The following is a 230,686-nucleotide window of genomic DNA, read 5'->3' on the forward strand; positions in this document are numbered from 1 at the left end:
GAAGTATCTGTCACACCTGTACGTGTATCTACACGGATGTGTGTGCTCGTTCCATCTGCTGCTACCGCGTCGAATTCAAACGATCCAACTGGTGTAGCACTGATGATATTCTCGATTGTTACATCCTTCAATTGAACCAGTTGACCTTGGTTCGCATCTGTAATTGCTGTAACTTCGATTGGAGCAGGTACGGAAGCCGTACCTGTTTTCTCAATCGCGATGATATCGGTAAGCTCGAACTCGCTGTTATAGATGGTTGTTGCTGCGGTTACTTTCACCTTGTCACCAGCATGGAAGCCGCTAGTGTGCTGGAACACGTAGATTCCGGCAGTTTCATCTTGAAGATAGAAGGCTTGTCCACCGAACGCACCTGGCTCTGTCGTTACAACACCTTCGATCGTTACGGTAGTGCCAACAGCTTTGGTGCGTGCTTCAGCAACTGTGATAGCCGCTGGAATTGGTCCTTCTTCTTCCGGCAACTGTTCTGCTGGCACATTACCTACGGTCACGGCATTTGTGATCAGGTTGCTGCCGTTTAGACGCAGACGCAAGCTCGCAGCGCCAGTTGTACCCGGTTTGATGCGGACGTTCAGATCTTTGATCCCGCGACCTTGGCTGTCCGAGGTTACACTGAATGTGGAGCTATAGCCGTACGAAGTTGGCCAAGTACCACTTTCATTCTGGATCATGGCGACCTGTGTTCCGCCAGTCAGATAGATACCGGCACTATAACCGGATACGGTTGTGTTCGGAGCCATGTTCTCCACAACTACACGAATCTGGAAGTCTTCTGCATTTGGAAGAGTATCCTGTTTCACGAAGCTGTATGCAGCGTTCGCACTGGATGCAGGGCCACCGTAAGAACCAGCCTTGAACGTGGAACGATCGTACCACTTGTATCCGGCAGCAGGTGCGGACCAAGGTTCAGCCTGAGGTTCTGTGGAAGCAGCCGGCTCTTCGAATGGCAACAGCGCTGTAGCTGTATCCAGTTCAAGTCCGTTCACTTGAGTTAGATCCGTGTAGTTCTCTTGTGTAGCAAGCCAGTTCACAGTGTTTACGAGCAGTACCGCATCATCGGCTTCTTTGAAACCGTCATAAGTAGTTTTGCGTGTACCTGTCTCTTCACGCAAGTATTTCGGCGATGCATCCTCTACTGGAGAGGAGTCACCGATGAAGGCAGCCTTACCTGCGCCCAGCTTGGATACGGCTACGTAAGGACCTTCTTCAATCCCGCCGCCGTTGTATACGCCTTGGTCCACCGCGTTATTCCATTTGGCGTTGGTTTTTGGCAGGTACACAATGCCTTTTGCCTTTTCCGGATCAGTGATTGCGAGTGTTGAACCGGCGTGCATCGCTACAGCCGATACGCCTTCTGTGATGCCGAAGGCTTGATCTGCCGGTACGACGATGTTGGCGTTGATATCGCCAAGTGCGTTATAGCGGAATCGTACGCCGAAGTTATCGGACAACCAGTCCGTGCTGGTTACATTTTGCATGGCTTCCGAGTTACGCTCATCTGTGCTCATACCTTTGGTCGGATCTTCAAAAGCTCCCCGACGATAGCCGTTGATGACTTCAGAGCCATCCCAACGGTTTTTGTTACGGTCTGCATTATAGTGATCTCCAACGAAGAAGATGCTGCCGCCCGTTTCAACATATTGTTTCAGTGCTGCTTGTTCGGATGTTTTGAAAGGAATTTGAGGCTCTGCAATAACGAATACGTTGTACTCTTTCAGATCATCATAGGTAAATGGTGTTGTCTTGCGAAGTTCTTTGACATAATAGCCATCATTCGCGAGTGCATTCCCGAAGTCGGAGAAACCTCCATCGATGACCCAGTCTGCAGCTCCAGCCGTCTGGCCATGAGAGTTGTCGAACAAGACTTTCTTGCCTGCGTTTTGGTTCACAACCTTCGCCTGGATGAACGGTGCCGGGTCTGTCGGCCCTTCCGCATGAACCGATGCATCTCCGTTCCATAATCCGACCTGAAGCGGCAAAGCCATGGACAATGCCAAGAGTGATTTTAAAAATACTCCTCGCATACCTGTTAATTTACCCAACCAAATCCCTCCCAAATATTAGTTGATTCATGAGTTCGTCCATATTCTACCACATGAAAATCTCACATAGTCATAACAATTTGTAAAAATTAACTCGATATTTGTAAAATTGGGTCTTTTGACATATCTATAGGTATTTCGATCCTGTCTTAACACTTCCATCCGCTGTCACTAATGATTTTCGTAAAGAAAAAGCCATCTCTATGAGATGACTTTGGCTCGAATTCGATTCACGGCATGGAAGACAGAGGATTTAATCATACCTTCACTGCGATTCACCAGCTCTGCGGTTTCTTTAATGGAGTATCCATGAATGAGGCGAAGTTCTAATATTTTACGATGCTCGGTGTTGTTAATATGGGAGACCAGATCGTCGACGCCTTCGTTAATTTCCAGATGGGGTGTATCGAAGTGATGGGTAGGTACCTCCAGACGACTGTCGCGTTTGAGTGTACGGGTTCGCCTGCGGAAGCTGTCCATGGCAAGATTGCGGGCAATCCGTTTGAGATAATAGAGAAGCCGATCTTCCGGGATATCCACGGTAACGTTCATCAGTCGAATGAAACACTCCTGAGCCAGATCCTCTGCATCTTGTGGTTGTTTGACGATATGGGATAGATACCTTGTGATTTCTGATTTATAGTTGATATAAGCATCATTAATTTGTGTGTTGTTCATATGATGTGAATCCCCCTTGGATACAGATCAGGCTTGGGTCCGGTCTGGTATGAGTCTCTTATGATCCAAGTATATCGGGAGGTTGTTTCCAAACGGTTCAGAGTTGTATCGGAGTTGTAACATTTCGTGCTTCCCTCTATTCAAGCATACGGCTTGGGATACAAAATATAGGCAGATGAAATTCATAGAGCAGGGAGATTACGAGGGTATCATGAGACAAAAAGAGATTTTAATTATTGAGGACGAGGAGTCCATTCGCGATATTTTGTCCTATTCGTTACGTAAAGAAGGATTCGAGATCAAGGAAGCTGCTTCCGGAAAAGAGGGTCTGGATCTGCTTCGGGATTCGAAGCCGGATCTGATTCTGCTGGATCTGATGCTGCCAGACATGAGCGGTTTTGATGTGTGCAGGCAACTATCCGTGAATTCCAAGATCCCCGTCATCATGATCACCGCCAAGTCGGACATGCTGGACAAGGTACTTGGCATGGAACTCGGGGCGGATGACTATATTACGAAGCCTTTTGATATCCGTGAGGTGGTTGCGCGCATTCGGGCGATCTTTCGCCGGATTGATCTCATCAGCGAGACACTGGAGAATCAGTCCTATGAGGTGGTAAGGCTCGGAAAGCATATTGAGATCCGCAAGGATGAACGGGAAGTGTGGAAGGACGGGGAACGCGCCGGACTCACGAATAAGGAATATGATCTGTTGTTATTTCTCGTGACCCATCATCGTAAGGTGCATACACGTTCTGAGCTGCTGGACAAGGTATGGGGATTTGATTTTGCAGGGGATACCCGAACCGTGGACATTCATGTGCAACGGATTCGCAAGAAGCTGGACAGTGGTGTGCAAGGCATCTCGATGATTGAAACGGTATTCGGTGTGGGGTACAAGCTGAATATTCAGGTACAGACATGAAGTGGACGATCCAGTTCAAAATGGTGGTGCTATTCTCGGTCATCGTCTTTATCGGATTCTCCGTTCTGCTGATTCTGTCCAATAAGGTGGCACAGGAGAATATGTACCGGGAAGTGCATGAGGATATGGTGCAATCGAAAAGAAACCTGGACATTGCGCTGAATCAGTACTTCCTGATTCATAACAAACGCATGAGCAGAGACTCGCTCGAAGCCGGAAACCGCGAGCTCGCGGAGCAGATTGGTTCAGCCGTTGGCGGGAAGATTACGGTATACCGTCCCGATGCTTCGCCCTACGGATCTGCTGGCAGCGAGGTTAACGTTGCTAAGCGCGCTGACCATCCTGATGTGGAGGAAGCCATACAATCCCGGATCGCTTACACCACAGTTGTGGATAAAGGTCGGGTCACCTCCAGTCTGTCCTTCCCGCTTCAGATGGATCAACAATTGATTGGAATTGTACAGTTGCAAAAGGACTATACGGACTTGTACAGAAGCAATCTCCGGTTCCAGAATACGATTAAGCTATTTGCAGCGGTTATTTTCGTATTTGTATTTATCGCGTCCATCTTTATTTCCCGGAAAATTACACAGCCCATCCGTGTACTCACGAAACGTTCTGCGGAAGTGGCCCAGGGAAGTCTGAATGCAGACATTCAGATTACCACCAAGGATGAGATCGGTGAATTGGCTTCAAGCTTCACCGTCATGATTGATCGGGTACGGGAGCAGATTGATGTGATTGAGCGAGAGCGGGACGAAGTGAAGCAAGTGCAGGCGCGAAGCAAAGTCTTCTTTGACAATGTGACACATGAATTAAAGACACCCTTAACAACGATTCTGGGGTACGCCCAGATTTTGCGGGATAACGGGTTTACCGATCAGGACTTTTTTGACAAAGGCATGAATTATATTATAAAGGAAAGCCAGCGTCTCAACACGATGGTTGCGGATATTCTGGAGGTTTCAGTCTCGTCTGCGGTCATTCAGGCGTACCGATTCGAACGTATCGATGTATCCGATATTATTCGTGAAGCTTGCGAGGATATGTCGATTAAGGCGAGCAAGTACAATATAGGCATTCACTATGAGCTGGAGGAGCATCAGTATTTACAGGGAGATCGTGACAAGCTGAAGGAGGTCTTCCTGAACGTTCTGGATAACTCGGTCAAGTACAGTGATGTGAACTCCATCATCGAAGTGCAATCCTTCCGGTTAGGTGATTCCATCGCTATTGTGATTCGTGATCAGGGAGAAGGAATAGGAGCTGAAGCGCTCCAGCATGTATTCGAACCCTTTTACCAGGATAAAGGAATCAACAGGGCCGAGAAGGGCAGTGCCGGGCTGGGTCTGTCTATTGTGAAGAACATCGTTGAGCGTCATGGAGGAACAGTGGAGATGAAGAGCATCACGCGGGAAGGGACACAAGTAAATATCAGTCTTCCGGGGGAAATGAACGCATGAGACATCCTGGATTTTGGCGTAAAAACCGCGACAGATTAATGCTGTCAGGGCTGTTGATTGCATTTGTCAGCGGAATTTTCGGGATTGGCAGCCTGTTCAGTATCGGAAATCTCAAGCCTAGAACGGTGATCTTGCCCAGTGAGCAATTCAATAACCGTCTGGCACCACCACCGAGCAGTACAATTCAGATCGAGTCGGCTACCAAGATTCCAAATGACTTCGCGATTTTTGATTTTGAAGTGGTAGACCGGAACACGATTATATTGAATCAACTGGAATCTTCCTATTCAAGCCTGCAGCTGTCTCTCCTGCATCTGGATGATAATGAAGTGAAGAGTATTGCGAGTAATACGGAATATGGTGTAGCGATCAGCCCGGATCACAAGAAGATGATTTACTCCCAGTACCGGTCGGGTCAGGCGCAGAAGACGACATATGAGTATGTGATTGAGAGCGGGGAACGCCGCAAGCTTCCAAACGACAACTCGTATTACAGAGTGTTTACAGGTGACGAATCCTACATCGGTCAGGATGATCTTTCATTTAAACAGGTTGATCTGAGCAAGGGGACGAATCAAGTTATCTACACGTATGATGAGCTGATGGGCATGTTCACAGGACCAAGACAAGGGAAAGGTTCGAATGATACGTTTATCGTGATGGATGTGTTGCAGGTCAGTGAAGATCAGAAGCAGTTTTATATGCTGGTGATGCTGAAAGACAACTATGCCATCTATCGTGTATCGCTTGAGGACGAGCATGAAGTGAAGGCGTATGTTGCAATGGAAGACATTCAACAATTCAAATTGCTGAAGAATGGTGACATGCTCATCCAGGGAACGCTGAATAAGGTACAGGGGCTGTATCGGTATCGTGCAGCACAGGAGCAGTATGATCTGGTATTACAAGGTTCCATCTGGAACTTTGATCTGAATGAAGATGAATCGCGAATCGCTTACTTTTATCCGATGGATATTCAGAATCAGAAGAATGAGTTGCATATTGCCTACCTGAATGACAGCGAGCTTTCGTCGGATACGGTGATTTACCGCAATATTGATAACTTCATCAATCTGAAATGGAATGACGATGATCTATTTGCAGTGGGCAGCACGATGGATAAAAGTGAGATGTACCGCTTTAGCTTCAGAGCCTGGTAAGCTGCGGAAAGGTATACGAATATAAGACCTTGGTCTGGATAGAGCTGGCGATCGCTACTCTGCGGACAAGGTCTTTTTGTTATGACATTTTACAAGTTGGATACAACTCCGGCCAGCCCGGATACATCTCCATCCTATAATGAAAAGGTAATGTGCGACGCGAATCTGTTTGAACAACCTCTATACATATTTAGCAAGTAGAAAGGAAGACATGCAGCAATGCTTCAAGTTGAACAATTATCCCACTCGTTCCGTAATAGCCAGGGAACTGTGCCGGTGCTTCAAGATATCAATCTGACGATTGGAGAAGGCAAGATGGTGGCCCTGCTGGGCAGTTCGGGTTCGGGTAAGTCCACATTGCTGAATCTGATGGCAGGGCTGATGAAACCGGATCAGGGCAAGATTCTAATTGCAGGACAAGATATTGTACGTTTCAGTGAAAATCGCCTGGCAGAGTTTCGGCGCAATCATATCGGGTTTATTTTCCAATCCTATGAGCTGCTATCTAACCTTACGATCCGGGAAAATGTAGAGTTACCCTTGGTGTTTATGGGCATCAGCCCTTCGAAACGCAAAGCAAAAGCATTGAAGCTGCTGGAACAGGTTGGACTGGGTGAAAAAGCAAACTTGTTCCCGTCCCAGTTGTCGGGCGGTCAACAACAACGTGTCAGTATTGCGCGCTCGCTCATTACCGAACCTTCGGTGATCTTTGCGGATGAACCTACCGGGAATCTGGATACCGAGACGGAGGAAGAGATTATTGCGATTTTGCAGCAGCTTAACCGGGATATGAACACGACCTTTGTCATTGTGACACATGAAGCAGAGGTCGCGGAGCAGATGCAGGTTGTACTTACACTGCAACATGGACTACTGGTCGAAGAGGCCGTAAGGGAAGTTTGAGGCAAAAGGAGAGGAATTGTGAGAATACGGGATGTAGCACGTATGGCCTGGGGACAGATCATTCGCAGAAAAATGGTCACATTGCTGTGCATGATGGGGCTGTCCATCGGTTCTGCCGCCATGATCATTGCACTTAGTGTGGGGCAGTCCGTACAGACCTATAGCGAGAAAACATTGAACGATAATTACAAGATGGATGAAATTACGATTACACCTAATGAAGGCATTCGTACCGGCAACGGCAAGGGAAGCGGTCAGACATCGACGTTTGAACGGGGGGCGCTGACGTTGGAGAAAATTCAGATTATCCAAAGACTTCCCCATGTTGTTGCCGTGGCTCCCATGTTAAAGTTGGATTCGCTCGAAATGGTGCTTCCGGATGGCCGTAGCACTTACGTTGAGGTTATTGGTACCCAGCTGGAGACATTGGGCGGGTTTGGATATAAGTATGCTGAGGGACGTGGGGTAGAGGATGGTCGTATGGCGGTGACCAGTTATGGGGCTGCATTCGGACTCGTGGACCCCAAAGTAACTCAGAAGTTATTCGAGCAGTTGAATGCTGATCCATATAACAATGAGCTTTTGCAGCAGTTTACGGAAATGTCAGCGAAGCAGGATCAGCTGGTTCAGCAGCGTATTCAGTTTCGATATGAAGATTATGCGAATGCGAGCAAAACCAAAATGAGTGGTTCTATACGCGTGTCTGGAGAGTTGACGAAGCCTTCCAACATGGATGAGATGAGTGCTCAAAACGATAAAAAAGTATATCTGCCGCTCGATACAGCTCGTGCATTGCAGGATGAGCTCGGATTACAGCAGGCCGACAGCAGTGCGGCCAAGCATCTTAACTCGGCTCTGGTCAAGGTTGAGGACAAACGTTATGTATCCCAGGTGGAAGAACAGATTAAAAAGCTGACGTTAAACACACAGAGTAATCTGTTTCAGGAGGAAGCGATGGCAGGCCAATTGGCGATGTACCAAAAAGCAGCATTGGGGATCGGTGGTTTTATCATGCTGCTGGCCTCGTTGTCCATTATTGTGGCAATGATCATGTCTACGCATCAGCGGCGTAAACAGATTGGTGTCATGAAGGTGCTAGGTGCGAATCTGTGGCAGATCCGCCAGATGTTCATTACCGAAGCAGCAATGCTTGGATTGATGGGCGGTGTGGCTGGTGTCGGGATTGCTTTTGCTGCCCTCGGCGGGGTGAACAGTCTGCTGGCGAGTCAGATGGCAGATCAGGTCAATGGCCCGATGACTGTGGTTATTCAGCAGTCTGCTTTGCCACTGGGCATCGTGTTTGCTGTTCTGGTCGGTATTGTATCGGGGATATATCCGGCAATCAGCGCATCCCGAACCAATGCATTAACTGTGATCAAATCGATGTGATTTTATGAGCGAAAGGGAAATTGGGGACATGAAGAAATGGATTAATATTATCATCACCGTTGTACTTTTGGCAGGTGTGGGGTACTGGTTGTATGAAAAGTACAAGCCAAAACCGGAGGCTCCTATAGAGATCCCGCCCCCGATTACCTTTGATGTCACACAGGAAACGATGACGCAAACGATTCAGGTGAAGGGTAAATCCGTATACACCGATCAGACCGACATCTTCGCTCCGTATGCTTCCAACATCAAGCAGTGGCACGTGAAAAGCGGTGAGCAGGTGAGCAAAGGCGATGTCCTGTTTACTCTCGATACGTCCGCACTACAAACGGAAGTAGAGCAGTTACAGAGCGATCTGGAGAAAGCTCAGCTGGAAAATAAGATGAATCAGGTTAGCCTGGATCAGGCGAATATGAGCGAGTCCCTTGGCGTGACGGAAGAGGAGCGCAAGAAGGCATTTGCAGACCGGGAGGGCAAACGTCTAACAAATGAGCTGAATCAAAAAGCGCTGGTCCTCAAGGAAAAGGAGATACAGAAAAAGCAGGCCGTGATGAGCAAGTCTGTTGTGTATGCTTCCGCTTCAGGTATATTTCAGATGAATGAAGAGGACAGCAAGACACGTGCGGTGACGGAAGGACAGCTTATGGGGTCCATTACAAACATCAGCAAACTGAAATTCATGACGATTGTTGGTGAGGAAGAAATGTTCAGGCTGAAGGTGGGAATGCCAGTTAAGGTGCGAATGACGGCGCAGAAAGACCTGGAATTCACCGGGAAGGTGAGTAAGGTGTCCAAATTTGCCCGGAAGAGTACCGATACGGATCTCAAGCAGGCTTCCCAGTTTGATGTGGTCATTGATCTGAAGCCGGACGCCAGAATGTATGGAGGCGTGAGTCTGGAAGGCGATATCGAGACGACACGGAAGGACAAAGTGACCGTTGTTTCCAGCCTGGCAATTATGCGGGATCAGACCGAACCTTATGTCCTGTTAGACAAAGGGAACGGACAGACAGAGCCACTGACCATCCAGGCTGGAATGGAGTCGGGTGACAAGACGGAAGTGGTTAGCGGGTTAAAACCGGGAGATGTCGTCGTTCTGCCCTAGACGAACGATCGATTCGATCTTGATCAACAGGAGGTTCATTGTGGCAGATTGCCAGAATGAGCCTTTTGTGTGCTTTGGGGCAAGGGATGTCCAGATTCCTGCCTGAATTATGGAAAAAAATATAATTAATTTTATATAATTCAATTTACAGTAAAATTTACATGTCGTATAATCAGTACATAAGAAGGAGGTGAACACCGAACATCATGATAGTAGATGGTAGGCGAAGGGCCTTTTTTTAAACAATTAAAGAAAGCGCTTACCGAAATATGAAGTCAGATAGCCCTTAATCCTTTTTCACACTTCTTCATGTCTAACACACGTTCAACCACACCCACCACATCATACTCTTATGGTTCGACCCCACACACGATTTGTTCACTCAAAGTTCCAGCTACACAACCATTACATTTGGAGGTGATACAACCAACTCATCCGAACGTTCTCTTCGTGCTAAGCATCTTAATGACACAGAGGATCAGACATGAGTACAACCCAATCTAACTAAAGGAAAGGTGGAACTATGAAGACTAAATTGAAAACCAAATCGAGAGGTAAGAAGATCCTGCGCAAAGGTGTAAAACAAATGTTGGCAGCAACGCTGCTCGCGGCGGGGATTTTCCCTGGATTGTCTCCTGGCTTGACTCAGGCGGCTGAAGCACATGTGGATAATCCATTTGTAGGGGCAACCGCTTATCTGAACCAGGATTACTCCGCTCTCGTGGATACGTCCATTGCGCTGACCAACGATACATCGCTGAAGGCCAAGATGGAGACGGTCAAATCGTATCCAACAGCCGTATGGATTGACCGTATTGCTGCGATCTATGGCGGCCCGGACAACGCTGGTCGCAAAAGCGTAGAGCAACATCTCGATGCCGTTCTCGCGCAAAAGAAACCGGGTACACCCATAACCGCTTCATTCGTTATCTATAACCTGCCTGGTAGGGATTGTCATGCACTCGCATCCAACGGAGAACTTCCACTAACACAGGCTGCACTACAGACGTACAAAACAGATTACATTGATGTGATCGCAGATATCTTCGCAGATCCGAAATACCAGGATATTCGCATTGTGGCGATTATTGAGCCGGACAGTCTGCCTAACCTGGTAACCAACCTGAGTACTCCAGCTTGTGCACAAGCCAGCTCAACAGGCATCTATGAAGATGGGGTCAAGTATGCATTGGACAAGCTGCATGCCATTCCTAATGTGTACAACTATCTGGATATCGGTCACTCCGGCTGGCTCGGATGGGACAACAACCGTACTGGTGCGATTGCCCTGTATACTGACGTAGTAAATGATACAGCGGCAGGTCTGCAGAGTGCAGATGGTTTTATCACCAACACTGCTAATACGACACCTACCCATGAACCGAATCTGCCTAATCCGGATCTGAATATTGGTGGACAACCAATCCGATCCTCCGATTTCTATGAATGGAATCCATACTTTGACGAGACGGATTTCACTGCAGCACTCTATTCCGGATTTGTACAAGCAGGATGGCCGAGCAGCACGGGCTTCCTGATCGATACCAGCCGTAATGGATGGGGCGGGGTGAACCGCCCAACATCAGCGACAGGAAGTAATATTAATTCCTATGTGAATTCTGGACGGGTCGATAAACGGGATCATCGTGGCAACTGGTGTAACAACAGTGGAGCAGGTATTGGAGAAGCACCTAAGGCTGCTCCGGGCCCCGCACATCTGGACGCTTATGTATGGGTGAAACCTCCGGGTGAATCCGATGGCTCCAGCTCCGAGATTCCGAACAACGAAGGTAAAGGTTTCGACCGGATGTGTGATCCAACCTTCACAACTCGGGATGGCGTATTAACAGGTGCACTCGCGAATGCTCCGGTATCCGGTCACTGGTTCCACGATCAATTCGTGACACTGGTGAAAAACTCATTCCCTGTCCTGCCTGCAAGTAACGGTGGAGGGAATCCTCCGGGCGGAACAACAGCTCCGGCAGCACCAGCGCTATTGACGGCTTCTGCCGGTAACGCTCAGGTCTCCTTGACGTGGACTGCTTCCACAGGAGCAACGAGTTATAGCGTGAAGCGGGCACTCAGTGCATCCGGTCCATTCACAACGATTGCTGCCAATGTAAGTGGAACGTCTTACAGCAATACAGGCCTGATCAATGGCACAACTTATTATTATGTGGTGACAGCAACGAATGCAGTAGGTGAAAGTGTTAACTCTGCAACAGCAACAGCTACACCGGTTGCAGGTGTAACGGCGCCAGCTGCACCGACTGCTCTCACAGCAACAGCAGGCAATGCTCAGGTGAGCCTGACATGGACTGCTTCAGCAGGTGCGACAAGCTATAATGTGAAACGTGCGCTGACTGCATCCGGCCCGTTCACAACAATCGCGGCGAATGTGAGTGGTACGTCCTACACGAACACTTCCCTGACGAACGGCACAACGTATCATTATGTGGTAAGTGCAGTGAATACAGCAGGACAAAGTGCCAATTCCGCTGTAGCTTCCGCAACACCTCAAAGTGTCGTTGTACCGACCAGTGATCTTGTCCTGCAATACCGTGCTGGAGATACCAATGCGCAAGATAGCCAGATCAAACCGTATTTCAACATCAAAAATCTGGGCAGTACTGCTGTGAATCTGAGTGATCTGAAGATCCGGTATTACTTCTCCAAAGAAGGCTCAGCTGCGATGGATTCGGCCATCGATTACGCTCAAGTCGGCGGAGCCAATATCCAGCGGACCTTCACAGACTCCTATGTGGAGCTGAGCTTCACATCGGGTGCTGGCAGCATTCAGGCTGGTGGACAGACTGGAGACATCCAGCTTCGCATGTACAAAACAGACTGGTCCAACTTTGATGAGAGTAATGACTACTCCTTCGATCCAACCAAAACGTCCTATCAGGATTGGAACAAGGTAACGCTCTACCAAGGTGGAAACCTGGTATGGGGCATTGAGCCTTAAACTTTACGCGTAATTGTTTTAACCGCAATCCTCAGTATGTTAGAGGATTGCGGTTTTTTGCTATTCATTCAAGAGTCATTCTAGATTGAAGTTCTAACATCAAAATTTTAGAATCGCTTGGAGATCCGTAATTAGGATGTGAGAACGGATGTATCAGGCTGGGCTCTCCTCTGGTCATGAAAATGATCAGGGGGCAGCGCTCTTTCTCTTCTAACGAACAGAGGGCACGCTATTTAGTTGAATTGATACAGTTGAAATTTCTAACGAATCGTAAACACGCTATTCAGTTAAATTGGGTGGATTTTCCCCGTTTAGACCCGATTTGGTCCAAATAAGGTTGCTGAGATTCGTTAGGATTCGTTGATGGAGTTTAACGCCGTAATAAGGTGTGTGAGATTCGTTAGAAAAACTTGGTGGTGAGCTTAAATCATCCTTCCGACTAAAGCGTCATCGGGTTGATTTTCCAAATGACTCCTAAAAACACTGATTATTGATCGTTTTGGTCGGATATTTGCCTAGGGTCTGGCAGGCAGGATGTCTATAATAGAACCCGATGGGCGGGATCACTTCGCTCGGATTGGAAAGAGAATGGAAGGGGGACCGCACTCGGGTAGTCGGGCAAGCTGATTTCTCTTTTTTATAATTGTAAGCGCAATCATTAACGGCGAGTCTCGTCCGTTGAAGAAGGTCTGTGCGAATTTATCGAATGTCCAATCATCATCGTTGTGTATATGCGTCACCTATTCTGTCTCAAGGAGCGTGAAGGTGGATGAACTCAGAAACAACAGCGCCGGTACATAAAGGATCGGCTTCAGGTCTGCAATCAGGACGCAGGAAGGCACGTATGCCACTTGCAGCCAAGGTGCTCTCTTCGGCACTGAGCGTAGCTTTGCTTGTTGGGGGAACTGCAGGGATTACCGGAGCAGAAGCTTCGAACGGCAGTGGCACGACGGAGGCCAGCCTGCAATCACATAAGGGAGGCAGTCAGGTGAAAGAGATTCAACTGGAATATCTGGATCGGGGTCTGGTGGCTGCTTCGACATCTGAAGGTGTGTTTCTCAGCTGGAGATTGCTTGGTGACGAGGCCACAGGATATAGCGACAAAGGGCTGACAGGTACGGACTTTAACGTCTATCGTGATGGCAAAAAGATCGCTACCGTCACGGACAGCACCAACTATGTAGATGCCGCGGGCAAATCTTCTTCCCGTTATGAAGTGGCAGCGGTGAACAAGAAGGGCAAGGAGAGCAAACGCAGTGCATCGGTCAAACCTTGGGCGAACGGCTATGTGGATATTCCACTGCAAAAACCTGCCGATGGCGTGACGCCCGCGGGAGAAGCTTATACGTATTCTGCCAATGACATGAGCGTGGGTGATGTGGACGGGGATGGCCAGTATGAGTTTTTCGTCAAATGGGACCCTTCCAACGCCAAGGACGTATCGCAAAAAGGATACACGGGTAAAACCTATATCGACGCTTACACCCTGGACGGTCAGTTGTTGTACCGGATCGATCTTGGGGTCAATATCCGTGCAGGTGCTCATTATACACAGATGCTCGTTTACGATTTTGACGGGGATGGTAAGGCTGAGATGATGTTTAAGACCGCTCCGGGCACGAAGATTATCAAATATAACAAAAAAGGAAAAGTAACATCCGAGAAGTACATCACGCTTCCGAAGCAGGATCGCAAGGCAGGGTACTCGAACGAAGATGATTATCGCTTGAGTGCGGATGGTTACTACGATCACGTGGTGGATATGTTCAAAAACTGGCATAAACACGACGAGGTTGTGAAGGGGAACTGGCCTGCGACATTGGAAGAGGCTTTTGGAATCGAGAAAAAATATAATTACCCATTATCTCAGCAGGATGCCGAGAGCTTGGCCGACTACTTCATTGATGTATATGCGGTAGAACGCAGTAATCGAAATGAGCTGCGCAAGTTCGAAGGTTTTATCGTGGATGGACCGGAGTATGTTACGGTATTTGAAGGCAAATCGGGCAAAGAGCTGGAGACCATTCCATATGAACCCGAGCGTCATGATGATGGCCTGATGTGGGGCGATTATGCCATGGCACGGATTGAACCAGGGAATCGGGTGGACCGTTTTCTGGCAGGCGTGGCGTATTTGGATGGAAAGAAACCATCTGCAATCTTTGCACGCGGATATTATACACGTTCGACGATGGTTGCCTACAATTGGGATGGCAAGAAGCTGAAAAAGGAATGGAAAGTGGACAGCGGCTGGACACCGATGAAGAACCCATTCAATGACGGACCGCACGGCGTGGATGGTACAGATCCGCAGTATGGCTCCATTACCACTCAGGGTGCGCACTATTTCAGTGTGGCGGATGTGGATGGAGACGGCAAACACGAGATTATCTATGGCTCCGCTACGATTGATCATGACGGCAGCGTGCTATACAGCTCAACAGACCTGATGCCTGCCGAGAGTGCTGCACCGGGAACCATTGCTCGACTGGGTCATGGCGACGCACTTCATGTGGCAGATATCGATCCGGATCGTCCGGGACTTGAGATTTTCATGGTTCACGAGGGTGGTCCGTGGGCGCCATACGGCTATTCCCTGCGAGATGCGAAGACCGGAGAAGTGATCTATGGCGGGTACACGGGGAAAGATACCGGACGCGGCATGGTGGGTGATGTGGATCCGACTCGCCGTGGGCTGGAGACATGGGCTGTAGGATTATGGACAGCTACGGGTGAAAAAATCAGTGATCAGGCACCGGGTACGAATATGAATATCCGCTGGGCTGGCGATATGACGACACAGATTGTAGATGGTGCGATTGATGTTACGCCCACGATCAAAGACTGGAATCGTGGCACGTTGCTGACGGCAACAGGCACCCTGACCAACAATCACACCAAAGGTACACCTTCTCTCGTAGCTGATATCTTCGGGGATTGGCGAGAAGAGATGTTGGTGAGAACCACGGACAGTTCCGCGATCCGCATCTATCTGAGTACCGAGAAAACGGACCGCAAATTGTACACGCTGATGCATGATGCGATGTATCGTGTGGGCATTGCCGGACAGAACAGTGGATACAACCAGCCTTCCTATCCGTCCTTCTACATGGCATCGGATATGGACTGGTCAAAAGTAACACTGCCTAAGTTCTACACGCCAGGTAAGGGCGGAAAGTAAGCAGGCCGGAGTAATAATAGCTAGCAATAGCGACATAACATGTGTTCATGATCAGGATGTAACGTAACGCAGCGTCGTTAGTTTTAAGCGTTGGCATTGAAGCTTTGAAGCTCTGGAATCCCCATGTGTCTCGGCACATGGGGGTTTCAGAGCTTTTTTACATAAGGATCTGCGGGCAAAACTTGGCGTGTTTCAATCCATTCGTGTTACGTCATTCTTTTACCTACAGTTTATATTCAACCTATAGAATTGCTACAATGGAGAAAAGTGAGGATCGATCGTTGTCGGAATGGAGGTATGGATATGAGCATCGCGAAGCGCTGGACAGGAAGCCTATATCAGGAGGCATTGCGAACAGAGGATTGCGGGCCGCGTTTTTACGCGTACTACTATAAGCAATGGGACAACTATCGTATGTCCTATCACCATCATGATTCGACGGAGATCATGTATATTATTTCGGGAATGTGCCGGGTGGATGTGCAGATGTCGGATGGGAGTTCGGAGCAGACCGTTTTGAAAAAAGGGCAGTTCATTATGCTCGACGCAGGTGTCCCGCACCGTTTGCTGGTGGAAGATAGCGTGCCTTGCCGGATGCTCAATGTGGAGTTTGGATTCTCAAACTCACCTCCTGGACAGTTATCGATCCGCCAGCTCGCGCAGGAAGAGAAAGAAGTCCATAATCTACTCACTAATGCTTCGCCATATCTGGTTCTGCCTGACCCGGAAGAGGTGTATCACATTATGAAAAGTCTGGTGCTGGAACTCGATCAGCGCGGTCTGCTGGAGCAAGGAAGATCGAACATGCCGATGAAGGTCATTCCGCCAGAGGAGAGGTTGCAGCACCGCGAAGCCCGGAATCTAAAGTCCCCTGAACAGGGCATGCTGGTGCGTACATTGTTCATCCAGTTGCTGGTTCGTGTTGCGCGTTTGCGAGGAGAAATGAACCGAAGTGCATCAGATCAGGCGGAGTTGTATGTAAAACGAACCATTGAATTCATGCATCACAATATGGATCGCAACATTCAGATGAAGGATATCGCGGCAGCCGTCAATCTGCATCCGGGCTATTTACATCGCATTTTTCGTCAGCACACGCAGCGGACACCGACCGAATACCTGACGATGCTTCGCATGGAGAAGGCCAAGATGCTTCTTCAGCAGACGAATATTCCGATTTCGGAAATCTCTGACTATGTTGGAGTAGGCAGTCGTCAGTATTTTCATATGTTGTTCAAGAAGACGACGGGCATGACTCCGGTTGAATATCGTTCCTCCATGGAACGACATGTCAGTCAGTACCCGCCGGATGAGTGATTCGATTGCAGTTATTTCGAATACAACTGGATTATTAGAGCTAGTGCGTAAAAGTTAGGATTTTTGACAACAAGACCTTGAACAGGTCATGATTTTGATAACGCTTCCCCTTTTACCGTTGGTACAATGATTTCATGAATAGAGTCATTAACCGAAGCAAAAGATTCGGATTAGGGGAGGACATAGGCATGTCGTTTAAAGTGGCGTTTATCGGGGCAGGAAGTATCGGATTTACACGGGGTTTGCTAAGGGATTTGCTCACGGTACCGGAGTTTAACAACATTGAAATTGCGTTCTGCGATATTAGCCAGCACAATCTGGACATGGTGACTGAGCTGTGTCAGCGGGATATCCGTGAGAATGGATTGAATATTCAGATTCAGCCAACAACGGATCGGAAAGAAGCGTTGAAAGATGCGAAGTACGTACTGTGTACGATTCGTGTTGGGGGACTGGAAGCATTTGCAACCGATGTGGATATTCCACTGAAATATGGGGTAGATCAATGTGTTGGCGATACGCTGTGTGCAGGCGGCATTATGTACGGGCAACGGGGAATCGCCGAGATGCTGGACATCTGCAAAGATATTCGTGAACAGAGCGCACCGGACGTGCTGCTCTTGAACTATTCCAATCCGATGGCGATGCTCACATGGGCTTGCAACAAGTACGGCGGTGTGCGGACGATCGGATTGTGTCATGGCGTACAGCATGGTCATCATCAGATTGCGGAAGCTTTTGGCTTGAAAAAGAGTGAAGTGGATATTATCTGTGCCGGCATCAACCATCAGACATGGTATATTCAGGCTTCTCATGAGGGCAAAGACCTTACAGGTGATCTGCTCGAAGCCTTCGAGAAACATCCGGAGTACAGCCGCACCGAGAAAGTGCGGATTGATATGCTGCGCCGCTTTGGGTACTACAGTACGGAATCGAATGGTCACCTGAGTGAATATGTGCCGTGGTACCGCAAACGTCCGGAGGAGATCAACGACTGGATCGACCTCGGCAACTGGATCAACGGAGAGACGGGTGGCTATTTGCGTGTGTGTACCGAGGGGCGCAACTGGTTCGAGACTGATTTTCCAAACTGGATGAAGGATGAACCGATGCAATTCATTCCGGAAAAACGGGGCGAGGAGCACGGTTCGTATATTATCGAGGGACTGGAGACCGGACGCGTCTATCGCGGACATTTCAATACAGTCAATAATGGAGTCATCTCGAACCTGCCAGACGATGCAATCATAGAAGCACCGGGATATGTGGATCGCAACGGCATCTCCATGCCACATGTAGGCGATCTGCCACTTGGACCGGCTGCGGTATGTAATGTGAGCATTTCCGTGCAACGTCTTGCCGTTGAAGCAGCGGTGAACGGGGACGACAAGTTACTTCGTCAGGCGTTCATGATGGACCCGCTCGTGGGTGCTGTATGTAATCCAAAAGAGATCTGGCAGATGGTCGACGAGATGCTGGTTGCTCAGGCCCAGTGGCTGCCGCAGTACGGAGATGCGATTGCTGCCGCAGAAGCAAGACTTGCTGCGGGCAATCTTATTCCAACGAAGGAATATGAAGGTGCTGCACGTCTCAAGGTGAAAACCGTTGAAGAGATGCAGCAGGATCGCGATGCTGCCAACAAAAACGCGGGAGAATCCGATAAAGGGAAAGATCGCGAGAAAGTGCAGCAATAGTGTTGAGAGTTACTGTTGATTAGATATAGAGATCATAGAAACATCAGAAAATAGGAAAAGGCCAGATTCTCCAGACGGAGAGTTGGCCTTTTTCTACATGGAGCGCATCAATTCGTTTCCTTGATCTGTACACTAGTTAGCGAACCTTCCTAATATCTTCCAGACGGAGATAAAGGGTTAAAGGTTGCTTTGCTCGTTAAGGATGTACTACACGATGCATATTACCTTTACAGACATAGTAATATGTTTTATAGTATACGCAGGATTGAAGAAAGTCGGTGAAACTCGCAGATGGATGTGCAAGTGATTAACAGTGATCTGATTCGGGGCAATATTGACCCCATCATTCTGAGTGTACTAATACCCGCGGATAACTATGGCTACAGCATTATTAAGGAAATCTATCGCAAGAGCGGAGAGCAATTTGAACTGAAGGAACCTACGCTTTATTCCAGTTTGAAGAGGCTAGAGAAGAGTGGATATGTGGAATCCTACTGGGGGGAAGAAACACAGGGAGGACGACGCAAATATTACCGAATAACAGTGCAAGGTCTTGAAGCATATAGAGAGCAGGTTCTAGCTTGGCAGGCAGCCAAGACACTGATTGATTGCATGATTGTATCCGAGGAAAAAGGAGAAGAAAACCTATGAGATTGGAAGTTCGCATCACTCGCCATATCAATCGTTTGTTCGCTCATGCACAAGATACATTGGACAATCGGGAATTAAAAGAAGAGATTCACAGCAATCTGTCTGCGCGAATTGACGATTATACCTCGCAGGGGATGAGCGAAGAGAAGGCGTTCCAGACAGCCATTCAGCATATCGCTGGTATGGATCAGGTGATGAGTGACCATCGAAAGGTGCAACGGGTTCCTTACTGGACATCGTTGTTACAGTCTACCTTGATTTATAGCCTCATAGCTTGGATCATTACCATTCCAATGAGAGTGCTGATGCAGGGCTCCGCCATAAACAACCTGCTTATGATCGTGAGTCTTATTGTTGGTGGGACGTATGTAGTGTATATGTTGATCAACAGGGGGGACGATCCAGCATCTTCGGTGAAAACCACGGTTATTCGAACCCCTGTCTTAATCCAGTGGAATCGCAGAATTTGGTGGTTGTGGGTGGCATTTATACTCGTGTTGTGGGGAACGCAGGCGGCGTTGCAATTCGGAAGCAACATCTGGTTTAATCGCCCCATTCACGTGGATGGACCTTATCAGTTTGCTATGATGGCCATTACCTTTGCCATACCGTTACTGAGTATTATTATTCCTTTGGTGGTGCACCGGGCGTATCGAATCGTTAGCAAGTATGAAGTGAGTGTGCAATATGAGGATTAGGAACAGATGGATTATAACACTTGTTGTGTTGGGGATTATTGGCTTAGTGATTGTTGAGGGCTTCGTTAATCCGACGATCGAGGCGAAGCAGGATCAGTATGAAGCAGAGCAGCAGAATCCGCTGACTCATGATTTTGCCGTTTTGGCGAAGTATCGCAGTCCATACATGGGTGATAATTCAAACCTTAGTCATCTGAATCAGGCTTTGCCTCTGCGTGAAAAATTGAATGGTTACCGATTATATCCAGAAACGTTTACGGCTCAAGTGAATTACAGCATGGATACTCGTGAGATGAACGCAGAGGAACTTGAACGGATACTCGTATATAACGCGGTTACGAACTTTGTTATGATCGATAATCTGCAGACGGTCGTCTACCAGTTTGAGAATACCAGCCAGACCTTGAGACGTGAATCTGCCCAACAATGGACAGGTACAGAATTAAAGGAGCTTCAGAACCCGGAGCTATGGAATTCGACTGTACGCGAGAAGCTGGTGGAACCGGCACAAGTGAAAGAGGCTTTTTCACAGATTGTTGACAATTAAGATGCATGAAATAGAAGGAAATAGGCAAGAGACTCGACTCTTCTCCCTTGCTATGTTATTATAAGTCTCTGATAACGTGGTAACGAACTAAAGCGTTAGGGTTTTGGTTATAGACATGGAGGGGTTCGAGAGATGAGAAAAAAAGCGATTCTACTGTTATTCATTAGTATATGTGTATTAATTGTGGCTGGTTGTTCCAGTTCCGCAAGCAAAGACGATAACACAATTGTTGTAGGAATTGATGACAAGTTTGCTCCAATGGGTTTCCGGGACGAGCAGAATGAAATTGTTGGTTTTGATATTGATTACGCAAGAGCTGCAGCGGAGAAAATGGGTAAAGAAATCACATTTCAGCCAATCGACTGGTCTTCCAAAGAATCAGAGCTGAACAGTGGCCGTATCGATATGATCTGGAACGGGTACACCATTACGGATGAGCGCAAAGAGAAAGTGCTCTTCACGAAGCCGTATCTGGAAAACAGTCAGGTCGCTATTACCTTGGCAGACTCGCCAATCACAAAGCTGGATGAACTTGATGGTAAAAATGTGGGATTGCAGGCGCTGTCCTCCGCGGCAGATGCACTGGCAGCAAGCCCCCTGAAGGATAAAGTGAAAGCTTCTGAATTTAAGGATAACGTGCTTGCACTGACGGATCTGAAGACAAAACGTCTGGATGCGGTCATCATTGATGAAGTGGTAGCGAGATACTACATGTCCAAAGAAGAGGGAACATTCAAACTGATGGATGAATCTCTTGCACCGGAGCAATATGGTATTGGTATCAAAAAAGGCAATGAAGAGCTTCTGAATCAGCTGCAAAAAGCGCTGGATGAGTTGAATGCAGACGGAACAGCGGCTAAGATCTCGACTCAATGGTTGGGTGAAGATAAGGTTCTGAAATAGGCAGGTTACACACCTGATATATAGTTAGAAACAAAACGGACCCCGTATTCCATGCTGGAGCGATTTATGCTTCGGAGGAATGCGGGGTTAACAGATTAGAGGAGACAAAACAATGAGTTGGGATTATCTATTGACCATTTTAAAACCGATGCTAGAGGGTGCGCAGACCACCATTTTCATGTTCTTGCTAGCGATCGTGTTATCTGTACCGCTTGGATTTGCGGTCACGCTTGCGATGAGAAGCCAGATTAAACCACTGGCATGGATTGCCCATACGTATGTATACGTGATGCGAGGAACACCGCTACTGCTCCAAATTCTATTCTTCTGCTTCGGTTTACCGTTGCTTCCGGTGATTGGAGAGTATCTGGTGTTTGATCGTTTTGTTGCGGCAGGGATTGCGTTCATCTTGAACTATGCGGCGTACTTCGCTGAAATCTTCAGGGGCGGACTGCTTTCCATTGATAAAGGTCAACATGAGGCAGCGAAGGTACTGGGGTTAACAAAGTGGCAAACGATGACCAAAGTCATTATTCCTCAGATGATTCGTGTAGTATTGCCCGCAACGGCCAATGAGTCCATTACGCTCATCAAGGATACGGCACTGCTCTATGCCGTGGCTGTGCCTGAGCTGTTGTATTACGCCCAAGCGGCGGTAAATCGCGACATAAAGCTGTTACCTTTCTTTGTGGCGGCGGTTATGTATCTGCTCATGACACTCGTACTCACCGTGCTGTTCAAGGCACTGGAGAAGCGGTTTTCATTTGAATAAATTAAATCTGATCGATTAAAGGACTGTCTGCATATGACACATATAATAGAAGTAAATCAGTTGAGAAAATCATTCGGTACACTTGATGTGCTGAAGCAGGTATCCTTCAACGTGGAACCAGGCGAAGTAATTGCCGTCATCGGGCCTTCGGGTTCGGGTAAAAGTACGATGCTGCGCAGCCTGATTCATCTGGAGGATATTTCGGGCGGAACGATTCGCATTCAAGATCAGACGTTGGTCGATAATGGCCGTTACGCGGGTGCCGCAGATATTCGCAAGATGACGGATCGCATGGGTATGGTATTCCAGCATTTCAACTTGTTCCCGCATCTGACTGTACAAGCTAATCTGGAACTCGCACCGAAGACTTTGAAAAAAGAAAGCTCAAGCGTCATTCGGTACCGCAGTCTGGAATTACTCGGCAAAGTAGGGCTGTCGGACAAGGCCGATGCCTATCCGGCCAATCTGTCCGGTGGACAGAAACAGCGTGTAGCCATCGCTCGTGCACTGATGATGCAGCCAGACATTCTCCTGTTCGATGAGCCGACATCAGCGCTCGATCCGGAGCTGACTGGGGAAGTGTTACGCGTAATTAAGCAACTGGCACAGGAAAAAATGACGATGATGATCGTCACGCATGAAATGGGCTTCGCCCGTGACGTTGCGGATCGTGTATTTTTCATGGATAACGGAGAGATCGCAGAGTCGGGTCCACCAGAACAGATCTTTGGCAATCCGAAGCTTGCTCGTACCCGGACATTTTTGCAGCGGGTGGAAGTGGAAGGATAGAAGAAACTTCAAATCTAAGAAATGTGGAAAGAGCGCAATCCTATGAGTAATAAGGGAGTGCGTTCTTTTTTTAATAATAGCTTATGCCCACAGGTATGTATTCCAGATCATCAATACCAGGGTCAACACGATATAAGTTACTACATTCCAACGTGTTCGCATTCGATAAGTGGTGTAACTCATGATTCCAAACAAAACAATACTAAAACATAATACAGCTACATTATTTCGATAAAGAGCAATAAGTAGAAGCATCACAATCATAAGGATATTCATTACTTTATCGATTTTCATCTGAGCTAATCCCCCAATGTAATCCAGAAAAGTACTACCATAATAATATCTGTATGTAAGAGGTATTGTTTATTTGTATCATCACAGTGAAAAACGGGTTCTAAACTTGATATTCTTGAAGTACAATGTGTAAGCTTACGCTTCAATTATGTGTCCAGGATGATGGAATTAAAATAAATCTAATAAAAACTCATAATTTACAAAATGTGGAGTTATCTTTTCCTATTAATCGATTATAATGAACATACTTAATAAATAGGGAGGATTTACCTTGGGACATCGCGAGAATGATGTGAATCGTTATTATAACGACACACTTCCACCACCACCTTATGTAGCACCAGCCAAGACCAATAGCAAGTCGATTGTATCACTAGTTTTGGGGATTCTGTCCCTTACCATTCCTTACTTGGGATTCTTAATCGGAATCGTCGCTATCATATTTGCATCTTTAGCTTTCAAAGAAATCAGAATTCGTATGGAGCAAGGAAAAGGATTAGCCATTGCTGGTCTGGTATGTGGAATCATAGGCACAGCAATTTATACAGTCCTTATAGTGCTCTTTCTATTTGTTACCATGATTTTTGTTGGCGCTGATTCTTACTCTACATACTAGGAATATAAAGTTAGCAGACGTAGATTGTATCTCAAACTAAAAAAGCAAAGGCATACCTTAGCCAACACCTCTGTTGTCCAGAAGAGGGTAGAGCATAGGTGAACGCCTTTGCTTTTTATTTTACATTTCTACAGGTGAATTGCGACTTCACTGCTGAAACTTTCGTTCTCCGTGGTGCGGTGCATCAGGAAATATGTTAAGGTTCCTCCGAGACCAATCACAGCGAAGATACACAGAATGCCGATCTGATCCCAAGCCACACCGAACTGTCCACTTGAGATGACTGCTTTATAACCCGTTACCGAATAGGTCATAGGCAGCCATGGGTTGAATACTTTCAGCCAATTTGGAATCAGTTCGAGCGGGAAGGTACCCGCGCTGGTCGTAAGCTGGAAGATCAGCATCAGAATCGCGAGGAAACGACCCGGATTCTCCAGCCAAGTTACCAGTGCCTGAATGATGTACATGAAGCTTAGGCTGGTAACAAAGCTGAACAAGAGGAACAATGGAACGCTCTGAACATTCAGACCCAAGCCATACAAGACCAGCCATGAAGCAAGCAGGGACTGTACAGCACTCATGAGCGTGAAAGCCAGCGTTTTACTCACAAAACGATTCCAGCCACTTGCCTCGCTAACCGTACTGCCGCGTGTTGGCACAACCAATGTCGCAATCAATGCCCCGACAAACAGCCCGAGGGACAGGAAATATGGCGAGAATCCTGTACCGTAGTTAGGTACCTCATTATATTTATGCTCATCGACTTGAACAGGCTCTGCATACATGGTTACCAGTTCATCGGTCTTTTTCACACTACCCGTCTGTTCAGCCGCTTCATTCAGCTTGGTGGCAAGTTCGCCAGAGCCGTCTGTTAGCTTAAAAGTACCTTCTTTTAACTGAACAGCACCGTCATCCAGCTTATGTGAGCCAGCTACAAGGGTTGAGATGCCTTCTGTAAGCTGGCTTACACCAGCAACCAGCTTGCCTGCACCAGCATTCAATTGACCTGAACCATCCGCAAGTTTGGCTCCTCCAGTGGCTGCTTCGGATAATTTGGAATTGAATTGTTGTAAACTAGTTACAAGCTTTTCTTGTCCAGCGGATAACTGTGTAGCTCCTTGCACCAGTTGTTGTTCACCCACTACCAACTGGCTGCTGCCTTGATGCAGTTGTTGCTGTACAGCATATAGGTTTTGGCTGCCTGCGACTAATTGCTGTCCGCCTTGATACAGTTGTTCGCTGCCAGTGGCTACAGCCTGACTTGCTGCCAGGAGTTGCTGCACGGCAGGACTTGCGGCAAGTTCCGGGCTGGCTTCAGCTAATTGGGCGAGCCCTTGTGCAACCGCTTTGGCACCCTCGCTAACTTTGGCGCTACCCTCAACAGAACTTTGCAGCCCAGCAGTCAGTTTCGCACTGCCTTCCTCGGAAGCCGCAAGTCCTGCATCCAGCTTAGCTGCGCCTTCCTGAGCAGACTGAAGCCCAGCCTGTAGCTGTTTGCTACCTGTCTCAGCCTGGGCTGCTCCATCACTTAGCTTCGTGCCTGCTGCCGCCAATTGGGACAGCCCATTCGACAGGGTATTGGCTCCTGTATGAAGATCGCCTATGCCCTGAGCGAGTGTAGACGTACCTTCTTTTAACGGAACTACTCCCGTTTCGAGTTTGTCTGTGCCAGTAGCCAGCTTGGACAGGTTCTCTTTTAAGGTGGCAGTACCCTCATCCAGCTTGATGGCACCATTATGAATCTGGCCTGCGCCATCCCCGGCATCCGCCAGACCGCCAGAGATTTTTTCGACCTGATCCAATAACGTTTCGGTGTACGATTCTGTGACTTTGGCAGCGACTTTGGAGCGAATTTGTTTGACCGCCGTGCCGCCAATCTGACCCGCGAGGAAGTTGTATCCTTCATTGGGTTCATAGATCAGGTCTGCCGGCTCAGGGTGCTCATCCATAAGGGTTGTTGCTTTGGAGGAAAAGTCCTCCGGAATAACAATCGTCATATAATACGTGTTGTCTTCCATGCCTTGATCTGCTTGTTCACGAGTGACGAATTGCCAGTCGAAATCATCACTTTTTTTCAATTCATCGACCAGATTCTGACCGACCTCCAGTGATTTGTCGTTGTAGACTGCACCCTGATCCGTGTTGACCACGGCCACAGGTAACTCATTCATTTTGCCATAGGGGTCCCAGAATGCATTCAGGAACAGGCCACTATACAGCACCGGAATGAACAGTACAACGAGAATCGGAATAAATACTTTTGGTTTCTTGAAGGCGGACTTCAGATCCTGCTCAAATACGTGGAATGATTTCATTATGTTCGCTCCCTATCCTTACGCTAATCCGTTCGTTCTATCTCTATTAGGTTGTGAAGCTAGTGGCACGCTGTACTCTAAGTGGGGGATAAGCCATTCTTGAGAAAGAGGCCCACAAAATCCTTGATCTGATCCTTGTGCAGAGTAGGATGCGCTTTGTTCCAATCCGAGGTTAAGGTGACATACAGCTTCAGCAGGACAAAAGAAACCAGCTTGGGATCATCCCTGCGAATCTGCTCTAACTCCATGGCACGGCTGACCTGACGCTCCAGATATTCGAGAATGGCTGTCTCGACCTTCTGCAAACCTTCCTTGGCTTGCGGCGTACCGAACTCGTTGACCTCCTGAAAGAGCTTGATTAACAGTTCATGTTCCTCCCGGTACTCCAGCAAAGAATCCATACTCATATGCACGTTATCCAGAAAGGAGTTCTCTTCCTTCACCGTCTGCTCTGTAATCTGTCTCATATCCGCAATAATTGAGCGCAGAATCTCGCTGAACAGTTCTTCTTTATTTTCGAAAAAAGTATAGATCGTTCCCTTGCCCACATTGGCAAGTCTCGCAACCTGCTCCATCGTTGTGGCCTTGTAGCCAAACAGGGCAAAGGATTTCTCGGCAGAGTCCATCACCTGTTGCCTTCGATCTATCGTTTTCATGGCATATGCACCTCCTTGTGGGTTGAAAGGATAATGGTAAGGTAAACCTCGGGTTGACCGACTTACTATTATGGTCAGTTGGTCGTTGATAACTGTAGCACTTGAACAGGGGAAGTGGATGTGATCATTGTCATGGTATGGATGGGGGATGGAAAGCGGATCAAGGGGCAGGGGATATTTCTCAAAATATATTTTTGAAAATAAAAGGCATGTGTGATAACCATATTATTGGTCATCACACATGCCTTTGTGGATATAGCAGATATGTTAGATGTCTTGTTATCTTTAATATTCACTGGTCAAATAGGATGGATTAATCGTGTATTCCTCCACCTGTATTAGTAGCCCATACAGGATACCATCCTTTAACTATATTCTTTGTATTATACAAAACTAGATTTCCATCATTTTGCATGATTAGCAGGTCACCCACAAGATTTTCAGGTACATTTCCCGGGCCATACCACGCATTGGCCCACGCCTGATTGTCGGATGTCCAGTAGGGAGTATTGCTATAGTCCGTCAATTTCAGTCTTCCGTTATATTGATCTATAACAAGCATAACAACTCTGCGTTCCTTGAGATTGGTGCTCCAAATCAAAGTGTTTTTTTTTACATTTCTCAACTCAACGTCACCTTGCACATTGAAATTGAATAAATATCTAGAATTGTCCGATAATAACCTTGTTGTAAAGGTCATGTTCTCAGAAACCGTAAGTCTTTCTTGGAACGCAAATGTTGTTGAGGAAAAAGGGAGAAGCAGTAGGAACATAGCTAAACTGAGCAAAAGTGTCTTTTTCATGATATCCTCTTTTCTGGTTTTATTTGCTAAATGTAGAGTAACTATATCATAGTAAAGTTTTAAAATATATTATTATTTCCATAAATAAAAATAAATTGAATTTATAGAAAATGAAACTTTCAAAGAGAAGGACAGACGATGACAGCAACCAGATAATCGGGTGAGTATGAACTCCATCAATCCAGCCTGGTATTCGGAAAAGTTAAAATAACACTCACGTCAGAACAGGTTCAACATTTATCAATTAATGAGGTTGTTCTTGTTCTAAATGCTGAATTCCGATCCGAACAATCCGGCTATAATGACGAGAAAAAGATGATTATAAGTGGAGAAGACATACTGTTTATACAAGTAGATGTTGATCAAAAGGAATAAAACAAAACAACTGATAACAACAAAAAACCAAGGCATCGAGTTGTAATCGCTCATGAGCCTTGGTTTTTTGTTGGCATTACATGTATTGCGCTAACGATGTTTCAACGTTATCTTAGACTTCCTTTACCTTGAAGAACGAGATTAACTCCTGCAACTGCTCGGATACTTCCGCCAGTTCGTCGGAGGCGCTGACGATTGAAGCCATGGAGGCTTCTTGTTCAGCAACGGATTGCTCGATGCGTTTCGTGCTGTTCGCCGCCTTGCTGACATTTGCGGATAATTCATCCGCGGTAGCGGACATTTCCTGAGTGCTTGCAGAGATCTCTTCGGTAGAGCTGGAGATATCCTGAATCTGGTTTGCAACTTTATTCGTCGCATTCAGAATGTTTTCGAAGAATACGCCAGTCTCTTGCGTAACTTCCAAACCTTTCGATACTTCCTTAGAACCTAGCTGCATGGCTTCGGCTGACTGCATGATATCCCGTTGAATTTCTTCTATTAACTGTCGGATTTGCTTCGCTGATTCTTGGGATTGCTCTGCCAGATTACGTACCTCGCCTGCAACCACGGCAAAACCTCTTCCTTCTTCACCTGCACGAGCTGCCTCAATGGAAGCGTTGAGTGCCAGCAAATTGGTCTGTCCGGCAATCTCCGTGATGAGGTTGACAATGTTGCTAATCTGGTTCGAGTTATTTTCCAAAGACTGGATCGAGTTTGACGTATTTTGCACTGCACCTGAGATCAGACGCATCTGCTCAATAACTTGCTGCATTACCACATTACCTGTACTGGAGCGTTGCTCCATACTGAGCGCTTCGTCAGCCACATCGGCTGAACTACTCGCAATCGTCTGCACTACCGTTGACATCTCAGTCATGGCGCGTGCGTTCTCCACGGTGGCTTTGTCCTGAGATACCAAGCCAGTGGATATTTCACGAATGTTATTGCTGATGGATTGAATATTATCGTTGTTTTTCGCTGATATCTCCAATAGCTGTTTGGACGAATTCGAGAGGTGATTGGATGTGCTTTGCACCTTGAACATCGTCGTGTTAAATCGCTCGATCATGGCATTGAACTTCTCGTTGATGATACCCAGATCATCCCGGCCTGTTTGAATGGTTACATTCAGATTACCTGTGCTGACTTCTTCGATACCTTTCATCAGATTGCGTATTGGCAGCAACGTTCTTTTTAACAAAATAAATTGCAACACCATGAACAGGATCAGGAAACCGACAAGGAACATCAATCCGTACGTAAGCAATTCATTAAGTCCTTTTGGAACGGCACTTGCATCGACATCGAAGAATAGAGCAGCGTACATGGAGCCATCTGCGTTATTAATCGGATAGATTAGTGTAGTCCAAGTTCCGTACTCATCCGTGTAAAAATCACTGAAGGCAGGTTCTCCGTCCTCTTTCATCTGTTCCAGCACCACAACGTTATTCTCGGGCAGCGGGTACATGGCACCTGCGGGCAGATTACCTTCCTCGAATGGTTGCAACAGGTTCGTTGGAATCGCGATGATGGACGTGCCATTTCCTTGCTCAAGTTCTGAACCGAAAATGTACGCCTGTGCGATGTTTGGATAGAACTCATGAATGGAATCGAGATAAGCTTTCATTTCCTGCTGTACAGGACCGGTGTAGCTTTTTTCACTGGCGGCTTGAGCGACTTTGGCCGTGTCCAGATCATCGTACCATTTCTGGGTGATGACGGTGGCCTGGTCGTGCAACTGTTCAACTAGAATGTTCTTTTGCAGCTGGTAAGCCGCGGTAATCAGGATAATACCAATTAAGGTGATGCTACCGAACGAGATCACCAGATTTTTAACAAAGAAAGGCATGGTACTCCAGCGAAGCTTATTAAACAAGGTTGTTCACTCCTTCTACGATTGTGACAAAGGACTTATCCTGGGCGTTGTACACGCTATGTAATTGTGGATCAAATGCTGTAGAATCGTTTCCTATTATATTGTGGCTAATCAAATTCTCTTTTGCTTCTGAAAAGCTTTTTTATCATGTCTTTTAATATTCACGTATATGAACTCCAGGTAAGTTCACTCCTTAGTTATATCGTTATTTCGACAAATTAATGTTAGATATTTCAAGTAAAATAGGTCTTATGAACCGGTTCTAAGGTTTTGTTTGCGCTTTTTTTCATTATTTTTCTTGTATATCCATGAAAATTTCATAGTGATACATATCATTTATTTGTCGTTTTTCACGTTTAAGATTCACTAAAGGTTCGTCCTCTACCATGGTTACATAAGCCTCAGTTGCTTAACAGAAACCCAAGAAGGAGGATTCATCATTTGAATATTTTATTACGAAAAGTTGCAGTAACGGCATTGTCCGTGACGATGGTAACGACATCTTTTGGCCTGATTGCAAGTCCGAATGCGGCATTTGCCGCAGAGAGCACAGCGACAACCACGAGTGCAGGCGTGACGCAAGCTTATGAATCGTTGTTCCAGACGGATAACGTCATTGATGTGAATGTAACGATTGATGATGCAGACTGGAAGAGCATGCTCGAAAGCCCGCTGGATAAGGATTATAAGAGTGTTAGTGTGGAAGTGGACGGCAACAAGCTGGACAACGTCGGTTTCTCAACCAAGGGGAACCTTACCTTGAAAGCTGTAGCTTCGATGGAGGATTCGGACCGTTACAGCTTCAGACTGAAGTTTGATAAATACGACAAAACGCAAACGCTGCTTGGACTGGACAAAATGGTACTGAACAACAACTACGCCGATCCATCGTATATGCGTGAGGTACTTCATTACGAAGCACTTCGTAGCATCGGCATGGATGCACCGATGACGAACTATGTTAATTTGTACGTTAATGGCGAGCTTGTTGGTTTCTATACCGGTGTTGAAGCGGTGGATGACAGCTATCTGGAGCGCAACTACGGTGAGGATTACGAAGAAGGCGTCCTCTATGATACGGATGAGAAGAGTTATCTTCAATATGAAGAGGGCAGCGACTACAGTACAATTACCAAAGACTTGGGTACGGATAAGGACAAAGCCAAACTCAAAACCTTCATCCAAACGCTGAACGAGATGCCAGAAGGTGAAAAAGGCGATATCGAGAGTGTGCTGGACGTGGATTCGGCGCTTCAATATATTGCAGGCAACATGGTTTTCGGTAACTATGACAGCTATAACGGCGACAAAGGGCACAACTACATGCTCTACAGTGATGCCGATGGCAAATTCACAGTTGTTCCTTGGGACTTCAACATGTCGTTCAACGGGTACTCGGGTGGAGGCGGACGTGGCACAACCGGATCAACCACGACCAACACCAATGCAACGAACGTATCTGTGGACGAGCCTGTACTGGGCATTAGCATGGAAAATGTACCGATGATTAACAATCTGCTTGCTGTGCCAGAATATAAGGAAAAATATTTGAGCTACGTCAATGAACTGACGGACTATATGGAAGGCATTCAGGATCGTATCACTGGCCTTGCCGATGAAATTCGTCCTTATGTGGAAGCAGATCCAACGAAATTTTATACGACAGAACAGTTCGAATCCAACATCGCTTATTCTGCAAACGCAGACGCAGCAGGTGGTATGGGCGGTACACCACCAGAAGGATTCGAAGGTATGACCCCACCCGAAGGCATGGAAGGCATGACGCCGCCTGAAGGTTTCGAAGGAATGACACCTCCGGATGGAACAACACCTCCGACTCAGCCGGGTGCCGCAACTGGAAACGGTACAACAGATGCAACAACGGGTACAGACAATACGCAGACACGCCCTGGCGGTAACTTTGGCGGCGGTGGAGGCGGAGGCATGGGCTCCATGGCTGCCGGATCACTGACGACATTTGCACTGAACCGTCTAGCGAATCTGCAAGAGCAACTCGGACGTGAAGTGACACCTTTGCCTGAGACTTCGGAAGAGACAGGTTCAAATACTTCATCCGGAGCAACGGACAAAACCATTACCGTAACACTCGATGGTAAATCGATTACATTCCCGGATCAGGACCCGATACAGCAAAGTGGGCGAGTAATGGTACCTGTGAATGCAATCCTCGAAGCACTGGGGGCAGAAGTGACTTGGGACAAAACGGCGAAGACGGTAACGGCTGTTCTGAATGACCAGACCCTTGTGCTCAAGATCGGAAGCAGCACCGCAACCGTAAATGGGGAGACACTCGAAATTGATGCACCAGCGATTATTGAAAACAGTCGCACACTCGTGCCTGTACGCTTCATCTCAGAAGGACTGGGATTGACTGTGGATTGGGATCAAACCGCTGCACAAGTAAGCCTTACATCCAAATAGTGAATCATGATTGTAAAGATTATTGTTTTAGTCTTTGATCTTAAAAATGAGTCACATTTTCTTCCGTAAAACAGGAGAAGATGTGACTCTTTATTGATTGCATTAATATTCCAGTACATATTGTTATCTGAACTTTGAGCGTTTTTTTGCATTTTTCCACTCTACTAAGTTCCATTCCTCAGGGTATTCTTACACATTTACGGAGAATACGTAAAAGATTAGATTTCAGCAGGCTATTTTTGTGATAAAAGTCACTGAAACATTATAAATATTGTGAACACTCCTACCGATAAGACTATAGTGATATTCGAAACAGAATCGAAATTGGCTTGAATATCCCCACAATTACATAGGGAAAAGGGTGGCTCACACACATGCGAAGCATGAGCATCGGTACCAAAATTAGTTTGATCGTTATCAGTATATTTATCGTCTTCTCCTCAGCCGTGGCGGTAAGTGTAATCATGGAGATGAGACAGGGGATTACGACATTTGCTACAGAGAAAGCGAAGCGTGATTTGGAGATGGCGAATCATATCATTACATATAAGCATCCAGGAGATTGGGCCATTAAGGACGGACAATTATTCAAAGGAGATACCGCGCTGGAAGGCAACTTTGAACTTGTAGATGAGATTGGAGAAGCATCCGGGGACACGGTGACGATCTTCCGAGGTGACGAACGTGTTGCTACGAATGTTATGGTGGACGGGGAGCGCGCTGTCGGCACGAAGGTATCGGCAGAGGTCGCCCAGACCGTTTTGCAGCAAGGGGAAAAATACTTCGGTGAAGCCGTGGTTGTGGGTCAGAAATATCAGACGGCCTATGAACCAATCAAGAACGCGTCCGGAGAGATTATCGGGATTTTCTATGTAGGGGCTTCTCAATCGTTAATTGATGTGATTATCTCCTCGTTCCTCAAGACGTTCCTGATCGTATTCCTGCTTGCGATGTTGGTCGCTATTACCCTGATCCTGTTGTACGTTCGCAGGGTAAGAGTAAGAATCGAACGGGTATCCGTGGCGATTAAACGTGCGGGGACGGGCGATTTTACACAGCCGGTTGTGGATGACGTCCAAGACGAGATTGGCATGCTGGGCACAGGATACAATGAGATGAGAAGCAATCTGCAGGTTATCATTCAGGGTGGACTTCAGGCTGCGGAGAAAGCAGAGCATTCGACTGGGCTGCTACTGAAGATTGCGGATCAAACGTCCAAAGAATCGGCGCAGATTGCATCTTCCGTTGAACAAGTGGCACAGGGAGCCGAGAGTCAGACAATTAGTACGGAAGAAAATCTGCAGGCGATGGAAGAAGTGGCGATAGGCGTACAACGTATGGCAGACAAGGCCTCCAGTATCTCGGAATCTGCATTGTATTCACGGAGGCAGGCAGAAACCGGAGGAGAAGCGGTGCAACTGACCGTTCAGCAGATGTCTACGATCGAAACCTCCGTTACCACAACGGATGAAGTCATTCGTATGCTGGAAGGGAAGTCGGCCCAGATTAGCCAGATGGTTACCACCATTCATGAGATCGCGAATCAAACGAATCTGCTTGCCCTCAATGCATCCATTGAAGCGGCAAGAGCCGGGGAGCATGGCAGAGGATTTGCTGTAGTATCTACTGAGGTGCGTAAGCTGGCTGAACAAGCTGGAGACTCTTCCGATCGTATTGAAGAACTGGTTCAAGCCATGGAACAAGATATGAAGCAATCGCTATCGGCCATGTCGAGAGTGAAGGACGAAGTGCAGGAAGGACTACGCTTGACCCGTGAAACGGAACAAAACTTCAGTCTGATCCGGGATACGAACCTGCGTATTGCTACAGAGATTGAGGACATGGCTGCGACGAGTGAAGAGATGTCCGCAGGCGTGGAGCAGATTGTGGCTTCTGTCCATGAGATCGCTCGCCATGCGCAGACGGCTAGTACCAATTCACAACAGGCAGCGGGTTCTGTCCATGAACAGCTCAAGTCGGTAGAACAGATCAAGGCATCTGCGGCTATTTTATCTGATGTGTCCACAGAGCTGCAGACCTCACTTAGTCCGTTTAAAATTTAATATCTGTTACAATAGGGAAAAGGAGGGACTTCATATGGCCCCTGATAAAACAAAACTTTTCCCGAACGAGAATATCCGTACGGTATGTTACATTCAAAACCTGCCGCCGCGTTCCAACGTGGACATCGGTGATTATACGTATTATAGCGATAACACCAATCCGCCAGAGCAGTTCTATGACCGGATACAGCATCATTATGACTTTATTGGTGATCGCCTGGTGATCGGCAATTTCTGTGCAATTGCGGAAGGTGTGACATTCATTATGAATGGCGCGAATCATCGGATGGAGGGCATGACGACGTATCCGTTCAACATTTTTGGTGGCGGATGGGAGCGCGTGACACCTACACTGGAGCAGCTTCCATATAAGGGGGATACGGTACTGGGGAACGATGTCTGGCTCGGACAACATGTGACGATCATGCCTGGTGTCACGATCGGAGACGGTGCGATTGTTGCCTCGAATTCAACCGTTGTGAAGGACATTGAACCTTATACGATTGTTGGTGGTAATCCAGCCAAGACTATCAAAAAGCGTTTTAATGAAGAAACGATTGCACTGCTGCTGGAATTGAAGTGGTGGAATCAGGATGACGAGTGGCTGGATACTCATCTGGAACGTCTTGTCTCTACATATGATCCCCAGACATTGCGCGAACTTCTGAACAGTAAGTAGGATAGGTGTGAAAAAGAAGATAAGAAAATGGCTGGTTCCTGACGGAGCCACTTTTCAAGCAAATCAGGCCCTGGACCGTTTTGAGCGGATCAGGGCCTTCTGTTGTCCAAGATGAAATGTTAGTTTAGCGGGTGGGTGGTCGTAGGGTACAATCAGACTTTGTTGATGGGGGCTTCAAATGAGTGTGATTTTCTGCATGATCCGTGTTCGTCTGTTTGCCTGAATAAAAGTTAATGATATCATCAACGGTAGTAAACACGACATTTAAATCCATATTATCATTGTGTGTTTGAATAAAAACCTCTTTTCAATGGGTTGTTGCGTTGTTTAATTTAAAGCTTCTTTCATGCTTAAGCCTGCTGTGAATACAGGAACTTTACCTGCAGGTAGTTGAATTTCTTTGCCTGTTTTCCGGCTTCTTCCCGTTCTTGCCTCACGCTTTTGCACTTCAAATTTCCCGAATCCAACCAGTTGAACTTCTTTACCTTCTTTGAGAGCTTCGAGAATCGAGTCCAGTACAACGGTTACAGCTTTTTCAGCATTCTTCTTGGAGAAACCGCCAGCCTTAGCAACTTCTGTGATCAATTGTTCTTTATCCATGGGGAATACCTCGCTTTCATTCTTGGGATGTGAAATCTTTTCTTTAACTGCGCAACATATGTGTAAATAAAAAGCTGCCTTATTAATAAGGCAGCTTTCATATAATTAAAGTTTAGTAACGTTCTCAGCTTGTGGTCCACGGTTACCTTGAGTTACTTCAAATTGAACGCGTTGACCTTCGTCCAAAGATTTGTAACCTTCACCTTGAATTGCACTGAAATGAACGAATACGTCTGTTCCTTCTTCAGTTTCGATAAAGCCGAATCCTTTATCCGCGTTGAACCATTTAACTGTACCTGTTTGCATGTGATTCCTCCAAAAAATAAGTTTTTAGCCGATCATTATGACGAGTATAAATTAAAATTGACACTCACCTGGTGCATTTAAACCACAGACTTGATGTCCGCTAATGTATCGATTAATATGATAATACCATGTCCGCTAATATAAGTCAAGATTTGGAGGTATTTTCTAATGAATCAGTCATCAGGGATTTCGGTGCAGCGGGAACCGACGATAGAGGAATTCGTACATATGCTTGCCAATGAGGGAGATTTGCATCCCAAAACCGTGAAGGAATACGCAAGTGATCTGAAACACTTTATCGAATGGTACAAGGAAAGCACCATGCTCGGCGAAGAATTCGCACTGCGAATTGAAGATGTGGATACACCCACCTTAGTCAATTATCGTGAAGATGCACACAAAGTTATGCTATTGAAGCCGGCCACCATTAACCGGAGATTAATTACGCTGAAGCGTTTTTTCAAATGGGCTGTCTTGGAATCCAGGCTCAGTCATGATCCTTCCAAAGCATTGAAATTCATTCCGGAAGACAAAGTCAGCCCACGCCGAATGACAGTCGAAGAAGAACAAGCGTTCATTACGGCAGTGGAGTATGGGAACTCCCTTCGTGATCAGACCATACTGACCCTTATGTTTCATACAGGATTGCGTACGATGGAGGTATGCAACCTCACGCCTCAGGATATAGAGCTTGGTAGACGAAGTGGTCACCTGACAGTAAGAGCCGACAAGCGCAACGGGCAGCGAAAGATTCCTTTGAATATGCAGTGTGTCGTCATATTGAATCAGTATTTAGCCGGTCTGGCTACCGATAGTTCTTACCTTTTTCCTTCAGAGAAGACAAATGATCGTTTAACAGAGAGAGCACTGCGCCATTTGATCAAAAAAGTGATGATTGCAGCAGGGCTGGAAGGACTGAGTTCACACGACCTGCGTCATCGTTTTGGCTACGCCATGGCAGAGCATACACCGCTGCACCGTTTGGCGGAAATGATGGGACACACCAATCCCGATACGACAATGATTTATGTTAAAGCATTAAGTACAGATCATCGTTGAAACTAGAATGAAGGATTGAAATTATAGTTAGAATCAAAACTCCTCTTATTTAGAAGTACTTCGAAATTTTCCGTGTTTGTATTACTTTAACCTACCCTTAGCATTCATATACTATCCTTAACCTGTTATATAGGAGACTGCCCGTCAGGGTTGCCTCACCTCTAATGAAGAAAGCGATTACATATTCCGTGTAATATTGTATATTATGATGGCAACCTCGAGACGTATCATCAGGATACGCTTTGTATTTTTGCATAATCCCGTGAGCAATAGAAACCAAATGTTACACAATGCTACATATTATTAATTGCTGGGGCATAAGGCCCGTCATAAAAGGGAGGAATCCGATCGTGTACCGGGTACTGCTGGTGGATGATGAAGAAGATGTGCGCGAAGGATTGGTTGTAGAGGTCGATTGGGAAGCGCTCGATCTGCGGATAGTTGGTTTGGCGGAGAATGGGCGGGAAGCATTGGAGATGGCGGAACGGGTAGAGCCGGATATTGTGGTGACCGATATCAGCATGCCGTTCATGAATGGTCTGGAACTCGCGCAAAGATTGAGGAAACGCAATCCACTTGTGAAGGTGGTCATTTTGACTGGATATGATGAATTTGATTATGCCCGGCAAGCGATCTCCCTTAGTGTGGATGAATATCTGCTGAAGCCGTTCTCGGCAGGGCATCTCACCGAATTGCTTACAAGACTGCGCGCCCAGATGGCGGCTGAAGTTGCTGAGCGTGAAGATGTACAGCAACTGCGTGAGCACTATCACACCAGCTTGCCTTTACTACAGGCAGATCTGATGGCGACCTTGCTCCATCGGCAGAAATCCTCGACATATATTCATAGTAAAGCCAAACAATGCGGATTGGATCTGACAGGAGAACGCTATGGGGTGTCTGTATTGACACTGCACATGGATGGAGATGTACAGAAAGAGAAGCCGGAGGGAGTATTCAATGAGCCTCCACAGCGACATAACCAAGCATCATCTGAGGAAGCGGGTCAGTCTGAGATATTCGTTTCCGGAGGCTCATTACGTCAATCTGAAGACGCTGAACTGAAACGGTTTGCTGCACTTAACATTGCGGCAGAAGTATGGGCTGAGCATGGGGCTGGTCATGCGTTTATGCATCAGGAGACGGTTGTCCTGCTCTATGTGGATCGCTGGGGTGGTACAGATGGAGCTAAGCGGCAACAGAAGGCATTGGAAAATGTGATGCGCAGCATCAACCACTACTTGCGTATCCCGGCGACGGTGGGATCTGGCCAGATTGTGGATACACTTGCCGATGTGAATCAAGCCTATGAAGATGCCCTGCTGGCACTGGATTATCGGCTTGTGCCCGGGACGGATTCAATTATATATATTGCAGATGTGGAGCGGCAGACGGCGGGCAAGTTACGTTTTGACGAGTTGAAGCAGCAGACGTTGACACGTTGCCTGAAGGCGGGGATGCAGGCGGAGCTGGAGGAGACACTTGCGATCATTTTCCGGGAAATTACAGTGGAACACGGGCGAAGTGATATTCAGCTCTATCTAATAGAAGTGTTAACGACGGTGTGGAAGGCAGCGCAGGCATCGGGAGAAGCAATGGAAGACATCTTCGGTGCAGGGTTCCAGTTGTATGCGGATTTGTTCCGACTGCCGGGACTTACTGAGGCGCAGATAAAGGTGCGAGAGGTCTGTCTGCTCGTACAACAGCGCATTGCCAGCGGACGCCAGCATGTATACAAAGATATTGTCGAGCAGGCATTAGTTTTCACGAAAGAGCATTATGCTGACCCGGACCTGTCCATTCAGAAGGTATGCGGACATTTGCATATCAGCTCCGGTTATTTTTGTGGCATTTTCAAAAAAGAAGTACAACTTACCTTCCTGCAATACCTGATGCAGATCCGAATGGAGGCAGCGCGTGAACTGCTTCGCTCGACAGAGCTGAAGTCGTTTCAGATTGCGGAGCAGGTTGGCTTTGCCGAACCGAATTACTTCAGCTTTTGCTTCAAAAAACATATTGGCGTCTCGCCCAAAGAATATCGTAAACAGGCTTCCCAGGCAGCAAGTGAAGGTTCAATCCGATGAAGTTTTTGTCCAGATGGGTGAAGTTCTTGGGACTTCAATTGCGCTCTCGTCTGCGTTCCTCCAGGGTCAGCAGTATCCGGTTTATTATTACGTGGTCCTTCTCCGTCTTCATCGTCTTGGTGCTGACCATCATGGCGATGCTCCTGCACGACAAATTCACGCAGGCTGCCGAGCGAAGTGCAGAACTGACGACGAGACAGATTGTGGATCAGGTCAGTTATAACCTGGAGGATTACGTCCGCAGTATGTCGCATCTGTACCGTGCCATTGAGGAACACATGCTGCGTGACGGGACATGGGAAGGGGAACAGGTGGACAAACAGCTCGACACACTGCTCAGCAGTCGTGAGGATATCATCTCGATAACTCTGCTTGATTCCAAGGGGCAATTGCTGAAGAACAGACCTACAGCCGAATTAAAAACCAGTGCCCATGTGACACAGCAAGGGTGGTTTCAGTCTGCGCTCCGCGTACCAGATCACCTGAGTTTCTCCTTACCTCATATTCAGAACATGTACACAGGCCCATACAAATGGGTCGTTTCTATGAGCAAAGGCATAACGATACGGCAAAATGGTCAGGATCGGCAGGTTATCCTGCTGGTGGATATCAACTTTAAACAGATGGATGAACTGAGCCGCCGGGTCAGTCTGGGGCAACGGGGATACGTCTATATCATCGATGAGAGTGCGGGCAATATTGTGTACCATCCACAGCAGCAATTGATGTATATGGGGCTCAAAAGCGAGAATATCGAACAGGCTTTGGTGGCTTCCGGCAGTTATGAAGATGAGGCAGATGGGCAGAAAAGGCTGAATACCGTAAAGTCGGTCGCCAATATCGGGTGGAAAATCGTTGGTGTCGCCTATTTGGATGAGATTATGACCACGCGCCAGGAAGTGAACGGATATCTCATCCGTGTACTTGTCATTGTACTGGTACTGGTCATTCTCGTATCCCTGTTTCTCTCTTCCAGTCTGACTCGCCCGATCCGGCGAATGGAACGTAAGATGAAGGCCGTGGAGCGCGGGGACTTCAACGTGGAGTTGCCTATTGAAGGGCCGCTGGAGGTGGAACGTCTATCTCGTCGCTTTAATCTGATGGTCAATAAAATCCGAACCCTGATGGATGAGATCATCCATGAACAGGAACAGAAGCGACGTCTGGAGCTGGAGGCTTTACAGGCTCAGATTAATCCGCACTTTCTATATAACACGCTGAATTCTGTGGTGCGCATGGTAGGCATGAGCCGCAATGAGGAAGTGATTACGATGATCACATCTCTCTCTCGCCTGTTTCGCATCAGTCTCAGTCAAGGTAAAACGATTATCACGATCAGGGAAGAGCTGGAGCATGCGCAGCATTATTTGACGATTCAACAGATGAGGTTCAAGCGCAAATTCAACTTTACGATTAAAGCCGATGATGCGCTTCTGGATTGCCTGACATTGAAGCTGGTGCTGCAACCCCTGATTGAGAACGCCATTGTTCACGGCATCGAGTACCATATGGACGAGGGATGTATTGAGATCGATGTCTATCGTGAGGACAACAAGTTGGTGTTTCGCATTACAGATAATGGGGTCGGTATGACGGAAGAACAGATGTCAGGGTTATTAAGTGGCAGTCCGGTTGTGAAAAGCGGTGCAGGATCAGGCGTAGCGGTACGCAACGTACATGATCGAATTCGTCTTTATTACGGGGAGGCGTACGGCCTTGAATTTGCAAGTGAGCTGGAGGAAGGCACCACGGTCTGGATGCGGATCCCCATTCAATCGCAGCAGAAGGAGGACGAGCCTGATGACGGACAACCAAGTTAATAGGAATGATATCCATAGCGTTGAAGGATTGAACATCCGTGCATTTTTGAAAAAGGTTGGTGCGAGCTTCCCTGGAATTTGGAAACGTCGATGGTTAACTCTGACAGCCGCAAACTGCTGTCTTCTACTATGCGCTGCCTGTGGCCTATCGAGTCCCGATGCTACACTAGTACCACCACGTATCGCGCTGATTACGCCAGCTGGAACAGGGGAACTTGCGGAAGCGATCCGGCTTGGTGCCGAAGCGGCTGCCAAAGAGAATGGGGCGGAACTGATGACCGTGGAGGCATACCCTTCCGATGGTAATATGTACACGCCTGCCATTCCGGACTCCGTGGGTAGTCAGTTACAGGTTAAGCAGGCCAATGCGGGCCGTGGAACGTTGTCTCGCAGTGTGCGGGAGCAGGCTCAGGTGGAAGCCGCGGCATTGGCTCTGAAGCAGGGCGCTTCAGCTCTATTAGTCGATCCCCTAAGTGAGAAGGCGCTTAGCGACATTGTTCAGGAGGCGCAGGCAATGAATTCAGATGGAGCCATCGTTCCAGTCATTGTGCTTAACGATGAATTTCCCGTGAAAGGTATCACCAGCGTCATCTCCATGGATAATGTGGAGGCTGGACGGCAGGCAGGGCAGGCTATGGCGGAGCTTCTGGAAGGAAAAGGACATGTAGCCTTATTGGGCCCGGACCCTCTTAATTCTGGTCTGATTCAGAGAGAGCAGGGGGTTATGGAAGCCTTGGTTCAGTATCCTAATATTCAAGTGGAACCCAAATCGATATGTAATACCCGGGATGGATGTTGGCAGACTGCGAAGCAATTGCTGGATCAGCAGAAGTTGGATGGCTTCATTACTCTTCAGGAACCGGCTTCTCTGGGAGCAGCCGATGAACTGAATCGACGCAAATCGGCGGACAAGGTAAGGATTGTTGGATTCGGCAGTGAACAACAGCAACTGGAGCAATTGCAAGAAGGGGTCTTTGATCATCTTATCGTCCAGAATGGATATAGTGCAGGTTATCTGGGATTGAATCAAGCCGTTGCACGGCTGAACAATCAACAGGTACAGGCGAGAGTCCTACTTGAGACGAAGCTGGTTAGCACCGACAATATGTTCTGGATGGATAACCAGAAGCTGCTGTTTCCTTTTGTACAATGAACGAGTGCCGGAACGAATTGCTGAATGATGAAATTAATCCATTTTTTTAACTTGAGGAAGATTTCGATAAAACAGGTGAAGATATTGTATTCGAATTCAATGTAAACCCTTTCATAATAAAGACATCGGTAAAGCCGAATGAACTTGGGGGAGGTCATTAGGATATGAAGAAAACGTGGATGACACTGTTAATTACGGCATGTATGGTTGTGGCGGCGGGTTGTAGTAGCGGTGGAGACAGTGCAGGTGGAAGCACGGGAACGGATACAGGAGGCCAGACAGCAGCTGGGACGGAAACGCCCAAGATTGGTGTGGCTATCTACAAATTCGATGATACGTTCATGACGGGTGTACGTAATGCAATGACCGCAGCAGCGGAAGGCATTGCGACCCTCGATATTGTGGATAGCCAGAATGCACAGCCTACACAGAACGAGAAAGTCGATCTGTTTGTATCCAAGAAATATAATGCAATGGCTGTGAATCCGGTAGACCGCACGGCGGCAGGCGTCATCATTGACAAGTCCAAGGCAGCGAACATTCCGGTGGTGTTCCTCAACCGTGAGCCGGTGGCGGAAGATATGAACAAGTGGGATAAAGTGTACTACGTAGGAGCAAAAGCGGAGGAGTCGGGTACGATCTCTGGACAGCTGATTGTAGATTACTGGAAAGCACATCCGGAAGCGGACAAAAACGGGGATGGCAAACTGCAATACGTCATGTTGAAAGGGGAACCGGGTCACCAGGATGCAGAACTTCGGACCAAATATTCGGTTCAGGCGATCCAGGATGCCGGTATCGAAGTGGAAGCACTGGCGGAAGACACGGCAATGTGGGACCGCGTGAAGGGGCAGGAGAAAATGCAGGCGTTCCTGGCCTCCCATGGCGACAAGATTGAAGCGGTGCTCGCGAACAATGATGACATGGCGCTTGGAGCCATTGAGGCATTGAAAGCAGCTGGATACTTCAAGGATGGCAAATCCATGCCAGTGGTAGGTGTGGATGCAACAGCTCCGGCTATTCAGGCTCTACAGGATGGTACGATGCTCGGTACGGTGCTCAATGATGCCAAGAATCAGGGTGCAGCTACGGTAGCGCTAGCTTCCGTTCTTGCCAAAGGTGAGACACCAACGAAGGAAAATACCAAATACGATATTACAGATGGTAAATACGTCTGGATTGCCTACAAAAAGATTACAAAAGACAACATTGCCGACGCCCAATAACAGCACGAGACAGGGACGTCCGTCATACGGGGAGCGTCCCTTTTTTGCCGGTCATATGGAAGGGAGGAACCAAGATGGAGTCACCATACCTGCTGGAGATGAATGGAGTTTCCAAAGCATTTCCGGGTGTGCAGGCACTAAGTCAGGTCACATTGAAAGTGAAACCGGGGACGGTTCACGCCTTGATGGGAGAGAATGGAGCGGGGAAATCCACACTTATGAAATGTCTATTCGGCATGTATCACCCGGATGAAGGAACGATACGCATCGAAGGAAAGGATGTGGATATTCCGAATTCTAAAGCGGCACTTCAGCAAGGAATATCCATGATTCATCAGGAGCTGAACCCGGTCCCGCATCGTCCGGTGATGGAGAATATTTGGCTGGGTCGTTTTCCGATGAGGGGAATACTGGTGGACGAGAAAAGGATGTATACCGATACACTGGCTCTATTCAAGGACTTGAACCTGGATATTGATCCGAAGGCTCAGGCGGGAACACTATCTGTCTCCAAGATTCAATCCATGGAAATCGCCAAGGCGGTCTCATTTCAATCCAAAGTCATCGTCATGGATGAGCCAACTTCTTCCCTGACAGGCAAGGAAGTGGATCAGCTCTTTGCCATTATTAATGAACTGCGCAGTCGCGGCGTATCCATTATCTATATTTCACACAAGATGGAGGAGATCCTGACGATCTCGGATGAAGTGACGATCATGCGTGATGGCTTCGTTGTCGGGACATGGGATGCTGCTGATTTAACGACCGATCTGATCATTACGCGTATGGTTGGCCGTGATCTGGACGAACGTTTCCCGGAACGGACGAACGTACCCGGTGAAGTGATATTGAAAGCCGAGGGTCTGACATCGAACCAGTCCAAATCATTTCGTGATGTATCCTTCGAGCTGCGAAAAGGTGAAGTGCTCGGCATTGGCGGCCTGGTTGGAGCACAGCGGACAGAACTGATGGAGTCCTTGTTCGGACTGCGCGGACTCGCTTCAGGTACCATCTCCATTCATGGGCGTAAGGTGAAGATTAACTCCCCCGCAGCAGCAAAGCGTCATAACATCGCGTTGCTCACGGAAGAACGAAGGGTCACGGGGATTTTTCCGGTGTTGTCGGTATATGAGAATACGATTATCGCCAGTCTGGGGCGCTACCGAAATCGCGTGGGCTTGCTGGATGAGAAAAAGGGCCGCGAAGAGGCACGGGAACAGACGCAGAAGTTCAGAACCAAAACGCCTTCAGTTAACACGCTGATTCGAAACCTGTCTGGCGGTAATCAGCAGAAAGTTCTGCTGGCTCGCTGGTTGCTGACCGACCCGGAGATCCTTCTGTTGGACGAACCGACACGTGGAATCGATGTAGGGGCCAAATTCGAGATTTACACCATTATTACGGAACTGGCTCGTCAGGGCAAAAGCATTATTATGATTAGCTCAGAGATGCCTGAGCTTCTGGGCATGTCGGATCGCATTATGGTGATGAGCGAAGGGCGTCTCACCGGAATCGTGGACGGAGCCGAGGCAACCGAGCAGGATATTATGAGGCTGGCCGCGCAACAGCGGATGGCTTAGTCAGGAGGAAAACAGATGAACACACAGATGATCAATCAAGTGAAACAATATGTCACACAGCGCGCGATCTTTATCGTATTGATTCTGCTCATCATTGGGATTGCTATTGCCGATCCGAATTTTCTTGCCTTCTCCACACTGCGGGACATCTTACAGCAGTCCTCCACACGGGCCATTATTGCGCTCGGTGCAGCCTTTATCCTCGTCACGGGTGGAGTCGATCTGTCCGCTGGACGGGTGGTTGGACTGACGGCTGTTGTATCGGCATCGATGCTGCAAATTGACGAGTATGCAAACCGCTTCTTCCCTGATCTGCCCCAATTGTGGGTGGGACTGCCGATCCTTGTCGGGATTACCGCAGGTCTGTTCGTGGGATTAGTGAATGGACTCATTGTCGCCAAATTACATGTGCCGCCTTTTATCGCAACGTTGGGTACGATGGTAGCCGTGTATGGACTGAATTCCATTTATTTTGATACGGAACCCAACCAGTCGCAACCAATCGGAGGATTGAGACCCGATTTTACCGTCATTGGCTCCGGCTATATTGATCTGGGCGGGGGTTATTCCATCCCGTATATTGTCCTCATTGCGATTGCGGTGGCGTTAATCTGCTGGGTGATCTTTAACAAAACACGACTAGGCAAAAACATGTATGCCATCGGTGGCAACATTCAGGCAGCACATGTATCCGGAATTCATGTGGCACGTAACCTGGTTGCCCTGTATGCCATTGCGGGTGCATTGTATGGTCTGGGTGGTGTACTTGAAGCGGCTCGGACAGGTGGGGCTACGAACAATTACGGTAACATGTATGAGCTGGATGCAATCGCCGCATGTGTGGTAGGCGGCGTATCAACGGCGGGTGGTATTGGAACAGTGCCTGGAGTTATGGCAGGGGTATTGATCTTCGGGGTCATTAACTATGGTCTGACGTTTATCGGTGTGAGTCCATACTGGCAGCTGATTATCAAAGGATTGATTATTGTTGCTGCGGTGGCTTTTGATATCCGTAAGTATATGGCGAAAAAATAAAAAGGATATGAGATGAATGTGAAAAGGTTACACCGTTGTACTCCGAGTGCAGTACCATCTTCCGATCGCCCTTATCCCCTGATTTTCTTGATTCCCTATATTATAGGGGGAAATCCGATGATAAATGCGAGGGGTATGCTTCCGAAGTAGCTTTCTTTCAGAAAGCTTTTAGCTGCGCTTCTTCAGATTGGTTCTGCACTCTACGTTATGGTGTAAAAATTCCATTCATCTTATATGGATAAAGCAGCAAAGAAGCCAGCCCTCGGGATATAGAGAGCTGGCTTTAATTGTTTAACCATTGACCATCCAATCGATAACGGGGATAACTGGTCCAATAATACATAAGAGCAACATAAATCCGGCGACATTATAAGATACACTTGTGCCAAAATGTGCACGATATTTTTTGGCGATCAAGAAGGTCGGGATCCAGAAGATCGCTGCGATTACAAAGGGGATATGAAGTCCTTGATCTCCGTTACTATAGATAGGCATGTTTATTAAGTTCAACAGGTAATGACTGATCATAAAATTTGCTTTGCCCCATGGAAAATTAAAGGCGAGACCCATCAACAGTACGAGCAGAGAGAGCGTTCCGAGGCCCAGTGGTTTTCGTTGTGTTGTCATGTAGTTTCCTCCATAACCAAGATTTTATCCTAAATTCATCCATTAATGTATTGTAACACAATGATAATCGATGCGTAGAATAATTGTTTCACTTTTGCCTATTACAATTCATGCATATGTCCTATTGCCTTCATAATTTATACATTCATGCGAATTTGACGAGCCTCCACTAATCGACAACATCAGCTAATCATACTCGATATAATACATGTACATAAGTTGTTAGGTGTGATTTTTTATGTCAAAGGGGGCGAGGCTATTTGCTAAGTTACACGATGAAAATGGTGATATTCCCACTAGGCTGTCTGCTTGTCATTCTGTCCTCTTATGTTCTAAGGCTTACCCCTCATCCGGCATTCATGTTGTTAGCGGGGACCTTATTTGTAGCGAGTATTTATGGGGAGAGAAGATATCCTGTGCTGCGGAAGTTTCATTGGGTTTTTCTCGGATTATTCCATTATTTCAGTCAACTGAACTGGTGCAACATGCTGTATTATATGCTCATCATTTCGGTGATTCAGGATAAACAACGCGTAGCACAGACTTTACCAATCTCACTGCTGCTCATGCTGCAATATACGGTGATTCGGCTTTCGTATGTGCCTGTAGATACATATGCTTTGCTGGTTTCGTTATTTGATCTGTTAACCTCGGTTGTAATCATTTTTTTGTATCACACGATGATTAACAGTGAGGCTGAGAAGCGTCGGCTTCGGGAAAAAAACCGGTTTCTGACCCTTCATGATCCGCTTACCGGCTTGTTAAATTATGAAGGCTATATGGAAGTGCTGCATAAGACGGTGGAAGAGCGTCGCTCTTTTCTGCTTGTCCTTTTGAATGTCAATAATTTTAGCGGATTTAAAAAAGATTCAGAAGATTCCTGGTGCTCCGTGATTACGGGTACAGGCGAAATGATTACTAATCAGTTCACCGATGCGTATGGCATATCCCGATATGCTGGAGATCGTTTTGCAGTCGTTTTGCCGGAGGTACAGGACGTGGAAGAACGAATGGCGTCATTACTTTCCGTTCAGCTTCAAGGCCTGCAGGTTAGCTATAGCATCTCTCTATACCCGGAAATGTCGGATACCTTGCAGCACTTTATGACGGTTGCCGAGGACAGGTTACTTCAACAACAGCGCAGCAAATGGCTGAAGAATGAAGAAGAAGTATTCCGTTCCGAAAGGCTAAGAGCGGTAGGGGAACTGGCCGCTGGTATGGCTCACGAAATTCGTAACCCGCTCACCGCGATACGGGGATTCCTGCAGCTGTCACGTGGACAAGCGTACAATATCGCTCCGTGGTATGAAGTGATTATGGGAGAGGTGACGAGGGTAACCGATCTGACGGCTGAATTTTTACAATTTTCCAAACCACATGCCAATCACATGAAACCCGAACAGTTGGGGCATTGTCTTGAACGTGTCATGTCTTTGACCGAGTCAGATGCGGCATCCCGAGGGCATCGAATTACGCTTGAAATGACGAGTGAGCCAATCGTGGTCAACATGGACCGGGATAAAATCGTGCAGGTATTGATCAATCTGATTCGTAACGCTTTTGAAGCGATGGAAGACCCCGGCGAGGTTCATATGGATTTGTTGCAGGACGGGGAAGCAGTACTCGTCTCCATTACTGATACGGGCAGTGGCATTCCGGAAAATTCGCTCTCCACGATCTTTAATCCATTCTATACGACCAAAGAAGAAGGTACGGGACTCGGACTTGCACTCTGCCAGAAAATCGTTCAGGACCACAATGGTAAAATTACCGTCCATAGTGAGATGGGGGTGGGTTCCACTTTCACGCTTCATCTGCCAATGGAGACGTAATTGGTATAACAGGATCAGAAACAGCAACAACCAAATTATTAAACAAAAAACGCCGTATGGGTCCTGGTCCTGGAGAACCCCATACGGCGTTTAGTATTTCGATTAACCTAATGTGTAGAATCCACATCGTATCAGATCAAACTATATTTGGTTGAAATAATCATTTACATGTAACGGAGAGGACAGAAAAAACATGAAAAAGCGGAGCGTTCGCCTTTATCCCCGGATTTTCCCCTTGTGAAATGGGAATCAAAAAATCTGGGGATAACAGCGATTGGAAGGTTATTCTGTCATCGTAGTGTCTGTGTAAATAATCTTTAGTTCGACTTATTTTAGTTGTCCCTGATGTAACTGATAATAGAACCCTTGTTGCTGCATCAACTCATCATGATTTCCCCGTTCAGCAATCTGTCCATCATCAATGACGAGAATCTGATCGGCTTCGCGAATCGTGCTCAACCTGTGGGCGATGACGAAGCTGGTACGGTCTTTCATTAATGTGCGCATCGCTTCCTGGATCTGCATCTCCGTACGCGTATCAATGCTGCTCGTTGCTTCATCCAGAATAAGAATGGCTGGATCAGCCAGAATTGCCCGGGCAATGGTTAACAGCTGTCGTTGTCCCTGACTCAGATTGCTTCCTCCAGAAATGATAGGGGTATCGTAGCCCTGGGACAGTTTGCGGATGAACGAATGTGCATTCGCCAGCTCAGCCGCTTGCCTGATCTGTTCATCCGTTGCGTCCGGCTTGCCGTAGGCGAGATTGTCGCGAATGGTACCTGAGAACAGGTAGGCATCCTGAAGCACAATGCCGAGTTGCCGACGCAATTGATCCTTCTCTAGCTCCGAGATGTCATATCCATCAATGGTAATCCGTCCGCCTGTAATCTCGTAGAAACGGGGTAACAGGTTGATAATGGTCGTTTTACCTGCACCGGTGGGTCCAACGAGTGCAATCATCTCACCCGGTTTTGCGGTAAAGCTGACCTTCTTCAGAATGTCTCGCTCCGCACTGTACCCGAAGGAGACGTCTTCAAATACAACTTTACCTTGAATCTGATCCAGTTGTTTCTTCTGTTCCTCCACGTATTCGCCAGGTGTATCCATGATGTGGAACACGCGCTCAGCACCTGCAATTGCAGCCTGAATCAGATTGTACTGATTGGCCAGATCGTTAAGCGGCCGCTCAATCTGACGGGAGTAAGCGAGAAAGCTGACGATGAGTCCGATGGACGTCAGATCATGATAGGCCATCCATCCACCTACAGAAGCCAAAATGGCAAATCCAATGTTGTTCATCACGTTCATCGTAGGTCCAACCAGACCCGAAACAGTCTGGGCCTGTGTGCTGGATGTGCGAAGTTTCTCGTTCAGGTTTTCAAAATGTTGGTGTGCCTGATCCTGACGGTTATAGGCCGCTACGACTTTTTGTCCAGCAATGGTTTCCTGAGCATACCCGTTAAGCTCACCAAGTAATTTCTGCTGGGCGGTGAAGTGTTTACGTGTTCTCGAAGCGATCAGGCGAGTGGCAATGGTAATCAACGGTACCGTTATCAGACTGAGCAGGGTAAGCCGGACATCGAGTGCAAACATGATCGACAAGGAGCCAACGAGCAGAATGGCACTGGACATCAATTGGGTTACGCTTTGATTCAGCGTTGTGGACACGTTATCGATATCATTGGTGGCGCGGCTCATCAGATCCCCGCTTTGATTTTTATCAAAAAAGCTAACAGGCAGCTCTTGTAGTCGGGAGAACAACGCATGCCGCAGATCCTTGACGGTCAACTGTGACACACCAATCATGACATAGGATTGAGCCCACATCAGGAGTGAGCCAAGGACATAAACACTCAGCAAGAGGAGGCATTCTTTCAGCAAACCAGCTGTTACTTTGGGAACGATGTGTTCGTTAACGGCACGGCCGAGAAGATAAGGTCCTGCCAGATTGAGCAGTGTGCCGAGAGCGGTTAGCACTAATGCAGCAATGACTCCTTTGCGATGACGTCCCATATACGACCATACCCGAATTAGGGCGTGGCGAGCATTTTTGGCTCTGACTTTGGGAACGGGTCCTCTGCCCCCTAATCCGGGTCTTCCGATAGGAGGCACGACGGTTTGTTGAATGGAGGAAGATGCAGGTTTAGCCAAATTGAACATCCTCCTTCCGTTGCTGCGAATAATAGATCGCCTGGTAGTGTGATGAATGAGCCATAAGGTCATCATGTGTGCCACTGGCAACAATCTGTCCTTCATCAATAACGTATATACAGTCTGCATCCTTCACGGAGGAGATCCGCTGTGCAATCAAAAAGGTCGTGCTATCTTTCATCAAAGATTGCAAAGCCTTCTGAATGCTCGCTTCCGTACGCAAATCCACAGCACTGGTGCTATCATCCAGAATCAGCACTTCCGGTCGCATGAGCACGGCGCGTGCAATGGATATCCGTTGTTTCTGTCCACCGGACAGATTGACCCCGCGTTGACCCAGCTCCGTGTCATACCCATCTTTCAGTTTCATAATAAAATCATCCGCAGCCGCAGCTTGTGCCGCAGCACGCAATTCAGCATCCGTTGCACCGGGCCGGCCGAAACAAATGTTATCCCTGATGCTGCCGCTGAACAGGATGGATTCCTGTAGCACAATGGACACACGGCTGCGAAGATCCTGAAGATCCCAGTGACGAACATTCACTCCATTCACGAGCACTTCCCCCTGCGAAGCATCATACAGACGGGGAATCAGCTGCACCAGCGAGGTTTTGCCTGAACCTGTTGAACCAATCAGGGCTACTTTCTCACCCGGGCGAGCCTTCAGGTTAATTCCGGTGAGTGCATGGTCTCCGTCATAACGGAAAGATACGTCTCTGAACTCCACTTGACCGCCTGTGAGCGATGGAAGGGAAGACGGTTGGTGTGAATTCTGATTACGGTTAGCCTGGTGAGACTGTGCATTCCCGGAGTTATCGGTTCCCGATTGAATATCCGGCTCTGTATGTAACACCTCGTTGATCCGCTCAGCAGATACCTTGGCGCGGGAGAAGCTCATCATCATCATGCCGATGGATGTGAGGGACGAGAGTACAACCGTGACATAGTTGATAAAAGCAATCAGATCTCCGGCAGCAATATCGCCTCCCACTACCTGGAAACCTCCGAACCATAGCACCGCTACAATGGTAGCGTTCAGCATCAGGCTGAGCACAGGTGCATTCAGTGTGACAATCCGCCAGGCTTTGACGGCAGTCGTAGTGTAATCTTCGTTGGATTGCTTGAACCGTTTTTTCTCCAGACGCGCACGTGCAAATGCCTTGACGACACGGATGCCAGCGAGATTCTCCTGAAGAACGGCGTTGACCTGATCAAGCTTGCTCTGCACACTGGCGAACAGCGGATAGGAAGCTTTTATCAGGATAAATAAAATAATAAACAGTACCGGTACAGTCGCAATAAGAATGAGTGCCAGCTTCACACTGATCGTAAACGCCATGATGATACTACCGATGATCAGCATCGGCGAACGGATAAACATCCGCAGCAGCATCTGTACAAAGGTCTGCATCTGGGTAATGTCACTCGTCAGACGAGTAATCAGGGATCCTTCCTGAAACGTATCCAGATTACGGTAGGAGAAGGTTTGAATATGGTCAAACAGTTCCTGGCGCAGATCCGTGCCGTACCCCACGGCAGCCTTGCTTGAATAGAGTGTACAGCCTGCGCCGCCGACCCAGCCAATTAATGCAACAAGTAGCATGATCAGACCTGTAGATACGATATGGGACAGGTTACCTGCAAGCACACCATCATCCACGATGCTGGACATCAGCTTGGGCTGGAGCAGGTCCATGGCAACCTCAAGTACCATGAGCAGCGGGGCGAGGATCGCCGCCGACTTATACGGGGTCAAGAATCGTTTTAACGTCCACAATAGGGAATCACCTCAATCTTCATAGCATAAGTGAATCAATTCCATCAAACCTTTAGCTGCTTCAATCCAGTTGTTGTTAGCGCTGTCGCGAGTGTGCATCACCTCAAGATTCACGCAGGTTTTGGAGCATACGCTGTGCGAGTGCAGACATCAGCCGGGATTCTTCCGGTGTAAAATCTTTCTCGGCCTGTCGTTCCAACTCCTGAACCACTTCTCTCAGTTCTCGTAGTGCAGAGCGCCCCTGATCCGTCAGGAACACCCGCAAACTGCGCAGATCCTTCGGGTCCGCTTCACGTCTCACATAACCGGACGTTTCCATGCGCTTGAGCATGACGGTTACGGTTGCGGGACTGCGCCGAAGTTGTTCGGCCAGATTTTTCTGGGATTGGCCATCCTCCCGTTCAAGCTGGAACAACAAAGGAGGCTGTCCCGGGTACAACTCGGGGTGGTTCACAAGTTTCTCATGAACCTTGTAGCGTTTCAGCTTCACGAGTTCGGATAGCTGTCCCATTAACCGATCATTTTGGGCTGGGTTCATATCATCCGCTCCGTTCATATCCTTTTAGAGGTTGTTCAAAAAGTCCGCTTTTGATTACGAATGATTCCTAGCGGCATCATCAGCATCGAATATAAAATTCAGCCGAAATGTCCGTTGCTCACGTAGGTTGCCTACGCTCCGCTACTCCATTTCTACCTTCATTCCATCTTCTCGGTACTGAAAACCAGACTTTTTGAACACGCAGATTTAGTTAGTCGACTAACTAAATCATAAGTTTGATTTGACATATCGTCAAGGGGATGGGAACTCATTTATTTTGAACTGGAAATATTGACCTGATATAAAATGATGTGATTAATTGATATTATCTAAATGTTAATAACATATTGTTAATAACAGAATGGGGTTTGTATACGATGACTAACGAAGGTTCATCTGGAGGAAAAGCCCCCGATTACCGGGAGCATCAGGATCACGTACATATCAGTGAACAACAGTTTCTGGAAACGTATAATGCTGGTGATTACGAACGTCCTTCCGTCACCGTGGACATGCTGGTATTTACGATTCGCAGTGAGGCTCAGGAGAACTATCGCAAGCTTGCGGAACCCGAACTCCAGTTACTGCTGATCCGGCGGGGCGGCCATCCATATCTGGGACAGTGGGCGTTACCGGGCGGATTTGTCTCCATGCAGGAATCATTGGAAGATGCTGCTCGGCGGGAATTGCTGACGGAGACGGGGCTGGATGATATTTATCTGGAACAACTGTACACATGGGGAGATGTGGAACGTGATCCACGTACGCGTGTCATTAGCTGTTCCTATATGGCTCTGGTCGATAGCAGCGAGCTACAGCTTCAGGCCGGTGATGATGCGAGCGAGGCCAGCTGGTTTCGGGTGGAGCAGCGACTTCTGGAAGAGAAGCGCCATATCCATGAGCGTGGACGTGTGACAGAACGCAGGCTGCAGTTGATTTTGACCAATGGAACCGAAGAGTTATCGGCCATTGTTGAGACAAAAGAAACGGTAGAAGGACGAGTGCGGAACTATAGTTTGACGTTGGGTGAAGTTCAGTGGATTGCCTTTGATCATGCCAAAATCATTCATTATGCGCTTGAGCGTCTGCGATCCAAGATCGAGTACACGGATATTGCATTCAATCTGATGCCAGAGACGTTCACGCTGACTGCACTTCAGAAAGTACATGAGATCATTAGTGGCAAAAAACTGCTGGCTGCCGCTTTCCGGCGCAAAATTGCCGATTGGGTCATTGAAACGGGAGAGTATGCGAGCAGTGCCGGTCATCGACCATCCCGCTTGTACAGACTGAACCCGGAGAGACTGACACCGTAGACACGGTAATTATCATTGAACACGGACGAAGTGATTTAAGCCAAGGGCGGGATCGCTACAACCATGAGGAACAAGTAAAGAGGGGATATGGATGGAAAAGTTTACGTTTTTCTGGCGAACTGCATCTCCGTTCTCACAGTGGCACCCGGCGGATTTTACCGTGAACGGGGTTCACTACACGAGTGCGGAGCAATACATGATGCACCAGAAAGCGCTGCTGTTCGGCGATCAGACCATCGCAGATAAAGTTCTGAAGGCAAGCTCTGCTTCGGTACAAAAAAAGCTGGGCAGACAGGTCGCAGGCTTCGACCAGAAGGTATGGGAAGCGGAATGCCAGCGCATTGTCTATGAGGGCAACTTGGCCAAATTCACACAAAACGAAGAACTGCTAACTGTGCTGCGCGCCACTCGTGGAACGACCCTTGTGGAAGCAAGCCCAGATGATCGCATCTGGGGTGTGGGACTGGCGGAGGAAGATCCGCGTATTCGTAACCGAAGAACGTGGCGGGGAACCAACTGGCTGGGTGAGATTCTGACCCGTCTAAGAGAAGATATAGGAAGTGATTCAGATGAGTAATTTTAATAAATCAGCAGGCTCCACTAGCTCCAATCCACGTTCCATGCGGGCCAGTATCGCACAGCAAACGCTGGTTATTCTGGAAGAAGGACAGTACGTAAATGGATATAATTGCAAAATTGAGATCGGCACCGATGTGCAGAAAGCCATCCGAAATTCGGTGTTATACCGTCCTTCAGAGCTTTCCGGACTCAGAGAAAAGCTACGTACAGAAGCCCGCGCAGAAACTCATTCGGTAGCTTCATTAACTGAAGCAGAATCTGAGGCTGTGTCGGTTCGTATTGAGGTTACTGGCGAGACTACACTTGGAGCGGCTTCACGTTTGACGGTAGCTGAAGGAAGAGAAGATGTGGTCTGTCTAAACTTTGCATCGGCGAAAAATCCTGGCGGTGGTTTCCTTGGCGGAAGTCAGGCACAGGAAGAGAGTCTGGCCCGAGCCACGGGACTATACCCGTGCATCGCCCAAATGGATGAAATGTACGATTACAATCGCAAGCGGCGATCTGGTCTTTATTCTGATCATATGATCTATTCACCTCGTGTTCCCGTAATCCGTGATGATGAAGACCGCCTGCTGGACCAATATTATGTATCATCATTCATTACTGCGCCAGCCGTTAATGCGGGTGTGGTGAAAGAGCGTGGAGAAGCTGACGATCTACAGATTGAGTCCGTGATGAAGGAACGTATCCGTTATATTCTGGACGTGGCTGCTACGAATGGTCATCGTACGATTGTTCTGGGTACATACGGCTGCGGAGTATTTCGTAATGAACCGGCAGAGGTGGCGAAGTATTTTCATGATGTGTTCGTGGGAGAGGGATTTAAGGACTCCTTTGAACAAATTGTATTTGCTGTATATGATCGATCCGCAGGTCAGCGAACATTAAAGGCATTTCAGGATCGCTTGACTGGGGTATAAACAGAGTAAAAAAAGATAATAGAAAACAAAAACCTCTGCTTTGAGCGGAAGAGAGTATGATAACGAACTCTAATCCGGTCTCTAAAGAGAGGTTTTTTGGTATTGTCCCACGTTAAGTGTGGTGTGTACGGAAACTTACTTCTTGGAGAACATTTCTTTGGCTTCATCCATGGCCATTTTATTACCGATAGATGAATAATCCAGCCAAGGCTGTGCACCAATCGGGTAGACGTGGCCGGCTTTGACTGCTTTCAGGCCTTGCCAGATCGGATTGTTTTGCAGCTCCTTGAACATGCTTTGAGCTTCATCATCCGAATTCACAACCACAAAGATCGCATCTGCATCATAGTCCGGCAGGATTTCACGGGAGACCACTTGATACGGTTTGGTCGAGTCGATGTCTGTAATGCCTTTGGCAGGAGTCAGACCGAGATCTTCATATAAAATGGGACCCATGGGACGGCGTGTACTGAACACACGTAACTCTTTGGCAGTTACACGGATCGCCATCACAGTACCATCACCAATCGTGTCATGAATCAGAGATTTCACTTCTTCCGTTTCGGTCGCGTAGTCCTGAATGTATTGCTCGGCTTCTTTCTCGCGATTCACGAGTTTGCCAATGTCTTTCAGATGGTCACGCCATGTACCGTCATCCAGATTAAAGACATGTACCGGAGCAATCTTCTCAAATTTGGCAATATCATCACCGGAGAATTCTTCGTCCAGATAGATCACATCCGGTTTCAGGGCAAGCAAAGCTTCCATATCCGGGTCTTTCACCGGACCAAGCGGCGTTGTATTTTGAAGACGATCAGCAACATGGGACAGGAAGGCCTTGGCTTCGCCACCGATAACGGAACCAACCGGAGTAATGCCGAGAGACAGCAGATCATTGGTCAGATGGATTGACATGGAGGCAATGCGTTGCTCGCCCGAACTTGCGCTGTTGTCTTGTTTTTCAATTGAAGTATCTGTGGACGAACCGCCAGAAGCAGATGATGAATTATTGGCCGTTCCACAGGCTGCGAGTACAAGCACCAGACAGATACTCATGACAAGCATAAGATTTTTCTTTAACATGGGTAGTCACATTCTCCTTGAACATCTCTTGGATGTCTTTATTGTTTTTTGAAAAAAAGATCACTTGCTTCGTACTAACAGGTACAAAAAGTAAGGTGCACCAATCGCAGCAACCACCACACCTGCGGGAATGGCGTTAGGCTGAAAGATCGTTCGCCCGATGGTATCGGCGGTCACCAGAATAACCATCCCGATGAGCCCGGCAGCAGGGATCAGATGCCGATGCATCGGACCAACAAGCCTGCGCGCCAGATGTGGCGCTGCCAGACCGATAAAGCCGATCCCACCAGCCATCGATACACTAACGGCAGACAAAGCCACGGCACAGAGCAGCAAAATAACACGCTGGGATCGGACAGGCGTCCCGATACTGGTTGCAGCAGCATCGCCAAGATTGAAGGCATCGAGCGTTTTGGATCGACTCCAAATATACGAGATACATAGCACCACCCAAGGAAGCAACGCTTGCACATGAATCCAATCCCGGCCCCAGACGCTTCCTGCCAGCCAGCGAGCGGCAAAGGAATACGTGTCTTCATCCAGACGCAGGGACAGATAGAGTGTCAACGCATGGAACCCGGCCGCGACCGCGATTCCAACCAGAATCAGCTTAATGGGCGATACGCCGTTGTGCCGATCATAAGATAGCAGCATGATGATCAGGGCGGCGGCCACACTGCCTGCAAAAGCAAATAGCGGAATCAGCAAGGCCACAGAGCTATCCAGCGTAAAGGAGAGACTAACAAACACCATTAGTCCAAACGCTGCCCCGGCATGCAATCCCAGAATGCCCGGGTCCGCCAGTGGATTGCGAGTGATCCCTTGCAGCGCCGCTCCAGCAATACCAAGTCCCGCTCCGGCCAGTACAGTCACCAGAATGCGAGGCAGTCGGTAATCGAACAATACGATCTGATCATCCGGACTACCATTGCCAAGCAAAGTCTGCAACACAGCTACTGGGGACAGACGAATGGTTCCCGTGTTCAGGCTGATCACAATAACGGCAATGGCGACGCAGAGCAGCGTGACGCTGACAATTATCGAACGTTTACCTCGTGAAGGTGCATTGGAATTCATCGCTACAAGGCCCTCCTTTCTTTACGGGCCAGATAGAGGAAGAACGGTACACCGACAAAGGCGACCATAATGCCCACCGCGAGCTCCTCGGGTGGGTTCACGATACGTGAGCCCAGATCGGCGAGCACTAGCAGTACCGCTCCCAGCAGGGAGGACATTGGTATAATGAGCCGATAATCCACACCAACCAGTTTGCGGGAGATATGAGGGATGACGAGTCCTACAAATCCGATCGAGCCTACTGCCGACACGGACACGCCAGCCAATACTACAACCGCAGCCAGGGCGAGAAACCTCGTCCAACGCAGGTTGATCCCGAGATTAATCGCCACTTCTTCACCGAGTGATATAAGGGATACACGCCGTGCGAGTGGCATGATCAGCACCAGCGTCACGAGCAGCACGGGAAGAATTAACTTCAGATGCCGCCATTCAATCCCGCCAAACCCACCCGCATACCAGAAGGCCAGATCCTGACTCAAGTCAAAATAAATGGCTACGCCTGTGCTGAGTGAGCTTAACATGGCGGCAACAACGGCCCCGGCAACAGTCAGTCTGATGGAACTCAGCCCACCAGGCGCTGCCATTCCGAGCAGGAAGATAAGCAGTGTGCCCAGAACAGCCCCCACGAATGATAGAAACATGATCCAGCCGTATGGCAGTCCGGGCCAAAAGGCAAAGCTCAGTGCCACGACAAAAGTAGCTCCTGCATTGATGCCCAGAATGCCGGTGTCTGCCAGCGGATTACGCGTAATGCCCTGCATTAAAGCTCCTGCAACCGCAAAGGCAGCGCCGATCATAACGGCAGCAAGGACGCGAGGCAGCCGCAGCTCATGAATAATCTGGTGTGGCGTCAGAGCCGGATTGTACTGGAAAATGGCAGTCCATACCGTTTCCAGTGTGAGTCCTTTGGCACCTAACGAGATTGCGACAAACATACTTAGCAGCAGTACGGCTATGGCAGACAAAAACATCAGCCCAACCGTCACTGCAGATTTTCGTGAATTGGACGGACGATGTGGCAGTCCCGGATGTTGAATACGGGTCACTCCTTTGTTACCAACAACGCATTTCATTGTTATTGATTATCATTATCAATTAGTGATCATTATAAAATCTTAATTCAGGCCCGTACATGGCATAAATTAAGATTTCGGGAATGGACATTTTTTAGATTACAAAAGTGAAGGTTTGTTCGTCAACATAGAGAGCGCTTCATCCAGCTGGATGTTAATGGAATATGGAGCATATACGACCCATGAGTTCCAATCGATAAAATGAACCCGTCCGTTTTTTACCGCAGGATGGCTGTTCCACAGTGGATTCGAAGCCATCTCTTTCAACAGTGTTACCTTTTCATGCATGGAGTTAATCGCCAGTACCAGCACATCTGCCTCCAATCCATCCCATTCTCCTGGTGTGAAAGGCAGCCAGTTGAATCCAACGCCGGGTGATTTGCCAGCCAGTTCGGTCTGAATCCGCTGAGGAGCGGCCAACTGCAGGCTACGGTAAAAGACATGTCCGAAGTTACGGTGACTGTACATCCGTGGTCCTTTAGGGGTCAACGTGCCAACGGCAACCGTAATGTCCCCGACGAATTCCTTGATTTTTTTGCGTGCTCGCTCTGCCTTGCGTTCATGTCGATCCAGCCAATCTTTCGCTGCCTGGGTGCGATCCACAATGGATGCAATCTTCTGCAGATGACCGAATACGTCTGTCTGGTTCCAGGGAATGGTGATAATAGGAGCGACATCGCCAATATGCTCCATGGCTTTCACAGCTGCGTTCTCCTTGGTCAGAACCAATTCGGGATTCACATCAAGGAAGGCCTGACGACCTTGTTCCCAAGGTTCATAGGCGTGGAAGGGCAGCGTGAGTGATTTGGGCATATGAGGCAGGTGGCCCTGGATCTGAGCTGCACATGGCGTGATACCAAGTGTCATCAGGTGGTCCGTGTAAGGATAGGAGAGCGACACGATGTTCCGGTGCACCTGCTTTGCATAGGAAGTTGGCGCATAACCGGCATGGTTTCGAAAACGTCGGCTGAAATAGAATTCGTCACGGTATCCCACTTCGCGAGCCACATCACGGATACGCAGGTCGGAAGTGAGCAGCAATTCTTTGGCCCGGTTCATGCGCAGATGGGTGATGTATTCAATCGGATTCTTCTGCATGCGGCTCTTGAACAGCTGTGAGTAATAAGACGGGTGCATGCCTGCCAATTCTGCCAGCGTCTCCAGCTTGATCTCGTGCATGTAGTTTTCCCGCATATATTGCAGGGTTGACCGGAGCCAGTGCTCGGGTTCATCTTGTCCTGCCACGATGTCTGTTGGGTCTTCTTGAGGCCAGAGCATGTGTAGCAGGTCCGTGAGGAGGAGTTGTGTTTTCAAGCTGGAGTGCGAACCATCGGTGGTCAGTTGTGTAAGCTGTGCGACAATCCGTTGTATGCCATAAAAGGGCCCTTGAATCCAGCCAGTGACAGGTGAACCGAGTTCTCGTTCGTAGATTCGTCTAGATTCTGTTTTCTCCGTAGCCCGAAACAGATCGAAGTGAATGATGTACAATTCAAACTCCTGGTCTTCATCACCAATCAGTTCAATCGCAGTGCCTGGTATGCACAAACAAGCTGATTTGCGAACCACGTGGGATTCGGTCCCGTTCATGATCAGTTGGCCTGTGAATTTGTGCATATATATGAAGGTATGATGCGCTAGATCGTTTGCCTGCCAGCGCCATTTCCCACGTGTTGTAACATGATCTGTCTGACGAAGTTCGATCAAGATATCATTTAGGAATGCATCCAGTTCCGTCCGAGTAGTAGATTCCGTTTCTGAATTGGGACTTGTCTGCTGATGCAATATGTGTGGATTCATGCCGCTGTGGGCGGTACCAGGGATGGTAGTCATGGTGCTATGCGACCTCCTCTCTTATGAAAAGTTTAGGTAATAATTGAATCTGGAACGTACAGTATGGTCAAATATTTATAATTAGCAGAGGGTATATAATCCCTTTATCAGATGTTATCGATGGTTTAAGCAGATTGTCTCTAGTTACAAGCATGCTAAGGGACAAGACCTCTTGGCCCAAGTCTGCTGATAATCTTAGCAAATCTGTTGAAGAATTGAAATGTGTACAGATACGTTCGAGTCGCTAATAAACTGGTGAAGCCTGATGAGAGAACATATTCGAAAACGTTTTCTGACGTAAGCGTTTCTTTTTGGTAAAATAAAGGGGATAACATGTTGGCCTGATCTGAATCATGAACCTTTTCAACTCAATTTGCAGTAGGGAGGCTTTAATATGACAGAAGTAGTGGGACGGGATAAAGTACGTTGGGGCATTATGGGCACGGGGTGGATTGCATCCCAGTTTGCAAAGGATTTGGAACATGCCGGGAACGCTGAGAAAGCAGCGGTAGGTTCACGGACAGCGGGAAGCGCGGAGAAGTTTGCAGCTGAATATGGTTTTGCACGCGCTTACGGCTCGTATGATGAAATGTTGCAAGACCCTGAGGTAGATATTATCTATGTGGCAACACCTCATCCTTTACATAAGGAGAATGTAATGGCTTGTCTGCAGGCAGGCAAGGCGGTTCTCTGTGAAAAGCCGTTCACCATGAATGCGCGTCAGTTGGAGCAGCTGGTGGAGACTGCACGGGAGCGCAAGCTTTTCCTGATGGAGGGCATGTGGACACGTTTCTTGCCACCCATTGAACAAGCCAGAGCATGGATTGCAGAAGGACGGATTGGTGAAGTTCGTTTGGTCCAGGCAGACTTTGGATTTCGTGTCGGCTGGGAGCCGGAAGGAAGGCTGCTTAATCCGGATCTGGGTGGGGGCGCATTGCTGGATGCAGGAGTGTACCCGATTTCTTTTGCTTCGATGATCTTTGGCGAACAGCCCCAGCATGTATGGAGTACGGCTAATATCGGTGAGACGGGTGTGGACGAGCAGTTTTCCGTATTATTGTCCTATTCCGAGGGGCGTTCTGCATCACTGAGTGCTGCCATTCGTCTGAACCTCAGTAATGAAGCGGTTATCTACGGTACGGAAGGCAAGATTCGTCTACCGTTATTCCTGGCGGGAAAAGAAGCTTATCTGCATGTGAATGGTCAGGACGAGCCCGAGAAGTTCACGGATGATCGAACATGCATTGGTTATGCTTTTGAGGCAGAAGAAGCGGGACGCTGTATTCTGGAAGGTCGCACGGAGAGCAATACCATTAAACTGGACGAATCTCTGGAAATCATGAAGCTGATGGATACGATTCGGGGCCAGTGGGGATTGCGTTACAAATCGGAGTAAACAGACAGGAGTTGGCGTGTGATGGTGAAGACTCTGATATCCGGGTTTGAACCTTTTGGCGGGGATGCGGTGAATCCAACGGGAGCGTTAATGGAAGCTCTTGCGAACGAAGTGATGGAGGGTGCTGAGCTAAAAACAGTTCTGTTGCCCGTGCACTTCAATGAATGTGCAGACCTGCTGATCGCAGAGATGGAAGCCTATCGGTCAGATGTGGTCATCGCCTGTGGGTTGGCCAAGGGCAGAACGTCCATTACACCGGAGCGGATCGCCGTGAATGTCAAAGATATTCCTCCTGGCTCCTACGCGGATAACCAGGGGCAACGTCCGGTGGACGAGCCGATTGTAGACGGCAGCCCGGACGGTTTGTTCTCCACCTTGCCCATACGTGCCATGGTGAATGACATGTCGGCAGCAGGCATTCCGGCTTCGGTATCCAATACAGCAGGCACGTATATATGCAACAACACGATGTACCGGGTGCTGGATCACATTCGAATAGGACAGCTCCCGATCCGTGCCGGATTTGTACACTTTCCAGCCTCAACAGAGATGGCGGTGTTGCAGCCTTCCGTTCCTTCGCTGCCTATTCCCATGATGCTGGATGCGCTGCGAATTATGATCCGCACGGTTGTAGCTGAATCGTAGGCGATGGTTGGATGCGTAGACTACAGTTGTGAAAGGGAGAGCAGTGGGTTGGATGACGGAGAACAGTAGGGTTCAAGATGACGTGGAGAGCGTGGAGTTGCATGGGTTTCTTTCTGCTTCAATCTTGGGTTGAGTAGGGTGATAGATATGAGTATAAATATGAAGTTGAATATAAAATAAAAAAAAAGAGCTGTCCCATCGTCATAAGTCTGACGTTAGGGGACAGCTCTTTCTATGTCGTGTATCATGTTTAGCCCGAAATCGTTAGTGAGGCCACTCGTTTGCAGCAAGTATCTTGATGCTACCAAAGCCCTTATAAAAACAAGACCCTAGGAAACCACCATCACCCTGGCTAGCTAAGTTCGTTAGATTTAGAGCGTACAGATATAGTTGAAAAAACAATAAATATTAGATTCGCAACAGATCAAGGTCGAACTCGGGAACGAGTCCTTCTTTCATGGCACGGCCAAGCAATGCAGTGATTGCACCGTAACCATCATCGCCCAGATTGGCGCTGAACTCGTTAACGTAAAGGCCGATATGCTGTGCAGCTACGTCAGGGTCCATTTCTTGGGCGTGTTCCATAACGTATGCTCTTGACTCATCCGGGTGCGCCCATGCATATTCAACGGAGGCGCGTGCCCATCCAGCGAGGGCGTGAGCATCCATGTTGCGACGTGCAATGATTGCTCCAAGAGGAATTGGAAGACCCGTATCGCTTTCCCACCAGTTACCGAGATCCGTCATCAGTTTGAGGTCATAGTTCTGGTACGTGAAGCGTGCTTCATGGATGACAAGTCCGGCATCGATTTTGCCGTCACGAACAGCAGGCATAATCTGGTCAAATGGCATGACGACAATTTCACCTACGCCGCCAGGAACATTTTGAGCTGCCCACAGACGGAACAACAGATATGCTGTCGAGCGCTCGCTTGGTACAGCAACTCGTCGTCCAGACAGATAGCCAGGATCGGTCGTGCCATTTGCGGTCAGAACCAGCGGACCGCATCCTCTGCCGAGTGCGCCTCCAGCAGGAAGCAGAGCATAGTCAGATAGCACGTATGGCAGTGCTGCATAAGATATTTTCATCACTTCAGGTGTATCGGGTCCATCGGGATTTGCCGCCAAACCATTGGTAATATCAATATCAGCATAACGGACATCCAGCTCAGGTGCGCCCGGGATCAACCCATGCACCCACGCGTGAAAGATAAATGTATCATTTGGACAAGGGGAAAATGCAATTTTCATGATGTAATAACCTCCCGTAAAATGGAACTTGCAGCCTGAAGCGCATCGAGGGCATCCTTGATGCGCCAAGCGTCGCGGTCGCGTGGACCGACCGCGTTGGATATGGCCCGCAGTTCGAGTGCTGGCACGCCGAACTGCTGGGCAGCTGTTGCCACGCCGAAGCCTTCCATGCCTTCGGCGGCGGCATCCGGCACGCGGCGCAATAGCTCCGCGGCCGTCTCCGCTGTTCCGGTCGCCGTGGACACGGTGACCGCAGTGCCTCCGCTGACAGCGAGCCCGGCCCGCTGCAGGTCATGGCGCAAGCGAGCGGCAAGCTCAGCGTCCGCCGCCACAATGGACGAGCCGAATCCGAGCTCGTCCACACTAAGGAAGCCGTCTGGCGTCTGCGAGCCCAGATCGGCAGCAACCATGGCGTCGGCTACCACGAGGGAGCCGACGTCTGCCCGGCCGGGGAACCCGCCGCCGATGCCGGCACTGATCACCAGCATGTAGGCTGGTGAACTTCCGGCTCCGGCAAGGGGCCCCGGCCTTGAAGATGTGGCAGATGTTTGTGCCACATCGGGTGTGCCTGGCGCGGTGGAAACCTGCGCCAACGCACTTGTGCTTGCAGCCGCTACGGCATATGCCAATGTAGCGGCTGTTCCCGCTGCGGCCGAGGCTGGGCCAACGCCAGCAGCGATGACGTCAAATCGTTCCGCGGCCGTGTCTCCCAAACCGCGAAGGACCGCATCTTTCTCCGCATCAACCGCGGTTACAATTAACACACGCTGTGATGAATTTGTTTGGACCAGACTTATATCTGAAGTGGTCGTTTCCCCGGTTAATTTCCCTTGTTGCCCACTGGTTTCTTGTGATGTGTTCAGTTTATTGTTCTGTTTTTCATCCTGTTTATGTTCATTCATCTCGGATTCTCCTTGTGAGGTATTAGAAGAGACATGTATAGCTCAATTTATATAAGTTGAATTCGGGCATATATTTGTCCACTACAAAAGGACATTTATCTTAATTTTGTCTTTCAAAGAGTGGACACTTTTTCTAAAAAGATACTATATCCATCCGGAAAAATGAAACACTACATATAGATGATTTCAGAAATAAAATTAAAAAATGATCTATATGTAGAATATAAATTCCTAAGTGCTTTCTCATGTCCGTGTCCACCCTTTGAAAGACAAATATGCAATATGTATGCTCAGTGAGGACAGTAAGAGCTTGCACTCCGAACAAACAGATTTAACAATTAATAAGGCTGAAGACTGTCCCGACCCAATCAACGCTAATCATATATCGGCCATCGGATTTTCACCAACAAGCCAAACGAATAACTGACCGACTCTACACCCGATCCCTACATAGTAGCTCATTTGTGCATACAGTGATTGTCGAACACTTCATCTCCATCATAACGGAAGGGGAAAGACCTGAACAACCTTTACATGTAATTCTGACAAAAGTGGTAAAGCAAAGGTTTCGGGTAGCCGCATCACTTCAAGTAGCCACATCATAAGCGGGAATTAACCTACCCCCAAAAGTGATATATGTCAAATGTACCATATGTTCTATCTTTCTTAACGTACTCCGAATAAAACAAGAAGTCAAAGTCAACGGTTGACAATCCGATTTAACTGTATTAATAATAGTAGTACAGTTGATACACCTAAGATATAGTCATATAAACCGATAGGTTATTTCACACATTTACAGAAAGGAGGTGCGGGATGTTCGAATTAGATGTACGCAGCCGTAAGGCGATCTATGAGCAACTGGTGGACAAAGTCAAAGAAATGATCGTATACGGTATTCTAAAGCCCGACGAGCAGCTTCCTTCCGTTCGTGCCTTATCCACGCAGCTGACTGTGAATCCGAATACGATTCAGAAAGCGTACCGCGAGCTTGAACGTGAAGGTTACATTTATTCTTTGCAGGGAAAAGGAAGCTTCGTATCATCGTCAGTGGAACATCCGAATGAAGCCATGAGAGATGAGATCAGAGAGTCTCTGGTGAAATTGATTGCAGAAGCTTCGTATTCCGGTTTGACCAAGGCGGATATGACGCTTTTGTTTGAGGAAGCGATGGCCCGTATAGAGAAGGAGGAGCCTCATGATTGAGCTGAATCAAGTCGTCAAAGCGTTTGAACAGGAAAAGGCAGTGGACGGCGTAACGATGCACATACATAAGGGATCGATCTATGGTTTGCTCGGTTCCAATGGGGCAGGCAAGACTTCGCTGCTCAAAATGATGGCTGGCATATACCGTCAGGACAGCGGGACTGTTCGTATCGAGGATACTGAAATTTGTGAAAATATGGATCTCAAGGGCCGCACGATTTTTATGGCCGATTCGCCCTACTTTTTCCCGCAATCTTCAATTACGCAAATGGCTGCATTTTATCGTTCTGTCTATCCACGCTGGAATGAAGAGCGGTTCAAGCAACTGGCCACCGTATTCAAACTGGATGTAAAACGCAAGCTGCATCGTATGTCCAAAGGCATGCGCCGTCAGGCAGCCGTATGGCTGGGACTTAGTTGTATGCCTGAAGTGCTGCTGATGGATGAGCCGATTGACGGCCTCGACCCGGTCATGCGCCAGCAGATCAAAAACCTGCTGTTCCAGGAAGCAGCTGAGCGTCAAGTAACCATTGTCATCTCGTCTCACAATTTACGTGAAATCGAAGATCTGTGCGACCATGTGGCGATTATGCACAAAGGCCGAATTATTGTAGAGAAGGATCTTGATGATCTGAAGGCCGATACGCATAAAATCCAGGTCGCTTTCCGCCACCCGGACCATGCCAAAGCGATGGATACGCAGATTGATATTTTACATGAAGAGAAACGGGGAAGCGTATCCCTATACATTGTCAAAGGCAACCGAGAACAGGTAACGGATCAATTCCGTATACATGATCCGTATCTGCTGGATGTACTGCCTTTGACGCTCGAAGAAATCTTTATTTACGAAATGGAGGACGCAGGGTATGATATTCAACCGATTGTTCTGTAACCGGGGCATCCTGATCCAAAATTTCAGACAGCATGGATGGATAGGCATCCTCTACCTGATCACATTGTTGTTCTCGTTACCGTTATATATCGCTACCGAATATAGGGACGCGCCACAGCAGATTACAAGTCTGTTTCAAGCTAATGGTGAAGTGCAGATTCTGTTCGCCATTACATTGCCCGTAGCGGCTGGCATCTTTCTGTTTCGGTATATTCAGTCCGGTGCACCGTCTGATCTGTTCCATAGTTTGCCGTTACGTCGTAAACATCTATTAACGGTTAACTTGTTGACCGGATATGCCATGATTTTGCTTCCGATCTGGATTACAACTGCAATTACCGGCTGGGTATGGGCAGTACTGGATCAACCTGCTTTTCTGTTCGATGGCAGTACGATCTGGATGTGGGGCTTCAGCATGAGCATATACTCGCTATTTATGTTCATGCTTACTGTGGCGGTTGGCATGTGCATCGGGCAATCTGTGTTGCAGGGGCTTACGGTATACGCGCTCCTCTTGTTACCTGTTGTTGTATGGTTCATTATGTCACTTCATCTCCAGCATTATTTGCTTGGATATCCGTACGATGAATTGGGACGTAATGCGGAAGAAATGTCACTTGTTCTTCGCATGGCTTCAATCAGTTATGCTCCTATCACTACTGGAGAACTTATAATCTATTCGATATTCGCAATCCTGTTTATTCCTCTGACTTATGTGCTCTATGCGAGAAGACAGGTTGAATCTGCTACGCAAGCAGTTACGTTTACTCTTGTGAAACCTATATTCCGATTTGGTTTAATGTTTACGTTAGTTCTGATTGGCGGAGCTTACTTCACGATTATTGCTCCAAGAGGATCAGCTGGATGGGGAATATTCGGATATATTCTTGGTGGAATTGTAGGTTATATCGTTGCCGAGATGATTATTCGCAAAACATGGCTGATCTGGAGCAGCAGACTGTTGCCCAAGCTGATTTTGTATGGTATTGTCGCTGGCTTGGTATTGTACGTACCTATTGCCGGCTGGAATGGATACGCTGCGCGAGTGCCTGAACTGAACAAGGTGAACAGCATCAAGCTTGGTGGGGAGAGTTATACCTACAGTAACGGTGTCACTCAGAAAAAGGACGATGCTCACCTCTATTCTAATGATCCGGAATACATGGGGGCAGTTATCGCTCTTCATCAAAAAATTGTGGATTCCGATCTTCCTATATTGAATGACCCAATCAATCCAGGTATGCGTAATGATGAGTATGTATTTATTAACTACAAGCTGGATAACGGCAAGGTGATGAAACGTAAATACTATATTCCAGAAGCCGAATTCCATCAGGAATTAATGGCTCTGAAACAGTCCCAGGATTACAAAAGAGTCGCATTTGAAACGTATAAGCTGGAAGAGGATGCATTAAGTTTTGGCATTCGCTCTGCCATTAGTTCATACCGAAAGGTGTATATTAGCAATCCGGAGCAAGTCCGTGAATTCAAGGAACTCCTGAAACAGGACATTTTGGATCAGACCTATGAAGAACAGCGCTCTTCGTGGCAGTCGTTTGCTTACGCGGAGATGAATCAGGACTCGTCTTCAAAAGATCCATTTCAACCAAAAGAGATGTGGAATTTTGAGATCAAACCTGGCTATGATCGGGTATTGGCTTGGCTGAAGGAGAACAAATTATACGATCAGTTGCTTGTCCAGGCAGATGAGATTGTCTCTGCTCAGTTTGCGAAGCAGGAGATTAACAGTCCAGGTTCGCTTCAGTGGGCTACTCCGCAGCCAGAATATATCGATGGGAGTCTAAGCATCAAGAAGCAGGTCGCAACCCAAAACAAAGAAATCATTAGCGATTTGCTCAAACGTCAACGGTCTGGTTATCTAACAGAGAAAGATACCGTCTATCAGATCAAGTTGAATGTAACTCGTGGCGAGAACATCTACATGATGCTAAAAGAAGAGGACCTGACCGAGGAAATGAAAGCTATTTTGGTCAATCAATAAGCTGAGTTGTAACAGCTGTTAACTATAAGCGGGAAGGGTTCTCCCGTTGATTGACGGGTTGATATTAGACCAGTCAAACTAGCACGACTTGACCAGACACAATGAATGGAATATATTAGAAAAAGGAAAGGTTCGAGCGACTCGTTCAATCGAATCTCATATGGAACGGCTTATGAGGGAAGCACCCGTAAGAGCAGGCAAATGCCTGACCTGCGGGTGCTTTTTTTTTGTCGTTCGCTTATTTTGTTAGCGATTCTGCTAAATATTTTAGAAGAAAGGGTGTAGGGAAGAATGCATACAGAAGCGTGGAAGGAAACGATAAATGAACAGGAGGTAATGGCATGTTGTTCCCTATTAGAAGGATCAAGGGAAACTGACTTCTTAGATCATCCTGGCTTGGTGGAAGGAAAGAAGGATCGACAGCATATCGAAGATTTAGCTTTAGAAGGTACAGCTCCAATGGAGACAAGTTTAAGTTTTTCTCATGTTTTGACAGGATATAGCGGTAGTCACGTAGCACGTCAAAGTAAAGTCCAACGATCTTATTTGCGATCATTCGCTCATCTTTTATTTGGACCACGCCTACTTATAGGGCTTGTGATTTTGTTCAGCGCAGGCACGATTTATTTTGCTTCAACAGCGGAGGCAGCGGGCATAGATCTTGGTGTAACAGCGCAAAAAGCATGGGATACCGTTCTGAACAAAGCCGATGCACAGACCAAACTAACCCTACAACAAACGTATGAGAAAGTAGGGAACTGGAAGGCTCAAGAGCAGACTTGGGAACAAAAGACAAAGACACTTCATGCCGCCAATACCGTGGAATTGGAACGATTGCGTGTAGAAATAAGACAAACTGACGACGCGAAGATCGCAGCTTTAGCTGAAAAGGTAAAGCAAACCCAAGCCCGTTATGAACCGCTCTTCACGCTGTATAGTTCAGTCAATAGACAGCTGGATGCAGCCAAAGCCATTAAAAATAAGGAATGGAGTGCAGCGATCCGTACGCAGGCCGACACATTAAGACCCGTTGTACAGCTTGCCAGAGAAGACATTCGGATCAAGAAAAAGGAGCTTGCCGAAGCACGTAAACGGAAGACCACGGAAGTAAAACGTTTGCGCGCTATTCTGGCGGGGGCCGATCCGGTGAAGAAACAGATTCAAACCGCGAAAAAACAGGCGAGCCTGGCGAAAGAACGCTATTCAAATGCCCTGCAACAGTTCAAACAGAGTACAAAGCAAGGTCAAACGTCACGTGTACTCAGCTCATTGAACGCATTGGCTTCTGCAGCGGAGAAGTGGGCAGGCTCGAAACAAAATATCCACACACTGGAGCAAAAAGTATCCTCTACATACGTGAAAGTCAGACAGGAAATCGCTAAGAGACCCAAATAAGAGGAAACCCGGATCACTCCGCAACGTACACCACTTTAGATGTAAAGACGCTTCAATGATGAGGGAACGAGGTGAAGCTGTTGCAGTCCAAGTTGGAAACGAAATGGGCGGAGAGAACAGGTTTTAAACGTAAAAAGTACTGGATTCCCATTCTAGTACTAGTCTTGATTACAGGTTTTGTTGGGATCGGTGCTCAACTAACACCGAAAATCACGATATTTTTACTGAAATCAGGCTTTGAACTTACCAGTGCAGACAAGAACAGTAACGAAGCTGTTATCTCCGAAGGGATAACTCGTGTTGCAGATGTGCCCTATGCAGAGGAAGGTCGTAATGACAGTACACTGGATATCTATTATCCTTCCGTAACATCGGAACCTTTGCCTGTCGTGCTGTGGGTTCATGGTGGTGGATGGGTCTTGGGGGACAAAGCGGACATCACAGATTATGCCGTACAATTAGCCAAACAGGGTTATGTTGTCGTCAGTATGAATTATGCGCTCGCACCGGATACCAAATATCCCATTCCCGTCGTCCAAACGAATCAGGCTTTGACTTACGTGAAGAACCATGCCAGTGAGTTTCAGGGTGACCCGAAAAACATATTTCTCGCAGGCAATTCGGCAGGTGCCCAGATTGCAAGTCAGACCGCGGCCGTGGTGACCAATCCATCCCTCGCCAAACTGATGAATATAAAGCCAACCACCCAGCCGGAAGAGTTACGCGGGGTGCTTCTATTCTGTGGACCTTACAATCTGAGCACGGTAGCGGAAACGGGATTCCCGCTCATACGGACATTTCTCTGGTCATATACCGGAGTCAAAACATTTGAAGAGTACCCACGACTGGATGAAATGTCGACCGTTCTACAGGCCACACCAGATTACCCGCCTGCATTTATTACCTCAGGCAATGATGACCCATTGACCAGTCAATCGATTGAACTGGCACAAGTCTTGAAGCGACTTGATGTTGATGCGGAAACCTTATTTTTCTCGAACTCATCCGAGAAGCTGGGACATGATTATCAATTTGATCTGGAGACTGAAGCTGGACAACAGGCGATGCATTCAGCAGTAGACTTTTTGCAACAGTATAGTCGATGAGCAGACAAGTCTGTGGTACACTCGAAGCAAATGAGGGCGCAGGAGGAGAAGCATGGCAGACAAAGAAGATTTGACCCGGTTCGGGGTGGCGTTTCCGACACCTTTGATTGAACAGTTTGATCAGTATATTGAGGAACAGGGGTACAAAAACCGATCTGAGGCTTTCCGTGATCTTGTTCGTAAAACATTATTGCAACCCTCTGCACTGCAATCCGAGCAGGATGTGGCAGGCACCATTGTAATGGTCTACGATCATCATATCAGTGATCTTCCGATTCGCTTGATGGAGCTGCAGCACGAGGCGCATCATGACATCATTTCCAATATGCACGTGCATCTGAACCATGACCAATGCCTGGAGGTAATTGCCGTACGGGGTAACCTGGGACGATTGCGTCATCTGCATCAACAGATCCAGGTGCAAAAAGGGGTATTGTATGCGGAGCTCTCCGTGACTTATGTAGATGAACTCAACAAACTGGCTCATGCTCAGAGCAGAGGTCAGGATCACAATCCGAATCAAAGCCTGAATGGTCACAGTCATCATCATCGCTCTGCGGATTAAGACGAATTGCGAGTGTAATTTCCATGAAAATATAGCAAATCTAAAAAACAGACCATTGGTTAGATGCCAACCGTCTGTTTTTTTGTCGTTTGTTATAATACCTGACTTTATAGAGCGGTCTACATGCTCGATTATATAAATTTATAATTATGAGTTCGGTAATATGAAAATATTTGGATTTTGAAGTTAACTTTATTGACATATGTTTTGTGTTTTGTGCTACAATTTCCGTAAAAAGTAACACGAAATGAATCAGAGTAGCACAAAAATAGAGGGGGAACGACCAGAATGGGCAGATTTTCATGGAGATGGGGAAAACGAAATATTAGAACAGGATTAGGGATCCTGCTTGTATGTTCTATTGGGTTATCCGGTTGTGCACAGGAGACAGCGCCAGCAGCGTCATCAGTAGAAAATGGACAACCGGGAATTCCCCCAGCCAAAGACGAATTGGTGCTGGCTGTGGGCACCGAGCCGGAAGGTGGGTTTGATCCGACAACTGGATGGGGGCAGTATGGTTCACCACTTTTTCAGAGTACCTTGCTGAAGCGAGATGCCAAGTTGCAACTGGTTAACGATCTGGCAACGGCATATTCTGTTAGCGAAGATGGTCTGACCTGGACAGTTACGCTTCGGGACGATGTGAAGTTTTCGGATGGGGAGCTTCTAACGGCTGAGGATGTGAAATTTACATTTGAAACAGCTGCCAAGAGTGGGTCCGTGATTGATTTGACCAATATGGCTGAGGTGCAGGCACCCGACAATCGAACGGTCGTATTCACACTGAAGTCGCCGCAGTCCACATTCATCAGTCTGCTGACGACACTTGGCATTGTACCTGAACATGCCTATGGTGCTGACTACGCAGAGCATCCGGTCGGATCAGGACCGTACAAGCTGGTTCAGTGGGACAAAGGACAACAGGCTATCGTTGAGGCTAATGAAGAATATTACGGAAACAAGTCTGCGTTCCACAAACTCACCTTCCTCTATCTGGATGAAGATGCGGCCTATGCCGCTGCACAGGCAGGTACAGTGGATATTGCTGCTATTCCGGCAGCGTTTAGCAAGCAACAGGTGAATGGCATGACATTGGAGTCTGTGAAAACGGTAGATAACCGTGGCATTATGTTCCCCATGCAACCTGCTGGTACCAAGTCGGGCGATGGTTTTCCCGCAGGAAATGATGTGACATCGGATCTGGAAATTCGCCAAGCGGTGAATGTCGTGATTGATCGTGAGGCTTTGGTTGAGGGCGTACTGGAAGGGTACGGTCGTCCGGCTTATTCCGTTAGTGATGATCTGCCTTGGAGCAATGCGGAAGCTGTATTTACGGATGCCAATCTCGAAGAAGCGAAGCGAATTCTGGCCGCTGGTGGCTGGGCGGATGCGGACGGTGACGGTATCGTCGAGAAAAACGGCGTCAAGGCCGAATTCAATCTGCTTTATTTTGCAGGGGATTTAACAAGACAATCTCTGGCACTGGCTGCTGCGGATATGGTTGCCCCGGCGGGAATTAAAATCAATGTGGAAGGCAAAAGCCGTGAAGAGACGAAAAAGATGGCTTACTCCAACGCTGTATTGTTTGGTTGGGGCAGTCATGATCCTCTGGAAACCTATAATCTCTATAGCAGCACTCATAAAGGAGAAGGGTATTACAATGTGGGATTGTACAGTAATCCTGTCGTGGATTCTTGGATGGACAAAGCCCTTCAGGCAACCAGTGAGGAAGAGGCATTGCCGTTCTGGCAGAAAGCCGAATGGGATGGAACAACAGGTTTCAGTTATCAGGGTGATGCGCCATGGGCATGGCTCGTAAATATAGATCATCTGTACCTGGTTACGAATGGACTAAACATTGGCGAGCAGCAGATCCATCCCCATGGTCACGGCTGGCCGGTGACAACCAATCTGGAGGAATGGTCCTGGGATAACAGTACAAAGTAGGAAACGTAGCGGTAGCTTTAGCCTGAATTGGGGAGAGATTGGATGACAGGCAGGAATGGATGGGCCAGATTTGTTGGTTTTAAAATGTTGCGACTTGTATCCTTATTGGTCGGAGTCAGTGTGTTGTCTTTTATATTAATGCAATTCTCTCCAGTTGATCCGATCGAAGCCTATATTGGTGGAGACATGATTAGAGTAAGTGCCGAACAGCGCAGTCTTATCGAAGAACGATGGGGATTGAATGAATCCCCTGCAGAACGATTGCTCACTTGGGGACAAGCGCTGATTCAGGGAGATCTGGGAACATCGATGATTTATAGACAACCCGTAGCAGATATTATTCAGGAACGGTTCATGAATTCTGTCACGCTTATGGCTGTAGCCTGGCTATTATCCGGCATCTTCGGGTTCGCTCTTGGGGTAGTTGCCGCCATGAGACGGGATTCGAAGCTGGATCGCCTGATCTGCTGGTATTGTTATACGTTGGCTTCCACGCCAGTATTCTGGATTGCGCTGTTGTTGCTGATGGTATTTGGTGTGTGGCTTGGATGGCTTCCGGTTGGGCTTGGAGTACCGGCAGGGATGTCAGCTGATCAGGTCACATGGGGAGATCGGGTTATTCATATGATTTTGCCAGCGTTGACTCTCAGCCTGACTGGGGTAGCCTCCATTGCGTTGCATACCCGGCAGAAGCTTACGGATGTGCTGGAGTCAGATTATATTCTGTTCGCTAGAGCGCGGGGTGAGCGTGGATTTCAGCTGTTCCGTCGACATGGGTTCAGACATGTTGTTCTGCCAGCCATCACGTTGCAGTTTGCTTCGTTCAGTGAACTGTTCGGCGGGGCTGTGCTTGCAGAACAGGTATTTTCATACCCCGGGCTGGGTCAGGCAACGGTCCAGGCGGGGTTACGCGGTGATGTTCCACTGCTGCTAGGACTTGTGATGTGCAGTGCAATTTTTGTTTTTACAGGTAATATGGTGGCCGACATTCTGTATCGCTTGATTGATCCACGGATGAAGGAGGAGCTGATGTCATGAAACAGACGGTAGAACGCTCTTCCGAGCAGACGGGAGAATCAGTGGAAGTACAGAAAGTGAACACTGCAACTCAAGAGGCAAGGGACAACATTAATCAGGGATTACTACAAGCTGAGACTGGAAAAGAAACAGGACCAACGCGTCAAACGAGAAGAAGGTATGTGGGTGCCAGCAACCAACATGTCCGCAATCCTCGCAAAAAGGCCTTGATCTGGGGGAGTTTCGCCGTGATCTGGATTGTCATCGTGTGGTTGACGGGCAGACTGCTTCCGGCTGGTTCTACGCTGACTTCATTAATGGATCGGAATTTGGCTCCAACCTGGGCGCATCCATTCGGCACGGATTGGCTCGGAAGAGATATGTTCATGCGTACGTTAAAAGGATTGGCGACCAGCATTCAAGTTGGATTACTTGCTGCATGTGGCGGTGGACTGATCGCACTGCTGTTAGGTCTGGGGGCTGCTTCTAGCAAGGCTGCTGACCGAGTGATCTCGTGGATTATCGACTTGTTCCTCAGTGTGCCTCACCTGGTATCGCTGGTCATGCTGGCATTTGTATTCGGTGGAGGTTTGGCAGGAGTGGCGGCAGCGATTGCGCTGACTCACTGGCCGAATCTGGCCCGGATTGTAAGAGCGGAGATGATTCAACTGAAATCCGCAGAATATATTCGAATTTCACACAAGTTAGGCCAATCACGGTTACAGATTGCGGTGCAGCATATGCTACCACACCTTGTTCCACAACTGTTCGTGGGCGTACTGCTAATCTTTCCCCATGCCATTCTGCATGAAGCAGCCATTACGTTTCTGGGGCTGGGGTTGTCCCCGCAGCAACCGGCAATCGGAATTATTTTGTCCGAATCGATGAGATATTTATCTGCTGGCATGTGGTGGCTCGCCTTTTTCCCGGGATTGGCATTGTTGCTGGTTGTTCGTGCGTTTGATGTATTGGGCAACAGTCTGAAGACGTTGACGGGTACAGGTAGTTCGAGGGAGGTGAGGTAAATATGGCTCTTCTTGATATTGAGGGAGTGTCGGTGTCATTTCGGCGTGCTCGCGGCTGGTTTGGGCACGAACAGACTTATGTTATTCAGAATCTGGATCTTTCCGTAAACGAGGGCGAGATCGTGGCTGTTGTAGGCGCAAGCGGATCGGGTAAAAGTGTGCTGGCGCAAGCCATCATGGGCATTCTGCCTGCCAATGCCAGGTTGGAAGGGCGTATTAGCTATAGTGGCGAGCCTTTGACCTCAGAGCGGCAGCTTCATCTGCGTGGTGATGAACTGATGTTGATTCCACAATCCGTCAGTTATCTGGACCCGTTGATGAAGGTGGGGAGGCAAGTTCAGCCGGTAACCCGAAATTCGGGACGAAAGCGCGGGTTCATAACTCGATCCCATATGAAAAAGACGGAGCAGGAGCTGACCGAGCGGTATCATCTACCTCGGGGAACAGTTGGGAAATACCCGTTTGAGTTGTCCGGAGGTATGGCAAGGCGAGTACTGATGGCGACAGCGACCTCCGGTCAGCCGAAACTGATCATTGCAGATGAGCCGACACCAGGTATCCATCCCGAAGTTCTGGCTGAGACGATGAAGCAATTTCGCGAGCTTGCAAATCAAGGCGTAGGTATCCTGTGGATTACGCATGATGTTACGACGGCCCTGACGGCCGCTGATCGTATCGCTGTATTTTATGCGGGTGCCAATGTAGAGACGGCGCAGGTGCATGATTTTACGGGAAATGGAGAACGATTGCGCCATCCGTATACGAAAGCACTCTGGAATGCGTTGCCACAGAACGGATTTCAGCCACTTCCGGGCTCTCAGCCATTGGCGGGTCAAGAAATTACCACAGGCTGCTCATTTGCTCCCCGATGTAGCGCAGCAACCGCAGCATGTACCCGCGAACGTCCTCAGCTTCGTAAAATACGGGGCGGAGAAGTGAGGTGTTTCCATGTCACTTGAAGCACGGGACGTGAGTTACCGTTACGATCCGAAATCGTGGGTGTTCCAGCAGATGAATATACAGGTGCAACAGGGAGAAGTGGTTGGCTTGTGGGGACCGAGTGGCTGTGGCAAAACAAGTCTTGGGCGCATCCTTGCAGGATATGCCGAACCTGTGGCAGGACAAGTACTTCTGGATGGGAAACCACTTCCTCGTACAGGAGTGTGTCCGGTTCAGCTGGTGTTCCAGCACCCGGAGAAAGCCGTGAATCCACGCTGGCGAATGCGTCGTGTACTTCAAGAGGCGGCTGTGCAGGATGAGCGGTTGCTCAAAGCATTGGGTATTCAGCAGACCTGGCTGGACCGCAGACCGGGTGAATTATCCGGTGGAGAACTGCAACGTTTCTGTGTGGCACGAGCACTCGGTACAGCGACACGTTATGTGATCGCAGATGAGATGACGACGATGCTGGATGCCATCACTCAGGCACAGATCTGGCATACCGTGATGGGGGTGGCTCGGGAGCGTGACCTTGGATTGCTGGTCATAAGCCATGATCGGGATTTATTGGATAGGCTGTGCGACAGAATTATTCCAATGCCCACGTCACTGTAGTTTCTTTAGTCTATAAAGTCATTCAACATAAAAAGGGTGTCCTTGCAAGCCATTGACCATGAAGATGAATCATGGATATGACTACGGGACACCCTTTTCATTTATGAGCACCGCACATGAATGTGAAGAATAACTTAATTGTCCGACAGTTTGCTTAACGACACAGACAATCTGCGCATGGCCTCTTCCACCGTAGAACGTGGACAGGCTACATTAATGCGCATGAATCCTGTACCCTCCATTCCAAAGATGCTTCCGTCATTGAAAGCAAGCCTCGCTTCATGAAGCAGCATGTTGCATAGTTGTGCATGTGGGATATTCAGCTCCCGGAAATCCATCCATAACAGATAGGTTGCTTCGGGCAGAACCATTTTGATCTTTGGCATATGTTCCGCGACATATTGCTGTACATACTCCATATTCCCGCGGATATATGCAAGGCATTCATCCAGCCATTCCTCGGCACCGTTGTAAGCCGCTTCGGTTGCAACAGCTCCCAACGTACTGATACTGGCAAGTCCCAACGTTTTTACACCCTGAGCGAACGATTCCCGCAACTTGGCGTTAGGGATGATGATGTTGGATGTGCAGAGGCCAGGAATGTTGAACGTTTTGCTTGGAGCCGTGCAGATGATACTTAGATCAGAGACGGCGTCCGAGGTCAGGGTCAGCGGTGTATGAGCTCCGCGCTGATGAACAAGATCAGCATGAATTTCATCCGAGACGATTAGTACGTTGTATTGCAGGCACAGCGACGTGAGCCCTTCAAGCTCCTCTCGAGTCCATACCCGTCCAACCGGATTGTGAGGGCTGCACAGAATTAGCATTTTGACCCGACCCGTCTGCAAGCTGGATTCCAGTTGTTCCAGATCCATCGTGTAATGACCATTATTCTCTATTAAAGGATTGGTGATCAGTTCACGGCCTTGACCACGTACCACTTCATAGAAGGGGGCGTACACCGGGGTTTGGATAACCACGGCATCTCCCGGCCCCGTGAATCGTTGCACAGCAATGCTGAGTGCAGGCACAATACCTGGAGTGAATACGATCCAGTCATCGTTAATTTTCCAGTTGTGACGCCGTTCCATCCACCCTGCAACAGCTGCATGATACGCCTCAGTCCGTACTGTATAACCAAAAATCCCGTGCTCCATCCGTGTTTTCAGGGCCTGAATAACGGATGGTGGAGCAGCGAAATCCATATCGGCCACCCACATCGGAAGCGCATCAGCAGCGCCGAAGATATCCTCAAGCGCATCCCATTTCTCTGATCCTGTAGAAATCCGGTTAATAGACTGGTCAAATGTACTGTTATTGTTCATTGCATAAATCCCCCTTGAATTCCGTTCCTTCGACCACAATCGACAAACAATTATCTAATACATTGGTTATTTTCGCAACTGTTATGCGTGTATGAGAGCTTCATATGTATGGTCGGAAATTCAGGACTTTATTCATATAAGAACATCTTAACGAGCCAGAGAACAGCAGGTACACAACAAAGACTATTTTTGTACGCCCCAGGTCCTGTTTTAGCCATTAATCGTTTACATCCTCATACCAGATGCTATTATATTGCTAACATTTGATGGAACAACGGGCTGTTATCCGAATAAGCTCGTACCCATACATGATGAGCATAACTACATGAGCCTTTGGTATAAATGGAGCGATCGACATGAATCGTATGATGCAAAAAGGCTGACATTTGAATTCAGGAGGCGTATTGGGATGAAAAACAAGAAGTGGTTAATTGCTGCGGGTGTGTTTGGCATGGTGTTGACGGGATCGGCAGGCGTATATGCAGGTACACAACTGGAGGCGATTAAGGCTTATCTGAACCATGGGCTCGCCATCGAAGTAAACGGACAGAAATTTACACCGACAGGTGACCAGGGCAAAAAGCTTGCGCCAATTACGTATCAAGGCAGTACATATCTTCCCGTTCGTTCCATTGCAGATGCGTTGAAGACCGAAGTGAAGTATGATGCCCAAAACAATAAAGTAAGCATTGGCTCTTCAAGCTCCTCTGGTGGATCAACATCCACAGGCAACAGCGGATCGACATCACCATCTACAGGTACAAACACACAGGCTGAAGGCGTGAAGTCCAAGTATCTGCCAGCTGATTTCCCATTACCGAAGGATGCCAAGGCAACGAGCTTGATTGAGAGTAATGTGGGCGGCAACGATAAAAAAGTAGTGCTCACTTATACAACCAAAGAAACATTGCTAACCGTTGGAACCTCCTACAAAGACTACTACCAGACCAAAAACTTGAGCCAAAACAGTCAGGATATACAGGCAGATGGCTTCAGCATTGTGGGTCGTGAAGATGGTAAATATGCCGTAACGATCACGGGTTCGGTGTCTGCAACCAACAAGGATCTGAATGAAATCACCGTGGTGTGGGGAGAAGAATAATCTTTCCTTCTATAAAAGGCGAACAGCGAAAGCCGCCCGTTGAAATCGTAACAGATTTCATCGGACGGCTTTTTTGGTTAAATCCCTATCTGGTTCTATACACTGAATTAATAGTCTAAATATTAGTCCTTACAGGTACTCGTTAAACCATCCGGCAATATGCTCCAGACGGCGTACCCTCAAGTGAGGATGACCTCCCCGAGACAACTCATGGTTGGCACCTGGGAAACGAACAAGCCTTGTGGTCTGCTTGCGTCGTTTCAACGCAATGTATAACTGCTCGGCCTGTTCAATCGGACACCGCAGATCCTGTTCTCCATGTAAAATGAGCAGCGGAGTGCTTACATTGCCGACATAAGCGAGCGGAGAATGTCTCCACAGCTTTTCCGTGTCCTCCCATGCGTTACCGCCAATCTGGTCTTCCGTGAAGAAATATCCAATGTCACTTACGCCGTAGAAGGATAACCAGTTGGAGATGGATCGCTGGGTAACCGCGGCCTTGAAGCGATCGGTGTGTCCAACAATCCAGTTGGTCATGAAGCCACCATAACTACCCCCGGTTACGCCCAATCTGGATTCATCGATAAACTCATATTGGGACAGGGCATAATCCACGCTCTCCATGAGATCGCGATAATCGCCACCACCGTAATCTCCGCGACAGGCATCTACAAACTGCTGCCCGTATCCGAGGCCACCGCGTGGATTGATGTACACAACAGCGTAGCCTTGCCCGGCGAGAATCTGGAACTCGTGCATAAATGTAAAACCATACATCATGTGCGGGCCGCCATGAATCTCCAGAATGGTCGGTATTTTGACCCCGTCGACCATGCCATGAGGTTTCATGATCCACCCTTGCAGCCGCAGGCCATCTGAGGAATTAAACCAGAAGGTTTCCGGTGTACTAAGGTGGATCTCATCCTCAAGTTGTGGATTGCTCCGGGTGAGCTGAATAGGTTCTACTTCGGAATTTTCCGGTTGCTCATATACATAGAGATCACCAGGACTTCGTGTATCGGCAACAGCGGCAACGATCTGCCCGTTTTCCAACTCGGCAAATTGATAAATCTCCCGTTCGTCAGGCAATATATAGTCGGCACTGCTGCCGTCTCGTGCGAATTTGGCGATGCGTACACTACCATGGATCGTCGCTAGACAGAGGATGGATGAACCATCCCGACTGAATACAGGCCCCGTGGTTGTCAGATGTGAACGCATATCGCCAACAATGCTGTGATTTATCTGCACGTCCCAATCGGTGCTTAGACATACGAGTTCACCACTTGATATCTGAAGGGTGTACAGCTTCACAAGTGTGGCATTTCCATAGGAACGGTCACTGGCGAGCAGTGCCAAGGATTTTCCATCCGGTGCGAAAGTCAGTCGGCTGAACGTATATCCTTCCGGAGTTATTTGCTGCACATCTGATCCGTCTGCCTTGGCAAGGTGAATATGATTGGTCAGGGTGTAATCGTTATGCTCCTCGCCTTCTTCGGGCATCTGTGCGATCCATGCGATGGATGTTCCGTCCGGTGACCAGGCATAGTCTCCAACGTCATAATGACCTGTAGTTACCGGGGTTGCTTCCGCGTCCGAGTCGATCGATGGAATGGTGAACAGATGGGCACGTCTTCCGTTCCATAATCCGCCGGCATCTGACTTCATGCGAATCCGGTCTACAACATGTTCTTGCGGCAGTTTATGTTCATCGACTTTAGGATTTGTAGGTTCTATGTCTTCTTGACCGCTCATATCTACGGATGATTTCACAAGTAAGGTATGACCATCTGGTGACCAGAGCAAGGAACTGACGCCATGTTTCAGGTGACTGATTTGCCGTGCTTCTCCGCCATCTATTGCGATGATCCATACTTGGCATTTACCATCAACCTCTCGTATAAAAGCAAGCTGAGACCCATCTGGCGACCAGGCAGGGGAATGATCCTTCTCTCCATAAGTAAAGGGCCTGTCCTTTTGACTCCCCAGATGCAGCAGTCTTAGGTGAGAACAATAACCGTCACGTGCTTCATTCGTTTTCCGGCTTACATATACCAGTTGTCCGCCTTGAGGAGACGGAGTCGGATCGTTAACCCATGTAATCTGATAAAGATCTTCCGATGTTATGCCGCGCTGACTCATCATTGTTTGTCCTCCCACCATGAATTAGAATTGGTTAATTTCCTAACCTTTCCATTTATATTAACGGAAAGCTAGGGACAGGACAATAAGGTTGTTCTGTTCTGTCATCGGAGTGACCCGTGCAAACATTCCTTTGTTCAATTCATATAGGTGTGTTAAAAGGATTTGCTCGAAGGATGACGAATCCTAATGTTGAATAAGCGCAGAAATGATGAAAAATGGTCTTAATCTAAATGTTTAACATGGGTGAATTTGGTTTAATGGACAATGCAATTCCTGTTCTATATTCAGGTATTCGATTCATAGCACTTCGTTTATATATAACACTTATGATTCAGTCGCAATGGAGGAGGAACGTCACGTTGAGCACATCCTATGAGCAGCATGTGGAATATCCAAACCGGAAACGAATGGCGTGGCTTACGGCAGGGGCGGCACTTTTTGTGGCAGCCGGATTTTTTTTGATTTTTGATGGTTCCTCAGTTACGAATGATTCCATCCTTTCGGGTGTGATTGGTTTTCTTTCCATTTTGTTTTTCGGGCTATGTTTCTGCTACAGTCTGGTAAAGATGATTAAGAAGGAACCTTCTTTTGTGATCGATGAGGATGGATTCGTGGATGCATCTTCTTATACCGCAGGAGGAGCCGTGGCCTGGAGAGACGTTGAAAATATTTTTATGTATGAATTAATGGGACAGAAAATGATCGGGGTCAAACTACGGGACGAGAAAGCCTTCTTGGATCGCCAGAATGGGATGAAACGCAAGTTGATGACGGTCAACAGCAATATGGTCGATGCGACCATCAGCGTTGCCCAAAGTAGCCTCACATTGCCACTGGATCAATTGTATATCATGATGATGAGCCATTGGAGACATATAAATGATAGCATGATTCATGATTCGTATAGTCGTCGTTAGAGAGATCACGATGTCCATAGAGTCTTCAGAATGGAGGAATATAGATGATGCATGGTAATCCAACTCGCACGATTCTACTTCCAGATGGAACTGCCCTGCCTGCGATAGGACAAGGCACATGGAACATGGGAGAGAAGCAATCTAGCCGGGAAGAAGAAGTACGGGCACTGCGTTCCGGTATTGAACAGGGACTGACCGTAATTGATACAGCGGAGATGTATGCAGAAGGCGGGGCAGAAGTTGTTACGGGAAAGGCTATATCGGGCTATCGTGACGAAGTCTTTCTCGTATCCAAAGTATATCCCCATCACGCGGATCGCAAGCAGATGATTACAGCCTGTGAGCGAAGTCTCAAGCGCTTAGGAACAGATCGCCTGGATCTGTATCTGCTCCATTGGCGTGGAGGAGTGCCGCTTGAAGAGACGGTTCAGGCTTTGGAACAATTGAAGCAATCCGGTAAAATTCTGCGTTGGGGTGTATCGAACCTGGATACAAGGGATATGCAGGAGTTATGGAGCCTGCCTGAGGGTGCTCAATGTATGGTGAATCAGGTGTTGTACCATGCAGCCTCGCGTGGTATCGAACATGATCTGCTTCCCTGGATGCGGGAACGACGTGTTCCGGTCATGGCGTATTGTCCACTGGCCCAAGGTGGCAGACTTCGAAGTGAATTGTTGGAGCATCCAGTCATTCGAGAGATTGCACAGGGTCGAGGAGTCACGACTTCGCAGATTGCATTATCCTGGGTGATCAGAGACGGAGACGTACTGGCGATTCCCAAGGCGGTACAACTGAATCATGTGGCAGACAATGCAGCAGCAGTGAACATCGTTTTGACACCAGAGGAACTGACACGATTGAATGAGGCATTCCCTGCGCCTACAGGCAAGGTACCTTTAGATATCGTGTGAAATACGACTAATAAGTTATGCAGAGCAGATCTACACGATCTGCTCTTTTTTGTATGTACGCAGATAGCTGAAGTTTCTTCATCAACGTAGCGATATATATTTTAACAAATGGGCTTTACAACGCTATATCACTAGTGTACTATGTAACTAACACACCAGTACAGAGAGGAGCGAGAGCTTTGTGACTATGGAATTTGATAACAACTTACCGATCTATCTGCAGATCATGCAGTACATCAAGAGACAGATTGTGACCGGAACACTTCAGGCAGGTGACAAAATTCCTTCGGTTCGTGAACTCGCGGCTGAATTACAGATCAATCCAAATACAGTACAACGGACATTTCAGGAGCTTGAGCGGGAAGAAGTGGTCGAAACCAAACGGGGCTTGGGCAGATACGTAACCAGTGAGGAGCGGAAGATTATGACGATCAAAAAAGAGATGGCCGGTGAATTGCTGGAACGCTTTCTGACCGGAATGCAGGAACTGGGGATTGAAGAACAGGATATCTTATCGATCGTAGCCGATGCCGTTGCGGAAGGAAAGGGAGGAACAACGCATGAGTAACATCCTTGAACTGAACCAGATTAACAAGACATATGGCAATAAGAAAGCGCTCAGTAATATTACATTGGATATTGCACCAGGGCGAATCGTAGGTCTGCTGGGTAGCAACGGCAGTGGCAAGAGTACGCTCATGAAGCTGGTTGCAGGTTTGTTGCATCCTACCAGTGGAACGATTCAACTCACAGGCAAGCCTGTCGGTCTGGAGACGAAGTCGCTGGTTTCATTCATGCCGGATCGCCCATTGACCGAGAAGTGGATGAGAGTACGGGATGCGATTGCGTACCACCGCGATTTCTATGCGGATTTTGATGAAGAGAAGGCACGGGAGATGCTGGACTTCATGAATCTTGTCGAGAGTGACCGGGTACGGCATCTGTCGAAAGGGATGAATGAACGACTACAACTAACACTGGCGCTCTCTCGTAAGGCTCGTCTGTATTTGCTGGATGAACCTATTGGCGGAGTAGACCCGGTTGCGCGAGGCAAGATTCTGGATGCCATCGTCAAATTCTATGATGAAGACAGCAGTCTCATCATCTCCACGCATCTGGTGAATGATATCGAACGTATTTTTGATGAAGTCGTGTTTATTCGTGAGGGCGAACTGGTGATGCGTGAAGAAGTAGAAACGCTCCGTCTGAAATATGGAAAAAGTGTGGATGAGATGTTCAAGGAGGTCTATGCGGAATGATGACATTATTGAAGTATGACTTTAGAAGGAACTGGAATACACTGCTGGCTGGGCTAGTTATTTTGATTATCGCTCAAGTGGGGCTTTCCCTTTTCGTGTCTGAGGTCACAGGGATTGTGCTTGGCATTATGGGTTATGTTGGAGTTGGTGTGGCTATTTATGTGAAAATGATCAAAACATACACGTCCAATATCCGCTCTTATAATCGCCGCCTTTTGCCCGTAACGGGCCTGTCACATGTGTTGTCTCCTTTGATCTTTGGACTACTTTGCGGGTTGGGGTTAGTCATTATATTTACGACTCATGCTTACATCTATATTTCAATGAAGCTCAGAACGAACATGGCTAGCAATATTGATCTTTCGGGTCTGCACGTTTCGGATTATATTAGTGTGTTGCTGTTTGGCGCATGGGTTATGGTATTCATGACCGTCATTATCTTCCTTTCGATCTCGATTGCAGGCAGCTTCCGTTGGAGAACTGGGCCATGGATTGGAATCGTTGCATTCTTTGTCCTCGTTAATCTGCTTGGCTGGTTGGAAAATATGATTACGACTGGACGCTTCAGTCCAAATGAGATGTTCCGGTATACGGAAGAAAGTACAGGTATTGCAATCACAGCCAATGGTGTATTATGGTCGGACGGCATGTGGGGAAGCATTGTATTTGAAGTCATTGTGGCGATCATCTTGGTGTGGGCTACCATTTATCTGAACAACAAAAAAGTTGAAGTCTGATGACAGGATAACTTGAACAATGATGCGAGCAACCAAGGTTGCTCGTTTTTTTACATCCAGTAATAATCCACTTTTTGAATCCAATTCCATTAATTATACGTAAATAAAGATATAGTGTGCACTGGGTGTGAGATGAGGTTAAGAGAACGAAAGGGTACGTGAGGGAAAGGAGAAATCGTTATGGAATTATATTTCAGGGATAACTTTTTCAACGCAGGTTACACGGAGATTATGAATCCGAACCAGGAACAGGCCGGGCATCTGGATTTGAAAAGTGTCTTTGGCTCTTCGCTCGATGTATCGGATAACTCAGGATTGGTCTGCAGCGGCAAATTTCGCATGTTAACGAATCGTTGGGACATCACTTCAGCAGATGGGAGACATCTGGGTGTATTGAGGGCGAGGTTCAGTTTCTTTAGCAAAAAGTATGAATATGACGCAGGATCACGCGGAACGTATGATGTGTCTGCTCCAGCATTTTCGCAGGAATATGATATAAGTGGCAGTGGTGGCCGAGTCGTGGCAAGTTTCCGTCGTACCAGTGGCTGGTTCAGTTCAGGCGCATTTGTATTAGACAACCAGTCGGAACAACTGGACACGTATGAATTAATTGCAGTGGTCATGGGCGTGCATGCGATTAATAAAAGACGGAACGCGGCAGCTAGCAGTGGTGGAGCAACGTAGTGCAGGAGCGCATGCATACAAAAAAAGGTTTGGATGAGATCATCCAGACCTTTTTTTGTATATGGGTTTGCTTTTGAGCAATGGGTTACAGTTAACCCAATCTTACATCATCAATGACCATCGGCTTTCGCAAAAGGTTCCTCCTCGCGCTGGTGGTGCTGAGCTTCATTGGAGCGTTCGGAATACATATCAGGATCTTTTTCTGCATAACGGGCCAATGCTTTGGCAGCTGTCTCAGACATCCGCTCCCTCAGCACCGTGTGGTCAGCGATTCGAACCCGTTTGCCCAGAAAACGCATCTTGGATAAGACATAATCCATCTCATTCTGCGGAATGGTCAGCTCGATCCGATATGTCTGCTTGGCTTCCATGTACTCGACCTGTTTCTCGAAGCAGGAGAAGGCATAGAGGATTCGGGACAGCTCCTGATTGAACTCGGGCAGTACTTCGATGGTGATGGTCGTCTTACGTTTCTCCGTTATCGCAGCAATTCGGGCAGTGTAGCCCGAAGCGGTATCAGGATCAACCGGTTGGGCTTCCACGGTAACGATGCTGTGCAATTTGGTGGACATGAGCTTGTCGAAGCGAGGAGCATACCAGAGCACGTACCATTCTTTTTTGACCATGGAATACTCCAGTTTGTACGGGAAGCCAAATTCATCATGGCTCGTTCGTCCATTGCGGACGCGACCCGTCATTCGAAATCCTTGGTGATGCAAAATGATTAGCCGTAATTGTCTAAGCAGTGGGTGGGATACGCTATTTTCTTCGCTTTTGGCTTTTTCAGTCAGGTAATCCTGAAGGTTCAGGTCCTGCTCACCATTCAGCATGTTGTGCATTTTATCCAACGTTACAGGGCTAAGCGCTTCTCTCGCAGCTGGGTGATTCAGCATCATACGAAGCCAGCCCCGTTCCTGTGAGGTCCAGGTGAACAGTCCGGTTTCATTCAGTCGGGTCATCATCTGGTAATTGAACATCTTCTCGAACAGGTTCATAATATTCAGCAATCTCCTTCCATTCCTTGATCATCTCCTGGCGTAGTCTCTGAGGTGCGATGATTTCACAGCTTGAGCCAAAACTCCGTAACCACGGTTTGATCTCGGTGGTACCGTTGACCTGGATTTCGTAGAGAAAGGTATGGTCCGTTTCGGGTATGATCTTGCCCCATTGACCTTGCAGACGAACCCGATCCAGAATGAAGTTGCGCTGACCACGCTCCGGGTGGAAAAAGCGTGCTTGAACCGTCACGGTATTTCCCGTATCCACGAGCCAACTGTAACGACTGATGTCGGTCCATTGCTGCTTCAACTCGAGCATGTATTCTTCTTCTACTGAATCCTGTTCCTCAAGTTGGGTTATGCCTTCCATGCGGAATTTCACAAAGCCGCGGCGGCCCTGATATCCAATTACATACCAACGACCATACTGATGGTCATAAATCACTTCAAGGGGCACGATCCGGTTGGATCGACCATCTGCTTCCCGTTCAAAACGTGGATTCGTATTCTGTGAACTGTAGCTGGATGGTTTTTTCGGCGAATAGTACAGGAACTGCACACGTTTGCGCTGACGAATCGCACTAAGCAGCGTGTAGAGATGAGCTTCGTCCAGGATACGAGAATAATAGTGATACTTATAGATATAGGGTTCGGTAGCTTCTTCTTGCGGATAACTTGCCGTAATGGCTTTCTTCAGACTATCCCGCAATAAATATCCCTGAACGGAAGGAACCTGAGTGTTTGCCATCATATCCACAAAATCATATAACTCCAGCTGTTCCTCCACCGTTAATTCGGTAAGGACATCCTGTTGCAAGGCATATCGATATGGTCTGCCACCGGGCTCTTTCCGGATGACCCCAACCTCTTCCAGATACTTCAGATCGGAACGGATGGTTTTCTCGTCAGGTAACGCGAGTTCTTCCGGCAGATCAGCGCAGCAGGCGTCCAGCAGTTCCATCGCGGTCAGTGCTTTAAGTTGTAAGGTATGCAAAAGGACAGAGAGACGCTGAACTTCAGTCTCTTTCATCGACTTGGCGCGGAAGAGGAAGAGCAGCATGGGCTCAGCGGATTCTCCGTACTGGAAGCGGACGAGATCGGCCATTTCCCTGTTTGCTTCGGCACCTGAACGCTGGTCAGTGACAGTCTGCATTATTTCTTTTAGTCTGCGATTGGTTTTATCAAAGGTATGTACGGATATGCCAAGCCGCTCAGCATACTGTTTACGGTTATACGCACCGCTTGTTAGGGATAACATGCGTAAGAACTGAATTTCTTTGTCGAAGCTCTCTCTTGCCATGAACATTCACTCCTTGTTATCCCTTCATTGTAGCAGGATGAGTGGCAGGTTTCATTTTAAAGTTATGAAGATTGACTCCATTTCAGAAATTGAGTCGTCGTCATACTTCTGCCATGTTCGTGTGCAGATGTGTGAGGCATAATGAGGTTGTGAAGCGTGGCGGCAACAAGCGCTGTGGATCAAGGTTCCGAGGCGCCAGGGAGGGTTACTTCGACTGTTAATCGACCAGGTCGTTGGTTCGAATCCAATCGCCGCCGTACATGGCGGTGTAGCTCAGCGGTAGAGCGGGTATTATACCTTCCCACCTTTTTCCTCGGGACATTTTATTATGAAAGAACAGCAAATAGACTCACACCGGGAGGTCATGAGTGATGAGCAGAGCGAAACAATTATTTAATCAACCTCAGCCAACGACACGTAATCATGGGGGGTACCGAGCCTATGAGCGATTGGTGGAGGAACAATATATACAGATGTTGATGACCAATACATTGAACAATACGTTTTATGCAGATACCCAACAACTGATGGACGATGCGATGGTCAGTCATCAGGAGATGGCTGAGGTTGATGCAGGGTTTATGGCGCGGGCGCTGGTCTATGCTCGTAATGAAGGTTTGATGCGGTTACAGCCTCTATATGGGCTGGCACTGCTGTCCAAAGTGGACGCGGATCAGTTTGCAAAGGTGTTCTCTCAAGTCGTACAGACACCGGCTGATTTGGCTGATTTTTTGACCATTCTGAGAGGATTGGGACGGGGGCAGGGCGGCCGAGCGGTGAAGCGTCAGGTGAGTATCTTTTTGAACGGAATCAGCGAATACTGGGCCATCAAATACAACGGACGTGGGCGTGGATATAGTCTGGGCGATATGATCGCTACAGCACACCCTAAGCCAATAGATATGAAGCAGCAAGCCTTGTTTCGTTATTTGCGCGGGCAGGAGGCGGATCTTGCGGAACTGCCGCAGTTGCAGGCGCTGGAAAAGCTGAAAGCTACCCGCAACCCGGCAAGCCGGATGCATCTGATCGAGAAAGGCAAGCTCCCATATTCAGTGGTCACATCGATCATACAACCGACACGTACGGTGTGGGAGGCGTTAATGTTTCAGATGCCGACTTTTGCGTTGTTGCGCCATCTGAATGCAATGGATCGGGCGGGTGTTTTTGAAAAATCGAAAAATATGGATTATGTAACGGGCCGTCTAACGGATGCGGAGGCCTTGCGCAAATCGCGCATATTGCCTTTCCGATTCGCCAGTGCGTATGAAATGATTGCGAGGGAAGAACTGCGGGCTGCTTTGAGGCAAGCGGTGGAGCTATCCATTGGCAATCTGCCAACGCTTCCGGGAAGAACGGCTATTTTCCTGGATCGGTCGGGTTCCATGCAAGGGGATTATTTACGAATTGGTTCGGTGCTGGCACTGGCGCTTTATAAACAAACACGAGGTAACGCCCTGTTCTGGTTATTCGACCATATGGTTGAGGATGCTCGTCCGAAGATGAATGAAAGCATTCTTTCCCAAGCTCACCGGATTCGCGCACAAGGTGGAACAGACACGGGTCGACCAGTGCGGGAACTTCGGGATATCGGAGAAAAAGTGGATCAGATCATTATGATCACCGATGAACAGCAGAATGAAGGCAGCCCGTTATATGCTGAGCTTGAGCGATATCGTCGGATGATGAATCCGGAGCTGAAGGCATTTATTGTGGATATAGCACCTTATCGGCAGGCCATGGTACCGCCACGGGATGGCAAAACGTTTTACATCTACGGTTGGAGTGAAACGGTATTGACGTATATTGCTGAGACTGTGGCAGGCTATGATACACTCGCGGACCGGGTGAGAGCGATGGATATTTAATTTGGGGTATTTGGAGGCAACTGACATGACCTATGTTCATGAAGAAATGAAAGATACGATTAGACAACAGCTGAAGCAAATTGAACAGGAGGAGCAGGTACGGATTATCTATGCCTGTGAATCCGGCAGTCGGGCGTGGGGGTTTCCTTCACAGGATAGTGATTATGATGTGCGTTTCTTATATGTAAGACCGCTGGAGTGGTACTTGTCGATTGAGGATAAAAGGGATGTTATCGAACGCCCAATCAGTGATCAGCTCGACATCAATGGTTGGGATCTGCGCAAGGCGTTGAAGCTGTTTCGCAAATCCAATCCACCATTGCTGGAGTGGTTGCAGTCCCCCATTCAGTATGATGAACAATATAGCGTGGCACAGCATATCCGTGCATTGTCGCCTTTGACCTTCTCGCCCAAGTCCTGCATGTATCATTATCTGAATATGGCAAAGGGCAATTTTCGGGATTATTTACAAGGTGAGCGGGTCAAGATTAAAAAGTATTTCTATGTTCTTCGTCCCTTACTCGCTTGTGGTTGGATCGAACGTTATGATGCAATGCCACCGATGGCATTCGAAGAGCTGGTGCAAGAACTTGTACCTGCGACTTCACCGCTATATACGGAGATTCATGAATTGCTGCGCCGGAAAAAGGCGGGCGAGGAACTGGATCTCGAGCCGCAGTTGCCAGCAATCCAGGCTTTTTTGGCGGAGAAGATCGAATATTTTGACAGACTTGCCGGACAGATGGAGAATGAGCAGATTATTGAATTTGAAGAATTGGACCGGATTTTCCGTTTTGCATTGCAAGAGGTATGGAACTGAATCAAAGGAGGAGAACCGATGCATCTGATCTTAAAAGCAAGCGGCGCTGACGCGGGGGTTGTATCCCATTTGTTAGCGAAGAATCCGCTGAATATATATGACCGGGTAGACAAAGGCGTACGTGTAAGAATGGTGTACACCACGGCTACAGAGAACGAAACAGAAGTGCTGATTCATGCCGAGCCTGATCCTGTGGATCTGGTCAGAGGCACACCGGACGGGTATGACATTACGCAATATATCAATGATCGTGAGTTCGTGACCAGCAGCCTGTTCTGCTCCTACATACGTGCGGCGCTCGGGACGGCCCTGAATGGTAAGCCGAAGGAAGACTATGTGCAATGGGTAGGTCATGCTTTCGAGTTGGAACTGACCTTTGGCCCGGTGGCGTCCGATCTGCCGGATCGGGTTGTAGAGGAATTATTCTCGCCATTAGGCTACGCCGTTTCGGTGGAACGTGGAGAGCTATCGTATTCATTTGATCTGAAAAATAGAAGCACGGTTCGCCATATCATCCTGCGTGGACATAACACGGTACAACATGCACTGCGCCAGCTTTTTCTGCTGATTCCAGTACTGGATAACTACAAACATTATTTCATCAGTGAAGATGAGATCGATAAAATCAAACGATATGGTGAAGGGTGGCTGGATGCTCACCCACTGAAAGAACTCATTGTGAAGCGTACGCTGCGTTTTGCCGAATTGATACGGCAGTATGAGCGTCAAGAGGGTGCTTTGTCTGCGTATCTTGGACAGGAGAGCCGAATAGCTCAAGTCTTGGATACGGTTATTCAGGAGAATAACGTGGGACATCAGGAAGAAGGAGAACAAGAGCATCCTGGGGTCGAGTCCGATAGCGGGCAATCTGAACCTCCTGTGCGGTTAAACGAGTTGCGTTATCGTGCGATTACGGATGTGGTTGCAGCGTTACCAGTCAAACGGCGCATTGTGGATATGGGAGCGGGTGAAGGCAAGCTGTCCGCTCGCTTATCCTACATTCCCGATGTGGAGTCAATTCTGGCCGTTGAACCTTCAGGCCAGTCACGGCTTCGGGCCATGGAGCGCTTCGCGAAGCTCGAGGGTCGTTCTGGAGTGGTGGCTATGCCGGAACCGATCATCGGTTCACTTTTTTATTTTGACGAGCAGATGCAAAACCAGGACGTTATGATTCTATGCGAAGTCATTGAGCATATCGAGGAATATCGTCTGAACGGAATTATGGATACAATCATGAACGATTATCAGCCAGAAGTGCTGCTGGTCACTACACCGAACAAGGAATATAACGATGTGTATGCAATGGAGCAGGAAAGTTTCCGTCACCATGATCATCGCTTTGAGTGGACTCGTGCCGAGCTGGCTTCCCGGTGTGAGGAATGGACGCAGCACGGAAACTATGGCTATGAAATTAAGGGTATCGGTGAGCATGTAGAGGGCTATGGACAGCCTACCCAACTGGTCATTTTTGAGCGGAGAAAGGAGAGTCTATCATGAGGAAAGAAACGGAATCTAACGAAGTAGCGGGTGCAGGTAGAAGCCGGCAGAATCGGGAAAGTGGTTCGGAGGGAAGACAGCGGGAGATTCGTCTGCCCCAAGCAGGTATCGTCGTTCTCGTCGGCCCGTCCAACAGTGGTAAAAGTACGTTGCTAGATCGTCTCGTCGCAGAGAGCGTCATTCGCCGCACGGAAGCCGTCTCATCCGATCAATTCCGCATGCTGGTTGGAGATGATGAGTATGTGGATTGGAAACACCGTCCCCGCAGCGAAGCGGATGTGATCTATGCGGAGTATCAGCAAGTATCGGCCAAAGCATTTGAAGCGATGGAGGCGATGCTGGCCACCCGCTGCCGTCTGAACAAGCTGACCTGGGTCGATGCGACACATCTGTATCCCGAGGATCGCGAGCGTCTGATTCAGGTGGCAAGGAAGGCTCATGTGCCCGTGATTGCTGTGGTGCTGGATATCCCGGAAAAAGAACTGCTGGAACGTGATGCCCAGCGGGAGTATCCGCGTGGACGTCAACGGGTGAAGCAGCAGGTGCAGCAGTTCAAGCGTACATTACGCTCGATCCGTGAGGATGGCTTTGATGCCAGTTATGTGCTGAAGCAGCCGGATGAGATTACGTTTGTCCGCACATCCAATCCGCTGGTGACCGACATGGGTACAGGTATTGATATCATCGGAGATATTCACGGTTGTTATGATGAAATGATGGAATTAATCGTGCGCCTCGGATATGTGGACGAGGACGGAAGTGGCCTGTATCGTCACCCTGAAGGACGTAAATTGGTCTCCGTTGGTGACGTAACGAGCCGTGGTCCAGAGTCGTTACAATGTCTGTTGTTCTGGCAACGTCATTGTGCCGCCGAGCTCGCCTACATGATTGACAGTAATCACGGCTGGAAGATCGCACGTTATCTGGATGGTCGTGACGTTACGCTGAGTCATGGTGACGAACGGGTGGAGACGGAACTGCTACAGCTTGAGCAGGAGCAAGGTCAGGAGACAGCAAAGCGAGTACGTGCAGAGCTTAAGACCTTTCTGCTTGATGCACCATCTCATCTGGTCTTTTCCCGGAACGGGGTAAGACAGGTGGTTGTTGCACACGCAGGGATTCGAGATCATTTTATCGGAAAACAGTCCAAACGCATTCAGGATTACTGCCGGTATGGCGATGTGGAAGGGACGGATGAGCAAGGTCGGCCTGTACGCAAGGATTGGTATGTTGATCACAATTCGGGTGAATGCATCGTCTGGGGGCATGATCCCCGTCCATATCCTACGATTGTGAATGATACGGTCAACATTGATCAAGGTGTCGTTTTTGGTGGTATGCTTACTGCTTGGCGAATGCCAGAACGTGAGGCCGTCAGTGTTCCGGCCAAGCAGGATTATGCGGCAGATCCGGATAGTCCTTTAAAGCGCTGGGAACAGCGGCGTTTTGCGCCGCCCAACATACGTAAATTCAAGGAGGGTTTCACGGTTCAGACAGCATCCAAACTTGATGTGTCTGTGCATGGTGAGGTGGCGAAGACGGCGATTGATACGTTTTCCCATTATACTGTTCCGCTGGAAGAACTGACCTACATCCCGCCTACGATGAGTCCACCGCCGAGTGTATGTTCTGTAGAGGGATACCTGGAGCATCCACAGGATGCATTCCAGTATTATCGCTCGCAGGGCGTTACCCGTATGGTTGCCGAGAAGAAACACATGGGCAGCCGGGCCATTTTGCTTCTTTTCCGCGATGAGCAAGCTGCGGTGCAGCGAGTGGGCCGACCGATGCTGGGGAACATTGTGACCCGGACGGGCCGATCCTTTTTTGACCCTTCGACAGAGCAGGATGTGCTCTCAAGGTTACATGCGGATTTGACCGCAGATGGTTACTTCGATCGTCATCAGACAGAGTTCGTACTGCTCGATGCCGAGATTGTACCTTGGAATCTGAAGGCGCGTGAGCTGATTGCTTCACAATATGCACACGTGGCCGAAGCCTCGCTCATGGATCGCTCTACGATGCTGGACAAACTGCGCGAAGCTGAAGCGGCAGGTCGGAATGTAGATGAGTGGTTGCAGGAGACAGCAGGAAAACTTGCCAATGCCGAGACGTTCCGCGATGTATTCCAGAAATACTGCTGGGATGTGGAGGATATCGGGGACATTCGGATTGCACCGTTCCACACACTGGCACATAGCACGGGAGCATTTTGGGAGCAAACACATGAATGGCATATGGAGCAGAACCGTGAGTTCGCTCGCATGTCGACCCTGATGATGGAGACGGAATATCGTGTGATTGCAAGTGAGGCAGATGAAGCGGATGTCATTCATTGGTGGGATGCGATTACGGCGGAAGGACATGAGGGGATTGTAATCAAACCGGAAACGTTCCGCGCCTGGAATAGCAACAAAATCATCCAACCTGCGATTAAAGTACGAGGACGTGCATATTTGCACATCATCTATGGGATGGATTACCTGGCACCCGAGAATCTGTCCCGACTTCGTAAACGCAAAACATCCAAAAAAGAACGCCACGCCTTAATGGAGAGTGCGTTGGGGATGGAGGGGATTGAGCGCTTTATACGTAGAGAGCCAGTGGAACGAATTCATGAATGCGTACTGGCAACGCTATCGCTGGAGTCGGAGAGAGTGGACCCGCGTTTGTAGATTGTTATGTGCAAAAAAAATGATGATGAAGCTGGTTCGGAGTTAATCCGAACCGGCTTATTTGGCGTATAAACTTCGTTAAAGCAAGTTCCTTATCAGGCCTGTTTGCTTTGTACTGCAACGTTTGACATGATCTGGATTAGTTTGTATGTGCAACCGCGCGAATCTCAATCAGTTGATGAGGGAAGGCGAGTCCTGAGGTCCCGACCATCGTGACCGCCGGACGATGAGTACCCATATACTCTTTGTACACGGCGACACATGCCTCAAGATGCTCCTGCGGGTGGACCAGAAAAATCTCCAGTTCAGCAATGTTCGACTTGGTCACATCGAATCCTGCGAGCACACGATCCAAGTTATCCAGTGTCTGGCGAACCTGTGCTTCAATATCATCCACACCAATAAATGTCCCCTGCATATCATGCGAAAATTGTCCTGCAATGTAGATCATACCGTTAACGCTGTATCCCTGTGCGACGCTAAATGCTTCTTCCCACGGTACACCGTGGCTATAGATTTGAGCTGCAGTCATATGTTTCTCTCCTTTGGAATTCAAAATAAGGTTAGGGTAAGTATAAACGGAGAAAAACGACTTGGGCAGTACGCACTTTCATGACAGTGACTATCCGGAAGGATAGCGTCAATACGTTGTTTGTGAGCCTAACGACTCATTGAAGAGAATCTTTACATTAGGATATTTAATTTAGGTATAACTAACTTAAGTCCTATATCCTTCCACTAGAATCTGGGTAATAATTATAGTAGGCAAGTGATTAATGGAATCTCATCACGTAACGATAGGAGGTAACCTGTATGGCATCCATGATTCTGCTGGTGAAACAGACGGAGGACGATGAGAAGGTTATTTATCGATTCGGACCGAATGAGCGAAAGATGGGGCTCATTGAGATGAATAAGATCAAGGAAAGTGTGAAGGAGCTGGAACCTGTCCAGGTGGATGGGGTAAGCCCGAGTTTTTTCTTTAACCGAGCCGCGCAGCGACTGGTACGATGTTTATTCAGGGAAGGCGGCAAGTTCCCGGAACGAACGACGTTTGAATCATAGTTTTAACACTCAAAAAAACAAGCCCACAACCCTGCTCATGGGTCATGGACTTGTTTTTTTTATTTCAGAACGTTTTGGCATAAGAGATTAGTGCCGTAATTGTAATGATGTTCAAGAGCGTTGAGATTAGTACTGTCTGGGCTGCAAAATCCGGTTCGTTATCATATTCTTCCGCGAGGATGGATGCGTTGACACCGGTCGGCATACCCGAAGCGATAATGAGTGCCTGTGCAGCGATGCCTTCCAATCCAAGCAGTAGCACAATTGAAATACCGATGGCGGGGCCAATAAGGAGACGCAAAAATGTGCTAATATACACATCAAGACGGTATAGCCGGATCGGATATTTTACAATCTGTGCCCCGAGTGTCAACAGCGCCACGGCAACCATACTTTGCTGCGCATAGGTCAGCGGCATGGACAGGAACGTAGGCAAGGGAACCTTCCACATGTGAAACAGAATCCCCAGCAAGAGCGCATACGGAACGGGCATTTTAAGAAATCCAATAATCACCGCACGATAATTACCTTTGAGCTTCGCGCCCTGAATGGACAACACGCCATAGGTGAACGTTAGCAATGCCTGTAAAGACATGACCAGCGCTTGGATGGAAGAGGCCAGTGGATCGCCGCGGAATACCAGTGCATTGATGGGCAGTCCATAGTTGCCTGCGTTATCCAGCATGATGCTGTTGTTGAAGGCAGCCTTCATGCCTTTATTCATCTTAAGTGAGCGCGCAAATACAGAACCTACAATATAGAGAATTAATACATATATTGCGTAAAATAATGTCACAGTCCCAAGCAGTTCGCCGGACATATCCGAGTGATACATGCTCATAAAGACGGCTGCGGGGGTAATACAATAGAAATTGATTTTGGCGAGCGTGTACAAGTCCAGCTTGAACACCTTTTGCATCCAGGACCCGACGGCGATCAGGAGAAAGACGGGCAGGACGACTTCAAGCATGATGTCTGCAATCATCAGTTTCAGCTTCCTTTTTCATGAAAATTTCAATCCGATTTCGAAAATGCTTTGCTTATTATATCATTTTATACACAGTTGAAAGTGTGAATTGGCTAAAAAAGATAAGGGGGCTTCCATTATGATTCCAGATCATCTGGATGTTGGTTTATCGATATTGTTTATCGGATTTAATCCGAGCATTACGTCTGGAGAGACAGGTCATCATTATGCTTACAAAGGAAACCGGTTCTGGCGCATCCTTGAACGGTCGGGATTAACCCCGCGCTTATATGATGCACAGGAGGATGGAGAGTTGCTGAAGTTGGGGTATGGATTCACGAATATTGTGGCCCGGCCCACCAGAGGTGTAGAAGATATTACGAAGGAAGAGTACGCCGAAGGACGACAGATTTTACGGCAAAAGCTGGAGAAGTACCGACCGGACATTGCCTGTTTTGTTGGAAAAGGTGTGTACACCCAGTACAGCAAGCGCGCCAAAGTGCAATGGGGATTTCAGGACGACCCGGTCGTCAAGGAAATTCAGGAGTTCGTCGCTCCATCGTCCAGTGGACTCGTGCGCATGTCGATGGATGAGATTGTGGCGATCTATGCACAGCTTGCTGATTTTGTCACGGAGAAGAACGGGGAAAATGATAGGTAAGAAAGACAGGAGAGATAAGAGGTAGCAGGAAGAGGCGATGACGGATATGTTGGTATGCAGAGTTCACCCAGTCGGCTTTGTCGATAGGGCGAATTCTTTTTTTTGGATAAAGTGAGAGGTTTCGGGAACGGCTTCCGTCTATATAGTACAGAACCATGCATGGAAGCTGTAGAGAAGGGGGATTACATGACTCAACAGATACCGGAGGAGGAGCTTATTCAGCGCATTGTTGCAGGGGATAAGCAGTTGTTCTCCGTGCTTGTGGATCGATATAAAAATAAAGTCTACGGCATCATGCGCGGAATGGGCGCGAGTCATCCGGATGCACAGGATCTCGCTCAGGATACGTTTATTCGTATCTATCGTTATCTCCCGTCGAGGCGGGAGGGAAGTCGTTTCTCGTCGTGGGTGTACACCATTGCGGTGAATCGAATGCGGGATTTTATGCGGGAAAAGAAACCCGTCATGTCTCCGGTTGATCAAGTGATCGAACCTGTCAGTAATGAACCACCGGAAAAACGTGTGCTGCATAAGGAGATGCAGCGTGAAATATATCGACAGCTCGAACAGTTACCTGAATCGTATCGCCTGGTGTTGTTACTGAAGTACACAAACGAGTTGAGCTATGAAGAGATTGCGGATATTACAGGCATGAGTTCAACCAAAGTGCGCAACGCCCTTTATCGCGGGAAAAAGACGCTGAGGAAGCAAATGGAACGCAAAGGAGGTTTAGCTACGTATGAAGCCTATTTCAAGGGATGAGGATCGGTTGTGGGAAGAGCATTTGTATCGAGAGGAGCCGGATGCGGATTTCACGATTAAGGTCATGCAGAAGCTGGATGGCGTGTCCATGGAAAGTGGGGAAGCTGAGCATCCATTCGTGAAAAAATCCATGAGAGCGCATTGGATGCGCCGAACTGTAATCGCCGCAGCGGCTGTTGTGATCCTTGCCGGAGGGGCATGGTTTGCATTTGATCGAACAGCAGAGCCAGCACAACCCGTGGTAAATGCTGTGGATCAGCGGCTTCCCGACATACCCGTACCACAAGAGATAAGATCTGCTTATCTGACGGACGATTACAAACGTCTGAAACCACTTGATCTTGTAATTAACCCGAATATTCAAATTGTAGATCAGGGGTATACGCTCAAGATTAGCGATGTCCTAGTGGATCGTTCACAAATTATTATTATAACAGAACAAAGCGACCCTAAAGGCAGCGCGATACCGGCTATTTATCTGGATGCGGGAAGAATTCATGTTACAGATGAAAAAGGGAACAGTGTTGCTTCCATGGCTGTAGATACGAGACTTAGCAGTAGTAAGTATCAAAGGTTTGTATTCCAACTGAATGATGATATTCCAGATCACGTATTTGTACGGGGGGAATTAAGTTATTTAAAAATCCCTGATTATTATAATGCTGCTACTGGGGAAATTACAGCAAGTAATACAACAGTGGATTGGAGTTTCCAATTCAACATCGATATGACCAAAGCCAAATTAATGGCTGTTGAGGCTCCCATGGACAACACCTACACCACTCCTGAGGGCTTGAAATTGGATATGACACAGCTTGTACGTACGCCAAACGGGACCCGCCTTGACATGAACATCAGTCTGGATGGTCAACTTCGTGCCAAAGTCGGAGAGAATTGGGCGGATGATATGGACTTAATGTATCATATCGAAATTCCGGAAACGAATGAGTATCGAATTTTTAATGAGAACAGACCCAATGCCCGTCAAGCCAAATTTCGGTTCCGAGATATGAGTAAACTGAGTGAGAATAATGATGGTCAGATGAGGCTTTCTGAAACATGGGACCCTGCTTACGTTACGGTGGATGCGAAGAAGATTCACTTTGTCCTGGATGGCTACACCATCCCGGTGTGGGAGGAGAAGTCCGTGGAAGTGGATTTGGAAAAGATGCGTAAGGACGCTGAATTCTACACCTACGTACTAAAGTTTGAACAATTTGGAGATGAAATTTTATTTTCTAAATACAATTATTGGCCAGTGCAGCAATCATTAAAGCTACCTGAAGGAAACTTTGAAGGGCCCTCTTCTCTTGTTTTGGAGGGAGTAGGGACATTCCAAAATGAGATTAATGGAGATCAATGGGTGGCTATAGATCATGAAGGAAAGGAGTATCCCGTTGAAGTGATGGGAACTACGGATCAGCCTAATAAAAACGAAGAATATATCGTAGGTGATCTCAGGTTGATTATCCATGGTTTTAAAAAAGAAAATGGAACGAAATTCACTTTGAAACGAACTGCAGTTAACCGAGAGTATCGTGATGTGAATTGGGAAGTGGACCTTCCGTCGTACGATAGCCTGCCTTGGCTAAAATAACCACTAGTACAATTCTCAGCCATGAAGTAAATGAAATCTTGAATGGGTGACGTAAGTATGGAATAACAGATTGGATTCTGGATGTGTAGATAGACATATAAGGTATACGAAAAAGGCTCTGCATAATGATATGCGGGGCCTCTTTCATATGGTTCAGATTGAGAATGGAAGCAAGTAACCAATAAATGTTTCTATCCGAAGAGAGCTTACATATGCTTTCCAAATTATGCCGATTCCCTTGGAATCAACGTGGTCGATAACATAACGGTTTCTTTCGGTGTCCCCGGGCGTTCGATCCGGCGTTGCAAAGCCTCGACAGCACGCTGCCCAAGCTCCTCTTTGCACAGATTAACCGTGGTTAGGGGCGGGGATGACGTAACCGCAGAGTGTACGTTGTCGATACCGATCACAAGGCAATCTTTAGGCGTGGAGATGCCCATCTCCTGTAATTTGTGCATCCACTGCAAGGCGATATCGTCATTAACACCAATCCAAGCATCGGGACGTTCGTCATCTGGCATGTTTTGAATGGTGGTAGCCAACTGGTTAACCCACTCCCCGTTCTCATAGGGAATATTCCATTCTCTGAAGCTGGTCGTATGACTGGTATCCACATGGAAATGGTTCAAAGCCAACTCAATCCCGATCCTCCGCTGCGCGAAGCTCGCAGCACGACCATCATCTGTGATGAGGCCGATCCGTCGGCAATTCATGGACATTAAATATCTCGCCACGGTGATGCCAGCTTCCAGATTATCATGGCTGATCGTATCACAATTCAGCAGGGGCTCCTGATGATCTACCAGAATAATAGGCCGCCCCGTCTGAGAGAGCCGTTGCAGAACCGTATGAGGAAAAGCCCCCATGACAATAATCCCGGCACAACGTTCCCAATCCAAGTGAGGGGCAATAGCTTTTTCGGGAGAGGTGTTCTCGTCCGTCACTCCGAGTGAGGGAGATACAATGGCATGATGCCAACCACGCTCATTACAGGCGGATATCATGCCGGACAGGACACGTTGCCAGTAGTGGGGTTCACCACGGTTAAGCTGATTCATGCATATGAGAGCAAACGGTGGATCGGACGGATCTGCATGGTTTGCAGCAGCAGGACTATTGCTAGCCCCCGGAGTACTTTGGCGATATCCCAAAGCCCGAGCGAGTTCCAGTACCCGTGCTCGTGTTGCTTCACTAACGCCCGTCTTTCCACTGAGTGCGCGGGAGACGGCATATTTGGATAATCCGAGCTGGTCAGCCAGCGTCTGAATGGATACTTTGCGTGACATATCATTACTCCTTCATTTGACGATCATCTTCTGACACAGTACACTTACAGATAATAATGTTATTATAATTTATCATAACAAAAATAACAATAGAGTGATAAGGAGACGACATCCATGGAACAGTTCAGATTACCGAAAATCCCTATGCCACAACTGGAATTGCCGCAAGCTGTGCAGGATATTCTGACTGAGGCGGACGAGCGTTTGCAACATCGGCCGAGATTGCTGGCTCAGTTTCGCAATTGTTTTCCGAATACACTGGAAACGACCACAAAGCTGCTCGATGATGGGACAACCTTTGTAATTACAGGGGATATTCCCGCGATGTGGTTAAGAGATTCGGTAGAACAGGTCATGCATTATGTTCCGCTTGCGAAGGATGACGAGAAGTTGCAGCGTATCATCGGAGGCCTGATCAAACGGCATACGCTCTATATTGATAAGGATATCTATGCTAATGCATTCAATGAAACGGCGAATGGATGGCATTGGGATGCCAATGATGAGACGGAGATGTCACCTTGGGTGTGGGAACGGAAGTTTGAACTGGATTCTCTTTGTTTCTCCATGAAGCTGGCCTATACATATTGGCGGGAGACGGAACTCACGGATATATTCGATGAGCGCTTCAAGAAAGTGATGGAGAGTATCGTTCAACTATGGGAGACAGAACAGCATCACGCAGAGCAATCAACTTACCGGTTCATGCGTCGCAATTGTCCGGCCCATGATACGCTTCGTAATGAAGGGTTGGGAATGCCCGTGAATTATACGGGCATGATCTGGTCCGGATTTCGTCCGAGTGATGATGCCTGTGATTTTCATTATAATATTCCAGCGAATATGTTTGCTGCGGTAACCTTGCGGCAGATGGGGGAGATCGCGAAGTGGGTGTTCCGCGATGAACAGCTGGTAAGCCGGATGGCTCGTTTGGAAGAAGAAATACGACACGGTATCTCTCTTTACGGTACTTATCGTCATCCAGAGTATGGGCAGATTTATGCTTATGAGACGGACGGTTACGGCAACTTTTGTCTGATGGATGATGCGGGCACACCTGGGCTGATGTCCATTCCATATGTGGAGTATGCTTCGATTGAAGACAGAGTGTATCAGAACACACGTCGATTTATTTTGTGTAAGGAAAATCCGTTCTACTATGAGGGGAAGGTAGCGAAAGGCATTGGTAGCCCGCACACCCCTCCGGGATACATCTGGCACATGGCGCTATCCATGCAGGGGCTCACCGCAGACAATGACGAGGAGATGCTGGCGATGATTGAATTGCTGGAAAACACGGATGCGGGTACCGGATATATGCATGAGGGTTTCCACGCCGATGATCCAAACACGTTCACCAGACCATGGTTTGCTTGGTCCAACAGCCTGTTCTCGCAGTTGGTGTATAAGGCAATGAAGAAAGGAATTCTATAAAAGATACATTATAAAAAAAGAGTTCTTACTGCTCGTGAAGCAGCCGTTCCGGTTACGAATCGTTCTTTTGATCGCTGTTATCCCCGGATTTCTTGATCGACTTTTGTAAAGTCGAAATCCGGTGATCAGCGTATGCTTCCGATGCAGCTTTCTTTCAGAAAGCTTTTAGGCGACCGCTTCGTTTCTTCAGAATCGATTTCGTCCCCTGCACTACGTTGCGTTTAATCAGAAACTTTTTTTGTACCTTGTATAGGAAAAGGAAGTAGGTAAAAACAAGAAAGCCCAAACTGTTGAACTTTGCAGTTTGGGCTTTGTTTCATTGAAATACATAGGCGCTTTGCTATGTGTTTTTCAGCAGATCGGCGATGAACACTTTCTGGCCTGTGCGTGCGCTTTCCAGGGATGCGAGGACCATAGCCATGCTGAACTGGTTATCACTGCAATCGGTCTCAGGTAATCGTCCGGATTCCAGTGCAGCGAACATGTCTTCGAGGCAGCCGTGGTGTCCTGTTTTGTCCATGATCGGCAGTTCCGCTTCAATCCGCTCACTTGGCTGGAAAAAGGATGGTTTGCCGTCGGCATCCAGATTTTGTGTAGTAACCACCTCGGCATAGATGTCATCATGACCATCCCAGATGGCGGTTCCTTTTTCACCGATTACGCGCCAGCTTGCTTCCCATGATGTGGGTACACCTTCTGCGCACCAGGATCCGCGATAGTTGAATACGGAACCGTCAGACATCTCAAATATACATAACGCCATCGCATTGCCCTGATACCAGGAACCTGGAGGGTTGAACTCATGGCAGTACACCGATACCGGGTTGGCTCCGAGAATATACCGGGCCTGATCAAACGTATGTATCGCCATATCGAGCAGCAGTGGACTATCCATCAAATCCCGGAATCCACCAAAGTGCGGTCCGAGGAAAAAGTCAGCCCCGGCATAACCTACCTGCCCTATAGCTCCACCGGAAATGAGGTGCTGGTAGGCGCGGATACGCGGATCGAAACGGCGATTCTGCATCACAGCTTGAATGTGTCCTGTGCTGAGAGCAGTTTGCACAATATCTGTGCAGTCGGAGAAGGATTCTGCCAGTGGTTTTTCGCCAAATACATGACATCCTTCCTTCAGCGCTGTCATGGCAATGCCGTAATGACTCGCCGGAATCGTGACATCAAACACGATATTCGCACCAGTCGCTTGAATAGCCTCACGGATATCGGTGAACGTAGGGCAGGTGAGGCCATGTCTTGTAGCAAAAGCAAGGGCTGTCTGTTCATACAGATCGACCAGTCCCACGATTTCTGTATCCGACCTTTGCAAGGCATAGTCCGCCCACGTGTTTGCCATAGCACCGCAGCCAGCGATAATTACCCGATAAGGATGAGTCATGTTCTCATCTCCTTCGCATGGATTGTGTTATACAGCTCGCATTGTTTTCAAGAAATGAGGAACAGATAAATTAAGGTTGTTATCCAACCTCAGGCCAGCAGTAAGTTAGGTTTAAGTTGAGGATGGTTTTCTATACCGGATTGGGTACGAAATCGCCACCGCGGCATTGTTTCAAATATCGTAATGCATGCACCTGTCCGGTCATTTCGAGTTCATCTTTGTACACCGGATCATGCCAGCCTTCGATATCAATCGTGCCCTGATAGCCGTTCTGACGCAGAATGGTGATGATGTCTGCCCAGTTGCTATCTCCGAAGCCCGGAGTGCGGTGCCATACGAATTCACGTGGGCCATGCACGCCATATTCCTTGACGATATCCCAGGCAATCGTGGCATCTTTTCCATGTACGTGGAACACTTTGTGAGCCCATTTGCGCAACTGTGGAATAGGATCAATCAGGCTGGACATTTGATGGCAAGGCTCCCATTCCAGGCCTACATTTTCATCCGGAACAGCATCGAACATCATCTCCCAGGCCGTCGGGTTATGGGCAATGTTCCAGTCTCCCGTCTGCCAGGTTCCACCCATATCACAGTTTTCAAAAGCAATGCGTACACCCCGGTCTGCTGCCCGGCGTGCCAGTTCACCAAATACTTCCTTGAACCGGGGGATGGACTCATTAATGGGTTGATCGGTCAGACGTCCGGTGAACCCGGAGACGATATCTGCACCAAAGAGCTGTGCGTGATCGATTACTCGCTCCCAGCTTGCCAGTGTATCGGCGTTGTCTCCGGCTCCAGTTAGCGGGTTACCAAACACACTCACCGCTGAAATAACAATACCTTGTTCGTCCACAATTTCACGGACACGTTTGGCTGTCTCAGCCAGATCCAGATCGCCTGTCGTTTGCCAGAAAGTCAGATTGAATGATTCGAAACCGTGTTGCATGATCTGCGGGATAACGCGGACGGCGTCCTGCCCGCCTACAAGGGTACCGATGCGTAATGATTTATTCATGGTTGTATTTCACTCCAATATTGGCTTATAGTACTTCGTGACACACTCATTATAGCCGTGCATTAACGGGATGGCTCTACACAATCTTGTGTAATATTAGTCGGATCTTGTGAAGAGGGGGAAGAAGTCGTGCTGGATCTGAAAGCGCTTCACGAAAACACCCGAATTGATCATAAATCACATCCATTTCAGCTATTCCGAAATCGGTGTTCGGATATGAAAAAGGAAGAATGTATTTTATATTTGCATTGGCATGAGCATTTTGAATTGATTGTTATGCGTAAAGGCAGTGCGCTGTTTCATATCGATAGCAAACCTTATGTGGTTCAAGCAGGCGAGGTCATCATTATTCCTGGAGGCACGTTGCATGTCGGGTATGCTCTGGATGATGGGGATGTGGATTATGATTCCGTTGTGGTTAACCGTGCGCTGTTTCATGATTTCAATCATGATCCCGTGCATGAGCAATATGTCGCGCCGTATCTGGAAGGCAGGGTGAGGTTTCCGGTCAAACCGGCAGAGGAAAACGCAGCCTGCGCAGGCTACTATTCTTTGTTGAATGAGGCTGTGGAGGAAATGGCGCTACAGCCCCCGGCTTATCAGCTCGTGGTGAAGTCCAAACTGCATGCTTTGTTCACCCTGCTTGCTCGTACATTTATGCCGCAGCAGTTGCCGGATAAATCGGTCGGATCGTATTTTCCCAACCGCGAACGCTTCAAACAGTTGATTGCACAGATTGAAGCGAACCCCACAGGTAAGATGTCTGTTACGGAAGCGGCAAGCCATGTGGGACTGAATGCGTATCACTTTTGTAAAATGTTCAAAAAGCTGACCGGACGTACCTTCGTGGAATACGTGAACGGGTGCAGGATGAGTGAGGCAGAACAACTCCTGCAAGGCAGCAGTCTGACCATTACGGAGATCGCCGCCAGAGTAGGCTGCGACAATGCGAACTATTTTACGAAGTTATACAAACAGTATAAGGGCATGACCCCCTCGCAGGGGCGGGGGAGAAAAGAGGGTGGAGCACAGCAAGTATAGCCGTAGTTACGACTAATATGTCCATAACGAAGGCTATGTCTACGAAGAATAACCCGGATAAAGGCCAATTCAAGGCCTTCATCCGGGTGGTTTGGATTCAATAAAAACAAGACAATCATCTATGTGTACAACGTGCTCATTTCATAAATCTGGAGAACAGCCGATTGGCTTTCTTGGAGAGGTCGTCCATTTTGACATTGGCATGATCGAGCTGATTGTATCCCCATTTGATCGTTTGCAGCATGCGAGGTGATATGGGCGTCCCTTTGATCCGAGGGTAGATGTTGTGATAGGCCCAGACAAGATGCTCCCAGCGATTGTCATTGCCGTCCTGAATGTACTCGGATACGTCGATCACTTTGCCGCGTCCGTTCTGAAGAAGTACATTTTTCAGATGGATGTCGCGGGGGTTCAGCCCACGGCTGCGAACGGCTTCTCGCGCTGCATCCACATCGAGCATCACCTGCTCGGGGACGGGGATTCCTTTTTCCAAACATTCCAGTAGGGTATCCCCAGGTTCAAAACTAATCACAAGAACATTCCGGCCGCTGCCGAAATAGGTAGGGAAGTATGGCAGGCCTTTGAGCTGCTCGTATACCTGTTTCTCGTTTTCTAGTTTGTCCAAGGCATGATCCGAGTACATCTTGAAGGCATACTGCGGCAAGCCGTCATACGTAAATACCGCCGCATCCGTACCTGTGCCAATGCAATTCAATCCTTCTACATCGCCGTTTATGTTCACGAGCTCATTCCGGTCGCTTCCGATGACTTGGATCTGTTGTAATGCTTCTTCCGCCTGGAACCAATCCGGTCGATTCATGGGTGGTGCCTCCTTTTAGGATATGCCTGTACGATTTTTTTACATAAAATCATTGTCTAACGAACCGAGTACGTCTTATTTCACGTTCGTGTGTGTGATTCGTTAGTGTCGGGCCTGCGCTGGACCCGTACTAGTTCTCGGATTCGCTGCCCTCTATTAAGTATATTATGCGTTCTGCTCCGCCATTTCATCTTTTGGTGATGTTACTATATAAACGATACGGATCGAATCGGAAACGGTTGCGTCAGAAGAAAATAACGGAAGCGCGCTTGCGGCAATGTTGCCCGGGCTTTATACTGTGAGCATTAAGGGATCTCATGCAGATCCGGCATACAGAAAGGCAGAATATCTTATGGCACAATACCCGCAGTGGTCTTATTCGCAGTCGCGGGCGAGTATGTTCGATGAGTGCCTGCGCAAATATTATTATCATTATTACGGTGCCCATAACGGCTGGAAGACAGACTCTGCTGATGAGATGCAGGTTCGTCTGTATCGTCTGAAGCAGCTTAGCAATCTGTACCTTGTCTTCGGGGATCTCGCGCATCGGATGTGTGAGTCGGCGGTACGCAGCAGGGAAGAGGGCAAAGATAAACCGCGTGAACCTTTTCTGGAACAGACGATACGCAAGCTGTTGAATCAGGCGTATGTGGAGTCGATGGATGCGGATCAGTGGCGGCTGAATCCCAAGAATCGCACGATGCTGTCCGAGATCTATTACGGGGACGATACGTTGAATGACCGGATTGCCACGATTAAGGAGAGGGCTTCGGCCTGTGTCAGTAACCTATACCAGACGCTTACGTGGGAGGACTTGTCCCGGGCAAGCACGGACATTCTGGAGATCGAGAAATGGGATACCATGATGCTGCACGATACACGCGTGTATGTGAAGATGGACTTATTGTATCGGCGCAGTAACGGCAATATTGTCATTGTGGACTGGAAGACGGGCAAGGAAGATGACTTCTCGGATCAGCTAATGCTGTACGCATCCTATGTGAGAGAGCACTACCGGGTTCCCTTGGAGCAGATTGAGCTGCGAGTGGAGTACCTGTTAACCGGGAAGCACCGAGAGTTTACGGCCACAGAAGAGGATATCCGGAAGGTGGAGGAGAACGTGGGTCGTTACATTGAGGAGATGCGATCCTGCGTGGAGGATGAGTATTACAACCGTCCCAAGGACGTCAATTACTTCACGGCGATGCCATCGCACCGGTCCTGTCGGGATTGCAACTTCCGCGAAGTGTGCAGCGAACGGGCGGTCTAGAACGCCAAAACCTGAGGAACATAAGGCCTTATACCAACGAGCTATTTCATTTCATATGTGATAAAAAATCAAGAAGCGCAAGCCGGGAAAATCATCTACCCGACTTGCGCTTCTATTGCGTTCCACAGACCTGGCGACAAGGCGCCGGGTGGAACGATCATATCAAGATCACTGGACAGCGGCGGTGTTCTCCAGCGCCTGTCCTGCAGGAACATAGGCGTGCCCGAGGTCCCGGGCAACCGCCTCGTACGTGATGTGTCCATTCAGCACGTTAACCGCGCTGCGAATGGACGAACTGCCGCGAATCGCGGCGGCTGCACCGTGGTTGGCCAGCTGCAGCGCATAAGGCATGGTGGCGTTGGTCAGCGCCACCGTGGACGTACGCGGCACGGCGCCCGGCATGTTCGCCACCGCGTAATGCACGACACCATGTTTCACATAGGTCGGTTCATCGTGGGTCGTGATATGATCAATGGTCTCAACGATCCCACCCTGATCAATCGCCACATCCACAATGACCGAACCCTGTGCCATGGTCTTCACTACCTGCTCGCTGACAAGCGTTGGCGCCTTGGCGCCCGGAATCAGCACCGCACAGATCAACAGGTCTGCCGCCGCAACAGCTGCTGCAATGTTGGACGGGCTGGATACCAACGTGTGGATCTGATTGCCGAAGATATCATCCAATTGGCGCAGACGATTGAGATTCAGGTCAAGGATGGTTACATCTGCTCCAAGACCAATCGCAATTTTGGCTGCATTTGTTCCGACCGTACCGCCACCAATAATGACCACTTTCCCCCGACTAACGCCTGGCACACCAGACAACAGAATGCCCTTGCCACCTTCGGTCTTCTCCAGTAACTGTGCTCCAATCTGAGATGCCATGCGTCCTGCGACTTCACTCATGGGTGTGAGCAGCGGCAGGGTATGGTTGACCTCCAGCGTCTCATACGCGATGGCCGTTACCCGACTTTCAATAAGGGCTTTTGCAAGCTCCGGTTCCGCAGCGAGGTGCAGGTAGGTGAACAGAATCAGTCCCGGACGAAAATATCCATATTCACTGGAAAGCGGTTCTTTCACCTTGATGATCATTTCGGCCTCTGTCCAAACTGACTTGGCATCATTCCGAATGTCAGCGCCGGCAACTTGATATTCATGATCCGTGAACCCGCTGCCGATCCCCGCGCCTTGTTCAATTATCACCTGGTGACCGGCTCTGATGAAATCAGCAGCCCCGGCCGGAGTCATTGCTACACGATTCTCATTGTTTTTGATTTCTTTGGGAATTCCGATTCTCATCACCATGCACCTCGTCCATTTATTGGTTGTTAGCTTATACTACAAGTTTATGACTTGCATAATCGTTTTGCACCTTACCTCATGTCTAATTTTTAGAGGACCAACTCAACATATTGTCGAAAAAGACTGTTCAGGACATTTGTCCATGGATTATAATGTAAGAAAAAATAACACGAAGAGGGATCGCCATTGCAAAATGACCGCGTGTTTACGATCAAAGATATCCTTGCACGTCCGGTATTTGGCCGAGCAAGACTTGCGGCAGGGAAGGATGGAGTGAACCGTCAGGTTGGCTGGGTTCATGTATTGGAGATTACGAATGTGTCTCCATTTGTAAGCCCCCATGATCTTATTTTATCCACCGGACTGTGGCTTCAATCGGAAGAAGGGCGCGAAGAGTATCTGCTTCAGCTGATTGGCAGTGAGGCAGCGGGGCTGTGTGTGGAGTTTGGTACCAGCATATACGGAATCCCGGAAGAACTGATTGAACTGGCCGACAGACACCAGTTCCCGCTGATCGTATTTGAACAACCGGTTCGTTTTGTGGAGATCACACAGGATATCCATTCTCTGCTCATTAATCATCAGCACCAGCTGCTGAAAAGTCTGGAGGCTTACTCCCGTCAGCTTCAGCAACGAACATTGCAGAGCACGGATATGTCTGCTGTGCTGAACCTGCTGCATGAGTACGCTGCAAAACCGGTGGTGTACATCTCGTCCATGGAGCCGGGCAGTTTTGTACCCGAACTTGCTCCAGAGATGGAACAGGCCATCTATACCTGGTATGAACAGGAGGTAGAGCACCTGGATCTGAATGATTCGGATACCGAATTATGGTTCCACATGGACGAAGAGAAGGTTCTGCTCTGCCATCCGGTCGTCTGTTTCGGTCAAGTATTCTCTGCTGTGGGCATGATCGTGCATCCGTCCGCTCCAGTGGAGTATCTCAAGCTGTTACTCGACTATACGGCTAAGGCGGCGGCAGCGCTCACGCTTCGTTCCCAGTTTCTTGAAGAGAAGATGGTCCGCAATCAGAACGAGCTGATCCAGGATTTAATGAATGGCAACATTCATCAGGAGGAACAAGCCCAGACCCGAATGGGGCTTCGTTTGCTGGTGAAGGGACAGTACTGGTTTGCGGGAGGGGTCATAGAGATTGAGCATCGATTGAAGGGTACAGGCCGGGAGCGGATGGAAGCGAATCATCAGGATATTCTTGTCCTGCTTCGTTCCCTGCTCAAGAAGAACAATCTGCCCAGCCTAATCATGCTGAAGAACAATCAGGTGTATCTGTGCTGTGCGAAGGAAGCAGTCTCGGCTGCTACACGTCATCAGCTTCTCCGATTGCTGGAAGGAATCGCTCTGGACGTGAAGCGGTTTGCGAGCCGTAACTTGAAGCAGGTCGCCATTCATGCCGGATTTGGCAAGTTACGCAGCCGTTTGACCAGCCTGCCGGACAGCCTTCAGGAGGCCTATCAGGTGATCGAAGTGTCCAGATCGGTAGATCAAATGGAACATGTTCATTTTTACGAACGTATGGGTATATATCAAATGTTAAAAGCTTTACCCCAATCCTTCCTGCAACCTTTTGTCCAGGATCACCTGGGTGTGCTGATTGAACATGACCAAACGCATCATCTGCGATTGGTAGAGACGCTGGATGCTTACCTGCAGAACTTTGGTTCCAAACGGGATGCAGCGGCACAGTTGTTTGTTCATCGGCAAACGTTGTACAACAGACTGGAGAAGCTGGAAGAACTGATGGGACCTGATTACATGAACCAAGGGAGAAGAATCTGTCTGGAGATGGCGCTGCTAGCGCACACAATGATCGAGAATGGACAGTGGCAATCCTCTTGATGAGGTGAAGGGGATACGAGACAGACTGTGCATCAGTCTTACACGACCTCCTGCACAGTCTAACAGTTTTTACTGATCCGCCGAATATGTTGTAATGAAGCAGTCAGGTGTTGAAGGGTGGGAGTGGAACGTCGCCCCCGATAAAGTTTCGTTTCACCGGAGGATGGTGCCAGAGATAAAGAGGTAGGAGCAGCCAGCCGATACGGGGGTGATGACCGGTCGGGACGTTCTTCCGGTTCTGCCTCATGGGCTGCCATTGAAATACCGCTTTGGTGCAGCCATTCATTAAGTCGTTTGGGATTGATTCCGAGTTGTCCGCTCAGATTACAGATATCGAGGTTTATTCTCACACAAATCCGCCTTTCCTGGAATATCGGGCTGGTAGTAGGGTTTGAAAGGGAAGCATGAATTCGAGATCGGTAAATGCTCATGTACATGTTGGCTGTGCTTGATCGGCGGAATGATCCATTATGTTTAGAAGTAGCGCGGAGGCGTCTATGTATACCTTGTTATACGTTTCCAAGTCCGCTGTTTTGAATATTTCCAATAAATTGGCTTTTAACAAGATTCTATCACTTCACATGCAATTGCGCGTCTCAATATAGTCTCAATTTTGTGAGAAAATAGAATCAATTTCATAGTACCTTCAGCTGCTTCAATCAAAGGTAGATATAGATCAAAACGATTCAATTTGTCTATATCTAGTTACAAAATTGATAGTTTACTGAGTTATGAAATGGATTCAAAAAAATATATTAAAAGTACCAGTATCTAGTACGGAGGACATATATGGGAAATAGTAGTGAGGCTCAATACGACAAATATGTTAAGGATGGCAAACGTTTTGTTGGTCGAGCCAAGGAACTGACGATACTGGAGCAGTGGTTCGAACATCCGGAAGCCCCACTAACCATATTTTCAATTACGGGCATGGGGGGCATCGGTAAATCTTCCTTGCTTTCAGAAATGCTATCCATATCTCGGGATCAAGGTGCAACGGCAATATGGATGGACGGCCGATCATGCGGAGCGACCCCTTCCGTTTTTATGGATTATTTATCCTCGACATTGGGCTTGGAAACACTGGATAGTGAAGGGTACCCGCGACCACTGAGCTTGCTGAAAGACACTTCGGTCGATAAACGATTGGTCCTGGCAGTGGATAATTATGAAGAACTCGCACTGCTGGAAAGCTGGTTCATGGAAGTCTTCATATCCAAACTTCCGTTAAGAGGGATACTTGTCATTCTTGCATCACGCCCGGAAATGGTATCCGCATGGCGAACGCATCCGCGATTGCATCGGCGGTTTGTACAGATGCGGCTTCAACATTTTACAGTCGATGAGATTACGGAGTATATCACGGTTGCAGGCTCTCTGAATAAGGGTGTGGCAGGTACCATTACGAGGATGACCGATGGGCATCCGCTGGGTCTGGCCCTTGCTGTGGAAGCTGCGGATCAGAGGCGCAATCTTCCGCATGCCGAATGGGCTGAGCTGTCGCATATGATTAGTGCCCGATTACTATTGGAACTTACATTTCCCCGATTACATCCCATGGTGGAGGTACTAACACTGCTTGAGACAGCGAATCAGGAGTTGTTATCATCTGTACTGGATATGACCGTGACGAAAGAAGAGTTTCACATGCTGAGACAGATGTCTTTTATCCGTTCCGGCCCGGATGGTCTTGCCCTGCATGATATAGCCAGGTTACATCTGCTGCGAGATTTTCGCCAACGGGAGCCACATCGGTTGCAGACGATGCGGATCAAAATCGCGAAGTTGCTGAAACCGCTGCATGAACAGGCGGGGTCTCATGAGCGTCGACAGATCGCCCGAAAGATGCTGCTGCTCTGTCAGGAATCCATGCTTCAACACCGCAAGTACGCGGACGTATCTCGTGATTCCCTGTTTTCGCCTCTCGAAACGATGAGAAGAGAGGATCTGCCTGCTCTGCACATCTTGTTACAGCAATGGTGTGAGTACAGTGTGGAACCATGGCAGGCTGTGTCCTATGGCTCCTTCCTGGATGAATTGGCACAACGTTATCCCGAAGGGATCGTATTGATGCGTGACAGGCATGGGGAGACGATCGCGATGTTCATTACCGTACTTGTACATAGGGATAGTAGCGAGCTGCTTCTGAAATATTTTCCAAATGAAATGCATGAATGCTTCACACCACAAGAGCTGGCGAATGACCCGGATCAGAGTGATACGCACTTTGCTTTGCTGGCTGCGGCAAGAGATGATGTGCCTGGTTATACACGAGAAGAACTGGTAGGATACATGGCACTGGACCGGCTGTCTCTGTTGGGTGATGGTGCGCGAGCGATGCTCGTTGCAACGAATCCTCACCTGAAACTATTTTTGCAAAGTATTGGATTCCAGATGCGAAGAACCCGCACTCGTGTCTGCGACAGATTTGAGGATCAGGCGGACGTACTTGATTTGGATTTGCGTAGCGGACAATTCGGAGAGTGGGTCATGTCTCTGCTTGATCCAAAATCAACAGAGGATCGTATACAGCCGGAAACAACGGAAGTGGATGGTGTAATCTGGACTGAACAGGATGTTCGCAAGATGTTGGGGGATCTTCGTTCCCCGGGAGAATTGCATGAATATGCTGAAAGGGTTAGAGGAGTGAAGGATGGAATCCAGTTACAGTTGTATGTCATGGATCTGTTGGAAGGGAGAGTACATGGTCTATCTCCACAGGATCAGATGCTGTTATACGCGGCCTACTGGACGCATGCTGGCAATCCAACTGCCGCAGCCCAGACGTGTTCCATGAGTCGGGCGACATTCTATCGCCATCTTCGAACAGCGCTGACTCGCTTGGCGCGAATTTTGTAGTGAGAAGAACATCATTTGCCCAGTCCGTTCAGAACAATATGTGTCATCGAATGCATAGCTCGTTGATTCAATATAGCGACGACAAGAAGAGGCTGGTCATAGACCAAGCCTCTTCATGCGGTTATAGAGCGTTGCCCTGGAGATACCGAGCTGCTTCGCGAGTGTTCGTTTGTTGCCGCCTGCCGCTTCCAGATATTGAAGTAGAAGTTCAGCCTCATAGGTGTCCATTTTCTGCTGGTAGGTGTCATTGGAGACGAGCTTGGAATCAATGGAATTATCCACATTCGCAGCAGTTCGAACTTCTTGTTCCGTTCCCGCCAAATGCTGACGCTGCTCGTGTTCACTGTTGACATGTGGATGAATTCCCGATGTCAGCTGCATTTCGGACTGTTCTTGCGCGGACAGGGAGATAAGGGTATCGGGCAGGTATTCCGGCTTGACCTCACCATCTGTCGTCAGAATGGTCAGACGTTCTATCACATTTCTTAATTCACGAATATTGCCTGGCCAATCATACTGGAAAAGCAACTTAAACACTTCAGGCGGAACCAGCTCAATATGACGGTTGTAGAGCAAGGAGAACTCTTGCAGGAACGTCTGGGTTAATTCATATATATCTTCCTTGCGCATGCGCAGGGGAGGGATGACAAGGTTAATGACGTTAAGTCGATAATACAGATCTTCCCGGAATTCATTACGGGCAATCATGCTGAGCAGATTCTGGTTGGTTGCTGCGATAATCCGGCAATCGGCCTGTTTCATACGCGTTCCCCCCACAGGAAAGTAACTCTTCTCCTGCAATACCCGAAGCAGCTTCACTTGTAGTTCCAATGGCATCTCACCGATCTCATCCAGAAAAAGAGTACCCCCCTCGGCAAGCTCGATCTTGCCTTTTTTGCCTTTGGGATCAGCTCCGGAGAAGGCTCCCTTCTCATAGCCGAATAACTCACTTTCGAACAAGGAAGCGGGGATTGCCCCACAGTTAATGGCGATAAATGGTGCAGTCTGCAATTCACGAAGATCATGAATGGCTTTGGCGAATAACTCCTTGCCTGTGCCACTCTCTCCGAGGATGAGCACGGTTGCTGAGGTGGTGCTGATCTTGCGGATGGTATCCAGACACTGGCGAATGACCGGGCTGCTACCTTTGATACGAGCAAATGGATCCGTGTCGGGACGCAGTCTGGCGACGGCTTTCTCCAGATGTTGGACTTTGGATGTCATATGTAATAGTTCCTGATGTAATCGAATTTCGGTTGTGATATCTACTTCCGCAGCTACTGCGCCCACAATGCGTCCATCCAGCTGAACCGGGCGTGCGTTAATCAGAGCGAACAGATCTGGTCTCGGCTGATGCTGTTTGCGGTAGACGGTTTCTCCGGTATATAACGTCTTGAGGGACTGGAGGCGATCAGGCGGAAAAAAGTCTGCGGCAGGCTGTCCGATAATATCATTTTTGCTAATTGAAAATACATGCTCCGCACCAGATGTCCAGTAGGCCACCTTGGCTTCTTCATTGATTAAGGTCAAGGCAGAACCGGCTGTTTCCAATGTGGTCTCAAAGTAAGCCTCCATCAGCCGATGTGCATGCATCATCGCATACAGGACATCGGATACGGCGATATAACCCAATATGGGTCCATCATCCTGAATGAACAGATAAGAAGATGTGTCGAATAAGGAGATGGTATCTACCAGAGATGTTGTTGATGGAATGGTGGGCGTGGAGAGACCTGTATCCAGAGTACCCATATCCGTACGCAATAAAGACATTAAATCAGGAAGTAAATGTTTCATCGGTATCACCTCAGTTGGGGTATAACGTTCAGAACTATACCTGTTACAAGGAATTCTTTCCATTTGAGTAAATGGAAAAATTTGAGTGGAGATATTTATTCATATTATAGCTTTCAAAATGAACTGTGTATAGATTTTTTGACATGAAGCATACATAATGCGATCGAAAGTAGTAGTTGAGTTTGCTGTGTACATTTATAATACGCTTTCAATCTTGTTATTTGGATTTGGTTGCTGAAAAATAATAAGAAAAAGGAATTTAGAGTCAGGTGCGAGTCACTAAATATGACATTTAATTTTAAATGAAAGGTTATTTTTAAAGGTTAAGTGATTCTATGTACTGCCCCTCAATTTGTCCACACCATTAAGAATCTTCTGAATAATACTATAAGAAGGACTGAATGAATCAAAGGAGGGTGATGAAATGGCTATTCTATCAACTGGCCCCATAGAGAATAATATTTCAGGGATAACGGGTATCCGACCTACTCAATCCGTCACGGTCAAAATTGATAACCGGAATGAGACAGAAATGTTCACGGTGCTTCTTCAGGGCTATTACCTTAATGGAGTCAGAACATTATATGTAGAAGAACTGCTCAATGTATCACCTAATCAGGTCATAACCAAAGATTATGATGGGAATTTTGACGCTTTCGAGTTTGTATTTTCAACCTCAGACACGGCTGCTCCGGAAGCACAAATATCCGTATGGGGCAAAGGTACTGAAGACGAGTTAGTCGCAGCTCACCGATTGGTATCTCAGGAGTTGTTGGGAGAGACACAGAGTACAACGGGAAAAGGTTTATCCTCATATGCATATATTTTTAATACTTCAGCTCAGACTGTTGCTACCGAAGCTGACATAACCTTTGACAGTAACCAAAATCTTACGAATATTACTCATACACCTAATACCGCTGAGATTATTATTGGCAATGCCGGGGACTACGCGGTATTTTTCATCGTTGCAGGTGTACAGGCGAACCAATTCACCCTTTATCAAAACGGAGCCCCTGTAGGGGGCAGTGTCTATGGTAGCGGTGCTGGTACCCAACCCAATCCGGGAATGGTCATTATCACTGCTGCATCAAGTGATGTACTGACATTACGGAATCATTCCAGTGCATCAGAAGTTGATCTGCAAACCCTGGCAGGTGGAACACAGATCAATGCCAATGCCTCTATACTAATTCAACAATTAAGTGGTTAAACTTTTCGTGTTTGTAATTGTAATTAATAAACGGATGTGTCCAGAAAAATAGACATTTAAAATTGAGGATGCTAATTTTTTAGACATTAAGAGATGAATCGGAGCGAAGAAAAATAGGATGCTCTGATATGGTGTTCGTCCAGAAAAAACCATGTGCCCTGAAAGAGAGTGGCAGCATGGTTTTTATTTTGTCTTTGTTCATTTATATATTGATTCAGCTGAGGTAACTAGCGAAACATATTCTTAACGACCATCCAGAGATTAGCCGGTTTTTCGGCCAAACGGCGGGTATAGTACGGATACCACATGGTGCCATAAGGCACGTAACAGCGAATTCGATAGCCTTCTTTAGCGAGACGTTCCTGTTCGCTCATGCGCAGACCATATAACATCTGAAATTCAAAAGCATCCGGCGAAATTCCACGGTCTTTGGCGTATTGTTTGGTCCAGTTAATAATGTGATCGTCATGTGAGGCAACTGCGGTATACACACCCTGATCGAGATGATGACGAATCATCGTTTTGAATTGATGAATGACTTCAGAAGCATTCTGATAGGCAACAGATCCGGGTTCTTTGTAAGCTCCTTTGACCAGACGAAGCCGGATACCTTCCCGAATCATATCGCGCGTATCTTCCTCGGTGCGATGCAGATAGGCCTGCAATACTGTACCTGTATTGTGCAGTCCTTCCGAGTGCAGTCTTCTCACAATGTCCAGCGTCGCTTGTGTAAATGGACTATCCTCCATATCAATTCGGACAAACAAATCATGCAGCTTGGCTTGTGCAGCAACGGTACGGATATTTCGATAACCTTCTTCCGGGTCGAGTGCGAGGCCCATCTGGGTTGGTTTCAGCGAGACGTTGGAGTCTGCTTTCTCACGTGCAATGCCTTCTACCAGTCGTACATACTCATCCCTGTATAATGCCGCCTCGCTCAGGCGGGTGATACCTTCGCCCAGATGATCGAGCGTAGCCATGATGCCTTTGTTGTTGAGGATGCGGATCTCTTCGAGAGCTTCCTCCAGGGTATTGCCTGCAATGAACTTGCCAGCGAGCTTTTTGCCGTATTTGATGGACAGGTTCTCTACGGCTTTGTTGCCTGCCACGGTCAACAACGTTTTACGATATATTTCCGTTCCCACGCTCATCTTCGTTTCCTCCTTCAGCATTGCATATCATTTGATCCAACTCAGTTGAATCTTGCTTTTTATCCCTTATAGAAGCAAGAAGTGTGCCAGAACAGCGAAGACCCCGATTTTATTTTCCGAATAAAATATTTCAGTTTCAACCGGAGTTGGCACGGATTTTGCTACATATATTTGGTGATGAGTACCATGCAAATCAATTCAGGCGAGCAGCCAGTGAATCCCACATCCTGAAGGAGGAATCATTTATGAATATCCCTTTTGTTAACGAACCATTCACACCCTTTACGGTCCCGGCGAACCAGGAAGCATTTGAAGACGCACTTCGTCAGGTAGAAGCTGAACTTGGGCGGGAATACCCGATTATTATTGGTGGTCAAAAAATAACAAGTAACCGCACGTTAACTTCCGTGAACCCTGCAGCCAAAAATCAGGTTGTCGGAACCATCCATCAGGCAGATCAGGAATTGGCCGAAAAGGCCATTCAGACAGCAGCGGAGACATTCCACACTTGGAAACATACTGACCCGAATGAACGGGCCCGTTATCTGTACAAAGCAGCCGCCATTATGCGCCGTCGCAAGCATGAATTCTCCGCATGGATGGTCTATGAAGCTGGCAAGACCTGGCCTGAAGCCGATGCGGATACAGCAGAAGCCATTGATTTTATGGAATTCTATGCACGGGATATGCAGCGATTGAGTGAACCACAGCCTCTCGTGCGGATTGCAGGGGAAGATAATGAACTGAGTTATATTCCACTGGGCGTTGGCATTGTCATTCCACCTTGGAACTTCCCGCTGGCGATTATGGCTGGCATGACTTCGGCTGCACTGGTATCAGGCAACACAGTGGTCTTGAAGCCTGCCAGCACAACGCCGGTGATTGCGGCAAAATTCATGGAGCTGCTCGCAGAAGTTGGTCTGCCGGATGGCGTCGTGAACTTTTTACCAGGACCAGGCAGTGAAGTTGGAGATTATCTCGTGGATCATGCGCTCACCCGTTTTATCAGCTTCACCGGTTCCAGAGACGTAGGACTGCGGATTAATGAACGTGCAGCCCGTACCGCTCCGGGTCAGAAGTGGATCAAGCGGGTTATTGCAGAGATGGGTGGCAAGGATTCCATCGTTGTAGATAGTGACAGTGATTTGGAACTGGCGGCAGAGTCCATTACCGCTTCGGCATTTGGTTTCTCAGGACAGAAATGTTCGGCGTGTTCCCGTGCCATTATTCATAAGGATGTATATGATAAAGTATTGCAAAAAGTGATTGAACGGACACAGAAACTGACGATGGGCAGTCCGCTTGAAGTGGGCAGTCAGGTTGGGCCGGTTATCGATGACAAGGCATATGCGAAGATTACGGAATATATTGAAATTGGCAAGACTGAGGGCCGTCTTGTGCATGGTGGGGGTACCGGGAATGTCGAGGGTTATTTCATTGAACCAACCATTATTGCGGATGTCGACCCGAAAGCCCGGATTGCTCAGGATGAGATTTTTGGACCCGTGCTTGCGTTTATCAAAGCAGAATCCTTCCAGGACGCACTGGATATCGCCAACAATACCGACTATGGTCTGACTGGAGCGGTGATCTCGCGTAATCGTGAACATCTGGAACAGGCAAGACGCGAGTACTTCGCGGGTAATCTGTACTTCAACCGGAAATGTACCGGGGCATTGGTAGGCACGCATCCATTTGGCGGGTTTAACATGTCAGGCACGGATTCCAAGGCAGGTGGAAGAGACTATCTGCTGCTGTTTACACAGGCGAAGCTGGTATCGGAGAAATACTAACAGATTAACCATGATCCGACTAAAATCTGCTTACAATCGTTTGAATAGTATGCTATTATCCCAGCAACGCATAAGGAGGGAAACGGATGTTAGGTGTTCAGTTGGTACAGGAACAACGTATTCGGCTGTCCATCACGCCGGAGATGAAACAATCCTTTCATTTGCTAACCATGTCTGGTCAGGATCTGACTCGTTACTTGCAAGATGTAGCGGAGGAAAATCCCGTGCTTGAGTTGGAAGAACAAGCTGCGCCCCTCGCCCGGATTCCGCGGCGAGTGGCGCAGCGCAGATATGCTTCCTACGATCCGCTGCTTCAGGCAAAAGGTGCCGAACCTACATTGGAACAATTGCTGATTGCGCAAATTCGAGTGATGATACTTCCAGACAAATTGGAAAATATGGCAGTATATTTGGCAGGGTGCGTTAATGATGATGGATATCTGACGGTTGAACTGGCAGAGGTACAATCAGTGCTAAAGGTGTCCATGAATGAGATTGCAACAGGACTGGAACTTCTCCAGTCTCTGGACCCCGCTGGTGTAGGTGCTCGGAATCTGCAGGAATGTCTGTTGCTCCAGATCAGACGTGATCCATCGGCTGTTTTGTACGCTGAACGCATGGTGGAAGCGGGATTGGAAGCACTGGTTCCTTTTCATCCAGGAAGAACAGGGAGTCGATTAGGTATGACTTCGCGGGAAGCTCAGACTGCCTATGACTATATTACACGTCTGGACCCCAAGCCTTGCCGATCCATCGGATGTACGGAACGACCGCATTACATTATCCCGGATGCCATTGTCGGGTTGCATAACGGTGAGGCCCACTTCAGTCTGCATGCGGCAGGTAACCCTCATGTATCCATGAATGAAGCATGTTTCCGCTGGATCAGGGATGAGGCTCCAGACGAAATCTGGTCTAACCGAGCGGCAGAGGCGAGGGCTATCATTCGCAGTCTGCACCTGCGGCGCAGAACGTTAATGCGTGTGCTGGCGGCCGTGATGGAAGAGCAGAAGCACTTTTTGGTTGAAGGACCATCCGCGCTAAAACCGCTTAATCACGCTATTATTGCAGAGAAGATTGGCATGCATGAATCAACCATAAGTCGTGCCGTGAACGGTAAATATATAGAAACCCCGCATGGTATATATGAACTCAGAGCTTTTTTTGCCTCGGGAATCGGTACAACGTCAGGGGATAAAACATCAGCGTCAGCAGTGAAACGGAGATTAAAAGAAATTGTTCGCACGGAACAGAGCCATCGGCCACACTCGGACAGTCAATTGGCGACACTACTCGCCGAGGACGGGATTATTATCTCCCGCAGAACAGTCGCCAAGTACCGGGAGGAGCTTCACATTTTGCCTTCCCTTAAGCGTAAACGGTGGGCTTAACGGATGCATATTATCATCTCCGAATAGAAGAACCCCCGCAAGCCGGATGAACGGTGTGCGGGGGTTCTTTGTGATGTTATTCGTGTTTGATTTTCTGCCTTCCCTGCAATTGATCCTTACAACCCTACAAACGTTCCATATTACGCAGGAAGTGTTCTCCGGCAATACCTGGCGTGGTCATCTGCTCCGGATGAAGAATCTCTTCCAGTTCTTCCGGTGTCAGCAGTCCGCGTTCCAGAATGATCTCCTGCAAGGTAAGTCCAGTCTTGAGAGCTTCCTTCACGATGGAAGCTGCCACATTATAACCTAAGTGCGGGTTCAACGCCGTAACCACACTGAAACTTTGCTTCATGATTAATTCGCAGCGCTCACGGTTGGCTTCCATCTCTTCCACCGCATAACGCGTGAAGACATCAATACCGTTATTCATGATTTTCAGCGATTGCAGCAAGTTGAACGCAATAACTGGGCCCATAACATTCAGCTCGAATTGACCGGCTTCACACGCCATACAGATTGTATGGTCGTTCCCCATCACCTGGAAGGATACCTGGTTAATGACTTCTGCCATAACCGGGTTCACTTTACCTGGCATGATAGAGGAACCTGGCTGACGCGGTGGCAGGCGTAATTCATTGAATCCTGCACGCGGACCTGAAGCCATCATACGAATATCATTACAGATTTTGGACAGGCTGACCGCACATACCTTCAACGCCGCAGAAAGTTCCAGATAGGCATCCGTGTTCTGCGTGGCATCCACAAGATCTTCTGCTGTCTGTAGTGGTAGTCCGGTAACATCAGACAGGTGCTCCGTAACCTTGATGATATATTCGGGTTTCGCATTGAGCCCTGTACCTACCGCAGTTGCGCCCATGTTAATCGTAAGCAGGCGACGATTGGCGAATTCAAGACGCTCGATATCCCGTCCGATTACGCGGGCATATGCTCCGAATTCTTGTCCAAGGCGAATAGGCACGGCATCCTGAAGATGGGTACGGCCTACTTTGACCACATCGTTGAATTCCTCTTCTTTTTTACGGAACGCATCCTGTAGTCTTTTCATCGTAGCCAGTAACGTCTCGGACAGTCGATACGCGGCAATACGCAATGCTGTAGGAACCACGTCATTGGTGGATTGGGACATGTTCACATGATTATTGGGATTGCAGTGGAAGTAATCTCCTTTGCTCTGCAATAACAGTTCGAGTCCGCGATTGGCTAGAATTTCGTTCATATTCATATTCATGGAGGTGCCTGCACCGCCCTGAATGGAGTCCACAATAAAATGATCCAGATGATGGCCTTTCATCATTTCTTCAGCAGCCATGACGATGACATCGCCAATTTTGCTTGGTAGCATTTTTAGCTCCATATTGGTAACTGCCGCAGCCTTTTTCACCGCAGCCAGAGCTGTGATCAGCTCCCGGTGTACCGGAACGCCGGTAATCGGGAAGTTCTCCACGGCCCGCACCGTCTGAATGCCGTAATAGGCATAAGCCGGAATTTCTTTTTCACCGATAAAATCTTTCTCCGTCCTTGTGGACATAGTAGACATTTCGTTCGCCTCCAGTGGCATCCAATAAATAGGTCAGCTCCGGCATTGCCGAAGCGCACTCAGTATATCATTTAAGCAAAATGGATGCCAAGCTAAATCATTTCGTCTGATTTGCCGATAATAATTTAAATTAGGGATTTGTTTTACACGTAGTTAATCATTAAAGGGGGCTGAAAAGCTTGTCTTATTCATTATGCACTACATGATAGAGAAGTCATGCATGAACCATAAACAGGGAGTGGATAGAACGTTTTCAGTGATGTATGTCACATGATATTTGGTACATGATTGGTAAAATAGGAAAAAAGGACTACGAGGTGTGAATATGAAATGGACTTTAGGCGCAAAGACAGTCGCGGGTTTGGTACTGATTTCTATTATTACGTACGGAACTAGCGGCTTTTTTATATTTTTCCTCCAGGACTGGCTCTCATTTAACATGCCAAGCTGGTTGTATATCTCCATCATCCTTGTTATGGGGGTGTGTTGGAACGGGATTTTGGGGTGGTTCGCCTCTCGCTGGCTGACTCGTCCGATTGTTCATCTGTCTCGTGCGGCACAACAAGTGTCATCCGGAGATCTGACAACGGAGATTCCACAGCGGCGTACACAGGATGAACTTACAGTATTATATGATGCTTTTCGTGTAATGGTTTCTAATCTCAGAAGTATTGTAAACGATATCGCGGACAGTACACGGACCACATCACAGAACGCCCAGTCGCTTAGTGAAGCGATTACCCAAGCTGCGGAGCAGATCGAGATGATGTCGGACGCGGTGGATCATATTGCGGTGGGCGTAGAAGAGCAGAAGGTTACTTCCCATCAGTCTCTGATTACTGCGGATGAGATGTTGAATGATTTCCAACGTATGCATAGCCAGTCGATGGGCATGACAGAGATGTCCGGTCAGATGGAACGATCCGTGGATCACACCAAGCAGACCTTCTCATCCCTGATGAAAGGAATGGACGAGCTGGCCGAGTCGCACAATCGTTCTCGTGACATTATGCTGTTGCTGGAGAAGGAAGCCTCCGATATCGAGGTAATTACCCAGTCTGTCAAAAATATTGCTGAGGAAACAGGGCTGCTTGCCCTGAATGCTTCCATTGAGGCTGCACGAGCTGGCGAAGAAGGTTCAGGTTTTGCAGTCGTGGCGCAGCAGATCCGTAAGCTGGCAGACGAGAGCAAGGAATCGGTACATCGTATTAATGAGCTGATCAGTCGTGTGCAGCAACGGATCAGGGAGACAGCACAACTGTCTCATGAGCAGCATGGTCTGGTGGTTAATGAATCTGAACGGACCATCTCTGTGGATCAGACCTTGCATGAACTGACAGGCACGGTGGAAGTATTTATGAAGGGTGCACATGATATCGGTTCCAAGATTGCAGAACAGACAGGCCGCGTGGAGCAAACGCACGGTCATGTGAAGAAGATCCAGGGGAAAGCCGGATCGTTCTCGGATGAGGCAAGACGAATCATGGATGCCGCACACGAAGAGACAGCCATCATGGAGGAGATTTCCTCCTCGGCTGAAGAACTGAGACAGTTAACGGATCGATTAATGGACAAAACCAAAGCATTCCGGATGCAGCCTTGAGCTGTGTTCGGATTTTTTTTTGCTATTTGAGAATAATTTGCCCTTGGAAATTTGCTTATTCTGGTTAAAGCCGAACGTTCTTTCGTGAAAAGAGAAATATGTAAAGATTTTTTTTGAAAGATTAACAAATTCGCAACTTGCAGGCGATAAATGAAGATATAATAGGATTATCACAACAGAAGAAGGAGCCCAGTATATTGAAAACTTGGACAGGTATCCTGCTGATGATTATTTTGGCGGTAGCTACGATTAGTACAACTTCAGCTGCCAGAACCATGAATGAATCGCAAAAACAGCTTAATATAGATGATCAATCCAGCCAGACCGCAGCGGTTGAGGCTTCCAATATAGATAAAATGCATGACACAGCGAATACAATGCAAGAATCGATTCCCGTTAAAGAGCAGTACGTTTCGGTTGCACCAGAGAATGAGAACATCAGATTATACCCTATGAAAGTTGAGGGTTCAGGATATATATATAACGGAATGATTTTGGAAGTGGACGGCAAGACGCGAGAATTTAGTGATTGGCAGGGAGAAGGCGGATCTTACAAGCCCGAAGTACACGAGCTGGATCTGAACGGAGACGGCCAGAAAGAGATTGTTGTTTTGTACACGGAAGGTCATGGGACAGGTATTTATTTGGGACAAGCCCGTATTATTGATCCGGTAACGCTGGAAGAGATGAAGATGCAATCTCTGGATGAGATCGTGAAGCAGCATGTGCAGTCGAAGGTTACGGTTAGAACAGACCGTGTGGATGTTGATGTCGTTGTTGATGGCGTTCAAGCAGAGCCTTCACGGATCGATGAAGACACGAGTGGTGGCGTATATAACGAAGAATTGGGATTTGGTGGAGTAACGTATTACAGCGTGGAGAATGGTCAGCTTGTCGTATCAGCTGCAGGATCTTACGGTGTGGCTTTATATGCTGGCGATCTGACATTTGCTTATGAATATGTGGATGGCGAGTGGAAGGCTACGGATTTGAAATACAGCATGGAAATATATGAAGAAGAATATTACGAATCCTTTGATTGATATGTAGTGAACAGTTGAACAAAATATCTCCCTTTCTGCCTTTACGGACAGTGGGGAAAAGGGCGAGGCTGAAAAAAATCGTGACATACAGCCTCGTTTTGTGCTGCCCAAAGATAGGAAATGTGTACTAAAAATGCAGGAAACAATTGACATGATCACTTTAGTCGTTTAATTGTATAAAGGATAACTCATTTAATGTTCAGGAGGGATTTTGATGAAGAAGAAGGTTGTACTGGGTTTAATGGTAGGCACATTAACGCTTGGGATCGGAACAGGTGCACTCGCAGCAACAGGGCTGGAACAGATTAAAGCCTATCTGAACAGCAAGATTACGTTGAAAATGAATGGTGCTACCGTGACAGCCAAAGATGCAAATGGCAAAACGGTGTTGCCCATCACGTACAATGGAACGACTTATTTGCCTGTGCGTGCCGTGGGTTCATTGCTCGGGACAGAGATTACTTATGACAGTGCAACCTCTTCGGTGTTGATCGGCGGTACTAACGGATCAGCACCATCTGAGACCAATAAACTGACACTCAGTTCACTTGGAACATCCGTGCTGGGGACATCCGCATGGCATACCAAAGATCCTGCGGAGACTACTTACAAAGGCAAGGATTACAAAGATGTATATCTGCATACGGATTCGGTGAAGCAAGGGGATGACTTCCAGATCATGACGGGCAAAAAGTACTCTTCCCTGCATCTGGAACTGGCCGCTCTTAAAGGTAATCAGGAGATACAGGTAATCAACCAGGACAATACGGTTCTTAAAAAGCTAAGTATAGCGCCGGGAAGCGGCTTGGTAAGCCTGGACGTGGATGTATCAGGCACTGAAGCTGTTTTTGTTGAGATTGTTTCAGAAGATCCAGATTCATCGCTGTTTGTGCCGCTTACAACATCGTATTTGGTTAAATAAAATAGACGTAATAAAAAAACGATTATCAACGATGATGTTGCTGGACCAAGTCCATAACACACATTGTGATAATCGTTTTTATGTTTATTCAGTACATACTGCGTGGGTCATGTGAAATTAGCGGATGACGGTGTCCAGCGGTTTAAGATTAGCTTCAATCTCGGCACGACGACCTTCGAGGAATGGCGGCAAGGCAAGTGATTCTCCCAGATGTGCCAATTCTTCGTCTGTGTCAAAGCCAGGGCCATCGGTTGCCAGCTCGAACAGAATACCGTTCGCTTCACGGAAATACAGGGAGCGGAAGTAGAAGCGGTCTACAAAACCGGAATTCGGGAATTGGAAGTTATGAACGCGTTCCACCCATTGTCTCAGCTCTTCTTCATTATCCACACGGAACGCAACATGGTGCACGCTGCCACGTCCAGGACGTTCTTGGGCAAGATCATTCCGCTCTTCAACATGCACCTCGGAGCCGCTGCCACCTTCGCCTGATTCAAAGACCAGTACATCAGGTTGGCCTGGAGTAAAGGCAGGGTAGCTTCCTTTTGCTCTGAAACCAAGCAGTTGGGTAAGAACCGGAGCAGTAAGAGAGGCGTCTTTTACCGTAAGATGGATGGGGCCGAGACCTACAATGCCATACTCGGCAGGTACAGGGCTCTGATCCCATGGTTTACCACCAGCGACACCTGTATTGTTTTCATCCGAGACCAGAATCAGACGTTGTCCTTCAAAGTCCGTGAATGAGAGCGTGGCGCGACCTCCCCGTTCAACAATCTCTCCATGATCAACTTCGAATTCGTCAAAACGCTGCTGCCAGTACGTAAGTGCCGCATCACTTGGCACACGCAGTGACGTTGCTGAAATGCTGTTCACGCCTTCACGAGTCTGTCCTGCCATCGGAATTTCGAAGAAGGTAAGCTCAGTACCCGGATTGCCTTTCTCGTCGCCATAGAAGAGATGGTAGACGGACACATCGTCCTGGTTGACTGTTTTCTTGATCAGGCGCAGACCCATGATATTGGTGTAGAAACGATAGTTCTGATCGGCATGGGCTGTTAGGGCGGATACGTGGTGAAGTCCTTTGATTTGCATAATAATTCCTCCTAGTTAGGTTATACGTTCAACAAAGGATGTTGAACATTTTTTGAGTTTATTTTAATTTATTCTTTATTAAGAAAGTTACTAACTTTTAGTTTGTTTTGGTTCTGAAATTATCTTAACATAAAGATATTTAAATTACAATCCTTATTTAGAATTCCAACTGGACAGCTCTTTCATTCAATGGCAAAATGAAAAAGTTAACATTAAAGAGAGATAATGTTGGTGAGATGATCGCAAAGGAGAGAAGAGATGCATGGCGTATCCACCATGGCTGGACCCTTATGATGCAGAGCCGTTTATTCTATTCTCCACTTCACATATCGTTTCCATTAGCTTAATTACAGTATTGATTCTCCTGATGTTTTTGCTTCGACACCATCTTCGGTCATGGTCAGAGAGGGCACGCCGCACACTGCGAATTGTTCTAGCCTGTATCATGTTTGCTTGTGAAATCGTGTTGCAACTCTGGTATGTGTATGGAGGGATATGGAGCCTACAGACGTCACTGCCACTTGAACTGTGTAGCCTGTCTCTACTATTATCGGCGTTATTACTACTGACACGCAGTCGACTGTTACATTCTGCACTGTTATTCGCAGGCATCGCAGGAGCCCTTATGGCGATTCTGACGCCTAATCTGGGCTATGGTTATGCACATTTTCGATTCATTCAATTTTTCGTTGCTCATGCCTGTATCATTCTGGCTTTACTATACATGACCTGGGTAGAACAGCTGCGACCTAGCTGGAGATCTGTAGCAGGTTCGATGATATTTGTGAATGTGGCAGCACTAATCGTATACGTTGTAGATGTCATGCTTGACGCGAATTACATGTTTTTGAGATACAAGCCGAGTACACCCTCGGTGCTGGATATGTTAGGTCCGTATCCCATGTACATCCTTGGGGAAGAGATACTGGCGCTAGTCTTGTTCTCGCTGATGTACATTTTGCTCTTTGCCATTCCAGACCGGTTCAACCATCGTGTGAAAAAAGGTAAAAGCTCCGCAGTATAGGGATAATCCTTGTAGTTGCGCTGCGCCGGAATATGAACTTTTCATAAATAAAACATCCCGCAGTAATCTGACCGGATCAGATCGCTTGCGGGATGTTTGGGCGTTGTCCCTGCATTAGGCCGGGCCAACTTATATTTATATATTTATCCACGGAGCAGAGATTCCGCACCATCCACGTAGATTCGTGTACCTGTAACATGAGAGGCTTCATCGGAGGCCAGGAACAGAACGAGGTTCGCCACTTGCTTCGACGTTCCAGGTTCGCCCTTGAGCGGATGTTCATGACCCTCAGGGAATTCAACAGGAATCTGTACTTCTTTCAGATCATCGGACGGATAGGTGTTATCATCGATGTTGGTATCGATGGCTCCTGGGCAGACGGCGTTTACACGGATCTTGTAACGAGCCAGCTCCAGTGCAGCCATCTTCGTAAACGCAGTTTGTCCCGCTTTGCTGGAAGCGTATGCAGAGAATCCAATTCCTGAGAAGACCCTGTTACCGTTGATGGAACTAGTGATAATGATGCTGCCGCCATGTTCTTTCAGATGGGGGATGGCATATTTGACGGTTGCGAAGGTTCCGCGCATATTGATCTCCATCGTCTGATCCCAGTCCTCGATTTCCATCGTTTCAATGGGAGCCATCGTTCCGTTGATGCCAGCATTCGCAAATATGATATCCAGTTTACCGGCTTCAGCCGCGGCCTGATTGATTGCCTTTTGCACATTATCCGGTTTGGAGATATCACATTCGATCACATACGCTTCGCCGCCAGCCTTTTCAATCGTCTGCTTTGTTTCCTCCGCATTTTCGGGTGTACGATCCAGCATGTATACTTTGGCTCCATGCTCGGCGAAACGAATGGCGGTAGCCTGACCAATACCCGATCCACCTCCGGTTACGATCGCCACTTTGCCTTCCAAACGTTGTTCAGTCATCTCTGATCCCTCCATCGTATAGATTATCGTTGTACCTTCTACTTCTACATACCCGGCTCAAGACTGGTGAATCAATATGTGTCTATATCAAAAAAACAGGACCGCAACGCGGCCCTGTTCTGGGAGCAGATCATCTTCATGATTTGTCTGCTGTAATATTATTTTGGCATGTGGATGGGCAGAAACTCCCTCAGGTCATGCCCGATACTTACTTATGTTTTTTCCAGTCCATTGCGCTGTTATTGAGCAAATATTCGAAGTCGTTATCCCGGCGCTTTTGCTCCGCTTGGCGAGCTTCTTCGGCTTGCTGACGTTCCTGCTCTTTAACTGCCGCCTCGGCAGCCTTTGCCTCATCTGCCTGAGCTTTCAGCTTCTCAAGCACATCACTGCTAAGCAGATCTTTCAGTGTTGTGGGTTTATCCTGTGCTACTGCTGCTTTGGGAGCAGGAGTGCGTTTTTTGGATTTTGCCATAGGAAAATCTCCTTTCCAAACATGAATCAGGTTCCATTTATCGTACAGTAGTCATAGTATATCAGGTTCCCGGAATTCATTCCATGAATCTGCGGAACAAAAGCAGGAAAACGTCGCATGCGTGACGAATGAAAACGGGTATAAAATCATATACTATTACCGATACTGCGACTATTCCCTGGAGAAAGGAGTCGTTGTTCGTGGAAGTAAACCGTAGTTTACTGAAAGGGCTTGCATGGGGCGTTGCCTTTAGCTGCCCGTTATGGATTGCGATTATCGGCTGGTTACGTTTGATGGGATGGATGTATTGAGGATGATGCCGGAAGAGGTCTTTTTTTATAAAGTCAGTTATGTAACCGTTATCATTAAATTCAATAAATAAAGCTCTGCCTTGCGACACTCGCATAGGACAGAGCTTTTGTTTGTTTAGTGTTCATAAACAAGTCATAACCATGGATGATCATCCGTTTGGCAAGGACGTTAATTAAGGCATTTTTACCGGTTCTGGATACTCCAGACCGTGGGTATCTACCGTAACTTTTTTCATAACTTGATCGGTAACCGGTTTGTCACCTTCACCTATTTCCTGAGCTGCAATACCATCAACGACTTCCAAACCTTCGGTTACTTTACCAAAGGAAGCATAGGCATTATCCAAGTGATCGGCATCCGCCAGCATGATGAAGAATTGGGATCCGGCTGAATCCAGATTATCACCACGTGCCATGGAGATAACCCCACGCGTATGATTCAGATGATTTTTGTGTCCGTTGGATGTAAATTCACCCTTAATGGCATACCCTGGGCCACCTCGACCATTGCCCTCTGGATCTCCACCCTGAATCATGAAGCCGGGAATGACCCGGTGAAAGATCAGACCGTCATAGAAACCCTGGTTGGCCAGTGAAATAAAATTGTTCACCGTATTGGGTGCAATTTCAGGATAGAGCTCAATGACGATTTTCTGTCCATCTGCCATCTCTATGGTAGCTACCGGATTGGGACCCGTTGGTTCCACTGGAGCTGGTGTTTCCGTAGCGCCACTCGAAGGGCGTCCACAACCACTAATGACGATAAGCAGCATCGCGAGAACCAGCGAAACCACTGTGTTTTTTTTCCATCGTAAAGACATGAAAATATTCCTCCTTGCATCTCTGCATTATATATTTTCTCCAAATCATATTTGGATATTTACCCAACTATCATACCGTTTTTGTGGACAGGATGGCAATGCAATACATGTGTTTGTGGTGAACAAGGGATGGTCTTCGTGGAATCATGGGTGTAAAATAAGGAAAATGCTTCCGCATAGGGACGTACGGGTCTGTTCCGTTCGCTCTAATACACGGCAGTCCCGGCGTCAGTAACGGAAAGGGCGTGCGGGTATATGAACTTCTCGTGGAAGCGTAACTTAGTGATATTGTGGATTGGTGTATTTTTTTGCAGCACCGCATATTCGATCTCCATTCCATTTCTGCCCCTGTTCCTAAGTGCTGATCTGGGGGTACGTGATCACCTGGAGTTATGGTCAGGACTGGCTTTTGGTATTACGTTTCTTGCGAGTGCGCTTGTTTCACCGTTCTGGGGCTCGCTGGCTGACAAATATGGGCGCAAGCCCATGCTCATCCGGTCAGGATACAGCCTTGCCGTCTTATATTTAATCAATTATTTCGTGCAGGACCCGTATTCGCTTATTGTTGTTCGATTGTTTCAGGGTCTGCTTGCAGGGTTTGTTCCAGCAGCGATTGCACTGGTAGGTACAAATACACCCGAAGAGAAGACAGGGTATGCACTTGGCATTATGTCTACTGCGGGAGCCACAGGTGGGATTATCGGACCGTTAATCGGTGGCGTGGTGAGCCATTATTATGGGAACCGGAATGCATTTTTGTTTTCGGCTATTGTAGTGTTAGTCTCCGCGATCATCGCAACCTTCTGGGTAAAAGAAGAGAACTTCAACCGGAACAAAGCACGTTCTCATGTCATGGATGACATTCGTGAAGCGAGAGCGAATCGTTTGTTTATGACGGTGCTTGGCATGATGGGCATATGTACGTTCTCCGTCATGATTCTGGAGCCACTATTGACGGTCTATGTGATGGAAATGGGCGTTCAGCCTGATCGCGCCTCACTTAGCTCGGGTATTATTTTCTCGGCGGTGGGGGTAGCAACAGTCATCATGGCACCGCGTTGGGGTAAGATTGGTTCAAGGATTGGATACGGTAAAGTGCTGATCATTGGACTGGTTGGTGGGGCTGTAGGCAATCTTCTGCAGTTCTTTACAACAGGTTATATCGGATTTGGCATACTGCGATTTGTATACGGTTTATTCTTCGCGGCTGTTTTTCCGGCGATTAACGCCATGATTGTGCAGGCTACTGCATCTAGTTTTAGAGGAAGAGCCTTTAGTTTGAATCAGTCCGCTGCCCAGATCGGGACGATGGCGGGTCCGATCATTGGTGGTGTTCTCGGCGGCTGGCTGCCGATTCGCTGGATTTTTATCATTAACGGAGTTGCGCTGTTAATCACTGCGATTGTGGCGAAGTGGTCGGGGTTGGATCACAAACTGCCCGTGGCAAGTAAGGTTTCTGCTAAACAGTGAAGCTGAATTGCGAATAGAAAGTGAACTAAAAAGAACGAAAAAGATGACGCTGTTGTTACAGACGTCATCTTTTTTAAGTCTACTACGGATCTATATAAGTTGAACTAATCTTTTACACGAGAACGTAGAGGACAGAAATAATCTGAAGAAACGAAGTGCTCGCCTTTATCCCCAGATTATTACCTTTGAAAAAAGAATCAAAAAATCTGGGGATAACAGCGATCAGAAGGTTATTCTGTCAAAGGAGTGGCAAGTGTAAATACTCTTCAGTTCACTTTTTATAGGGATTATTTATTGATCATCCGAAGAGGGCTTACGGGATGCCTTCTCTTTAGGAATGGCATGCTCCACCGCATCACGTTGATCCTCATCCTCAAGCGCTTCGGGGAAGGAGTCCTCAGTGAACAGTCCGAAGTCCGGGTCAATGTCCCGTTCGGTCACGAGATTATCCGGTTCATGCACATGCTTGTGGTGATCTTCCTTCATCGTATATGCACCTCCTCATTCAGGATGTCATCACAGCCGTTAGCGTCGCGGTGGAATGTCGTTCTCCGGTTTGGCATCCGCACCAGCACCATTGAGCAGATCGGTACCATGCAATGCATCCGGATCGGGTGCAGCAGGATCAACCGGACTGTTGGGTTGCAGAAGATCTGCATCCGGTACGGATTCGAGCGGTGTCTCAGCCAAACGTGAATCCAATTCCGGCTCGTCCACAGCGGTTGCGGCTACGGGTGCCAGATCCGAATCTTCCGTTACAATCCGTCTGCCGGAAACTTCGTCAAAGGTATCCATATCGCCTTCCGGAACTTCCGTCTCTGGTGGAATATCGCGGGACCTCTGATAACGGTCATAATAGCGGTCACTCTCTTCATTACTGATCGGTTTGTCAGACATGAGTAGCACTTCCTTTCATCTCGGTTTCTCAAAAGCTTCTTACCCCGTAGTTACCCAAAGCGCTAACGTTGTAATCTTGCACAGGTTATTATCCCCGGGTGTTTGCTACGATATGAATGCCTTAGAATTTGGGAAATACATACTTGACCAAGAAGTATAAGAATCCAAAAAAGATAATGATATACGCGGCATATTTAATAAATGTGGAAGCGACCATACTTGAATCCGATTTATGCTGAACATCCTTATGTTCCACCTCAACCGTACGATGTGGCTCATTCATTGGAATCATCTCCTTAGGGTGTGTGTTTGCTTTGAGAAACCATTACACCCGAAGCAACGGATTGAATCGCAGCCACCGTTTTTACAGCTTTTCCTGTTTTCCCTATGTTATGATGAAGCTTGAATATGTAAGGGAGGGATGTCAAGTGGACTGGTTCACACTAGGCAATATGATCACACGCATCCGTATCGGGCAAAAGGCGTCCACACCTGGGTTCTCCCGCACCGTCATCCGTCGTCCGGATGGATTGTTTTGGGTAGGCGGGATATGGTCCGGGCAAGTTGTCCAGCTGCGGGATTTCCTTTTTTCCGATATATGGACCATCTATGATGATGAAGAAACAGAGCAGTGGCTTGAATTCCGCAGTCAAGTTGAACAGAAGGAACGTGAAATGATAGAGAATCAGTTCGAAGATCTGCGTGATTGATCGGATGACTTTAACAATAAAATGGAAATAAAACTATAAATCGACTTAAATGTGAATTTCATTTTATCTCAAGAAGGTGACGTGACAAACGGTGGCGAATGATAGATGAGAGAATCTAAGATAGGGAAAATTAGAACTTTGAGGTGCTGTGAATGAAAAATGTGCCCAAAGCTATCGTCATCTTATGGATGAGTGTATTGATTATTCTAGGTATGCCGCACGGGATAGTCTTTGCAACTACAGGAGAGGTTCAGCAGCCTGTATCCATTGCAGGATGGGAAGTAAAATGGGGGAACGTTGACGATCAGGGGTTCATCAGTGAAGTTAAGGGAGCAGATGAGATATGGGAAAGACAGGGTGTCGATAAGTTAGAGTATAGCAATACAGATCGATCGAGTTCCTTATGGACTCGCCTGACCATCCCTGAATTGACTGAGGAAAGTTCAGCCATTCGATTTGAGAACATTAAAGGCAATCATATTGTTATCTATCTGGAGGACCGTAAGGTCTACGAGAACTACCATTACAATTATGATAATAATGCTGTGTTGCTGCCCTTATCCAGTGAAAATTCAGGTGACACGCTCTATGTATGGTCGCAAAATGAGAAAGGCCGTCTGGGCATACAAGGTACCGTTCAGGTTGGACCATATGCCGCTTTACAGGAGAAATATATTCATAACGGGCTTATTGATGTCATCTTGGGTGCGACGTTTGTCTTCACAGCGATTACGATGCTGAGTTGTACGTTTTTCCTGGGCAAATTCCACAAGGGATTATGGATCTCGCTATGCATCGTGATGGGCTCCATCGGCACGATGATCATCACGTACTCGCAATTTTTGTATACATTCTATCAAGTATATGGTGACCTGTATTCGGTCGTATTTGATCTGGCGATGCTGCTGGGTATGCCAGCACTCTGTTATTTCTTTGAGCAGATTATCGGGCCAGGACTGCATGGAATCTTCACCAAACTACGAAAAATACAATTCATATATTCAGTCATCGCGGTATTCTCTCTATTTATCTATGTTACTTCAGGCGGGCAATGGGAGTTCCTCTACAATCTGCTCGTACAGCGTGTAGTTGGCATGGTGCTGGTCATCCTGCTTACAATCCTCTTGGTGGGTACCATCGCCAAAGCGCTGCAACGAAACCGTGAAGCAATGCTGCTTGCGACAGGATTCGGTACATTTGCCTTGATCAGTGTGGCTGAATTGTTGTGGTATTATCAGCGGAGTGGTTCGTATCATCTGTTATGGTGGAAATGGTCAATGGTTGCATTTGTGATCTCGTTGATTGCCATTCTCGGTAGTCGTTTTGCTGAAAAACATACCAAAGTGTTAGAGTACTCCAAAGAACTGGAGTTGTTCAACAATGAGTTGCAGCGATCTGAAAAAATGGAGATTATTAGTGAGCTTGCAGCTTCCGTTGCCCATGAGGTACGTAATCCGCTTCAGGTGACAAGAGGGTTCCTGCAACTTATGACAGAACAGGAAGACAACAAAAATAAGGGGTATGTTCGAATTGCATTGGAGGAACTTGATCGGGCTTCCGGCATCATTACGGACTTTCTTACCTTTGCCAAACCTGAGTTTGACCATATTATCTCGCTCAATATCTCGGATGAATTCAATCATATCGAAGGTATTCTTGTACCGATGGCTAATCTCGAAGGTGGCAAAATCACCACTGACATTCCGCCGGATCTATATATTCGGGGCAATTCCTCGAAGTTCAAGCAGGCTTTTATCAATATTATCAAGAACAGTATTGAAGCTTTGCAGGGACAAGGCCAGATTGATATCTGGGCGTATAAGCAGGATGGAATGATTAAGGTGCATGTCAGGGATAACGGAGAAGGAATGGACGAGGAAGCACTCTCCCGGTTGGGCGAGCCGTATTTTTCCAATAAAATCAAAGGCACAGGCCTGGGCATGATGGTGACTTTCCGCATTGTTGAAGCGATGCAAGGACAGATTAGCTTTACAAGCACCAAAGGGGTAGGAACAGAAGCGGTTGTATCTTTTACCGAGTTCGTCGAATGACGGACTCAGAAGGATACAGCGGCTTTTTTGTTCCTACCCCTGATTTCTTACACTACAAGATTAGCTCGCCCGACTTAACTTCTCCAAGGTCCGCAATTCACATCATAATTTACTTTGGAAGGGTTGGGAGGTATGACAAGAACATAGTCATTCTGCTGTTCCTCAACGGTACGTACCTGAATGTGCTCCGGGATTATGATACCGAAAGCTTCACGAAGCGCCTGCTTCGGATTGGAGTGCAATTGTTGTCTGAAGTGCTCATCACTCCAAGCCTTTTCAATAATATCCTCATGCAACGTTTTCTCTGATACCATCATCGTCAACATTCCCTTCATATTTAAAATTAAACTGAATCAGCTTCATCCTTATGCTCAGGATTCCAACTGTTGCTCGCTGATCCAGTGATGAAACCCGCCTTGGAGGAGCCGTTTCTTCCGTTGTGTAATGTCCTGAACAGCTTGTACCAACGTGCTGCATAAGTAAGAATTAAACGCCTCAAGATGCGATATTCCTAAGTTAGACGATGTTAATGTACGATGATATTGATAAGCAATGTCTACGTAAGAGTTCATGAGTTGTGTATTATATACATTGTCATGTATACGTTCGCTAAGAGGATGAGCGGGATAGTTGTGATTCAGTGCTGCGGATATGTGGGAGAGGTAGCTGTTGTAGTTTCCATGCACAGCATCTTGTTGCGTGTCTGTGAAGTCATCGGTCATCTGGAGTGTCATGAGTGTGATGTTGATGCCAGAACACACCGGGATGATCCGGTCGGACTCTTTCAGCATAAGCAGTGCACCTGTAGCTCCAATGAGCAGAGGGGCTGCTTTTTGCGCAATCAACAAGGGACTCTTTTGAAAATAATCAATGGAATGCTCGCCCGTAACACTCACGGCCCAATCCACTACATATTGTCTGAAATAGATCCAGAACGCGGAGGAAGGATCGAATAATTCCGAGTAAGATTGAAGTGCATCCATGTAATATAGATTACCCACGGATAATTTCCGTGTGGCATCCTCAGGTTGTTCATCCATCACGTCGTCCTGATTCAGAAAATATAACATGTGAATGAGACAGGCTGTACTTAATTGGAGTGCTTTCTCTTGGGGTAGCTTGTCTGAGTGTTGCATCCAAAGTGGAATGATGTACCCGATGTAACTATGTCCCGAATCTCGTAACAGGGGATTAACCGAATGAAGTTGTTCCAATGCATATCCTGACAAGGGTTCGGGATATTTCCGTACGAGTTGTTCCGCTGAAGCAAACACGATCTCCAGATCGGATTTAAACGGATCTAACCATTCTCTCCGCATTATTACATATCGTCCTTCCTGCGATAAGGTGATTCAGGACTGTCCAACTAGATCATGAAGTTACACTCAGTATAGCGGAAATAAACTGAAAAAAATAGGATTTTTTGTGATCAATTGTGAGAAAAATGATGACTTTTTGTATTTTATGGCATAAAAAAGTGGATTTTAGGCTCAAACTAGGGAGGCACAGGATTTCGACATCGGAAAGGCGGCAGAAAAATGAATATGAAATGGAAAACATGGATGGCAGCCGGATTGGCAGCCATAGTCATAACAGCAGGAACTGGGCATGTGGCATTCGCTGATCCAGCACTTCGGGTTGAGGAACATCACGATGCATCTAGATCTTCTTCCTCCGACAAAACAGCGAAGCCATGCATGCAGGCAGGACACGGTTTGTTTATGATCGGTGAAACGGCAGACTTGCTTGGAATCGGTCTTCGGGATCTGAAAGCACAGATGGAGCTGGGCAAGACGTTGTCCCAAATTGCCAAAGAGCGCAAGGGTCTTAGTGAAGAACAGTTATTGCAGAAGTTGAAGCCTACATTGGCGCAGCGTGTGGATCAAGCTGTAGAAGAAGGTTGTCTCACCAAGGAACAAGCAGCAGCCACGAAGGCGGATATGGATACCAAGTTGAAAAAGGTCATCAATACCCCGCTTCGTGATTTGCGGCGTGAATTTGCCCACCATGGCAAACGTTCCATGGTAGATAAGGGCGAAATCGCCCGTTTTATTGGAGTCACACCGGCTCAACTGCACGAGCAGCTTCAGGGAGGGAAATCCCTGGCTGAGATTGCTCAGGCAAAAGGTATTAGCGAAACGCAGCTGGTGGACAAGCTGAAGGAACAATTAACGGGTGATCTGAAGAGATTTGTGAATCAGAAGGGCAACGTGCATCCAGCCCCGGGTCCCCAGGAACCTCTTCCTGGACGATCAACTTCGAGCGAAGTGAAATAAAGAAGAGCGTCTCCACCAACGGGGACGCTCTTCTTGGTTCATAATGTCTCACTCGTTCCCGGACTACGAGTGTGGCCGGGTGACGGAGTTCGGTCAGGTGAATTTCTTTTATCCGTAGCAGCAGATGGATGAGTGCTTAAACGTGGTTTACGCATTAACCCTACCGTGAAGCGGGAGCCAGGAAGTTTGGAAAGTGTACAACTGATCGCAAGGGATACAGCAGCCGTTACAAGAAACGAGAGTAACGTTACAGGCAGATGCCATCCACTGAGCTGAAGCGGTCTGGTAACGTAAGCGATCGCGTAGATCACCAGTGCATGAACCAGATAACCACCAAATGAATAGCGGCCAATCCAGGATAGAAGACGCTGAAACCGTGTATCTTTGCCCCGCATCAGTACAAGGAAACCATACAACATGAGCATCTGAGCCATAATGATGAGGAATGTGGTTGGTTTCAAATAAGTAGAGATATTCAAATTCACAACATCCCCGGACCCACGCAGCACATCGTATCCAAGCCAAATGTACATCCCTATAAACAGACAGATCATCCATGGCAGTATCTTCGTGCTCCAACTCCTCCAGCTATCCACTGACCATGCACATACGGCACCCAGCAAAAAGTAGAACCAGTACATGATCCATGAATAGGATCGATATTGCAGCAACGTGGACCAAGGCTCAGACAGTGTTTCTGTCCAGCCCCCCATATTATAGTAGGACCATTTCATAAGCAGAGCGTAGAATGCGGCTGCAAAGAGAATTAGCCCCATAATGACTTGCATGGGCGTGAAACGCTTGGCGTTCCGGATACGTCTCTGAATGGCTTTCGCTCCCGCCAGGAACAAGGGAAACAGCATATAAAACTGAAACACCATAATGACAAACCAGAGATGATATCCCGTCTGCGGGACAAACAGTTCTCGAACAAGACTGCGAAAGTCCGGAATGCCTGCAAGCCAGAACTCGGGGGTGAAGATACGGACAGCAAGCCAATAGATAAGTGTCCATACGACAAACGGCATATAGATATCGCCAAATCGCTTTCGAATGAAGCGAGGATATTCCGGTTTGGTATTACGGTGATGGTAAAACAGCATGACACCCGATAGAAATACAAACGTTGGTGTACCGAATCGGGTCAGATGATAAATCATGGTCAGCATAATGGAATCCGGTTGCTCAATATCGGCGCGATAGATATACTCAGCGATATTATGCTGCATGACAATCGCCAGAAAGGCAATGCCCCGCAGCTCGGTCCATTCCGCTATTCGTGGTTTTTTCACATGTAATCCTCCCTCCAGGAACCGGAGTTCATCATATAAGGGTACCTGTTAAACATTAAGGCTGCATTAAATGGAGAAAATAGGTACAAAAAAAGACGGCTGCGGCCGTCTTTTCTGTTGATATAATTCTTGTTTGTTCTAGTTCTGCTCCTCTGATGATGGAGCCTCCGAGGACGCGGCATCTTCTTCAAACAGTTTCTGAATATAAGACTGGAGTTTGGTTACATCGACACCGAGTACCTGTGCTGAGCCGACCAGTTCATTGGTGAGCAGCTTGTTCGGTGGAATCTGCTGCTGATCGATATCGTTCACATGGATATCGAAGCCGAGTGATGCGAGTTTTAACATCTGGGTTGGACTAAGATCTGTTTCAATGTAGGGAGCGATGGCTTCCAGGATATCCGGGATTTTGAAGAGCGACGTGGTGCTCTGCATCTTCTTGGCCAGCTCGGTCATGAAGATCCGCTGCCGTTCGGTTCGCGTGAAATCCGAGGTGGCATCATGACGGAACCGAACATATTGAAGGGCGGTCTTGCCGTCCATATGCTGCAATCCTTTTTTCAAATCAATGTCGTACATATGTTTATCCGCTTTACTGGTGTAATACATGTCTTTCTCCACATCAATCTCAATACCGCCTACCGCATCAACGAGTGCCATGAAACCTGTGAAGTCTGTGTAGACATAATGCTGAATGGGAATACCGAGCAAATCACTGACGGTTTGTTTGGTCAGCTCTGCACCTCCATAGGAAAAAGCTGCATTGAGCCTGCTTTTGCCATGCCCTGGAATGGCTACATAGGTATCTCGCAGTACGGAGAACAGGTGGGCTTTTTTGGTGACCGGATCAATGGAAGCGACCATGACCGAGTCAGAACGCCCTGCATCATCACCTCTGGAGTCCCCACCAAGCAGCAGAATGTTTACCCGTTCTTGGCCCTCCCATCTGGGAATTGTTGTCGTTGAAGTGTCTGAATCGCTGTTTGTGCCCGAAGAGGAAGAATCGGATGAAGTCCCGGAAGCAGTTGAGATGCTATTGGCAAAATGAACAATCGAATATCCGTAATATACAATGACACCTGTGACAGCAAGTGCCAGGGTCAGGGCTGTACCCCATAACCATTTTTTAAGCATAATCTTCACCTTTCTATGATTGAACTGATATGTAACCCAAACTAGTTTAACAAAAAGAAAGCAAAATGTCCTCTTTGATTTCGTAACTTCGGTCAATATGGGGATTGTTTGACAAATAGTTAGTGTATATTTATTATGTAAAAAATAATCTTGTTTTGTGTAATGGAGGTATTAAAAGCTAGTTATGAATCAATCCGTATTTAATTGGATTAATCAGTTTGCAGACCGAATTCCGTTTCTGGACTGGTTTATGATTACATCATCAGAGTATGCGGTCTGGGTTATGATCGCACTGCTCGTTATCGTATGGTTTCTCGGCGATCCATCGAAGCAGCGAGTTGTCTTCTATGCCTGTGTAGCGTCCATTGTGGCGCTAGTTCTGGCGAAATGGGGGATATCACCCGCAGTGGGCCATCCAAGGCCTTTTGTGGAAGGGCCAGTGCATCAGCTGGTAGCCCATGTACCTGACCCTTCTTTTCCAAGTAAACACGCTTCCTTTGTATTTGCTCTTGCGGCTGCTTCATTCTTCATTGGACGTCGTTTCGGATTATGGATGCTCTTACTTGCTGTGTTGACAGGGGTGTCTCGTGTATATGTAGGTGTGCATTATCCAGGAGATATTCTGGGTGGCTTCCTTCTGGGCAGCCTGATCAGTGTGGTGCTGATTACGACCCGCAATTATACCAAGTCGATTCCCGACTTTTTCATTAACATACACCGGCGTGTTTTTCGTTAGCGTCTGGACGTAATATGTTGCGAAGCCGTGATGGTTTTGTTCAATAAAGAAGTCTCTTATCTCTGGTTCTGCCAAAGATGGGAGACTTCTTTTGCGTTATGTTCGAAGTTACATGAAATTTATAGAAATTGAATTCTGACATCTACAATTCATGACGATAGGTGACGATATACTATTAATATGTATTATTTTGAGGAGTGGGGAACATGTTGGGGAAATTTAAGTTAACGATTCGAGGCAAGTTACTGACTGGTTTTCTGATAGTTGTAGCTATGCTGGTTTTTGTAAGCGTCTATGCGTTAGTCCAGATCCATAATATGTCGAGCAAGGCGAATGAAGTGGATCAAACCTGGATGCCGAGTGTAAGCCTGCTTGGGATGATGAATGGTGATGTCTCCGATGTAGAGCGGTTGGCGCTGGCAATTATCGTTGAACAGGACGAAGACGAAACAACCAAGATGAATGAAGCGTTACAGCTTCTCCTCACCAAGATCGAGGATGAGCGCAAACAGTTGCTTACATACATTGGAGACAATGAAGCAGCACTTAAGCTATATAATGAGAACTTCGCGGCGAATTATGACGCCTATCTGGAAAAAATGCCTGCATTCATCGAATTGGGTGTGAACAATGATTATGAGGGAGCCAGCAGACTTCATACCGAGGCCTACCCAATGTGGTACACAGCAAACGACACACTTGCCCAGTTAATTAACTTGAGCAATGAAGGATCGGAAGCGGCAACGAATGAATCAGTTGTGTTGGCCGAGAATGCATTTAACGTGATTTTGGCAGTGACCATTGTTGCATTCCTGGTCGCAGTATTTATTGCATTCTTCATTGCAAGCATCATCTCACGTCCAATCAAAAAGATGAACACAGCAGCCATGGCGATCGCCAATGGTGATCTGACGGGTGAGACGATTGTGCTCAAGAACAGAGACGAATTGGGAACGCTGGCGACTTCCTTCAATACCATGAGTGGCAATCTTCGCTCAATGATCGAATCGGTATCCCTCACTTCTGAACAGGTAGCTGCTTCATCAGAAGAGCTTCTTGCAAGTGCAGAGCAGAATACCCAGGCTTCGGAACAGATCTCTGAAACGGTAGAAGAACTCGCGGTAGGTACGTCGGATCAGGTGGATATCGTGAAGCGTTCTTCACAAGCAATGAATGAGATGGCTCTCGGATCGGAACAGATTGCCGAGCTTGCTCAAAGTGTATCGGTATCTGCTGTGGATGCGGCAAACCAATCTTCCGAAGGTAATATGATCATTCAACAAGCGGTTGAACAGATGGGTTCTGTTCGCAACTCCATTGCTTCGCTGACAGAGCTGGTAACAGGGCTGGGGGAACGTTCAGCAGAGATTGGAACCATTACCGAGGTAATTAACAACATTGCCCGGCAGACCAATCTGCTTGCACTGAATGCAGCCATTGAAGCCGCACGAGCAGGAGAGCATGGGCGTGGTTTCGCGGTCGTTGCGGGAGAAGTACGGAAGCTGGCTGAGGAATCTTCCACATCTGCGCAAAGAATTACGGATCTTGTTCAATTAATTCAGAAAGATACAGATCATGCTGTTCAGGCTGTCAAAGTGAACAGCAGTGAGACGGAAGCTGGAATCGAGATGGTTACTGCGGCAGGACAAGCGTTCGAGCAGATCTCGGATGCGGTCAACAAAGTAGCGGGCGAGATTCAGGAAGTATCTGCAGGTTCAGAAGAAATGTCGGCGAGTACGACTGAGGTTGTAGGATATGTGAGTCAGATCTCTAATATTGCTGGAGAAGCAGCAGGCGGGGTGCATAATGTATCTGCGGCAACCCAGCAGCAGCTGGCTTCGATGGAAGAGATTGCATCATCCGCAGGTTCATTATCCAAGATGGCTGAAGAACTGCAGGAGCAAATTAACAAATTCAAAGTGTAACCACTGAGATATTCTGACACATGTGATGTGTGGGAATGCACAGATTGGATGGTCAGAAATGCCATTTGGTTTGTGGTGCTGGTTACAGCAACGATAAGAAGTTGTTTCTCTGACGCGCATATGCGTCAGAGAAGCAGCTTTTTTTGTCGCATGATGCCGAGCAGGTCACAACAATGTTATTTTAGAAGTCACCAACGCTTATATTGCAAGTTAATCAAACGACTATAATGGTAATTAATGGTGGAAGTTACACGGAGTTACACCATGGGGAGGAGCGGATACCATTCGCAGTTCAGCGTAATGCATACGGAACATTCAAGAAGAGGAGATGAATAGTTGAACATGAAGGGGAGCTGGTGGAGACGAGTCGCTATGATTGCGTTATCGGCAGGACTACTGGCAGGGAGTTTATCGATGGGTACAGGAATTCGTAAGGCGGATGCGGCCGCCGGAAACCAGAACTATGCTGAAGCACTGCAAAAGGCCATCTATTTCTATGAGGCGCAGCGTTCAGGTCCATTACCAGCGAACAATCGGGTCGAATGGCGTGGCAATTCAGGTATGCAGGATGGGGCTGATGTAGGCGTTGATCTGACCGGGGGATGGTATGATGCCGGAGATCATGTGAAATTCGGATTACCAATGGCGTATTCTGCTACCATGCTGGCCTGGTCCGTCGTGGAATACCGCGAAGGATATGAGCAGGCAGGGCAACTGGAGGAGATCAAGGAAAATATCAAGTGGGCTACAGACTATTTTATGAAAGCGCATACGAAACCAAATGAATTATGGGGACAAGTCGGAGCCGGGAATACGGATCACGCCTGGTGGGGCCCTGCTGAAGTGATGCAGATGAACCGGCCTGCCTTTAAGATTGATGCTTCCTGTCCGGGCAGTGACCTGGCGGGAGAAACAGCGGCATCACTGGCAGCGGCATCGATTGTATTTGCCGGTGATGATCCTGTGTATGCAGCGAAGCTGCTTCAACATGCGAAGGAGCTGTATCACTTTGCAGATACTTACCGGGGGAAATACTCCGATTGTATTACCGATGCACAATCGTTCTATAACTCATGGTCTGGATATTATGATGAGCTGGCATGGGGTGGAGCATGGCTTTATTTAGCTACTAATGATAGCGCTTACTTGTCCAAGGCGATTGCGGCAACCAATCAGTGGTCTTCCAGTGGAGGTGCTGCCAATTGGCCATATACCTGGACACAAGGCTGGGACAACAAAAACTACGGTGCCCAAATTTTGCTGGCTCGTATTACGTCCAGTCTGAACATGCCGGAAGCTGCAAGCTTTATTCAATCTACCGAGCGTAACCTGGATTATTGGTCTGTCGGGACCAATGGACAGAGAGTCAGATACACACCGGGAGGTCTGGCGTGGCTGGATCAGTGGGGCTCGCTCCGGTATGCAGCGAATGCATCCTTTATCTCGTTTGTCTATTCCGACTGGGTCGGTGATCCTGTGAAGAAATCCAGATATCAGGATTTCGCCGTTTCACAAATGAACTACATTCTTGGCGATAATCCACGTCAGAGTAGTTATGTGGTCGGATACGGGCAGAATGCACCCCAGCATCCGCATCACCGGACCGCTCACGGTTCGTGGCTGAACAATGAGGATGTCCCGGCGAATCACCGCCATATTCTGTATGGTGCCATGGTCGGTGGCCCGGATGCATCGGATGGGTACACCGATGATATCGGGGATTATGTGAGCAATGAGGTCGCAACGGATTATAACGCTGGATTCACTGGTGCGCTGGCTAAAATGAATCTGTTATTTGGTCAGAATCATCAGCCCCTTGCGAACTTCCCTGCACCTGAGGTGAAGGGGGATGAGTTCTTTGTAGAGGCTGCTGTTAAATCATCTGGTTCCAATTATACGGAAATCAGGGCACAGCTTAATAATCGGTCCGCTTGGCCTGCCCGCATGGGAGATCAACTGTCCTTTAAGTATTTCCTTGATCTGAGCGAGGTGTATGCTGCCGGACGTACCGTCTCGGATGTGCAAGTTACAACATCCTATACGGAGGGGGCGACGGTATCCCAACCGGTTGTGGTCAATGCAGCCCAGCACATCTATGCCATTACGGCGAACTTCGGTAATACGAAGATCTATCCGGGCGGGGAAGGAAATTATCGTAAAGAAGTGCAGTTCCGCATTACAGGCCCACAGGGCGCATGGAATGCAAGCAATGATCATTCGTTCCAGACGTTGACTACTGGCAATCCTGTGAAGAGCGTATACCTTCCAGTCTATGATGCAGGGGTGAAGGTGTATGGACAGGAGCCAGGCGTTTTACCAATCACGGTTCCAGGTGCACCTGCTGGCGTGCAGGCTGTGGCGGGCAGCAATCAGGTTAGCTTGACCTGGACCGCTGCACCCGGGGCCGAATCATACACGGTGAAGCGTTCCGAGGTGAGTGGAGGACCGTATACATCTGTCGCGACGGGTGTTAATGGATTGACCTATACGAACACGGGACTGACGAACGGGAAGGCTTATTATTATGTGGTAACCGCTGTGAATTCAGCAGGGGAATCTTCGAATTCTATACAGGTGTCGGTTACACCGCAAGCAGCAACGATGGTGCCGGGAGCACTGACTTTAAGTGGGACAGCTGGTAATGCGCAGTCGATCCTGACCTGGACAGCAGCCTCGGGCGCTATTAGCTATAAGGTGCAACGTTCGGTAGCAGGCGGGACATATGCGGATGTGGCAACTGGATTGTCCGCACTCACTTATACCGATACGACAGCCGTGAATGGCACCACGTACAATTACCGGATTGCAGCAGTGAATGCGAACGGACAGACGTTGTCCAATGTCCTGGCACTGACGCCTTCTGCACCTCCGGTGACGACCGGTACACTCGAAGTGCAGTACCGCAGCGGAGGGTCCGGGAATTCGAGCAATGCAGTAACCCCGCAGTTCAATGTGAAAAATACCGGCACACAGGCGATTGATCTCAGTACTGTGAAGATCCGATATTATTTCACCAAGGATGGGACGGAGAGTATGACCTTCTGGTGTGATTATGCCCAGATGGGCACGGCCAATATCGAAGGCACATTCGTCGCAGTGAATCCGGCAAAGGGTACAGCAGACACGTATCTGGAGATCAGCTTCAAGTCCGGAGCGGGCAGTTTGGCCGCTGGAGCAGAGACCGGCGTGATCCAGGCACGCTTTTCCAAAAATAATTGGAGCAATTTTGATCAAAGTAATGACTATTCCCATGACGCCACCAAGACGGCCTTTACCGCTTGGAACAAGGTAACCGGGTATCAGGGAAGCACCAAAGTATGGGGCTTGGAGCCGTAACTGGCGCACAATCAGAAGCCGAAGAACAGGATGGGCAGACCAACAGCAACAGCGTTTATATTTAATTTCCACTATTCCAGGGAGGTATATATTCATGTTGAAATCAGCTGCGAAAAAAAGTTTAACAGCCATGCTGGCGGGAACCGTCATGTTGACCGGATACACCGGACTCTGGGCAGGGCCACAAACGGCACATGCCGCCGATCAGGTCATCGAGATTCAGTCAGACAGCATTAATGAAGCCCGGTTTTTGCAATTGTATGATCAGTTGAAAGATCCGGCGAACGGATATTTTTCTCCAGAGGGAATTCCGTATCACTCCATTGAAACGCTGCTCAGCGAGGCACCGGATCATGGGCACATGACGACATCAGAGGCGTACAGTTACTGGCTATGGTTGGAAACGATGTATGGTCACTATACAGGGGATTGGACCAAACTGGAAGCGGCATGGGATAGCATGGAAAAATACATTATTCCGGTCAATGAAGGTGATGGCAAGGAAGAACAGCCTACCATGAGTTATTACAATCCGAATAGCCCTGCAACGTATGCAGCGGAAAAACCCTTCCCGGATCAATATCCATCGGCGATTAATGGACAATATGCGGCAGGAAAGGACCCGCTAGATGCGGAGTTCAAAGCAGCTTACGGGAACAATCAGACCTATCTGATGCACTGGTTGCTGGACGTAGATAATTGGTACGGATATGGAAACCTGTTGAATCCATCCCATACGGCTGCTTATGTGAATACGTTCCAGCGTGGAGAGCAGGAGTCCGTGTGGGAAGCCATTCCACATCCGTCTCAGGATAATAAAACATTTGGGAAGCCGAACGAAGGATTCATGAGCCTGTTCACGAAAGAAACGCAAGCACCATCAGCGCAGTGGCGTTATACAAATGCAACCGATGCCGATGCACGTGCAGTACAGGTGTTGTACTGGGCGAAGGAGATGGGATACACCAATACGGCGTATCTGGATAAGGCCAAGAAGATGGGTGACTATCTGCGATATGGTATGCACGACAAGTACTTCCAGAAGATCGGCAGTGCGAAGAATGGTGCACCAACCCCGGGTACAGGTAAGGATTCCAACATGTATCTCATGGCCTGGTATACGTCATGGGGCGGTGGCTTGGGTCAAGGTGGGGATTGGGCTTGGCGGATTGGTGCGAGTCATACGCATCAGGCCTATCAGAATCCGGTCGCGGCATATGCCTTGTCTGATCCGGCAGGTGGCCTGATTCCAAAATCAGCTACAGCCAAGGCAGACTGGAATGCATCCTTGAAGCGTCAGTTGGAGTTCTACACATGGTTGCAATCCCATGAAGGAGCGATCGGCGGGGGCGCAACGAACAGTCTGGACGGTTCATACAAAGCCTATCCGGCTGGGGTGAGCACATTCTATGACATGGCTTATCAGGAGGCTCCTGTGTATCGTGACCCGGATTCGAACACATGGTTTGGATTCCAGGCATGGTCGCTGGAACGTGTAGCCGAGATGTATTACATTCTTGCCGAGAGCGGGGATCTAAGTTCCGAGAACTTCCAGATGGCCAAAAAAGTCATAACCAAGTGGATCGACTGGTCCAAGGATTATGTATTTGTGGATGAGCGTCCAGTGACGGATGCGCAAGGGTATTATCTGAACGCAGCAGGAGGGAGGATTCTTGGTGGTCTGAATGCACAGGTAGCGACAACTCCAGCCCCAGGAGAGTTCTGGATTCCAGGCAGTCAGGAGTGGCAAGGTCAACCGGATAAATGGAATGGCTTCAGTTCCTTCACGGAAAATCCGAACTTCCGTGTGGTCACCAAAGATCCTGCACAGGACACAGGGGTACTGGGAAGTTACATTAAGGCGCTGACCTTCTTTGCCGCAGGAACCCAGGCAGAGAATGGAACGCTCAGTGCCAAAGGTCAGGAAGCGAAGGATCTGGCTGAGACACTGCTGGATACGGCGTGGGATTACAATGATGGCGTGGGGATTGTAACGGAAGAAGTGCGTAAAGACTACTTCCGCTTCTTCGCAAAAGAGATCTACATTCCTGCGAACTGGTCAGGAACGTTCGGTCAGGGCAATACGATTCCAGGTACAGCAGGTGTACCTTCCGATCCGGCAAAAGGCGGCAACGGCGTATACATTGGATACTCCGATCTGCGTCCAGCCATCAAGCAAGATCCGGCATGGGCTTACCTGGATAATCTGTACAAAACGTCGTATAATCCGACAACGAAAACATGGGAAAATGGCGCACCGACCTTTACGTATCACCGTTTCTGGTCACAGGTGGACATGGCTACAGCATACGGCGAGTATGATCGTCTCCTCGGAGATGCTGACAGTCCGGAAGTGGAAGTACCCGCTGCTCCTGCTGGCGTAACAGCAACTGGAGGAAGCGAGCAAGTGGTTCTGAATTGGAATGCAGCTGCTGGTGCAGCCTCGTATACTGTGAAACGTGCAGAAGTGAACGGTGGTCCTTATACGCCTGTAGCGACAGGGGTCACAGGATCAACATTCACGGACACAGGCTTGACCAACGGCACAACTTATTATTATGTGATTACTGCGGTGAATGCTGTAGGTGAGTCCACACCGTCAACACAGGCATCTGCAACACCGCTGGCAGGTGTTGTTGTGCCAGGCGTATTCAACCTTACTGGAACGGCTGGAAATGCCCAGGCGGTACTGACATGGACAGCATCGACTGGAGCAGCAAGTTATAAGGTACAACGTTCGGTAGGCAGCGGAGCATATGCTGATCTGGCGACAGGGTTGACCGCACTGACGTATACCGATGCTACAGCGGTGAATGGTACAGCTTACAATTACAGAGTCGTTGCCATCAATACGAGTGGTCAGACGAATTCGAATGTATTGGTGTTGACACCATTGGCACCGCCAGTTACAACGGGAACGCTTGAAGTACAATACCGTAATGGTAGTTCAGGAACTTCGGGCAATGCGATTACTCCACAGTTCAATGTGAAGAACACGGGTACAACTGCTGTGGACTTGAGCAAAGTGAAGGTCCGGTATTATTTCACGAAGGACAGTGCCGCTGATCTGAGTTTCTGGTGTGATTATGCACAGATTGGCAGCGGTAACGTGGAAGGGCTTTTTGTTTCCGTAGATCCGGCCAAGGGCACGGCAGATACGTATCTGGAGATTGGTTTCAAACCGGGTGCTGGCAGCTTGGCTGCGGGTGCCGAGACCGGAGTTATCCAGGGACGTTTTTCGAAAAACAACTGGACGAATTTTGATCAAACGAATGATTATTCCTTCGATTCCACCAAAACGGCCTTCAGTGCCTGGACGAAAGTGACAGCGTATCAGGATGGCGCCAAGGTATGGGGAATTGAACCTTAAACGAACTGTTCGACCAGTCCTAGGAATGATATGAACGATACAGGTTAAGCCGGGGAGAAATCCCTGGCTTTTTCTTTTTTTATGAAAATTCTTCAAATTTGAACGATCTTGACCGAAGAATATAAAGGGTAAATATGTAAGTAATTCAACTATTTTAAATGAGAGGAAGGTGGAGTATGTTTAATGTTTTTGGGAAAAAGGTTCGAATTAGCTTGTTGCTTGCCATTGTTATTACGTTTGTTCTTCAGGATTTCACAGGGGGGATCCACGTCGCCGAAGCAGCGGGTAACGTCATTAAGGCCACGGACTTAGGCGTGAAGGTCAACTCCAAATCTTCACAAACGAAGGAAATTCAAAATGCATTGAAGTATTTCTATGACCGGGGCGTAGAGGGGACGGTTCATTTTCCAAAAGGAACATATTTGGTAGACGAATCCATTCGTCTATATGCAGGAGTAAGTCTGTCCGGTGACGGAATAGGGCAAACGATATTTAAGAAAACCGGATCGGCAGGCCAATATGTGATTGGTAACCCCATTCTGCGCAACAATGATCCACGCCTCAACATCAAATTATCGGATATCACGATCGATGCAGATCGTACGAATCGCGAGGCCCGTGGTGAGAGTCAGGTAGGTGGCATCATTATGGATATGGCTGTATCTCATCTCACACTGGACCGCATGGAGATTCGGGATACAACGATTGGTGCACTGCTTCGCAGAACGAAGGATTCAGAGATTATCAATAGCCGTTTTGACCGGAACAATGGACATGCCATTGCGACAGGACACGAGAGTTATCCGGCAGGTGAGTTCACGAATGTCAGAATTATGAATAACCAAATTACCAACTCAGGCGGGGGCAGTGGCATCAATCTGTCACGTGCAACCTTCACAACGGTATCCGGGAATCAGATTATTAATAAAACCCATCAAACGGATGGATACGCAGGTATTCGCATTCCCAATGAAGGTGCCAACAACACGATTAATAACAATGTGATTGAGAATTATCCGCGTGGAATCTTTGTACTAACGGGTGCGACAGGCAACCAGGTATACGAAAACACGATTGTTAATGCATCCTTGCAAGCTATTCTGGTTGAATCGAACAACAATACATTCACCAGCAATACCATCTTCCAAAGAAATGCTGCATTGAAACCTGATGCAATCATTCGACTGGCTAATGCCAACAACAACAAGCTCATTGGTAACGAGATGACGACGAACGCTGGGTTTTCCGGGATTGGCATACGTACCACTGCATCGAGCAACAATGAGATCCGAAATAATGTGACCGACACTGCTGGCAAATCGATCAGTATCGAGGGTGGAAGCAAAAATGTGAACACGGGGAACCGTAATCGGTAAATGAACCATAGTAATGTTTACCATATTTGCGATTTTAAACATTAAAAACTAGTTCTTATGACGCATGTCCTGGATGAGAATCGACCTAGCGCTTATACCGCAGAAAAATGAAGCATATCAAATAGTTACAATAATTTAACCTTTGTAAAAGAAGGAATCGGCAGTGTTTTTTACCAGCAGATGAAGGACAGACCCTGATACTTAGTGCTCAAGTGTGCCTATATCAATACAGGACTTTCGACTGATGAACGTTATGGATAGCCCGTTTACAATGGGGCAAGCCCGGGAGAACCAAGCCAGGTTAAAATTCTGTAACATCAGGGGGAACTCGACATCATGAACTGGAAGAAAACCATTATTACGGCAAGTGTCACAGCAACGATGCTGATGGGAAGTCTGACGACAGGAGCACTAACGGCACAGGTATCGGCAGCTGCTGTTGACAATTCACAAGTAAAAGTAATCTGGGGCGTAAACCTACGCACATCACCTACTTCTTCTGCGAAGATTGTTCGCATGGTCGCTAAAGGGGAAACGGTAACGGTGCTTCAGCAATCCGGTTCGGATTGGTACAAGATTAAGGATTCTGCTAACCGGACAGGCTACATATCTTCTTCATCCAAATACACACAAGCTGTTAGTGGCAGCACAAGCGGCTCAGGTTCAGATAGTGGTACATCGGTTACTGGCAATGCGGCTGTGGAGAAAGTGATTGCGGCTGGGATGAAATATTGGGGTACACCGTATGAATTCGGAGCTAGTCGTAGCAGCACAGCTACTTTTGACTGTTCCAGCTTTGTACGCCAGGCCTTTATCGATGCGCTTGGCATCAAGCTTCCAGCGGATTCCCGCAAACAGGGAGCCTATGTAAAAGAAAAGGGTACGGTTCAGACCAACTGGAAAAACCTGAAACGCGGCGATCTGATGTATTTTATGTCTTATAAAGGCAGTTCTGCATCATCGTATTCGGGCGTGAATAAATCTACTGCAACCATTACGCACACAGGGATTTACCTGGGCGACGGAAAAGTATTACACACATATTCCAACGCTGGCGGTGGTGTAACGACTAGTGATATCTCCGGCAAACATTGGGAGTATCGCTTCCTGTTCGGTGGTAGTGCACTGTAGGTTAGTACACGTACCCTCTTCGTTATTCCGCGAATGTTCATATGAATTATGAATACAAAACACCTTCCATTGTGCCTTTGACGGGCGAGTGGTAGGTGTTTTTGCGTTATTTATTATTCCGATCAACTCAATCCTGATAGTACAGTCGGAACAGGATATCCTGGTTGTAGTTACCGAATCCCTCACCATACAAGGTCAGACCGCCCACATGCTGGGCATCTTCCTCCACCGAAAGACGCAAGGTCCATTGGTTTCGTTCTACCGGAATATCTGAAAGTGTGATCTCGGACAAGTGCTGTCCATCGATAAACGTACCTTCATTCGTAATTCGCAGCACCTTGAGCATGCCGTATTGATTGACACTGTCACTCCACCATTCCGGGGTGAACATGCCGCGTCCGTTGCCTGAATCTCCGGGGCTTGTCCATTCTCCCAATCGGATGCCATTGAGCATAAAGGTAATATCCGAGGGCCAATTCGGATTAACTGAAGGGGCTTCTGACCCTATTTCGAGTGATAATTCAATGGCATTGATCTGTTGTCCGGATAAGATATAGTTTGGAATTTTGTACTCCACGAATCCACGGCCAAACCATAGAATATGGGCGTGCATCCGCTCGGGGTCGAGGAAATAGCGAGGGTCATCGTACTGTCCAATAACCTGAGTGGATGTAGCCAGACCACATGTGGGATAGACGTCAAAATGAGTGTAGTGCCCCACAGGTACAGAAACCTCATGGAGCTTGCGGGATGTGCCGGTTTCCTGAGGCATCGAGATGCCAATCCAGTCTACAGCAAGGCTGTTCATTTTATGTGTGCCGCCGTCTTTGCGTATCATTTTGGACTGAATAATGCCCACATCCTGAAGTTTGCGGACATGCATGGTTACGATAGCACTACTCAAACCGAGTGAAGCAGCGAGGTCTTTCACATTCATGGGTGTCTCTGCAACAAGGCGGATGATCTGTAGACGGACCTCACTGGCAAGTGCTTCATATAGGGGTAGCCATTCGGCATCAGTATTTGCTCTAATCACAAGTGTTCCTCCATTTTTGTGTATAGAATTAAGTTAAACATAAATTCAGTGAAAAGAATAATATTTTGCAAAATTCCTGTTGAAATTAACGCTATAATCGATTTTAATATAAATATGAACGTTGATCCATAGAATATCAATTAATTTTTATATTAATCTTAGGGAGTTGAAATTCATTATGGAAAAAGCAAAAATGACGGTAGACAAAGATTTTACAATTGGAGTAGTTGATAAGCGTTTATACGGTTCATTCATTGAGCATCTCGGACGTGCCGTGTACGGTGGAATATATGAGCCTGGACACGCATCTGCGAACGAACAGGGTTTTCGCACGGATGTGCTGGAGATGGTTAAGGAGCTGCAAGTACCGATTGTACGTTATCCTGGGGGTAATTTTGTATCCGGTTACAATTGGGAAGATTCGGTTGGACCGGTGTCTGAACGCAAACGCAGATTGGAACTGGCCTGGAGAACGATTGAGACCAATGAATTTGGCTTCAACGAATTCGTGGATTGGGCGAAACAGGCCAATTCTGAAGTGATGATGGCGGTCAATCTGGGAACACGTGGTACGGATGCAGCGCGTAACATTGTGGAATACAGCAACCATCCGGAAGGTTCGTACTATAGTGATCTTCGTATCAAGCATGGATACAAGCAGCCTCATGCGATCAAAACATGGTGTCTGGGCAACGAGATGGATGGTCCGTGGCAGATTGGTCACAAAACGGCAGATGAGTATGGACGGTTAGCTGTTGAAGCGGCAAAAGTCATGAAGTGGACGGACCCGACGATTGAGCTGGTAGCCTGCGGAAGTTCGAACCTGAATATGCCATCGTTCCCGGAATGGGAAGCAACGGTGCTGGATCATACGTATGATCACGTGGAGTATCTGTCTCTGCATCAGTACTACGGCAACCAGGAGCAGGATACGCCAACCTTCCTGGCACGCTCGCTTGAAATGGATCGTTTTATCGACACCGTGAAGGCGACCTGTGATTACATCAAAGCGAAGAAGCGTAGCAAGAAGACGATGTATCTGTCCTTTGACGAGTGGAATGTATGGTATCACTCCAATGAAAATGATTCGAAGATGGACCCGTGGCAGATTGCTCCACCACAGCTGGAAGATATCTACAACCACGAGGATGCACTGCTTGTCGGCTGTATGCTTATCAGCATGCTGAAACATGCGGATCGGGTTAAAATGGCATGTTTGGCACAACTGGTTAACGTAATTGCACCAATCATGACAGATACGGGCGGTGGCTCGTGGAGACAGACGATCTTCTATCCATTCATGCATACGTCCCTCTTCGGACGTGGAACAGCATTGGTGCCATTGATCCAGTCTCCAAAATACGATACCAAACAAATCACAGATGTTCCTTATCTGGAAGCTATTGCGGTTCATAACGAAGAGCAAGGTGAAGTGACCGTATTCGCAGTCAACCGTCATCTGGAAGAATCCCTTCCGCTCGAAGTGGACCTGCGGAGCTTCGGGAAGTGTACCGTAATCGAGCATATCGTGCTGGAAAGTGATGATCTCAAAGCAACGAATACAGCCGCACAACCGAACCGCGTCGCTCCTCATAATCGTGGAGGTGCAGTTGTATCCGATACTCTGATTTCGGCGAGCTTGGCAAAAGCATCATGGAACGTGATTCGTTTGAAAGTGCAGTAAGGGATTAGGAAAAAGGGATGGGATACGTGGGAGCGCAATGGCAGGCATGATGCCCGAGAGGGAAGCCAGCAGATCAGTGTGTTCCTTCAATCAAAAAAGCTGGGTGCGAGTTCATCGCATCCAGCTTTTTCGTTGTATTTTATAGGATAAGGGAAGGAGTAGGGGACATGAGTGATGATGTGGTAGACAAGGTAGCATGTAAGTAAGGTAACGGCGTGTATTGAAAATACAGTACACAGTCCTCGTGCATACTCGCTAACGAATCTAGGACACCTTATTGTGCCGATTATCGTTATAGTAGAAATTTAACGAATCGGAGACACGTTATTCTGGCAAAAAGACGGATGAATCGCGGGAAAAGCAAGCCCAGAGCGGAAATAAGGTGTCTAGGATTCGTTAGAATATTAGAGTATCCCAAAACAGACTAATAGCGTGTGCTGAGTTCGTTACAATCAACCCACCTGTGTGAAAGGTTATTTCTCTTCCGCTTTGCTTCCGCATTAAAAATTAAAATTCAAAACTCTCGCCGTTGCGTGGAATGAGCACCTGACCATCCAACTGCTCGGAAGCCAGAGAAGTAGCGAGATCCGTGCGAGACACCACACAATGGTTAATTGCATCCATGTGTACAGCGATGATATGAGCAGACGGCGCATGGCGCTTCACGGCGACAACGTCAGGCCCGTCCATCGTAATGGGATCACCCTCCACGAAGCGCGCACCTCCGGCATTCACGACAATGACTTCAGGCGAATATTGGCGGATGGCCTCAGCAGGTTCTTCACACCAGATGGTATCCCCCGCAATATAGGTGACAGGTTCTCCATCTGCTTCAAGTACAAAACCGGATACGTTGCCCATACGTTTGCCGATTTCACCTGTGCCGTGCTGTCCCGATGTACGGGCAAATCGGACAGAGTGATGCTCATGCTTTTCATCTACAGCCGTTACATCCGTGAATCCAGCCTCCAGAAATACGTTCTCGTCCCCAGGCTGGCAGATCAAAGGAATGTCTTTACGGAGTTGCTTCGCCGCTGCTTCATCCCAGTGGTCCAGATGGGTGTGTGTGACAATCAACAGATCCGGATTCAGATAGTCCGTTTCGGTTTCAGGCAGACCGATGCTTGGATTACGTAACTCATTCGGTGTGTTTGGAAATGCAGGCATGACATCAGCGTCCATCAACATGGGATCAACGAGGATGTTCAGCCCTCCGTATTCAAGCCAGAGTGTAGCATGGCGAATCAATTGAATTTTCATTATATTTGCACTCCTTCGGGTTGTTGAATAGTATTACCCTATATGGTATACAACCCGTTTAACGGCGTACATAACATGATGAATGGAATTAGGCCACACTAATTTCACCGTGAAAGGATTGCTGAAGCAAGATGAATGAAATGATAGATGACACAGATATACGCATTTTGCAGATCCTGATTCGGGATGCCAAACGTTCTCACAAAGAGATCGGTGAAGAGGTTCACCTCACAGGACAGGCCGTTGGTGCAAGAGTGCGCAAGCTGCAAGATCTGGGTGTGATCGAAGGGTACACTGTAAAATGGAACCCGGAACGTCTTGGGCTCGGCCTTCAGGCCTTTGTCACGGTTTTTCTGAACTCCGGCGACAGACACGCCGCCTTTCGTACATTTATCGCTGGACGTAAGGACATCGTTGAAGTCCATCGCGTTAGTGGAGAGGGCTGTTATCTGATGCGGGTACAGACCGGAACCACAGAGCAGCTTGGCGAACTGCTTGAAGCCTTGCTGCCTTACGGCAATTACAAAGTCAGCCTGTCCATAGGTGTAGAGAAATCGCAGTGATGTGTGGGCAGCGTGTACTCATCCATCCCGATCCTCAACGAGCTTGCTGCTGTTCCTGCAAAGTTCTCTGAAGCAAAGCCACCGCCTGGTTCAGTTCTTTTTTGCTGAGCAGGTGGTCGGTCTGAACGTGAGATCGCGTGCCATCCTTAAGATACAGGACAAACATGGGCGAAGCAGACAGGAGCCACTTGCTGCGGGCAGGTGAGGCGAGTTCAACTTTGCGAATCAGGCTCCATGGAATCTTCCGTTTGCCAGTACTTATAGACTCATCATCCCAAGACAACAAAACAGCGGGGGTTCTGGTTAGTCGTGACAGGAACATGAAGAACAACGGCCCGATCAACCACATACCAAGTACAGCTGCGATAGAATAATATATGGTCTCCAGTCTTTCGGCTTGTCCATCCACGATGATCCACAATAAGCTCACGCACAAGAGAAGGAACAGGAAGCATAAACTTCCTTTCCTTAGAGCCGTGCTGCGTCGGTAACGAATGTACTGGTTATCATGCTCGGGTGTTTCGGGTTGTTGCATAGATCCTCCTCCTAATCAACATTGCTGCTCGCTATGCAAACGTGCCGCCTGCATAAGCAGAGCGGCATGTTCAACGTTCTTTGTTTACTATAACTCAGGTTCATTACCCTGATATAGCTGAATTTTTACCTGCATCACGTGCATGGGTGTACAAGTCGGCATACACGCCTTTGGCTGCGATCAGTTCCTGGTGTGGGCCTTCCTCCACAATCTCACCATTTTCCATCACCAGAATTCGATCGGCATGCATCACCGTGGACAGACGATGGGCAATGACAATGGTGGTGCGTCCCTGGGATACCGATTCCAGCGCCTGCTGCACAAGTTGTTCGGTGTGTGAGTCCAGATTGGCGGTTGCTTCATCCAGGATGAGCACTCGAGGCTGGAACACCACGATCCGGGCAAATGAGATCAACTGCCGCTCCCCGGCAGAAAGACCGCTTCCTCGTTCGGATAGATGCGTATCATACCCTTGCGGCAAACGTGAAATCATCGCATGTGCCCCGACAAACCGGCAGGCCTCAATCGCCTGCTCTCGCGTAATATCCTCACGAAACATTCGCACATTATCAATGATGGAACCGGAGAATAGAAAGGGTTCCTGTTGAATCAGACCCACGATACGATGAAGCTTAGCCTGCGGCAGATGCCGGATATCGGTACCATCAATCTCAATACTGCCCTTGTCTACATCATAGAAGCGATTGAGCAGGGAGATCAGTGTACTTTTGCCAGCGCCTGTTGTGCCCACGATACCTACCATTTCACCCGGATAGAGGTGCAGGTTCATCTGCTGGATCAACGGCCGATCTGCCCGATAACCGAACGACACATCATTAAAATCAATCTGGCCCATCACACTCTGAGGTTCCATTGATGACGCCCGTTCGGGTGTGGGATCGGCAACCTCAGGCCGCGTATTCAGAATGTTCCAGATGCGATCCATCGAAACGGTAGTAGACTGGAACGTATTCCACTGCATCGTAATCTGGTTAATCGGTTGAAAGAATTGGCGAATATAGCTTATAAACGCGTACAGTACCCCAACTTGCAGGGACTCACCCAGTACGGCGCGACCTCCAAGCCAGACCATCATGACCAGAGCCGCATTGCCAAGGATATCAAACGTCCGGTTGAATATGACATTGGAGCGGGCTTGAGCGATGTTGGCTTTCAGATGGAGTGCATTCTGTTCCGAGAAACGTTTCTTCTGTTCTTCTTCCTGGTGAAAAGCTTGAATCAGGAACATGCCGGACAGGTTCTCCGCCGTAAAAGCGATCAAACGGGAAAGACGCGTACGTGCATTTTGATATGCTTTCCGCAGTCGACTACGGAATAACACCGCAACAACCGCAATGACAGGCAGAACGATCAGGGAGTAACTCGCCAGCACCGGATCAAGTTGGAACATAAAGACGATAATCAGCACCAGCATCATGCCATCTCGAATCAGACTGAGCAGTACTTGGGTGAAGAAGCTGCTGATGGTTTCCGTATCACTGGATACGTTCGTGACCAGACTGCCGATATGAAAACGGTCAAAGAAGGACATGGACATTTTGGAGATATGCTTGAACAGGTCCTTTCGGATCCGGGATACAATGTTCTGGCCCACGTGCTGCAACAGATTATTCTGGATATAGGTAAAAATAAAACTGATGACAGCCAGCCCGAGAAAGATGGCTGCGAGCTGAACGAGAAAGCCGACACTGGTCTGGCCTATGGCCAGATGATCATCGATGGCGATTTTCACCAGATAGGGTTGCAGCAGATCTGCCGATATGCCAAGCAGTGAGCAGAAGAAGATACCGGCAAAAGCCCATTTATGAGGTTTGGCGTATGCCATCATGGCCTTAAACGAAGTTCGTTTACTCTGATCGGCCTCTTCATCTGGGCGAAGTTCAGCGTTAGCGTTAGACATGATGTAATCCCTCCTCCTGCAAACGGTAGGTTGCCGCATATAACCCCTTGGCAGCCATCAGCTGAGCATGTGTTCCCTGTTCAGCAACTCGTCCTTCATCCAGAACGATAATATGGTCCGCATGACGGACCGCACTGATGCGATGAGAGATGATTAACGTTGTTTTGTCTTTGCCGATGTCACGCAGGCTGCGCAGAATCCCACTTTCTGTGACGGCATCAACGGCGCTCATGCTGTCATCCAGGATGAGAAGCTGCGCCTTTTTGATCAATCCCCTCGCCAGACTTGTACGTTGCCGTTGTCCACCTGATAACGTGAGTCCTCGTTCGCCAAGCAGGGTATCGAAGCGGTCGGGAAAACGGACAATATTATCATAGATCATGGCTTGCCTTGCACTATGCTCCACTGTATCCAACGATACTTCCCGGTCGCTAAATGCGATGTTATCCCGGATGGTGGTGCTAAACAGGAATCCATCCTGAGGGACGTAGGCGATGCGTGATCTCAGGCTTTCAAGGGACAATTGCCGAATGTCTGTACCATTGATGCGGATTGTTCCTTCAGGTGGTTCATATGTACGCAGCAATAGCTTAACGAGGGTGCTTTTCCCTGAGCCGGTCTTGCCTACAATCCCAACCGTTCGCCCGGCACGGATATTCAGTTGAATGTTTTTGAGAGCAGGAGATGAACTGCCAGGATAGGAGAAGGTTAGATTCTCCATGGTGATCTCTTGTACGGTTTGGAGTGCTGTAGCTTCAGGAAGCTCACGCACATCTGCTACTTCGCTCAGCAGGTCATTCACTCGCTCCAGGGATGCGCCCGAGCGCTGAACGGTATTAATGACATTACCGATCTGCTGAAGTGGTCCCATGATGATGCGCAGATATAACGTCAAGGCGACAAAACTTCCAAGTGTGATGGAATTCTGCATGGTCATAATACCTCCGACAAGCAGAGAAACGACCAATGAGATGGCTCCCAGCAGCGGGAGCAATGCTTGAAACAAGGAAGACAGACGAACGAGCCGAAGCTGTTTGCTCTTGATCGCATCGACGGTGGTGCCAAAGCGTGCACGAGCACTGTCCTCAATAGCAAACGTCTTGGTTACGCGAATGCCGCCCAACTGTTCTTCTGCGGATTCCGTCATGGTTGCAAGAGCTTCCTGTACGTCACGAGAGCGTTTGCGAATCCGTGGACCGAAAAACACGACCAGAAATGGAATCGCCAGTAAGGGTACAACACTGATCAAAATGAGCGTCAATGGAATCCCGCTAAGCAGCATCATGACAATGCAGGACAGTAGCAGGAAGGTGGCATTGGTCATGAGTGTCACACCGTTGGATATGGCTTCACGGACGGAAGTCACATCATTCATGACATAACTGAGCAGTTTTCCGTTTCCCTGTTTGGAGAAATAATGCTCGCTAAGTTCGGAAAACTTACTGAATATACGCTCACGCGTCATGAATTCAAAGCGTCGACCAAGCTTCATAATCATGAATTGTCCGGTACCGAACAGCAGATTATACCCGATGGCAATAGCCAGAAGGGACAGGCTGTACCTGACGACGGTCTGCATCTGAAGCGTATTCTGCATCAACTGGTCCGTGAAACTGCCCAGTATGCGGGGCAAGGATGCCTGCCCGATATTGGAGGCAATAATTAGAAGAATAGCAACCAGATAGACAGGCCAGTTCGACACAACATAACCGCGAAGTAATCCTTTCTTGGACATAAGCGTTGTTCTCCTTTTGGTATAGGTGAAGTCAGTTCAGCAGGTGGAGTCAAGAAAAGGGCCGACACCTGTTATTAGCGCGTCGTGCCCTCTTACTGTATGCGATCTGGTTTGCAGTTTATCCGTCATCCGATGGATTTCTCTATTCTTATTTTTGCGCTAATCCGAATCGATGTCAACGAAGTCAGTTAGCAAACCGTAGGCGGATCCGATTATCTACGTCAGAGAAGAGCTGTATGCCGTGTTCCCGTGGTGTATTCACCATTTGTCGAAATTACTGAAACATTTTCCAAGGGTATCCCGTCTGTAGGAATGAAGAGGTAAAAAATAGGCTTTACTAATCATTATGGAGGTGCCAGGAAATGAAACATAAAAAAGGATTGGCTGCAACACTTGCGCTCTGCGTTTCTTTGACAGCAGGAGGTGCATCGGTACTCGCTTTTTCAGATGTGAAGGATGAAGGGCAGAAGTCGGTTGTGGATTCTTTGAAATCAAAAGGTATTGTTAACGGAGTAACGGCGGATCTGTTCCGTCCAGATCTCGCATTGTCCGAGCCACAGGGTGTTCAACTGATTGTGAATGCATTTGGTCTGAAAAATGCATACGCTGCATCTTCCGCTCAGGATAAAATTAGTCCAGACACTTGGTATGCTGATGCTGTTCAAGCGGCTACGCAAAATGGATTGTCCGTTCCGGTAGAAGTGAATCCGCAGGGTAAGATGACACGCGAGCAATTTGTTATTTTGCTTCATGAAGGTATTAACACAACCGGGACTTATCCGGTCATCATGAAGTATAATCTTGTTAAGGACGAAAATAAAATCGGTAAGGACGCCATATCTGCAGTCCAGAACTTGCTGAACATGAACATCATTGAACTGGATAAGGACGGTAACTTCCGTCCAGATCAGTCGCTTACCCGTATGGAGGCTGCAAGCATGATCTTCAATGCACTTGAATTTGTGGATAAACACGGCAACGGCGGCTCAGCAGAGCCAGCTCCAACCAATCCAGGTGAAGGCCAGCAAGCGATTGTACCTGAAGTGACAACGACGAAGGTTGATGACAAAACAACCAAAGTTAAACTCAGTGCTGAAATGCCACACCCTGGTTATGGATTGAAGATTGATGATGTAAAATTGGAGAAGGATGGACGTGCTATCGTGCTCTATTCCATTATTCAACCTGATCCGGACATGATGTATCCGATGGTCATTACAAATGTGACTGCAGAAGCGGATATCCCCACAGGCTATACGGCAGAAGCTCAGCCTTCTGGCAAGTAATCTATTCTTCTGAACAGAATATAGCTTAACTTAAAACCCACCCTTCATGCGTGCATGGAGGATGGGTTTTTTAGTTGAAGTGAAAAGCTGTACCTAGGCTTTCAACTGCTAAGAATGCGGAGCGAATTCATCTCCGTCAAGTTGCAAGATAACTGCTATTTTTTTATGATAAATTAAGTTACATCACATGAAGTGTAATGGGTTAATTATGTCATGTTAATTAACAAAAATATTCTCGTATTTGAAGTGTGAAAGCAATGTTTGTTTAGGTTATAACGCCAATTCGAGTTACCCGAGTGGCTTTTTTTATGGGCTTTTCCCAAAAATCTTAAGAAACTCGGCTGCTACGCCTTGTGCAAAAACTACATATAAGGCTCCGTATTTCCAGTGTTTACAAGCGTTTATGCATCCTGTAGTCAAAGATAAAAACAACATATATACGAAAGAGGGAGGAGAATTATAGAATAAAGGCACGCAATTACATTCTTGTAATATGCGATATATGTATGATAGATAATATAACATTAGAGTTTGGCGATTTTATCGTCTTTCTCTGGAGTAAGATGCTTTTAGACATGAATACCATGTCCAATAAGTATATGTGGGTTTTGACATTAAGCCTGTTTTCTAACTTCTGTTTAAATTTTACATCTTTCCAAGTCCATGTGATGAAACTCAAATTGACATCTGTAGGAGGAAAAGAGTCAAATTCTACATGTTTTACATCCCCCAAATGACAATGACAAGCTGGAAACAAAAGTGTAAACCCCCGTTTTAACAGTATATTCCGTGATTTTAGAAGTGAGATTGAAAATGGCATATTTACGGATTCGCAAATGAACCATAAACTCGGTATGTAAGCGTTACCAATTGAGTGGGAAGGCCGGAGTTTCATTAGAAAAGGAGGAAACAACTGATGCAGCCAAATGGGAAGCCCGCCTTGTCGCAAAACTTAGCGGTAAACACGATTCCGAACAGCAAGAAAAATAAATTATGGAGAAGGATGATTCGGAACTGGGAGTTGTATCTGTTTATCGCACCAGCCTTTCTATACTTTCTGATATTCCATTATGGTCCGATGTATGGCATACAAATCGCTTTCAAAAACTTTATCCCTACACTTGGTGTCACGGGAAGCCCATGGGTCGGATTCGATCATTTCATCCGGTTCTTTAATTCTTATTATTTCTGGGATCTACTATGGAATACCCTTAGCATCAGCTTGTATGAGCTGGCTATAGGTTTTCCGCTGCCGATCATTCTTGCGTTAGCTTTCAATGAAGTAAAGGATTCCTTCTTCAAGCGTACCGTGCAGACCGTCACGTATGCACCACATTTCATTTCGGTCGTTGTGATGTCGGGGATGATCATTACCTTTTTGTCCCCCTCGTCAGGCATGATTGTTAATTTGGTGGAGGCCCTTGGATTTCAGGCACCTCAATTTCTGACGGACCCTGCGTGGTTCAAGACAGTGTATGTGCTGTCAGGCGTCTGGCAGAGTGCAGGCTGGGGTACCATCATATATCTTGCCGCCCTTTCGGGTGTGGACCCGCAACTGCATGAAGCAGCTGTGGTGGATGGTGCGAGCCGGTTCAAACGGATTTTGCATATTAACATTCCAGCGATCATTCCTACGATTACCATTTTGTTAATTCTGAATATGGGCAGTATTCTTGGCGTTGGATTCGAGAAAATCTTGCTGTTGCAAAATCCGCTTAACATGGGCTCGTCCGATGTCATCTCGACATTCGTCTATCGGTCAGGTCTGGTCGATGCGCAGTACAGTTTCTCTACGGCGGTGGGATTGTTCAACTCCGTAGTTAATGCAATTCTGCTCATTACCGTGAATCAGATTGCACGTCGCACCAGTGAAAACAGCCTGTGGTAAAAGGAGGGGAAAACACATGTCAACCGCAGTGAAAGAAAGCAGAAGCGATAAATTATTCTTATTGTGCAATTACATCTATCTGACGGTAGCGCTCGTCATTGTGTTGTATCCGCTGCTATACATCATCAGTGCTTCAATCAGTGATCCCAAATACGTAAGCTCCGGTGAGATGTGGCTGCTTCCGAAAGGGATAACGTTTGAAGGCTATGCCCGGGTGTTTGAGAACACCAACATCTGGATTGGGTACAAAAATACAATTATCTACACCGTCGTAGGTACGATCGTCAACCTGATTGTCACCCTACCAGCAGCCTATGCGCTTAGTCGCTCGGATTTTGTGGGACGAGGTTTCTTCATGGCAATGTTTATGGTAACGATGTTCTTCAGCGGAGGGCTTGTCCCGAGTTACTTGTTGGTTAAGGATCTTGGCATGGTGAACAGTATGTGGGCGCTTATTCTGCCAGGAGCTGCATCCATCTGGAATATTATCGTATGCCGTACGTTCTTCCAATCGACCATTCCCAAGGAACTGCAGGAAGCGGCGCATATTGATGGGTGTACCAACACCCGGTTGTTCATCAAAATCGTGCTCCCGCTTTCCATGCCAATCATTGCAGTGATGGCGCTTTTCTACGGAGTTGGACACTGGAACAGCTATTTCAGTGCCATGATCTATATGAACGATTCCTCCAAGTATCCGTTGCAGCTCTTTCTGCGCCAGATTCTGGTGCTTCAGGAAATGGCGGCTCAAGGGGGAGGGGCGATTGATACCTCATCAGCAACGGCGATGAATACCAAAGCGGAGATTGCTGCGTTGGTTAAATATGCCGTCATTATTGTTGCCACACTACCGGTCATTGCGGTATATCCATTTCTCCAGCGTTACTTTGTCCAGGGTGTTATGATCGGTTCCGTTAAGGGATGATCTTAATCCATATACCACATTAAACAAGGGGAGTTGTTGTCATGAAAAAGCTTCACAAGGCTTCATCCATTACACTCTGTCTCACCTTATTCGCAACATTGCTTGCAGCTTGTGGTTCAACCAATGAAGACGGAAGCTCAACCTCCAAGGTTGAGGGGGTCAAAAAAGAAGGCTTCCCCATTGTAGATGAAACGCTAACGTTGAAGGTTATGTCCCAGGATGCGGGTGTAGCTGATTGGAGCACGATGCCTGTGCTGCAAGAAATGGAGAAACTGTCAGGCATCAAGCTCGAATACCAGCTTTCACCGATCGACAGCTTTGAAACGAAGAAAAATCTGGTTTTCGCGAGCGGGGACTTGCCGGATATGTTCTACGCTGCAGATCTCAAACCAGCCGAGCAGGTAACTTATGGAAGCCAGGGTATTCTGATCCCGTTGGAAAAATACATTGACGAAGGTTATGCACCCAATATCAAAAAGATCCTCGATGAGAACCCGGATGTCCGTAAATCATTTACAACGCCTGATGGGCATATGTATGCACTGCCATTCATTGACACGGCGGCTGTGTGGTACAGAGGCCCGATGTGGTACAACGGGGAATTCCTAAAGGCGCTTAATGTAGATGAGCCCAAGACTACGGAAGAATTGTATACGTATCTTAAACGTGTAAAAGAAGAAGATCCTAATGGCAATGGCCAGCAAGATGAAATTCCGCTTACTTCTGTAAAACTGGATGATCTTCGCATGTTTTTCTTCGGCTTCTGGGGAATGTACAACGAAGGGATCTATTCCGATAAAGACGGAAAAGTTCACTATCCTTATCAAGAAGAAGGTTACAAAGGTTATCTGACATTCATGAACCGCTTGTGGAAGGAAGATTTACTGGATCATGAGACCTTCTCACAAACAGGCGATCAGAAGAAAGCAAAAGGTGAAAGCAACAAACTTGCTCTGTTCAACGATTACCATCCGTACTTCACGCTCGGAGGTGAACCTAGCACGGAACATCCGCTGATGACGCCAGTGAAGAGTGAGGTTGCAGACTCTCCTGTATACGGTAAGCATCCGGGTATGTCGGCTCGCGGTACCTTTGCTATTACGAGCAGCAACCCGTCCCCTGAGGCGACGATGCGCTGGATCGACTATATATACAGTTACGAAGGAGCGACCCTGTTCAATCAAGGTCCTGAAGGCGTGCTGTGGCAATTCAAAGACAAGGAAAATCACGTAAAAGAGTGGCTCCCTGTTCCTGGCGGCGGTGATCGTGAGGAGTACCGGGGTAAAATCACGCCGAACTTTGGTATCTTGACACCGGGCATTAATGATCCGGATGTAGCGAAAGGGCTTCGCACCGAATTTGATGAGTGGATTGACCAGCAAAATCAAGAGAAGTTGGTACCTATCGGAAAAGCTCCATTTCCTAACGTTTATCTGACGAATGAAGAACAAAGCGAAGCGACGGCCTTACTGTCTGATCTGGATACGTACGTTAAGCAGATGGAAGCGAAGTTTGTAACAGGCCAGGAACCGCTTGATAACTGGGATAAGTACATTGCACAGATGAAGAAGATGGGGAGCGATCGTATCATCGAACTGTATCAGGGGGCATACGATCGCTGGAATACCGGCCAATAATCTTAAGATTTTTCATAGATAAGGACTCTCGAAAGAGGTGTGGGCAGATATGCAGAAATGGTTTGCAGAAGCCAAACTGGGGATATTCATCCACTATGGCATCTATGCTGTAGATGGGGTTGCGGAATCCTGGTCCTTCTATAATGGAAGGGTATCCTATGAAGAATATATGAAGCAGTTAAATGGATTTACGGCATCGGCATTCAATGCGGATAAGTGGGCGGACTTGATTGAAAAGTCTGGAGCCCGCTATGCGGTGCTGACAACGAAGCATCATGATGGCGTTGCATTATGGGATACGCAGTATAGTGACCTCAATGTCGTCAAACAGACACCCGCGAATCGGGATATCGTGAGGGAATATGCAGAAGCGATTCGGGAGAAGGGCATTCATCTGGGGATGTACTTTTCGCTGATCGATTGGTCGCACCCGGATTATCCCAGCGTATATGAAGGTGGAAAAGTACCGGAGGATCTCAGCAGTGTCAACCGGCATTCAAGTCCTGTGGACGGCGTTCAGGATCAGGAGAAATGGCAGAAGTTCCTGCAATTTAATAACCATCAACTGGAAGAGATTTTGACGAATTACGGAAAAGTGGATCTGCTGTGGTTCGATGGGGACTGGGAACGAAGTGCCGAGCAGTGGAATCTGCCGGAGTTCAAGCATTACCTGCAATCCTTCAACCCGGATATCATCATCAACTCCCGTCTGCAGGGTTATGGGGATTACAAGACGCCGGAGCAGGGCATTCCGATTACGAGACCTGAGGGACCCTGGGAATTCTGTACCACGATCAACACATCTTGGGGTTATGTGCCAACAGATCATAAATATAAATCCCTTAATCAGATCATTCGAATGTTCTGTGACTGTATTTCGATGGGCGGCAATATGTTGCTGGATATCGGCCCGCGTGAAGATGGGACCATCGATCAGAGGCAGGAGGACATCCTGCTTGGGCTGGGAACATGGATTCGAACCCATGAGGAGGCTGTTTTCGGGACGGGAGAAGGTATTATGCCTCGCTATTATTTGGGGGGAAGCACCGTATCAGAGGACAGAAAGTCATTATACCTATTTGTGTATGACGAGCCAAAAGAGAATGTGTGCATCAAAGGTCTCTGCAATGAGATCAAGAAAATTACCGTGCTACATTCGGACAAAGAGCTTGATCATGAGATTCATGGGGGCGTGCCTTGGTTCAATATCCCGGGGACAACGTGGATCAAGATGACCCCGGAGGACACGCATGAACAGGTGACCGTTCTTAAGCTCGAATTCGATGAGCAGCTAGAAATGTACGGCGGATCTGGAGCCGTTGTTACCCATAACTAACCATTACGGGGAGGGTGTGTGCTGATAGATGCATGCCCTCCCTTACGAATTGGAGAGAGCGACATGAACAGAAGTGGAGTACCGGAACCCAGGATTGAGTATGCTCCCAAACATTATATATGCAAGCGTGCGCAGGAACCGCTGGTGTTAGACGGCCGTGTGGATAAGGCATTTTGGGATGCGGCCCATTGGACAGATGATTTCGTTGATATCGAAGGGGATCTTCGTCCGAAGCCCGGGAAACAGACACGGGTCAAAATGCTGTGGGATGACGACTATTTCTATTTTGCTGCCGAGCTGATTGAAGATCAGATATGGGCTACGTTGACCGAGCGTGATTCCGTTATTTTCTATGACAATGACTTTGAGATTTTTATCGATCCCGACGGGGATTCCCATCAATATTATGAGTTCGAGATCAATGCACTCAATACGGTATGGGACCTGCTATTGGTGAAGCCGTATCGGGATGGCGGACCTCCGGTCAATGGGTGGGATATCAGCGGTCTTAAGACAGCCGTACATATCGATGGAAAGCTGAACACACCTGGAGCCGATAACCGAAAATGGAGCGTCGAGGTCGCAATTCCCTGGACCAGTCTACAGGAGTGCGCCGAAGGAAAACGTCCGCCTGCGCCGGGTGAGTTCTGGCGCGTCAACTTCTCACGCGTGGAGTGGCAGACCGAGGTGCAGGGCGACGAGTACCGCAAGGTGCTGAATCCAGATACGGGCAAACCTTATCCGGAAGACAACTGGGTTTGGTCACCTATGGGCATTATCAACATGCATTACCCGGAGTTGTGGGGCTATGTCGTATTCTCGGATGAGGGAACCGGTCAGTCATTTGAATTGCCGGAAGACGAGCGAATTAAATGGGAGCTTCGAAGGCTCTATTACCGAGAACGCAATTATTATGAAACCCATGGTGAATTTACACAGAATTTGAAGCTGCTTATGGGTGAGGAATCATTGATTTGCCAGCCTGTAATTGAAACAACCCGTAGCCTATTCCAGATTAGTACGCCATCCTCGGACGGCACCACCTTAATCTGTATTCGGGAAGACGGAAAGCTGTGGAAGGAGTGAGAGGACAATGACCAGCCAAACCTTGGTATTTTCCCTTGATGCACAGTCATTGGAGAAGATCGAGCAGAAGTTCCAGGAGAAGGTACGTTTTGCAGAGGCCCGCAAATCGGAGTTGTTTCATATCTTTCAGCAAGAGCTAACCGAAGAAGAGACATGGGCATTGAAGTATGTGTATGCCTACATGCCGGTAAACGACATGGCTGATTATAACGGGGACCTGTTCTTGAGCCATGTGCGCCAGGCTTTGGATATCCGCAAACGTGTACCTTGGGGAGCACGCGTTCCTGATCATCTGTTCCTTCATTTTGTGTTACCCTATCGGATAAATACAGAAAATATTGAAGATTTTCGCGGCTTGATATATGACGAATTAGCCGAGCGGACAGCGGAGTTATCCATGGCTGATGCCATTTTGGACACCAATTACTGGTGTCATGAAAAAGCGACCTATATCGGTAGCGATCTGCGCACGATATCACCGCTGACGATGATCCGGAATGCTCGTGGCCGATGTGGCGAAGAATCCACGTTGGCGGTGGCCGCTCTTCGCAGTATCGGTATACCTGCTCGTCAGGTCTACACGCCGCGCTGGGCGCACTGTGACAGTAATCATGCCTGGGTAGAAGCTTGGGCAGATGGTCAATGGTACTACATCGGGGCATGCGAGCCGGAAGCCCGTCTGAATCAAGGGTGGTTCAGCCCACCAGCCCGCAGGGCCATGCTAATTAATACGAGGATCTATGCCGACTATCCCGGACCAGAGGATATTACGCTCTCCGAGAAGGGATTTACCGAAATCAATTTGCTTGAGAATTATGCGCCGACGCGGGTCATTGGTGTGAAGGTGAAAAATGAGCAGGGAGAGCCTGTACCCGGAGCGAGTGTCCGTTTTGAGTTGTACAATTCGGCTGAATTCTATCCGATTGCCGAAATTAGCACGGACGCACAAGGGGAGGCTGCTTTTAAGACAGGTGATGGTGACCTTTTGATTCGTGCGGTCAGCGGCGGCAAGTGGAGTGAAATCCTATTCAAGACTCGGGAAAGCGAGCTTGTAGAGCTTGTATTGGACTCGTCAGAACAGCCCACAGGGATCACAGATTTTGATATGGTTCCTCCTCCGGAAGGGGAGGGAGAGGTTGTGATTGCATTACCGGAAGAGAAGAACCAGATTCACAATCGTCGTCTGGAGGAGGGGGCGCAGAACCGGAGCGAGTATGAGGACACATTCCTGAGTGAGGAGGAAGCGGTCTCGCTGGCTAAAGTGGTTGGACTGCCCTCGGTACGTATATGGGCTATTCTCCAGAAAGCAAGGGGGAACAGTCGTGAAATTGCAGCTTTCCTAGAGGAACGTTCCAATTCATACGGTGAATGGCCGCTCCGGTTGCTGGAGTCGATGAATGAAAAAGATTTAATTGATACCTTTCGCCAGACGCTGGATGATCATCTAGTCGGTGCGCTCTCGCAACAAGGATCATGGTCTGAAGATACGTTCGTGAGATACATCCTGTGTCCGCGGATTTCCTATGAGATGTTGGTTCCTTATCGAGGCGTATTCCAGAATGCCTTTTCGGCAGAGGAGGTAGTGACGTTCAGGGAAAATCCTGCGACGCTTGCCCGAATGCTGGAACAGCAATACGAATACTATGAAGATCTTCCTAATCTAAAAGGCAAAGGGAATCCAGTAGGGACGTTTAGTCTAATGAAGGGGGACTCTCAGTCACTGGATATTTTGTTTGTGGATGTATGTCGCAGCTTAGGTATTCCGGCACGATTACATCCGAGTGCACAGAAACCACAGTTCCTAAGTGACAGAGGCTGGGAGGATGCGTTTAGTCTCACATCAATTCAAACTAAGGAGAGCACAAGCTGGGGAATGCTCCAACTTCGTAGGGATATAACGGCTCCGCAGGATACACCTGCAGCATCCTATTTCGAGAACTTTTCGTTTGCCCGTTTGGAAGAAGGTGTTTACAAGACACTGATTTATCCTTATGGCAGTACAGATGTCTATAGCGAGCCATATGAGGTTGAACCTGGCGCTTATCGCTTAACGACAGGCATTCGCTTGAAAGATGGAACGGTAAAAGTGCGCTTCGTTTACTTTACCGTGAACACCGGAGATACAACGGAGGTTGTATTGACTTATCGCGAGACTGAGGTTGATATTCCTGTACTGGGTCAACTGGCACCGGGAAGCATACTGACCCGTCTGAATGGTTCAGAGGTAGAGCTAGAGGAACTTCTGGGATCGGAGGGTGCCATTGCTGCCTGGATTGAACCGGAGCGTGAACCTACCAAACATCTGCTTCGTGAACTTTGCGAGCTGGCAGAGCCACTGGATAAGCTGGGTGTACCCATCGTACTCATGATCGGAGATGTGGAATGGAACGCTGCCTTTGACCCTGCTGGTTATCCAAAGCTGCCTGTACGCACGGTTTTTGTACGAGATTCCAGTTATGCTTCCTTGTCGGGTTTCATTTCAAAGCCTGCGGCTCACGAAGCGGGCTATCCACATCTGTTCGTGCTGGATACTCAGCATCAAATTCGGTATTCGGCTTCCGGGTACAAGATCGGTACAGGGAAGGAAGCCCTGCAGATTGCTGCTGCCATATCTCAATCATGGGACGGATCGGAGTGAAGAGAGTGACGAAGTATATTGCTGTAGGTTATGCCGTGGATTCAGTTCTTCCCAACATGACACATGAGGATCTGTTGAAGTTAACTCATCTGAACGTAGCCTTCGGACATGTTAAGAATGATGAGATCACCACCGAGCATTTAAAGAACGGTCACGTTATCCGGAACATGAAGCGGGAGCATCCAAATCTTACGGTACTGCTGTCTGTTGGCGGATGGAGCGCTGGCGGTTTCTCAGAGGCTGCCTCAACCCGGGCGGGGAGGGACAGCATGGCTGCATCGGCGGTCCGGGTGCTGGAGGAATATCCTTTTGACGGGATCGATCTGGACTGGGAGTATCCTTGTTATGGTGAAGCTGGTATCACATCCAGTCCTGATGATAAACGGAATTTCACCTTGTTACTCAAGACGATGCGGGAGTCACTGGATGCCAAGGGAGCCGAGGATGGTCGTCATTATCTGCTCACCATTGCGGCAGGGGCTGACCAATACTACGTGGACGGTACAGAGATGGCTGAGGTGCAGCATTACCTGGATTACGTGCAGTTGATGACCTATGACATGCGCGGCGGTTTTCAGATTCTGACCGGACATCATACGAATCTATACACGCCAACAGGAGATTTGTTTCGAATCAGTACGGATGCTTCCGTGAACCTGTTTGTTCGCGCTGGCGTTCCGAAGGAGAAAATTGTGATCGGTGCTGCGTTCTATTCCCGGATCTGGACTGAAGTTCCTGATCGAAACCACGGGCTCCATCAAATGGCTGGCAGCACAGGCGGCTATGGTCCGTCGTATGCAGAGCTGGAAGCGAAGTACATCAACAAGAATGGTTACATCCGTTATTGGGATGAAGAAGCCTGTGCACCGTTTCTGTTTAATGGGTCCAGCCTCATATCGTATGATGATGAAGAGTCGATCCAATGCAAATGTGATTACGTAAAGGATCGAGGTCTGGCCGGGATCATGTTCTGGGAGTACGGCTGTGATCCGACCCACCGTCTGCTGGGTGCGGTACATCAAGGGCTTCAAGATACACCTGCTGGGAGAATCGGATAAGGCTGCGGGCAGCGACGAATCAGATTATGTCTACGGACTAAAAACATACGAAGGAGCCGTCCTATACGTCATGTGCATGACGTATAGGACGGCTCCTTGTTTGCTTTATTTTGGTCTAATGATGTTATTCGCTCTCATATACACGTTTACTGTTCTGAGATGTAACCATCAGAGAGACGATAGCTCCATTTAGCCAATACATTCCTCGTCATCATCATCCGGGGAATCGGCGGACCCGTTGGGACGGTGCATTTTACGGTACTGTCCGGGTGTGTAACCCGTCTCTTTCTTGAATTTGCGAATGAAGTTCGGTGTATCCAGGTAACCGACACGCGTGATGATATCTTTTAACGGATCGGTTGTATGCAGCAGTAGTCGAATGACTTCATCCATCCTTTTTTGCCAAATGTATTGGGTAAAATTCATACCGATCTTTTCTTTGAAGGAACGGCTGAAATACGATGAAGAGATCGTGAATTTAGATGAGATCGTACCCAGACTGAGGTCATAATCCGAGAAGTTGGCATCAATATAAGCAACGATTTCATCCATTAGGGAGCTTTCTTCTGTTTCGCTCTTCGCCTCGACATGGGCACAGATTTCGGCGGCAAGACCTGCCAGTTTTTTCTCCAAATCCTCCAGTGAGTCATAGGATGTGATTCTTGGAAGTTGATTAACCACATGGTGCATCCCAAGCCCCGAGGCGGTTTTTAGCATAGTGTTCAGAATATCAAAGCAGATGCAACGCAGCAGTGGTACCGACGGCATTTCGGCTTTCAGGTTGTTTAACGCGGTCGACACCATCTGAACCGCCACATCATAGCTACCCTGTTTTAAGCTCTGGACCAGCTTCAGCAGTACATCTTTAGGGACCCAGAAGGAAGAATCCTGTTCGCTAGAACCGGAAAGGGCATTGAAGAAGGTGCTGCTGCCTTGTCCGTGCAGCATGGACGCTTCCAGTGCGGTTGATGCCTCGATGTAGGATTGGTTCAGCTGTAATGGAGAACTGTAGCTGTTGCCGATCCCGATCGCGGGAGCGACTCCGACGTGATCTGCCACCATCGATTGTAGTAATTCAACAATAGACTCCATACGAGCATTCAAGCTGGATTCATGCCCGATTTCGGTATTGAATCCGACGATGAGGGCCAACTGATCTGCTTGAGGAAGCTCCACACCGTAAGCATTAGCAGAGATCTCCGGCAGTTCCACATCGTTCATCAGCTGCATGAGAGTTCGTTGTTCAGGGTTATCACCGATAGGAAAAGCATGCATTTCCCAGCCCATGATCATGACAAAATAGTGGGATCGGTTGAAGCGTATGCCGAACTTGTCGGTAAACTCAGAGGGGAAGTCTCCGGTATGGCCGTGTTTCAGCAGCATAAGCAAAATATGATTGCGAGCGTAGGGCTCCTGAAGATCCACGCGCTGACTATAATCGTGTAGTGTTTTCTTGATCCATTCCAGCTCATTGGTGGTTGAGGACGGTTCAGGATCATTTTTCAACCGAATGAACTCCATTAAGTCTGAAATCGGATGGTATTGTCTTCGAGCCAACAGAATAGCGAGGAACGTGCCCATCACCACCATGAAGGAGAAAACAAGAACAACAAAGGTGCGAATATGAACGATCCGGCTAAAAAATTGGTTGCTGGGCATAGCGGTTACATAAGTCCAGCCAGCGTCTGATTTGACGGAAACAACTGAATGCGGTTCTTGATTCAAGGAGAGGCTGTGCGTTCCCGGCTCAAGTGCGAACAGAGATTTGACTTCCTGTTCGGTAATAGTCTCCCCCTTATAATTGGCGGCCAGCACCTGTCCATAATTATCGAAAATATAAGTCATCCCATGGTAGTCGCTGAGGATGGAATCAATTAAGCCCGTCAGATTGGACTCGTGAATCAGGTACATGACGGTTCCATGAGCGGGCGTATTGTTAGGCGCAATTGGTACAAGGTAGGCTAGCATGGAATTGGGTATTCTGGTTCCTTGGACGACCTGCTCCGCTGGACGTATCGTGGGAGACTGTACGTTATTCAAATCGCGGATCATGTCCGCTTCATTCCACGTATTAAATTTGTAGCGGCCAGTAAATACATTCAGATTTTCAGAGCCTTGAGAAGAGTAGATGTTATCATCTCCTCGGAAGAACAGGAATAACTCATCGATAATGGAACTGGTGGCTTTGTATTTGACCAATGCGCCAATCGATTCTCGGCTATAGTACGGATGGTGGGTCCAATACCGCGTTAACTGCTCATCGTAGGCGATGCGAAACGCGATGTCCTGTAATTCCTTCATGCGATCATCAATGACAGTTTTGGCTTGAGTGAGCTGGTTGACATTGGTCTGTTCAATCTCTGAACGGAGCGTGTCCACAGCATTGTGGTAAATAATGATGGTTAAAATAACAAGAGGGATAAGAAAAATGGAGATATAGGATAGTGTGTACTTAAGCAGAAGCTTGGACTTGAAGTGATTCCATTTCATATCTGCAACCTCCCGTTTATCTTTCGTGCTGCAGCGATAGCGCTCTCATATGGATAGTGAAGCTAGTACCACGATACAAGCTACTGGGTAATCCTACTAAAAATACTAGGAGAACTTCTGTAATAAAGCAATGGATCTTTTATAAAATTCAGAGCGATTATAGAGAAAGATATAACGATAGCAAAATCCCCTCGAAGTTCACTCATTTCCTTATGCTACCACATAAGGCTTTTCAACGAGTAAATACTTTAAGGGGATAATTATAGTCGAGCAAATATTAAATTTAGGAGTTAAAACGATAATTCTTCCAGAGGTTCATAGTCGAACCAATCGAAACCTGCAGGGGTACGCTCCCCCGATGGATCGTAGGCATACATGGCGACAATAACACCTGTGAAACCACTTGCTACTTCGGTAGATAACAGATGGGTTTCACCTGAACCTACTTCGATGGCATCGGATGAGCCTTGCTGGTAGAGGAACGTAAAGTGATTACGGTCGGCCTTGATCTGTAAAACAACCGGACCCTTCTCACAGTCAAGTATCTGTACAGTTCGTAGAGAACCGACAGTTCGCCGTAGTATGATTTTCTTCTGGCCGTTGATCTGTGTTACAGCCAAGTCATAATGATATTTATTATTCATAAATACGGTTAAACCAGCTTCACCGCCGCTTGTACTTGGCTCATAATCCAGTTCGGTCGCCATGTTACATAAGAAATGGCTCAATCGACGCCCGACAAAGGATGGATTTCTCCCATCATCGAGCGAAACCGGATGACCCCGCAGGATGAGTTGCCCGGGATTTTCTGTGAGTGTCCAACTATCCGGAGCCGGGTTCCGAAGGAAGATCCAGTTCATGTTCAATGTTGGTTCGTCAAAATGATCCCGGATAGCCTGATGCGACCAGGGGTGCTTAGGCAACGAAGGTCCGGTCATCTCCGGCTCAATATGTCCGTCCACACCGATCATCGGCCAACCGTCATTCGTCCACGTGACAGGTGCCAGGAACGTTTCGCGTCCCAGATGGTGCCGCATGGGGTAACCTGCTGGACGAAGGCCCAGACATACGGCCCACCAGCTTCCATCCTGAATCTGGACAAGGTCTGCATGCCCGGTTGCATGGATACTGGATTTCATGCTGCGATTGGACAGAATCGGATTATGAGGACACGGATCAAATGGTCCATATGGATTTGTGCTTCGAGCAATGGTCTCCATATGACCATACTCGGTTCCACCTTCGGCGATCATGAGATAGTAGAGGTCGTTTATTTTGTACAAGTGGGGAGCTTCGGGGGCTGCGCCTCCGGTTCCTCTCCATATCAATCGACTATTGGTCAGTCTGGCTCCGGTCGTGATGTCTATCTCGCACTGATAGATGCCTTCGCCTTCATTGCCATTACAAGCAGTTTGAAAGTATACACATCCATCATCATCAAAGAGGAAAGAAGGATCTATGCCCTCCTGATCAACAAAAATCGCAGCAGACCATGGTCCCTCGGGCTTGGTACTACGTACATAAAAATTTCCACCGCCGCTTACATTGGTTGTTGTCATATAGAACCAGCCATCATGATACCGGAGTGTTGGAGCATAAATGCCGCCAGAGCTGCCCGCGTTCGCTAGAGGGAGTTGTTCTGTGGTAGTAAGGACATGGCCGATCTGTCGCCAGTTCACAAGGTCTTTACTATGAAAAATAGGCACACCCGGGAAATATTCAAAGGTACTGGTCACCAGATAGTAGTCTTCGTCTACACGACAGATGCTTGGATCGGGATAAAAACCCGGAATGACCGGATTGGTATATTTCATCATGTTATGCTCCTATTCATTGTGAGAGTTTAGTACGAATCTGGACATATTGGAGAATCCTTGCTACAAGGCGAATTATAACGGTTTTAAGGATATTGAACCTTGATTTTTCGGTCCTGGAATAGCATGATATAGACATTCAACCCAACAATGTTCGTGGAGGGAATGCTTTTGAGTAATGCCTATTTGAGATGGTTTACTTCAGATCATCAACAATTTCCGTTTTTCATTCAGTATGGTGGACACGTTGAGGACATGGAGCTTCATAATCATATGGATTTTACCGAACTTGTGATTGTTCTGAATGGTCATGCAACCCATGTGGTGAACACCGAGGAATTTTTTATTAAAAAAGGAAACGCGTTTGTCATCAATGGTGACACCCATCATGCGTATAAAGACCCTCATGATTTTAGGATCTGTAACGTGATGTTCAGTCCCGAGATGCTTGCTTCGGCTGGGCCTGATCTCAGGAAATCCAACGGCTTCCAGGCACTGTTTGTTTTGGAACCGTTTTATCGCAATACCCACTCATTTCCGAGTAAACTGGCGTTATCCATTTCCAGTCTGGAGTATATCGAATCGCTGATATCGTTCATGATTGAGGAGTATCACAGTAAACAGCAAGGCTATCAGACGATGCTGATCTCACGTCTAACGGAGATGGTTGTATATTTGTCTAGGCAATATGATACGCAGGAAAAGGGCATTGAAGGCAACAATTTGATGCATCTGGCGAATGCCATTTCATATATTGAAGATCATTATCTGGAGCCATTGTCGCTGGAGGACATTGCGGGGAAGTCGAACATCTCGATAAGGCATCTGAATCGGATTTTTCGATCCTATTATCAGATGACGCCGATCTCTTATCTGCAGAAGTTGCGTCTGGAGAAGGCATGTCATTTGTTGAAAAACGGGAACCTGTCCATTACGGAAATTTCATATGAATGCGGGTTTAACGACAGTAACTATTTCACCCGTCAATTCAAGAAAGCCTATGGCAAGTCTCCCAAAACATACAGACAAAATCATTAATATGGGAAACAACAAAACAGGGCCTCCGCATAGGGAAGTCCTGTTTAATGTTTTTCAGAGACACGCTAATAGTCCAAAAGCCGTCCGTTATCATGCCACTGACCGTACATTTTATTTTCCTTCGTATTGGTTATGAATTTGTCCAATCTACTCTGGAATAATGTGGGCTGCTGTTTCACACTTTGGATCGTATCGATCCGAATCTTTTGATACAGAGTAGGGAAGGCGATGAAATTCGCATGAACCTGTTGATCCTCTTTCAGCCTTTGTTCGATCACACCATTGATAATGAAAGCATTCGGGTCCATAACAGGAAGAACCTTTCTACCTTCGTCATGCATGAAGCCCAACTTTTCAAGACGGCGGACACGTTCCTTGTTCAATTCAGTCCAAGAGCTTCGTTGGCTTCGGGGAGATAATCTCTGCGCTAATTGAGTCTCGGATATTTTCTTTTTTACCCCATCGATCCACCCGAAACATAACGCTTCCTCAACCACGTCCAAGTACAGCAGGGCATCCGAAGTTGGTTTCATGCTTACAATGACCCAGCAAGATTTCTGGACTTTTCCGTGATCCTGCAACCAATTTCTCAATTCTTCCCTCGATGTCACGGGGATACAATGTACATTTTCCATCGAATCATTGTCTATACTTGAGCCGGTTCTTGATACCAGAATAGGGAATAGTCATTCATGATGGAGGCGTGCCCCAATTGACGCAGCATAGTAGACACATTGCCCCGGTGGTAGGTCCCGTGATTGACCAGATGGAATACCATTTCCGATAAGCTGGTTTCGCGAACTCCGGCAAATGGGTTGTCGAGTAGAACGGTTTGTTCCAGATCAGCTTGGCCCCGTAACCACTCACTGTATTGTGCCGACAGGTCGGTAAAACATTGAATGTACTCATCCACAGAACCGCGAATCTCACTATTGAGAGATATGCATGCTTGCAGTGCCTCGGGCATACTTGTGCCGGTTAACACCAGGAACCACATTTTATCCACTGCATAGATATGGCTGAGTGCATGAGCGATGGTTGGAAACGAACTATTCACTTCCTGACTCAGTACGGAAGAGGGTAGTTCCTTGATTCTGCTCAGGATGGTTTTAGTGGCCCATACGTGATAATTATACATTTGTACCGGATGATTCATGGATGATCGTCTCCTTTAATTTGGGGGTGGATTGGGATAACTTACTGAGATGATTATAAAAAAAGAAGTATGACAACAGCGTGTCATACTTCTTCATAGAGCTTGAGTGCGTTTCGAAGTTGTTCTTTCAGAATGCTTCGTAATTCAATCGGTTCAAGCACCTCGGCTCCACTACCCAAACTGAGTAGAAACGACCATAACCACTTGGCTTGTAACGGCTGATGGACCTGGATGCGCATCGTCATACTTCCATCTTCGTGAAATTGCTTTTCCGCCTGTTGAAAATGATCCATGGCTTCCGATAGCGATTCCGGTTTCACTCGAAAAACAACATCACTGATCTGATCTTGCCATGATGGATCTGACACAACATTCTCTTGAGGAAGCTCAAGATGTGGTTCAAAGTGTTCCGATGTCAGGTGCACATTCATCATCCGGGACAGTCGGAATTCCCGATAATCCTGCCTTGTCTGGCAAAATCCATAAACATACCAATTACGATATTTAAAATGAAGTCTTACCGGTTCCAGCTGGCGGGGAGTATGTTCATTCTTCGTATTGATGTAGTCAAAACGCACAACCTGATGCTTCGTAATTCCTGTACGGAGATTAGGAAGGGCATCAGGTTCTGTTCGACGTGTCTCCAAATCCACGGATAGACTTGAGGTCTGATGCTCCGGTCCAATGGTTTGCAGACGTTCAATCGTTCCCTGTGCACGCGCGTCTTCAAAGACGGTGGAGAGACTGCTAAGGATCGTAATCAGGGCATCGACATCATACGAACCAAGCAAGCTTTTATCCATTTTGTATCCGTCCATCATGCCGTAGCCACCTTTAAGTCCCTGATGGGAGACAACCGGGAAGCCAGCTGCGCAGATCACATCAATATCCCGATAGATTGTTCTTGGGGATACCTGAAACTCTTCCGCCAAGGTGGAGGCAGACAACACTTCGTGGTTCAACAGTTTGTATATGATTGAGATTAATCGCTCCAATTTCAAAAGCTATCCCCGCCCGTTATTCCATTTTGTCATTCCAGGCCATTATTATATCACAGTAATATGAACCGGAAGGGAGTTCACCAACTCGTATCCTTCTAATCCTTCGGCGGCTAAGCTTGAATAAGCTATATAGCGAGAGAAAACAAAAAAAGAGTGCTGGATCGCACTCTTTCTAAGGATACATTATTGTTGTGTTGAACCGATATCTTGGCAGTTCTGTCGAGCCTTTATTTCGAGATTTTAGTCAGAGCTGGCTCTACTACTCTTCTTGCACATTATAGAGAACGCGAGCAAGCAGATTCTGTCCATAATTGCCAAAGTTTTTGCCGAAGATCGTTAAGCCCCGTTTGTTCAAAGGGCCATCGGTAACCGCAATGCGGAAGTGAATATCGCTTTTGTAATCCAAACCAATTTGGTCCAGTGTTACGTCCGAGATGCGACATCCGTCGATATAGCTGCCTTCCTGTGTGATCCGGATCAGCTTCAGCATGCCGTACTGATTGAGATGGGGGGGCCACCATTCCGGGTTGAAGGTACCGCGTGTATTGCCAAAATCCCCCGGACTCGTCCAGCAGCCAATCTCAATACCGTTAATGTAGAAATAAATATCCGAAGGATAATTGTCGCAAAAGCCAGGTGCCTCTGAACCAAGTTCCATCGACAACTGAATTTCGCTAAACGACTGATTCGGCTTGAGATAGTTGGGAATCCGATATTCCAGATAACCTTCAGCCAGCCAGATCATCTCCGCATCAATTCGCAGTGGATCAGCAAAGTAACGCGGATCATCGAACTCTCCAACAATGCTGTCCCGGGTAGCGAGACCACATGTAGGCGCAGCCTGATAATCGCTGTAATGACCGACCTGAATTTCCACCTCGTAACGATTGTTAATCTCCTGTGAACGCAGATCAACCATTAATTTTTCCTCATTGAGATAACATATCTTCTGAATGCCATGTTTACCAACAGCGGTGTTGATCTCAATCAATCCGCTCTCTTCGAGCTTTTTGATATGCATTGTGATAGCGCCATTACTGAGACCCAGCTTAGTTGCGAGATCATTGAGATTAAGACTTTGGTTCTTGGCCAGCAGCTCGATGATCTGAATCCGGATTTCCGAACTGAGCGCTTTGAAGATATTCACACCCGACATCAGATCTTTAATATAAATCATAGGTGGATTCCTTTCCCCGTTCTGAACAAAGTCTCTTTTCATTGCAGACATTTGCACATTTATATGTTTTATTTCAGATAATTATAAATCATTCCTTCATGGAAGGGAAGGGCGGAGAAATGGAAGCCAAAACCCCTGTACATAGCGCAAATATGAAAATATAAACTATATTTTGTTCACTATTCCGGTTAAAATAAGTGTTAATCAGTTTACATATGTTTGAAATATACCATTGAAATGTCATGAAACCGCTTTTATAATCCTATTATACCTAAATTGATTCATTACTTCATGAACCTAATTAACCATTTGATCCGGAAAGGTGGAGTTTGGTTTGGAAAAGTTAAGCAATGTGAAGAGGTTTAAGTGGAAACGGTTGGCGTTACCGGCATTACTTGTGATGGTATTACTACTGGCGGGTCAGTCAAAAGCTTTGGCAGCGTTCTGGAATCTGACCGGAGATACCGCCGTTCATGATCCGTCGATTATCAAAGAGGGAAGCTCGTGGTACACCTTCTCAACCGGCCCGGGCATTCAAGTATTGAAATCGGATAATGGGTCGTCCTGGTATCGTGTTCCACAAATCTTCTTAAGTAAGCCATCCTGGTGGGCTTCTGCTGTTCCGGGACAAAGTGGATTGGATGTATGGGCACCAGACGTAGAGCAGTATAACGGAAAAGTATGGCTCTATTATTCGATCTCCACCTTTGGCTCCAATCGGTCTGCGATTGGTCTTGCGTCTGCCAACAGCATTGGAGCAGGGCAGTGGAAAGACGAAGGATTGGTGCTTCAGACCACGACCGCCAATAATTATAATGCGATTGATCCGAATCTGGTCATTGATGCTTCAGGCAACCCATGGCTGGCCTTCGGTTCTTTCTGGAGCGGTCTGAAGATTGTCAAGCTGGACAAAAACACGATGAAACCGACAGGAAGCATAACTTCCATTGCTGCGCGTCCGAATAACGGGGGTGCTATTGAAGGACCAAGTGTTGTATATCGTGGCGGATACTATTACCTGTTTGCTTCCATCGATGCTTGCTGCCAAGGGGTGAACAGTACCTACAAAATGGTCTATGGGCGTTCGACGAGCATTACAGGCCCTTATGTGGATAAAAACGGAGTGAATATGCTGAATGGCGGCGGAACGATATTGGATACAGGCAATGTGAAATGGAAAGGCCCAGGTGGTCAGGACGTGTACAACGGCAATGTTATTGCACGACACGCCTATGATGCAGAGGATAATGGCAATCCTAAATTGCTGATTAATGACTTGCTTTGGGACGCGAATGGCTGGCCGATGTATTGATTTATTTTAGATAAATATAAAATGTTTTATAAAAGTGTTGACTAAAGTGATCTGGATTTGATAAATTTAACAACAGAAATCCTATTTCATCCAATTGAATACGGTTACAAATCCAGATCAGGAGGGGTTCAGATGGTAAAGAAAAAGAGTTGGGTCACATTTATGCTTCTTATGCTGGTAAGTGCACTGGTACTTGCGGGCTGCGGAGGAGGAAGCAGCGGCGCGAGTGGGGACAAGGAGTTAACGTTTATGTTCCGCGGCGGTACAGATGAGCAGAAAGCTTACCAGGCGGTGGTCAAGAAATTCGAAGAAGATCATCCGGGTGTGAAAGTCAAAATCATCGTAACGGCTGCGGATCAATATGCAACCAAGCTGAGAGCAGCAATTACAGGCAACAGCTTGCCTGACGTATTCTACATCAATCCGGGCGATGTGAAAGCGTATGTGAACAGCAATGTGCTGATGAACCTCACATCGTATATTGAAAATAACCCGGATGTCGATCTCGATAATATCTGGAAATACGGCGTGGATCTGTATCGTTATGACGGCGAAATGGCAGGCCAAGGTGATATCTACGGTATGCCGAAGGATCTGGGGCCATTTGCACTGGGTTACAACAAGACTTTGTTTGAAAAAGAGGGCATTCCATTCCCTGACACGGATAAACCATATACATGGGAAGAGTTCATTAAGGTGAACCAGCAAGCGACCAAGGATACCAATGGAGATGGTAAACCGGATGTATACGGTACTGGATTCAACGTACAGTGGGCCCTGCAATCCTTTGTATGGAGCAACGGTGGCGACTGGCTGGATGAAACCAAAACAAAGGTAACGATTGACGATCCGAAATTCGCTGAAGCATTGCAGTTCTTCGCGGATATGCAAAACGTATACAAAATCACACCTTCTATTGAGGAAGCGCAAACATTGGATACGTACCAACGCTGGATGAAAGGTGAAATGGCTTTCTTCCCTGTAGGTCCATGGGATATGAGTACATTTGAGAAATTACCTTTTGATTATGATTTGTTGCCTTTCCCTGCGGGATCGACTGGCAAATCGGCAACGTGGATCGGTTCTCTGGGAATTGGGGTATCGGCGAAAACGAAATATCCGGAAGAAGCGGCAGCATTGGTGAACTACCTTACGGCTTCGAAGGAAGGCATGCAGCAACTGGTGGATGCCAAGGTACAAATCCCGAACTTGCTTGATATGGCAGACGAGTGGGCCAAAGATACATCCACAAAACCAGCCAACAAGCAAGAATTCATTGACATCGTAGAGGATTATGGCCGGGCTCTGCCAGGTAACTACACGTACAATGCGGAATGGTATGACCTGTTCTTCACTGACATCCAGCCGGTATTGGATGGCAAGATTACAGCCGCAGATTATGTGAAGCAGCAGCAGCCGAAAATGCAGAAGCTGCTCGACAAAGCGGTTGAACAGGAAAAGAAATCTCAGAATAAGTAGATAGGAAAAGGCGATGCCGGCGGCCAGCAATCATGCTGCTGGCATCGTTCTTATTGGAGCTTATTGGATTCCATACGGGCATGTGGCATTCGTTGATCGACAAGTTCAATCGAAGGATGCCACATGCTGATACTAGAAACAGGGGTGAACGCCGTGATTACGAAATCGAGTTTGTATCGCAAAGAGATGCTGTACGGATATCTGTTTATTTTGCCTCCGATTCTTGGGTTGCTAATCTTTGTCATGTTCCCGTTCCTCTATTCCCTCTATGGTTCCTTTACCGATTGGGATGGACTGGGACAGATGAATTTTATCGGTTTGGCCAACTTCAAGGATCTGCTCACGGATGACCTCTTTTACAAAGCGATGTTTAATACATTCTTCCTGATGCTCGGTATCCCGATTGGTCTGTTGCTCGCGCTGTTGCTGGCAATGGGTCTGAATCGTAAAATTCCCGGCACAACGACATTCCGTGTGATCTATTACATTCCGGTTATTTCTTCCCTCGCTGCGGTGTCCATCATGTGGAACTGGGCATACAACGGGGATTACGGTCTGGTCAATCAGTTCCTTGACCTGTTTGGTATCAAGGGTCCAAACTGGCTTGCGAATAAAGACACGGTCAAACCCGCTCTAATTATTATGACGATATGGAAAGGTCTCGGATACACGATGTTATTGTACTTGGCGGCACTGCAAAGTGTATCACGTACATACTACGAAGCGGCTGAGCTGGATGGAGCCAATGGATTCCAGATCTTCCGCAACATCACCTGGCCTATGGTGAAGCCAGTTACCTTTTTCCTCATTGTTACAAATATCATTGGCGGTTCCCAGATCTTCACCGAGATGAACATTATGACGCCTACGGGTGGTCCTGAATATTCTTCGGCATCAATCGTCTTCTACATTTGGCAGAAAGCCTTCAGTAACTTGCAGATGGGTTATGCCTCAGCGATGGCCATGATTCTTGGTATTTTCATTTTTGTCATTACCCTGGTGCAATTCAAAATGAACGAAAAATCAGCCTATGATGGGGATTGATTGTCAAGGAAAGGAGTGAACCGGAGATGTCTTACAGTCAAAAGAGGAAATTAACGAACTCTATCATCTTTATCGTACTCGCGATCGGTGCGATTGCGATGATTGCACCACTGATCTGGATGCTGTCCACTTCATTGAAGGAGAAGCAAGATGTGTTCGCGCTTCCGCCTGTGTGGATACCTGAAGTATTCCAATTTGGTAAGTATAAAGAAATCTGGGAAGCTGGTCCGCTGCTCAGCGGGATCAAAAACAGTCTCATTGTTGCGGTGAGTGTAACGGTGGTGGGTACATTTACGTCCAGTATCGCTGCCTTTGCCTTTGCCAAATTAAGATTCCCGCACAAAAATAAACTGTTTCTCGCATTGCTGGCATCCATGATGATTCCTTATCCGACAGTCATGATCCCACAATTCATCATGTTCGCGAAGCTGGGCTGGGTGGATACGCTGTTGCCACTGATCGTTCCAGGTCTGTTCGGTAACGTAATCATGATCTTCTTCCTTCGTCAATACCTGCTTAGTGTACCTGATGCGATTATTGAGGCGGCCAAGATTGATGGAAGTTCCTATTTCCGTCTGTACTCCAGCATTACGTTCCCACTCATCAAACCGGCGATTGCTGCACAGTTGATTCTCTGGTTCATGGGCATCTGGAACGATTATCTGGCACCGATTATCTATCTGAATTCACCGGAGAAGCAGACGTTACAGCTGGTTATCGCGAACTTCAACGCGACGTATGCGATTCAAACCGATTACCCACTTATTATGGCGGCGTCTATTGTAGCCCTGTTGCCGGTATTAATCATCTTCCTGATCTTCCAGAAGCAGATTATTGAATCGGTTGCCATTTCGGGAGTGAAGGGATGAATCAGCGGAAGAGATTCCGAGGGTGGACATTTTCGAAGAGAGGGGTTGTTGCTTCCATGTTGCTGATGCTGATTGTTGGAGCTACGGGTTGTTCTGGAGAAGGAGCAGGAGAAACGGTGTCCCGTCCCGTCTTTCCTGAAGCTCCTCAAGATACTCAGCTGTATGACACATCCATACTGGATGATGAATCCCGTTGGACGGTAAACAATGCGCATGATCCAGCCATTATCAAAACCGATCAGGGATACTACGTCTATTCCACAGACGTGCGTGTAGCAGGAGAAGCGAAACCCGGTGTCATGGTACGAAAATCAGATGATCTGATTAACTGGACATGGGTAGGTCAGGCTCTGCCCGGTATTCCGCAAGAAGCGCTGGATTGGACAGGTGCAGTCAATCTGTGGGCACCGGATGTGATCCAGGCTGGCGATACCTATCGGATGTATTATTCGGCTTCTTCTTTTGGCAGTACCCAGTCGGCTATTGGTCTTCAGACATCCTCATCTCCCGAAGGTCCATGGACAGATGAAGGACTGGTTGTGAAAACTTCTGCGAATGAACAGGACAAATTAAATGCCATTGATGCCAATCCCATCGTAGATGCCGAGGGCAATTCGTGGATGGTATATGGTTCATTCTTTGACGGAATCTATATTGCGCCACTCGATCCGGAGACGGGGAAATTTAAGGACGAGGGTTATGGTACACGCATTGCCGCTCGGGATCGTGCTACCGAAGAAGGTGCAGTCGAAGGTCCTTACATTGTGTATAACCCGGAGTTTAAAAAATATTATCTGTTCGTCTCCTATGATTCTTTGTTCGAAGATTATAACGTGCGGGTTGCGCGTGCTGATTCAATCACAGGACCGTACACGGACATGAACGGCATGAACATGTTGGATACGGAGCATCTGCCGCAATATGAGATTGGCACCAAAATTCTCGGCGGTTATCGCTTCACAGAAGGCGAGGGCTGGGTTGCGCCCGGACATAACTCTGTGTTGAAGGACGGAGAAGATTATTACATCGTGCATCATGCACGGGGTGAGACGGATAAAAACTGGCCATATCTGCATGTACGCAAAATGTTATGGACCAAGGACGGCTGGCCTGTCGTTTCACCGGAGCGTTACGCCGGTGAGACAGCACAGGACATTCCAAAGTCCATGATAGCCGGAGAGTGGGAAGGCATGGGGCTTGATCCGTCCGTGGACGGGCAAATTCAGGCCGTGCCTTATACCCTAACGGACAACGGTAAAATCCAAAGCGAAAACGGTTCAGGAACCTGGACGTTTGATGGTAAACAAACACTGACACTAAAGTGGAAAGAAAGCCCATGGGGCGGAGCTTCCACGGAAGAGCTGCAACTGCTGCCGTCCTGGGACTGGGAGCGAAGCCAGCCGGCACTCGTAGTGACAGGCCTCAATGACCACGGCGTGGCGGTCTGGGGCAAGCAGATCAGCGCAGCTGAGGAGTAAGGGGACGCCCAGCGAGCATGGAAAGAGCGAGCTGCCGCTCCGATGGTGCACAAGCAGTGAGGGGGAGGAAGGAGCCGCAGGAGCGAGTTTGGCATTCGATTTCAACCGCCAGGAGCGGTGGAAAAAGAAATCGGAGGACAAGAGAGCCCCAAGCCCTAACACCCCCGAACGTCCCCTGTGCATGACCACAAAGCTGGCCTATAGCTCGGCGGCCAGCACAGCATTACATGGGGAGAGTTGACCGTGCGAAGCGGTCAACCCCATAAGGCCGAGCCAACAAAAAGGCTCGGAGTGAGGTTGTAACCCAGCGAGCGCGGAAAGAGCGAGCTACCGCTCTAAGGGTGCGCAAGCAGTGAGGGGGAGGAAGGAGCCGCAGGAGCGAGTTTGGCATTCGATTTCAACCGCCAGGAGCGGTGGAAAAAGAAATCGGAGGACAAGAGAGCACCAAGACCCTGCCACCCCCGAACGCCCGCTGTGCATGACGACAAAGCTGGCCTATAGCTCGGCGGCCAGCACAGCATTACATGGGGAGAGTCGACCAAGCGAAGCGGTCGACCCCATAAAACCGAGCCAACAAAAAAGGCTCGAAGTGAGGTTGTAACCAGCGAGCGCGGTAAGAGCGAGCTGCAGCTCCGATGGTGCACAAGCAGTGAGGGGGAGGAAGGAGCCGCAGGAGCGAGTTTGGCATTCGATTTCAACCGCCAAGAGCGGGTGGAAAAAGAAATCGGAGGACAAGAGAGCACCAAGGCCCTACCACCCCCGAACGCCCGCTGTGCATGACGACAAAGCTGGCCTATAGCTCGGCGACCAGCACAGCATTACATGGGGAGAGTTGACCGTGCGAAGCGGTCAACCCCATAAGGCCGAGCCAACAAAAAGGCTCGGAGTGAGGTTGTAACCAGCGAGCGTGGAAAGAGCGAGCTACCGCTCTAAGGGTGCACAAGCAGTGAGGGGGAGGAAGGAGCCGCAGGAGCGAGTTTGGCATCCGATTTCAACCGCCAGGAGCGGTGGAAAAAGAAATCGGAGGACAAGAGAGCACCAAGGCCCTGCCACCCCCGAACGTCCGCTGTGCACTCAAATAGCTCTTCTCTTTTCTGCATCGCACACACAACCTCAACTCCGAGCCACCACACACATTTGAAAGGGGAGCATTCCCATGACTGATTCCATTACTTTTACTAATCCCATCCTGGAGCAACGTGCTGATCCGTGGGTGTACCGTCATACGGACGGTTACTATTACTTTTCCGCTTCCGTACCAGCCTTTGACCGGGTTGAGATCCGGCGAGCAGAGACGTTGGAAGAGTTGAGAGATGCTGAGCCAGTAACGGCTTGGACGAAGCGTGACACAGGGCCAATGAGTGCCAACATCTGGGCACCGGAAATTCATTTTATCGACGGCAAATGGTACATACATTACGCTGCGGCTCACACCAGTGAGACCAACGAAGGCCTATTCGATCATCGGATGTATGTTCTGGAGAACGATTCTGCGAATCCACTTGAAGGAGAGTGGGTAGAGAAAGGGCAGATTTACACCCGGTGGGAATCATTCGCGCTGGATGCAACGACCTTTGAACATAAGGGAATCCGCTATCTGGTGTGGGCGCAGAAAGATCCCGATATTGTGGGCAACTCGAATCTATACATTTCCGAAATGGAAAACCCGTGGACGCTACGTGGTGAACAGGTCATGATCTCTACGCCAGAGTACGATTGGGAGATCATCGGCTTTAAGGTGAATGAAGGTGCAGCCGTGATGCACCGAAATGGAAGATTGTTTATCGGCTACTCAGCCAGCGCGACCGATTACAATTATTGTATGGGCCTACTCACTGCAGATGAAAATGCCGACTTGCTTGATCCGGCAAGCTGGGTAAAATCACCCGAGCCGGTATTCCAGACTTGTGAAGCGAACGGCCAATACGGTCCGGGCCATAACAGCTTTACGGTATCACCGGATGGCAAGACCGATATTATGATCTATCATGCGCGCAATTACAAAGACATCGAGGGTGATCCCTTGTATGATCCGAACCGTCACGCCCGTGCTCAAGTGATTCATTGGCGTGAAGATGGCACACCTGATTTCGGTGTTCCAGTTCCAGATGGAAAAGCAGCAGCAGAAGCAAAATAAGATGTAGTGAAACCTTATATCCAAGAGCCCTTAGTTAGCGAGTGATGCTGATTAAGGGCTCTTCTGTATGTGAACGATAAGGAATAGTGGTCTACATATTGATGTCTTGGATATAAAACAAAGCAACCACAACGATGATTTTTGCGTATGAGAAAGATACGGATTACGATACACAACCTATTAGGAGGATCACATATGGATTCACGCGAAACATTGGACCGCGAACTTGAACAGATTTTGAAATGGGAAAAACAACAGAAGGACTTGTTTATATGGGATAAAATCGGGCGTCTGCCGTTTGCGATGTTGGATAAAGTGATGCCTAAAGCGCTGAAACAGAAGATCGGAGATTCCCTGAATGACGTCGGTCAGTATGTGCAGAACGGGGGCAAGTTCCTCGTACAGAAGAAAAAAGTAGCCAAGCTGTTGCAAGAGGAAGCCGAGAAATCCGGTTATTCCATGACGGATACGACCGATCGTCTGGAACAGGATGCTGAAGCTGAGGGGACAGCGAAGATTCATAGTGTAGAAAATCTGCCACTTCAGGTGCTGGACCAGGTAGCCGATAACATTACCGAGAGTCGAACGAAGTTTGCCGCGGCTCAAGGAGCAGCTACAGGGTTTGGTGGCATTGTAACCATTGCAGCAGATATTCCCATGGTGATGGGGCTTTCCTTGAAGGTACTGCAGGAGATGGCACTATGTTACGGCTATGATCCCGATGAACCGCTGGAGCGTATCTTTATCGTTAAATGTCTGCAGTTCTCTTCCGCCGATATCGTAGGCAAGAAAGCGATCATTGAAGAACTGGCAGCTTACGATGATCCGGACAAGCCTATTGAAGTGGTATCGCAGATGCAGGGGTGGCGGGAAGTTTTTAACTCCTACAGTGAATCCTTTGGTTGGAAGAAGCTGTTCCAACTCGTGCCGATTGCCGGCATGGTGTTTGGTTCAGTGAGCAACAAAAATACGATCCGTGATGTAGCCGAAGCAGGCAAAATGCTGTACAAAAAACGGCTGATCCTTCAGCGTTTGAAATAAGGTTATAGCTGAATACTTAATTGAAAGAGATGAATTTTACATGTTAAACAAACAAGGTTTCTATGATCTTTTGGATCGGAACAATATCGTTTACGAGAGTATAGAACATCCCGCAGTATATACGATGGAGGAAATATTCTCTTATCAAATTCCACATACAGAACATATCGTTAAAAACCTATTTCTACGTGATGACAAGAAGCGCAACTATTATCTGGTAACGATTGCTGGAACGAAGTCTGTTGATTTGAGAAGTTTAAGCGAAAAGATACCTAGCCGTAAACTCAGTTTTGCGAGTGAAAAGGATTTGTTGGAGTTCCTCGGATTGGAAAAAGGGCATGTTAACCCTATGGGGGTTCTCAATAATATTCAGAAGAACGTAACCGTCGTCTTTGACAAGGATCTAGTCGGTCAGAAAATCGGAATTCATCCCATGGAAAATACGGCGACGGTATTCCTTGAATTTGAAGATGTGAAGGAATTGATTACAGCTCATGGCAGCAACGTTGTCCTGTGTGACGTGGAATAAAGCGGCTTTAAGCTAAATTCGAGAAAAACAAATATAACAAAAGGGTTCCTGCCGCTCTGTAAATACAGAGTTGGAGGGAACCCTTTTGTTGTGGTTAGACTGTTTATTTACTACAAATGTAGGTTACTCTTCACTACCGTTTTCTTTCGCCCAGATATTCAGTAATTTATCGGATGGAAGCAGGAACGTGAAGATCCCGAGCAGGGGCAGGAAGCTGCACATCTGCATCACCGGTGATACACCGAAGACATCAATCCAGTTACCCAGAACAAGTGCGCCCAGACCTCCCATACCAAATGCCAGACCTGTGATCAGGCCCGAGACCGTTCCGATTTTGCCTGGAATCAGCATTTGGGCGTATACAACCGTAACCGAGAAGCTGGATAACATGATAAAACCAATAATGGTTAGCAGTACGCCTGTCCAGAACAGATTCGCATAAGGCAACATCAGCGCCAGAGGAGCAGCTCCGGCCATGGACAGGAAGATCAGATTACGTTTGCCGAATCGATCCGCCAAGGGGCCTCCGAAGAACGTACCCAGTGCTCCGGCAGCTAGGAACAAGAAGATATAGATCTGCGCGTCCTCTGTGGACAATCCAAAGGTATCTTTCAGATTAAACGCATAGAAGCTGCCGATGGAAGCGATATACCAGGAACGAACAAAGACGAGCAAGATCAATAGTGTAATGGCGGCAGTAATCTTTTTACGTAAAGCAGGATTGGGTGCACGACGGGCAGCAGCCTGTCTACGCAGGTATCCTCCCGATTGCAGCATGCGTCCATACCAACGGGCTATGTAGATCTGAACTGCAATCCCCATGGCAGCAATGCCTGTAAATCCAATGGCACCGAACAGTCCAAACGGGATAAAGATCCAGCGTGTAAGCAATGGGGCAAGGGATTGTCCGGCGTTACCTCCGACCTGAAAGATGGATTGTGCCAGCCCACGGCGCTGACCAGCAGCCATATGCGATACCCGTGAACCTTCTGGATGGAAAGCGGCGGAACCTAGACCGACAAAGATAACGGAAATCAGGACAGCCATATAACTGTCAGCGAAGGCCAACAGCAACATGCCGGTAAATGTAAAACCCATGCCAATGGGCAGGATAGATGGTGTCGGTTTTTTATCAGCAAACCAGCCTACGACAGGCTGCATAATGGATGCGGTAAAGTTAATAGCAAATGAGATCCATCCGATCTGAGTATACGTGAGGTGCATAGAATCTTTTAGAATCGGAAAAATGGCTGGAATAACTGACTGGATCGAATCGTTAAACAGATGAACCAGACTGATGGCAATAAGTATCCGGTAAACAGTGCTTTGGGCATCCGATCCGGGTGGGGCTTTCGAACGCGCTGCGGCGTCCTTGGTTAATGTGGATTGAGTAGACATGTACAATTCTCCTTTGGTCGCGGTCACGAGGGATCAGCGCCTGATGTTGTAATATATGCGTGTAAGCATATTGTTACATAATAGGATAGATTGATTGGACCGACAAGGGGAACAAGGGAAAACGTTGTTGAATGCAACTCTATTTCTGAGGTGGTTATTTATAGCATTACATTTAAAAAACAAACATATTACTTTAGCATCTACTGTAAGAAGATCCATATTTATATGTAAGAAGGATAGAGGAGGGATGGATGTGAAATCCTTATCACCTTATGAATCCGCCAAACGTGAGTTAGTGATGACTATTTTGTATATGGCTGTAATAACGTTTCAGGCTATCTATGTTGCACCGAAATCTCCATCTGCTGCTATCGTCATATTTATCATTTTTCAATCGATTGGTGTGCTGATGTTGCGACATTACATTAAAAAAGTCAAAGAACTAAAGGAAAATCAGTCTACTTGAATTCAATGCGATCCCATTGTATTGAGAGACTGAGTTTCTAAAGGTTTATACTAAACAAAGAAAAAGCCGGACTTCTTCAGATTTTGAAGAGTTCGGCTTTTCTGTGTCCTATAATTTGATTTTATTTATAGCAGAGCTGATTTATCCACCAGTTTAACGATTATCAATCGTCTCCGGATACATATCATGATTCATCATACGATGGTCGGCCATCTGCTCGTACTTCGTTCCCGGCTTACCATAGTTCGTGTACGGGTCAATGGAGATGCCGCCGCGCGGTGTGAATTTGCCCCATACTTCGATGTAGCGCGGGTCCATCAGCTTGATCAGGTCGTTCATGATGATATTCACACAATCCTCGTGGAAATCACCATGGTTGCGGAAGCTGAACAGGTACAACTTGAGTGATTTGCTCTCAACCATTTTGATATCCGGAATGTAGCTGATATAGATCGTCGCAAAGTCCGGCTGACCCGTAATCGGGCACAGGCTAGTGAACTCCGGGCAGTTGAATTTTACAAAATAATCGCGGTACGGATGTTTGTTATCGAAGTTCTCCAAGATTTCCGGATCATATTCAAACGTATATTTAACGTTCTGGTTGCCCAGCAACGTCACATCTTGCATTTCATCAGGTTGTCTCATCGGTTCATAAACGCTCCTTGTTTCCGTCAAAGCCGAAGCCTCGCGGTATATATGAATAGGCGTGTTTTGCCTATTGAATTCTTTTGTTTTCTAAGGACATTTCGTCTTCATCCTTACATCATGCAGCCCATTCCACCCATAATGCCCATTAAACGCCGCGTTTGTTGCCCCATACCAACGTATGAAGCTGTGGAAGCACACGTACATCATTCAGGTCATCGGAGGCACTGACTTGGTCGATCAGCCACTCATAACGAGCAAGCAGCGAGGACGCCAGATCTGGCGTATCGGCGGAAGTCACATCTGGGTTCCCGGTTTGTAAAAATAAATCTGTGCCCGGATACCGTGCATGCACACGGCGGGCATAGTCCAGGTCTGTCTCATCGAAGATCACGATCTTCAGACTATGACTTCGTTCTACCGGGCCAGCGGCCAACCGTTCGATCAGATCATCCAGCACGGCCCAATCGGTGTCCATGCCGGAGCTCGGTGGCTTAGGCGAGACAGTGACTTCGTCAATGTCCGCCAGCCAAGGCTGCCAGCGGGAGCCCTGCGTCTCCACCGCGGTGCGGATACCGTTCTCCCGCAGCAATGCAACCAGCCCGCCCAGCGAAGCGAGCAGGGCGGGATTACCGCCAGAGATGGTGACATGGGAGAAACGCGTGCCGCCAACGCGGCGCAATTCTTCCCATACATCCTCCGGCGTAATCATGCGAATCTGGTCCTTGCCACTGCCGTCCCAGGTAAAGGCCGAGTCGCACCAGGAGCAGCGATAATCGCAGCCCGCGGTGCGAACAAACATCGTTTTTTGCCCGATCACCATGCCTTCGCCTTGAACTGTCGGTCCAAAAATCTCCATCACGGGAATACGAGCCTCTTTGCGAGTTCCCGTCTCATTCACCTGCTGTGTCACACTACTCATCAATCATCCACTCCCGTCTCGCTTCCGCGTAACTGGTTGGTGTCTCAAAGAGTCGGACAAACTCCGTCCGCCCACCATCGGTCAGCCCGGCATAGGGCTCCGTCTGGAGGGCATGTTCCATCTGTTCGAACAGCCATACGACCATATTTTCAGCCGTTGTATTCATTAAAGGAAGCGTCTCGTTGAGGTACTGATGATCCAGATATCCCTCAATCTGTGTCTTCCATATATCCTTGATATGTCCAAAATCAACCGTCAGCCCGGTTTCACCCGGATAACCGCTGATGCCAAAAATAACTTTATACGTATGACCGTGCAAGTTCTTGCACTTGCCTTCATAACAATGCAGGTGATGTGCCGCGTCAAAAGTAAACTCTTTGCTGACCAAGACACGCTTGCGGTGATAGCGCAGCTGGGTGGGTAGAATATCTTCTCCGATGCGTTGCAGATGCTCTACAATACGGAACGTTCCCGGCTCTCTCATCGTACATCCACTCCCGCAGATTCAGCAGCAGTCCGCTGCTGCACATAGCGATCCAGTCCGGCTTTACGCAGTTTGCAGGCAGGGCATTCTCCACACCCATCGCCGATCACGCCGTTATAGCAGGTCAGAGTACGCTCGCGTACATAATCAAAAGCACCGAGATCATCCGCCATCTTCCACGTTTGGGCTTTGTCCAGCCACATGAGCGGCGTATGAATGACAAATGGATAGTCCATCGACAGGTTAAGGGTCACATTCATCGATTTCACAAATGAATCCCGGCAATCCGGATATCCGCTGAAATCCGTCTCACATACACCTGTAACCAGGTGGCGTGCTCCTTTTTGTTTTGCCATAATGGCCGCAAAACTGAGGAACAGCAGATTCCGTCCATCCACAAATGTACTCGGCAGTTCGCCTTCTTCATGGGTAATCTCCACATCTGTGCGAGTGAGCGCATTGGGTGCAAGCTGGTTTAACAGGCTCATATCCAGTACCGTTTGCTGTACGCCCAGATCGCGTGCGATCTCCGCTGCGCATTCAATCTCCAACTTGTGACGCTGACCATAATCAAACGTAACGACCTCGACTTCGGCAAACTGTTGCTTGGCCCAGAACAGACACGTGGTGCTATCCTGACCGCCGCTGAATACAACGACTGCTTTTTCTTCGTTCAACATAAAAAAACCTCTCCATCTTCTTGAGATCAAACCATGCACATAGGCATAGAGTGTCGGAAGAACAGAGAAGTTCATGAACTGGCATCCATCAAAAAACACACCTTCTCGATAACTGCTTCAAAAAAAGCAGGCATGAGTAAGTGTCCTTAGTTTTTTACGTACATTCCGTTAAACAAAGTGTACGCAAGACTTATACTAACCATCACATGGCCAAGTCTTATAGAGGGAGTTCGCGAACCTCTCCCATGCCGTAGGCATGGATTTTCTTCTTCAATTGTCTGAACCATTATAACATGAAACCGCGTGGTGACCACCCCACTGGAGCATAGTGGCAGTTAATCGGTTGTAACAGCTTATTTGATCAGTACATTACCGAAAGGAATAACTTCTTTCAGAATTCGTTTGAACAGCCCCTCATCGTTGAGATCCTGTTCCAAGCGGTGATTTTCACGCCCAGCCTGGAAGAGTACCGATCCATGTCCCGTCATCTTCCAATGATAGTTCATGTGCTGACTGGCAAGATTGTTACCATATACCGTGAGTTCCAGATGTGCATTTTCGGGATAGGCAATAATACTGCCAGCATCCACATAGAGCGGGGCAGTCGGATGCAGTTCCTGCTGGCAAACCTGACCTTGGGTGAGCAATCCGATCTTGCCTTTACCGGAAAATTTCATTTTTACTGCATCCCGGGTGATCAGCATGTTTTTAATTTTCTGAATTTTGGTATGCATGGTTACACCATCCGAATAGAAGAACAGGTGGCGGAAGTCATAGAGCAGATCACTGTCCTCTGTGAGTTCTACTTCCTTCATCGTGAATCCGGGAGGCAGGGCAGCCACAAATTGGCAAGGTCCAGTAATTTCGGATTTAATCAGCTTTTTTTTGCGATATATGCCCGTGATATTCATGAATTTATCATTACGGCTACCACTTGGACCGCGGAAGGCCACAATTTGCTGCGGATGCAAAATATGAAGGCGGTCATCTTTAATTAACGAGAATGTGACGACTTGTCCAGCTCCGCCTGCTTCAGCATTGTTCAGGTGTATGTTCATGCAGTTGCTCCTGTTCTTTTATACTCGGCCCGAACGGCGACGCATTCCCCAGCGCATCACACGAATCAGAATGAAGTAACCTAATATGAGAGAAACGACAGTGATGATCATCGTCTGAATTCGTTTGGTGGTAGCTGCTTTGGCATTCTGGTCATCCTGCAACTTGCTTACCATCTCAGTAAGTTTTTGGTTCTGAGCCAGCAGCTGTTCGTTCTGGGTCTTGAATGCTTCGACATTAGCCTGGGCTTGTCCCAACTGGGCGGACGTTTGATTTAGTTGCTCCATCGTTTGCTTATAGCTTTCCTGCAGAGCGTTCACTTCTCCAGGCAGTTCAGAGACTCGCTCCCATCCGCTGTATATATCAGTAAATATATTGGCACTGGCTGCACTTACTGTGGAAGCGATCGAAACGGTAAATAGAATACATGTGGTGAATAACACCCGAATGAAATAACCCTGAATGGATTTTGGCATCGTTAACACCTCTTTCTTCGGTAGATAATATAGATCGCCGAATTCGTCGTCTATTGTTGAAATACGCTCTTACATTATACGTCAAAACCGGGACGATGGGTTCAAGATGATATCGTTTTATTACCCGAAATATTTAAAAATATTTATGAACAGAGCTGTTTAGCTTATAAATCTGTGGGGTAATAGTACGATAGGCAAGCACACCGGACCGTTCTTACAGATCTTTTACTTCAGTTCCGGGTGCATGCTATTCACAAATACGCAATTTAATGAACGATACCAATATATCCGATTGAATATAAGATCGTGAACATGAAGGAGTAGAAACATATGTATACAGCAGATCAGAACACATCAACCAAAACCATTATGATCACTGTTAACGGAGAGCCGGTAGGACGTAAGCTGGTTATTGACAGTGTCACTTATGCTCCGGTTACCAAAGCAGACGGTGCACAATATTTACACAAAATGGGAATCAATCATCCTACGGTTTAATTTGGGACTTGTCATAGAGAAGTCATTGAAAAGCTTGGCATAGCGCCAGGCTTTTTCGTCGTTTATTGTCGTATTCAGACGGATTTAGGGATATAAAACTAATATATTGGAAAAATTTAATGAGAACATGTGTTCCGTGACAATATAGTGTCCATTCACCCTGATAACTTAGAAGATAATACATATAAATCGGGGGAGAGACTACCAGTGAACTCAGTCTTTGAAGTATCTTATTCGTGGAATAAAGAGGCCATACCGACAGGGGGAGCCGACCCCGTATATATGATGGTAGAGTGGCGTAACGGTGCCCCTGCCAAAAGACTTAGGAAAATAGCACCCAAAATTGTATCAAGAGATTTGGAACTTTTGCTCAAACCGGAATTTGGAGTCCAGCTAAAAGGTATCTATGGATGCCGTTCCAAAGAAACGGATATTGGCTGGTTACTGAGGCTTGGGGATATGTACAAAGGGGAAAGCAAACAAATTTTGCTTGAATTCGTCATGGGACCCCGTGTGTCCGGAAAAGCAGCCGTATGTTCAGCCTACTGGAGCACAAGGAAGTTGAAGCAAAGTCAACGTGTATTGTTACGAAGAGAACAGCTGTATATTCAGTACACCAGTCATCTGGGCATGCTGCGACAGCCGGAAGATCCCAAGGTGGAGAAGACCATCAAGTTAAGTGAAACCGTGCCGCTGATCAAACAAGCCCTGCGCGCCTACGAAAGAGGCCGGGTTCAAGAGGGAAGTAATATGTTACGTCGTCATGCAGATGGGTTGTTAATTGAAGCTGCGCGTAAACAGGATCTGGATTATTACACGGAAGCGGAGATCATTGAACAGCTGCGTTATCACTACGGGATCACGTTTACAACTGGATATCATGACCGTGAAAAAAAGATATTAGGCGAATAGGGTTGATTTCAGATGGTAACGGTATAGAGAACGAGTCTACATATATTTTGAAGGTGAAGTTTAGGAGAAGGTCGAATGTATGTATCAATATCATATTAAACAATGGATGGAGTTGTATCAAATTTATTGAAACAACATCGTGGAGGGTCCGGCAAAATGACAGACCGACTAATCCGATTAATGCGCATTATAACGCTGGTGCAGGCCAAGCCAGGTATTCTGGCACGTGAGCTTGCCCAGCGATGCGAGACGACGGAAAGGACGATATACCGCGACATGGAGGCCCTCAGTGCAATGCATATCCCGATCGCCAATATGGGACACGGGCAAGGGTACATGTTTATCAGCCAATTTGCCATGTATCCATTGAATTGGTCTGATGAAGAAGCCCAAGCGTTCATGCATCTTGCTGAAGTTATGGAGAATATTCGTCCTTTGCTGAAACCTGCTTTTGAGAGCGCTTATGAGAAAGTGGTTGCTTCGAGTCAGAAAAACAAAACAGAACGAGTGGAATGGTCGGAGCAAATTAGTGGATTGTTCAAAGCGGGGTTGCCCGCATGGCAAAATGAAAACAACGATCTACAGAATCAATCCCTGATTACCCTGCTTCAGGCTGGCATTTCACAGAACACCATTGAAGGGGAGTATCTGTCTCAAGGTAAAAAAGGGATCGTACGCATAGATCCTTACTGTCTTATCCCTCGTGAATACAGATTTGAGCTGTTAGCGTATTGTCACCTGTCGGAGAAACTTCGAATATTTCAGGTGAGCCGGCTGCAAAAGATACGAATATTGCCACGAACGTTCCGCAAAGAGGATTATCTGATCCAATCGCACTTCCGCATTCCTTGGGCATATGAGGGAAGTACGGAGTGGACTGCGTTCAAAATTCGATTTGCACCCCATGCTGTGGAGCGTGTGATGCAGGAGCAATTTTTTATACGCCCCATCTTAACCATTGAACCGGAAGGTAGCCTGTTATTTGAAGCCATATTAAGTGATGTTGAGGAATTTCTCATATGGATTTCTAAATATGGACCTGATGCGGAAATCCTTGAACCCGAGATCTGCCGCATCAAGATGAAAGAACGCCTGAACAGCTGGCAACAAATGTACAATAGAAGTTGAAGATTTGCATGCAATCTGAAGCAAGAACAAGGATGCCAAAACACCAATCATTTTCGTGCTGTGGATGGCTACTCTTTGGTTTTGAAAAGGCTTGCCAGATTGCCAAAAGGTGATTCTTTCTCTTCATCTTCTGTGGAGCTGGAATAGACGACCTTGGATGCAATGCCCTCATCATCCGCTGCGCAGTTGTTTTCCAGCGTGAATCGGTCAAATTGATGCATAAACACTTTGGCTGTGTTGATGGCATCATCCAATGCGCGATGCTGGGTACCATCGAATTCGATTCCGCAGATTTCAAGAGCCTGAGCGAGACCGAGTTGACGGAACTTACCTTCTTTACGAACGACACGGGACCATTGTTGCTGGAGATCGTTATGATTGGTGATCCAGGCCACATCGAGCTGATGGGTACGACAATGAGAGATCAGTTTGCTGCGGTCGTCGGGTCCCCAGGAACACATGTAATAGGATTCGCTTCCCATCCAGGCGATGAATTGATTCAGTGCTGCGGGAAAAAGAGGGGCTGCATCAATATCTTTCTGCGTGATACCTGTGAACTGGATCGTGTCGGTAGACAGAACGGACTTGTTGGAAGGACGAACATACGTATGGAACGTATCTGTAACAGTCAATCCATCCGCTGTTTCCGTAACTTTGACGGCACCGATATCGATAATTTCAGAAGAATAGCGAGTATTACGGCTTACTGTGAATTCAAGATCATATATGATATATGGCATAGGACAAGCTCCTTTATCGATTAATACCTGTGGTATATTTCTATTTCTCTATATTACAGGGAACGTGCTGCCATGTCAGCCATCGCCAGAGAATTCATTGTACTTTATGTTAACTCGGTATGGTTGACAATTTCTTGTAAATGAACTAATGTGATCAAAAATGATAACAGCGTTATAACGAGGACATGATTGTGTTGGTCAGCTTCAACAGAGAGGGAACAGTGTGGTGCAAGGTTCCTGTGGCTGCTTCGTAATTCCTACCTCGCGAGCTGCGGAAGAGAATGCCCATCCAGGGTTGCAACCTCCGCCGGAAGGGCCCGTTATGCCCCGTAGGACTGCATGCTACAGATCGCACAGGTTGCGGATGGAATAAGTGGCAGTTAAACAAGGGTGGTACCACGACACATTCGTCCCTTGACGGATGTGTCTTTTTGCTGTTTATAACTCAAGATATCCAATAACAATGAGGAAGATTAGGAGTGTGTGCAGATGCGTCAAAGTGAAATGCTTGTTCCAACATTACGTGAAGCGCCAGCGGAGGCAGATGCGGCGGGACATCGCTGGTTACTCCGTTCCGGCATGATTCGCCAACTGGCAGCGGGGATCTACAGTTACCTGCCCCTCGGACGGCGTATATTATTGAACGTTGAACGGATCGTTCGTGAAGAGATGGATCGTGCTGGATGTCAGGAAGTGTTGCTGCCGATTATGCAGCCTGCTGAGTTGTGGGAAGAATCCGGAAGATACACACAGTATGGTCCTGAATTGATGCGTCTGAAGGATCGTCATGCACGGGAATTTGCTCTTGGACCAACACATGAGGAAGTCGTAACCGCTTTAGCGCGGGACGAGGTAAGTTCGTACCGTAAACTGCCATTCACCCTGTACCAGATCGGAACCAAGTTCCGGGATGAGCGCCGTCCTCGATTTGGATTGCTGCGTGGACGTGAGTTCATCATGAAGGATGCGTACTCTTTTGCTTCGGACTGGGAAGAGCTTGATCGTACTTATCAGGCGATGAACACAGCGTATAGTCGCATTCTGGAACGTTGTGGTCTGGACTATATCCGTGTTGAAGCGGACGCAGGAACGATTGGCGGTCAAGGGGAAACGCACGAGTTCATGGCTCTTGCTGATGTGGGTGAGGACACGATTGTAACCTGCAAACATTGTGGATATGCTGCGAATCTGGAGAAAGCGGGTTATCAGACTTCTGGAGATATGGAGAAAAAAGAAGGAAGCTTGGAAGTTCCAGCTGATTCTGCGAGTGCAGACTCCGTGCTTCAAACGGATGAACATTCAGGAGTGGAAAGCGTAGTACGAATTTCGACTCCTGGCGTTCGTACGATTGCAGAGTTAAGTTCATTTGTGGGCGAAGGTGCTGAACATATGATCAAAACGTTGCTTTATGTGGCGGATGGTGAGCTCGTCGCTGCCCTTGTACGTGGAGATCATGAACTGAATGACATCGCATTGAAGCAGGTGTTGGGTGCAGAGGAACTGAATCTAGCAGACGATGAAGCCATTGCGGCACATCCGAACCTGAAGGTAGGTTTTCTTGGTCCAATTGGACTGAATCTACCGATGGTGGTGGACGCTGACGTGGCAATGATGAAGAGCGCAATTACAGGAGCCAATGAAGTGGATGTGCATGTTTCCGGCGTACGTCCAGGCATTGATTTTGCATTGGAGCGAGTGGAACGTATTCGTTTTGCTGCCGAAGGGGACGCTTGCCCAACATGTGGATCGCCGCTTGTGTTTACCAAAGGTATTGAGGTTGGACATATTTTCAAATTGGGAACCAAATACAGTGATGCCATGGGAGCTTCATTCCTGGATCGCAATGGTCGGCAGTGCGCGCCGGTCATGGGATGTTACGGGATTGGCGTATCCCGCCTGATGGCAGCTATAGCTGAGCAGTATGCAGGAGATGAGGGTATTCGTTGGCCGGCCGCTGTGGCGCCATATGATGTGCATCTGATTGCAGTAAGTTGGAAAGATGAGCAACAACGTCAGCTCACTCTCGATCTGGAACAACAATTGATTGATGGCGGTTACTCTGTACTGGTCGATGACCGGGATGAACGTCCAGGTGTGAAATTCAAGGATGCCGAGCTGATCGGATTGCCTGTGCAGATCGTCATTGGCAGAGGGGCAGCCGAAGGACAGGTTGAATTGGGATCACACGCACTTGCAGCATCAGGTGAATCGAAACGAATTTCTTTGACGGCACAGGAAGCTGTAAGTTATGTGAAGGAACAGCTAACTTCCTAAATAAGTTGAACTAATCATTTACACAGAGACGGAGAGGACAGAAAAAAACTGAAAAAGCGAAGTGTTCGCCTAAAAGCTTTCTGATAGAAAGCTGCATCTGAAGCATACGCTATCACCGGATTTTTCCCTTGAGAAAAGGGAATCAAAAAAATCTGGGGATAACAGCGATTGGAAGGTTATTCTGTCATCGGAGTGTACGTGTGAACATATCTTTAGTTCAACTTATATAGATTCAGGGGATTCGTTAATTATATGAGTTCATATAATAGTACCGAATATGATGCGGTAGCTGATTTTAATTGCTGAAACTCTAATGAGCGCATGAAAAAGAGGGCTATAGGCATACAAATGGGTAGTATTTTATAAGGAATATCATACGAAATAACTAAATTGGGATATATGTATTCAGTATACAAATGATTTTATGATTAAGGATTTGCAGATGATCATACTCGGGCAGATTTATGTGCAAGTATGCAATGTTGAGAAGACAGAGATGTCGAAATTAAATGTACAATAACCGCATAAACACAGTAATTCCAGAGAGTTTTTATATAGTTCGGTGTCGAAGGCATATGATGAAGTTGGTCCATAAAGGCCCAGCTGGGATTTATTTTTGCCTCAGATGATTGTCAAGATCAGCAGGATATGTCCCCAGGAAATGTTCAAGTATCTGATGTGGTTGATGTTTAAGAACTGAGATACAAAAGGGTGTCCCCTTAACCAGTTATCTGGCTTGGGGGACACCCTTTTGGTTATGACAAGATTGATTCGTAATGTTGTTGCACCTTATAAGCAATCATGCCTATATGCACTTTGTTTTGCTGAGCTTAAGAAGCTGCAGGCAATTTCAATTGTTGACCTGGATAAATCCAGTGTGGATTTTTGATATTGTTCAGCTTTTGCAATGCCTGCCAAGTTGTGCCGTATTGTTTGGAGATGGAGTACAGGGAATCTCCGGATTTCACAACATGCAGTTTGGCTGGAGCTGGTTTGCTTGGTGTTGGTTTAGATGGTTTTTCCGGTTTTGGTGTTTCTGGTTTTGGCTTGGTTGGAGCTGGTGTTTCGGTTGCCGGAGTTTCCGGCTCTACTGCAGGTTTTACCGCTTCACTGATCCGACCATCTGTTTTGATGTCTACAGCGCCAAGCTTTTGCATGTAGTTGATCAACGCTTCATCCAACGCGCCGTACATACCTGTAGTTGGATATTTGGCGAACATGGTGTATTCGTCACCACCAACAGCTGTGAAATCATTGGTTGCCAGTGTGTACGTTGCTTCCGGATCAAGGGCTTTATCGCCAACGGTTACGGAATGTACACGGCTACCTTCTGCAGCGGAAGTGTCGATTTTGAATTTGATTCCGGATACTTGCGGGAATCCACCGCTTGGTTCCGGGTAGGAAGCTACACCGACTTCAAGGGCTGCCAGAATATCGGACCCTTTCACTTCAAGCGTTACCACTTGATTACCAAAAGGAAGCACTGTGATGATATCACCTTTGGTTACGATCCCTTTTTCGATGGAAGCACGGATACCACCACCGTTAGTCAATGCGATATCAGCGTTGCTGACATCACGAATGGCATCTGCAAGCAGGTCACCCAGATTGGTTTCTCCTGCACGTACTTGTTCACGCTTACCATCCAGCAGGATAGCTGTATTGGCTACTTCTTCTTTCAGGATAGGTTCTTGTTCTTTTTGAATGGAGTTCACGAGAGTCGCGACTTTCTCATTCGGTTTGATGTCTTTTGCTTCAGTTTCATCAATCAATGTTGCTTGTTTCTTCGTTACTTTACCCCCGTCTACCCACAGATCGATGACACCAACGTAGTTAGTGTATTCTCCTGCACTTGCGATCAATGTTCCGTTATCGGATACAAGGCCATCTTGCAGTACTGTGTGACTGTGACCATCGATGAATACGTCGATGCCAGGAACTTCTTTAACGACTTTAAAGCTAGTATCCGTGCTGGATGCATCTTGTCCAAGGTGTCCCAGAACAACAACAACATCTACTTTGCTGCGGATTTCGTTGACCAGAACTTTAGCTTCCGCAGATGGATCTGTAATATCAAGACCTTCTACGTTTTTCGGGTTCGTTTTGTACAACGTTTCCGGTGTAGTCAAGGCGATGATACCAATCTTCACACCATCAACTTCTTTAATGAGATAAGGATCGAAGAGACGTGTTCCGTCTTTTTTCTTCACGTTGGCACTCAGCATGGGGAAGTTCATCATGTCTGCCAGTTCGATCAGGCGATCTGAACCATAGTTGAATTCGTGGTTACCCGGTACGATAGCTTGGTATCCCATTTCATTCATGACTTTCACGATGCTCTCACCATTAACGAGAGTGGCAAATGTTGTACCATGCACAGCATCTCCAGCATCGAGCAAGAGCGTGTTCGGGTTTTCGCTACGATATTTGTCAGCGATTCCAGCTACTTTGGCAAAACCCATAGCAGGTGAAGATTCAACTGCGCGGGCATGCGTATCATTCGTATGTAGAATGGTAATGTGTTTGCCTGTGCCCGGAGTGGTGTCCGTTGCAGCCGCGGCAATACCTACACTGCCAAACAGCAAACAGACCGTTAGCAGAAGTGAAACGTAATTCTTCCAGATTTTCATATGAATCCGAAACCTCCCAAAATAATAATCTAATTGAGCGTTTACACAGCTCAAATAGTATTTTAACAGACTATTATGTGGAAATCTCGCGATTTACGTAAAAATAAGTAACCTGAAAGTGACATGTGATTCTCCTAATGGAAAAGAGAGAAAAAATAATCCTGTGAAAGAACATATGTTCTTAAATGGTGTAAAAAAAATGCTGCGCTTCACGCGGCAGTCCGGTACGTAAACAGAATTTTTCGAGAGATTCATCGGGTTCAGGCATCACTCCGGACGTTAACAACTGAATGGCAAAACGATTGGCCTGTCTTTCCAGTTTGCCTGGTGCAAAATAGGAATGCTCCTCCAGAAAGAAACGATTGATCCCTTTATGAAGCCGGTCATGGCCGAGCTCATGGGCGCACACGAACCGCTGCCATTCCGGCGGCAAATCATTGTGTATGACGATAAACCTGCGCCGGAGCTTGCGAAAGTACATTCCTTTGGTGGATTTCCCCAAATTGGTGAAGCGAATCTGTATTCCAACCGCGCGGGCAATGCTGAACGGGCAGTTGGTCCGGTGTTTTCGAATCAACTTTGTTACGATGTCATCCATATGATCTCACCTGCTGCCTTATTAAATTCAGTTCGTCATGCCTCATGGGCGATTGTCCGATTCATCTATCTTTTTGCGTTTGTTCATCTGTTTGGCTTCCCAGAAGAGACCTGTCAGCACATCCTTGATGCGTTTCTTGTCATCTTCATCGAGTGGAATGCCGTCAAACATCAGATCATCATCGTCCTCCAGCATCTTTTTGAAATCACGACGGTCTTTGTATGTAGCCCATTCAGGTACGTCCTGAAGTTCAGTGGAACTCCCTGGTTCAATATAACCAGCCTGCTTCATCATCTCTGTATAGGGAATCGAGAGTGCATCCGAAATTTTACGAATGGTTGCCGGTTTGGGCACACCCCGGACCCCGTTCTCAATGCGTGAAATCTGTGAGTTGCTTATTCCGGCTGCTTCGGCGAGCTGATTGATGCTGTATCCTTGTTGCTCGCGCAGTTGTTTCATATAAGGACCAAAAGCGTGCTCCACAATTCATGCCAACTCCTTCGATTCGTACAAGTGCTTGAATTAATATTAAGAAGAAAGAAGAATGCGACAACTCCTAAACCTCTGCGGGTGCGCCGTTCCGGATTCGGATCGTTCTTTTGATCGCTGTTATCCCCGGATTTCCTGTTTCCCTTTCCTAAAGGGTGAAATCCGTTGATAGCGTATGCTTCCGATGTAGCTTTCTTGCAGAAAGCTTTTAGGCGAACGCTTTGCTTCTTCAGAATCGATTCCGTCTCCTTCACTACGTATGCGCTTGATATATACCTTAGCGGCATTAAGGAGAAGGGGAGCTTCTTAATATTAAAAATCAAATGATTTGTACGGAAGTTCATTAATTAAACAGTACTATAACGTATATATACCATTAGGTAAAGAGATATGAAACAATTATGCCAAAAGGCATAGGAAATGAGAGCGAAGGTTTTATTTTATCGTCAAAACGAACCAAAATGAAGGTTTACTCCGATCTCCAGAAAGTGGTATCCTCAAATAGAAATACGAACAATATACGAACAAAATGTAACAATGACACAGGTTGGATGTTAGAAATGACTCTTTGAAGAAGGTAATTCCCCGGATTATACCGATTTGGAGTGATTCCAAAAGGCAACAGGGGGAAATTGAAAAAATGTCGTTACTTTTTTAGAAAACTGGACAACTCTATGAATAAGAGCGTTTTTCCATCGTGCAAAGAATGATGGCAAAACAACATGACGTGAACGATAGAGTGAGAGATATGAATGGAGTAAAAAATACTAAAGGAGGAGAATGAATATGGAATTGATGCTGCCCGAATTGGACCGACGTAAAACGCAAACAGCTGTTGAGGCTGCGCTGGAAAAATACCGCATTTATAAGACCATTGCATTTGAAGAACGAGAGGTTATGGTGACGGCAAGTTATGCCGAGCGTTTCCACGGTGCCACCAATGTGACAGGGGACTCTACAGCGAGAACGGCGATTTATAATGTGGACGTGCAGCGCGCGCGTCAGGCATACTGCGATACGATTGATTTTGTGGTGTCCCGGCTGAGTGAGAAGGAACGTGTACTCGTATGTGAACGGTACTTGAAAGACGATGATGTGTTCGACTATAAAGTGTATAATCATGTATTTGATCCGCCTGTCAGCAAGGATACGTATACGAAGATTCGTACGCGTGCTTTCTACAAAATGGCGTTGGCTCTGTCGGACCGCGGACTGATTAATATGGAGCCTTTGTCCGTGTCTCGGAAAGAGCGGCAGAAGCTGGGCTAAGCGAACCGAGTAAGAAGTTGATCCTTTAATATCCAAGGTGGATTGGTTACAATAGTTGAACAAACCACAGTTGGCATCAGTTAAAGGAGAGAAGTCTGCCATGTCGGAAGAACTCGGAATGCAGGATATGGTCACGCTGAAGACAATCGCGGAAACGCTCAATACGTCCAATGATCTGAGCCAAATGCTGGATACAGTGGTCGGCAAATTACTGGAGTTGACCGGATTAACTGCCGGCTGGATGTTCCTCATCAATGACTGCGGAGACTATACCTGTGTTTCAGATTACAATCTACCACCTGCCTTACTGCGTAAAGATAAAGAACCCATGCGAACGGGTACCTGCTGGTGTGTGAACCGCTTCAAGGATGGTCGATTGAATCATGCGGTCAACATCATTAATTGTAAACGGCTGGAGGATGCGGTGGATTTCAAATGGGGAGATACCCATAATATTACCCATCATGCGACCGTTCCACTAAGGTCAGGTGAGAAGATGCTGGGCCTGCTCAACGTTGCTGCGCCAGCTAAGGAACTTTTCAGCGATAGTGAACTGGCACTGTTACAAGGCGTGGCGTACCAGATTGGTAGCGCGATGGAGCGGATGAGATTATATCGTGCGGAGCAGCGACGAGCTGATCTGTATGCCAAGCTGGGGGAGTTCAGTACGGATTTGGGTCTCGCAGTGAACGAATGCAGCAATTCTGATGCATTGTCCGTAAAAGTTGTGAAGCTGCTTGGGCAGCATTATGACTGGCCTTTGGCTGCAATGATTCAACAGAAAAACGGTGTATATACAGTACAGGCAGCCTATGCAGGTGGCATCGTTCAAACGTTATCAAGTGCGTCATTATCTTTGGAAGCAGCAAACCACATGAACCGTGTGATCAATAGTCACAGAGCTGTATCCCTGTCTGCGATAGAAATGAATGAGATTTTCACGAGGGGCGAGCCTGACAAAACGATGGATTCCCTTTTCTCGGGGATTGCTGCTCCCCTTCCGTACCATACGCCAGGTGAAACGAGAATTCTTATGATTGGACTTGGAACATCAGGTCCCACACAGGCGGACTTTGAAGTGCTGGAGGCACTGGCCGAGCATATTACAGCCTCATGGGAGAGTCTGAAGCTGGCGGAGAATCGCCGCGAACTGGCACGGCTGGAAGAGAGAAACCGGTTGGCTCGCGATCTGCATGATTCGGTCAATCAGATCCTGTTCTCCCTATCGTTAACTGCTAAAGGTGCGGAAAGTATGTTATCCGGCTCACAACAGCTGCACCCGGCAGCGGAAGCGATGAAGGATATTCGGGCTTTGTCTCAGGAGGCTCTCAAGGAAATGCGCGCATTGATTATGCAGCTCCGTCCCGCGGGACTGGAAGCAGGGCTGCTCCATGCGCTACAGGAATACGGTATCAGCCAGGGTCTTCAAGTGGTGATGAATCGGACGGGAATGCGGTCTCTACCGCGTAATATAGAAGAAGCATTGTGGCGAATCGGGCAGGAAGCACTGAATAATGTACGGAAACACGCGGATGTCACTTCTGCTGAGGTCATCCTCAAGTTAAGTGATCATGAAGCAGTGCTCACTGTCACAGATCAGGGAACAGGCGGTGCGAAAAGGGCGAAAGTGTCGTCTGGAAGCTCGCTTGGTCTGTCCATTATGGAGGAACGGGCTGAATCACTTGGGGGCAGGTTAGAAATAGTTAGTTCTTCCCGAAAGGGAACGACAGTAACGGCAGTCATTCCACTTCCGTTCGAAGCTGTATAAAGTCAGGGGGAAGAGAGATGCCGATTACAATATTGCTCGCAGATGATCATGCGATGGTGAGACGAGGGCTACACGTTTTTTTGACCACGCAACAAGATATGAAGGTTGTTGGAGAAGCATCGAACGGGCAGGAAGCATTGGAGCAGGCGGAAGCGTTAAAACCCGACGTGGTATTAATGGATCTGCATATGCCGGTCATGGACGGAATTGAAACAGCCAGACGGTTGCGTACGTTAATGCCAGAAACGCGAATCATTGTGCTCACATCTTTTTCCGATCAGGATCATGTGGTTCCTGCTGTTCGCGCAGGGGTGAAAGGATATCTGCTCAAGGATATAGAACCGGAGGATTTGGCCGTAGCCATTCGTAATGTGCATGCAGGTCAGGTAGAATTACATCCTGCCGCAGCAGGTCAATTGATGCATGTGATGGCTTCATCCGATTGGTCTACAAATGAACACCAACCACAGCATATACCGACAGATCGGTCAGCAGACAATCAACATCAGGAGCCAAAGCAGGCTGGAAAATCAAATGAACCCCGCCTTGGTGGTCCGGATATGCTCACTCGCCGTGAACAAGAAGTCTTAGGGCTGATTGCGCAAGGACTGAGCAATAAGGAAATTGCGGTTCGATTAGTCATCACAGAAAAAACGGTCAAAACCCATGTCAGTCATCTGCTGGACAAACTCGGGCTGGCGGATCGGACGCAAGCGGCTCTTCATGCCGTAAGAAATGGCTGGGTCGTCTGACCAATTCCGACATATCTTCATACTTAAGTCGTATAAACTCAACCTAAAGGTTGAGTTTTTTGGTATTTCAAGTTAAGTCTATCTGCTGACGAATTGGCTGCCGAAGAAAGGTAAGATAAAGATAGCCAAAGACGGATCGGTTGAAGGAACCTGAAAGTCTGAAACAATAAATAAACCAAGGAGAGTGACATGGATGAATATTGTTATTTTGGCAGGAAGCAATCGGAACAATGCAACCAGTACACGTTTGGGAGAATACGCAGTGGAGATTATTCGGGGTCAGGGACATCAGGCCAGCTTGTTTGATCTGTATCAGACGCCACTTCCATTCTACGCACCCGATGAAAAACAAGCGTACCATGAACATCTGGCAGACCTGCATACACGTATGCTCGCGGCAGATGCCATCATCCTGTCTACACCAGAGTATCATGGCAGTATTAGCGGTGTGCTCAAAAATGCATTGGATCACCTGAGCCAGGCTCATTTCAGTGGTAAGCCCGTCCTGTCTATCAGCTCCTCTGGCGGAGCGGTGGGGGTAAGTTCGCTTTTACAACTGCAAGCGATTGTTCGCAATCTGCATGGCATCAATGCCCAGGAGTGGATTTCCATTGGTGGTGCACAACGCAGACGATTCGAAGCGACATTTGACGGATATGAAGAATACGAAGGCAGTCAGGATATAGAGGATCGGGTACAGCGGGTCATTGGATCGTTTTTGAATCTGGCTCAGACGTTAACGAATGCGCGGAACTCAGCGATGAGTTGAGAACGAAGACGAAAATGGGAAATGGAAAAGAGGTTGAGCATCATGATTACAGGCATATTTGAAACACATCTAAACGTAACGGATCTGGAGAGATCCCATCATTTCTATGAAACAGTCCTGGGTTTACCCCATGCTTATATGCAAAAAGAACGTGGAAACTCCTTCTACTGGATCGGTGGAAAAGGCAATGCCATGCTGGGATTGTGGCAAAAGGAACCTTCCGAGGTGAAGCGTCAGCACTTTGCTTTTCATGTATCTCTGGAGGATATGAAACATGCGGTGACTCACTTGGAGAACAAAGGGATCAAGACACAGAACTTCCTGGATGATGATATCGGTGAACTGTACGTCTTCAGCTGGATGCCCGCGGTATCTGTATATTTTACCGATCCAGATGGTCATTCGCTTGAATTCATCGCCATGCTCCCGGATGAAGCGAAGCCTGAGCTAGGCATGGTGCCATGGAGTCAGTGGGAGGAGATGCAGGAGAAGAACGTATGCTGATCGAAGAATTACATTTATATACAAAACGGCTGGAGGACCTCAAGCATTTTTATCGTGATACGTTGGGAATGGAGGTGTTCAGTGTCACGGACCAGGCCTTCAACCTTCAGGTTGGAAGGACAAAGATGATTTTCAAGCAGAGTGAAACAGATCGTGAGCCCTTCTATCATGTGGCTTGGTTGATTCCGACGAATCTGTTCAAGGAAGCGAAGCAGTGGGCTGCATCACGTGTTGTTTTAAGCAGGGAAGAAGATCGGGATGAGACGTACTCTGCTACTTGGAACTCTCATTCTCTCTATTTCGAAGATCCGGCAGGCAATATTATCGAGCTAATTGCTCATCATCGTATTCAGAACGAGAGTGACCATGACTTCTCGACTCAAGATATATTACAGGTGTGTGAAGTTGGACTGGTGACGGAGGATGTTCTGTCTACGGTGAATGAGCTTCAGCAGATGGGACTCACGCGCTGGGGTGAGGTTAGTGAAACTTTTGCTCCTGTAGGAGATGTATATGGTTTATTTATTGTGGTGAAGAAGGATCGGACGTGGTTTTTCTCTACGCAAAAAGCACAGATCTATCCGTTGGAAGTGTCCATTCGTGACGTGGGCAGGCTTCGAATCGGCTAAACTTTATATTCCGTGGCAAAACGGGCATATGTGGAGCCATTCCATCATGTTATAGAAGTAAACGCTTTATTTATTAATTAGGATATATAAGTTGAACTGAATTTACACGATAACGGAGAGGACAGAAAAAACCTGAAAAAGCGAAGCTAAAAGCTTTCTGAAAGAAAGCTGCATCTTAAGCATAATCTCGCATTTATCACCGGATATTCCCTTAGGAAAGGAAATTGAAAAAAATCTGGGGATAACAGTGATTGGAAGGTTGTTCTGTCAGGCTTACAGATGATGAAGGGTGGTGGCAAGCTTGGATCGACGTTTGTTGGAAGAAGGACTAGCGATTATTGTTTCCAGTCGGGAGCGTACAGGAGATCTGTGGCATGCCCATTATGGGGCGGGTGCGATTGCGGCATATTTTTGGGTACGGGAAAATCGTCTCACTGCCCTTGCCGCCGGCAGTGTTACCGCCGAAGCAAAAGCCATGCTTCGCCAGCATGGAATCAGCCCTGGTCAGACCTCTCCGATTGGTGAAATGATGCCCAGGGAAGATGCCGAAGCGCGTATTACGGACGCATTGGATCGAACGATTGGAGAGCTGCACTGGGTTGGACACCAGGCCATCTACGGGGCAATCAGCCTGAAAGCCATTCGCGAACTGGATGGATGGGGTACTGCCGAGGATATTGGTCGGCTGGTTGAACTGATCGATTCATTCGATCGCACTATCCCGGGAAGATCCTGGATGAATACGACCGTCAAAGAAATTCGCAGTCTCAAACCGGAAAAGAGCGATGGATTCCCCGAGATTGAAGATCCAACGCAGTTGTCACGTCTGATTCTGGAAGAGCTTGGTGCGTTCCAGACTATCTATCACGCGGAAGCGCATCATGACCTGATCGGCCATATGCTGACCTATGGACATGCGCTTAATATATTATATGAATTGGGTTATCCGGCATTGTTCCATAAAGGCATTCCACCTGTCCTTACTATGGTGAAGGCGCTACGTTTAAGCCGAGATGTGAACAGCGAACAGGAGATGCCGACACTGCAATCACCTGTAGACTTGCTGCCACTAGAACGGGCGGAACGATCGGTGGCGCTCCCCCATGAATTGGAATACTGGCTCACCGACAGACGTTCTCGTGACTGGTACGGAGGTCATGTGTTCAAATTCCCGTTCAGCTTCTATCATCATGCCAAGAACGGGGAGCCCGTACCGGAAACATGGGAAAATTTTCGTTATATCATCGCATAGATGGAGCCAACGATTTGGAACAAAAATGAAGAGCACTTGCCAAAACTGGCAGGTGCTTGTTTTATGGATGTTATAATTTTATTCAGAGTAAAACCGACGATTAACCGCCGCAGAGACAACTACATTCATGCGTAATTCATCCCTTATACCGTCAGCGCGAGTGGGCAAAGGCGGTAAGATGGTATTATCGGATCAGCAGCAAGGAGGACACACCGACAGCTCAAACGCTAAAGTACAGACCGGCCATGGGGCCGGTTTTTTAATTCGGTGATTGCCTCCTTGCCCTGATCGGGTATTAAAGACTAAATAGATAACAGGAGGCTACGTGATATGAAAACAGTATTGTATGTTCCACTGGATGATCGTCCAGCGAATCTGGATGATGTGATTGTGCAAGGGAAAGCAGCCGGTATCCATATCGTTACACCAAACCTGAGTGATCTTAAGAATCGTCTGGACTCGGAGAAAACCGTAGATGGCACAACGCTGCTCGGCACCTCCACGCCAGTGTATGGTAAACCGTCCAACATTCATGATTTTATTCTGAAACATGCTGCCAAGGTCGACGGATTCATTATCTCATCCGATATGCTCGCTTATGGCGGTCTGATTGGCAGTCGTCAGCTTCGCGAAGATGGGGGAGGTACCTATCCGGAATACGGTGAGGAAACCACTCGTTTACTGGATGTGATCCGGGTGATCAAGCAGAAATATCCACGCAAACCCGTATTCGTAATGGATACCATTATGCGTCTGGCTACGACCTCGTTTGCAGATGGCTTGGCGCTCGATGCATATAATGAGTCCCGTGCGTTGATGCAGCAGCCACGTCAGACGTACACCGAGTTTGAAGATATTATTCAAGGTTATAACCAATCCCCGGATGGGGTGGAATATGGGACAACGACCTATTTTGATAAAGAACAGTATTACAACACGAGACAGCATAAATTCAAAACGAATCTATACATTCTGGATCAGCTGGCTCGCACAGGTTATATCGATTTCCTTGCAGTTGGCGTCGACGATGCCAACACGCAGGGTGTTCAGATCAATGAAATTAAATATGTAGAAGCGCGGATCAATGAATGGCTGGGTGGAACAAATGGGCAAAATCCGGATCGTGCTATCATCCTGCCGGATGCAGATGGTCTGGGGCATGCATTGGTCGCTCGCATGGCGAACCAGTTGTTCCGAGGCGGTGCGAAGACACGTTACGGAGTGAAATATTTTGGTCCTCACGGCAATACCATCATTAACACATATGAATACATGGATGTACACGAGAATGTGGTTCGTCATGTGGATATTGTGGGCGGTGTGCTTATGGCAGATTCGGCATATCCTGAACCGGAGGTGGTGACGGAGGCGAGTGTTGGCTTGGAAAATGAACAGCTGGTGGCTGTATCAACCGAGCAAGTTGTCCCATTTGACATGGCCTCCGAACTGGATCGTATGACCAAGGGTCATCCGGGAAATTCCGAAGAGAACACAGGCATCGACATTGAGATTATTGCCATTACGGATCTGGATCAGGTGCAAGCTGCGTTGGAGCAATTGACGCTGAATGGGGAGCAAGGTTTGCCTTCGGTATTGATTGATTTTGTGGGTAAAGGACCAGCCAATGTCGATGTTGCTGAAGCGTTGTTAAACAGTCCATATACCGGACGCGTGCTGGGATATAGTGCCTGGAATACGCCAGGTAACAAAATCGGTATTGCTGTAGGCATGGGACAGTCGAGGTACGCGTTGATCACAACAGAGAAGCATGAGCATACGTTGCGAGATGCGATGAATGCGCATGGCTCGCTGTTGTTTAAGCGTTTCCTGAAGGATTATTACTACAAAGCGGTAGCAATTGCGGACATCCGCACATATTCCCGAGCCCATGCGCTGTATACCAACGTGGCTACACTTTCGGATCAAAATATGTTGCTGTTCAACTCAGAGGAAGACTATGCTGATTTGCAAACATTGCTCCGTGATTTGATGCAGACACATACCACGGCGCTTGCAAATAAGACAGCTTTCCAGACAGGCAATGTGGCGATCAAGCAGATCTGTGATGGTGAATTGTCTTATGCGACGTATGGCAGTGCGCTGCTGGAATATGCGAATCCTGATTTTATCTGGGGCCGTGCATTTGAGATTACGTTGAACCCGCAAGTTACGCTGAACTAAACTGCTATCTCACCATGGGCTCCTCATGTTTCGGGTAATCACTGTTATGACTGTACTGCTTAATCTCGGCGTTGTTAAAAATGATATATTGGTACTTCGCTTCGGGTTCATCCGCGAATGTTACAGAAGCACCGTAAGGTGCTGCAGAGCTTTTTGAAGAGTACGTACCTTTTACTTCGATAAGCTGTTCGGGTGAATAACCCTTCAGTTCAATCAGGTAAGTGGTTACCTGTTGTTCAGCATCATTTTTCTTCAGCGGATTACCAAACAGTCCGAAGTAGGCCCAGCAGGATATCCCGAGTATAACTGCTAAGATGACAACTGAAGTGGCCTTGAATGTTTTACTCATAGATATTTCTCCTTCTTTTACGTAAGCAACAATGAATTTAATAATGAAATATTATTATATTTGGATATATTTATCAATTCATTGATCTTGATCTTAATGCTTACTTAGATATCCTTTAAAACGATGATTCCAGAATCGTCTTTTTTCCACCCGAACGACGCCCTTAATCGCACCGAAGTCGTACGGAACACCATCCGCGCTAGGGATGAAAGGGTGTAAGATTGTATTATCGGATCAATAACAAGGGACGCACCGAAAGCACATACGCTAATGTACAGACCGGCCAGGTGGCCGGTCTTTTTGATGCGGTGAATGTAGTCCCCGTACTGGTTCGATAGCAATACAGACTCTGAGTTAAAAGGGGGAGTCTACTGCTGCTGCATTGTCGCTGCACGGTGTGGGCAGATCTCAAACTTGCAGCCAAAGGGGGCGAAATGAATGTGTCTATGAATAATGAGACTAGCACTGCCGTGAGTACCAGTAGAATGAGTACGCTCATTAAAAAAACGCTGAAACAGAAGCTCGCGGTACTTGTTCCAGAGTGGAACGGTCGTGTGCTGGATGTACCTGCGTCAGGCGAAGTGTTGGCCGGGCCTTGTGCAGTCGTTGCGTTTGCCGAAGAAGTGCCGAAGTCTGCTTGGGCGGGATATCGACGGATTATTAAAATCTCACCATACGCTCGTCCGGAAGATGGTGGCGCTGAAAAGGTAGAAGCTTGGTCAGCTGATCTAATCGAAGGGTTGCATCAAGTAAGGCTGGTGGATGGAGCAGGTGAGTCCTTCACTTGTATCTATCTGGGTTCTTCAGATAGTGACCGGGTGGATGTAGGGTCTGGAATGCTTTCACGCAGTCTGCGGTTCGGAGTGTATGTTCCCGAAGACTCGGGAGCTGCTCTCGTTGAAACAGGGGATGCGTGGTTAGCTGCGCTTCAAGACTGGACACAGCAAGAGCTTGGCTCGAACTGGTCGGTATATGGTGATGCCTGGCCCGGAGGATATGAGATGCCGTCTGTGTTATGGCGATTGGCTGGATGCAGCACGTCTGTGGCGGGCACTTCGGCATTGGAGGTTCGACAACAGTGGATTGCGCATGTGCTAACCGATCATTCGGTGCTAACACGCCAGACCGTTACTCGGTTGGTGGAGCAACTTGCAGTGCAATCTCGTCTTGCCGTCACTGAAACGGGTGGCGAAGAGCAAGAAGGTAACACGCGATATATCACAGTGGATGAGGTCACGGCAGATCTGCAGACGGATGCGTATCTGAATGGACAGATTCGCCTGACGTTGCAACAGCGGATTCGTCGTCTGGGTACGAATGTACCTTTGATCCGTGAGATTTACCATAGCAAAGGCATGGAGTAAACGTTAGTCGAGAGGAACCTTCTATTAGAGGTTGTTCAAAAAGCCCGCTTTTGATTACAAAGGATGCCTAACGGCATCATCAGCATCGAATATGGAATTCAGCCGAAAAAGCATATGCTTACGATGATTGTTTCCTTCTGAAACATGTAGTTGCTCACGTAGTTTTCCCTACGCTCTGCTACTCCATTTCTAACTTCATCCCATCTTCTCGGTACTGAAAACCGATCTTTTTGAACATGCACTTTTAAGAGTGGTTCCAGATTATAGCTTTGAGATGATTGATATAGCTTCAATATTATAGCTTCAAATTCATAGGTTCAAAAATTCATAGATCAACCTTAAAGATCAACGATTCACGAAATCTGTAGTCCAACAAATGAGGTGAGATGGCAATGGCAAGCTCAGTGAAAAAAAGCAAACAGACAGCCCCACGGTATACACGGGCAGAATTGATGAATCATGCAGAAGCCCTCTTTGCCGTTAAGGCAGAGGTGCTGTACGGTGCGCTGTACGAAGTGGCTCAAGAGACGTTTTCCATTGAAGAAACGCAAGAACGAATTAACCAATTTATGAAAGCGAAGGTGAAGGGATAATGGCAGGTGGAACTTGGGAGCAAACGAATCGTCCGGTCCTTCCGGGCTTATATATGAATTTTCAGGCGGCAGCATCCTCGGCTATTCAAGCGGGTACGCGGGGAACGGTCGTTGTACCGATCAAGGCCAACTGGGGTCCGGTAGGGACTTTTGTTGAGGTTGGGAGCGAAGCGGCGATTGAACGTATTTATGCTGCGAATGTGCTGGATAACGGTACGGCGTACACGTCCTTGAAACTCGCCCTGTTGGGTGGGCCGAAGAAGTTGCTCGCTTATCGGGTAGCAAGTGCTGCAGCCAAAGCAGCTACGCTTACTTTGAAGGACAGCAGTGATGCCAATGTGCTGCAACTTGATGCGAAGTATCCGGGGGATCGTGCGAATGGGTTCTACGTTACCATCCAGCCAGGTGTGATTGATAATACGAAGCATGAAGTTCGTCTCTTTGAAGGTAACCGGATGTTGTATGCGCTCCTGACAGCGGATATTACAGCAGCTTCTCTGGCAAAAGAGATTAACGCGGATGAACAAAATGTCTGGGTAACGGCGCAGGTGATCGGCGAGGGTACAGGTGTGGTTGCTACCGTTGCGGGTGCGGCATTCAAAGGCGGCGTAAGTGGCAACGATGACCTGACCAATGCAGAGTACATTGCTGTACAAGGTTCGCTGGAAGGGGAGCAATTCGACGTCTTGGCTTTGGATCAGGCGGCAGATGCAGCTCTGCTTGCAAGCTTTGCAGCATGGGTGAAACGTGTACGTAGTGAAGGTAAACCGGTGGTGGCGGTATTTGGCGGTTCCGCAGCGGACGATACCTCTGCTACAGCAGCACAAAAAGCGGCAGCACGTTCGCTTACGCTCAACCATGAAGGTGTGATTAATGTCGGTACAGGCGTTCGCCTTGGAGATGCATTCTACAGCTCGGCGGAAACGTCTGCCTATGTTGCGGGACTGATTGCCGGACAACGTCTGAACCAATCCACAACCTATGCAGCTACTCCGTTCGATGATGTGACACGTCGCTGGACGCGTGCAGAACAGGAGCAGGCGGTACAGAATGGTGTATTTATTTTCTTCCATGATGGTCGTCAGGTGAAAGCACTTCGCGGTGTAAACACACTGGTAACGCCAGCCGCTGGACAGAATAATGCGTGGAAAAAAATCCGTTCCATTCGTGTGTTGGACGCCATTAACACGGATTTGCAACGTTCTGCGGAAGATACGTATATCGGTAAGGTAAACAATACCGAAGAGGGTCGTCAGGCGCTGATTAGTGCCATGAAGGCCTATTTGGCGTTGCTCGCACAGAGCAATGTGATTGAAGCCGACGGATATGATGTGATTCTTGACCCGGCGTACTACGGTGCGGCACCAGTTCTCAAACCGGAAGCGGATCAGGTATTCCTGCAATGGAATGTGAAGCTGACGGATGTGATGGAGCAGTTGTTTGGTACATTTTACGTGCAATAAGGTTTCTAGAATAATTACTATATGTTGAACTGATGGTTTACACGATAACAGCGATCGGAAGATTGTTCTGACTGCGGAGTTATACCGTGTAATATTTATTAGTTCAACCAACCCAAGGAGGAAAATATATGTTGGATGCATCAAGAGTAATTCTAGGTACCCATGGTCAGTTGCATATCGATGGTGTGTGGCAGACAAACATTAACAAGTTGGAAGCGAGTGTGGAGATTGAAAAGCGTGAGCTGAACCTGGTCGGTAACGACTGGAAGGTGCACAAAAACGGCGCGAAAAAAGGAACAGGCACGATGACCGGCTACAAAGTCACTTCGGACATGATTCAGCGCGGCTTCACCAAATTCGAGATTATTTCCAAGCTAAACGACCCTGAATCGTATGGACATGAGAGTGTATTGCTGAGAGGTTGCATGGTGGACAAAATTCAGCTTGCCAACTGGACAGCGGGTGAAGAAGTACCGGAAGAAACAGGCTTTACGTTTGAAGGTTTTGAATTGCTGAATCCGATTGTGGCGAACTAAGCATTGAAATAGACACGTGATTGGGCTAGTTTGCTCAAGCGTGATTGCATAGTTACTTCATATAAATGGACACCATTGTAGGCCGAGATGATCTCGGTCTCTTTGTTGTCTCTACAGGCTTGGAAGCTGGCATAGATGAACCCATTTGTGAAACAAGAAGGAGATTAACCCCGATGAGTATGAATGAAAATATGTCCGAAGAACAGATTTTGGATCAGTTGTTTGAAGCAGCAGAACGTTTGCCAGAGGAGAATGTGCGCATTCAGCGTCTGGATCTGCTGTTGACCTTGCGTGGACTGACGTCCTCCAAAGTGGATCACATTCGCGAACGCTGTACCATTCGAAAAACGACCAAGGGGCGCACCGAGGAAAAGGTGGATACCGAAACGTTTAACGCGCTGCTCATCTCTGAAGCAACGGTGAAATTGAAAGTCCGCAGCTTGGAATTGTCCGGCTGGGGAGACACCCGTATTACTGGCCGTATGAAGCTATCTGGTGGCGAACAGGCGGTACGTCGTATGTTGCTGGCTGGTGAATTGGATGCCGTAGGTGATAAAGTGCTGGAGCTGTCCGGCTTTGGTGTGGAGATTGAAGACCTAAAAAACTGATTCACTCCGGCGGGATGACCACGTTCCTGTATCACATGTGGGTGCGTCATCATCTCCGGCCCGGAGAGTTCTGGTCTTTGCCACGCGGGGAGCGCTCGCTGTTGATTGCGTTCTCGGAAGAGGAAATGTCAGCGATAACTTCGCAAATGAATCGATAACGAAAAAGGGCAGGAGGTGAAAAAATGGCAGAAATGATTGTAGGTTTATCCAAGTCCAATGCGGAAATGCGGACAACCCTTCGTTATCTGGATCAGATCCAACGCTCAACCGAACGTCTGGGCAGAGTTCGTTATCAGAGTCTGATCAAGGTGAATAATGAGCTGAGATCGACCGGACGCAGGTTGGAGCATATTTATAGTATGGCTGTGCGAATCAGCAGGCTGCGAATCACACCGACGATTGGGTTGATTGATAAGCTGAGTCCGGCACTGGATCGCGCATGGGCGAAACTGAACAGTTTCAGGGACCAGATGGTTACGGCTTCGGGCACAGTATCGCTTGAGGTTCGGCAGAAGATCGAAGTGGCGATGGGCAAAGGTGGGCCAACTGGTCCAACTATGGCTGTCATTATCCAGAATAACAAAAACATTACTAACAATACGAAGGAAGAAGAACCCAAAAAGTGGTGGGAAAACGTACTTGCAGTGGTCCAAGCATTCAATGATTTGAAGGATGCAGCCTTTAATGTAGGAGATCTTTTTAAATTGTTCAAAAGGAAAAAAGAAGAAAGTCCTGCATCTGATCCAACCAGAAGTCCAGCATCCAAATGCTGCTGTTGCACAGGTGGAAAGATGGGCAAGAACCGTAGAGTTCGTTCACCGAATGCGGATGGTGGTGGATCAGATCGTGGAAGACGAAATTACCGAAGCGGTAGAAGGTCTAGTAATCGTTCGAACCGGGGCCCATCACCAGTACCCAATCCTGTACCTGATACTCCAACTCCTTCGGCCGATCGCAACCGTAACAGGGGAGGCGGTAGAAGAATACGAGGAAGCGGTAGATTAGGATTTGCGGATGGTGCATTGGGATCTTTGACCGACATGCTGGCTGGTAATGGAATGATGGATAATTTAAGTAGTGGCTTTGCCAAAGGAGCCAAAAGGTTGCTCGGACCCATCAGCATGCTTGCTGATGTGGCAAATGTAGCAACAGCACCACCGGAAGAGCGTGGCCGAGCTGTGGGTTCCATGATTGGCGGCACAGCAGGTACTGCGATTGGTAGCGCCATCGGTAGCGTTCTTTTGCCTGGCATCGGAACATGGGTTGGTGGTGCAGTAGGTGGTTGGGCCGGAAGTGCAGCAGGTGGTTGGATCGGTGATCATGCTAAGGATATTGGAAACTTTATGTCTAGTGCTACCGAGGGTGTAGGGGATGCTTTGTCGGGTGCAGCCGATTATGTCTCTGAGAAAACAAAAAAAATCACCGATGGCATATCCGGCTTCTTTGGATTTGGTCCTAAAAAAGAAGAAAAGACTGTCTCGGCAGCAACGGTGGCTGCACCGTCTCCAGTTGCAACAGGCCCGCAGATGGCACCTGCCTATATGCCACCGGCACTGACCATGACAGGCCCAACGGCTTATATGAACAGCAAGGTCGGTCAGCCTACATCTGCTGGATTCATGGGAACAAGCATGATGCAGAGCCAAGCGATGGCGCTTGGTAACGGTGCGCATACGAATGGGAAATCGTCCACGATGACGGTACAGATATCTGAAGACCAGATGAGCAGTCTGTCCGGTTACTTGAAGGATTTCAAAACCGAAACTACCAATCAGATTGCGATCAATATTCCACCAGGTGCGGTGCAGGTGACCGTGCGCGAAAATGCGATTGATTATGACGCAGTTTCTCACCAGGTGGGGCAACGGATCTCTAACGAGTTCCGCCGTGCGATGCAAAATCGCAAAACAATTATGGCCTAAGCAGAAAGGAGGCCGCAGATATGTCAGTACTTGAAGATAAAGTTGGTCCTAACAAAATGTCATTTACGTTGAAGGACGGCAACACTCCATTTCAATTCCCAGTAAACCCTGAAGAAGTTAATATTTCCAGGTCTAAGGGATATGAAACGGTCAATATGTTGGAGCATGGCGAGTTTGATTTTGCACAAGGGGAGAAGGTGAAGGAGATCACCTTCTCTTCTTTTTTTCCCAAAAGATTTGATCCGTCCTATTGCATGTATGAAAAATCTTTTCTAGATCCACGTGTGGCGATGAATGTGCTGAACACCTTTCTGATCTCCAAAAAGCCGCTGCGTTTCATCATTTCAGAGACGGGCGTGAACGTGCCTGTTTTTATTGTTTCGCTTAATTCGAGCTTTCGTGGGGGGGAGACAGGGGATATTTATTTCGATCTGACCCTACGCACATGGCGGGATTCCAAGGTGGAGAAGGTGGGCTCTGCGACATCCGCGAGCAAGTCAGGTTCTCGTACCGATTTGAAAAAGAGCAGCAAGACCTACACCGTCAAATCTGGCGACTCCCTGTCCAAAATAGCAAAGCTTGAGCTGGGCAGCAGTTCCAAATGGAACGAGATCTACAAGCTTAACGCAAAGATCATCGGGAGTGATCCGAACCGGATCAAGCCCGGACAAAAGCTGGTGATGCCATGACCTACAAGGTCATTGTCGACGACAAATATGACATCACCAAGCTGGTGGAGACGATTACACTGAAGGACTCGCTCGACCAGATTGCGTATCAGGCCAACATCCGGCTGGCAGTGTCTGCATCTTCCGGTCTGCCTTCGATCTCACCGGGTATGGCGGTGCGGATTAGCGGGGTTCCTTTTGGCGAAAAATCCATGGTTCACTTGCTGCATCCTGCGGTCATCTGGGAGGTGGAAAGCTCGAACAGCGGCACCAAGCGGCTGTCTCTCACGGTGTACGACCGGATGATCTATCTGGAAAAATCGGAGGACGAGTTCCTGTTGCCGAAGAATCAGACGGCTACACAGCGGCTTAAAACCTACGCCAAAGAGTGGAAGATTCCATACGCTTCACTGCCGGATACCAAGACAAAGCTGGGCAAAGCCGTGTATCGGTCACAGACGATTTTTTCGATGATCTTTGCTGATCTGAAGGAAACGGCGAAGTCCGGCGGGGAAATGTACCATCCACGGATGACACCCGGCGGGTTGCAACTCTTTCAGGTGGGCAGTAACGCGAAGGTGTATGAACTTGATCGACTGATTGATCTGACCCAGATGCGTACGCTTGAAGGCGCGGTTACCAAAGTTAAAGTGATGGCAGCGTCGGAGTCACCGAGTGGTAAAGAGGTCCCTTCCAAAGTGCTCGCGATTGAGCAGGATAATGTGGAAGAACTGGGTACATTGCAAAAGCTGGTCGAGGACGATCAGGTGAAATCCACAACCGCCGCCAAGAAACTGGCGAAAAGTCATCTGACGGGTATTCAGGAGACTTTTACGATATCCGCACCAGATGTGAATACGATCCGCGCTGGAGACGCAGTGTTGTTAAAAGGGCTGAAATTGATCGTCATGTCGGTTAGCCGAGACCTGTCTGCCGGACCTGGAATGATGACGTTGGAGCTTGGGACTGCTGAGCTGGTGAAAAGGAGGTATTACCTTGAATAAAGATGATCCGTATGGGCATTTTGCCGACGTCATGCGGGGTGCGATGAGTACACATTCCCGTCAGGCCGTGAGCGGGCTGGGAGCAGTACTGGGTACGATGACCTCGTCCGGTGTGAAGCTGGATGATTTCAAGCACGAAGTGCAGGATTATCTCGTGGCCGAGTTGCCGGGCACACTTGGACTGCCGGAGCGCGAGGCTGCTGGCGCGATTTCCGGTATACCTGACGTGGCAAACGGCGGAACGACGGGCACGGGACGGTTTCTTTTGCAAGAAGAGGAAGTGGAAGAAGCGGTGTGGTCTCTTGGTAAAGGATTGAAGGCGGGAGATCGCGTACTGGCGATGCGGGTGAATGGCGGTAACGACATTGTGGTGTTGTGTAAGGTGGTGAGTGCGCATGCCTAGTTTGTTCCCGGAAACGGGTGTGGTCTGGGGAGATGAGGAGGACCTGTCGGGGGCGGCTTCGGAAGAGGTACGCTTTGGACGGAGCTGGCGATTCGATTACGATGCAGGAGATTTTGTGCTGACTCCAAGTGGCAAAGTCGCTGCGGCTGGTGGGCATGAAGCCTGGGTGCAGTGGTGCATTAAGGCCGTGAAAACTCCACGTTACAGACATGTGATCTATTCCCGGAACTATGGTTCGGAGCTGGAGGATCTGGTGGGGCAGGGCGACAGTCGGGGTGTGATGGAAAGTGAGATTACCCGGATGGTGACGGAGACGCTGCTGGCTGATCCACGCACGGATTCGGTAGACCAGTTCACGTTTGATTGGAATCGGGAGCAGTGCATGTTCTCGTGCCGGGTGGCGAGTGTGCAGGAAGAGATGTTTATTCTGGAAAGTGAGGTGATCTGACGGGATGGCTGAGATTCCGCGTTATTTGGAGGACCAGACGGAGGAACAGATTATGCAGCGCATGCTGGATCGACTGCCCGCGGATCTGGATAAGTCAGAGGGTTCGTTTCTGTGGGATGCGGAGGCTCCGGTTGCGTTTATGCTGTCTGAGGCGGCTTTGTGGGCGCAGGAATTATTGCGACGGGGGTTTGCTAGTACGGCTGCGAGTAGTGATCCGAATTTTCGTTCGGAAGAGCTGGATCTGCGGGCAGGAGAGCACGGCATCACACGGCGAGCTGCAGTGGCGGCACAAGGTGCAGTGAGGTTCATGGGTACGCCGGGGAAAGTGGTGCCTGCGGGAACGGTCGTGGCTACACTCGCGGATGAAGTTTCTGCTGAAGCTTCGCTCGAATATGAGACAGTGGGACGTTTGGAACTGGATGCAGAGGGCTCCGGGGTGGTAGGCGTGCGAGCGCTTGTTGCCGGAAAAGAAAGCAATGTGCCTGCGGGCACCGTAACTGTGCTGTCTACACCTGTAAGTGGCGTGACTTCTGTCACGAACGTTGATGTGATCAAAGGCGGTGCGGATATTGAGGCAGACACGGCGCTGCTGGAACGCTTTTATGCCAAAGTCCGCAACCAAGGAACAAGCGGTAACAAATCGCAATATGTGCAATGGGCCAGTGAAGTACCGGGTGTTGGTGCAACACGTGTTATTCCGTTATGGCAGGGGCCAGGCACGGTGGGATTGTATCTGCTGGACACAGACAAACGTGCTGCGGGTACCGATCTGGTAGCCGCCGTGCAGAAGTACGTTGACCCCACGCAGGATGGACAGGGGGAAGGCGTTGCGCCGGCGGGGCCAGTGGTGTCCGTGATGCCAGCCGAAGAAGTACCGATGAACATTCGGGTGAAGCTGACGTTGGCAAGTGATGCGACGTTGGCCGATGTACGAGCATTGATCGAACGCGGGGTGACCGCGTATCTGAAACAGTTGGCTTTTGCCGATCCACTCGTTCGTTATACTCGCATTGCCGCGATTCTGCTGGACATTCCGCCGATTATCGACTATTCGGAGCTGACCGTGAACGGTGTGAGCGACCAGAATATCGAGATGACCACCAGCCAGGTTGCTGTGCTGGGGACGGTGGATGTGCATGAGTAGTGTTGGGCGGATGGTGGTTGAGGAAGTAGTTTGGGAGTGTGGAGACCAAGGAAGATTGGGAGACGTACGCCGATCTGAATTTGAGCTGGTGAGCGAGACGCTCCATGATGATGCGCAAGGAAGGGAGGGGATAGGGCATGAGTGCTCCTTCTATTGTAGATGTTGGACTGACGAGTGAGAAAGGGCGGGAGTTGTTCTCGTATTTGCCCAGGTATTATGAGACTTCGCGTGTTATGCAAGCCGATATGCAGGCCAAAGGCAGTGAAATGGATCTGCTGTACAAGGCGCTGGATGAGACGTTAGAGCAGTTTTTTGTCCGTACAGCGACATGGGGGCTGGACTTCTGGGAGCAGGAGCTAGGTATTGAGACGGACCGTTTCAAACCTGTAGAGCAGCGGCGTGCCGTGGTGGAATCGAAACTACGTGGGGCCGGGAAGTTTTCGGGGAGACAAGTTGTGAATGTGGCTGAGGCATATGCCGGGGGAAAAGTGGATGTAACATTTCAGCCGGAAGTGTGGAGTTTTACGGTGAGCTTTGTGGATACGATGGGCACCCCGCCCAATATCGATGATCTGAAGCGAGCAATTGAAGAATTGAAACCGGCCCACATGGCCGTGGAATATAAATATCGTTATCTGGTCTGGGATGATCTGGACAACAAACAGATGACATGGGACGAACTCGATGCCGCGTCCTTGACGTGGAATGAACTGGAGGTGTGGGCGTAATGCCAAAAGAAACAGATCGACTGAGATTGCCTCTTCCCTTGGGGAACGAGAATGTGACCCGAGAGAGTATTAACAGGATTTTTGAAAAGATTGACGCAGGTGTGGCGACACGTGAATCCATCCTTATACCTGCGGAATCTGATCTTAATAGCTATATTACAGAAGGGGAATATTATTGCCCAACGAATGCGACAGTAGGAACTTTAGCTAATTCCCCAGTAGGAGTAGCCTTTCATTTGACGATAGAAAAACATGCTGGTGTGGTCCAGACTCTAACAACCTTTGAACCGAGTAACCTACAAGTTTTTCAAAGGAACTACTATGTCGGATGGGGTCCATGGAAAAAAGTACCTACAAGGGATGATATTGAAGAGGTAAAGGAATACACCGATCAGAAAGTCGAGGAAATCGTTATTAATGATGCATCCTTAACAGATAAGGGTATCGTCCAACTGTCCAACGCAGTTGATGGCACCCGTGAAGATTTGGCTGCTACGGAGAAGGCGGTTAGGGATGCTAGGGTTGAGGCTAGTACTTTAGGGACGGCTAATGCAAAAATGTATACTGATAGCCAAATTAGTCAAGTTTCAAAGTCACTCAATTTATTTTCGGCAGCGGTTCGATCCTCTAATAATATTTTTGTTTGTGCCTTTAATTCCGCACCAACTGTTATTAATGGATTCTCATTTAAAGTTCAATTTAATACAACAAATTCAGTAGTGAATACACCAACTTATTTACAAATTAATGGTTCAAATTATCAGCTTAGAGCAGAGCATTTCAAAAACTACACTTTGCCAAACAACTTCATTGATTCGAGTGTAGTATATGAAGTGATATACGTCAGTTCAGTAGGCGCTTTTGTTATGAACGAGGTCTCAAGAGATGCTGATTTACGGGGTGGAGAAGTTACGGTTCGAGTTGGGAAAAACACATCGACTGCACAGTTTTCTACCATTCAGGCCGCTGTTGACTTTCTGAAAAAGTTTAATGCTGGGGTAAGAATAATTAAAATCGAGAACAGCACCACTTCCTCTTATGAGACATTTGTAGAAGTGGTTAAGGTAAAAGGGTTTCATGGGGCTCCTGTATACTTTTCTTTTGATCCTAGAATTAGGCTTGAAGGGTATTTTGACATTGGTGATTGTAGTTCAGAAATTTTAATTAATGGAAATTATCAAGTTCCGTTAGAGATTACAGGTTATTATGGAGTTTATGCTCAAATTTGTCCTAAATTATCAATTTTTTATGTTAATAAGACCGCCGGATATAGTTTACTGAATGCAATAAGAGTTCCGTCTATCAATATGTCTAATTGTAAAATATCAAATCAATCTATGTCATTTGAGCTATCTGAAGGTTGTGTAGCTGTGTTTAGTAATATAACGGGTTCAAATAATACCTATGGTGGGAGGTTATACGCTTCTATATTAATGCTGGATAACTACTCTGTTTCTAGTTCGGCTATAACTAAGTCATAC

Annotated in this window: 194 protein-coding genes (2 of these 194 cut by a window edge); 126 read left to right on the forward strand and 68 right to left on the reverse strand. The window is 47.7% G+C overall.

Translation table 11 applies throughout. The features are described from left to right. Both NYE45_RS05130 and NYE45_RS05135 read right to left on the reverse strand, forming a co-directional pair. A protein-coding gene (locus NYE45_RS05130) for a DUF5689 domain-containing protein (protein ID WP_340017308.1) crosses the window boundary here: on the reverse strand, positions 1–2,003 show its 5' portion. 745 nt of this gene lie to the left of the window's left edge; only the first 2,003 of its 2,748 coding nucleotides appear in the window; the start codon lies at positions 2,001–2,003; its stop codon lies off the left edge, out of view. A gap of 258 nt (positions 2,004–2,261) precedes the next feature. Continuing rightward, positions 2,262–2,738: an RNA polymerase sigma factor gene (locus NYE45_RS05135; RefSeq protein WP_340015887.1), complete on the reverse strand. Its 477-nt coding sequence runs from the start codon at positions 2,736–2,738 to the stop codon at positions 2,262–2,264. Positions 2,739–2,949: 211 nt separating this feature from the next. On the opposite strand from NYE45_RS05135, the gene NYE45_RS05140 reads away from it, so the two are divergent. The 17 genes from NYE45_RS05140 (at position 2,950) to NYE45_RS05220 (ending at position 24,113) form a co-directional block, all read left to right on the forward strand. Beyond that, complete coding sequence (locus tag NYE45_RS05140; protein ID WP_145146254.1) at positions 2,950–3,663, forward strand: response regulator transcription factor; 714 nt, start codon at positions 2,950–2,952, stop codon at positions 3,661–3,663. After that, a complete protein-coding gene (locus NYE45_RS05145) occupies positions 3,660–5,126 on the forward strand; it encodes a HAMP domain-containing sensor histidine kinase (RefSeq protein WP_340015888.1) in 1,467 nt (488 codons plus the stop codon). Before NYE45_RS05140 ends, NYE45_RS05145 begins: the two co-directional genes overlap by 4 nt. Beyond that, on the forward strand, positions 5,123–6,286 hold the full coding sequence (locus NYE45_RS05150) for a hypothetical protein (RefSeq protein WP_340015889.1): 1,164 nt from the start codon (positions 5,123–5,125) through the stop codon (positions 6,284–6,286). The genes NYE45_RS05145 and NYE45_RS05150 overlap by 4 nt, the downstream gene beginning before the upstream one ends. Positions 6,287–6,505: 219 nt before the next feature. Beyond that, complete coding sequence (locus NYE45_RS05155; RefSeq protein ID WP_340015890.1) at positions 6,506–7,189, forward strand: ABC transporter ATP-binding protein; 684 nt, start codon at positions 6,506–6,508, stop codon at positions 7,187–7,189. 18 nt (positions 7,190–7,207) lie between these two features. Next, positions 7,208–8,578 carry an ABC transporter permease gene (locus NYE45_RS05160; protein ID WP_340015891.1) on the forward strand — a complete coding sequence of 457 codons (1,371 nt, stop codon included), beginning with the start codon at positions 7,208–7,210 and terminating at the stop codon, positions 8,576–8,578. A 28-nt stretch (positions 8,579–8,606) separates the two neighbouring features. Beyond that, the gene (locus tag NYE45_RS05165) at positions 8,607–9,683 is read left to right on the forward strand and encodes an efflux RND transporter periplasmic adaptor subunit (RefSeq protein WP_340015892.1); all 1,077 of its coding nucleotides are present in this window, start codon (positions 8,607–8,609) and stop codon (positions 9,681–9,683) included. Between the two features lie 523 nt (positions 9,684–10,206). After that, positions 10,207–12,651, forward strand: a complete 2,445-nt coding sequence (locus NYE45_RS05170; RefSeq protein ID WP_340015893.1) for a glycoside hydrolase family 6 protein — start codon at positions 10,207–10,209, stop codon at positions 12,649–12,651. A gap of 844 nt (positions 12,652–13,495) precedes the next feature. Then, positions 13,496–15,832, forward strand: coding sequence for a rhamnogalacturonan lyase (locus NYE45_RS05175; RefSeq protein WP_340017309.1), 2,337 nt, complete (start codon positions 13,496–13,498; stop codon positions 15,830–15,832). A gap of 303 nt (positions 15,833–16,135) precedes the next feature. Continuing rightward, the gene (locus NYE45_RS05180; RefSeq protein WP_340017310.1) at positions 16,136–17,149 is read left to right on the forward strand and encodes an AraC family transcriptional regulator; all 1,014 of its coding nucleotides are present in this window, start codon (positions 16,136–16,138) and stop codon (positions 17,147–17,149) included. Between the two features lie 188 nt (positions 17,150–17,337). After that, positions 17,338–18,843: an alpha-glucosidase/alpha-galactosidase gene (locus tag NYE45_RS05185; protein WP_340015894.1), complete on the forward strand. Its 1,506-nt coding sequence runs from the start codon at positions 17,338–17,340 to the stop codon at positions 18,841–18,843. 291 nt (positions 18,844–19,134) lie between these two features. Then, positions 19,135–19,494, forward strand: a complete 360-nt coding sequence (locus NYE45_RS05190) for a PadR family transcriptional regulator (RefSeq protein WP_340015895.1) — start codon at positions 19,135–19,137, stop codon at positions 19,492–19,494. Beyond that, positions 19,491–20,192 (forward strand): permease prefix domain 1-containing protein, encoded by a 702-nt coding sequence (locus NYE45_RS05195; protein WP_340015896.1) that lies wholly within the window; start codon positions 19,491–19,493, stop codon positions 20,190–20,192. Before NYE45_RS05190 ends, NYE45_RS05195 begins: the two co-directional genes overlap by 4 nt. 28 nt (positions 20,193–20,220) lie before the next feature. Next, entirely contained in the window at positions 20,221–20,739 is a 519-nt protein-coding gene (locus NYE45_RS05200) for a DUF4825 domain-containing protein (RefSeq protein ID WP_340015897.1), read from the forward strand. Positions 20,740–20,871: 132 nt separating this feature from the next. After that, positions 20,872–21,642 carry an amino acid ABC transporter substrate-binding protein gene (locus NYE45_RS05205; RefSeq protein WP_036606344.1) on the forward strand — a complete coding sequence of 257 codons (771 nt, stop codon included), beginning with the start codon at positions 20,872–20,874 and terminating at the stop codon, positions 21,640–21,642. 112 nt (positions 21,643–21,754) lie between these two features. Then, entirely contained in the window at positions 21,755–22,414 is a 660-nt protein-coding gene (locus tag NYE45_RS05210) for an amino acid ABC transporter permease (protein WP_339189478.1), read from the forward strand. 33 nt (positions 22,415–22,447) lie between these two features. After that, positions 22,448–23,203, forward strand: coding sequence for an amino acid ABC transporter ATP-binding protein (locus NYE45_RS05215; protein WP_340015898.1), 756 nt, complete (start codon positions 22,448–22,450; stop codon positions 23,201–23,203). Between the two features lie 565 nt (positions 23,204–23,768). Beyond that, on the forward strand, positions 23,769–24,113 hold the full coding sequence (locus NYE45_RS05220; protein WP_340015899.1) for a DUF4190 domain-containing protein: 345 nt from the start codon (positions 23,769–23,771) through the stop codon (positions 24,111–24,113). Positions 24,114–24,241: 128 nt separating this feature from the next. Here the strand turns inward: NYE45_RS05220 and NYE45_RS05225 are convergent, their stop codons facing one another. The 4 genes from NYE45_RS05225 to NYE45_RS05240 form a co-directional block, all read right to left on the reverse strand. Next, a complete protein-coding gene (locus NYE45_RS05225) occupies positions 24,242–26,428 on the reverse strand; it encodes a YhgE/Pip domain-containing protein (RefSeq protein ID WP_340015900.1) in 2,187 nt (728 codons plus the stop codon). A 77-nt stretch (positions 26,429–26,505) separates the two neighbouring features. Further along, entirely contained in the window at positions 26,506–27,084 is a 579-nt protein-coding gene (locus NYE45_RS05230) for a TetR/AcrR family transcriptional regulator (protein ID WP_062837398.1), read from the reverse strand. A gap of 313 nt (positions 27,085–27,397) precedes the next feature. Continuing rightward, positions 27,398–27,886 (reverse strand): hypothetical protein, encoded by a 489-nt coding sequence (locus NYE45_RS05235; RefSeq protein WP_340015901.1) that lies wholly within the window; start codon positions 27,884–27,886, stop codon positions 27,398–27,400. A gap of 487 nt (positions 27,887–28,373) precedes the next feature. Beyond that, on the reverse strand, positions 28,374–30,110 hold the full coding sequence (locus NYE45_RS05240) for a HAMP domain-containing methyl-accepting chemotaxis protein (protein ID WP_340017311.1): 1,737 nt from the start codon (positions 30,108–30,110) through the stop codon (positions 28,374–28,376). A gap of 468 nt (positions 30,111–30,578) precedes the next feature. Between NYE45_RS05240 and NYE45_RS05245 the strand changes: the two genes are divergently transcribed. The 3 genes from NYE45_RS05245 (at position 30,579) to NYE45_RS05255 (ending at position 35,321) form a co-directional block, all read left to right on the forward strand. Then, a complete protein-coding gene (locus NYE45_RS05245) occupies positions 30,579–32,579 on the forward strand; it encodes a CotH kinase family protein (protein ID WP_340015902.1) in 2,001 nt (666 codons plus the stop codon). A 383-nt stretch (positions 32,580–32,962) separates the two neighbouring features. Then, positions 32,963–34,642: a methyl-accepting chemotaxis protein gene (locus NYE45_RS05250; RefSeq protein WP_340015903.1), complete on the forward strand. Its 1,680-nt coding sequence runs from the start codon at positions 32,963–32,965 to the stop codon at positions 34,640–34,642. Between the two features lie 34 nt (positions 34,643–34,676). Beyond that, positions 34,677–35,321 carry a Vat family streptogramin A O-acetyltransferase gene (locus tag NYE45_RS05255; RefSeq protein ID WP_340015904.1) on the forward strand — a complete coding sequence of 215 codons (645 nt, stop codon included), beginning with the start codon at positions 34,677–34,679 and terminating at the stop codon, positions 35,319–35,321. A 327-nt stretch (positions 35,322–35,648) separates the two neighbouring features. On the opposite strand, the gene NYE45_RS05260 is transcribed toward NYE45_RS05255, so the two are convergent. Together NYE45_RS05260 and NYE45_RS05265 are read right to left on the reverse strand one after the other, a co-directional pair. After that, entirely contained in the window at positions 35,649–35,921 is a 273-nt protein-coding gene (locus NYE45_RS05260; protein WP_036606368.1) for an HU family DNA-binding protein, read from the reverse strand. Positions 35,922–36,026: 105 nt separating this feature from the next. Continuing rightward, complete coding sequence (locus tag NYE45_RS05265) at positions 36,027–36,227, reverse strand: cold-shock protein (protein ID WP_017690333.1); 201 nt, start codon at positions 36,225–36,227, stop codon at positions 36,027–36,029. Between the two features lie 168 nt (positions 36,228–36,395). On the opposite strand from NYE45_RS05265, the gene NYE45_RS05270 reads away from it, so the two are divergent. The 7 genes from NYE45_RS05270 (at position 36,396) to mglC (ending at position 46,184) form a co-directional block, all read left to right on the forward strand. Beyond that, positions 36,396–37,286 carry a tyrosine-type recombinase/integrase gene (locus NYE45_RS05270; protein ID WP_340015905.1) on the forward strand — a complete coding sequence of 297 codons (891 nt, stop codon included), beginning with the start codon at positions 36,396–36,398 and terminating at the stop codon, positions 37,284–37,286. A gap of 350 nt (positions 37,287–37,636) precedes the next feature. Continuing rightward, positions 37,637–39,370, forward strand: coding sequence for a response regulator (locus tag NYE45_RS05275; RefSeq protein WP_340015906.1), 1,734 nt, complete (start codon positions 37,637–37,639; stop codon positions 39,368–39,370). Beyond that, on the forward strand, positions 39,367–41,190 hold the full coding sequence (locus NYE45_RS05280) for a sensor histidine kinase (RefSeq protein ID WP_340015907.1): 1,824 nt from the start codon (positions 39,367–39,369) through the stop codon (positions 41,188–41,190). The genes NYE45_RS05275 and NYE45_RS05280 overlap by 4 nt, the downstream gene beginning before the upstream one ends. Next, complete coding sequence (locus tag NYE45_RS05285; protein WP_340015908.1) at positions 41,171–42,343, forward strand: substrate-binding domain-containing protein; 1,173 nt, start codon at positions 41,171–41,173, stop codon at positions 42,341–42,343. Before NYE45_RS05280 ends, NYE45_RS05285 begins: the two co-directional genes overlap by 20 nt. A gap of 164 nt (positions 42,344–42,507) precedes the next feature. Continuing rightward, entirely contained in the window at positions 42,508–43,569 is a 1,062-nt protein-coding gene (locus NYE45_RS05290) for a galactose ABC transporter substrate-binding protein (protein ID WP_340015909.1), read from the forward strand. Positions 43,570–43,643: 74 nt separating this feature from the next. Next, on the forward strand, positions 43,644–45,149 hold the full coding sequence (locus NYE45_RS05295; RefSeq protein ID WP_340015910.1) for a sugar ABC transporter ATP-binding protein: 1,506 nt from the start codon (positions 43,644–43,646) through the stop codon (positions 45,147–45,149). Positions 45,150–45,164: 15 nt separating this feature from the next. Beyond that, complete coding sequence (gene mglC / locus NYE45_RS05300; RefSeq protein ID WP_036606383.1) at positions 45,165–46,184, forward strand: galactose/methyl galactoside ABC transporter permease MglC; 1,020 nt, start codon at positions 45,165–45,167, stop codon at positions 46,182–46,184. A 291-nt stretch (positions 46,185–46,475) separates the two neighbouring features. Here the strand turns inward: mglC and NYE45_RS05305 are convergent, their stop codons facing one another. After that, positions 46,476–46,811 carry a hypothetical protein gene (locus tag NYE45_RS05305; RefSeq protein WP_340015911.1) on the reverse strand — a complete coding sequence of 112 codons (336 nt, stop codon included), beginning with the start codon at positions 46,809–46,811 and terminating at the stop codon, positions 46,476–46,478. Between the two features lie 275 nt (positions 46,812–47,086). Between NYE45_RS05305 and NYE45_RS05310 the strand changes: the two genes are divergently transcribed. Next, positions 47,087–48,643 carry an ATP-binding protein gene (locus NYE45_RS05310; protein ID WP_340015912.1) on the forward strand — a complete coding sequence of 519 codons (1,557 nt, stop codon included), beginning with the start codon at positions 47,087–47,089 and terminating at the stop codon, positions 48,641–48,643. Positions 48,644–48,970: 327 nt separating this feature from the next. Here the strand turns inward: NYE45_RS05310 and NYE45_RS05315 are convergent, their stop codons facing one another. From NYE45_RS05315 to NYE45_RS05325, 3 genes are all read right to left on the reverse strand, one after another. After that, positions 48,971–50,794 carry an ABC transporter ATP-binding protein gene (locus NYE45_RS05315; protein ID WP_340015913.1) on the reverse strand — a complete coding sequence of 608 codons (1,824 nt, stop codon included), beginning with the start codon at positions 50,792–50,794 and terminating at the stop codon, positions 48,971–48,973. Continuing rightward, positions 50,787–52,571 carry an ABC transporter ATP-binding protein gene (locus NYE45_RS05320; RefSeq protein WP_340015914.1) on the reverse strand — a complete coding sequence of 595 codons (1,785 nt, stop codon included), beginning with the start codon at positions 52,569–52,571 and terminating at the stop codon, positions 50,787–50,789. The genes NYE45_RS05315 and NYE45_RS05320 overlap by 8 nt, the downstream gene beginning before the upstream one ends. Positions 52,572–52,674: 103 nt before the next feature. Next, the gene (locus tag NYE45_RS05325; protein ID WP_340015915.1) at positions 52,675–53,109 is read right to left on the reverse strand and encodes a MarR family transcriptional regulator; all 435 of its coding nucleotides are present in this window, start codon (positions 53,107–53,109) and stop codon (positions 52,675–52,677) included. 377 nt (positions 53,110–53,486) lie between these two features. Between NYE45_RS05325 and NYE45_RS05330 the strand changes: the two genes are divergently transcribed. From NYE45_RS05330 to NYE45_RS05340, 3 genes are all read left to right on the forward strand, one after another. Further along, positions 53,487–54,425, forward strand: a complete 939-nt coding sequence (locus NYE45_RS05330) for an NUDIX domain-containing protein (protein WP_340015916.1) — start codon at positions 53,487–53,489, stop codon at positions 54,423–54,425. A 91-nt stretch (positions 54,426–54,516) separates the two neighbouring features. Further along, positions 54,517–55,002 carry an NADAR family protein gene (locus NYE45_RS05335; protein ID WP_340015917.1) on the forward strand — a complete coding sequence of 162 codons (486 nt, stop codon included), beginning with the start codon at positions 54,517–54,519 and terminating at the stop codon, positions 55,000–55,002. Further along, entirely contained in the window at positions 54,995–55,924 is a 930-nt protein-coding gene (locus NYE45_RS05340; protein ID WP_340015918.1) for a TIGR02452 family protein, read from the forward strand. Before NYE45_RS05335 ends, NYE45_RS05340 begins: the two co-directional genes overlap by 8 nt. A 135-nt stretch (positions 55,925–56,059) precedes the next feature. Here NYE45_RS05340 and NYE45_RS05345 read toward each other — a convergent pair whose 3' ends face one another. The 4 genes from NYE45_RS05345 to NYE45_RS05360 form a co-directional block, all read right to left on the reverse strand. Further along, positions 56,060–57,007, reverse strand: a complete 948-nt coding sequence (locus NYE45_RS05345; protein ID WP_340015919.1) for an iron-hydroxamate ABC transporter substrate-binding protein — start codon at positions 57,005–57,007, stop codon at positions 56,060–56,062. Between the two features lie 60 nt (positions 57,008–57,067). Further along, positions 57,068–58,084 carry an iron ABC transporter permease gene (locus NYE45_RS05350; protein WP_340015920.1) on the reverse strand — a complete coding sequence of 339 codons (1,017 nt, stop codon included), beginning with the start codon at positions 58,082–58,084 and terminating at the stop codon, positions 57,068–57,070. Positions 58,085–58,086: 2 nt separating this feature from the next. Then, entirely contained in the window at positions 58,087–59,058 is a 972-nt protein-coding gene (locus tag NYE45_RS05355; RefSeq protein ID WP_340017312.1) for an iron ABC transporter permease, read from the reverse strand. A gap of 201 nt (positions 59,059–59,259) precedes the next feature. Then, positions 59,260–60,990, reverse strand: a complete 1,731-nt coding sequence (locus NYE45_RS05360) for an AraC family transcriptional regulator (RefSeq protein ID WP_340015921.1) — start codon at positions 60,988–60,990, stop codon at positions 59,260–59,262. Between the two features lie 394 nt (positions 60,991–61,384). On the opposite strand from NYE45_RS05360, the gene NYE45_RS05365 reads away from it, so the two are divergent. Continuing rightward, the gene (locus NYE45_RS05365; protein ID WP_340015922.1) at positions 61,385–62,386 is read left to right on the forward strand and encodes a Gfo/Idh/MocA family oxidoreductase; all 1,002 of its coding nucleotides are present in this window, start codon (positions 61,385–61,387) and stop codon (positions 62,384–62,386) included. Between the two features lie 21 nt (positions 62,387–62,407). Next, on the forward strand, positions 62,408–63,031 hold the full coding sequence (locus NYE45_RS05370; RefSeq protein WP_340015923.1) for a pyroglutamyl-peptidase I: 624 nt from the start codon (positions 62,408–62,410) through the stop codon (positions 63,029–63,031). Between the two features lie 408 nt (positions 63,032–63,439). Here the strand turns inward: NYE45_RS05370 and NYE45_RS05375 are convergent, their stop codons facing one another. Both NYE45_RS05375 and NYE45_RS05380 read right to left on the reverse strand, forming a co-directional pair. Further along, on the reverse strand, positions 63,440–64,282 hold the full coding sequence (locus tag NYE45_RS05375) for a 1,4-dihydroxy-6-naphthoate synthase (RefSeq protein ID WP_076331838.1): 843 nt from the start codon (positions 64,280–64,282) through the stop codon (positions 63,440–63,442). After that, positions 64,279–65,184: a futalosine hydrolase gene (locus NYE45_RS05380; protein WP_340015924.1), complete on the reverse strand. Its 906-nt coding sequence runs from the start codon at positions 65,182–65,184 to the stop codon at positions 64,279–64,281. Before NYE45_RS05380 ends, NYE45_RS05375 begins: the two co-directional genes overlap by 4 nt. Before the next feature lie 816 nt (positions 65,185–66,000). Here NYE45_RS05380 and NYE45_RS05385 point away from each other — a divergent pair. From NYE45_RS05385 to NYE45_RS05435, 11 genes are all read left to right on the forward strand, one after another. Further along, positions 66,001–66,390 (forward strand): GntR family transcriptional regulator, encoded by a 390-nt coding sequence (locus tag NYE45_RS05385; RefSeq protein WP_036606399.1) that lies wholly within the window; start codon positions 66,001–66,003, stop codon positions 66,388–66,390. Further along, positions 66,383–67,285 carry an ABC transporter ATP-binding protein gene (locus tag NYE45_RS05390; RefSeq protein WP_340015925.1) on the forward strand — a complete coding sequence of 301 codons (903 nt, stop codon included), beginning with the start codon at positions 66,383–66,385 and terminating at the stop codon, positions 67,283–67,285. Before NYE45_RS05385 ends, NYE45_RS05390 begins: the two co-directional genes overlap by 8 nt. After that, positions 67,260–69,287 carry a hypothetical protein gene (locus NYE45_RS05395; protein ID WP_340015926.1) on the forward strand — a complete coding sequence of 676 codons (2,028 nt, stop codon included), beginning with the start codon at positions 67,260–67,262 and terminating at the stop codon, positions 69,285–69,287. The genes NYE45_RS05390 and NYE45_RS05395 overlap by 26 nt, the downstream gene beginning before the upstream one ends. 459 nt (positions 69,288–69,746) lie before the next feature. Next, entirely contained in the window at positions 69,747–70,682 is a 936-nt protein-coding gene (locus NYE45_RS05400) for a hypothetical protein (protein ID WP_340015927.1), read from the forward strand. Between the two features lie 71 nt (positions 70,683–70,753). Then, on the forward strand, positions 70,754–71,788 hold the full coding sequence (locus NYE45_RS05405) for an alpha/beta hydrolase (protein ID WP_340015928.1): 1,035 nt from the start codon (positions 70,754–70,756) through the stop codon (positions 71,786–71,788). A 52-nt stretch (positions 71,789–71,840) separates the two neighbouring features. Beyond that, on the forward strand, positions 71,841–72,353 hold the full coding sequence (nikR, locus tag NYE45_RS05410; RefSeq protein WP_340015929.1) for a nickel-responsive transcriptional regulator NikR: 513 nt from the start codon (positions 71,841–71,843) through the stop codon (positions 72,351–72,353). A 288-nt stretch (positions 72,354–72,641) separates the two neighbouring features. Further along, positions 72,642–74,300 carry an ABC transporter substrate-binding protein gene (locus tag NYE45_RS05415; RefSeq protein WP_340015930.1) on the forward strand — a complete coding sequence of 553 codons (1,659 nt, stop codon included), beginning with the start codon at positions 72,642–72,644 and terminating at the stop codon, positions 74,298–74,300. Positions 74,301–74,342: 42 nt separating this feature from the next. Then, positions 74,343–75,338 carry an ABC transporter permease gene (locus NYE45_RS05420; protein ID WP_340015931.1) on the forward strand — a complete coding sequence of 332 codons (996 nt, stop codon included), beginning with the start codon at positions 74,343–74,345 and terminating at the stop codon, positions 75,336–75,338. Next, positions 75,335–76,342 (forward strand): ABC transporter permease, encoded by a 1,008-nt coding sequence (locus NYE45_RS05425; protein WP_340015932.1) that lies wholly within the window; start codon positions 75,335–75,337, stop codon positions 76,340–76,342. Before NYE45_RS05420 ends, NYE45_RS05425 begins: the two co-directional genes overlap by 4 nt. 2 nt (positions 76,343–76,344) lie before the next feature. Beyond that, positions 76,345–77,301, forward strand: coding sequence for an ABC transporter ATP-binding protein (locus NYE45_RS05430; protein WP_340015933.1), 957 nt, complete (start codon positions 76,345–76,347; stop codon positions 77,299–77,301). Then, positions 77,291–77,896, forward strand: a complete 606-nt coding sequence (locus tag NYE45_RS05435; protein ID WP_340015934.1) for an ATP-binding cassette domain-containing protein — start codon at positions 77,291–77,293, stop codon at positions 77,894–77,896. Before NYE45_RS05430 ends, NYE45_RS05435 begins: the two co-directional genes overlap by 11 nt. A gap of 134 nt (positions 77,897–78,030) precedes the next feature. Here the strand turns inward: NYE45_RS05435 and NYE45_RS05440 are convergent, their stop codons facing one another. Continuing rightward, a complete protein-coding gene (locus tag NYE45_RS05440; RefSeq protein ID WP_340015935.1) occupies positions 78,031–79,221 on the reverse strand; it encodes a MalY/PatB family protein in 1,191 nt (396 codons plus the stop codon). Positions 79,222–79,630: 409 nt separating this feature from the next. On the opposite strand from NYE45_RS05440, the gene NYE45_RS05445 reads away from it, so the two are divergent. Then, positions 79,631–80,323 carry a stalk domain-containing protein gene (locus NYE45_RS05445; protein ID WP_340015936.1) on the forward strand — a complete coding sequence of 231 codons (693 nt, stop codon included), beginning with the start codon at positions 79,631–79,633 and terminating at the stop codon, positions 80,321–80,323. Between the two features lie 129 nt (positions 80,324–80,452). Here the strand turns inward: NYE45_RS05445 and NYE45_RS05450 are convergent, their stop codons facing one another. Then, the gene (locus NYE45_RS05450) at positions 80,453–82,468 is read right to left on the reverse strand and encodes a S9 family peptidase (RefSeq protein WP_340015937.1); all 2,016 of its coding nucleotides are present in this window, start codon (positions 82,466–82,468) and stop codon (positions 80,453–80,455) included. A gap of 359 nt (positions 82,469–82,827) precedes the next feature. Here NYE45_RS05450 and NYE45_RS05455 point away from each other — a divergent pair, with 359 nt between their 5' ends. The 6 genes from NYE45_RS05455 to NYE45_RS05480 all read left to right on the forward strand — a co-directional run bounded on the left by NYE45_RS05455 (position 82,828) and on the right by NYE45_RS05480 (position 86,976). Continuing rightward, positions 82,828–83,385 carry an STM3941 family protein gene (locus NYE45_RS05455; protein ID WP_340015938.1) on the forward strand — a complete coding sequence of 186 codons (558 nt, stop codon included), beginning with the start codon at positions 82,828–82,830 and terminating at the stop codon, positions 83,383–83,385. 44 nt (positions 83,386–83,429) lie between these two features. Continuing rightward, positions 83,430–84,296, forward strand: coding sequence for an aldo/keto reductase (locus tag NYE45_RS05460; RefSeq protein WP_340015939.1), 867 nt, complete (start codon positions 83,430–83,432; stop codon positions 84,294–84,296). A gap of 181 nt (positions 84,297–84,477) precedes the next feature. Next, the gene (locus NYE45_RS05465) at positions 84,478–84,864 is read left to right on the forward strand and encodes a GntR family transcriptional regulator (protein WP_026081254.1); all 387 of its coding nucleotides are present in this window, start codon (positions 84,478–84,480) and stop codon (positions 84,862–84,864) included. Beyond that, the gene (locus NYE45_RS05470) at positions 84,857–85,555 is read left to right on the forward strand and encodes an ABC transporter ATP-binding protein (RefSeq protein WP_340015940.1); all 699 of its coding nucleotides are present in this window, start codon (positions 84,857–84,859) and stop codon (positions 85,553–85,555) included. The genes NYE45_RS05465 and NYE45_RS05470 overlap by 8 nt, the downstream gene beginning before the upstream one ends. After that, on the forward strand, positions 85,552–86,292 hold the full coding sequence (locus NYE45_RS05475; protein ID WP_340015941.1) for a hypothetical protein: 741 nt from the start codon (positions 85,552–85,554) through the stop codon (positions 86,290–86,292). Before NYE45_RS05470 ends, NYE45_RS05475 begins: the two co-directional genes overlap by 4 nt. Positions 86,293–86,472: 180 nt before the next feature. Further along, positions 86,473–86,976: a hypothetical protein gene (locus tag NYE45_RS05480; RefSeq protein WP_340015942.1), complete on the forward strand. Its 504-nt coding sequence runs from the start codon at positions 86,473–86,475 to the stop codon at positions 86,974–86,976. Between the two features lie 110 nt (positions 86,977–87,086). Here NYE45_RS05480 and NYE45_RS05485 read toward each other — a convergent pair whose 3' ends face one another. Together NYE45_RS05485 and NYE45_RS05490 are read right to left on the reverse strand one after the other, a co-directional pair. After that, positions 87,087–87,971, reverse strand: coding sequence for a WYL domain-containing protein (locus NYE45_RS05485; RefSeq protein ID WP_340015943.1), 885 nt, complete (start codon positions 87,969–87,971; stop codon positions 87,087–87,089). Continuing rightward, positions 87,919–89,274 carry a WYL domain-containing protein gene (locus NYE45_RS05490; protein ID WP_340015944.1) on the reverse strand — a complete coding sequence of 452 codons (1,356 nt, stop codon included), beginning with the start codon at positions 89,272–89,274 and terminating at the stop codon, positions 87,919–87,921. Before NYE45_RS05490 ends, NYE45_RS05485 begins: the two co-directional genes overlap by 53 nt. Before the next feature lie 371 nt (positions 89,275–89,645). Here NYE45_RS05490 and NYE45_RS05495 point away from each other — a divergent pair, with 371 nt between their 5' ends. From NYE45_RS05495 to NYE45_RS05510, 4 genes are read left to right on the forward strand one after another with little or no spacing between them, the layout of a single operon-like run. Next, positions 89,646–91,139, forward strand: coding sequence for a TROVE domain-containing protein (locus tag NYE45_RS05495; RefSeq protein ID WP_340015945.1), 1,494 nt, complete (start codon positions 89,646–89,648; stop codon positions 91,137–91,139). A gap of 25 nt (positions 91,140–91,164) precedes the next feature. Next, the gene (locus tag NYE45_RS05500; protein WP_340015946.1) at positions 91,165–91,959 is read left to right on the forward strand and encodes a nucleotidyltransferase domain-containing protein; all 795 of its coding nucleotides are present in this window, start codon (positions 91,165–91,167) and stop codon (positions 91,957–91,959) included. A gap of 18 nt (positions 91,960–91,977) precedes the next feature. Further along, positions 91,978–93,456 (forward strand): 3' terminal RNA ribose 2'-O-methyltransferase Hen1, encoded by a 1,479-nt coding sequence (locus NYE45_RS05505; protein ID WP_340015947.1) that lies wholly within the window; start codon positions 91,978–91,980, stop codon positions 93,454–93,456. Next, the gene (locus tag NYE45_RS05510) at positions 93,453–96,131 is read left to right on the forward strand and encodes a polynucleotide kinase-phosphatase (RefSeq protein ID WP_340015948.1); all 2,679 of its coding nucleotides are present in this window, start codon (positions 93,453–93,455) and stop codon (positions 96,129–96,131) included. The genes NYE45_RS05505 and NYE45_RS05510 overlap by 4 nt, the downstream gene beginning before the upstream one ends. Before the next feature lie 139 nt (positions 96,132–96,270). On the opposite strand, the gene NYE45_RS05515 is transcribed toward NYE45_RS05510, so the two are convergent. Then, a complete protein-coding gene (locus NYE45_RS05515) occupies positions 96,271–96,663 on the reverse strand; it encodes a RidA family protein (protein WP_340015949.1) in 393 nt (130 codons plus the stop codon). Between the two features lie 281 nt (positions 96,664–96,944). Between NYE45_RS05515 and NYE45_RS05520 the strand changes: the two genes are divergently transcribed. Then, a complete protein-coding gene (locus tag NYE45_RS05520) occupies positions 96,945–97,196 on the forward strand; it encodes a hypothetical protein (protein WP_062832925.1) in 252 nt (83 codons plus the stop codon). A 64-nt stretch (positions 97,197–97,260) separates the two neighbouring features. On the opposite strand, the gene NYE45_RS05525 is transcribed toward NYE45_RS05520, so the two are convergent. Beyond that, a complete protein-coding gene (locus NYE45_RS05525; protein ID WP_062832926.1) occupies positions 97,261–98,181 on the reverse strand; it encodes an AEC family transporter in 921 nt (306 codons plus the stop codon). A gap of 121 nt (positions 98,182–98,302) precedes the next feature. On the opposite strand from NYE45_RS05525, the gene NYE45_RS05530 reads away from it, so the two are divergent. The 3 genes from NYE45_RS05530 to NYE45_RS05540 all read left to right on the forward strand — a co-directional run bounded on the left by NYE45_RS05530 (position 98,303) and on the right by NYE45_RS05540 (position 101,183). Beyond that, entirely contained in the window at positions 98,303–98,824 is a 522-nt protein-coding gene (locus NYE45_RS05530; protein WP_340015950.1) for a mismatch-specific DNA-glycosylase, read from the forward strand. 186 nt (positions 98,825–99,010) lie between these two features. Then, positions 99,011–99,586 (forward strand): RNA polymerase sigma factor, encoded by a 576-nt coding sequence (locus NYE45_RS05535; RefSeq protein WP_340015951.1) that lies wholly within the window; start codon positions 99,011–99,013, stop codon positions 99,584–99,586. After that, positions 99,564–101,183, forward strand: a complete 1,620-nt coding sequence (locus NYE45_RS05540) for a hypothetical protein (RefSeq protein ID WP_340015952.1) — start codon at positions 99,564–99,566, stop codon at positions 101,181–101,183. Before NYE45_RS05535 ends, NYE45_RS05540 begins: the two co-directional genes overlap by 23 nt. Positions 101,184–101,407: 224 nt before the next feature. Here NYE45_RS05540 and NYE45_RS05545 read toward each other — a convergent pair whose 3' ends face one another. Beyond that, complete coding sequence (locus tag NYE45_RS05545; RefSeq protein ID WP_340015953.1) at positions 101,408–102,469, reverse strand: LacI family DNA-binding transcriptional regulator; 1,062 nt, start codon at positions 102,467–102,469, stop codon at positions 101,408–101,410. Positions 102,470–102,583: 114 nt separating this feature from the next. Between NYE45_RS05545 and NYE45_RS05550 the strand changes: the two genes are divergently transcribed. Further along, positions 102,584–103,903, forward strand: coding sequence for a glycoside hydrolase family 125 protein (locus tag NYE45_RS05550; protein WP_340015954.1), 1,320 nt, complete (start codon positions 102,584–102,586; stop codon positions 103,901–103,903). A 340-nt stretch (positions 103,904–104,243) separates the two neighbouring features. Here NYE45_RS05550 and NYE45_RS05555 read toward each other — a convergent pair whose 3' ends face one another. Further along, positions 104,244–105,299 carry a Gfo/Idh/MocA family oxidoreductase gene (locus NYE45_RS05555; protein WP_340015955.1) on the reverse strand — a complete coding sequence of 352 codons (1,056 nt, stop codon included), beginning with the start codon at positions 105,297–105,299 and terminating at the stop codon, positions 104,244–104,246. A 130-nt stretch (positions 105,300–105,429) separates the two neighbouring features. Beyond that, positions 105,430–106,317, reverse strand: a complete 888-nt coding sequence (locus NYE45_RS05560) for a sugar phosphate isomerase/epimerase (protein WP_340015956.1) — start codon at positions 106,315–106,317, stop codon at positions 105,430–105,432. Between the two features lie 129 nt (positions 106,318–106,446). On the opposite strand from NYE45_RS05560, the gene NYE45_RS05565 reads away from it, so the two are divergent. Next, the gene (locus NYE45_RS05565) at positions 106,447–107,358 is read left to right on the forward strand and encodes an AraC family transcriptional regulator (protein ID WP_340015957.1); all 912 of its coding nucleotides are present in this window, start codon (positions 106,447–106,449) and stop codon (positions 107,356–107,358) included. A 136-nt stretch (positions 107,359–107,494) separates the two neighbouring features. On the opposite strand, the gene NYE45_RS05570 is transcribed toward NYE45_RS05565, so the two are convergent. Continuing rightward, positions 107,495–108,178 carry a serine/threonine protein kinase gene (locus tag NYE45_RS05570; protein WP_340015958.1) on the reverse strand — a complete coding sequence of 228 codons (684 nt, stop codon included), beginning with the start codon at positions 108,176–108,178 and terminating at the stop codon, positions 107,495–107,497. Between the two features lie 352 nt (positions 108,179–108,530). On the opposite strand from NYE45_RS05570, the gene NYE45_RS05575 reads away from it, so the two are divergent. Then, the gene (locus NYE45_RS05575; RefSeq protein ID WP_340017313.1) at positions 108,531–109,448 is read left to right on the forward strand and encodes a PD-(D/E)XK nuclease family protein; all 918 of its coding nucleotides are present in this window, start codon (positions 108,531–108,533) and stop codon (positions 109,446–109,448) included. Between the two features lie 168 nt (positions 109,449–109,616). On the opposite strand, the gene ald is transcribed toward NYE45_RS05575, so the two are convergent. Further along, on the reverse strand, positions 109,617–110,750 hold the full coding sequence (gene ald / locus NYE45_RS05580) for an alanine dehydrogenase (protein WP_340015959.1): 1,134 nt from the start codon (positions 110,748–110,750) through the stop codon (positions 109,617–109,619). A 204-nt stretch (positions 110,751–110,954) separates the two neighbouring features. On the opposite strand from ald, the gene NYE45_RS05585 reads away from it, so the two are divergent. Next, the gene (locus NYE45_RS05585; RefSeq protein WP_340015960.1) at positions 110,955–112,610 is read left to right on the forward strand and encodes a PucR family transcriptional regulator ligand-binding domain-containing protein; all 1,656 of its coding nucleotides are present in this window, start codon (positions 110,955–110,957) and stop codon (positions 112,608–112,610) included. Between the two features lie 59 nt (positions 112,611–112,669). Here the strand turns inward: NYE45_RS05585 and NYE45_RS05590 are convergent, their stop codons facing one another. Continuing rightward, complete coding sequence (locus tag NYE45_RS05590) at positions 112,670–112,960, reverse strand: hypothetical protein (protein ID WP_340015961.1); 291 nt, start codon at positions 112,958–112,960, stop codon at positions 112,670–112,672. A gap of 439 nt (positions 112,961–113,399) precedes the next feature. Between NYE45_RS05590 and NYE45_RS05595 the strand changes: the two genes are divergently transcribed. Continuing rightward, complete coding sequence (locus tag NYE45_RS05595) at positions 113,400–115,469, forward strand: hypothetical protein (RefSeq protein ID WP_340015962.1); 2,070 nt, start codon at positions 113,400–113,402, stop codon at positions 115,467–115,469. Between the two features lie 96 nt (positions 115,470–115,565). On the opposite strand, the gene NYE45_RS05600 is transcribed toward NYE45_RS05595, so the two are convergent. Next, the gene (locus NYE45_RS05600) at positions 115,566–117,266 is read right to left on the reverse strand and encodes a sigma 54-interacting transcriptional regulator (RefSeq protein WP_340015963.1); all 1,701 of its coding nucleotides are present in this window, start codon (positions 117,264–117,266) and stop codon (positions 115,566–115,568) included. A 424-nt stretch (positions 117,267–117,690) separates the two neighbouring features. On the opposite strand from NYE45_RS05600, the gene NYE45_RS05605 reads away from it, so the two are divergent. Next, a complete protein-coding gene (locus tag NYE45_RS05605; RefSeq protein ID WP_340015964.1) occupies positions 117,691–118,479 on the forward strand; it encodes a hypothetical protein in 789 nt (262 codons plus the stop codon). Between the two features lie 227 nt (positions 118,480–118,706). Here the strand turns inward: NYE45_RS05605 and NYE45_RS05610 are convergent, their stop codons facing one another. Then, positions 118,707–119,630, reverse strand: a complete 924-nt coding sequence (locus NYE45_RS05610) for a proline dehydrogenase family protein (protein WP_340015965.1) — start codon at positions 119,628–119,630, stop codon at positions 118,707–118,709. A 245-nt stretch (positions 119,631–119,875) separates the two neighbouring features. Between NYE45_RS05610 and pruA the strand changes: the two genes are divergently transcribed. Together pruA and rpoN are read left to right on the forward strand one after the other, a co-directional pair. After that, positions 119,876–121,423: an L-glutamate gamma-semialdehyde dehydrogenase gene (gene pruA, locus NYE45_RS05615; RefSeq protein ID WP_340015966.1), complete on the forward strand. Its 1,548-nt coding sequence runs from the start codon at positions 119,876–119,878 to the stop codon at positions 121,421–121,423. Between the two features lie 86 nt (positions 121,424–121,509). After that, positions 121,510–122,814, forward strand: a complete 1,305-nt coding sequence (rpoN, locus tag NYE45_RS05620) for an RNA polymerase factor sigma-54 (RefSeq protein WP_340015967.1) — start codon at positions 121,510–121,512, stop codon at positions 122,812–122,814. A gap of 124 nt (positions 122,815–122,938) precedes the next feature. Here the strand turns inward: rpoN and NYE45_RS05625 are convergent, their stop codons facing one another. Further along, complete coding sequence (locus NYE45_RS05625; RefSeq protein WP_340015968.1) at positions 122,939–124,372, reverse strand: aspartate ammonia-lyase; 1,434 nt, start codon at positions 124,370–124,372, stop codon at positions 122,939–122,941. A gap of 325 nt (positions 124,373–124,697) precedes the next feature. Between NYE45_RS05625 and NYE45_RS05630 the strand changes: the two genes are divergently transcribed. The 3 genes from NYE45_RS05630 to NYE45_RS05640 all read left to right on the forward strand — a co-directional run bounded on the left by NYE45_RS05630 (position 124,698) and on the right by NYE45_RS05640 (position 127,940). Continuing rightward, complete coding sequence (locus NYE45_RS05630; protein WP_340015969.1) at positions 124,698–125,975, forward strand: methyl-accepting chemotaxis protein; 1,278 nt, start codon at positions 124,698–124,700, stop codon at positions 125,973–125,975. Positions 125,976–126,172: 197 nt separating this feature from the next. Then, a complete protein-coding gene (locus tag NYE45_RS05635; protein WP_340015970.1) occupies positions 126,173–127,018 on the forward strand; it encodes a hypothetical protein in 846 nt (281 codons plus the stop codon). Between the two features lie 214 nt (positions 127,019–127,232). Next, positions 127,233–127,940 carry a hypothetical protein gene (locus tag NYE45_RS05640; protein ID WP_340015971.1) on the forward strand — a complete coding sequence of 236 codons (708 nt, stop codon included), beginning with the start codon at positions 127,233–127,235 and terminating at the stop codon, positions 127,938–127,940. Positions 127,941–128,057: 117 nt separating this feature from the next. Here the strand turns inward: NYE45_RS05640 and NYE45_RS05645 are convergent, their stop codons facing one another. Then, entirely contained in the window at positions 128,058–129,032 is a 975-nt protein-coding gene (locus NYE45_RS05645) for a ring-cleaving dioxygenase (protein ID WP_062832949.1), read from the reverse strand. Between the two features lie 262 nt (positions 129,033–129,294). Here NYE45_RS05645 and NYE45_RS05650 point away from each other — a divergent pair, with 262 nt between their 5' ends. After that, a complete protein-coding gene (locus NYE45_RS05650) occupies positions 129,295–130,056 on the forward strand; it encodes a TIGR02206 family membrane protein (protein ID WP_340015972.1) in 762 nt (253 codons plus the stop codon). Positions 130,057–130,199: 143 nt separating this feature from the next. Here NYE45_RS05650 and NYE45_RS05655 read toward each other — a convergent pair whose 3' ends face one another. From NYE45_RS05655 to NYE45_RS05665, 3 genes are all read right to left on the reverse strand, one after another. Continuing rightward, entirely contained in the window at positions 130,200–130,994 is a 795-nt protein-coding gene (locus tag NYE45_RS05655) for an SDR family NAD(P)-dependent oxidoreductase (protein ID WP_036612094.1), read from the reverse strand. Positions 130,995–131,202: 208 nt separating this feature from the next. Next, positions 131,203–131,466, reverse strand: coding sequence for a YqkE family protein (locus tag NYE45_RS05660; protein WP_336759184.1), 264 nt, complete (start codon positions 131,464–131,466; stop codon positions 131,203–131,205). Between the two features lie 484 nt (positions 131,467–131,950). Continuing rightward, positions 131,951–132,598, reverse strand: a complete 648-nt coding sequence (locus NYE45_RS05665; protein WP_340015973.1) for a peptidylprolyl isomerase — start codon at positions 132,596–132,598, stop codon at positions 131,951–131,953. 255 nt (positions 132,599–132,853) lie between these two features. Here NYE45_RS05665 and NYE45_RS05670 point away from each other — a divergent pair, with 255 nt between their 5' ends. Continuing rightward, positions 132,854–134,068, forward strand: a complete 1,215-nt coding sequence (locus tag NYE45_RS05670) for an MFS transporter (RefSeq protein ID WP_340015974.1) — start codon at positions 132,854–132,856, stop codon at positions 134,066–134,068. A 291-nt stretch (positions 134,069–134,359) separates the two neighbouring features. Here NYE45_RS05670 and NYE45_RS05675 read toward each other — a convergent pair whose 3' ends face one another. The 3 genes from NYE45_RS05675 to NYE45_RS05685 all read right to left on the reverse strand — a co-directional run bounded on the left by NYE45_RS05675 (position 134,360) and on the right by NYE45_RS05685 (position 135,248). Further along, a complete protein-coding gene (locus NYE45_RS05675) occupies positions 134,360–134,554 on the reverse strand; it encodes a hypothetical protein (RefSeq protein ID WP_340015975.1) in 195 nt (64 codons plus the stop codon). A 39-nt stretch (positions 134,555–134,593) separates the two neighbouring features. Continuing rightward, positions 134,594–134,965 (reverse strand): hypothetical protein, encoded by a 372-nt coding sequence (locus tag NYE45_RS05680; RefSeq protein WP_145146336.1) that lies wholly within the window; start codon positions 134,963–134,965, stop codon positions 134,594–134,596. A 121-nt stretch (positions 134,966–135,086) separates the two neighbouring features. Then, on the reverse strand, positions 135,087–135,248 hold the full coding sequence (locus NYE45_RS05685; protein ID WP_017690239.1) for a hypothetical protein: 162 nt from the start codon (positions 135,246–135,248) through the stop codon (positions 135,087–135,089). Between the two features lie 145 nt (positions 135,249–135,393). On the opposite strand from NYE45_RS05685, the gene NYE45_RS05690 reads away from it, so the two are divergent. Continuing rightward, positions 135,394–135,675 carry a hypothetical protein gene (locus NYE45_RS05690; RefSeq protein WP_062832955.1) on the forward strand — a complete coding sequence of 94 codons (282 nt, stop codon included), beginning with the start codon at positions 135,394–135,396 and terminating at the stop codon, positions 135,673–135,675. A gap of 152 nt (positions 135,676–135,827) precedes the next feature. Then, positions 135,828–137,726: a HAMP domain-containing sensor histidine kinase gene (locus NYE45_RS05695; RefSeq protein ID WP_340015976.1), complete on the forward strand. Its 1,899-nt coding sequence runs from the start codon at positions 135,828–135,830 to the stop codon at positions 137,724–137,726. Between the two features lie 74 nt (positions 137,727–137,800). Here the strand turns inward: NYE45_RS05695 and NYE45_RS05700 are convergent, their stop codons facing one another. Next, positions 137,801–138,061 carry an NHLP leader peptide family RiPP precursor gene (locus NYE45_RS05700; RefSeq protein ID WP_235599343.1) on the reverse strand — a complete coding sequence of 87 codons (261 nt, stop codon included), beginning with the start codon at positions 138,059–138,061 and terminating at the stop codon, positions 137,801–137,803. A gap of 36 nt (positions 138,062–138,097) precedes the next feature. Next, positions 138,098–139,045, reverse strand: a complete 948-nt coding sequence (locus NYE45_RS05705) for a hypothetical protein (RefSeq protein ID WP_340015977.1) — start codon at positions 139,043–139,045, stop codon at positions 138,098–138,100. A gap of 219 nt (positions 139,046–139,264) precedes the next feature. On the opposite strand from NYE45_RS05705, the gene NYE45_RS05710 reads away from it, so the two are divergent. Then, positions 139,265–140,002 (forward strand): hypothetical protein, encoded by a 738-nt coding sequence (locus NYE45_RS05710; protein WP_340015978.1) that lies wholly within the window; start codon positions 139,265–139,267, stop codon positions 140,000–140,002. Positions 140,003–140,040: 38 nt separating this feature from the next. Here the strand turns inward: NYE45_RS05710 and NYE45_RS05715 are convergent, their stop codons facing one another. Together NYE45_RS05715 and NYE45_RS05720 are read right to left on the reverse strand one after the other, a co-directional pair. Continuing rightward, positions 140,041–141,294 carry an acyltransferase gene (locus tag NYE45_RS05715; RefSeq protein WP_340015979.1) on the reverse strand — a complete coding sequence of 418 codons (1,254 nt, stop codon included), beginning with the start codon at positions 141,292–141,294 and terminating at the stop codon, positions 140,041–140,043. Positions 141,295–141,432: 138 nt separating this feature from the next. Next, entirely contained in the window at positions 141,433–142,428 is a 996-nt protein-coding gene (locus NYE45_RS05720) for an LCP family protein (protein ID WP_340015980.1), read from the reverse strand. A 184-nt stretch (positions 142,429–142,612) separates the two neighbouring features. Between NYE45_RS05720 and NYE45_RS05725 the strand changes: the two genes are divergently transcribed. The 6 genes from NYE45_RS05725 (at position 142,613) to NYE45_RS05750 (ending at position 154,302) form a co-directional block, all read left to right on the forward strand. Continuing rightward, the gene (locus tag NYE45_RS05725) at positions 142,613–143,164 is read left to right on the forward strand and encodes an undecaprenyl-diphosphatase (protein ID WP_340015981.1); all 552 of its coding nucleotides are present in this window, start codon (positions 142,613–142,615) and stop codon (positions 143,162–143,164) included. 206 nt (positions 143,165–143,370) lie between these two features. Further along, the gene (locus NYE45_RS05730) at positions 143,371–145,089 is read left to right on the forward strand and encodes a methyl-accepting chemotaxis protein (protein WP_340015982.1); all 1,719 of its coding nucleotides are present in this window, start codon (positions 143,371–143,373) and stop codon (positions 145,087–145,089) included. A 342-nt stretch (positions 145,090–145,431) separates the two neighbouring features. Further along, positions 145,432–148,425 carry a glycoside hydrolase family 9 protein gene (locus NYE45_RS05735; protein WP_340017314.1) on the forward strand — a complete coding sequence of 998 codons (2,994 nt, stop codon included), beginning with the start codon at positions 145,432–145,434 and terminating at the stop codon, positions 148,423–148,425. Positions 148,426–148,519: 94 nt separating this feature from the next. After that, a complete protein-coding gene (locus NYE45_RS05740; RefSeq protein ID WP_340015983.1) occupies positions 148,520–151,795 on the forward strand; it encodes a glycoside hydrolase family 48 protein in 3,276 nt (1,091 codons plus the stop codon). Between the two features lie 176 nt (positions 151,796–151,971). Further along, positions 151,972–153,171, forward strand: coding sequence for a glycosyl hydrolase family 28-related protein (locus NYE45_RS05745; RefSeq protein WP_340015984.1), 1,200 nt, complete (start codon positions 151,972–151,974; stop codon positions 153,169–153,171). Positions 153,172–153,507: 336 nt separating this feature from the next. Next, positions 153,508–154,302 (forward strand): SH3 domain-containing C40 family peptidase, encoded by a 795-nt coding sequence (locus NYE45_RS05750; RefSeq protein ID WP_340015985.1) that lies wholly within the window; start codon positions 153,508–153,510, stop codon positions 154,300–154,302. Positions 154,303–154,429: 127 nt separating this feature from the next. Here the strand turns inward: NYE45_RS05750 and NYE45_RS05755 are convergent, their stop codons facing one another. After that, the gene (locus NYE45_RS05755) at positions 154,430–155,338 is read right to left on the reverse strand and encodes an ArsR family transcriptional regulator (protein ID WP_340015986.1); all 909 of its coding nucleotides are present in this window, start codon (positions 155,336–155,338) and stop codon (positions 154,430–154,432) included. Between the two features lie 178 nt (positions 155,339–155,516). Here NYE45_RS05755 and NYE45_RS05760 point away from each other — a divergent pair, with 178 nt between their 5' ends. After that, complete coding sequence (locus NYE45_RS05760; RefSeq protein ID WP_340015987.1) at positions 155,517–157,022, forward strand: alpha-N-arabinofuranosidase; 1,506 nt, start codon at positions 155,517–155,519, stop codon at positions 157,020–157,022. Between the two features lie 507 nt (positions 157,023–157,529). Here NYE45_RS05760 and NYE45_RS05765 read toward each other — a convergent pair. Further along, positions 157,530–158,282 (reverse strand): MBL fold metallo-hydrolase, encoded by a 753-nt coding sequence (locus NYE45_RS05765; RefSeq protein WP_340015988.1) that lies wholly within the window; start codon positions 158,280–158,282, stop codon positions 157,530–157,532. A gap of 131 nt (positions 158,283–158,413) precedes the next feature. On the opposite strand from NYE45_RS05765, the gene NYE45_RS05770 reads away from it, so the two are divergent. Next, positions 158,414–158,845 carry an Lrp/AsnC family transcriptional regulator gene (locus tag NYE45_RS05770; protein ID WP_340015989.1) on the forward strand — a complete coding sequence of 144 codons (432 nt, stop codon included), beginning with the start codon at positions 158,414–158,416 and terminating at the stop codon, positions 158,843–158,845. A 34-nt stretch (positions 158,846–158,879) separates the two neighbouring features. On the opposite strand, the gene NYE45_RS05775 is transcribed toward NYE45_RS05770, so the two are convergent. The 3 genes from NYE45_RS05775 to NYE45_RS05785 all read right to left on the reverse strand — a co-directional run bounded on the left by NYE45_RS05775 (position 158,880) and on the right by NYE45_RS05785 (position 163,036). Further along, positions 158,880–159,380 carry a hypothetical protein gene (locus tag NYE45_RS05775; protein ID WP_340015990.1) on the reverse strand — a complete coding sequence of 167 codons (501 nt, stop codon included), beginning with the start codon at positions 159,378–159,380 and terminating at the stop codon, positions 158,880–158,882. 103 nt (positions 159,381–159,483) lie between these two features. After that, positions 159,484–161,301, reverse strand: a complete 1,818-nt coding sequence (locus NYE45_RS05780; protein WP_340015991.1) for an ABC transporter ATP-binding protein — start codon at positions 161,299–161,301, stop codon at positions 159,484–159,486. Continuing rightward, entirely contained in the window at positions 161,294–163,036 is a 1,743-nt protein-coding gene (locus NYE45_RS05785) for an ABC transporter ATP-binding protein (protein WP_340015992.1), read from the reverse strand. Before NYE45_RS05785 ends, NYE45_RS05780 begins: the two co-directional genes overlap by 8 nt. A gap of 362 nt (positions 163,037–163,398) precedes the next feature. Between NYE45_RS05785 and NYE45_RS05790 the strand changes: the two genes are divergently transcribed. From NYE45_RS05790 to NYE45_RS05825, 8 genes are all read left to right on the forward strand, one after another. After that, a complete protein-coding gene (locus tag NYE45_RS05790) occupies positions 163,399–164,322 on the forward strand; it encodes an S-layer homology domain-containing protein (RefSeq protein ID WP_340015993.1) in 924 nt (307 codons plus the stop codon). Between the two features lie 916 nt (positions 164,323–165,238). Further along, positions 165,239–166,210: an ABC transporter permease subunit gene (locus NYE45_RS05795; RefSeq protein WP_062832973.1), complete on the forward strand. Its 972-nt coding sequence runs from the start codon at positions 165,239–165,241 to the stop codon at positions 166,208–166,210. 16 nt (positions 166,211–166,226) lie between these two features. Continuing rightward, on the forward strand, positions 166,227–167,135 hold the full coding sequence (locus NYE45_RS05800; RefSeq protein WP_340015994.1) for a carbohydrate ABC transporter permease: 909 nt from the start codon (positions 166,227–166,229) through the stop codon (positions 167,133–167,135). A gap of 41 nt (positions 167,136–167,176) precedes the next feature. Beyond that, positions 167,177–168,772: an extracellular solute-binding protein gene (locus NYE45_RS05805; RefSeq protein WP_340015995.1), complete on the forward strand. Its 1,596-nt coding sequence runs from the start codon at positions 167,177–167,179 to the stop codon at positions 168,770–168,772. A gap of 49 nt (positions 168,773–168,821) precedes the next feature. Continuing rightward, positions 168,822–170,108 carry an alpha-L-fucosidase gene (locus tag NYE45_RS05810; protein WP_340015996.1) on the forward strand — a complete coding sequence of 429 codons (1,287 nt, stop codon included), beginning with the start codon at positions 168,822–168,824 and terminating at the stop codon, positions 170,106–170,108. 63 nt (positions 170,109–170,171) lie between these two features. Then, positions 170,172–171,194, forward strand: a complete 1,023-nt coding sequence (locus tag NYE45_RS05815; protein ID WP_340015997.1) for a carbohydrate-binding family 9-like protein — start codon at positions 170,172–170,174, stop codon at positions 171,192–171,194. 7 nt (positions 171,195–171,201) lie between these two features. Beyond that, positions 171,202–173,832, forward strand: coding sequence for a transglutaminase domain-containing protein (locus tag NYE45_RS05820; protein ID WP_340015998.1), 2,631 nt, complete (start codon positions 171,202–171,204; stop codon positions 173,830–173,832). 5 nt (positions 173,833–173,837) lie between these two features. Continuing rightward, positions 173,838–174,890, forward strand: coding sequence for a glycoside hydrolase family 18 protein (locus NYE45_RS05825; RefSeq protein WP_340017316.1), 1,053 nt, complete (start codon positions 173,838–173,840; stop codon positions 174,888–174,890). A gap of 189 nt (positions 174,891–175,079) precedes the next feature. Here the strand turns inward: NYE45_RS05825 and NYE45_RS05830 are convergent, their stop codons facing one another. Both NYE45_RS05830 and NYE45_RS05835 read right to left on the reverse strand, forming a co-directional pair. Next, positions 175,080–177,380 (reverse strand): helix-turn-helix domain-containing protein, encoded by a 2,301-nt coding sequence (locus tag NYE45_RS05830; protein ID WP_340015999.1) that lies wholly within the window; start codon positions 177,378–177,380, stop codon positions 175,080–175,082. Between the two features lie 290 nt (positions 177,381–177,670). Further along, the gene (locus NYE45_RS05835; protein ID WP_340016000.1) at positions 177,671–179,194 is read right to left on the reverse strand and encodes a glycoside hydrolase family 43 protein; all 1,524 of its coding nucleotides are present in this window, start codon (positions 179,192–179,194) and stop codon (positions 177,671–177,673) included. 171 nt (positions 179,195–179,365) lie between these two features. On the opposite strand from NYE45_RS05835, the gene NYE45_RS05840 reads away from it, so the two are divergent. Beyond that, entirely contained in the window at positions 179,366–180,232 is an 867-nt protein-coding gene (locus NYE45_RS05840; protein ID WP_340016001.1) for a helix-turn-helix domain-containing protein, read from the forward strand. A gap of 65 nt (positions 180,233–180,297) precedes the next feature. Here NYE45_RS05840 and NYE45_RS05845 read toward each other — a convergent pair whose 3' ends face one another. The 4 genes from NYE45_RS05845 to NYE45_RS05860 all read right to left on the reverse strand — a co-directional run bounded on the left by NYE45_RS05845 (position 180,298) and on the right by NYE45_RS05860 (position 183,566). Then, positions 180,298–180,867 carry a YdeI/OmpD-associated family protein gene (locus NYE45_RS05845; protein ID WP_340016002.1) on the reverse strand — a complete coding sequence of 190 codons (570 nt, stop codon included), beginning with the start codon at positions 180,865–180,867 and terminating at the stop codon, positions 180,298–180,300. A gap of 11 nt (positions 180,868–180,878) precedes the next feature. Beyond that, positions 180,879–181,388, reverse strand: a complete 510-nt coding sequence (locus NYE45_RS05850; RefSeq protein ID WP_340016003.1) for a DinB family protein — start codon at positions 181,386–181,388, stop codon at positions 180,879–180,881. An 83-nt stretch (positions 181,389–181,471) separates the two neighbouring features. Next, positions 181,472–182,389 (reverse strand): YafY family protein, encoded by a 918-nt coding sequence (locus NYE45_RS05855; protein WP_340016004.1) that lies wholly within the window; start codon positions 182,387–182,389, stop codon positions 181,472–181,474. 259 nt (positions 182,390–182,648) lie between these two features. After that, positions 182,649–183,566, reverse strand: a complete 918-nt coding sequence (locus NYE45_RS05860) for a winged helix-turn-helix transcriptional regulator (protein ID WP_062832986.1) — start codon at positions 183,564–183,566, stop codon at positions 182,649–182,651. A 400-nt stretch (positions 183,567–183,966) separates the two neighbouring features. Here NYE45_RS05860 and NYE45_RS05865 point away from each other — a divergent pair, with 400 nt between their 5' ends. The 5 genes from NYE45_RS05865 to NYE45_RS05885 all read left to right on the forward strand — a co-directional run bounded on the left by NYE45_RS05865 (position 183,967) and on the right by NYE45_RS05885 (position 189,748). Then, positions 183,967–184,878, forward strand: coding sequence for a glycoside hydrolase family 43 protein (locus NYE45_RS05865; protein ID WP_340017317.1), 912 nt, complete (start codon positions 183,967–183,969; stop codon positions 184,876–184,878). A 132-nt stretch (positions 184,879–185,010) separates the two neighbouring features. Beyond that, positions 185,011–186,357 (forward strand): sugar ABC transporter substrate-binding protein, encoded by a 1,347-nt coding sequence (locus NYE45_RS05870; RefSeq protein WP_340016005.1) that lies wholly within the window; start codon positions 185,011–185,013, stop codon positions 186,355–186,357. 153 nt (positions 186,358–186,510) lie between these two features. Continuing rightward, positions 186,511–187,401, forward strand: a complete 891-nt coding sequence (locus tag NYE45_RS05875; RefSeq protein WP_062835910.1) for a sugar ABC transporter permease — start codon at positions 186,511–186,513, stop codon at positions 187,399–187,401. Positions 187,402–187,427: 26 nt separating this feature from the next. Next, the gene (locus NYE45_RS05880) at positions 187,428–188,270 is read left to right on the forward strand and encodes a carbohydrate ABC transporter permease (RefSeq protein WP_036611483.1); all 843 of its coding nucleotides are present in this window, start codon (positions 187,428–187,430) and stop codon (positions 188,268–188,270) included. A 56-nt stretch (positions 188,271–188,326) separates the two neighbouring features. Then, the gene (locus tag NYE45_RS05885) at positions 188,327–189,748 is read left to right on the forward strand and encodes an arabinan endo-1,5-alpha-L-arabinosidase (protein ID WP_340017318.1); all 1,422 of its coding nucleotides are present in this window, start codon (positions 188,327–188,329) and stop codon (positions 189,746–189,748) included. Positions 189,749–190,677: 929 nt separating this feature from the next. Here NYE45_RS05885 and NYE45_RS05890 read toward each other — a convergent pair. Beyond that, the gene (locus NYE45_RS05890) at positions 190,678–190,848 is read right to left on the reverse strand and encodes a hypothetical protein (protein WP_340016006.1); all 171 of its coding nucleotides are present in this window, start codon (positions 190,846–190,848) and stop codon (positions 190,678–190,680) included. Positions 190,849–190,904: 56 nt separating this feature from the next. Here NYE45_RS05890 and NYE45_RS05895 point away from each other — a divergent pair, with 56 nt between their 5' ends. The 3 genes from NYE45_RS05895 (at position 190,905) to NYE45_RS05905 (ending at position 193,455) form a co-directional block, all read left to right on the forward strand. After that, positions 190,905–191,885: a family 43 glycosylhydrolase gene (locus tag NYE45_RS05895; RefSeq protein WP_340016007.1), complete on the forward strand. Its 981-nt coding sequence runs from the start codon at positions 190,905–190,907 to the stop codon at positions 191,883–191,885. A 195-nt stretch (positions 191,886–192,080) separates the two neighbouring features. Next, positions 192,081–192,926: an EcsC family protein gene (locus NYE45_RS05900; protein WP_340016008.1), complete on the forward strand. Its 846-nt coding sequence runs from the start codon at positions 192,081–192,083 to the stop codon at positions 192,924–192,926. Positions 192,927–192,966: 40 nt separating this feature from the next. Then, entirely contained in the window at positions 192,967–193,455 is a 489-nt protein-coding gene (locus NYE45_RS05905) for a prolyl-tRNA synthetase associated domain-containing protein (protein WP_340016009.1), read from the forward strand. A 123-nt stretch (positions 193,456–193,578) separates the two neighbouring features. On the opposite strand, the gene NYE45_RS05910 is transcribed toward NYE45_RS05905, so the two are convergent. After that, positions 193,579–194,853, reverse strand: a complete 1,275-nt coding sequence (locus tag NYE45_RS05910; RefSeq protein ID WP_340016010.1) for an MFS transporter — start codon at positions 194,851–194,853, stop codon at positions 193,579–193,581. A gap of 253 nt (positions 194,854–195,106) precedes the next feature. Here NYE45_RS05910 and NYE45_RS05915 point away from each other — a divergent pair, with 253 nt between their 5' ends. Further along, entirely contained in the window at positions 195,107–195,319 is a 213-nt protein-coding gene (locus NYE45_RS05915; RefSeq protein WP_340016011.1) for a hypothetical protein, read from the forward strand. Between the two features lie 153 nt (positions 195,320–195,472). Here NYE45_RS05915 and queF read toward each other — a convergent pair whose 3' ends face one another. From queF to NYE45_RS05945, 6 genes are all read right to left on the reverse strand, one after another. Further along, positions 195,473–195,964, reverse strand: coding sequence for a preQ(1) synthase (gene queF / locus NYE45_RS05920; protein ID WP_340016012.1), 492 nt, complete (start codon positions 195,962–195,964; stop codon positions 195,473–195,475). 148 nt (positions 195,965–196,112) lie between these two features. Continuing rightward, complete coding sequence (queE, locus tag NYE45_RS05925; protein WP_340016013.1) at positions 196,113–196,886, reverse strand: 7-carboxy-7-deazaguanine synthase QueE; 774 nt, start codon at positions 196,884–196,886, stop codon at positions 196,113–196,115. Beyond that, positions 196,879–197,370 (reverse strand): 6-carboxytetrahydropterin synthase QueD, encoded by a 492-nt coding sequence (gene queD, locus NYE45_RS05930; RefSeq protein ID WP_036611465.1) that lies wholly within the window; start codon positions 197,368–197,370, stop codon positions 196,879–196,881. The genes queE and queD overlap by 8 nt, the downstream gene beginning before the upstream one ends. After that, complete coding sequence (queC, locus tag NYE45_RS05935) at positions 197,367–198,047, reverse strand: 7-cyano-7-deazaguanine synthase QueC (RefSeq protein ID WP_062835912.1); 681 nt, start codon at positions 198,045–198,047, stop codon at positions 197,367–197,369. Before queC ends, queD begins: the two co-directional genes overlap by 4 nt. A 356-nt stretch (positions 198,048–198,403) precedes the next feature. Next, positions 198,404–199,108 carry an AIM24 family protein gene (locus NYE45_RS05940; RefSeq protein ID WP_036668803.1) on the reverse strand — a complete coding sequence of 235 codons (705 nt, stop codon included), beginning with the start codon at positions 199,106–199,108 and terminating at the stop codon, positions 198,404–198,406. Between the two features lie 18 nt (positions 199,109–199,126). Further along, positions 199,127–199,582: a hypothetical protein gene (locus NYE45_RS05945; RefSeq protein WP_340016014.1), complete on the reverse strand. Its 456-nt coding sequence runs from the start codon at positions 199,580–199,582 to the stop codon at positions 199,127–199,129. A gap of 330 nt (positions 199,583–199,912) precedes the next feature. Here NYE45_RS05945 and NYE45_RS05950 point away from each other — a divergent pair, with 330 nt between their 5' ends. The 3 genes from NYE45_RS05950 (at position 199,913) to NYE45_RS05960 (ending at position 202,120) form a co-directional block, all read left to right on the forward strand. Next, positions 199,913–200,080, forward strand: a complete 168-nt coding sequence (locus NYE45_RS05950; protein ID WP_264931700.1) for a hypothetical protein — start codon at positions 199,913–199,915, stop codon at positions 200,078–200,080. 207 nt (positions 200,081–200,287) lie between these two features. After that, on the forward strand, positions 200,288–200,992 hold the full coding sequence (locus tag NYE45_RS05955; RefSeq protein ID WP_062832996.1) for a hypothetical protein: 705 nt from the start codon (positions 200,288–200,290) through the stop codon (positions 200,990–200,992). A 156-nt stretch (positions 200,993–201,148) separates the two neighbouring features. Beyond that, positions 201,149–202,120: a WYL domain-containing protein gene (locus NYE45_RS05960; protein ID WP_340016015.1), complete on the forward strand. Its 972-nt coding sequence runs from the start codon at positions 201,149–201,151 to the stop codon at positions 202,118–202,120. 68 nt (positions 202,121–202,188) lie between these two features. On the opposite strand, the gene NYE45_RS05965 is transcribed toward NYE45_RS05960, so the two are convergent. After that, a complete protein-coding gene (locus NYE45_RS05965) occupies positions 202,189–202,860 on the reverse strand; it encodes a 3'-5' exonuclease (RefSeq protein WP_062832997.1) in 672 nt (223 codons plus the stop codon). Between the two features lie 489 nt (positions 202,861–203,349). Between NYE45_RS05965 and NYE45_RS05970 the strand changes: the two genes are divergently transcribed. After that, entirely contained in the window at positions 203,350–205,134 is a 1,785-nt protein-coding gene (locus NYE45_RS05970) for a proline--tRNA ligase (protein ID WP_340016016.1), read from the forward strand. A gap of 830 nt (positions 205,135–205,964) precedes the next feature. Here the strand turns inward: NYE45_RS05970 and NYE45_RS05975 are convergent. The 3 genes from NYE45_RS05975 to NYE45_RS05985 all read right to left on the reverse strand — a co-directional run bounded on the left by NYE45_RS05975 (position 205,965) and on the right by NYE45_RS05985 (position 208,848). Then, positions 205,965–207,764 carry a 5'-nucleotidase C-terminal domain-containing protein gene (locus NYE45_RS05975; protein WP_340016017.1) on the reverse strand — a complete coding sequence of 600 codons (1,800 nt, stop codon included), beginning with the start codon at positions 207,762–207,764 and terminating at the stop codon, positions 205,965–205,967. 181 nt (positions 207,765–207,945) lie between these two features. Beyond that, positions 207,946–208,362, reverse strand: a complete 417-nt coding sequence (locus NYE45_RS05980; protein WP_340016018.1) for an ImmA/IrrE family metallo-endopeptidase — start codon at positions 208,360–208,362, stop codon at positions 207,946–207,948. Positions 208,363–208,404: 42 nt separating this feature from the next. Continuing rightward, positions 208,405–208,848, reverse strand: a complete 444-nt coding sequence (locus NYE45_RS05985) for a helix-turn-helix domain-containing protein (protein ID WP_340017319.1) — start codon at positions 208,846–208,848, stop codon at positions 208,405–208,407. Between the two features lie 789 nt (positions 208,849–209,637). On the opposite strand from NYE45_RS05985, the gene NYE45_RS05990 reads away from it, so the two are divergent. The 8 genes from NYE45_RS05990 to NYE45_RS06025 all read left to right on the forward strand — a co-directional run bounded on the left by NYE45_RS05990 (position 209,638) and on the right by NYE45_RS06025 (position 217,975). After that, on the forward strand, positions 209,638–210,120 hold the full coding sequence (locus NYE45_RS05990; protein WP_017690187.1) for an ArpU family phage packaging/lysis transcriptional regulator: 483 nt from the start codon (positions 209,638–209,640) through the stop codon (positions 210,118–210,120). 55 nt (positions 210,121–210,175) lie between these two features. Further along, a complete protein-coding gene (locus tag NYE45_RS05995) occupies positions 210,176–211,888 on the forward strand; it encodes a GAF domain-containing sensor histidine kinase (RefSeq protein ID WP_340016019.1) in 1,713 nt (570 codons plus the stop codon). A gap of 17 nt (positions 211,889–211,905) precedes the next feature. Beyond that, positions 211,906–212,640: a response regulator transcription factor gene (locus tag NYE45_RS06000; RefSeq protein WP_340016020.1), complete on the forward strand. Its 735-nt coding sequence runs from the start codon at positions 211,906–211,908 to the stop codon at positions 212,638–212,640. 193 nt (positions 212,641–212,833) lie between these two features. After that, complete coding sequence (locus tag NYE45_RS06005; RefSeq protein ID WP_340016021.1) at positions 212,834–213,409, forward strand: NAD(P)H-dependent oxidoreductase; 576 nt, start codon at positions 212,834–212,836, stop codon at positions 213,407–213,409. A gap of 42 nt (positions 213,410–213,451) precedes the next feature. After that, a complete protein-coding gene (locus tag NYE45_RS06010) occupies positions 213,452–213,913 on the forward strand; it encodes a VOC family protein (RefSeq protein WP_340016022.1) in 462 nt (153 codons plus the stop codon). Further along, positions 213,871–214,542: a VOC family protein gene (locus NYE45_RS06015; protein ID WP_340016023.1), complete on the forward strand. Its 672-nt coding sequence runs from the start codon at positions 213,871–213,873 to the stop codon at positions 214,540–214,542. The genes NYE45_RS06010 and NYE45_RS06015 overlap by 43 nt, the downstream gene beginning before the upstream one ends. A 301-nt stretch (positions 214,543–214,843) precedes the next feature. Further along, positions 214,844–215,794, forward strand: coding sequence for a hypothetical protein (locus tag NYE45_RS06020; protein WP_340016024.1), 951 nt, complete (start codon positions 214,844–214,846; stop codon positions 215,792–215,794). Positions 215,795–216,124: 330 nt separating this feature from the next. Then, complete coding sequence (locus tag NYE45_RS06025; protein WP_340016025.1) at positions 216,125–217,975, forward strand: DUF4127 family protein; 1,851 nt, start codon at positions 216,125–216,127, stop codon at positions 217,973–217,975. 4 nt (positions 217,976–217,979) lie between these two features. Here NYE45_RS06025 and NYE45_RS06030 read toward each other — a convergent pair whose 3' ends face one another. Continuing rightward, complete coding sequence (locus NYE45_RS06030) at positions 217,980–218,324, reverse strand: DUF3139 domain-containing protein (protein WP_340016026.1); 345 nt, start codon at positions 218,322–218,324, stop codon at positions 217,980–217,982. Positions 218,325–218,794: 470 nt separating this feature from the next. Here NYE45_RS06030 and NYE45_RS06035 point away from each other — a divergent pair, with 470 nt between their 5' ends. From NYE45_RS06035 to NYE45_RS06095, 13 genes are all read left to right on the forward strand, one after another. Further along, positions 218,795–219,688, forward strand: coding sequence for a hypothetical protein (locus tag NYE45_RS06035; RefSeq protein ID WP_340016027.1), 894 nt, complete (start codon positions 218,795–218,797; stop codon positions 219,686–219,688). 404 nt (positions 219,689–220,092) lie between these two features. Next, positions 220,093–220,281: a hypothetical protein gene (locus NYE45_RS06040; protein WP_340016028.1), complete on the forward strand. Its 189-nt coding sequence runs from the start codon at positions 220,093–220,095 to the stop codon at positions 220,279–220,281. After that, positions 220,281–221,744, forward strand: a complete 1,464-nt coding sequence (locus NYE45_RS06045; RefSeq protein WP_340016029.1) for a phage tail sheath subtilisin-like domain-containing protein — start codon at positions 220,281–220,283, stop codon at positions 221,742–221,744. Before NYE45_RS06040 ends, NYE45_RS06045 begins: the two co-directional genes overlap by 1 nt. A gap of 128 nt (positions 221,745–221,872) precedes the next feature. After that, entirely contained in the window at positions 221,873–222,280 is a 408-nt protein-coding gene (locus NYE45_RS06050; RefSeq protein WP_036611426.1) for a phage tail tube protein, read from the forward strand. Positions 222,281–222,453: 173 nt separating this feature from the next. After that, positions 222,454–222,888 carry a hypothetical protein gene (locus NYE45_RS06055; RefSeq protein ID WP_017690174.1) on the forward strand — a complete coding sequence of 145 codons (435 nt, stop codon included), beginning with the start codon at positions 222,454–222,456 and terminating at the stop codon, positions 222,886–222,888. Positions 222,889–223,070: 182 nt separating this feature from the next. Next, positions 223,071–224,810, forward strand: a complete 1,740-nt coding sequence (locus tag NYE45_RS06060) for a hypothetical protein (protein WP_340016030.1) — start codon at positions 223,071–223,073, stop codon at positions 224,808–224,810. Between the two features lie 56 nt (positions 224,811–224,866). Next, positions 224,867–225,499, forward strand: a complete 633-nt coding sequence (locus NYE45_RS06065; RefSeq protein WP_340017320.1) for a LysM peptidoglycan-binding domain-containing protein — start codon at positions 224,867–224,869, stop codon at positions 225,497–225,499. Next, positions 225,496–226,482, forward strand: coding sequence for a phage portal protein (locus NYE45_RS06070; RefSeq protein ID WP_340016031.1), 987 nt, complete (start codon positions 225,496–225,498; stop codon positions 226,480–226,482). The genes NYE45_RS06065 and NYE45_RS06070 overlap by 4 nt, the downstream gene beginning before the upstream one ends. Beyond that, complete coding sequence (locus NYE45_RS06075) at positions 226,475–226,885, forward strand: hypothetical protein (protein WP_145320658.1); 411 nt, start codon at positions 226,475–226,477, stop codon at positions 226,883–226,885. The genes NYE45_RS06070 and NYE45_RS06075 overlap by 8 nt, the downstream gene beginning before the upstream one ends. Continuing rightward, positions 226,878–227,333: a DUF2634 domain-containing protein gene (locus NYE45_RS06080; protein ID WP_249911564.1), complete on the forward strand. Its 456-nt coding sequence runs from the start codon at positions 226,878–226,880 to the stop codon at positions 227,331–227,333. Before NYE45_RS06075 ends, NYE45_RS06080 begins: the two co-directional genes overlap by 8 nt. A 4-nt stretch (positions 227,334–227,337) precedes the next feature. Beyond that, complete coding sequence (locus tag NYE45_RS06085) at positions 227,338–228,477, forward strand: baseplate J/gp47 family protein (RefSeq protein ID WP_340016032.1); 1,140 nt, start codon at positions 227,338–227,340, stop codon at positions 228,475–228,477. A 137-nt stretch (positions 228,478–228,614) separates the two neighbouring features. Beyond that, on the forward strand, positions 228,615–229,205 hold the full coding sequence (locus NYE45_RS06090; RefSeq protein WP_340016033.1) for a YmfQ family protein: 591 nt from the start codon (positions 228,615–228,617) through the stop codon (positions 229,203–229,205). Next, on the forward strand, positions 229,205–230,686 hold the 5' portion of the coding sequence (locus NYE45_RS06095; protein WP_340016034.1) for a tail fiber protein. 21 nt of this gene lie beyond the right edge of the window; only the first 1,482 of its 1,503 coding nucleotides appear in the window; it begins with the start codon at positions 229,205–229,207; its stop codon lies off the right edge, out of view. Before NYE45_RS06090 ends, NYE45_RS06095 begins: the two co-directional genes overlap by 1 nt.

The sequence above is a fragment of the Paenibacillus sp. FSL K6-1318 genome (assembly GCF_037976905.1).
GTDB lineage: Bacteria > Bacillota > Bacilli > Paenibacillales > Paenibacillaceae > Paenibacillus > Paenibacillus amylolyticus_A.

Bases quoted from the DNA above. Each gene is read 5' to 3' on its own strand.
- NYE45_RS05135 (WP_340015887.1), bottom strand. From the start codon at position 2,738: ATGAACAACACACAAATTAATGATGCTTATATCAACTATAAATCAGAA.
- NYE45_RS05140 (WP_145146254.1), top strand. From the start codon at position 2,950: ATGAGACAAAAAGAGATTTTAATTATTGAGGACGAGGAGTCCATTCGC.
- NYE45_RS05145 (WP_340015888.1), top strand. From the start codon at position 3,660: ATGAAGTGGACGATCCAGTTCAAAATGGTGGTGCTATTCTCGGTCATC.
- NYE45_RS05150 (WP_340015889.1), top strand. From the start codon at position 5,123: ATGAGACATCCTGGATTTTGGCGTAAAAACCGCGACAGATTAATGCTG.
- NYE45_RS05155 (WP_340015890.1), top strand. From the start codon at position 6,506: ATGCTTCAAGTTGAACAATTATCCCACTCGTTCCGTAATAGCCAGGGA.
- NYE45_RS05165 (WP_340015892.1), top strand. From the start codon at position 8,607: ATGAAGAAATGGATTAATATTATCATCACCGTTGTACTTTTGGCAGGT.
- NYE45_RS05170 (WP_340015893.1), top strand. From the start codon at position 10,207: ATGAAGACTAAATTGAAAACCAAATCGAGAGGTAAGAAGATCCTGCGC.
- NYE45_RS05175 (WP_340017309.1), top strand. From the start codon at position 13,496: ATGCCACTTGCAGCCAAGGTGCTCTCTTCGGCACTGAGCGTAGCTTTG.
- NYE45_RS05180 (WP_340017310.1), top strand. From the start codon at position 16,136: ATGAGCATCGCGAAGCGCTGGACAGGAAGCCTATATCAGGAGGCATTG.
- NYE45_RS05185 (WP_340015894.1), top strand. From the start codon at position 17,338: ATGTCGTTTAAAGTGGCGTTTATCGGGGCAGGAAGTATCGGATTTACA.
- NYE45_RS05190 (WP_340015895.1), top strand. From the start codon at position 19,135: ATGGATGTGCAAGTGATTAACAGTGATCTGATTCGGGGCAATATTGAC.
- NYE45_RS05195 (WP_340015896.1), top strand. From the start codon at position 19,491: ATGAGATTGGAAGTTCGCATCACTCGCCATATCAATCGTTTGTTCGCT.
- NYE45_RS05205 (WP_036606344.1), top strand. From the start codon at position 20,872: ATGAGAAAAAAAGCGATTCTACTGTTATTCATTAGTATATGTGTATTA.
- NYE45_RS05210 (WP_339189478.1), top strand. From the start codon at position 21,755: ATGAGTTGGGATTATCTATTGACCATTTTAAAACCGATGCTAGAGGGT.
- NYE45_RS05215 (WP_340015898.1), top strand. From the start codon at position 22,448: ATGACACATATAATAGAAGTAAATCAGTTGAGAAAATCATTCGGTACA.
- NYE45_RS05225 (WP_340015900.1), bottom strand. From the start codon at position 26,428: ATGAAATCATTCCACGTATTTGAGCAGGATCTGAAGTCCGCCTTCAAG.
- NYE45_RS05230 (WP_062837398.1), bottom strand. From the start codon at position 27,084: ATGAAAACGATAGATCGAAGGCAACAGGTGATGGACTCTGCCGAGAAA.
- NYE45_RS05235 (WP_340015901.1), bottom strand. From the start codon at position 27,886: ATGAAAAAGACACTTTTGCTCAGTTTAGCTATGTTCCTACTGCTTCTC.
- NYE45_RS05240 (WP_340017311.1), bottom strand. From the start codon at position 30,110: ATGCCTTTCTTTGTTAAAAATCTGGTGATCTCGTTCGGTAGCATCACC.
- NYE45_RS05250 (WP_340015903.1), top strand. From the start codon at position 32,963: ATGAGCATCGGTACCAAAATTAGTTTGATCGTTATCAGTATATTTATC.
- NYE45_RS05255 (WP_340015904.1), top strand. From the start codon at position 34,677: ATGGCCCCTGATAAAACAAAACTTTTCCCGAACGAGAATATCCGTACG.
- NYE45_RS05260 (WP_036606368.1), bottom strand. From the start codon at position 35,921: ATGGATAAAGAACAATTGATCACAGAAGTTGCTAAGGCTGGCGGTTTC.
- NYE45_RS05265 (WP_017690333.1), bottom strand. From the start codon at position 36,227: ATGCAAACAGGTACAGTTAAATGGTTCAACGCGGATAAAGGATTCGGC.
- NYE45_RS05270 (WP_340015905.1), top strand. From the start codon at position 36,396: ATGAATCAGTCATCAGGGATTTCGGTGCAGCGGGAACCGACGATAGAG.
- NYE45_RS05280 (WP_340015907.1), top strand. From the start codon at position 39,367: ATGAAGTTTTTGTCCAGATGGGTGAAGTTCTTGGGACTTCAATTGCGC.
- NYE45_RS05285 (WP_340015908.1), top strand. From the start codon at position 41,171: ATGACGGACAACCAAGTTAATAGGAATGATATCCATAGCGTTGAAGGA.
- NYE45_RS05290 (WP_340015909.1), top strand. From the start codon at position 42,508: ATGAAGAAAACGTGGATGACACTGTTAATTACGGCATGTATGGTTGTG.
- NYE45_RS05295 (WP_340015910.1), top strand. From the start codon at position 43,644: ATGGAGTCACCATACCTGCTGGAGATGAATGGAGTTTCCAAAGCATTT.
- mglC (WP_036606383.1), top strand. From the start codon at position 45,165: ATGAACACACAGATGATCAATCAAGTGAAACAATATGTCACACAGCGC.
- NYE45_RS05305 (WP_340015911.1), bottom strand. From the start codon at position 46,811: ATGACAACACAACGAAAACCACTGGGCCTCGGAACGCTCTCTCTGCTC.
- NYE45_RS05310 (WP_340015912.1), top strand. From the start codon at position 47,087: ATGAAAATGGTGATATTCCCACTAGGCTGTCTGCTTGTCATTCTGTCC.
- NYE45_RS05325 (WP_340015915.1), bottom strand. From the start codon at position 53,109: ATGAACCCAGCCCAAAATGATCGGTTAATGGGACAGCTATCCGAACTC.
- NYE45_RS05330 (WP_340015916.1), top strand. From the start codon at position 53,487: ATGACTAACGAAGGTTCATCTGGAGGAAAAGCCCCCGATTACCGGGAG.
- NYE45_RS05335 (WP_340015917.1), top strand. From the start codon at position 54,517: ATGGAAAAGTTTACGTTTTTCTGGCGAACTGCATCTCCGTTCTCACAG.
- NYE45_RS05340 (WP_340015918.1), top strand. From the start codon at position 54,995: ATGAGTAATTTTAATAAATCAGCAGGCTCCACTAGCTCCAATCCACGT.
- NYE45_RS05345 (WP_340015919.1), bottom strand. From the start codon at position 57,007: ATGTTAAAGAAAAATCTTATGCTTGTCATGAGTATCTGTCTGGTGCTT.
- NYE45_RS05350 (WP_340015920.1), bottom strand. From the start codon at position 58,084: ATGAATTCCAATGCACCTTCACGAGGTAAACGTTCGATAATTGTCAGC.
- NYE45_RS05355 (WP_340017312.1), bottom strand. From the start codon at position 59,058: ATGTTTTTGTCTGCCATAGCCGTACTGCTGCTAAGTATGTTTGTCGCA.
- NYE45_RS05360 (WP_340015921.1), bottom strand. From the start codon at position 60,990: ATGACTACCATCCCTGGTACCGCCCACAGCGGCATGAATCCACACATA.
- NYE45_RS05365 (WP_340015922.1), top strand. From the start codon at position 61,385: ATGACAGAAGTAGTGGGACGGGATAAAGTACGTTGGGGCATTATGGGC.
- NYE45_RS05370 (WP_340015923.1), top strand. From the start codon at position 62,408: ATGGTGAAGACTCTGATATCCGGGTTTGAACCTTTTGGCGGGGATGCG.
- NYE45_RS05375 (WP_076331838.1), bottom strand. From the start codon at position 64,282: ATGAAAATTGCATTTTCCCCTTGTCCAAATGATACATTTATCTTTCAC.
- NYE45_RS05380 (WP_340015924.1), bottom strand. From the start codon at position 65,184: ATGAATGAACATAAACAGGATGAAAAACAGAACAATAAACTGAACACA.
- NYE45_RS05385 (WP_036606399.1), top strand. From the start codon at position 66,001: ATGTTCGAATTAGATGTACGCAGCCGTAAGGCGATCTATGAGCAACTG.
- NYE45_RS05390 (WP_340015925.1), top strand. From the start codon at position 66,383: ATGATTGAGCTGAATCAAGTCGTCAAAGCGTTTGAACAGGAAAAGGCA.
- NYE45_RS05395 (WP_340015926.1), top strand. From the start codon at position 67,260: ATGATATTCAACCGATTGTTCTGTAACCGGGGCATCCTGATCCAAAAT.
- NYE45_RS05400 (WP_340015927.1), top strand. From the start codon at position 69,747: ATGGAGACAAGTTTAAGTTTTTCTCATGTTTTGACAGGATATAGCGGT.
- nikR (WP_340015929.1), top strand. From the start codon at position 71,841: ATGGCAGACAAAGAAGATTTGACCCGGTTCGGGGTGGCGTTTCCGACA.
- NYE45_RS05415 (WP_340015930.1), top strand. From the start codon at position 72,642: ATGGGCAGATTTTCATGGAGATGGGGAAAACGAAATATTAGAACAGGA.
- NYE45_RS05420 (WP_340015931.1), top strand. From the start codon at position 74,343: ATGACAGGCAGGAATGGATGGGCCAGATTTGTTGGTTTTAAAATGTTG.
- NYE45_RS05425 (WP_340015932.1), top strand. From the start codon at position 75,335: ATGAAACAGACGGTAGAACGCTCTTCCGAGCAGACGGGAGAATCAGTG.
- NYE45_RS05430 (WP_340015933.1), top strand. From the start codon at position 76,345: ATGGCTCTTCTTGATATTGAGGGAGTGTCGGTGTCATTTCGGCGTGCT.
- NYE45_RS05435 (WP_340015934.1), top strand. From the start codon at position 77,291: ATGTCACTTGAAGCACGGGACGTGAGTTACCGTTACGATCCGAAATCG.
- NYE45_RS05440 (WP_340015935.1), bottom strand. From the start codon at position 79,221: ATGAACAATAACAGTACATTTGACCAGTCTATTAACCGGATTTCTACA.
- NYE45_RS05445 (WP_340015936.1), top strand. From the start codon at position 79,631: ATGAAAAACAAGAAGTGGTTAATTGCTGCGGGTGTGTTTGGCATGGTG.
- NYE45_RS05450 (WP_340015937.1), bottom strand. From the start codon at position 82,468: ATGATGAGTCAGCGCGGCATAACATCGGAAGATCTTTATCAGATTACA.
- NYE45_RS05460 (WP_340015939.1), top strand. From the start codon at position 83,430: ATGATGCATGGTAATCCAACTCGCACGATTCTACTTCCAGATGGAACT.
- NYE45_RS05470 (WP_340015940.1), top strand. From the start codon at position 84,857: ATGAGTAACATCCTTGAACTGAACCAGATTAACAAGACATATGGCAAT.
- NYE45_RS05475 (WP_340015941.1), top strand. From the start codon at position 85,552: ATGATGACATTATTGAAGTATGACTTTAGAAGGAACTGGAATACACTG.
- NYE45_RS05480 (WP_340015942.1), top strand. From the start codon at position 86,473: ATGGAATTATATTTCAGGGATAACTTTTTCAACGCAGGTTACACGGAG.
- NYE45_RS05485 (WP_340015943.1), bottom strand. From the start codon at position 87,971: ATGAACCTGTTCGAGAAGATGTTCAATTACCAGATGATGACCCGACTG.
- NYE45_RS05490 (WP_340015944.1), bottom strand. From the start codon at position 89,274: ATGGCAAGAGAGAGCTTCGACAAAGAAATTCAGTTCTTACGCATGTTA.
- NYE45_RS05495 (WP_340015945.1), top strand. From the start codon at position 89,646: ATGAGCAGAGCGAAACAATTATTTAATCAACCTCAGCCAACGACACGT.
- NYE45_RS05500 (WP_340015946.1), top strand. From the start codon at position 91,165: ATGACCTATGTTCATGAAGAAATGAAAGATACGATTAGACAACAGCTG.
- NYE45_RS05505 (WP_340015947.1), top strand. From the start codon at position 91,978: ATGCATCTGATCTTAAAAGCAAGCGGCGCTGACGCGGGGGTTGTATCC.
- NYE45_RS05510 (WP_340015948.1), top strand. From the start codon at position 93,453: ATGAGGAAAGAAACGGAATCTAACGAAGTAGCGGGTGCAGGTAGAAGC.
- NYE45_RS05515 (WP_340015949.1), bottom strand. From the start codon at position 96,663: ATGACTGCAGCTCAAATCTATAGCCACGGTGTACCGTGGGAAGAAGCA.
- NYE45_RS05520 (WP_062832925.1), top strand. From the start codon at position 96,945: ATGGCATCCATGATTCTGCTGGTGAAACAGACGGAGGACGATGAGAAG.
- NYE45_RS05525 (WP_062832926.1), bottom strand. From the start codon at position 98,181: ATGATTGCAGACATCATGCTTGAAGTCGTCCTGCCCGTCTTTCTCCTG.
- NYE45_RS05530 (WP_340015950.1), top strand. From the start codon at position 98,303: ATGATTCCAGATCATCTGGATGTTGGTTTATCGATATTGTTTATCGGA.
- NYE45_RS05535 (WP_340015951.1), top strand. From the start codon at position 99,011: ATGACTCAACAGATACCGGAGGAGGAGCTTATTCAGCGCATTGTTGCA.
- NYE45_RS05540 (WP_340015952.1), top strand. From the start codon at position 99,564: ATGAAGCCTATTTCAAGGGATGAGGATCGGTTGTGGGAAGAGCATTTG.
- NYE45_RS05545 (WP_340015953.1), bottom strand. From the start codon at position 102,469: ATGTCACGCAAAGTATCCATTCAGACGCTGGCTGACCAGCTCGGATTA.
- NYE45_RS05550 (WP_340015954.1), top strand. From the start codon at position 102,584: ATGGAACAGTTCAGATTACCGAAAATCCCTATGCCACAACTGGAATTG.
- NYE45_RS05555 (WP_340015955.1), bottom strand. From the start codon at position 105,299: ATGACTCATCCTTATCGGGTAATTATCGCTGGCTGCGGTGCTATGGCA.
- NYE45_RS05560 (WP_340015956.1), bottom strand. From the start codon at position 106,317: ATGAATAAATCATTACGCATCGGTACCCTTGTAGGCGGGCAGGACGCC.
- NYE45_RS05570 (WP_340015958.1), bottom strand. From the start codon at position 108,178: ATGAATCGACCGGATTGGTTCCAGGCGGAAGAAGCATTACAACAGATC.
- NYE45_RS05575 (WP_340017313.1), top strand. From the start codon at position 108,531: ATGGCACAATACCCGCAGTGGTCTTATTCGCAGTCGCGGGCGAGTATG.
- ald (WP_340015959.1), bottom strand. From the start codon at position 110,750: ATGAGAATCGGAATTCCCAAAGAAATCAAAAACAATGAGAATCGTGTA.
- NYE45_RS05595 (WP_340015962.1), top strand. From the start codon at position 113,400: ATGGGAAATAGTAGTGAGGCTCAATACGACAAATATGTTAAGGATGGC.
- NYE45_RS05600 (WP_340015963.1), bottom strand. From the start codon at position 117,266: ATGAAACATTTACTTCCTGATTTAATGTCTTTATTGCGTACGGATATG.
- NYE45_RS05605 (WP_340015964.1), top strand. From the start codon at position 117,691: ATGGCTATTCTATCAACTGGCCCCATAGAGAATAATATTTCAGGGATA.
- NYE45_RS05610 (WP_340015965.1), bottom strand. From the start codon at position 119,630: ATGAGCGTGGGAACGGAAATATATCGTAAAACGTTGTTGACCGTGGCA.
- pruA (WP_340015966.1), top strand. From the start codon at position 119,876: ATGAATATCCCTTTTGTTAACGAACCATTCACACCCTTTACGGTCCCG.
- rpoN (WP_340015967.1), top strand. From the start codon at position 121,510: ATGTTAGGTGTTCAGTTGGTACAGGAACAACGTATTCGGCTGTCCATC.
- NYE45_RS05625 (WP_340015968.1), bottom strand. From the start codon at position 124,372: ATGTCTACTATGTCCACAAGGACGGAGAAAGATTTTATCGGTGAAAAA.
- NYE45_RS05630 (WP_340015969.1), top strand. From the start codon at position 124,698: ATGAAATGGACTTTAGGCGCAAAGACAGTCGCGGGTTTGGTACTGATT.
- NYE45_RS05640 (WP_340015971.1), top strand. From the start codon at position 127,233: ATGAAGAAGAAGGTTGTACTGGGTTTAATGGTAGGCACATTAACGCTT.
- NYE45_RS05645 (WP_062832949.1), bottom strand. From the start codon at position 129,032: ATGCAAATCAAAGGACTTCACCACGTATCCGCCCTAACAGCCCATGCC.
- NYE45_RS05650 (WP_340015972.1), top strand. From the start codon at position 129,295: ATGGCGTATCCACCATGGCTGGACCCTTATGATGCAGAGCCGTTTATT.
- NYE45_RS05655 (WP_036612094.1), bottom strand. From the start codon at position 130,994: ATGACTGAACAACGTTTGGAAGGCAAAGTGGCGATCGTAACCGGAGGT.
- NYE45_RS05660 (WP_336759184.1), bottom strand. From the start codon at position 131,466: ATGGCAAAATCCAAAAAACGCACTCCTGCTCCCAAAGCAGCAGTAGCA.
- NYE45_RS05665 (WP_340015973.1), bottom strand. From the start codon at position 132,598: ATGTCTTTACGATGGAAAAAAAACACAGTGGTTTCGCTGGTTCTCGCG.
- NYE45_RS05670 (WP_340015974.1), top strand. From the start codon at position 132,854: ATGAACTTCTCGTGGAAGCGTAACTTAGTGATATTGTGGATTGGTGTA.
- NYE45_RS05675 (WP_340015975.1), bottom strand. From the start codon at position 134,554: ATGAAGGAAGATCACCACAAGCATGTGCATGAACCGGATAATCTCGTG.
- NYE45_RS05680 (WP_145146336.1), bottom strand. From the start codon at position 134,965: ATGTCTGACAAACCGATCAGTAATGAAGAGAGTGACCGCTATTATGAC.
- NYE45_RS05685 (WP_017690239.1), bottom strand. From the start codon at position 135,248: ATGAATGAGCCACATCGTACGGTTGAGGTGGAACATAAGGATGTTCAG.
- NYE45_RS05695 (WP_340015976.1), top strand. From the start codon at position 135,828: ATGAAAAATGTGCCCAAAGCTATCGTCATCTTATGGATGAGTGTATTG.
- NYE45_RS05700 (WP_235599343.1), bottom strand. From the start codon at position 138,061: ATGAAGGGAATGTTGACGATGATGGTATCAGAGAAAACGTTGCATGAG.
- NYE45_RS05705 (WP_340015977.1), bottom strand. From the start codon at position 139,045: ATGCGGAGAGAATGGTTAGATCCGTTTAAATCCGATCTGGAGATCGTG.
- NYE45_RS05710 (WP_340015978.1), top strand. From the start codon at position 139,265: ATGAATATGAAATGGAAAACATGGATGGCAGCCGGATTGGCAGCCATA.
- NYE45_RS05720 (WP_340015980.1), bottom strand. From the start codon at position 142,428: ATGCTTAAAAAATGGTTATGGGGTACAGCCCTGACCCTGGCACTTGCT.
- NYE45_RS05725 (WP_340015981.1), top strand. From the start codon at position 142,613: ATGAATCAATCCGTATTTAATTGGATTAATCAGTTTGCAGACCGAATT.
- NYE45_RS05730 (WP_340015982.1), top strand. From the start codon at position 143,371: ATGTTGGGGAAATTTAAGTTAACGATTCGAGGCAAGTTACTGACTGGT.
- NYE45_RS05735 (WP_340017314.1), top strand. From the start codon at position 145,432: ATGAAGGGGAGCTGGTGGAGACGAGTCGCTATGATTGCGTTATCGGCA.
- NYE45_RS05740 (WP_340015983.1), top strand. From the start codon at position 148,520: ATGTTGAAATCAGCTGCGAAAAAAAGTTTAACAGCCATGCTGGCGGGA.
- NYE45_RS05745 (WP_340015984.1), top strand. From the start codon at position 151,972: ATGTTTAATGTTTTTGGGAAAAAGGTTCGAATTAGCTTGTTGCTTGCC.
- NYE45_RS05750 (WP_340015985.1), top strand. From the start codon at position 153,508: ATGAACTGGAAGAAAACCATTATTACGGCAAGTGTCACAGCAACGATG.
- NYE45_RS05760 (WP_340015987.1), top strand. From the start codon at position 155,517: ATGGAAAAAGCAAAAATGACGGTAGACAAAGATTTTACAATTGGAGTA.
- NYE45_RS05765 (WP_340015988.1), bottom strand. From the start codon at position 158,282: ATGAAAATTCAATTGATTCGCCATGCTACACTCTGGCTTGAATACGGA.
- NYE45_RS05770 (WP_340015989.1), top strand. From the start codon at position 158,414: ATGAATGAAATGATAGATGACACAGATATACGCATTTTGCAGATCCTG.
- NYE45_RS05775 (WP_340015990.1), bottom strand. From the start codon at position 159,380: ATGCAACAACCCGAAACACCCGAGCATGATAACCAGTACATTCGTTAC.
- NYE45_RS05780 (WP_340015991.1), bottom strand. From the start codon at position 161,301: ATGTCTAACGCTAACGCTGAACTTCGCCCAGATGAAGAGGCCGATCAG.
- NYE45_RS05785 (WP_340015992.1), bottom strand. From the start codon at position 163,036: ATGTCCAAGAAAGGATTACTTCGCGGTTATGTTGTGTCGAACTGGCCT.
- NYE45_RS05790 (WP_340015993.1), top strand. From the start codon at position 163,399: ATGAAACATAAAAAAGGATTGGCTGCAACACTTGCGCTCTGCGTTTCT.
- NYE45_RS05795 (WP_062832973.1), top strand. From the start codon at position 165,239: ATGCAGCCAAATGGGAAGCCCGCCTTGTCGCAAAACTTAGCGGTAAAC.
- NYE45_RS05800 (WP_340015994.1), top strand. From the start codon at position 166,227: ATGTCAACCGCAGTGAAAGAAAGCAGAAGCGATAAATTATTCTTATTG.
- NYE45_RS05805 (WP_340015995.1), top strand. From the start codon at position 167,177: ATGAAAAAGCTTCACAAGGCTTCATCCATTACACTCTGTCTCACCTTA.
- NYE45_RS05810 (WP_340015996.1), top strand. From the start codon at position 168,822: ATGCAGAAATGGTTTGCAGAAGCCAAACTGGGGATATTCATCCACTAT.
- NYE45_RS05815 (WP_340015997.1), top strand. From the start codon at position 170,172: ATGAACAGAAGTGGAGTACCGGAACCCAGGATTGAGTATGCTCCCAAA.
- NYE45_RS05820 (WP_340015998.1), top strand. From the start codon at position 171,202: ATGACCAGCCAAACCTTGGTATTTTCCCTTGATGCACAGTCATTGGAG.
- NYE45_RS05830 (WP_340015999.1), bottom strand. From the start codon at position 177,380: ATGAAATGGAATCACTTCAAGTCCAAGCTTCTGCTTAAGTACACACTA.
- NYE45_RS05835 (WP_340016000.1), bottom strand. From the start codon at position 179,194: ATGAAATATACCAATCCGGTCATTCCGGGTTTTTATCCCGATCCAAGC.
- NYE45_RS05845 (WP_340016002.1), bottom strand. From the start codon at position 180,867: ATGGAAAATGTACATTGTATCCCCGTGACATCGAGGGAAGAATTGAGA.
- NYE45_RS05850 (WP_340016003.1), bottom strand. From the start codon at position 181,388: ATGAATCATCCGGTACAAATGTATAATTATCACGTATGGGCCACTAAA.
- NYE45_RS05860 (WP_062832986.1), bottom strand. From the start codon at position 183,566: ATGATTTATATTAAAGATCTGATGTCGGGTGTGAATATCTTCAAAGCG.
- NYE45_RS05865 (WP_340017317.1), top strand. From the start codon at position 183,967: ATGGTATTACTACTGGCGGGTCAGTCAAAAGCTTTGGCAGCGTTCTGG.
- NYE45_RS05870 (WP_340016005.1), top strand. From the start codon at position 185,011: ATGGTAAAGAAAAAGAGTTGGGTCACATTTATGCTTCTTATGCTGGTA.
- NYE45_RS05880 (WP_036611483.1), top strand. From the start codon at position 187,428: ATGTCTTACAGTCAAAAGAGGAAATTAACGAACTCTATCATCTTTATC.
- NYE45_RS05885 (WP_340017318.1), top strand. From the start codon at position 188,327: ATGTTGCTGATGCTGATTGTTGGAGCTACGGGTTGTTCTGGAGAAGGA.
- NYE45_RS05890 (WP_340016006.1), bottom strand. From the start codon at position 190,848: ATGCAGAAAAGAGAAGAGCTATTTGAGTGCACAGCGGACGTTCGGGGG.
- NYE45_RS05895 (WP_340016007.1), top strand. From the start codon at position 190,905: ATGACTGATTCCATTACTTTTACTAATCCCATCCTGGAGCAACGTGCT.
- NYE45_RS05900 (WP_340016008.1), top strand. From the start codon at position 192,081: ATGGATTCACGCGAAACATTGGACCGCGAACTTGAACAGATTTTGAAA.
- NYE45_RS05905 (WP_340016009.1), top strand. From the start codon at position 192,967: ATGTTAAACAAACAAGGTTTCTATGATCTTTTGGATCGGAACAATATC.
- NYE45_RS05910 (WP_340016010.1), bottom strand. From the start codon at position 194,853: ATGTCTACTCAATCCACATTAACCAAGGACGCCGCAGCGCGTTCGAAA.
- queF (WP_340016012.1), bottom strand. From the start codon at position 195,964: ATGAGACAACCTGATGAAATGCAAGATGTGACGTTGCTGGGCAACCAG.
- queE (WP_340016013.1), bottom strand. From the start codon at position 196,886: ATGAGTAGTGTGACACAGCAGGTGAATGAGACGGGAACTCGCAAAGAG.
- queD (WP_036611465.1), bottom strand. From the start codon at position 197,370: ATGAGAGAGCCGGGAACGTTCCGTATTGTAGAGCATCTGCAACGCATC.
- NYE45_RS05940 (WP_036668803.1), bottom strand. From the start codon at position 199,108: ATGAACATACACCTGAACAATGCTGAAGCAGGCGGAGCTGGACAAGTC.
- NYE45_RS05945 (WP_340016014.1), bottom strand. From the start codon at position 199,582: ATGCCAAAATCCATTCAGGGTTATTTCATTCGGGTGTTATTCACCACA.
- NYE45_RS05950 (WP_264931700.1), top strand. From the start codon at position 199,913: ATGTATACAGCAGATCAGAACACATCAACCAAAACCATTATGATCACT.
- NYE45_RS05960 (WP_340016015.1), top strand. From the start codon at position 201,149: ATGACAGACCGACTAATCCGATTAATGCGCATTATAACGCTGGTGCAG.
- NYE45_RS05965 (WP_062832997.1), bottom strand. From the start codon at position 202,860: ATGCCATATATCATATATGATCTTGAATTCACAGTAAGCCGTAATACT.
- NYE45_RS05970 (WP_340016016.1), top strand. From the start codon at position 203,350: ATGCGTCAAAGTGAAATGCTTGTTCCAACATTACGTGAAGCGCCAGCG.
- NYE45_RS05975 (WP_340016017.1), bottom strand. From the start codon at position 207,764: ATGAAAATCTGGAAGAATTACGTTTCACTTCTGCTAACGGTCTGTTTG.
- NYE45_RS05980 (WP_340016018.1), bottom strand. From the start codon at position 208,362: ATGGATGACATCGTAACAAAGTTGATTCGAAAACACCGGACCAACTGC.
- NYE45_RS05990 (WP_017690187.1), top strand. From the start codon at position 209,638: ATGGAATTGATGCTGCCCGAATTGGACCGACGTAAAACGCAAACAGCT.
- NYE45_RS06000 (WP_340016020.1), top strand. From the start codon at position 211,906: ATGCCGATTACAATATTGCTCGCAGATGATCATGCGATGGTGAGACGA.
- NYE45_RS06005 (WP_340016021.1), top strand. From the start codon at position 212,834: ATGAATATTGTTATTTTGGCAGGAAGCAATCGGAACAATGCAACCAGT.
- NYE45_RS06010 (WP_340016022.1), top strand. From the start codon at position 213,452: ATGATTACAGGCATATTTGAAACACATCTAAACGTAACGGATCTGGAG.
- NYE45_RS06015 (WP_340016023.1), top strand. From the start codon at position 213,871: ATGGAGTCAGTGGGAGGAGATGCAGGAGAAGAACGTATGCTGATCGAA.
- NYE45_RS06025 (WP_340016025.1), top strand. From the start codon at position 216,125: ATGAAAACAGTATTGTATGTTCCACTGGATGATCGTCCAGCGAATCTG.
- NYE45_RS06030 (WP_340016026.1), bottom strand. From the start codon at position 218,324: ATGAGTAAAACATTCAAGGCCACTTCAGTTGTCATCTTAGCAGTTATA.
- NYE45_RS06045 (WP_340016029.1), top strand. From the start codon at position 220,281: ATGGCAGGTGGAACTTGGGAGCAAACGAATCGTCCGGTCCTTCCGGGC.
- NYE45_RS06050 (WP_036611426.1), top strand. From the start codon at position 221,873: ATGTTGGATGCATCAAGAGTAATTCTAGGTACCCATGGTCAGTTGCAT.
- NYE45_RS06055 (WP_017690174.1), top strand. From the start codon at position 222,454: ATGAGTATGAATGAAAATATGTCCGAAGAACAGATTTTGGATCAGTTG.
- NYE45_RS06060 (WP_340016030.1), top strand. From the start codon at position 223,071: ATGGCAGAAATGATTGTAGGTTTATCCAAGTCCAATGCGGAAATGCGG.
- NYE45_RS06065 (WP_340017320.1), top strand. From the start codon at position 224,867: ATGTCATTTACGTTGAAGGACGGCAACACTCCATTTCAATTCCCAGTA.
- NYE45_RS06070 (WP_340016031.1), top strand. From the start codon at position 225,496: ATGACCTACAAGGTCATTGTCGACGACAAATATGACATCACCAAGCTG.
- NYE45_RS06080 (WP_249911564.1), top strand. From the start codon at position 226,878: ATGCCTAGTTTGTTCCCGGAAACGGGTGTGGTCTGGGGAGATGAGGAG.
- NYE45_RS06085 (WP_340016032.1), top strand. From the start codon at position 227,338: ATGGCTGAGATTCCGCGTTATTTGGAGGACCAGACGGAGGAACAGATT.
- NYE45_RS06090 (WP_340016033.1), top strand. From the start codon at position 228,615: ATGAGTGCTCCTTCTATTGTAGATGTTGGACTGACGAGTGAGAAAGGG.